This window comes from Streptomyces sp. NBC_00483 (assembly GCF_036013745.1).
In the GTDB taxonomy this organism is placed as follows: Bacteria; Actinomycetota; Actinomycetes; order Streptomycetales; family Streptomycetaceae; genus Streptomyces.
On the sequence record NZ_CP107880.1, the window covers coordinates 2,051,355 to 2,280,234 of the forward strand.

The 228,880-nt window shown below is 70.9% G+C and carries 204 protein-coding genes, 3 rRNA genes, 4 pseudogenes and 1 riboswitch (2 of these 212 only partly in view); of the genes and pseudogenes, 76 read left to right on the forward strand and 135 right to left on the reverse strand.

From position 1 onward, the window contains the following. The 4 genes in view from OHA73_RS08835 to OHA73_RS08850 are tightly spaced (at most 47 nt apart) and all read left to right on the forward strand, a layout consistent with a single transcriptional unit that may run on beyond the window. Window positions 1–158 carry the 3' end of a quinone oxidoreductase family protein gene (locus OHA73_RS08835; RefSeq protein WP_267071277.1) on the forward strand. Its footprint begins 814 nt before the window's first position, so 158 of the gene's 972 nt are visible here — the last part of the coding sequence; the start codon falls outside the window, past its left edge; it ends in the stop codon at window positions 156–158. Between the two features lie 39 nt (window positions 159–197). Then, window positions 198–1,064 (forward strand): TauD/TfdA dioxygenase family protein, encoded by an 867-nt coding sequence (locus OHA73_RS08840; RefSeq protein ID WP_327654757.1) that lies wholly within the window; start codon window positions 198–200, stop codon window positions 1,062–1,064. A gap of 47 nt (window positions 1,065–1,111) precedes the next feature. Then, window positions 1,112–2,356, forward strand: a complete 1,245-nt coding sequence (locus tag OHA73_RS08845; protein ID WP_327654758.1) for an MFS transporter — start codon at window positions 1,112–1,114, stop codon at window positions 2,354–2,356. Further along, window positions 2,353–2,979: an RBBP9/YdeN family alpha/beta hydrolase gene (locus tag OHA73_RS08850; protein ID WP_327654759.1), complete on the forward strand. Its 627-nt coding sequence runs from the start codon at window positions 2,353–2,355 to the stop codon at window positions 2,977–2,979. Before OHA73_RS08845 ends, OHA73_RS08850 begins: the two co-directional genes overlap by 4 nt. Window positions 2,980–2,985: 6 nt before the next feature. Here OHA73_RS08850 and OHA73_RS08855 read toward each other — a convergent pair whose 3' ends face one another. The 5 genes from OHA73_RS08855 to OHA73_RS08875 form a co-directional block, all read right to left on the reverse strand. Then, on the reverse strand, window positions 2,986–4,341 hold the full coding sequence (locus OHA73_RS08855; RefSeq protein ID WP_327654760.1) for an MFS transporter: 1,356 nt from the start codon (window positions 4,339–4,341) through the stop codon (window positions 2,986–2,988). Window positions 4,342–4,384: 43 nt separating this feature from the next. After that, window positions 4,385–5,704 (reverse strand): histidinol dehydrogenase, encoded by a 1,320-nt coding sequence (hisD, locus tag OHA73_RS08860; protein ID WP_327654761.1) that lies wholly within the window; start codon window positions 5,702–5,704, stop codon window positions 4,385–4,387. A 111-nt stretch (window positions 5,705–5,815) separates the two neighbouring features. After that, window positions 5,816–6,823, reverse strand: a complete 1,008-nt coding sequence (locus OHA73_RS08865) for a LacI family DNA-binding transcriptional regulator (protein ID WP_327654762.1) — start codon at window positions 6,821–6,823, stop codon at window positions 5,816–5,818. A 92-nt stretch (window positions 6,824–6,915) separates the two neighbouring features. Beyond that, entirely contained in the window at window positions 6,916–7,335 is a 420-nt protein-coding gene (locus OHA73_RS08870) for an SRPBCC family protein (RefSeq protein WP_327654763.1), read from the reverse strand. A 35-nt stretch (window positions 7,336–7,370) separates the two neighbouring features. Beyond that, window positions 7,371–8,381 carry an aldo/keto reductase gene (locus OHA73_RS08875; protein ID WP_327654764.1) on the reverse strand — a complete coding sequence of 337 codons (1,011 nt, stop codon included), beginning with the start codon at window positions 8,379–8,381 and terminating at the stop codon, window positions 7,371–7,373. Window positions 8,382–8,550: 169 nt separating this feature from the next. Between OHA73_RS08875 and OHA73_RS08880 the strand changes: the two genes are divergently transcribed. After that, window positions 8,551–9,459, forward strand: a complete 909-nt coding sequence (locus OHA73_RS08880; RefSeq protein WP_267071270.1) for a LysR substrate-binding domain-containing protein — start codon at window positions 8,551–8,553, stop codon at window positions 9,457–9,459. Between the two features lie 45 nt (window positions 9,460–9,504). On the opposite strand, the gene OHA73_RS08885 is transcribed toward OHA73_RS08880, so the two are convergent. The 23 genes from OHA73_RS08885 to OHA73_RS08995 all read right to left on the reverse strand — a co-directional run bounded on the left by OHA73_RS08885 (window position 9,505) and on the right by OHA73_RS08995 (window position 26,724). Next, window positions 9,505–10,611 carry an NAD(P)/FAD-dependent oxidoreductase gene (locus OHA73_RS08885; RefSeq protein ID WP_327654765.1) on the reverse strand — a complete coding sequence of 369 codons (1,107 nt, stop codon included), beginning with the start codon at window positions 10,609–10,611 and terminating at the stop codon, window positions 9,505–9,507. 81 nt (window positions 10,612–10,692) lie between these two features. Continuing rightward, window positions 10,693–12,180, reverse strand: a complete 1,488-nt coding sequence (locus tag OHA73_RS08890; protein ID WP_327654766.1) for a peptide MFS transporter — start codon at window positions 12,178–12,180, stop codon at window positions 10,693–10,695. 56 nt (window positions 12,181–12,236) lie between these two features. Further along, a complete protein-coding gene (locus OHA73_RS08895; RefSeq protein WP_327654767.1) occupies window positions 12,237–12,866 on the reverse strand; it encodes a helix-turn-helix domain-containing protein in 630 nt (209 codons plus the stop codon). 242 nt (window positions 12,867–13,108) lie between these two features. Beyond that, the gene (locus OHA73_RS08900) at window positions 13,109–14,296 is read right to left on the reverse strand and encodes a site-specific integrase (RefSeq protein WP_327654768.1); all 1,188 of its coding nucleotides are present in this window, start codon (window positions 14,294–14,296) and stop codon (window positions 13,109–13,111) included. Between the two features lie 160 nt (window positions 14,297–14,456). Then, window positions 14,457–14,753, reverse strand: a complete 297-nt coding sequence (locus OHA73_RS08905; RefSeq protein WP_327654769.1) for a hypothetical protein — start codon at window positions 14,751–14,753, stop codon at window positions 14,457–14,459. A gap of 29 nt (window positions 14,754–14,782) precedes the next feature. Then, on the reverse strand, window positions 14,783–15,076 hold the full coding sequence (locus OHA73_RS08910) for a hypothetical protein (protein WP_327654770.1): 294 nt from the start codon (window positions 15,074–15,076) through the stop codon (window positions 14,783–14,785). Then, a complete protein-coding gene (locus tag OHA73_RS08915; RefSeq protein ID WP_327654771.1) occupies window positions 15,073–15,498 on the reverse strand; it encodes a hypothetical protein in 426 nt (141 codons plus the stop codon). Before OHA73_RS08915 ends, OHA73_RS08910 begins: the two co-directional genes overlap by 4 nt. Before the next feature lie 551 nt (window positions 15,499–16,049). Continuing rightward, window positions 16,050–16,661: a hypothetical protein gene (locus OHA73_RS08920; RefSeq protein WP_327654772.1), complete on the reverse strand. Its 612-nt coding sequence runs from the start codon at window positions 16,659–16,661 to the stop codon at window positions 16,050–16,052. A gap of 300 nt (window positions 16,662–16,961) precedes the next feature. After that, the gene (locus OHA73_RS08925; protein WP_327654773.1) at window positions 16,962–18,671 is read right to left on the reverse strand and encodes a DUF927 domain-containing protein; all 1,710 of its coding nucleotides are present in this window, start codon (window positions 18,669–18,671) and stop codon (window positions 16,962–16,964) included. Then, on the reverse strand, window positions 18,668–19,534 hold the full coding sequence (locus tag OHA73_RS08930; RefSeq protein WP_327654774.1) for a bifunctional DNA primase/polymerase: 867 nt from the start codon (window positions 19,532–19,534) through the stop codon (window positions 18,668–18,670). The genes OHA73_RS08925 and OHA73_RS08930 overlap by 4 nt, the downstream gene beginning before the upstream one ends. Continuing rightward, window positions 19,531–19,761: a hypothetical protein gene (locus tag OHA73_RS08935; protein WP_327654775.1), complete on the reverse strand. Its 231-nt coding sequence runs from the start codon at window positions 19,759–19,761 to the stop codon at window positions 19,531–19,533. Before OHA73_RS08935 ends, OHA73_RS08930 begins: the two co-directional genes overlap by 4 nt. 297 nt (window positions 19,762–20,058) lie before the next feature. Beyond that, window positions 20,059–20,280 carry a helix-turn-helix domain-containing protein gene (locus OHA73_RS08940; RefSeq protein ID WP_327654776.1) on the reverse strand — a complete coding sequence of 74 codons (222 nt, stop codon included), beginning with the start codon at window positions 20,278–20,280 and terminating at the stop codon, window positions 20,059–20,061. 346 nt (window positions 20,281–20,626) lie between these two features. Then, complete coding sequence (gene traB / locus OHA73_RS08945) at window positions 20,627–22,651, reverse strand: plasmid transfer protein TraB (protein WP_327654777.1); 2,025 nt, start codon at window positions 22,649–22,651, stop codon at window positions 20,627–20,629. A gap of 15 nt (window positions 22,652–22,666) precedes the next feature. Continuing rightward, complete coding sequence (gene traA, locus OHA73_RS08950) at window positions 22,667–23,215, reverse strand: plasmid transfer protein TraA (RefSeq protein ID WP_327654778.1); 549 nt, start codon at window positions 23,213–23,215, stop codon at window positions 22,667–22,669. 13 nt (window positions 23,216–23,228) lie between these two features. After that, a complete protein-coding gene (locus OHA73_RS08955; RefSeq protein WP_327654779.1) occupies window positions 23,229–23,732 on the reverse strand; it encodes a hypothetical protein in 504 nt (167 codons plus the stop codon). An 11-nt stretch (window positions 23,733–23,743) separates the two neighbouring features. Then, complete coding sequence (locus tag OHA73_RS08960; protein ID WP_327654780.1) at window positions 23,744–24,211, reverse strand: hypothetical protein; 468 nt, start codon at window positions 24,209–24,211, stop codon at window positions 23,744–23,746. Beyond that, window positions 24,208–24,984 (reverse strand): hypothetical protein, encoded by a 777-nt coding sequence (locus tag OHA73_RS08965; RefSeq protein ID WP_327654781.1) that lies wholly within the window; start codon window positions 24,982–24,984, stop codon window positions 24,208–24,210. The genes OHA73_RS08960 and OHA73_RS08965 overlap by 4 nt, the downstream gene beginning before the upstream one ends. Beyond that, entirely contained in the window at window positions 24,981–25,151 is a 171-nt protein-coding gene (locus OHA73_RS08970; RefSeq protein ID WP_327654782.1) for a hypothetical protein, read from the reverse strand. The genes OHA73_RS08965 and OHA73_RS08970 overlap by 4 nt, the downstream gene beginning before the upstream one ends. Continuing rightward, window positions 25,148–25,348, reverse strand: a complete 201-nt coding sequence (locus OHA73_RS08975) for a hypothetical protein (RefSeq protein WP_327654783.1) — start codon at window positions 25,346–25,348, stop codon at window positions 25,148–25,150. The genes OHA73_RS08970 and OHA73_RS08975 overlap by 4 nt, the downstream gene beginning before the upstream one ends. After that, entirely contained in the window at window positions 25,345–25,722 is a 378-nt protein-coding gene (locus OHA73_RS08980; protein ID WP_327654784.1) for a DUF6907 domain-containing protein, read from the reverse strand. Before OHA73_RS08980 ends, OHA73_RS08975 begins: the two co-directional genes overlap by 4 nt. Then, entirely contained in the window at window positions 25,719–25,976 is a 258-nt protein-coding gene (locus OHA73_RS08985) for a hypothetical protein (RefSeq protein ID WP_327654785.1), read from the reverse strand. Before OHA73_RS08985 ends, OHA73_RS08980 begins: the two co-directional genes overlap by 4 nt. Continuing rightward, window positions 25,973–26,479, reverse strand: coding sequence for a DUF6907 domain-containing protein (locus OHA73_RS08990; RefSeq protein ID WP_327654786.1), 507 nt, complete (start codon window positions 26,477–26,479; stop codon window positions 25,973–25,975). The genes OHA73_RS08985 and OHA73_RS08990 overlap by 4 nt, the downstream gene beginning before the upstream one ends. Further along, window positions 26,476–26,724, reverse strand: a complete 249-nt coding sequence (locus OHA73_RS08995) for a helix-turn-helix domain-containing protein (protein ID WP_327654787.1) — start codon at window positions 26,722–26,724, stop codon at window positions 26,476–26,478. Before OHA73_RS08995 ends, OHA73_RS08990 begins: the two co-directional genes overlap by 4 nt. 193 nt (window positions 26,725–26,917) lie before the next feature. On the opposite strand from OHA73_RS08995, the gene OHA73_RS09000 reads away from it, so the two are divergent. The 3 genes from OHA73_RS09000 to mug all read left to right on the forward strand — a co-directional run bounded on the left by OHA73_RS09000 (window position 26,918) and on the right by mug (window position 29,880). Further along, on the forward strand, window positions 26,918–27,655 hold the full coding sequence (locus tag OHA73_RS09000; protein ID WP_327654788.1) for a GntR family transcriptional regulator: 738 nt from the start codon (window positions 26,918–26,920) through the stop codon (window positions 27,653–27,655). 240 nt (window positions 27,656–27,895) lie between these two features. Further along, window positions 27,896–29,335, forward strand: coding sequence for an adenylosuccinate lyase (purB, locus tag OHA73_RS09005; RefSeq protein ID WP_266722232.1), 1,440 nt, complete (start codon window positions 27,896–27,898; stop codon window positions 29,333–29,335). Then, window positions 29,332–29,880 carry a G/U mismatch-specific DNA glycosylase gene (gene mug / locus OHA73_RS09010; protein WP_327658438.1) on the forward strand — a complete coding sequence of 183 codons (549 nt, stop codon included), beginning with the start codon at window positions 29,332–29,334 and terminating at the stop codon, window positions 29,878–29,880. The genes purB and mug overlap by 4 nt, the downstream gene beginning before the upstream one ends. A gap of 35 nt (window positions 29,881–29,915) precedes the next feature. Here mug and OHA73_RS09015 read toward each other — a convergent pair whose 3' ends face one another. The 3 genes from OHA73_RS09015 to OHA73_RS09025 all read right to left on the reverse strand — a co-directional run bounded on the left by OHA73_RS09015 (window position 29,916) and on the right by OHA73_RS09025 (window position 32,479). Then, a complete protein-coding gene (locus tag OHA73_RS09015) occupies window positions 29,916–30,713 on the reverse strand; it encodes an SAM-dependent methyltransferase (protein ID WP_266722231.1) in 798 nt (265 codons plus the stop codon). 86 nt (window positions 30,714–30,799) lie between these two features. Further along, the gene (locus tag OHA73_RS09020; RefSeq protein ID WP_267072958.1) at window positions 30,800–31,543 is read right to left on the reverse strand and encodes an ABC transporter permease; all 744 of its coding nucleotides are present in this window, start codon (window positions 31,541–31,543) and stop codon (window positions 30,800–30,802) included. A 12-nt stretch (window positions 31,544–31,555) separates the two neighbouring features. Beyond that, on the reverse strand, window positions 31,556–32,479 hold the full coding sequence (locus tag OHA73_RS09025) for an ABC transporter ATP-binding protein (RefSeq protein WP_327654789.1): 924 nt from the start codon (window positions 32,477–32,479) through the stop codon (window positions 31,556–31,558). Between the two features lie 108 nt (window positions 32,480–32,587). Between OHA73_RS09025 and OHA73_RS09030 the strand changes: the two genes are divergently transcribed. From OHA73_RS09030 to OHA73_RS09040, 3 genes are all read left to right on the forward strand, one after another. Then, the gene (locus tag OHA73_RS09030) at window positions 32,588–33,805 is read left to right on the forward strand and encodes a sensor histidine kinase (RefSeq protein ID WP_327654790.1); all 1,218 of its coding nucleotides are present in this window, start codon (window positions 32,588–32,590) and stop codon (window positions 33,803–33,805) included. Window positions 33,806–33,853: 48 nt separating this feature from the next. Then, window positions 33,854–34,504, forward strand: coding sequence for a response regulator (locus OHA73_RS09035; RefSeq protein WP_267071264.1), 651 nt, complete (start codon window positions 33,854–33,856; stop codon window positions 34,502–34,504). Between the two features lie 130 nt (window positions 34,505–34,634). Continuing rightward, window positions 34,635–35,792, forward strand: coding sequence for an ROK family protein (locus OHA73_RS09040; RefSeq protein WP_266722223.1), 1,158 nt, complete (start codon window positions 34,635–34,637; stop codon window positions 35,790–35,792). Window positions 35,793–35,905: 113 nt separating this feature from the next. Here OHA73_RS09040 and OHA73_RS09045 read toward each other — a convergent pair whose 3' ends face one another. Further along, complete coding sequence (locus OHA73_RS09045) at window positions 35,906–36,667, reverse strand: GntR family transcriptional regulator (RefSeq protein ID WP_327654791.1); 762 nt, start codon at window positions 36,665–36,667, stop codon at window positions 35,906–35,908. A 225-nt stretch (window positions 36,668–36,892) separates the two neighbouring features. Next, window positions 36,893–37,774: an RNA polymerase sigma factor SigJ gene (gene sigJ, locus OHA73_RS09050; protein ID WP_327654792.1), complete on the reverse strand. Its 882-nt coding sequence runs from the start codon at window positions 37,772–37,774 to the stop codon at window positions 36,893–36,895. Between the two features lie 158 nt (window positions 37,775–37,932). Between sigJ and OHA73_RS09055 the strand changes: the two genes are divergently transcribed. Then, complete coding sequence (locus OHA73_RS09055; protein WP_327654793.1) at window positions 37,933–38,763, forward strand: alpha/beta fold hydrolase; 831 nt, start codon at window positions 37,933–37,935, stop codon at window positions 38,761–38,763. A 60-nt stretch (window positions 38,764–38,823) separates the two neighbouring features. Here the strand turns inward: OHA73_RS09055 and OHA73_RS09060 are convergent. After that, a pseudogene (locus OHA73_RS09060) lies at window positions 38,824–39,660 on the reverse strand (DMT family transporter); the annotation flags it as partial. Window positions 39,661–39,775: 115 nt separating this feature from the next. Here OHA73_RS09060 and pdxR point away from each other — a divergent pair. From pdxR to OHA73_RS09075, 3 genes are all read left to right on the forward strand, one after another. Beyond that, window positions 39,776–41,215 (forward strand): MocR-like pyridoxine biosynthesis transcription factor PdxR, encoded by a 1,440-nt coding sequence (gene pdxR / locus OHA73_RS09065; RefSeq protein ID WP_327654794.1) that lies wholly within the window; start codon window positions 39,776–39,778, stop codon window positions 41,213–41,215. A gap of 125 nt (window positions 41,216–41,340) precedes the next feature. After that, window positions 41,341–42,921: an alkaline phosphatase D family protein gene (locus OHA73_RS09070; protein WP_327654795.1), complete on the forward strand. Its 1,581-nt coding sequence runs from the start codon at window positions 41,341–41,343 to the stop codon at window positions 42,919–42,921. A 101-nt stretch (window positions 42,922–43,022) separates the two neighbouring features. Next, window positions 43,023–44,336, forward strand: a complete 1,314-nt coding sequence (locus OHA73_RS09075) for a GNAT family N-acetyltransferase (protein ID WP_327654796.1) — start codon at window positions 43,023–43,025, stop codon at window positions 44,334–44,336. Here OHA73_RS09075 and OHA73_RS09080 read toward each other — a convergent pair. Next, the gene (locus OHA73_RS09080; RefSeq protein WP_327654797.1) at window positions 44,224–45,513 is read right to left on the reverse strand and encodes a trans-sulfuration enzyme family protein; all 1,290 of its coding nucleotides are present in this window, start codon (window positions 45,511–45,513) and stop codon (window positions 44,224–44,226) included. The genes OHA73_RS09075 and OHA73_RS09080 overlap by 113 nt on opposite strands. A gap of 51 nt (window positions 45,514–45,564) precedes the next feature. Here OHA73_RS09080 and OHA73_RS09085 point away from each other — a divergent pair, with 51 nt between their 5' ends. Next, window positions 45,565–46,062: an Lrp/AsnC family transcriptional regulator gene (locus OHA73_RS09085; protein WP_266722207.1), complete on the forward strand. Its 498-nt coding sequence runs from the start codon at window positions 45,565–45,567 to the stop codon at window positions 46,060–46,062. 20 nt (window positions 46,063–46,082) lie between these two features. Continuing rightward, window positions 46,083–47,771: a DUF885 domain-containing protein gene (locus OHA73_RS09090; protein ID WP_327654798.1), complete on the forward strand. Its 1,689-nt coding sequence runs from the start codon at window positions 46,083–46,085 to the stop codon at window positions 47,769–47,771. A gap of 3 nt (window positions 47,772–47,774) precedes the next feature. Here OHA73_RS09090 and OHA73_RS09095 read toward each other — a convergent pair whose 3' ends face one another. Next, the gene (locus tag OHA73_RS09095; RefSeq protein ID WP_327654799.1) at window positions 47,775–48,626 is read right to left on the reverse strand and encodes an SDR family oxidoreductase; all 852 of its coding nucleotides are present in this window, start codon (window positions 48,624–48,626) and stop codon (window positions 47,775–47,777) included. A gap of 63 nt (window positions 48,627–48,689) precedes the next feature. Between OHA73_RS09095 and OHA73_RS09100 the strand changes: the two genes are divergently transcribed. The 3 genes from OHA73_RS09100 (at window position 48,690) to OHA73_RS09110 (ending at window position 52,059) form a co-directional block, all read left to right on the forward strand. Next, a complete protein-coding gene (locus OHA73_RS09100; RefSeq protein WP_327654800.1) occupies window positions 48,690–49,139 on the forward strand; it encodes a hypothetical protein in 450 nt (149 codons plus the stop codon). A 243-nt stretch (window positions 49,140–49,382) separates the two neighbouring features. Further along, the gene (locus tag OHA73_RS09105) at window positions 49,383–50,933 is read left to right on the forward strand and encodes a PP2C family protein-serine/threonine phosphatase (RefSeq protein ID WP_267071253.1); all 1,551 of its coding nucleotides are present in this window, start codon (window positions 49,383–49,385) and stop codon (window positions 50,931–50,933) included. Between the two features lie 28 nt (window positions 50,934–50,961). Further along, a complete protein-coding gene (locus OHA73_RS09110; RefSeq protein WP_327654801.1) occupies window positions 50,962–52,059 on the forward strand; it encodes a cobalamin B12-binding domain-containing protein in 1,098 nt (365 codons plus the stop codon). A gap of 22 nt (window positions 52,060–52,081) precedes the next feature. On the opposite strand, the gene OHA73_RS09115 is transcribed toward OHA73_RS09110, so the two are convergent. The 3 genes from OHA73_RS09115 to OHA73_RS09125 form a co-directional block, all read right to left on the reverse strand. Further along, complete coding sequence (locus tag OHA73_RS09115) at window positions 52,082–55,240, reverse strand: SMC family ATPase (protein ID WP_327654802.1); 3,159 nt, start codon at window positions 55,238–55,240, stop codon at window positions 52,082–52,084. Next, on the reverse strand, window positions 55,237–56,403 hold the full coding sequence (locus tag OHA73_RS09120) for an exonuclease SbcCD subunit D (protein WP_327654803.1): 1,167 nt from the start codon (window positions 56,401–56,403) through the stop codon (window positions 55,237–55,239). The genes OHA73_RS09115 and OHA73_RS09120 overlap by 4 nt, the downstream gene beginning before the upstream one ends. Window positions 56,404–56,480: 77 nt before the next feature. Beyond that, window positions 56,481–57,101 (reverse strand): YigZ family protein, encoded by a 621-nt coding sequence (locus OHA73_RS09125; protein WP_266722191.1) that lies wholly within the window; start codon window positions 57,099–57,101, stop codon window positions 56,481–56,483. 141 nt (window positions 57,102–57,242) lie between these two features. Between OHA73_RS09125 and OHA73_RS09130 the strand changes: the two genes are divergently transcribed. Beyond that, window positions 57,243–59,213 carry an amino acid transporter gene (locus OHA73_RS09130; protein WP_327654804.1) on the forward strand — a complete coding sequence of 657 codons (1,971 nt, stop codon included), beginning with the start codon at window positions 57,243–57,245 and terminating at the stop codon, window positions 59,211–59,213. A 129-nt stretch (window positions 59,214–59,342) separates the two neighbouring features. After that, on the forward strand, window positions 59,343–59,750 hold the full coding sequence (locus OHA73_RS09135) for a CoA-binding protein (RefSeq protein ID WP_327654805.1): 408 nt from the start codon (window positions 59,343–59,345) through the stop codon (window positions 59,748–59,750). A gap of 162 nt (window positions 59,751–59,912) precedes the next feature. Here OHA73_RS09135 and OHA73_RS09140 read toward each other — a convergent pair whose 3' ends face one another. The 3 genes from OHA73_RS09140 to OHA73_RS45740 are packed head-to-tail and all read right to left on the reverse strand — an operon-like array spanning window position 59,913 to window position 60,609. Continuing rightward, complete coding sequence (locus tag OHA73_RS09140) at window positions 59,913–60,110, reverse strand: hypothetical protein (protein ID WP_327654806.1); 198 nt, start codon at window positions 60,108–60,110, stop codon at window positions 59,913–59,915. After that, a complete protein-coding gene (locus tag OHA73_RS45735; protein WP_443063050.1) occupies window positions 60,107–60,487 on the reverse strand; it encodes a DUF7848 domain-containing protein in 381 nt (126 codons plus the stop codon). The genes OHA73_RS09140 and OHA73_RS45735 overlap by 4 nt, the downstream gene beginning before the upstream one ends. Continuing rightward, entirely contained in the window at window positions 60,385–60,609 is a 225-nt protein-coding gene (locus tag OHA73_RS45740; protein ID WP_443063051.1) for a hypothetical protein, read from the reverse strand. Before OHA73_RS45740 ends, OHA73_RS45735 begins: the two co-directional genes overlap by 103 nt. Window positions 60,610–60,984: 375 nt before the next feature. On the opposite strand from OHA73_RS45740, the gene OHA73_RS09150 reads away from it, so the two are divergent. From OHA73_RS09150 to OHA73_RS45745, 3 genes and pseudogenes are all read left to right on the forward strand, one after another. After that, window positions 60,985–61,740, forward strand: coding sequence for a DUF6879 family protein (locus OHA73_RS09150; RefSeq protein ID WP_266722181.1), 756 nt, complete (start codon window positions 60,985–60,987; stop codon window positions 61,738–61,740). Window positions 61,741–61,750: 10 nt separating this feature from the next. Beyond that, the gene (locus OHA73_RS09155; RefSeq protein ID WP_327654807.1) at window positions 61,751–62,602 is read left to right on the forward strand and encodes a helix-turn-helix domain-containing protein; all 852 of its coding nucleotides are present in this window, start codon (window positions 61,751–61,753) and stop codon (window positions 62,600–62,602) included. A 64-nt stretch (window positions 62,603–62,666) separates the two neighbouring features. Beyond that, window positions 62,667–62,750: pseudogene (locus OHA73_RS45745) on the forward strand (IS5/IS1182 family transposase); the annotation flags it as partial. Window positions 62,751–62,779: 29 nt separating this feature from the next. Here OHA73_RS45745 and OHA73_RS09165 read toward each other — a convergent pair. Next, complete coding sequence (locus OHA73_RS09165; protein WP_327654808.1) at window positions 62,780–63,688, reverse strand: LysR family transcriptional regulator; 909 nt, start codon at window positions 63,686–63,688, stop codon at window positions 62,780–62,782. 159 nt (window positions 63,689–63,847) lie between these two features. Between OHA73_RS09165 and OHA73_RS09170 the strand changes: the two genes are divergently transcribed. Further along, the gene (locus OHA73_RS09170) at window positions 63,848–64,474 is read left to right on the forward strand and encodes a LysE family transporter (protein WP_327654809.1); all 627 of its coding nucleotides are present in this window, start codon (window positions 63,848–63,850) and stop codon (window positions 64,472–64,474) included. A 112-nt stretch (window positions 64,475–64,586) separates the two neighbouring features. Here OHA73_RS09170 and OHA73_RS09175 read toward each other — a convergent pair whose 3' ends face one another. From OHA73_RS09175 to fes, 10 genes are all read right to left on the reverse strand, one after another. Further along, on the reverse strand, window positions 64,587–65,561 hold the full coding sequence (locus tag OHA73_RS09175) for a TauD/TfdA dioxygenase family protein (RefSeq protein ID WP_327654810.1): 975 nt from the start codon (window positions 65,559–65,561) through the stop codon (window positions 64,587–64,589). Between the two features lie 453 nt (window positions 65,562–66,014). Next, window positions 66,015–66,836, reverse strand: a complete 822-nt coding sequence (locus OHA73_RS09180; RefSeq protein ID WP_327654811.1) for a class I SAM-dependent methyltransferase — start codon at window positions 66,834–66,836, stop codon at window positions 66,015–66,017. 21 nt (window positions 66,837–66,857) lie between these two features. Then, window positions 66,858–70,754 (reverse strand): amino acid adenylation domain-containing protein, encoded by a 3,897-nt coding sequence (locus OHA73_RS09185; RefSeq protein WP_327654812.1) that lies wholly within the window; start codon window positions 70,752–70,754, stop codon window positions 66,858–66,860. Next, window positions 70,751–70,990, reverse strand: a complete 240-nt coding sequence (locus tag OHA73_RS09190) for a phosphopantetheine-binding protein (RefSeq protein ID WP_267071243.1) — start codon at window positions 70,988–70,990, stop codon at window positions 70,751–70,753. Before OHA73_RS09190 ends, OHA73_RS09185 begins: the two co-directional genes overlap by 4 nt. After that, entirely contained in the window at window positions 70,987–71,628 is a 642-nt protein-coding gene (locus OHA73_RS09195) for an isochorismatase family protein (protein ID WP_267071242.1), read from the reverse strand. The genes OHA73_RS09190 and OHA73_RS09195 overlap by 4 nt, the downstream gene beginning before the upstream one ends. Window positions 71,629–71,643: 15 nt before the next feature. Beyond that, window positions 71,644–73,281 carry a (2,3-dihydroxybenzoyl)adenylate synthase gene (locus tag OHA73_RS09200; protein WP_327654813.1) on the reverse strand — a complete coding sequence of 546 codons (1,638 nt, stop codon included), beginning with the start codon at window positions 73,279–73,281 and terminating at the stop codon, window positions 71,644–71,646. Next, window positions 73,278–74,501 (reverse strand): isochorismate synthase, encoded by a 1,224-nt coding sequence (locus tag OHA73_RS09205; protein ID WP_327654814.1) that lies wholly within the window; start codon window positions 74,499–74,501, stop codon window positions 73,278–73,280. Before OHA73_RS09205 ends, OHA73_RS09200 begins: the two co-directional genes overlap by 4 nt. 129 nt (window positions 74,502–74,630) lie before the next feature. Continuing rightward, the gene (locus tag OHA73_RS09210) at window positions 74,631–75,440 is read right to left on the reverse strand and encodes a 2,3-dihydro-2,3-dihydroxybenzoate dehydrogenase (RefSeq protein WP_327654815.1); all 810 of its coding nucleotides are present in this window, start codon (window positions 75,438–75,440) and stop codon (window positions 74,631–74,633) included. Then, window positions 75,437–76,420 carry an ABC transporter substrate-binding protein gene (locus OHA73_RS09215; protein ID WP_327654816.1) on the reverse strand — a complete coding sequence of 328 codons (984 nt, stop codon included), beginning with the start codon at window positions 76,418–76,420 and terminating at the stop codon, window positions 75,437–75,439. The genes OHA73_RS09210 and OHA73_RS09215 overlap by 4 nt, the downstream gene beginning before the upstream one ends. An 82-nt stretch (window positions 76,421–76,502) precedes the next feature. After that, complete coding sequence (gene fes, locus OHA73_RS09220; RefSeq protein ID WP_327654817.1) at window positions 76,503–77,888, reverse strand: enterochelin esterase; 1,386 nt, start codon at window positions 77,886–77,888, stop codon at window positions 76,503–76,505. A 125-nt stretch (window positions 77,889–78,013) separates the two neighbouring features. Between fes and OHA73_RS09225 the strand changes: the two genes are divergently transcribed. The 3 genes from OHA73_RS09225 to OHA73_RS09235 are packed head-to-tail and all read left to right on the forward strand — an operon-like array spanning window position 78,014 to window position 81,462. Continuing rightward, window positions 78,014–79,066, forward strand: coding sequence for a FecCD family ABC transporter permease (locus OHA73_RS09225; RefSeq protein WP_327654818.1), 1,053 nt, complete (start codon window positions 78,014–78,016; stop codon window positions 79,064–79,066). Beyond that, entirely contained in the window at window positions 79,063–80,154 is a 1,092-nt protein-coding gene (locus OHA73_RS09230; RefSeq protein WP_327654819.1) for a FecCD family ABC transporter permease, read from the forward strand. The genes OHA73_RS09225 and OHA73_RS09230 overlap by 4 nt, the downstream gene beginning before the upstream one ends. A gap of 36 nt (window positions 80,155–80,190) precedes the next feature. Next, the gene (locus tag OHA73_RS09235) at window positions 80,191–81,462 is read left to right on the forward strand and encodes an alpha/beta hydrolase-fold protein (protein WP_327654820.1); all 1,272 of its coding nucleotides are present in this window, start codon (window positions 80,191–80,193) and stop codon (window positions 81,460–81,462) included. On the opposite strand, the gene OHA73_RS09240 is transcribed toward OHA73_RS09235, so the two are convergent. The 5 genes from OHA73_RS09240 to OHA73_RS09260 all read right to left on the reverse strand — a co-directional run bounded on the left by OHA73_RS09240 (window position 81,463) and on the right by OHA73_RS09260 (window position 88,924). After that, window positions 81,463–83,496 (reverse strand): RICIN domain-containing protein, encoded by a 2,034-nt coding sequence (locus OHA73_RS09240; RefSeq protein WP_327654821.1) that lies wholly within the window; start codon window positions 83,494–83,496, stop codon window positions 81,463–81,465. A 69-nt stretch (window positions 83,497–83,565) separates the two neighbouring features. Further along, window positions 83,566–85,617, reverse strand: a complete 2,052-nt coding sequence (locus OHA73_RS09245; protein ID WP_327654822.1) for a beta-galactosidase — start codon at window positions 85,615–85,617, stop codon at window positions 83,566–83,568. Between the two features lie 39 nt (window positions 85,618–85,656). Next, window positions 85,657–87,003, reverse strand: coding sequence for an ABC transporter substrate-binding protein (locus OHA73_RS09250; protein WP_327654823.1), 1,347 nt, complete (start codon window positions 87,001–87,003; stop codon window positions 85,657–85,659). Between the two features lie 86 nt (window positions 87,004–87,089). Next, entirely contained in the window at window positions 87,090–88,022 is a 933-nt protein-coding gene (locus tag OHA73_RS09255; protein WP_266722145.1) for a carbohydrate ABC transporter permease, read from the reverse strand. A 5-nt stretch (window positions 88,023–88,027) separates the two neighbouring features. Continuing rightward, a complete protein-coding gene (locus OHA73_RS09260) occupies window positions 88,028–88,924 on the reverse strand; it encodes a carbohydrate ABC transporter permease (RefSeq protein ID WP_266722144.1) in 897 nt (298 codons plus the stop codon). Window positions 88,925–89,151: 227 nt separating this feature from the next. Between OHA73_RS09260 and OHA73_RS09265 the strand changes: the two genes are divergently transcribed. Beyond that, on the forward strand, window positions 89,152–90,141 hold the full coding sequence (locus OHA73_RS09265) for a LacI family DNA-binding transcriptional regulator (protein ID WP_327658439.1): 990 nt from the start codon (window positions 89,152–89,154) through the stop codon (window positions 90,139–90,141). Between the two features lie 17 nt (window positions 90,142–90,158). Here OHA73_RS09265 and OHA73_RS09270 read toward each other — a convergent pair whose 3' ends face one another. Next, complete coding sequence (locus OHA73_RS09270) at window positions 90,159–90,719, reverse strand: YbaK/EbsC family protein (RefSeq protein ID WP_327654824.1); 561 nt, start codon at window positions 90,717–90,719, stop codon at window positions 90,159–90,161. Window positions 90,720–90,762: 43 nt separating this feature from the next. Further along, window positions 90,763–91,335, reverse strand: a complete 573-nt coding sequence (locus OHA73_RS09275; RefSeq protein ID WP_327654825.1) for a helix-turn-helix domain-containing protein — start codon at window positions 91,333–91,335, stop codon at window positions 90,763–90,765. A 167-nt stretch (window positions 91,336–91,502) separates the two neighbouring features. Between OHA73_RS09275 and OHA73_RS09280 the strand changes: the two genes are divergently transcribed. Further along, a complete protein-coding gene (locus tag OHA73_RS09280) occupies window positions 91,503–92,369 on the forward strand; it encodes a DMT family transporter (RefSeq protein ID WP_327654826.1) in 867 nt (288 codons plus the stop codon). Between the two features lie 1,134 nt (window positions 92,370–93,503). On the opposite strand, the gene OHA73_RS09285 is transcribed toward OHA73_RS09280, so the two are convergent. Beyond that, window positions 93,504–94,871, reverse strand: a complete 1,368-nt coding sequence (locus OHA73_RS09285) for an MFS transporter (protein ID WP_327654827.1) — start codon at window positions 94,869–94,871, stop codon at window positions 93,504–93,506. A gap of 24 nt (window positions 94,872–94,895) precedes the next feature. Next, window positions 94,896–95,639: an acyltransferase gene (locus OHA73_RS09290; RefSeq protein ID WP_327654828.1), complete on the reverse strand. Its 744-nt coding sequence runs from the start codon at window positions 95,637–95,639 to the stop codon at window positions 94,896–94,898. 146 nt (window positions 95,640–95,785) lie between these two features. On the opposite strand from OHA73_RS09290, the gene OHA73_RS09295 reads away from it, so the two are divergent. Then, the gene (locus OHA73_RS09295; protein ID WP_266722138.1) at window positions 95,786–96,307 is read left to right on the forward strand and encodes a gamma carbonic anhydrase family protein; all 522 of its coding nucleotides are present in this window, start codon (window positions 95,786–95,788) and stop codon (window positions 96,305–96,307) included. 63 nt (window positions 96,308–96,370) lie between these two features. On the opposite strand, the gene OHA73_RS09300 is transcribed toward OHA73_RS09295, so the two are convergent. From OHA73_RS09300 to OHA73_RS09310, 3 genes are all read right to left on the reverse strand, one after another. Further along, window positions 96,371–97,015 carry a DedA family protein gene (locus OHA73_RS09300; protein WP_266722137.1) on the reverse strand — a complete coding sequence of 215 codons (645 nt, stop codon included), beginning with the start codon at window positions 97,013–97,015 and terminating at the stop codon, window positions 96,371–96,373. Window positions 97,016–97,104: 89 nt separating this feature from the next. After that, window positions 97,105–98,700, reverse strand: a complete 1,596-nt coding sequence (locus OHA73_RS09305; RefSeq protein ID WP_327654829.1) for a carboxylesterase/lipase family protein — start codon at window positions 98,698–98,700, stop codon at window positions 97,105–97,107. A 144-nt stretch (window positions 98,701–98,844) separates the two neighbouring features. Further along, window positions 98,845–99,297, reverse strand: coding sequence for a DUF4442 domain-containing protein (locus OHA73_RS09310; protein ID WP_266722135.1), 453 nt, complete (start codon window positions 99,295–99,297; stop codon window positions 98,845–98,847). A 147-nt stretch (window positions 99,298–99,444) separates the two neighbouring features. Here OHA73_RS09310 and OHA73_RS09315 point away from each other — a divergent pair, with 147 nt between their 5' ends. Then, a complete protein-coding gene (locus OHA73_RS09315) occupies window positions 99,445–100,758 on the forward strand; it encodes an MFS transporter (protein ID WP_266722134.1) in 1,314 nt (437 codons plus the stop codon). A gap of 27 nt (window positions 100,759–100,785) precedes the next feature. Here OHA73_RS09315 and OHA73_RS09320 read toward each other — a convergent pair whose 3' ends face one another. The 3 genes from OHA73_RS09320 to OHA73_RS09330 all read right to left on the reverse strand — a co-directional run bounded on the left by OHA73_RS09320 (window position 100,786) and on the right by OHA73_RS09330 (window position 103,860). Beyond that, window positions 100,786–101,643 (reverse strand): spermidine synthase, encoded by an 858-nt coding sequence (locus OHA73_RS09320; RefSeq protein ID WP_327654830.1) that lies wholly within the window; start codon window positions 101,641–101,643, stop codon window positions 100,786–100,788. 56 nt (window positions 101,644–101,699) lie between these two features. After that, on the reverse strand, window positions 101,700–102,872 hold the full coding sequence (gene tuf, locus OHA73_RS09325; RefSeq protein ID WP_327654831.1) for an elongation factor Tu: 1,173 nt from the start codon (window positions 102,870–102,872) through the stop codon (window positions 101,700–101,702). A 280-nt stretch (window positions 102,873–103,152) separates the two neighbouring features. Next, complete coding sequence (locus OHA73_RS09330; RefSeq protein ID WP_327654832.1) at window positions 103,153–103,860, reverse strand: DNA alkylation repair protein; 708 nt, start codon at window positions 103,858–103,860, stop codon at window positions 103,153–103,155. A gap of 87 nt (window positions 103,861–103,947) precedes the next feature. Between OHA73_RS09330 and OHA73_RS09335 the strand changes: the two genes are divergently transcribed. Then, window positions 103,948–104,667, forward strand: a complete 720-nt coding sequence (locus OHA73_RS09335) for a TVP38/TMEM64 family protein (RefSeq protein WP_327654833.1) — start codon at window positions 103,948–103,950, stop codon at window positions 104,665–104,667. Here OHA73_RS09335 and OHA73_RS09340 read toward each other — a convergent pair. Beyond that, window positions 104,591–105,826: an MFS transporter gene (locus OHA73_RS09340; RefSeq protein WP_327654834.1), complete on the reverse strand. Its 1,236-nt coding sequence runs from the start codon at window positions 105,824–105,826 to the stop codon at window positions 104,591–104,593. The two genes, OHA73_RS09335 and OHA73_RS09340, sit on opposite strands and share 77 nt — an antisense overlap. A gap of 108 nt (window positions 105,827–105,934) precedes the next feature. On the opposite strand from OHA73_RS09340, the gene OHA73_RS09345 reads away from it, so the two are divergent. From OHA73_RS09345 to OHA73_RS09355, 3 genes are all read left to right on the forward strand, one after another. After that, complete coding sequence (locus OHA73_RS09345) at window positions 105,935–106,921, forward strand: ArsR/SmtB family transcription factor (RefSeq protein ID WP_327654835.1); 987 nt, start codon at window positions 105,935–105,937, stop codon at window positions 106,919–106,921. A 226-nt stretch (window positions 106,922–107,147) separates the two neighbouring features. Beyond that, window positions 107,148–108,023, forward strand: a complete 876-nt coding sequence (locus tag OHA73_RS09350; protein ID WP_266722121.1) for an undecaprenyl-diphosphate phosphatase — start codon at window positions 107,148–107,150, stop codon at window positions 108,021–108,023. A gap of 129 nt (window positions 108,024–108,152) precedes the next feature. Next, window positions 108,153–109,073 (forward strand): NADP-dependent oxidoreductase, encoded by a 921-nt coding sequence (locus tag OHA73_RS09355; protein ID WP_327654836.1) that lies wholly within the window; start codon window positions 108,153–108,155, stop codon window positions 109,071–109,073. A gap of 16 nt (window positions 109,074–109,089) precedes the next feature. On the opposite strand, the gene OHA73_RS09360 is transcribed toward OHA73_RS09355, so the two are convergent. Continuing rightward, window positions 109,090–109,797: an SDR family NAD(P)-dependent oxidoreductase gene (locus OHA73_RS09360; protein WP_327654837.1), complete on the reverse strand. Its 708-nt coding sequence runs from the start codon at window positions 109,795–109,797 to the stop codon at window positions 109,090–109,092. Between the two features lie 101 nt (window positions 109,798–109,898). Here OHA73_RS09360 and OHA73_RS09365 point away from each other — a divergent pair, with 101 nt between their 5' ends. Together OHA73_RS09365 and OHA73_RS09370 are read left to right on the forward strand one after the other, a co-directional pair. After that, window positions 109,899–110,750, forward strand: coding sequence for a helix-turn-helix transcriptional regulator (locus OHA73_RS09365; protein ID WP_266722115.1), 852 nt, complete (start codon window positions 109,899–109,901; stop codon window positions 110,748–110,750). A gap of 100 nt (window positions 110,751–110,850) precedes the next feature. Beyond that, window positions 110,851–111,024 carry a hypothetical protein gene (locus OHA73_RS09370; RefSeq protein ID WP_266722113.1) on the forward strand — a complete coding sequence of 58 codons (174 nt, stop codon included), beginning with the start codon at window positions 110,851–110,853 and terminating at the stop codon, window positions 111,022–111,024. 68 nt (window positions 111,025–111,092) lie between these two features. Here the strand turns inward: OHA73_RS09370 and OHA73_RS09375 are convergent, their stop codons facing one another. Continuing rightward, a complete protein-coding gene (locus tag OHA73_RS09375) occupies window positions 111,093–111,833 on the reverse strand; it encodes an SDR family NAD(P)-dependent oxidoreductase (protein WP_327654838.1) in 741 nt (246 codons plus the stop codon). Between the two features lie 60 nt (window positions 111,834–111,893). Then, on the reverse strand, window positions 111,894–112,562 hold the full coding sequence (locus OHA73_RS09380; protein WP_327654839.1) for a maleylpyruvate isomerase N-terminal domain-containing protein: 669 nt from the start codon (window positions 112,560–112,562) through the stop codon (window positions 111,894–111,896). A gap of 100 nt (window positions 112,563–112,662) precedes the next feature. Here OHA73_RS09380 and OHA73_RS09385 point away from each other — a divergent pair, with 100 nt between their 5' ends. Continuing rightward, entirely contained in the window at window positions 112,663–113,139 is a 477-nt protein-coding gene (locus OHA73_RS09385) for a nuclear transport factor 2 family protein (RefSeq protein WP_266722107.1), read from the forward strand. 95 nt (window positions 113,140–113,234) lie between these two features. Next, a complete protein-coding gene (gene lnt, locus OHA73_RS09390) occupies window positions 113,235–114,827 on the forward strand; it encodes an apolipoprotein N-acyltransferase (protein WP_327654840.1) in 1,593 nt (530 codons plus the stop codon). Window position 114,828: 1 nt separating this feature from the next. On the opposite strand, the gene OHA73_RS09395 is transcribed toward lnt, so the two are convergent. Both OHA73_RS09395 and OHA73_RS09400 read right to left on the reverse strand, forming a co-directional pair. Beyond that, on the reverse strand, window positions 114,829–115,731 hold the full coding sequence (locus tag OHA73_RS09395) for a Gfo/Idh/MocA family protein (protein WP_327654841.1): 903 nt from the start codon (window positions 115,729–115,731) through the stop codon (window positions 114,829–114,831). After that, a complete protein-coding gene (locus OHA73_RS09400; RefSeq protein ID WP_327654842.1) occupies window positions 115,728–116,987 on the reverse strand; it encodes an FAD-dependent monooxygenase in 1,260 nt (419 codons plus the stop codon). Before OHA73_RS09400 ends, OHA73_RS09395 begins: the two co-directional genes overlap by 4 nt. Window positions 116,988–117,085: 98 nt before the next feature. Here OHA73_RS09400 and OHA73_RS09405 point away from each other — a divergent pair, with 98 nt between their 5' ends. Together OHA73_RS09405 and OHA73_RS09410 are read left to right on the forward strand one after the other, a co-directional pair. Beyond that, window positions 117,086–117,697, forward strand: coding sequence for a TetR/AcrR family transcriptional regulator (locus OHA73_RS09405; protein WP_327654843.1), 612 nt, complete (start codon window positions 117,086–117,088; stop codon window positions 117,695–117,697). Window positions 117,698–117,903: 206 nt separating this feature from the next. Then, window positions 117,904–118,386: a hypothetical protein gene (locus tag OHA73_RS09410; protein ID WP_327654844.1), complete on the forward strand. Its 483-nt coding sequence runs from the start codon at window positions 117,904–117,906 to the stop codon at window positions 118,384–118,386. Between the two features lie 39 nt (window positions 118,387–118,425). Here the strand turns inward: OHA73_RS09410 and OHA73_RS09415 are convergent, their stop codons facing one another. The 7 genes from OHA73_RS09415 to OHA73_RS09445 all read right to left on the reverse strand — a co-directional run bounded on the left by OHA73_RS09415 (window position 118,426) and on the right by OHA73_RS09445 (window position 124,542). Then, complete coding sequence (locus OHA73_RS09415; RefSeq protein WP_266722095.1) at window positions 118,426–118,974, reverse strand: hypothetical protein; 549 nt, start codon at window positions 118,972–118,974, stop codon at window positions 118,426–118,428. Window positions 118,975–119,091: 117 nt separating this feature from the next. Beyond that, window positions 119,092–119,775, reverse strand: a complete 684-nt coding sequence (ung, locus tag OHA73_RS09420) for a uracil-DNA glycosylase (RefSeq protein WP_327654845.1) — start codon at window positions 119,773–119,775, stop codon at window positions 119,092–119,094. Window positions 119,776–119,894: 119 nt separating this feature from the next. Continuing rightward, a complete protein-coding gene (locus OHA73_RS09425; protein ID WP_443063205.1) occupies window positions 119,895–121,424 on the reverse strand; it encodes an ABC transporter substrate-binding protein in 1,530 nt (509 codons plus the stop codon). Between the two features lie 209 nt (window positions 121,425–121,633). After that, a complete protein-coding gene (locus tag OHA73_RS09430) occupies window positions 121,634–122,401 on the reverse strand; it encodes an SDR family oxidoreductase (RefSeq protein ID WP_327654846.1) in 768 nt (255 codons plus the stop codon). A 17-nt stretch (window positions 122,402–122,418) separates the two neighbouring features. Continuing rightward, window positions 122,419–123,180 (reverse strand): 3-oxoacyl-ACP reductase FabG, encoded by a 762-nt coding sequence (gene fabG / locus OHA73_RS09435; RefSeq protein ID WP_266722087.1) that lies wholly within the window; start codon window positions 123,178–123,180, stop codon window positions 122,419–122,421. A 157-nt stretch (window positions 123,181–123,337) separates the two neighbouring features. Beyond that, complete coding sequence (locus OHA73_RS09440) at window positions 123,338–123,736, reverse strand: DUF3037 domain-containing protein (RefSeq protein WP_327654847.1); 399 nt, start codon at window positions 123,734–123,736, stop codon at window positions 123,338–123,340. Further along, window positions 123,733–124,542 carry a HipA family kinase gene (locus tag OHA73_RS09445; protein WP_267071203.1) on the reverse strand — a complete coding sequence of 270 codons (810 nt, stop codon included), beginning with the start codon at window positions 124,540–124,542 and terminating at the stop codon, window positions 123,733–123,735. The genes OHA73_RS09440 and OHA73_RS09445 overlap by 4 nt, the downstream gene beginning before the upstream one ends. 126 nt (window positions 124,543–124,668) lie before the next feature. On the opposite strand from OHA73_RS09445, the gene OHA73_RS09450 reads away from it, so the two are divergent. Then, a complete protein-coding gene (locus OHA73_RS09450; RefSeq protein ID WP_266722081.1) occupies window positions 124,669–125,127 on the forward strand; it encodes a Rieske (2Fe-2S) protein in 459 nt (152 codons plus the stop codon). Window positions 125,128–125,141: 14 nt separating this feature from the next. Here the strand turns inward: OHA73_RS09450 and OHA73_RS09455 are convergent, their stop codons facing one another. After that, window positions 125,142–125,801 (reverse strand): cysteine hydrolase, encoded by a 660-nt coding sequence (locus tag OHA73_RS09455; RefSeq protein ID WP_443063052.1) that lies wholly within the window; start codon window positions 125,799–125,801, stop codon window positions 125,142–125,144. 178 nt (window positions 125,802–125,979) lie between these two features. Between OHA73_RS09455 and OHA73_RS09460 the strand changes: the two genes are divergently transcribed. Beyond that, the gene (locus OHA73_RS09460; RefSeq protein WP_266722077.1) at window positions 125,980–126,459 is read left to right on the forward strand and encodes a pyridoxamine 5'-phosphate oxidase family protein; all 480 of its coding nucleotides are present in this window, start codon (window positions 125,980–125,982) and stop codon (window positions 126,457–126,459) included. Window positions 126,460–126,489: 30 nt separating this feature from the next. On the opposite strand, the gene OHA73_RS09465 is transcribed toward OHA73_RS09460, so the two are convergent. Next, window positions 126,490–127,407, reverse strand: coding sequence for a LysR family transcriptional regulator (locus OHA73_RS09465; protein ID WP_267071201.1), 918 nt, complete (start codon window positions 127,405–127,407; stop codon window positions 126,490–126,492). A gap of 75 nt (window positions 127,408–127,482) precedes the next feature. Here OHA73_RS09465 and OHA73_RS09470 point away from each other — a divergent pair, with 75 nt between their 5' ends. After that, the gene (locus OHA73_RS09470) at window positions 127,483–128,427 is read left to right on the forward strand and encodes a DMT family transporter (protein WP_267071200.1); all 945 of its coding nucleotides are present in this window, start codon (window positions 127,483–127,485) and stop codon (window positions 128,425–128,427) included. Between the two features lie 229 nt (window positions 128,428–128,656). Here the strand turns inward: OHA73_RS09470 and OHA73_RS09475 are convergent, their stop codons facing one another. Continuing rightward, entirely contained in the window at window positions 128,657–129,988 is a 1,332-nt protein-coding gene (locus OHA73_RS09475; RefSeq protein WP_267071199.1) for an aminotransferase class I/II-fold pyridoxal phosphate-dependent enzyme, read from the reverse strand. A gap of 37 nt (window positions 129,989–130,025) precedes the next feature. On the opposite strand from OHA73_RS09475, the gene OHA73_RS09480 reads away from it, so the two are divergent. Further along, complete coding sequence (locus OHA73_RS09480; RefSeq protein ID WP_266722069.1) at window positions 130,026–130,715, forward strand: pyridoxamine 5'-phosphate oxidase family protein; 690 nt, start codon at window positions 130,026–130,028, stop codon at window positions 130,713–130,715. Continuing rightward, window positions 130,715–131,365 (forward strand): FMN-binding negative transcriptional regulator, encoded by a 651-nt coding sequence (locus OHA73_RS09485; RefSeq protein ID WP_267071198.1) that lies wholly within the window; start codon window positions 130,715–130,717, stop codon window positions 131,363–131,365. The genes OHA73_RS09480 and OHA73_RS09485 overlap by 1 nt, the downstream gene beginning before the upstream one ends. Window positions 131,366–131,411: 46 nt before the next feature. On the opposite strand, the gene OHA73_RS09490 is transcribed toward OHA73_RS09485, so the two are convergent. From OHA73_RS09490 to OHA73_RS09500, 3 genes are all read right to left on the reverse strand, one after another. Beyond that, on the reverse strand, window positions 131,412–132,317 hold the full coding sequence (locus tag OHA73_RS09490) for a DMT family transporter (protein ID WP_267072954.1): 906 nt from the start codon (window positions 132,315–132,317) through the stop codon (window positions 131,412–131,414). Window positions 132,318–132,723: 406 nt separating this feature from the next. Beyond that, window positions 132,724–133,695 (reverse strand): EamA family transporter, encoded by a 972-nt coding sequence (locus tag OHA73_RS09495; protein ID WP_267072953.1) that lies wholly within the window; start codon window positions 133,693–133,695, stop codon window positions 132,724–132,726. A 147-nt stretch (window positions 133,696–133,842) separates the two neighbouring features. Continuing rightward, on the reverse strand, window positions 133,843–134,352 hold the full coding sequence (locus tag OHA73_RS09500; protein ID WP_267071197.1) for a Clp protease N-terminal domain-containing protein: 510 nt from the start codon (window positions 134,350–134,352) through the stop codon (window positions 133,843–133,845). A 257-nt stretch (window positions 134,353–134,609) separates the two neighbouring features. Here OHA73_RS09500 and OHA73_RS09505 point away from each other — a divergent pair, with 257 nt between their 5' ends. Then, on the forward strand, window positions 134,610–135,038 hold the full coding sequence (locus tag OHA73_RS09505) for a type II toxin-antitoxin system Rv0910 family toxin (RefSeq protein ID WP_266722061.1): 429 nt from the start codon (window positions 134,610–134,612) through the stop codon (window positions 135,036–135,038). 113 nt (window positions 135,039–135,151) lie between these two features. Here OHA73_RS09505 and OHA73_RS09510 read toward each other — a convergent pair whose 3' ends face one another. Continuing rightward, window positions 135,152–135,763, reverse strand: a complete 612-nt coding sequence (locus OHA73_RS09510; RefSeq protein ID WP_266722059.1) for a PadR family transcriptional regulator — start codon at window positions 135,761–135,763, stop codon at window positions 135,152–135,154. A gap of 207 nt (window positions 135,764–135,970) precedes the next feature. Here OHA73_RS09510 and OHA73_RS09515 point away from each other — a divergent pair, with 207 nt between their 5' ends. Beyond that, window positions 135,971–136,780: a PhzF family phenazine biosynthesis protein gene (locus OHA73_RS09515; protein WP_267071193.1), complete on the forward strand. Its 810-nt coding sequence runs from the start codon at window positions 135,971–135,973 to the stop codon at window positions 136,778–136,780. Window positions 136,781–136,786: 6 nt separating this feature from the next. On the opposite strand, the gene OHA73_RS09520 is transcribed toward OHA73_RS09515, so the two are convergent. Beyond that, entirely contained in the window at window positions 136,787–137,587 is an 801-nt protein-coding gene (locus OHA73_RS09520) for a CPBP family intramembrane glutamic endopeptidase (protein ID WP_267071192.1), read from the reverse strand. A gap of 190 nt (window positions 137,588–137,777) precedes the next feature. Here OHA73_RS09520 and OHA73_RS09525 point away from each other — a divergent pair, with 190 nt between their 5' ends. Beyond that, window positions 137,778–139,541 (forward strand): substrate-binding and VWA domain-containing protein, encoded by a 1,764-nt coding sequence (locus OHA73_RS09525; protein WP_327654848.1) that lies wholly within the window; start codon window positions 137,778–137,780, stop codon window positions 139,539–139,541. 14 nt (window positions 139,542–139,555) lie between these two features. On the opposite strand, the gene OHA73_RS09530 is transcribed toward OHA73_RS09525, so the two are convergent. After that, window positions 139,556–141,076: a glutamate-cysteine ligase family protein gene (locus OHA73_RS09530; RefSeq protein WP_266722051.1), complete on the reverse strand. Its 1,521-nt coding sequence runs from the start codon at window positions 141,074–141,076 to the stop codon at window positions 139,556–139,558. Window positions 141,077–141,611: 535 nt separating this feature from the next. Here OHA73_RS09530 and OHA73_RS09535 point away from each other — a divergent pair. Further along, entirely contained in the window at window positions 141,612–142,202 is a 591-nt protein-coding gene (locus tag OHA73_RS09535) for a hypothetical protein (protein WP_266722049.1), read from the forward strand. A gap of 350 nt (window positions 142,203–142,552) precedes the next feature. Beyond that, window positions 142,553–142,753 (forward strand): DUF5999 family protein, encoded by a 201-nt coding sequence (locus OHA73_RS09540; RefSeq protein WP_323179728.1) that lies wholly within the window; start codon window positions 142,553–142,555, stop codon window positions 142,751–142,753. Window positions 142,754–142,804: 51 nt separating this feature from the next. Here OHA73_RS09540 and gcvP read toward each other — a convergent pair whose 3' ends face one another. Then, on the reverse strand, window positions 142,805–145,690 hold the full coding sequence (gcvP, locus tag OHA73_RS09545; protein WP_267071191.1) for an aminomethyl-transferring glycine dehydrogenase: 2,886 nt from the start codon (window positions 145,688–145,690) through the stop codon (window positions 142,805–142,807). Window positions 145,691–145,876: 186 nt separating this feature from the next. Then, window positions 145,877–145,972: riboswitch (glycine riboswitch) on the reverse strand. A gap of 123 nt (window positions 145,973–146,095) precedes the next feature. On the opposite strand from gcvP, the gene OHA73_RS09550 reads away from it, so the two are divergent. Next, window positions 146,096–146,470: a PRC-barrel domain-containing protein gene (locus OHA73_RS09550; protein ID WP_266722042.1), complete on the forward strand. Its 375-nt coding sequence runs from the start codon at window positions 146,096–146,098 to the stop codon at window positions 146,468–146,470. Here the strand turns inward: OHA73_RS09550 and OHA73_RS09555 are convergent. The 13 genes from OHA73_RS09555 to OHA73_RS09615 form a co-directional block, all read right to left on the reverse strand. After that, on the reverse strand, window positions 146,413–147,834 hold the full coding sequence (locus OHA73_RS09555; RefSeq protein WP_267071190.1) for a DNA polymerase IV: 1,422 nt from the start codon (window positions 147,832–147,834) through the stop codon (window positions 146,413–146,415). The genes OHA73_RS09550 and OHA73_RS09555 overlap by 58 nt on opposite strands. Window positions 147,835–147,880: 46 nt before the next feature. Then, the gene (locus OHA73_RS09560) at window positions 147,881–148,540 is read right to left on the reverse strand and encodes a MerR family transcriptional regulator (protein ID WP_323187284.1); all 660 of its coding nucleotides are present in this window, start codon (window positions 148,538–148,540) and stop codon (window positions 147,881–147,883) included. 192 nt (window positions 148,541–148,732) lie between these two features. Beyond that, a complete protein-coding gene (locus tag OHA73_RS09565; protein WP_006123076.1) occupies window positions 148,733–149,206 on the reverse strand; it encodes a bifunctional nuclease family protein in 474 nt (157 codons plus the stop codon). An 86-nt stretch (window positions 149,207–149,292) separates the two neighbouring features. Continuing rightward, a complete protein-coding gene (ftsR, locus tag OHA73_RS09570; protein WP_266722036.1) occupies window positions 149,293–150,021 on the reverse strand; it encodes a transcriptional regulator FtsR in 729 nt (242 codons plus the stop codon). Between the two features lie 27 nt (window positions 150,022–150,048). Then, entirely contained in the window at window positions 150,049–150,957 is a 909-nt protein-coding gene (locus tag OHA73_RS09575) for an FHA domain-containing protein (protein WP_266725622.1), read from the reverse strand. Window positions 150,958–151,079: 122 nt separating this feature from the next. After that, entirely contained in the window at window positions 151,080–152,066 is a 987-nt protein-coding gene (locus tag OHA73_RS09580; protein ID WP_266722034.1) for a DUF881 domain-containing protein, read from the reverse strand. Window positions 152,067–152,071: 5 nt separating this feature from the next. Next, on the reverse strand, window positions 152,072–152,404 hold the full coding sequence (locus OHA73_RS09585; RefSeq protein ID WP_266722032.1) for a small basic family protein: 333 nt from the start codon (window positions 152,402–152,404) through the stop codon (window positions 152,072–152,074). Further along, entirely contained in the window at window positions 152,401–153,306 is a 906-nt protein-coding gene (locus OHA73_RS09590; protein WP_267071188.1) for a DUF881 domain-containing protein, read from the reverse strand. Before OHA73_RS09590 ends, OHA73_RS09585 begins: the two co-directional genes overlap by 4 nt. Before the next feature lie 88 nt (window positions 153,307–153,394). Continuing rightward, window positions 153,395–155,890, reverse strand: a complete 2,496-nt coding sequence (locus tag OHA73_RS09595) for a mannose-1-phosphate guanyltransferase (protein WP_266722028.1) — start codon at window positions 155,888–155,890, stop codon at window positions 153,395–153,397. Window positions 155,891–156,001: 111 nt separating this feature from the next. Continuing rightward, entirely contained in the window at window positions 156,002–156,610 is a 609-nt protein-coding gene (locus OHA73_RS09600; protein WP_266722026.1) for a CDP-alcohol phosphatidyltransferase family protein, read from the reverse strand. 161 nt (window positions 156,611–156,771) lie between these two features. Continuing rightward, window positions 156,772–156,888, reverse strand: a 5S ribosomal RNA gene (gene rrf / locus OHA73_RS09605). Between the two features lie 88 nt (window positions 156,889–156,976). After that, a 23S ribosomal RNA gene (locus OHA73_RS09610) occupies window positions 156,977–160,098 on the reverse strand. A gap of 314 nt (window positions 160,099–160,412) precedes the next feature. Continuing rightward, window positions 160,413–161,938: ribosomal RNA gene (locus OHA73_RS09615) — 16S ribosomal RNA — on the reverse strand. The 16S, 23S and 5S rRNA genes sit together here, the layout of an rRNA operon. A gap of 686 nt (window positions 161,939–162,624) precedes the next feature. On the opposite strand from OHA73_RS09615, the gene OHA73_RS09620 reads away from it, so the two are divergent. After that, window positions 162,625–163,074 carry a PTS sugar transporter subunit IIA gene (locus tag OHA73_RS09620; protein WP_266722024.1) on the forward strand — a complete coding sequence of 150 codons (450 nt, stop codon included), beginning with the start codon at window positions 162,625–162,627 and terminating at the stop codon, window positions 163,072–163,074. Between the two features lie 74 nt (window positions 163,075–163,148). After that, window positions 163,149–164,819, forward strand: coding sequence for a phosphoenolpyruvate--protein phosphotransferase (ptsP, locus tag OHA73_RS09625; protein ID WP_327654849.1), 1,671 nt, complete (start codon window positions 163,149–163,151; stop codon window positions 164,817–164,819). A gap of 99 nt (window positions 164,820–164,918) precedes the next feature. Here the strand turns inward: ptsP and OHA73_RS09630 are convergent, their stop codons facing one another. Beyond that, window positions 164,919–165,821 carry a hypothetical protein gene (locus OHA73_RS09630; protein ID WP_266722020.1) on the reverse strand — a complete coding sequence of 301 codons (903 nt, stop codon included), beginning with the start codon at window positions 165,819–165,821 and terminating at the stop codon, window positions 164,919–164,921. 101 nt (window positions 165,822–165,922) lie between these two features. Further along, window positions 165,923–167,896, reverse strand: coding sequence for an acetoacetate--CoA ligase (locus tag OHA73_RS09635; RefSeq protein ID WP_327654850.1), 1,974 nt, complete (start codon window positions 167,894–167,896; stop codon window positions 165,923–165,925). 215 nt (window positions 167,897–168,111) lie between these two features. Here OHA73_RS09635 and OHA73_RS09640 point away from each other — a divergent pair, with 215 nt between their 5' ends. Next, window positions 168,112–170,469, forward strand: a complete 2,358-nt coding sequence (locus OHA73_RS09640) for a glycoside hydrolase family 31 protein (protein WP_327654851.1) — start codon at window positions 168,112–168,114, stop codon at window positions 170,467–170,469. Between the two features lie 45 nt (window positions 170,470–170,514). Here the strand turns inward: OHA73_RS09640 and OHA73_RS09645 are convergent, their stop codons facing one another. After that, window positions 170,515–171,051 (reverse strand): NUDIX domain-containing protein, encoded by a 537-nt coding sequence (locus tag OHA73_RS09645; RefSeq protein ID WP_266722014.1) that lies wholly within the window; start codon window positions 171,049–171,051, stop codon window positions 170,515–170,517. A 71-nt stretch (window positions 171,052–171,122) separates the two neighbouring features. Here OHA73_RS09645 and OHA73_RS09650 point away from each other — a divergent pair, with 71 nt between their 5' ends. From OHA73_RS09650 to glpK, 6 genes are all read left to right on the forward strand, one after another. Continuing rightward, a complete protein-coding gene (locus OHA73_RS09650; protein ID WP_327654852.1) occupies window positions 171,123–171,932 on the forward strand; it encodes a M15 family metallopeptidase in 810 nt (269 codons plus the stop codon). A 161-nt stretch (window positions 171,933–172,093) separates the two neighbouring features. After that, complete coding sequence (locus tag OHA73_RS09655) at window positions 172,094–172,552, forward strand: Zn-ribbon domain-containing OB-fold protein (protein WP_327654853.1); 459 nt, start codon at window positions 172,094–172,096, stop codon at window positions 172,550–172,552. Then, complete coding sequence (locus OHA73_RS09660) at window positions 172,549–173,739, forward strand: lipid-transfer protein (protein WP_327658440.1); 1,191 nt, start codon at window positions 172,549–172,551, stop codon at window positions 173,737–173,739. Before OHA73_RS09655 ends, OHA73_RS09660 begins: the two co-directional genes overlap by 4 nt. A gap of 96 nt (window positions 173,740–173,835) precedes the next feature. After that, a complete protein-coding gene (locus OHA73_RS09665) occupies window positions 173,836–175,485 on the forward strand; it encodes a GGDEF domain-containing protein (RefSeq protein ID WP_327654854.1) in 1,650 nt (549 codons plus the stop codon). A gap of 315 nt (window positions 175,486–175,800) precedes the next feature. After that, window positions 175,801–176,544, forward strand: a complete 744-nt coding sequence (locus OHA73_RS09670; protein WP_327654855.1) for an MIP/aquaporin family protein — start codon at window positions 175,801–175,803, stop codon at window positions 176,542–176,544. Between the two features lie 60 nt (window positions 176,545–176,604). Beyond that, on the forward strand, window positions 176,605–178,128 hold the full coding sequence (gene glpK, locus OHA73_RS09675) for a glycerol kinase GlpK (protein WP_327654856.1): 1,524 nt from the start codon (window positions 176,605–176,607) through the stop codon (window positions 178,126–178,128). A 100-nt stretch (window positions 178,129–178,228) separates the two neighbouring features. Here the strand turns inward: glpK and OHA73_RS09680 are convergent, their stop codons facing one another. The 5 genes and pseudogenes from OHA73_RS09680 to OHA73_RS09700 all read right to left on the reverse strand — a co-directional run bounded on the left by OHA73_RS09680 (window position 178,229) and on the right by OHA73_RS09700 (window position 186,218). Further along, window positions 178,229–178,831 (reverse strand): GTP-binding protein, encoded by a 603-nt coding sequence (locus tag OHA73_RS09680; RefSeq protein ID WP_327654857.1) that lies wholly within the window; start codon window positions 178,829–178,831, stop codon window positions 178,229–178,231. Then, window positions 178,812–182,478 (reverse strand): annotated as a pseudogene (locus tag OHA73_RS09685) (hydantoinase B/oxoprolinase family protein). The gene OHA73_RS09680 and the pseudogene OHA73_RS09685 overlap by 20 nt, the downstream one beginning before the upstream one ends. 54 nt (window positions 182,479–182,532) lie before the next feature. Beyond that, window positions 182,533–182,928, reverse strand: a complete 396-nt coding sequence (locus OHA73_RS09690) for a DUF742 domain-containing protein (protein ID WP_266721997.1) — start codon at window positions 182,926–182,928, stop codon at window positions 182,533–182,535. Between the two features lie 9 nt (window positions 182,929–182,937). Next, entirely contained in the window at window positions 182,938–183,375 is a 438-nt protein-coding gene (locus OHA73_RS09695; protein WP_266721995.1) for a roadblock/LC7 domain-containing protein, read from the reverse strand. Continuing rightward, window positions 183,372–186,218, reverse strand: coding sequence for a nitrate- and nitrite sensing domain-containing protein (locus OHA73_RS09700; protein WP_327654859.1), 2,847 nt, complete (start codon window positions 186,216–186,218; stop codon window positions 183,372–183,374). Before OHA73_RS09700 ends, OHA73_RS09695 begins: the two co-directional genes overlap by 4 nt. 365 nt (window positions 186,219–186,583) lie before the next feature. Between OHA73_RS09700 and OHA73_RS09705 the strand changes: the two genes are divergently transcribed. Continuing rightward, entirely contained in the window at window positions 186,584–187,060 is a 477-nt protein-coding gene (locus tag OHA73_RS09705; RefSeq protein WP_327654860.1) for a hypothetical protein, read from the forward strand. Window positions 187,061–187,085: 25 nt separating this feature from the next. On the opposite strand, the gene OHA73_RS09710 is transcribed toward OHA73_RS09705, so the two are convergent. The 10 genes and pseudogenes from OHA73_RS09710 to OHA73_RS09755 all read right to left on the reverse strand — a co-directional run bounded on the left by OHA73_RS09710 (window position 187,086) and on the right by OHA73_RS09755 (window position 201,296). Continuing rightward, a complete protein-coding gene (locus tag OHA73_RS09710) occupies window positions 187,086–191,723 on the reverse strand; it encodes a hypothetical protein (RefSeq protein WP_327654861.1) in 4,638 nt (1,545 codons plus the stop codon). A gap of 36 nt (window positions 191,724–191,759) precedes the next feature. After that, window positions 191,760–192,653, reverse strand: coding sequence for a hypothetical protein (locus OHA73_RS09715; RefSeq protein WP_266721987.1), 894 nt, complete (start codon window positions 192,651–192,653; stop codon window positions 191,760–191,762). 100 nt (window positions 192,654–192,753) lie between these two features. Further along, window positions 192,754–194,280 (reverse strand): hypothetical protein, encoded by a 1,527-nt coding sequence (locus tag OHA73_RS09720; RefSeq protein ID WP_266721985.1) that lies wholly within the window; start codon window positions 194,278–194,280, stop codon window positions 192,754–192,756. A gap of 92 nt (window positions 194,281–194,372) precedes the next feature. Next, entirely contained in the window at window positions 194,373–195,065 is a 693-nt protein-coding gene (locus OHA73_RS09725) for a GntR family transcriptional regulator (RefSeq protein ID WP_266725618.1), read from the reverse strand. An 80-nt stretch (window positions 195,066–195,145) separates the two neighbouring features. After that, window positions 195,146–196,348, reverse strand: coding sequence for a cysteine desulfurase-like protein (locus OHA73_RS09730; RefSeq protein ID WP_266721983.1), 1,203 nt, complete (start codon window positions 196,346–196,348; stop codon window positions 195,146–195,148). Window positions 196,349–196,393: 45 nt separating this feature from the next. Further along, a pseudogene (locus OHA73_RS09735) lies at window positions 196,394–196,675 on the reverse strand (hypothetical protein); the annotation flags it as partial. Window positions 196,676–196,774: 99 nt separating this feature from the next. Then, window positions 196,775–197,926 carry a glycosyltransferase gene (locus tag OHA73_RS09740; protein ID WP_327654862.1) on the reverse strand — a complete coding sequence of 384 codons (1,152 nt, stop codon included), beginning with the start codon at window positions 197,924–197,926 and terminating at the stop codon, window positions 196,775–196,777. Beyond that, window positions 197,923–199,059, reverse strand: a complete 1,137-nt coding sequence (locus OHA73_RS09745; RefSeq protein ID WP_327654863.1) for a glycosyltransferase family 4 protein — start codon at window positions 199,057–199,059, stop codon at window positions 197,923–197,925. Before OHA73_RS09745 ends, OHA73_RS09740 begins: the two co-directional genes overlap by 4 nt. 152 nt (window positions 199,060–199,211) lie before the next feature. Beyond that, complete coding sequence (locus tag OHA73_RS09750) at window positions 199,212–200,624, reverse strand: HEAT repeat domain-containing protein (RefSeq protein WP_327654864.1); 1,413 nt, start codon at window positions 200,622–200,624, stop codon at window positions 199,212–199,214. Window positions 200,625–200,903: 279 nt separating this feature from the next. After that, window positions 200,904–201,296 carry an ankyrin repeat domain-containing protein gene (locus OHA73_RS09755; protein ID WP_266721976.1) on the reverse strand — a complete coding sequence of 131 codons (393 nt, stop codon included), beginning with the start codon at window positions 201,294–201,296 and terminating at the stop codon, window positions 200,904–200,906. A 281-nt stretch (window positions 201,297–201,577) separates the two neighbouring features. On the opposite strand from OHA73_RS09755, the gene OHA73_RS09760 reads away from it, so the two are divergent. Further along, on the forward strand, window positions 201,578–201,772 hold the full coding sequence (locus tag OHA73_RS09760; RefSeq protein ID WP_266598445.1) for a hypothetical protein: 195 nt from the start codon (window positions 201,578–201,580) through the stop codon (window positions 201,770–201,772). A gap of 37 nt (window positions 201,773–201,809) precedes the next feature. Continuing rightward, entirely contained in the window at window positions 201,810–203,390 is a 1,581-nt protein-coding gene (locus OHA73_RS09765) for a hypothetical protein (RefSeq protein ID WP_266721973.1), read from the forward strand. Between the two features lie 107 nt (window positions 203,391–203,497). On the opposite strand, the gene OHA73_RS09770 is transcribed toward OHA73_RS09765, so the two are convergent. After that, on the reverse strand, window positions 203,498–205,009 hold the full coding sequence (locus OHA73_RS09770; RefSeq protein ID WP_327654865.1) for an SCO1417 family MocR-like transcription factor: 1,512 nt from the start codon (window positions 205,007–205,009) through the stop codon (window positions 203,498–203,500). Between the two features lie 64 nt (window positions 205,010–205,073). Here OHA73_RS09770 and yczE point away from each other — a divergent pair, with 64 nt between their 5' ends. The 4 genes from yczE (at window position 205,074) to OHA73_RS09790 (ending at window position 208,587) form a co-directional block, all read left to right on the forward strand. Then, a complete protein-coding gene (yczE, locus tag OHA73_RS09775) occupies window positions 205,074–205,784 on the forward strand; it encodes a membrane protein YczE (RefSeq protein ID WP_327654866.1) in 711 nt (236 codons plus the stop codon). After that, entirely contained in the window at window positions 205,781–206,548 is a 768-nt protein-coding gene (locus OHA73_RS09780) for a glycerophosphodiester phosphodiesterase (protein ID WP_267071172.1), read from the forward strand. The genes yczE and OHA73_RS09780 overlap by 4 nt, the downstream gene beginning before the upstream one ends. Window positions 206,549–206,594: 46 nt before the next feature. Then, window positions 206,595–207,950, forward strand: a complete 1,356-nt coding sequence (locus OHA73_RS09785) for an MFS transporter (RefSeq protein WP_327654867.1) — start codon at window positions 206,595–206,597, stop codon at window positions 207,948–207,950. 256 nt (window positions 207,951–208,206) lie between these two features. Next, window positions 208,207–208,587: an RNA polymerase-binding protein RbpA gene (locus OHA73_RS09790; RefSeq protein ID WP_266721963.1), complete on the forward strand. Its 381-nt coding sequence runs from the start codon at window positions 208,207–208,209 to the stop codon at window positions 208,585–208,587. A 103-nt stretch (window positions 208,588–208,690) separates the two neighbouring features. Here the strand turns inward: OHA73_RS09790 and fxsA are convergent, their stop codons facing one another. The 4 genes from fxsA to OHA73_RS09810 form a co-directional block, all read right to left on the reverse strand. Further along, entirely contained in the window at window positions 208,691–209,287 is a 597-nt protein-coding gene (gene fxsA, locus OHA73_RS09795) for an FxsA family membrane protein (RefSeq protein ID WP_327654868.1), read from the reverse strand. A gap of 58 nt (window positions 209,288–209,345) precedes the next feature. Continuing rightward, the gene (locus OHA73_RS09800) at window positions 209,346–210,119 is read right to left on the reverse strand and encodes a polyprenol monophosphomannose synthase (RefSeq protein ID WP_327654869.1); all 774 of its coding nucleotides are present in this window, start codon (window positions 210,117–210,119) and stop codon (window positions 209,346–209,348) included. A 532-nt stretch (window positions 210,120–210,651) separates the two neighbouring features. Then, a complete protein-coding gene (locus OHA73_RS09805) occupies window positions 210,652–212,265 on the reverse strand; it encodes an amidohydrolase (RefSeq protein ID WP_327654870.1) in 1,614 nt (537 codons plus the stop codon). Between the two features lie 1,060 nt (window positions 212,266–213,325). Beyond that, window positions 213,326–213,766, reverse strand: coding sequence for an Lrp/AsnC family transcriptional regulator (locus OHA73_RS09810; protein WP_266721955.1), 441 nt, complete (start codon window positions 213,764–213,766; stop codon window positions 213,326–213,328). Between the two features lie 233 nt (window positions 213,767–213,999). On the opposite strand from OHA73_RS09810, the gene OHA73_RS09815 reads away from it, so the two are divergent. Continuing rightward, window positions 214,000–214,452, forward strand: a complete 453-nt coding sequence (locus OHA73_RS09815) for a hypothetical protein (RefSeq protein WP_327654871.1) — start codon at window positions 214,000–214,002, stop codon at window positions 214,450–214,452. Window positions 214,453–214,456: 4 nt separating this feature from the next. Here the strand turns inward: OHA73_RS09815 and OHA73_RS09820 are convergent, their stop codons facing one another. Beyond that, window positions 214,457–215,575 carry a phosphotransferase family protein gene (locus tag OHA73_RS09820; protein ID WP_327654872.1) on the reverse strand — a complete coding sequence of 373 codons (1,119 nt, stop codon included), beginning with the start codon at window positions 215,573–215,575 and terminating at the stop codon, window positions 214,457–214,459. 62 nt (window positions 215,576–215,637) lie between these two features. Continuing rightward, a complete protein-coding gene (locus tag OHA73_RS09825; RefSeq protein ID WP_327658441.1) occupies window positions 215,638–216,711 on the reverse strand; it encodes a hypothetical protein in 1,074 nt (357 codons plus the stop codon). 403 nt (window positions 216,712–217,114) lie between these two features. Here OHA73_RS09825 and OHA73_RS09830 point away from each other — a divergent pair, with 403 nt between their 5' ends. Further along, a complete protein-coding gene (locus OHA73_RS09830; RefSeq protein WP_266721949.1) occupies window positions 217,115–217,459 on the forward strand; it encodes a hypothetical protein in 345 nt (114 codons plus the stop codon). 30 nt (window positions 217,460–217,489) lie between these two features. On the opposite strand, the gene OHA73_RS09835 is transcribed toward OHA73_RS09830, so the two are convergent. Beyond that, window positions 217,490–218,659 carry an acyl-CoA dehydrogenase family protein gene (locus tag OHA73_RS09835; protein WP_266721947.1) on the reverse strand — a complete coding sequence of 390 codons (1,170 nt, stop codon included), beginning with the start codon at window positions 218,657–218,659 and terminating at the stop codon, window positions 217,490–217,492. A 309-nt stretch (window positions 218,660–218,968) separates the two neighbouring features. Here OHA73_RS09835 and OHA73_RS09840 point away from each other — a divergent pair, with 309 nt between their 5' ends. Continuing rightward, the gene (locus tag OHA73_RS09840) at window positions 218,969–220,210 is read left to right on the forward strand and encodes a glycoside hydrolase family 18 protein (protein WP_267071165.1); all 1,242 of its coding nucleotides are present in this window, start codon (window positions 218,969–218,971) and stop codon (window positions 220,208–220,210) included. 119 nt (window positions 220,211–220,329) lie between these two features. Here the strand turns inward: OHA73_RS09840 and OHA73_RS09845 are convergent, their stop codons facing one another. Then, on the reverse strand, window positions 220,330–220,959 hold the full coding sequence (locus OHA73_RS09845) for a TetR/AcrR family transcriptional regulator (protein WP_266721943.1): 630 nt from the start codon (window positions 220,957–220,959) through the stop codon (window positions 220,330–220,332). A gap of 121 nt (window positions 220,960–221,080) precedes the next feature. Beyond that, entirely contained in the window at window positions 221,081–221,239 is a 159-nt protein-coding gene (locus OHA73_RS09850) for an SCO1431 family membrane protein (RefSeq protein WP_267071164.1), read from the reverse strand. A gap of 210 nt (window positions 221,240–221,449) precedes the next feature. Between OHA73_RS09850 and OHA73_RS09855 the strand changes: the two genes are divergently transcribed. After that, window positions 221,450–222,931, forward strand: coding sequence for a M1 family metallopeptidase (locus OHA73_RS09855; RefSeq protein ID WP_327654873.1), 1,482 nt, complete (start codon window positions 221,450–221,452; stop codon window positions 222,929–222,931). Window positions 222,932–222,937: 6 nt separating this feature from the next. On the opposite strand, the gene OHA73_RS09860 is transcribed toward OHA73_RS09855, so the two are convergent. Together OHA73_RS09860 and OHA73_RS09865 are read right to left on the reverse strand one after the other, a co-directional pair. Further along, window positions 222,938–223,432 carry a hypothetical protein gene (locus tag OHA73_RS09860; RefSeq protein WP_266721937.1) on the reverse strand — a complete coding sequence of 165 codons (495 nt, stop codon included), beginning with the start codon at window positions 223,430–223,432 and terminating at the stop codon, window positions 222,938–222,940. An 85-nt stretch (window positions 223,433–223,517) separates the two neighbouring features. Continuing rightward, on the reverse strand, window positions 223,518–224,900 hold the full coding sequence (locus OHA73_RS09865; RefSeq protein WP_327654874.1) for a peptidase C39 family protein: 1,383 nt from the start codon (window positions 224,898–224,900) through the stop codon (window positions 223,518–223,520). Between the two features lie 204 nt (window positions 224,901–225,104). On the opposite strand from OHA73_RS09865, the gene OHA73_RS09870 reads away from it, so the two are divergent. Together OHA73_RS09870 and OHA73_RS09875 are read left to right on the forward strand one after the other, a co-directional pair. Continuing rightward, window positions 225,105–225,746 carry a uridine kinase family protein gene (locus OHA73_RS09870; protein WP_327654875.1) on the forward strand — a complete coding sequence of 214 codons (642 nt, stop codon included), beginning with the start codon at window positions 225,105–225,107 and terminating at the stop codon, window positions 225,744–225,746. Window positions 225,747–226,153: 407 nt separating this feature from the next. Next, window positions 226,154–228,016 (forward strand): AAA family ATPase, encoded by a 1,863-nt coding sequence (locus OHA73_RS09875; RefSeq protein WP_267071159.1) that lies wholly within the window; start codon window positions 226,154–226,156, stop codon window positions 228,014–228,016. A gap of 31 nt (window positions 228,017–228,047) precedes the next feature. Here the strand turns inward: OHA73_RS09875 and OHA73_RS09880 are convergent, their stop codons facing one another. After that, window positions 228,048–228,880 carry the 3' portion of a hemolysin family protein gene (locus OHA73_RS09880; protein WP_266721899.1) on the reverse strand. It continues 244 nt past the right edge of the window, so only the last 833 of its 1,077 coding nucleotides appear in the window; its start codon lies off the right edge, out of view — the gene reads right to left on this strand; it ends in the stop codon at window positions 228,048–228,050.

Below are 228,880 nucleotides of genomic sequence, written 5' to 3' on the forward strand. Positions count from 1 at the left end.
CCGAACGGTCCGCCCTCGCCGGTGAGTTGTTCGACCACGTGGCGGCCGGCCGGATCACGGTCCGGATCCCGCAGCGGTTCGCGCTGCCGGACGCTGTGGACGCGCACCGCGCCCTGGAGTCGGGCCGCACGACGGGCTCGTCCGTCTTCGTCCTCTGAACCTCCTCCGAACCTCTCCGCGCTTCTCCGGGAGTACCCATGCCTGTCCGTACCGCCCTCACCGTCGAACCCCTGACCTGCACACTCGGCGCCGAGCTGCACGGCGTTCAGCTCAGCGACGCGGCCCGCGACGAGGAGCTGTTCGCCGAGATCCGTCAACTCCTCCTGAAGTACAAGGTGTTGTTCCTGCGCGACCAGGACATGTCGCGGGCCGAACACGTCACCTTCGCCTCCCGCTTCGGCCCGCTCGAGGACCATCCGGTGGCGGGCAGCGACCCCGAGCACCCCGGCCTCGTCCGCATCTACAAGGACCTCGACAGCAAGCCCGAGCACTACGAGAACGCCCTGCACTGCGACGCGACGTGGCGCGAGTGCCCGCCCATGGGCGCGGTGCTGCGCTGCGTCGAGGGCCCGGCGGTCGGCGGCGACACCATGTGGATCGACATGGCCGAGGCGTACCGACGGCTGCCCGATCGGGTCAAGCAGCGTATCGAGGGGCTGCGCGCCCGGCACAGCATCGAGGCGACGTTCGGCGCGGCCCTGCCGACGGCGGAGCGGCACGCGCTCAAGGAACGCTTCCCCGACGCGGAACACCCGGTGGTGCGCACACACCCGGAGACCGGCGAGAAGATCCTCTTCGTCAACGCGTTCACCACGCACTTCGTGAACTACCACCGGCCCGAGAACGTGCGCTTCGGCCAGGACTACGCGCCCGGCGCCGCGGACCTCCTGCGGTATCTGATCAGTCAGGCGGCCGTCCCCGAGTACCAGGTGCGCTGGCGCTGGAGCCCGGACTCGGTCGCGATCTGGGACAACCGCTCGACCCAGCACTACGCCGTCCAGGACTACTGGCCCGCCGTGCGCCGCATGGAGCGCGCCGGCATCACCGGCGACCGACCGTTCTGATGGCCGGGGCCGTACTGACGTCGGGGGCCGTGGACTCCCCTCCGGTCGTGTCGCGTCGTTACGCGTGGCTGGTGTTCGCGCTGAGTTTCGCGCTGCTGCTGTCCGACTACATGTCGCGGCAGGTGCTCAACGCCGTCTTCCCGATGCTCAAGGCCCAATGGCTGCTGTCCGACGGCCAGTTGGGCACCTTGAGCGGCGTCGTCGCCCTCATGGTCGGCGTGCTGACGTTCCCGCTGTCCCTGCTCGCGGACCGGTGGGGGCGGGTGCGGATCCTGGTCGCGGCCGCGTCGATGTGGAGCCTGGCGACCCTGGGCTGCGCCGTCGCGGCGGGCTACGGCGAGATGTTCCTGGCCCGCTTCGTGGTCGGCATCGGAGAGGCGGCGTACGGCAGCGTCGGCATCGCGGTCGTGCTCAGCGTCTTCCCCGTGGCCCTGCGGGCGACGCTGGCCGGCGCGTTCATGGCCGGGGGGTCGTTCGGGTCCGTCCTCGGTGTCTCGGTCGGCGGCGTCGTGGCGCAGGCGCACGGCTGGCGCTGGGCGTTCGGCGTGATGGGCCTGTACGGGCTCGTGCTCACGGTCGTCTACGGACTCGTCGTCAAGGAGCGACGGATCGGCGGCGCCGAGCGGCGCTCCGGACGCACCCAACGCGCGCCGGTCCGCCCGCAGTTGCCCCACCTTTTCAACTCGGTCTCGGTCATCTGCGCCTACGTCGGCAGCGGTCTGCAGATGTTCCTGGCGATGGCGCTGCTGACGTGGATGCCCAGCTATCTGGACCGGGCGTACGGGCTGCCGACGAGCAAGGCGGGCCTGGCGGCGGGGGTGTTCGCCCTCATCGGCGGGATCGGGATGATCGCCTGCGGCGCCGTCGCCGACCGGCTCAGCCGTGCGGCGCCGATCCGCAACTGGAGCGTGGCCATCGTCTGCAGCCTCGGCTCACTGACCCTCCTGACCACCGGTTTCCTGCTGCCGACCGGACCGGCACAGCTCGTGCTCGTCGGCCTCGGCACACTGCTCGCGGGTGGCACGTCGGGCCCCGCGGCGGCGATGGTGGCGAGCCTGACGCCCGCCGCCATCGCGGCGACGGCGCTCGCCACGCTCACCCTCGCCAACAGCCTCATCGGCCTGGCGCCCGGCCCCGCCCTGACCGGCATGCTCGCCGACCACCTGGGCCTGGGCGGAGCGCTGCGCGTGATCCCGCTGGTCGCGCTCCTGGGCGCCACGGCCTTCGCCATCGGCAGAAGCACATACGAGAAGGACCTGCGCCGATCGACCTCCCTGGAGCCCTCCCCATGAACAACGTGAGCAACATGAAATACCTGAGCAGCAAGAACAACATGAACAACCCGGAACAGCCCACCGTGGTGATCGTCCCCGGCCTGCGGGACCACGTCCCGGACCACTGGCAGACCCACCTCGCCCACGAACTCCCCCGCTCCCGCACCGTCCCACCACTGGAACGCGACCGCCTCAGCCGCGCCTCTCAAGTGACGGCACTGCAACGGGAGTTGATGGACACGCCCGGACCCGTCCTCCTGGTGGCGCACAGCGCGGGCGTGCTGACCACCGTCCACTGGGCACGGCAGCACCGCGCACGCGTCGTCGGAGCGCTGCTCGCCGCCCCACCCGACTTCGACGCCGAACTGCCCGACGGCTACCCCTCCCGCAAGGAGCTGCGCGAGCACGGCTGGTCACCGGTCCCGCGCGAGCGGCTCCCCTTCCCGAGCATCGTCGCCGCGAGCAGGAACGACCCCTTGGCCTCCTTCGACCGGGCGAGTTCCCTGGCCGCCTACTGGGGCAGCCGCCTCGTGGACCTCGGCCCGGTGGGCCACCTCAACCCCGCCTCCGGTTACGGACGTTGGCCCCGCGCCATGGACCTGCTGAGCGAACTCGGCGCCATGCAGCGGGCCTTCACGTAGGGCCGGTCAGTGCGCGGGCACGGGCTGCGCGTCCCGCTCCTGCGCCGCGCCGACCTCCGCCAGCTCCCGGTCCCGCAGGTCCGGCGCGAACGCGATGGCCACCATGGCGATCACCGTCGTCACGATGGCGAACGCGATCACCATCCAGAGGCCCCCGTCGGCCCACAGCACCATCGCGCCGGCCAGCGCCGGAGTGAAGCTCGCCAGCAGGATCGAGGCCATCTGGTACCCGATGGAGATGCCCGAGTAGCGGACCGCCGTGGGGAACATCTCGCAGTACAGGGCGGGCAGCGGCGCGTACACCATGGCGTGGCCGAGGGCGAGGAACAGCACCACTCCCGCGACGATCGCCCACAGCTGCCCGGTGTGCACCAGCGCGAAGACCGGCCAGGTCGTGACCACGATCAGCGCGCCGCCGATGAGGAAGGTGCGGACGCGTCCGATGCGGTCGGAGACGGCCCCGAACACCGGGATCATCACGATGTTCACCGCGGCGCCGATCATCGACGCCGTCAGGCCGTAGCTCTTCGGCGCGCCGAGGGTGGTGGTGACGTAGGACAGGATGAAGGTCGTGAACAGGTAGTAGTTCCCGGCCTCGGCGAAGCGGCCGAAGACCGTGATCAGCAGGGCCTTGCGGTGGTCGCGGAAGACGACCGCCGCGGGCGCCTTGCGGCGCTCCAGCTCGGCGTCCATCTTGCGCTTCTCTTCAAGGAACGCCGGGCTCTCGGTGGCCCGCAGGCGGATGAAGAAGCCGACGGCGGCGAGGATCACGCTGAGCAGGAACGGCAGTCGCCAGCCCCACTCGTCGAAGGCGTCACCGGAGAGCCACGACGCGAGCGACACCGCGGCCGTGCCGAGCAGCAGGCCTGCCGAGACCCCGATCTGCGGCCAGGAGCCGAAGTAGCCGCGCCGCTTCTTCGGTGCGTTCTCGACGGCGACGATGGCCGCCCCGCCCCACTCGCCACCCACGGCGAAACCCTGCGCGAGCCGCAGCACGCACAGCAACAGCGGTGCCGCGACGCCTATTTGGTCGTAGGTCGGCACGAGGCCGATCGCCGCCGTGGCCACCGTCATGATCGAGAACGTGAGGATCAGCGTGGACTTGCGGCCGATCCGGTCCCCGAGGTGTCCGGCGACGAACGCGCCGATCGGGCGGGCCAGGAACCCCACGCCGAACGAGGCGAGCGAGACGATCTGGCCGATGCCGGGCGACAGGTTCGGGAAGAACAGGTGCCCGAACACAAGCGCCGCTGCGGTGCCGTAGATCGTGTACTCGTACCACTCGACGATCGCACCGATGGTGCCGGACTGCAGTGACCGGCGCCGGAGTTGCTCCGGTGTCGGGGTGGCGGCGGTGGCCATGGGATCTCCGTTGATCGGGGGTGAGCGGGGCGACCCTGTGGGGTCAGGAGCGGGCGGACTCGTAGTGGTCGGTCCACGGCAGCGTGGCGCCGGCGTACTTGGCGGCGCGGACGTCGCCGGAGCGGGCGTGCCCCTCGAACAGCTCGACGCGGGCCGCGCGGCCGCACAGCTCCCCCAGCTCGGCGGAGGACTTCTCCTCGCGCACCTCCTGGTACGTGACGGTGCGCAGGTACATGCCGACCCACAGGCCGCCGGTGTAGCGGGCGGCGCCGCGGGTGGGCAGCACGTGGTTGGTGCCGATCACCTTGTCGCCGTAGGACACGCAGGTGCCCTCGCCGAGGAACAGGGCGCCGTAGGCGTGCATCTTGTCCAGGGCCTCGCGGGGGTTCTCGGTGAGGATCTGCACGTGCTCGTACGCGAAGCCGTCGGCGACGCGGTAGGCCTCGTCGAGGCCGTCGACCAGGATGATCTGGCCGTGGTCGCGCCAGGCCGGGCCCGCGATGTCGCCGGTCTGCATGCCGGGCAGGATCTCGTCGATGTGCCGCTGCACCTCGTCGGCGACCCGCTGACTCGTCGTCACCAGGGCGGCGGGCGAGTCAGGGCCGTGCTCGGCCTGCGAGAGCAGGTCGACGGCCGCGACGAACGGGTCGGCGTCGTCGTCCGCGACGACCAGGATCTCGGTCGGCCCGGCGAACAGGTCGATGCCGACCTCGCCGAACAGCTGGCGCTTGGCCTCGGCGACGTACGCGTTACCGGGCCCCGCGAGCATGTCGACCGGCTTGACGGTCTCCGTGCCGACGGCCATCGCGGCGACCGCCTGCACACCGCCGAGGACGTAGATCTCGTCGGCGCCCGCGAAGTGCATGGCGGCGATGGTCGCGGCGGGGATCTCGCCGCGGATCGGCGGCGTGCAGGCGACGACGCGCGGCACACCGGCGGCCTTCGCCGTCACGATCGTCATGTGCGCGGAGGCGGTCAGCGGGTAGCGGCCGCCGGGGATGTAGGCGCCGACGGACTGCACCGGCACGTGCCGGTGACCGAGGAAGACGCCCGGGGCGGTCTCGATCTCGATCTCGGACATCGAGTCGCGCTGCGCCTCGGCGAACCGGCGGACGTTGGCCTGGACCGTCTTGATGTCCTCGATCACCTGGGGGTCGAGCGTGCCGATGATCTCGGTGAGCCGCTCGCCGTCCAGGCGGAAGGACTCCGGCTCCCAGCGGTCGAAGCGCGCCGACAGTTCACGGACGGCCGCGTCGCCGCGGCCGCGCACGTCGGCGATCAGCTCGCGGACGGCCTGCCCGACGGTGTCGTTGCCGGACGGCGCGGTGGACGGGGTGGTGGCGGCCTTGATGGTGCGGGACACGCCCAGCTCCTCACTCGTTATGGATACGTATCCATTGGATACGTATCCATAGAATGGAAGACGAAGGGTTGAACGGTCAAGAGGGATCTCAAGAGGAATCTCGAGAGGGATTTACGAAGGGATCTGCGCCGGGCCCGTGGTCGAGCGTCCGACGAACTCCACCGGCAGCACCTCGTGCCGGTGCGGCAGCTCGGGGTCCTCGAGCCGGCCGAGCAGCAGCTCCACGCCGACCTGCGCGATCCGCTCCAGCGGCTGGCGCACGGTCGTCAGATCGATGCGCTCCCACGCGGAGAGCGGCACGTCGTCGCAGCCCACCACACTCAACTCGCCCGGCACGTCCACGCCTTCGGCCGCGGCGGCGTTCAGCGCCGCGTACGCCATGATGTCGTTGTGGCAGTAGAGCGCCGTCGGCCGCTCGGGGGTGGCGAGCAGCGCCCGCACCGTCGCGTAGGCGGTGTCGTAGTCGTAATCGCCGTCGATCTCGGTGAGGGCGACGCCGCCGGCGGCCCGCACCCGGTCGCGGAATCCGCGGCCGCGCTGCTGGGCCGTGCTCGATCGGGCCAGACCGCAGACCATCGCGATCCGCCGGTGCCCGAGGCCCAGCAGATGCTCGGCCGCGAGCTCGCCCGCGGTCGGGTTGTCGGCCTCGACCTGGTCGGCGGGGAAGTCGTCGAGAGTGCGGTGGACCAGCACGACGGGGATGCCGTGCCCGGCCGTGCGGTGCGCCAGCGGCTCGTCCTGAAGCGCCGAGGTGAACACGACCCCGTCGACACCCTCGCGGCGCAGCTGCGCGAGCCCCTCCTCCGCCGTCATCACGTCCGTGACCAAGGTCAGGCGCATGCCCTGCTCGTGCAGGACGCGCTCCATCGCCTTGACCATGACCGGGTAGAACGGGTTGGTCAGATCGCGGATGACCACGCCGATCAGGCCGGAGCGTGAGCCCACGAGGCTGCGCGCGGCCTGGCTGGGCTGGAAGTCGTACTTGGCGACCACTTCGAGCACGCGGCGGCGCGTCTCGGGCGCGACGCTCCCGCCGTTCAGGACGCGGGAGACGGTCGACTGCGCCACTCCGGCCTCGCGGGCGATCTGCACGCTGGTGACGGTCGGCCGCCGCGCCATGTGTCCTTACCTCCGGGTCGGGTCGAGGCAAGGATACGGATCGCCGGGTGCCGGAGGCATTCCGCCTCCGGCACCCGGCGTCTGCGTGTCCGTCAGGCCTGGACGGTCTCCAGGAGCGCGGCCAGCCCGTCGACGTAGATGCCGTGGAAGAGCTCCTCGACCTCGGCGTCGCTCACACCGACCGGGGTGAACGAGCCGGACCACTCGACGCGGGAGGCGTCCGGGCGGCCGGGGACGGCGTGCACCGTCAGGGTGGAGAGGTAGCCGGTGACAGGGAACGGGGCCTGCTCGATGGCGTAGCTGTAGTGGCGCTCGGCCTCGTTGAACTCGACGAGCCGCTCGACGATGACGCCGCCGTCCGCGTTGGTGAGGTGGCGCACGCGGCCGCCCTCACCGAGTTCGCTCTTCGGGATGTACGGGAGCCAGTCCGGCAGCGAGTCGAAGCCGCCGATGAGCCGCCAGACGCGGTCGGGGCTCTGCGGGATGTCGAGGGATGCGGTGGTGGAAGCCATGACGGGCCTCTCTTTCACGGTCAACTGGTGGTGGTTCAGGCGTTGTTGGGGAGCGGGGCGGCCGGGCTGACGAGGCCCTCGGCGCGCAGCTCGGTCCAGAACGCGGCCGGGATCTCCTCGGCGAGGGCGGCGGTGTCCTCGGCGATGCGGCTGGGGCGGGTGGCGCCGGGGATGACGGCGGCGGAGGCCGGGTGGGCCAGGGAGAACTGCAGGGCGGCGGACTTGATGCCGATGCCGTGCTTCTCGGTGAGGGCCTTGAGCCGGCCGACGCGCTCGATGATCTCGGCGGGCGCCTCCGCGTACTCGAAGTGGGTGCCACCGGCGAGGATCCCGGAGCTGTAGGGGCCGCCGGCGACCAGGTCGACGCCCTGTTCCTGGGCCATCGGGAGCAGGCGCGTGAGGGCGTGCTCGTGGTCGAGGAGGGTGTAGCGGCCGGCGAGCAGGAAACCGTCGGGCTGCGGCTCGTCGAGGGCGAGGGTCAGCTCGATGGGCTCGGTCTTGTTGACGCCGAGGCCCCAGGCCTTGATGACGCCCTCGTCGCGCAGCCGGGACAGGACGCGGAAGGCGCCGGTGCGGGCCTCCTCGAACTTCTGGATCCACTGGTCGCCGTGGAAGTCCTGCGCGATGTCGTGGACCCAGACGATGTCGAGGCGGTCGGTGCCGAGGCGCTTGAGGCTGCCCTCGATGGAGCGCTCGGTGGCGTCGGCGGTCCACTCGTGGAGGATCTTGTTCGGGTTGCCGTGCTCGAACAGGCCGCCCTTCTCGCCGAAGTCGGGGACGTCCGTCGCGTGCTCGTCGAGGATGACGCGGCCGACCTTGGTCGACAGCACGTAGGAGTCGCGCGGCTTGGTGGACAGGACCTCGCCCAGGCGCTCCTCGGCCAGGCCCGCGCCGTAGAAGGGGGCGGTGTCGAAGTAGCGGATGCCGTGGTCCCAGGCCGCCTCGACGGTGGCGCGGGCCTCGTCGTCGGGGATCGCGCGGAACATGTTGCCGAGGGGAGCGGTGCCGAAGCCGAGCCGGCCGGGGAGGAGGGACTTGATACCCATGGAGATCGTTCCTTGCCTTGGTGCTGTACGCCTACTGCTGTGTGCGCGGCTTTGCGGAGATTTCTTTGGGTTTCTCCTGCTCCGCGCCTCTTGCTCCTCCGAGGTTAGGATCGATGGGTAAGACTGTCCAAGACTCACTTGGACATACTTGAGTCCCCCGAGGTCCAACATGCTTGACCTGCGACAACTTCGCTATTTCGTGGCCGTGGCCGAGGAGGAGCACGTCGGCCGTGCCGCCGAGCGGCTGCACATCTCGCAGTCGCCGCTGAGCCGGCAGATCGCTCAGCTGGAGAAGGGCCTCGGCCTGACCCTGTTCGAGCGCAGCCAGCAGCGCATCCGGCTCACCTCCGACGGCCGCGTCTTCCTCACCGAGGCGACGGCCCTGCTGCGGCACGCCGCCCGCCTGGAGAACCTCGGCCGCCGTCTCGGCCGCGGCGAGGAGGGCGGCCTGTGCGTCGGCTACGTCGGCGACGCCATGCACACCGGCCTGCTGCCCAGGGCGCTGCGCTCCCTCAACGAGGAGCGCCCCGGCATCCACGTCGCGCTCTACGACATGACCGCGCACGAGCAGTTCGAGGGCCTGCGCCAGCGCAGCCTCGACATCGCCCTGGCCCCTGAGGCGCCGCCCGAGGACGATCCGGACCTGCGCAGCGCGCTCCTCCTGGAGGACCCGCTGCTGCTGGCCGTCCCCAGCACCCATCCGCTGGCGGACGCGGGCGAGGTGCGGCCCGAGGACCTCGACGGTCTGCCGTGGGTCGCGGTCGAGGACGGTCAGGACCACGTCTGGCGGGACGACTTCGTCGCGGCCTGCGCCGCCGCCGGGTTCACCCCGGACATCCGCTTCGAGGCCCCCGAACCGCTCACGGCGGTGGGGCTTGTGGCGTCGGGGCTCGGCATGGCGTTCGTCCAGCGGAGCATGCTGACCGGCCGCACGGCGGGGATCACCGTGCGCGAACTCCCCTGGTTCCAAAGGTCCGTTCGGCTGTGGGCCACATGGCACCGGATCGACCTGCGGCCGGTCGTCGCGTCGTTCCGTACGACGGTGCTGGCCACCGGGGACGGGGAGTCCGGGGACTGAGGCGCTGCCGGACAACTCCCCAGCCCCGCATGCCCGTTGGGATGCTCAGCGCAGCGGGTCGAACGCCGTGAGGTCCGTCCCCGGCTCCGCCCCGCGCGCCAGACGGGCCGCGACCGAGCCCGCGTACGGGCCCATGGTGAGGCCGGACGCGCCGAGGCCGTTGACCACGACCAGGCCGGGGACCTTCGGGACCGCGCCGAGCAGCGGGCGGATGTCGGGTCCCACCGGGCGGAACCCGATGCGGGTCTCCACGTGCGTGGCGTCCGCGAGGCCGGGGGCGACCCCCAGCGCCTCGTCGAGCACCTCCTTCATGCCGGCCGCGGTGACCCGGTGGTCGAATCCGGCGCCGTCCTCGCGGGTGGCGCCGACCACGACCCGCGAGTCGTCGAAGGCCAGCAGGTAGTGCCGGGACATCGGCAGCACGACCGGCCAGTTCATGGTGTCCGCGCCCGGCAGGCGCAGGTGCATGATCTGGCCGCGCTGCGGCTCGACCCGTACGTGCACGCCGAGCGGTTCGAGCAGTTCGGGCGCCCAGGCGCCGGCCGCCACGATCACGGAGTCCGCGCCGATGGTCTCTCCGTCGACCCGCACGCCGCGCACCGCTCCGTCGGCCCCGTCCGCGACGAGCGCGGCCGTGCCCTCGACGATCCGGGCGCCGTGCCGCGCCGCCGCCCGGCACATCGCGTCCCGCACCAGACGGCCGTCGAGGCGTGCCGCGCCGGGGATGTGCAGGGCGGGCCCCTCGTGCCCGAGCGGCGGGAAGAGCTCGCGGGCCCGGCGCGCGTCGACCAGCTCCACGTCGCCCGCCAGCGGGGACGTGGCCGCACGCTCGGACACGCGCCGCAGCACGTCCTCCGCCTCACCCTCGGTGGTGAGCCGCAGCGAGCCGACCTTCCGGTACCCGAGGTCCGTCTCTCCGTCGGCGGCGAGGCCCGCGCGCAGTTCCTCGTAGTACTCCGCCCCCGCGACCGCGAAGCGGTACCAGTCCGGGTCGTCGACCCGGGACGACCACGGGCAGATGATGCCGGCGCCCGCGGACGTGGCGCGGCCCTCGATCCGGGAGTCCACCAGGGTCACGTCGACCCCGTTCCGGGCCAGTTCGTACCCGGCGGCCGCACCGGCGATACCGCTGCCGACGATCACTGTGCGCATGCGTGCTCCTTCTCGTTCGACTTCTCGCTCGACTTCCCGTTCGCCTTCTCGCTCCACCAGCTTCAGCTCACCGCACGAAGCTCACCGCACGCCTCCCATCCGCCTCCGCACCCACGGAGTCATCAGGTGCATGACAACGCCTGCTCCCATGACGACCGCGCCGACCCCGGCGAAGTACCGCACCTCCGTCGCGGGGCTGTAGAGCCGCACCAGCTGCGCGTTGATGCCGCCCGCCGCCGCGGAGGCCAGGAACCACAGGCTCATCATCTGTGCCAGGAAGGCGCGCGGCGCGAGCTTGGTGGTGGCCGAGAGGCCCACGGGCGACAGGCACATCGATCCGCAGATCACCACTACGTAGCTCAGGACGAGCCACCACGGACTGGCGGGTTCGTCCACGCCGTTCAGCAGACCGGGCCCGGCCATCAGCACGAACGAGGCGCCGCCGAGCAGCAGTCCGGTGCCGAACTTGCGCGGTGTGGACGGCTGTCGGTCGCCCCACTTGATCCACAGCCAGGCGAAGAGCGGGGCCAGGACGAGCGTGGCAATGGGGTTCAGGGACTGGAACCACGACGACGGGATCGCGAAGCCCAGGATCTCCAAGTCGGTGCGCTGGTCGGCGAATTGGGCGAGGACCGAACCGGTCTGCTCGTTCACCACCCAGTAGCACACGGCACCGATGAACAGCGGAACGTAGGCGATCAGACGGGACCGCTCCACGGCGTCGGTGTGCGGGCTGCGCAGCATCATGACCAGGTAGCCCGCCGGCAGCAGCACCGCGAGCACCGACACCGCGTTGATCAGAGCGTCAACGGTCAGTGAGCCGGCGGCACCGAGCACCGCGACCACGACGGCGACCGCCGCGACACCCGCGGCCGTGCGCAGCACCAACTGGCCCCGCTCGTCCGCCCGCAGGGGATTCGTGGGGGCCTCCCCCGCCCCGCCGAGGCGCGCCCGTCCGCGGACGTAGCCCACGAGTCCTGCGGCCATGCCGACCGCCGCGAGGGCGAACCCGAGGTGGTAGTCGACCTGTTGCCCGAGGGTGCCCACGAGGTACGGAGCGATGAAGGCGCCCAGGTTGATGCCCATGTAGAAGAGGGAGAACCCGGCGTCGCGGCGGCTGTCCGTCGGGGCGTACAACTCCCCCACCAGGCTTGACACGTTGGGCTTCAGGAGGCCGGTGCCGAGCACGATGAGGAGCATCGACACCAGCAGCGCGGGCAGCCCGCCGGGTATGGCGAGCGCCAGATGGCCGCACATGATGGCCACGCCCCCGACCAGCACCGCGCGGCGCATGCCGAGCAGCCGGTCGGCGAGCCAGCCGCCGAGGACTCCGGACATGAAGACGAGGGCGCCGTACACGGACACCAGGGCCGCGGCCGTCGGCTTGTCGAGGCCGAGCCCGCCGTCGGAGGTCCGGTCGTACAGGTAGTAGAGGAGGATCGCGGACATCCCGTAGTACGAGAACCGCTCCCACATCTCCAGGGAGAACAGGGTGGCCAGGCTGCGCGGGTGACCGAAGAAGGCGCGGTCGCCGGGTGGAGCCTGCGTGGCTTTCGTCAGTTCGCTCATGGCCGCCTCTCGACGGGTGGCGTGCACGACAGGGCAGAAGGCGCGTTCAGCAGGGATCAGCAGGGGGTGGTGCCGTCGGGGCGTCGCAACAGCGGGCGGTCGACCGTCCAGAGCACCTCCGCGACGTCGGTGCCGCGGTTGTGAATGGCGTGCGGGACACGGGACTTGAAGTGGATCGCGTCGCCCGCACCGAGCACCGCGGTCTCGTCCGGCAGCAGGAACGTCAGCTCACCACGGAGCACGTAGCAGAACTCCTCGCCCTCGTGCTGTGTCACGGGCGAGGGCTCCGCGGTCGGACGCACCTTCATGGCCAGCGTCTCGATGCGCTGGTCCGGAAGTTCGGCCGTGAGCACCCGGTACTCGCGCTCGCCCATCGCCAGCCGCGCGACGTCCGCGTCGTCGTGCCGGGCGATCGCGTACTCCTGCCGGCCGCGACGCCCGGCCGCGCCGAGCAGTTCGACCGCGTCCACGTCCAGGGCGGTGGCCAGCGCGAAGAGGGAGGTGAGCGAGAGCGAGTTGATGCCGCGCTCGGCCAGCGAGAGAAAGCCCGCCGAGAGCCCGCAGCGTTCCGCGAGCACCCGCAGCGTCAGCCCGCGATCGGTGCGCAGCCGCTTGACCTCGGCCCCCACCAGACGGCTGGGGCCGTCACCGGCGACCGGCTCCCCCGGCGGCTCCTTGTCGACCATGAGCGGAATTAAGTCACGCCAAACAGAGGCCGTCAATACTAAACAGCAGTACCAAGCAGCGGGACGGGCTTGACACCAGCCCCACGGCAGGACCCCTGACCTGTACGTTCCTACATTCCGACGACGGTTCGGAGCCTGTAGGGACGCCCGGTAAACTCCCTCCACTGTTCTACTGATCCAAAGATCACAGCAGGTCAAAGGGACTTTACCTAGGCGTGTGAGAGATCAAATCTCACGTTTTCTCACAGAGCCGCTTGTTGATCTACGCCGTGGAACACGTCGAGCGCCGCCGCGGCGCCCCGCATGTCCTCCGCCTCGATGGACACGTACTTGCGCTTAGTGAAGGCCGCGTTCGTGTGCCCGGCCCACGCGGCGAGAACGACGTCAGGGACGCCTGACAGAGCCAGGGCCTTCAGCACGGCGTGCCGCGCGTCGTACAGGCGCACCTTCCGCAGGCCGTGCTTGGCCATCAGGCGGTAGGCGTACTCGCGCAGGTGCCGCGTGTTCATCGGACGGCCGAGCTCGTCGACGACGACGTACCCACTCAGCGTGTAGCCCTCGCCCGCCCGCTCAGCCTCGACGAGCTGCAGCTGCCGGAACGCCTTCAGCGCCTCCCACGGCCCGCGGGGCAGGGGCAGGCCACGCTCGCCGGCCGCGGTCTTCGTGTCCTTCTCCAGCACGGTCTTGTTGCCGACCATGGTCCGGGTCATCGCGATGAGCAGCAGCCCGTTCTCAAGGTCGACGTCCCGCCACCTCTGCCCGCACACCTCGGCCGGCCGTAGCCCCATCAGCGACAGCAGCAGCGGCGCGAATAGACGGTCCCCAGAGATGCCGCGGATGAACGTCTGCACCTCGGCTACGGTCCATGGCTTCTCGCGCTGCCGCTCCCGTTTGTCCGTCTTCTTGTCGGCGAGCGACGGCCGCACCTCGGCCGCCACATTCACAGGGACGAGTCTGCGGATGACGGCCCTCCCCAGCGCGCTGCGGAGCCGAACCAGGACACCCTCGACCGTTGAGATCATCAGCCGGGTACCTGGCTCGCCGCCCTTGCGGCGCCCCTCCCGCACGACGGTGTCTACGAAGTCCTGGACCATGTCCTCGGTGAGCTCTTGGAGGAGGACGTGCCCGAGACGGTCGTACACCTGGGCCAGGCTCATCCGGTAGTTCCTGATCGTCGTCGGCTCGACGTCCCGCTCCTTGTAGACGAGCCACTGGTCGAGCCATTCCCGGAGCGTCAGCTTGCTGGGCGCGATGTACGTACCGGCCGACCGCTCGTACATGATCCGGTCACGCTCAGCCCGGCATTCCTTGATCGTGTCGCGAGTGACCGTGACCTGGATTCGCTTCCCGGTCGCGTCGCGGCCGGCGTCGACCATCAGGCGATAGCGCACCTTCCCGTTCGCCAGGTTGATTCGCTTAGGTTCCGCCATGACAAAGCCTCCTCCTGCGGGGAATCCCGCACTCTCCTCCAAGGGGCGGAGGGCGCCGCCCAACTACGACGCCCTCCGCAATGACGACCGCGCGGTGCCCAATCCGCCGCCGCTCGCGCTCAACCGGCCGCCTGGGAGCGCGAGTTGCCTTCGGCCGTCGCTACGACCGTCGTCGCCGGTGGTACGTGGCGATGAACCGAGCCTGTGGATCTGCCGGAGCGTCCTGCTGGGGTCGCTGCTGGCCGCCGATCGGCGTCAGTACGCCCGTGTACGGGATCGGGGCGGGCAACGGACGCTCCGGAGGCAACAGCACCGGCTCACCCGCCAGCCACGCATCCTTCGCGGCCTGGTAGTCGAGTAGACCGAGGTACCACTCGACGTAGGACGGATCAGGGTGTCCCTCGGGGGCCGGCGGGCGCCAGTCTCGCCAGTCGAACCGGGCCAAGCACACGGGCATAAGGGCAGCGGACGGGCGCCTGTGTCGGCTCACGACGGCCACCGCGCCTCGGAGGTACCGAACGTCGACCGCACCCATGCCACCGGAGGGCGCGGCGTACCGAACATGTCGCGGCCGTTGACGCGTCGGGGAACGCCGTGGCTCCGCAGCCACTCCCGCCGTTCCGTGAGGTAGGCCCGCCACACGGCCATCGCAGCCCAGAACGTGTCATCCGGATGGTTCTCGAGGTAGCTCGCCGCCGCGTCCCGGTACCGGTCCGGCTCCATCTTCCAGATGTACGGCGGCACCTCGTCACGGACCGCAGTCCGCCGCAGCCGGCTCACGACGCATCACCCTGCCGTGACCACATCGGACGGACGGGCGCAAGCGCACGGTCTCCGTGGTGCCGGGCCAGCGCCGCCTTACGGCCGCGCTGTGACGGTGTGAGCCGCTCCTGGTCGTCCTCGCCGGGCCTGGTCGCTCCCAGCTGCCGCAGGATGCGCGACAGCGCGAGACGGTGCCCACGAATCTCGCGGATGAGCGGGTTCGCGACCGGCTGTCCTCGCGACCCTTTCGACAGCAGGTCTCCCTCGTCGAGGGCGGCGCCCATCGTGTCGAGCTCGTCCGCCAGTCGGGCCGCCTCTTCCAGCAACAGCAGCTCGTCGGGGTCGAGTTCCAGCTTCTCGAGGGTGTCGTTCCACAGCCTCAGCCCCCGTTCCCCGAGCCCTTCAGGGGCCGGTGGAGGGGTGTTCTCGTCGTCCGACACGGGTCGACCTCCTTGGTAAATCCAACGTTTCTGCGTCGCAGCGACAGGCGACAGGTATACGGCCCCGATCCCACAAAAGGCCTGGTCAGGGGCATTCCCCCTGGTCAGGGGCCTGATCGTTTACCGATCCGACCGACGCTTGACCGCGTCTCCCGGTGTCCGGTCGAGGGCGGCGAGCGATGTTCGCTCGCTCGTCTCGCGTCGTTGTCGATGTTGCTCAACTTCGTTGATCAGCTTTGTTCTTGATGTTGTTCAACTTCGTTGATCGATTGAGTTGTTGATCTCTGTTGTGATGTTGCTTCGCTTGGTCTGTGACCTTCGCGTTGTCCTGTGCCTTGCCCTGTGCTGGCCTCCACCCCTGCCCCCGGTAGGGGGTGGGGTAGGGGTGCGGTCCGGCCGGCTGGCGGCTACGGGCTCGGGCCGGCCGGACCGCGTCGACGCTGGTGAGTCAGTGCAGTTGCCCGAAGAGAGGTCTTCTACTGCTCGTCACCATCGGTTCGAGTCGTGCCTCGACAGCTCGCTCGATGCCGTTGACGTCGGGTCTGTGGGAGTCAGGCGGCCTGTGGCCCGTCGCCGTAGACGGTGAGGTCGGAGTCGGCGAGCTGGGTGACCTGTGCTGTGGTGAGCCTGCCGAGTTCGGAGGGCGTGTCGAGCGCGTAGCTCCAGTCGCCTCCGGTGTTGGGCTTCTGCAGGTTGGCGAGCTCGTCGTAGGTGTCGCCCTTGCCAGGGCTGGACTCGGCGTACTGCTGGACGATGGGCTGCCAGGCCTGGCCGAGCAGGTGCACACCGGCCTGGTCTGCGGCGTGGGAGGCGATGGCCTTGACCATGTCCGTGTCGCCGGCGCGCTGGGCTCGCTTGAAGGCGGCCTGAGCGTCGCGGGGGTCGGACAGCTGGGCGGCCTTCTCGCGGGCGTCGCGTGCGCTGAGCGCGTTGTAGCCGGTGGAGTCCTCGCCGCCGAACAGCTTCCGCTCGAGGAAGTTGCGCTGGCGGTGGTACTTCTCGGTCTCCTCCTGCAGGAGTCCCTGCATCTGCTGCTCGGCTGCCTGCTGGGTACGGGCGATGGCCACCTTGCGGGCCTCGTTGCTGAGGTCGCGTCGGCCGCGGATGGTGGCGAGCTGGCGGTCACGGGCGGCGCGGATGTCGGCGGCTGTCGTCTTAGCCATGGTGTGGCTCCTTACTGGGCGTGATGATGCTGGGGCGGGCGGCAGATATTCGGGCTCTGTTGAGAGCCCAACTGCGTACCCCCTGCTGGCGGGGGTGTCTCGTGTGCTCTGATCTGCGGTGATGCTCTGTCGCGTGGGGGTACGCGGCCGTGCGTACCCCTTGGCTGTGCTCTCGGGGGGTACGCATCGCTGCGTACCCCTGACGGATGGGCGGTGACCTGCGGCGTTACCCGTAAGGGAGGGGGGTACGCACTTGGGTCGGAGAGAGGGAGGGTTTTCCTGTGCGACTGGAAGGTCATGTCACTCTCCGTCTTCGTCGTCGGGTGCGGCGAACACGTCGGGCGTGAAGACGTAGAGGCGTACTTGGGTGCCGCTCATCTTCTTTTTGGCGAGGTAGGGCGGCCGGTAGGCGGGGTTCTCGACGAGTACGCCGGCCTCCCGCCAGCTGGGGATGACGGATTCCAGCTCGTAACCGGCCCTGCTCAGTGCTTCCTTGAGCTTCTGCGCCAGCAGTCCCACCGACGGGACACCGTCCACGCTGAGCTCACGGCCGATCCATCCGAAGGACGGAGCGTCGTAGCCGACGCCTGGCGACCACAGGGCGCGCCGGTTGGAAGCGACGTACTCACGGACGACGTCGAGCGCCATCTCGCCGCGGTTGTCCGTCTGGTCCGCAACTGCGAACAGTCGTTGCCAGACGGACATAGGCGGCGCGGGGAAGGGGACGATGCCCCACTCGTTGCCGACTTCCGCAGCGAGGGCGAGAGCAGCCACGAGGGGCGCCCGTCGGGCGGACATGTCGCTGTCGTACCGGTGAGCCTCCGTCAGTTCCTTGTGCCTGGCGACCAGGCGGCGCTTCCCGTCCCCTGCTGTGGCCTCGAGCAGCTTCTCGACGAACCGCGGTCCGGCCGTGCCGTAGTGCTCGGCGCAGCCGTCCCGTACCTCGACGGCCGCCGTGGCGGACTCGGGTCCGCCGGTGCCGAACGGGGCTTCCTTCACGGTGAGGACGCGGGCGCCGGCGCCCTGGTCGGTCGTGAAGGTGAGGACGGACTGTTCCCCGGTCGAGATCATGATGGTTCGCCACGGGAGACCGGACGGCCAGCCGCCGCCGCGGGCCTGCCCGTGGTTCTTCGGGATGGAGTACAGCAGGGCGTGCACCATCTCGGGGTCGCGCACGAGCTTGGTCTCGTCGAACACGACGGGCAGGCCGTTGACGAGGTTCAGGCGCTTCTCGGCGGCGAGCATCGTGGTACGCCACGAGTACATGCCGTCGGCCCTCTCGCTGGGGTCTGCCCACACGCTCATGCCCGCGCCGGCCGCCGTGGTCTTTCCACGCGTGGACCGGCCGCTGATGTCGAGGGTGAACGAGTTGATGCCGACGAGTTCCAGCAGCGGGGCCGCCAGGGAGGCGTACACCGCCATCTGTGCCGCGGGGTACACCTCCATCAGCTTCACCGCGGCCTGCCAGCCCTCGAACGTCCCCTCGGGGGCGTGCGCTGCCAGGGCAGGCTTCTGCTCGTCGAACTTGACCTCGACGCGGTGCGGGGTGTCCTGCGCCGTGACGAACGTGCCGTCTTTCTGCCAGCCCAACTGCCGGGCCAGGTGGACGCGCGGAATCTTGCCCTGGTTGATGGACTCGAACGCGGCGAAGTACCGCTCGGCGAGCTTGGCGTCGGCCTCGATGACGGGCAGGCCGGCGTCGCCGAGGGTCGCGACCAGGATGCGGCCACGGCGCACGATGGAGCGCTGCACGGTGCGGGTGACGACCTGGCCGCGGTCGACCCACGCCAGCTCTACGGCCTGGTCGCCCACGGGGTCGACGTACACGGCCTTGATGACCAGGGGCGCCCACGCGATACGGACGTCCACGAAGGTGTCCTTGGCGACCTGCTTTTCGACCCACACCCCGCTGTAACTGATCTTGTATCCGGCAGGCATACGCACGCCCTCGGGAACGAGACGGTTGTCCGTCCACTCCTCGGCGGCCTGCTCAGTCGTCTCCTCACTCACGCGGCCACCCCCCGCCCTGCAGAGGCGACGGTGCGGGCGGCTTCGCCGGCGCCGAGACCGATCCGGATAGCCGCCTCGATCAGCGCACCCTCGACGTCAGCAGCGGCGACATGTCCGTCCCGCACGTGTTCCCACGCCTTCGCGGCAGCCCAGTACAGACGGTCGTTGCGGGTGCCCTCGGGGGCGTTGAGGACGACGTTCACGAGCCCGTCGATGGCCCGCCCCGCAGCGCCGGGCGTGGTTGTTTGACGACGCTGGGGGCGGGCGGGCGCCGGCGCGGGCAGCATGAGGGCGAGCAACTGCTCGGGGATCGGCTGTGGCTCGATGTATCCGACCTTGGGGTGCAGGACGTACTCGCCATTGCGGCCGGTGCTGCCGGGCCCGACGAGGTAGCCGCGGGTGCTGCGGACATCGATGCCGGGACCGAGGCGGCCGACCGAGTTCGGTACGAGGGTGCCGCCCTCGACAGACATCCACAGGTGGAAGCCGCCGGACGGGGTGCACACGGTCGTCGTGCGCGGAACCTCGAAGCCGTGGCGGTCGGCCAGCTGGTTCAGCGTCGCGACGCCGTCGACATTGCCCTTGCGGTCGAGGTCGATCCCAACTAGGCGCGTGCCACAGGCGATTCCGTAGCCCACAGCCTTGGGGGCCTGGTCAAAGAGCCAGTCGAAAGTGGCGTGATCGTCAGTCGCGTCACCAACACCGTGCCCAGGGGCGCCGCAGTGGGACATGCCAGGGCAGCGATGTCCTTTCTCGTGCGGAGACTTGATGATCGGCGTCTTGTTGAGGCTGAGCGGCATCCCGCGGTAGCCCCAGTCGAGGGCCTGGTGGCCGCTCGCGCGAGCCTTGTCGTGGTTGGTCATGCCGCCCCCTTCAGCTTGGCTTTCGGCTGCAGCTCGTACCTGGCGCCGCAGGGGCCGGTGACCTTGCCGAGGTGGGTGTGCCGGTGCATGTTCTGGCAGTTGGGGCAGCGCCCCAGGAACTCGACGCGTCCGCGGGTGACGAGTACGAGCGGTCGGGCAATGGGGGTCTGTGGGTCGGCCGCAAACAGGCCGTCGCCCTGGTGCGCGTCGTCAGTGCCGTGTGGCACGATGGAGTCCGCGACTACCGCGTTGTTTTCACGAACCCCGGGAGCTAGGGACTCTCGGGGTTCGTTGCTGTTCAGGGTCATGTTGCTCCCTGGGTTTCACCGGACAGCAGACGCAGCAGGTCGGCCGTGATGACGACGCTGCGATTGCCGAACGGAAGCGTCTTTACGGGGCTGTCCCCGCAGCGAACTCGTTCTTGGAGGTGGCGAGCACTGCACCCAAGTGCGAGCGCACCCTTGGGAATGCTGACCGTGGCGGGCCACTTGCGGATCTCGGCCAGGGTCGGCCTAGCCGGGGTCTCACGCGGCATTGGCGGCCTCCTCGGTCAGGAGGGCATCCACGGAGGTGCCGAGGGTGTCGGCAATGGCGGCCAGGGTGGCGACGCTGGGAGTGACGCGGCCCATCTCGTACTCGCGGATGGAGTAGAACGAGCGGCCAACGTTGATGGCGAGTTGTTCGGGAGAGATGCCGGCCGACATCCGAGCGTTGCGGAGTCGGGGGCCGGAGAAGATCCGTGCCATGGAAGGTCCCTTAGAAAACGCGAACGCCGAGCACGTGACGCGATCCGTCTTGGATCACGCACTGCCCGGCGCCTTGGGAACCTCCTGGGTGGCACCGCTGGCCTTACTCAGTAGGGGTTCTCCACCTGGGTGAACCTGCCTACTGCCTGGGGCTAGCAGCTCGACATTCTCTGTCGATTGCCGGGCAGCGTACTACAAGCGATCAGCTACGTAAAGATCTATCGGGCTTACGGGCGCCGGTAGTTGAGACCGGAGCGACCGTCAGGGCAGCTGTCAGCCGCCGCTGTCAGGGCGCGTGACACCTGCGCCTGCCTAGGGGGTTGGGTGTCACGCGGCCCTGACGGTGTCAGGCGTCAGCGGGTGTCAGGGTCGGCACGATCCGCCAGCGGCCCGTCTTGTTGGTCTCCTTCAACCGGCCGTCCTTGTACGCCTCCGTGAGCCGTGCAGAGACCCACGGGCGAGACAGCTTGTTGCGCTCGCACCAGTCGTTGAAGTCCTTCGGGCCGACGACCATCTGCCCGTTCCGCTCGAACTCCTCGAGGGCTGCGGCGAACAGCTGGCGCGCCTCCTCCGGTCCCGGCTTACGGCCGCCCTGGTCGAACATCGGGGCGTCGTCGCCCGGTTGGGGCTCCGGCAGCTCGTTCTCCTCCTCGACGTCGACGTCCTCGGGGTCGACGAGCGGGCCCTGGTCCATGTCGTCCTCGTCTTCCTGCAGCTGCTCGCCGCCCTTGCGCTCCGTGTACGCGCGGCCGACGACGCGCTCGGCGGCCTTGGCCGTGACCGGGTCCGGGCTGGCGCCGTTGCGGGCAGCCCAGTCCGCCAGCACCTCGAGCATCGGGACAACTCGCTCAGGGAAGTGCACCGTTCGCCCCGGTGACGCATACCGGTCCTCGTCGATGCCGGGCGAGACGACGTAGCAGTAGCCGGGCCGGCGGTTGCCCCACGCTCCGGGGTGGGCGCCCGCGGCGAGCACCTCGTCGGGGAGGCAGAACCCTTCATCGTCTGCGGCGCAGCCGAGCGCGATGACGGACGGCAGGGACGCGCGGGTGCTGGTCGACATCTGGTCGTAGGACGGTCGCTGCAGCGACACGACCAGGGCGATACCGGCCGAGCGCGCTTCCTGGGCAATGCCCGTAAAGGCGCTGTCGCCGAGGTACCGCAGCGTGTTCGCGGCCTCCTCCATCCACGTGACCAGGAAGGGCATTCCCGCACAGCCGCACGCGGTGCCGTCCTTGTGGCAGGAGTGCTTGGGATCGTTCTGCTGCTCGGCAGCCGCACGGGTCCACTGGCGGTAGCCGTGCGCGCCGAGCCACCGGGTACGGGCGGGAATGGCTGCCTTGATGGCCTCCACCATCATCTCCGTGGGGGCGCCGCCCTCTACCCCCCAGTCCATTCCTGGCCGCAGCGGGCCGAAGTCCTGGAACGCCTTGGGGTCGGAGAACCAGACGACGACGTCACGGCGAGACATGATCTCGGTCAGCAGATTCAAGGCAGTGTCGCCCTTACCCGATCCGGTGCCGCCCGCGATCAACACGTGCGTGCTGTTGCGCTTGGCCTCCGGGTCGCCAGGCAGCCACAGCAGCAGCGGGGAGCCGTCGTCGTAGCGGCCGATGACGAGCGGGTCGGCGATCGAGCCGCCCGCGTTCGAGGGCCCTTCCCATTCGACGACGTACCGCAGCATGTCCTCGGGGACGATGACCAGTTCCCCGCGGCGCTCCGAATCCGGGTCGGGCCGGTAACGCACCGCGGTGCGCGGCACGTCGAGCGCGGACGCCAGCTGCGGCAACGCCTTGGCGACGTCGTCGTTAGTCTGCTCGCCGGCCGCGAGCGTCACGGGTGCCGTGACGCGGTTCGGCTCGACCTGGCCGGCGCCGAGCTGGGCGCGGGCCAGGCCCACCTTGGCGAGCAGGCCCTTGTCTCCGCCCCCGCCCTCGGGGTCGGAGGTGCGCAGCATCAGGCGGACGTTCCACGACAGGGCGAACGAGGCGCCGCCCATCAGGTACAGGTGCGGAATGGCCCCGGTGAACGGGCCTGCCAGGGCCGCGGCCGTGAACCAGCTGGAGCTGGCGGCCACGGTCACGGCCGAGTGCAGGCGCCTCTGCGCGCTCGTCGAGCGGCCCGCCCACCATGTGGCGGCCGTCAGGGCGACGGACGACAGGGTGAGGCCGACGCCGGCCGCGGCCGACCCGTCCCACAGCAGGTTCGCGCCCCCGCCCGTCAAACCGAGCCCCGCCACGGTGAGCCACGGCGGCAGGTGCGGCTTGGCCCGGTTGAGGAGGTAGGCGCGGACCGTACCCCCCGTACCCGAGGCGTCGCCGGGAAGTACGAGCGGGTACATCTGCCCGTCTCGGTCGGTGATCTGGTGTGCCATGGTCGTACCTCCCTCCTACTGCTGAGCCCAGTCGATGACGGGCTGCTGCGGCTTACGGGCACGGTGGCGTACCCGGTTGATCTCCTCCTCGTACTCCTGCTGAAAAGTGGAGTACGCGGCAGCAGCGTTCTTCGCGGCGGCCCGCAGCGCGTCGGCGGACCGGTTCAGCTTCCGGGCGACCTTCGCGGCCCGGATCTTGGAACCGAACGCGCGTCCCTCCGGGTCGGGTACGGCCCCGAGTACGCCCTTGAGGATCTCGGCAGCCATCGACACCTCGATGGAGAGCGTCACGCCCGCGGCTCGAACCGTGTTGCAGTAGTTCCGCACCTGCGCCGGCGAGTTGAACTCGGGGGCGGGCAGCAGGGACTGCGACCCGCGGTGCCCGCCACCGCCTCCCCCACGGTTGATGTTGATGTTGATGGGCGGGGTGAAGGTGCTGGCCATTCCCCCGGCGACGCCTCCGGCGAATCCGCCAGCGGCGGCCCCGACGTTGACGAACTTGTTGCCCTTGTCCGAGGGGTTGGTGTCGGCCGTCCGACGTCGGCCGTTGGTGCGCTGAGCCATGAAAACTCCCTGATCAGTGGGTACGACGGACGAGCGGCCACGTGGTCTGAGCGCCGATCAGGGCGAGCAGCCACACGATGCACAGCGGCCTGGCGTGCGAGCCAAAGAGCGGGCCGAACGTGGCGGCGAGAGCCAGCCAGGCGGCCGTGAAGGTGGACGCTGCGGCGATACCGATGCGCCAGGTGAGCGCGGCACCGCGGACCGGGTGCCGGCGCTGCACGATGGCCAGCGCCACGACGGGCGCCAGGGCGGCCGGGGCCAGGATCAGGCCGGACCACCAGGCCAGGACGTGCAGGAGCGCGGCCAGGTTGAATGCGAGCACGGCCGCGAAGGTGGGGGCGAGGGCCTGGCGGTACTCCCACGCGGCGACGGCCAGACGGCCACCCGCGCGGCGGGCCATCGACTGGCGGGGCGGGACAACGACGATGAGCTGTTCGGAGCCGCGTCCGCGCTGGTGCGGAATCTTGACGGTATGGACGCCCGCGGCAGCACGGCGGGTACGGGTACGACTGGGCACGACGATTCCCCCTACTGGTTGTGGATGTTGGTGCGGCCCAGCCACTTCTGGTGGACGTGGGTGTGCTGCTCGTGGCGCACGTAGGAGCCGCCGCCACGGCCGCTGAACGCGGCGCGGGCGCAGGCCAGGGCCAGGAAGAACAGCAGGGCGCCGCCCCCGGAAAGGCTGGCGATCAGGTCGCCCGCTCCGGCGAGGAACTTCCCGCCGCCCCACAGCAGGAGTCCGCCCCCGGCGCCGGCGCCGAGCAGGCGCTGAGCGATCGGGTCCAGGACCGGATGCGGGGCCAGGTCGCGCGGGACCGCCAGCTGCACGGGCGCCGGCGCCTGCGACTTACGGACGGGCACCATGCCGCCGTAGGCGCCGGGCACCCACACGACCGCCTCCCGCTCGCCGTACAGCTCAACGGGCCCGGTCACCGGCTGCTCGTCGACGACCTCGACGTAACGGCGATACTGGGCAGGCAGGTTGGACGCGCTCACGACGTCGCCCCCGCCCCGGTCAGCTGCGGGAGGGCCTGGCGGAACGCCTCTTGGATTTCCTTCGCGCGGTTCTGCCCGACCCGAAGCCGGGCCTTGATCTCACGGATGGGCGGCAGGTCGCCTGCGAGCAGTTCGGTCCTGAACTGCTCGGCGGCGTCGTTGAGCCCCGCCTCGGTGAGCGGGTCGTCGTCGTGGGGCGGCTCGGGTACGTACTCGGCGTGTACTTCGGGCCGGGTACGGGCGTGCTCGGCTGCGGGTACGAGGGCGGGCCGCTCGTTGCGCAGCGCCCGCTGCAACTCCCCGCGGCACTCGAAAGTCGGCAGGAGCCGCGCGCTCTCGGGTACAGCCACGGGTACGGGACGGGCAGGCTCCGGCTTGGTCTCGGGTACGGGCTCGGCGGCAGGCGCCTGCTCGTACTCGACCGGCTGCGGTTCAGGGGCGGCTGCCTCGTGTCGGTGCAGCGCGTGCACCCGCCACAGGACGACGGGAGCGATCGCGGACACGAGGACGACGAGCCACGGAGCGACCGTCAGCATGCCGCCCTTCAGCAGGTGCGCCGCCGCGTTCGTCGCGACCATCAGGAGGACGGGAGGGAAGATCTCCCGACCGGCCCGCATGGCACGGATCGCATAGGCGTCAATGGCAATGGGGAGACCGGCCGCGACGACGGGGGCGTAGCCGCTGGCGACCGCCAGCGACCACTCCCCGTGTGCCGTGACCGCGATGGATGCCGCCATGGCGGCCCATCCCAGTGCGTCACGTTCGAAGTTCACGCGGCCCCCTGCTCGTGCAGGTGGGCGCAGCGGTCGCGCCAGTTCAGGTGTTCCGGGCAGGTACGCCGCTCGGCGATCGGCACGTTCCACACGGCCTCGACGTGCAGCTTGCGCAGCAGTTCGTCGGAGGCGTCCGCGGGGATACGGGCCAGGGTCGTGGTGCTCATTCGCCCAACTCCTTCGGGGCGGCGACGCGCACCGTGCGGTGCGCGGCCAGGCAGACGCCCTCACGGTCACGCCGATCGTTCGCGACGATCAGCGCGGCCATCAGGGCAGGTACGTGGGGAAGGGGGCGCTGCGACTTGTCGAGCCGCCGCAGCGCGGCATGTTCGGTGGGGCGACGGACGGGCCAACGGGCCGTCACGCCGGGTCGCCCTTGGTCTCGATGCGCTCCAACTGGCGGATGAGCGCAGGCAGGTGGCCGAGGGCGTAGACGATGAGCGCGTCGACGACGTCCCGCAGGCCGGCCGAGTCGTACTCGAAGAAGTCGACCCCGCCGAACTCGACGGCCGTGGCCGGGAAGTCGCTGAACGGGCGCTGCACCAGGTAGGCGGTCAGGAACTCCCGCTCCTGTTGCACGCGCTCCGAGTAGAGGTTCAGCGGCACCTCGGGACCCTGGTGCGTGATGTCGACGCGGTACCCCTCGACGGGGTGTTCGCCGGTGCACCAATGCGGTTCGGGGATCATGATGTGGCCGTGGTCCTGCGTGCGGACGACCACCGTGCGGGGCACGTTCACGACGGCTCACCCCACGCCCGGTATCCGTCCGTCGGGTGCTCGGCCAGCCGCTCCCGCAGGTAGTCGAGCGTCCACTCGACGTCTTGGCGCGGGTTGTCGCGGATCGACTTCAGAGCGACCACGAGGTGCATGACCCGGTCGTTCAGGACCTTGTCGTGCCCCTCGGTGTCGCCGACCGTGGCCGGGTGCGGGAGGTCAATCGCCTCCAGCACCGCAGCCAGCAGCACGCCCGCCTCGTCGGAGAGCGCGCTCACTCGGCACCGCCGGCCGTCTGGTTGGCCAGCCGCGCGGACCGGGCGAGGCGCCGCAGGTGCGCGGCGAACGCGGCGAAATCGTCGGCCAGCTGGTCGGCCATCTCCTCGGTCAGGTGCGCCTGCAGCGGGGTGTCGTCGTCGGCGAGTATGTGCGCGGCCCGCATGCGGGGGTCGCTCGATGCCGGGTCGCTGTAAAGGCGCGCGTTCAGGCAGTGAGCGACACCGAAGGCGTTGTCGAAGCTGGGGACGGACACGTGCGCCTCGTCGCCCTGGTGGGCGATGTCGTCCAGCATGTACGGGTACTCGGTGTGGTCCTCGGTGCACCAGTTCGCGCACTCGATGTAGGCCAGCTGGTGAGCGGAGCGCGTCCCGATCAGCGCGGGGACCAGGCGGTATCCGGGCTGGATCGCGGGGAGGTCGGCCGCGCGGTTGCCCGCGTCGGTGACGGTGTACGGGACCGGGGCGTCGGACGCGATCTGCGGCAGGCGGTCGATGATCGTCACAGCTCCACCGCCAGCTCTGCGGCGGGGATGCCGCGGTCGGCGAGGTACTGCGCGAACACGGCCCGTGAGACGCGGATGCTGCCTCGTCCCGTACCGACCCGGTAGTGGGAGAGGCGGCCCGCCGCGATCTCGGCGTAAACGGTGGCCTTCGACCAACCCGTGGCGCGGGCGATGTCCTTGACGTGAAGCGGCTTTGCGCGCTCCGTTTCCTGCGCCTGCGCAGGGGAGATAGCCTGAGATTGCATCTATGAGCCTCACTCTGGATGCGGGCCCTGGCGGGGTGGTCTCGGTGTTAGCGCACCGAGCCCGTCAGGGCTTTTGGCATGTCTGGCTCGGCCTGCTCTGTTGAGCGGACCGGGCATGCACCTACGATGTTCTAGAACACCCGGCAGGGTCAACAGGTATTCCAGAACGTTCTAGAATTTGGAGGTTCATACGATGCGCAACCGTGAGGGGTTGCCCCCGTATCAGCGGATCGCGGCGCAGATCATTGCCCGCATCGAGAGCGGCGAGCTGCAGCCGGGCGATCGCGTCCCCTCGGTAAGTCAGATCATGGAAACCGAGGGCGTCAGCAGGGCCACGGCCGCGCGCGTCCCTGGCGTGCTGCGAGCGGAGGGCTACGCCACGGCGACGCCGGGCGTCGGAACCATCGTCACCCAACCGAAGAAGCTGACTGCAGGCGCCGACCGGCTCGCCAAGCTGCAGGCCGGCGGGGCAACACTGGGAGACACAGAGCGTGTCGAAATCCTCGACGCCGTGCGGGAAGCGGCGTCCCAGGAAGTCGCGGATGCCCTCGGCCTTGAGGCCGGCGCCGAGGTGGCGCGACGCCGACGCCGGTATCTAGACGGTGCGGGCGTCGTCACGGTGTCGACGACGTGGATCTCTGCCGCCATCGCTGACCAGGCCCCGGAGTTCCTCGAGCCTGCCCCGCTCCCGAAGATGACGTTCGGGCTGATCGAAGACCGCACCGGCCGACGAGTCGTCCGCCGACGAGACACGGTGACTCTCCGGGAGGCCCCCGAGGACGTCGCACCCCACCTTGACGTCGAACCAGGCACGCAAGGTCTCGCCGTGATCAACCACTACTGGGACCAGAACGGCGAGCCGACCGAATACGCCGTCGACTACCTCGGCGCCGGCCGCGAACTCTCCTCGGAGTACGACTTGGACGACTAAGCGTCTGCCCAGTGGAGTTGGGCAGAACGCAGAAAGGGGCCCCTCGCCCGGTGGAGTCAGGCGAGGGGCCCCTTCTTGGTGTATCCGAGGATCGCATGCGCGGGACGTGTCGGTGGAACGTCTCACATCTGTCTCACACGCCATGTTGTGCGATCTTCCCAAGCGTGCGTCTGACCTGCTGTTCTGCGCCTTCCATGCGCGTGACAGACCCCGTATGCGCGTCGACTAAACTTCCTCCACGTGACTGCGCCTGCAAAGCCCCGTATCCCGAATGTTCTCGCCGGCCGCTATGCCTCCGTCGAGCTCGCCACCCTCTGGTCCCCCGAGGAGAAGGTGAAGCTGGAGCGACAGCTCTGGCTCGCCGTGCTGAAGGCCCAGAAGGACCTCGGGATCGACGTCCCGGACGCCGCCATCGCCGACTACGAGCGCGTGCTCGACCAGGTCGACCTGGCCTCCATCGCCGAGCGCGAGAAGGTCACGCGGCACGACGTGAAGGCCCGCATCGAGGAGTTCAACGCCCTCGCCGGGCACGAGCAGGTCCACAAGGGCATGACGTCCCGCGACCTGACGGAGAACGTCGAGCAGCTGCAGGTCCGCCTCTCGCTCGAGCTGGTCCGCGACCGTGCCGTCGCCGTCCTCGCGCGCCTCGCCAAGCTGTCCGGCGAGTACGGCGAGCTGGTCATGGCCGGCCGCTCGCACAACGTCGCGGCGCAGGCCACCACCCTCGGCAAGCGCTTCGCGACCGCCACCGACGAGCTGCTCGTCGCGTACGGCCGGGTCGAGGAGCTGCTGAACCGCTACCCGCTGCGCGGCATCAAGGGCCCGGTCGGCACCGCCCAGGACATGCTCGACCTGCTCGGCGGCGACGCCGACAAGCTGGCCGACCTGGAGCAGCGGATCGCCCAGCACCTCGGCTTCTCGCAGGCCTTCACCTCCGTCGGCCAGGTCTACCCGCGCTCGCTCGACTACGAGGTCGTGACCGCGCTCGTCCAGCTGGCCGGGGCCCCCTCGTCGACGGCCAAGACGATCCGCCTGATGGCCGGGCACGAGCTCGTGACCGAGGGCTTCAAGCCGGGCCAGGTCGGCTCCTCCGCGATGCCGCACAAGATGAACACCCGCTCCTGCGAGCGCGTCAACGGCCTCATGGTGATCCTGCGCGGCTACGCGTCGATGACCGGCGAGCTGGCGGGCGACCAGTGGAACGAGGGCGACGTCTCGTGCTCCGTGGTGCGTCGTGTCGCGCTGCCGGACGCGTTCTTCGCGCTCGACGGTCTCCTTGAGACGTTCCTCACCGTGCTCGACGAGTTCGGCGCCTTCCCGGCCGTCGTCGCCCGTGAGCTGGACCGCTACCTGCCGTTCCTCGCCACCACGAAGGTGCTCATGGCCTCGGTGCGCGCGGGCGTCGGCCGCGAGGAGGCCCACGAGGCCATCAAGGAGAACGCGGTGGCCTCGGCCCTCGCGATGCGCGAGCAGGGCGCCGAGCGCAACGAGCTGCTCGACAAGCTGGCCGCCGACTCCCGGATCCCGCTGGACCGTGCGCAGCTCGACGAGCTGATGGCGGACAAGCTGTCGTTCACGGGCGCCGCCGCCGGTCAGGTCGCGCAGATCGTGGCCCGCGTCGAGGAGATCGTGAAGCAGCACCCGGAGGCCGCCGGTTACACGCCGGGGGCGATCCTCTGACCCGCCTTACTCAAGCGGACCTGGAGGCCGCTCGCGACCGTCTGGTTCCGGACGTCGTCGCGAGCGGCCTTCGGGTTCTCTTCTGCGGGATCAACCCGGGCCTCATGACGGCCGCGACCGGTCACCACTTCGCCCGCCCCGGCAACCGCTTCTGGCCGGTGCTTCACCTCTCCGGCTTCACGCCCCGGCAACTGAAGCCGTCCGAGCAGCAGGAGCTTCTCTCGTACGAGCTCGGGATCACGAACGTCGTCGCGCGGGCCACTGCGCGGGCGGACGAACTGAGTGCGGAGGAGTACCGGGAGGGCGGACGGCTGCTGGAGGAGAGGGTGGCGCTCCTGCGGCCCACGTGGCTCGCCGTGGTGGGCGTGACCGCGTACCGGTCGGCCTTCGGTGAGCCCAAGGCCCAAATCGGCCCGCAGGAGCGGACGATCGGCGGCGCCCGGGTCTGGGCGCTGCCCAACCCCAGTGGTCTGAACGCCCATTGGACGGCGGCGACCATGGCGGAGGAGTACGCACGCCTCCGCGAGACCGCCACCGACTCTTAAGGGCCTAGGAGCCCTAGGAGCCCTGGGCCCCTAGGTCACGGCTTGCGGGCCACGGCCCCGTACTGGGCGACCTGTGTGCCCTCCTCGTCGCGCCAGCGCGCGCACGAGACGAGGCCGGGCTCCACGAGGTCCAGGCCGTCGAGGAACGCCGCCACCTCGGCGCCGGTGCGGGCGGTGATCGGCGGCTTCGCGTTCTCGTTCCAGAACGCCATGGCCTCCGTGTTGCCCTCGCCGCCCAGCTCCAGAGTGGGGTGGGTGAGGACGACGTAGCTGCCCGAGGGGACGGCGTCGACGAGCTCACGCACGATGGACGTGGCCTCCTCCGTGTCGAGCACGAAGTTGAGGATGCCCAGGAGCATGATCGCGACCGGGCGGTCGAGGTCGAGGGTCTCGGAGGCCGCCTCGATGATCGCCCTCGGGTCGCGGGCGTCCGCGTCCACGTAGTTGGTGCGGCCCTCGGCGGAGCTGGTGAGCAGCGCGCGGGCGTGGGTGAGGACGATCGGGTCGTTGTCGACGTAGACGACGCGCGCGTCCGGAGCGATGCGCTGGGCGACCTCGTGCGTGTTCTCCACGGTCGGCAGGCCCGTGCCGATGTCGAGGAACTGGCGGATGCCCGCCTCACCGGCGAGGAAGCCGACGGCGCGCCCCAGGAACGCGCGGTCGGCGCGGGCGACCTCGCCGATGCTCGGGTACATGGACGTCACCATGTCGCCGACCTTCTCGTCGACCTCGTAGTGGTCCTTGCCGCCCAGCCAGTAGTTCCACACGCGCGCGTTGTGCGCGACGTGACTGGAGATCCGCTGCTCCGGCTGGTTCCCGTCGGCGTCACTCATGCGATCTCCCTCGTACGTTGCTGGGCTCCACTCAAGATCCCATAGTGGCACGGGAGTTCGATGATGTGCGCGACGGGCCCGCCGCGCTACGCGTCCCTGCGCCGCACCGCCCACCATCCGGCGAGCAGCGCGGCCGCCGCCCACAGCGCGGTCACGGCGAGCCCGGTCCAAGGACCGAGGGAGCCCTCCGCGTGCTGGTAGAGGACCTGCTGACCCGCGCGGTCGGGCAGGAAGTCGGCGACCGAGCCCGCGATGTCCCCGACGACGAAGGACACGATCAGCAGGAAGGGCACGAGGATGCTCAGCACCGCCACCGCGCTGCGCAGCACGGCCGTGAGCCCCGCCGCCAACAGTGCCATCAGCGCCAGATACACCCCGCCTCCGACGCAGGCCCGCAGCGCCCCCGGATCACCGAGGCCGAGCGTGTACGGGCCCATGAACGCCTGGCCGACGAGGAACGCGGTGAAGCTCGTGAGCAGGCCGACGACGAGCCCGCAGCCGCCGATGACCGCCATCTTCGCGGCGTAGAAGAGGTTCCGGTTCGGCACCGCGGCGAGCGAGACGCGCAGCGCGTTGTTCAGGTACTCGGAGGAGACGGCCGTGGCGCCGAAGGCGAGCACCGCGATCTGGCCGAAGTTGAGGGCGTAGAAGGCGCCGAAGAGGAGGTCCTCTCCGTTGTCGGCCTCGGCCTGGCCGACGGTCGCGAAGGCGAGGGTCGTGACGGCGAGGGTCGCGATGAAGACGGCGAGCAGCGAGCCGAAGCTGCCGCGCAGCGATCTGATCTTGATCCACTCGGAGTGCAGTACGGCGGTGGTCGACGTGGCGGACATGCCGGTCATGGGTCAGGCCTCCTGGAGGGGCGCGGCGGCGAACTCGGCGTCGTTCGCGGTGAGGGCGAGGTAGGCCTGCTCCAACGAGGCCTGTTCGTCGGCGAGTTCGAGGACGGGGACGCCCTCGGCGGCGGCGAGCGCGCCCACGTCGGCGGCGGTGACGCCCTCCACGTCGCAGCGGCCGTCGTCGGCGAGCGTCACCGTGTGTCCCGCACGCACGAGTGCGGCGCGCAGGCGGGCGGGGTCCGTGGAGCGCACCCGTACGCGGCGTGCGCTGTGCGCGGCGATGAAGTCCGGCATCGGGGTGTCGGCGAGGAGCCGCCCGCGGCCGAGGACGACGAGGTGGTCGGCGAAGGTCGCGGTCTCGTTCATGAGGTGGCTGGAGACCAGCACGGTGCGTCCGGCGCGCGCGAGGTCGCGCATCAACTCCCGGATCCAGATGATGCCTTCGGGGTCGAGGCCGTTGGACGGCTCGTCGAGCAGCACCACTTCGGGGTCGCCGAGGAGCGCCGCCGCGATGCCGAGCCGCTGTCGCATGCCGAGCGAGAACGTCTTGACGCGCTTCTTCGCGACGGTGGCGATCCCGGCCTGCTCAAGCACTTCGTCGACCCGCTTCACCGGAATCCGGTTGCTGACGGCGAGCGCCCGCAGGTGCTCCCGCGCGGTGCGGGAGCCGTGCGCCGCCTGCGGGTCGAGCAGGGCGCCCACGACGCGCAGCGGTTCGTCGTACGTGGCGTACGGGCGGCGCCCGACGAGCGCGGTCCCGGAGGTGGGGCGGTCGAGGCCGAGGGCGAGGCGCATCGTGGTGGACTTGCCGGCGCCGTTCGGGCCGAGGAAGCCGGTGACGCGGCCGGGTCCGACCTGGAAGGTCAGCCCGTCCACGGCACGCGTCGTCCCGTACTCCTTGGTGAGGTCCTGGACGTCGATACTGGTCATGACCTCAGAATCGTCCGCGCCAGGGGGCTCGGGCCTCCCCCGCCCGTGGAATTCGCCTCCCCCGTGCGGGGGAGCCGTCGGGCGCGGGGCGGCTGGCACGATGACGGTATGCCCCGCTTCCTGAGGCCGCTCGCGCGCGCGGTCACCTACACCCGCTGGCTGCATCTGCTGTGCTCGTCGGTGATCGCCTTCGTGTTCGCGATGGTCTACCCGGGGCTCTCCTCTCCCTCCGTGGGTGCCTGGGTGCTCATCTACGTGATACCCGCACCGCTGCTCCTGGTGCTCGGCGCGATTCCGGTGATGCGGCGTTCGGAGGGGCTGCAGGCGCGGATGATGCTGTTTCCCGGGAAGCACGCGCGCGTGGCCGGCACTGGTGCGGAGCGTGAGATCTCGGTCGCGCCCTCGGCATCGTGGCGGGACCGCGGCAGGACGTCGGGCTGGCTGGTGTTCCGGCTGTTCCTGGGGCTGTCGGTCGCCCTGTTCTCGGGTCAACTGTTCGCGCTGGCCTTGGAGTTGACGGGCGCGGCCATGGGTGAGCGAGTCGACGAGCTGTCGGTGCTGCCCGTGCCGGAGGCGCCCTGGTTGTGCGCGGCGGCGATCCCCTTCGCCCTGCTCTTCCTGGTGTACGTGGTGGCGGGCGCGGGGTGGCTGACGGCCCGCACGGCCCTGGTGCTCCTCGGCCCGTCCGGGGCCGAGCGGCTCGCCGCCCTGGAGGAGCGCACCGAGCAGCTCCTTGAGCGCAACCGCATCGCCCGCGAACTGCACGACTCCATCGGCCACGCGCTCACCGTCGCCGTCGTGCAGGCGGGTGCGGCGCGGGCGGCGGGCGATCCGGCGTTCACGGACCGGGCCCTCGGTGCCATCGAGGAGACCGGCCGGGCCGCCCTGGAGGATCTGGAGCGGGTGCTGCTGGTGCTGCGCGAGGCGGAGCAGCCGGCGGGCAGCCGCCCCACCCTCCAGGAGGCGGACCGGCTGCTCGACTCGGCGCGGGCCTCCGGGGCGAAGGTGGAGGTGACGGTGTCGGGCCCGCTGGAGACGGTGCCGGGGCCGGTGTCCCGCGAGGGCTACCGCATCCTTCAGGAAGCGCTCACGAACGTGCTGCGGCACTGCGGAACCGTGCCGGTCACCGTGACCCTCCAGGTCGCGGACAAGAACCTCGTCCTGGAGGTGCGCAATCCGCTGCCGCCGGAACGCGGGTCCGGACATGGCGGCACGGGAAGCGGCCTGCGCGGCATCCGGGAGCGTGCGGCGCTGCTCGGCGGGCATGCCCGGACGGGCCCGGTCCACGACGAGTGGCAGGTTCACGTCGAACTGCCGGTCGCGTGATCCAGGACCTGGCGACAAGATCCGCCGGAGAGGCCCTAGTCTGGCGGCGTGCCGCTCACAGTTCTGCTCGTAGACGACGAACCGCTGGTCCGCGCGGGCCTGCGCGCGGTGCTCGAAGCGCAGCCGGACATCACGGTGGTGGGCGAGGCCGCGGACGGCGCGGCGGTCGTGCCCCTGGTCCGCGAGCTGCGACCCGACGTGGTCGCGATGGACGTCCGGATGCCGCTGCTCGACGGGATCGAGGCCACGCGCGCGGTGCTGCGCGGCGCGGAGCGGCCACCCAAGATCCTCGTGATCACCACGTTCGAGAACGACGAGTACGTGTACGGGGCGCTGCGCGCGGGCGCCGACGGCTTCCTCCTGAAGCGGGCACGCCCCGAGGAGATCGTGCACGCGGTGCGCCTCGTCGCGGCGGGTGAGTCGCTCCTGTTCCCGGCCGCGGTCCGCAAGTTGGCGGCGGAGTACGGGAGTTCGGTGGCCCGTGCGGCCCTGGAGCGCGCGGCGCTGACCGAACGCGAGGAGCAGGTGCTGCGGCTCATGGCGCGCGGCCTGTCGAACGCGGAGATCGCCACGGACCTGGTCGTCGGCACCGAGACGGTCAAGTCCCACGTGAGCGCGGTGCTGACGAAGCTGGGCGCGCGGGACCGGACGCAGGCCGTGATCGCGGCGTACGAGTCGGGGTTCGTGGCACCGAGTTGAGGCCCGACCTGCACCGTTCCGGGCGCGCGCGGCTGAGCAACGTACGTCACAGAGGTGCACCCGACTCTCGCCGGTATCGGTGGCTGCGGGTACCATCCGGCGAACACGCGCGACTGCGGGGAGGACGACGGTGGGGCGGCTGACCGGCGGGGATCCCTCTCTGCTCAGGCGGATCAATTCCGCGGTGGTGCTGCACGCGCTGCGTTCCACAGATTTCGCGACGCTCACCGAGGTCACCCGCGTCACCGGTCTGTCGCGGCCCACCGTGGAGGGCGTCGTCGAAGGGCTCATCGTGGGCGGGCTCGTCGTGGAGACCACGGTCGAGGAGCCGGGCGCGCGGCGGCAGGGCCGGCCCGCGCGCAAGTTCCGCTTCCGGGCCGAGGCCGGGCATCTGCTCGGCCTGGAGATCGGCGCGCACCGGGTGACCGCGGTGCTCTCGGCGCTCGACGGCAGGGTGCTCGGTTCGGCGTCCAAGGAGGTCGAAGAGACCGCGTCGGTGGACGAGCGACTCGAAAAACTGCGCGGCACCGTCGCCGATCTGCTGCGCCGCGCGGGCGTGGCCCGTGGCTCGCTGTGGGCGGTCGGCGTCGGCAGCCCGGGGATCGTGCAGGCGGACGGGACGGTGCGGCTCGGCACCGCGCTGCCGGGCTGGACCGGGCTTCCGCTCGGCGAGCGGCTGCGGCGCTCCTTCAAGTGCCCGGTCCTCGTGGAGAACGACGCGAACGCGGCGGCCGTGGCCGAGCACTGGCAGGGCGCCGGGGCGGACACCGACGACATGGTGTTCGTCCTCGCGGGCCTCAGCCCCGGGGCCGGCGCCCTGATCGGCGGCCGCCTGCACCGTGGCTTCGGGGGCGCAGCCGGGGAGATCGGCGCGCTGCACCTGCTGGGCCGCGAGGTGCGGCCCGAGACGCTGCTGTCCACCACGGGCGAGCCGCTGCACCCGCTGGACGAGCTCGCCGTGGCGCATGTGTTCACGCTGGCGCGCGAGGGCGACGACCGGGCGTCCGCCGCGGTCGAGCGGTTCCTTCAGCGGCTCGTGCACGATGTCGCGGCGCTGGTGCTCGCGCTCGATCCGGAACTGGTCGTCGTGGGCGGCTGGGCCGCGGGGCTCGACGGCGTGCTCGAACCGCTGCGGCGGGAGCTCGAGCGCTACTGTCTGCGGCCCCCGCGGGTGGCGTTGTCGACGCTGGGCGAGGCGGCGGTGGCCACGGGGGCGTTGCGGCTCGCGCTCGACCACGTGGAAGAGGAACTCTTCGCTACGGAGAGCACGGTTACGGCCCGCCGGTAGGCACCGGCGGGCGGCGTACCGCAGCCCGCATCTTTACGAAGTCCGAGCCTTACGAAGCTCGAGCCCTACGAAGCCCGACCCTTACGAAGCCCGAGCCCTACGAAGCCCGCCTCTTACGAAGCCCGCGTCTGCGGAGCGTGGTGGATCTCCACGCCCGCCGTGTCACCGAAGGTGAGCCGGCAGGTGTCCGCGCGGTAGGTCGCCACCGAAACGGCGGCGGTCGTGCCGCGGCTGAAGTAGCGGGTCGTGACGACGAGGACCGGGGCGCCGGGCAGCCGGTCGAGTTCCTTCGCGTCGTCGGCGCGCGCCGAGCCCAGCTCGACCGCGCGGTCCTCCCCGTCGAGCCCGAGGCGCTGCAGCTCCCGCACGACCGCACGCGCGCGTGCGGCGCCGGACGCGGCGTCGATGGCCGTCAGGTCGGGGGCCGAGCCCACGGGAACGTACAGCAGCTCGGCGGCGACCGGCTGGCCGTGCGAGACCCGCGTGCGGCGCAGGACGTGCACCTCGGTGTCCTGCGCGGCCTCCAGAGCTGCGGCGACGGCGCCCGGCGGAACCTCGAACGTGGAGTCGACGGCCTGCCACGCGTCCGCGCTGCCACCGGGCCAGTCCCGGTCGTTCGACGCGACGGCGACGCCCATGCGGGGCGGCGCGACCGTGGTGCCGACGCCGCGGCGGCGCTGCAGCCGGCCTTCCAGCTCCAGCTGCTCCAGGGCCTGGCGGAGTGTGGCGCGGGCGACGCCGAAGCGGGCCGCGAGGTCCCGCTCGTTCGGCAGGATCTCGCCCACCGCGAACTCGGAGTCGAGCGCATCGGTCAGCACGGTCTTCAGGTGCCAGTACTTCGGCTCCGGAGCCGCTTCCAACTGCGTGGTCCCCACCCTGTCCTCCGCAACAGCCGCGCCCTGGCAGGTTTTTATCGCCCTTGTTTATTAAAGGTTCCTGCCTTATCCCTGCGAGCGTAGGACTGCTCTCGGAACTTGGTCAATACCAATCGGCCTCCGGTTCTCACAGGGCGGAACGCGGCGCACACAAGGCGGAACGCGGAAGGCCCGCCCCCGTTTGCGTAACGGGAGCGGGCCTTGACCAGGTGTGCGGAGCGGCGGCTAGCCGAGCGCCGCGAGCTTGTCCGGGTTGCGCACGATGTAGATCTGCTGGATCCGGCCTTCGCCCAGGCCGAGTTGGAGGACGGCGTCCGGCTTGCCGTTCACGGTGACGAGCACGCCGAGCGTTCCGTTGAACTCCACGAGGTGCAGCTCGAAGCCCTCCGCACCGCCCTGCCGCACGGCGCCCTGCACGAACCGGCCCACCTTGTCGGCGCTCTCGATGACCCGCAGCGGCGCCCTGGCCTTGCCGCCGCTGTCGCCCACGAGCTGGGCGTCCGGGGCGAGCATGGCCATCAGCCCGTCGAGGTCGCCCTCGGTGGCGGCGGCCAGGAAGCGCTCGGTGAGGTCGCGCTGCTGGACCGGGTCGACGTCGAAGCGGGGCCGGCGCTCGTCCACGTGCTTACGCGCGCGTGCCGCGAGTTGCCGCACGGCGGCCTCGCCGCGCTCCAGCGTGCCGGCGATCTCCGCGTAGGACAGACCGAAGGCCTCCCGCAGCACGAACACCGCGCGCTCCAGCGGCGAGAGTGACTCCAGGACGACGAGCACCGCGAGCGACACGGAGTCGGCGAGCACGGCCTGCTCGGCGGTGTCGGGCACCGTGGGCCCGAAGTCGGTGACGAGCGGCTCGGGCAGCCACGGCCCCACGTAGGACTCGCGGCGCGACTGGGCCTGTCGCAGCCGGTCGATGGCGAGCCGGGTGGTGATGCGCACCAAGTAGGCGCGCGGTTCGCGGACGTCGGCCCGGTCCGCGCGGGACCAGCGCAGCCAGGCGTCCTGTACGACGTCCTCCGCGTCGGCGACCCGGCCCAGCATGCGGTAGGCCACGCCCATGAGGACTGGGCGGTGCTCTTCGAAGTCATCGATCTCTGTGTCGGTGGCCACCCGTCCATCCCATAGGACGCTTCGGGCGCTGTCCAGCGGGCGCCCCGCCACTTCGGTTGGGCTGTGCCACTTGAACTGCGGGCTACTGACCGGTAATTGTTGCTGACAAGGAGTCTAGGGAGACCGTCGCGGCGCGGCGGGGACAGGGAGCGAGCGACATGGTGACAGAGGCGTCCTTCAGCATCGAGAGCGCCGGAGGGACCCACACCGTGCGCCTCGCGTACGAACGCACGGGCACCGGTGAGCCGCTGCTTCTGCTGCACGGGATCGGGCACCACTGGGAGGCCTGGCAGCCGGTGCTGCCGATCCTCGCGGCGGAGCGGGACGTGATCGCGGTGGATCTGCCGGGATTCGGGAGGTCGCCCGCGCTGCCGGCCGGGCTCGCGTACGACCTGGCGGGCGTGGTCCCCGTCCTCGACGCGTTCTGCCGCCACATAGGGGTCGAGCGGCCGCATGTGGCGGGGAACTCGCTGGGCGGGCTGCTCGCCCTCGACCTCGGCCGGGAGAAGCTCGTACGGTCCGTCACGGCGCTCTCCCCCGCCGGGTTCTGGACCGGGGCCGAGCGGCGCTACGCGTTCGGGACGCTGCTCGCGATGCGGGCGGGCGCGCGGGCCATGCCGGTGCCGGTGATCGAGCGGCTCTCCCGCTCCGCGGCGGGGCGCGCGGCGCTCACCAGCACCATCTACGCGCGGCCCGGCCGCCGTTCACCCGAGGCGGTCGTCGCGGAGACGCTGGCCCTGCGGGAGGCCACCGGGTTCCGGGAGACCCTGGAGGCCGGTCGTGCGGTGCTGTTCCAGGACGACATCCAGGAGCTGCCGGTCACGATCGCGTGGGGCACCAGCGACCGCATCCTCGTGCGCCGCCAGGGCATCCGCGCCAAGCACGTCATCCCGCAGGCCCGCCTGATCAAGCTTCCCGGCTGCGGGCACGTCCCGATGAACGACGACCCGGCGCTCGTCTCGCGGGTGATCCTCGACGGGAGCCGGTGAGGCGGCAGCCGCTGACGTACGGGACAGCCGGCCGAACACACCCGAGCCCAGAGCGACACCGGCGGCGACGAGCACGCTGCCCGCGCCCTGGGCGACGCCGTACGTCCCGGAGCCGACCAGCGGCGCGGTGCAGGCCGCCGCGACGGGGATGAGCCCCGAGAACAGCGTGGCCCGCTCGGCGCCGATCCGCTGCATACCCATGTACCAGCACACGAAGCCGACGACCGTGACGACCACGGCCTGCCAGGCCAGGGCGGCGAACTCGGCGCCGTCCGGCCTGCGCAGCCAGGAACCGCCGTCCACGACGATCCCCACGACGGCGGCCTCCAGTGCGGCGATTCCGCACACCGTGCAGGCCAGCAGCCGGGGGCCGAGCGGGCGCAGCACCGGCACGGCGAGCACCGCGAAGCCGACCTCGCCCGCGAGGGCGCATACGGAGAAGGCGATTCCGGCGACGTCCGTACGCCCCCATCCCTGGACCGTCAGGGCCCCGGCCGCCACGAGCAACGCCCCGTACAGCACGGCCCGTTGTGGCTGTGCCCTGCTCAACAGAGGCATCAGTACGGCGACCACGACGGGCGCGCATCCTACGAAGACGCCGGGTACCGCGGGTTCGGCGGAGCGTTCCGCGGCGAGGACCGCGAGGTTGAAGCCGACCATGCCGACGGCGGCGAGCAGCGCGAGCCGGCCCCACTGGCGCGGCGTGAGCCGCCGCAGCGGGCGCAGGCCGCCCTTCCCGAGCAGCGGCAGGAGCAGCAGGCACGCGACGGCGTAGCGGATGAACTGGCCGCCTGCGTACGGGTAGTGGCCCAGGACGCTGTTGGCGGTGAAGGAGCCGCCCACGAGGACGCAGGCGAGGGTGGCGAGCAGGGAGCCTCGGAGTGAAGTGGCGTTCATGAAGGCGACGTTAGGGACGGTGGGTGGTCCGTCACGAGGTCCATTCGCGCGGCCGTATCGGGGACCAATCACGGACCGGTCACGGACACCCGGGAGGCCACCGTAGGGTCCCGGTATGACACAGCCGCCCGTCCCTGGAAGCCGCGAATCACCCACCCCCGCCTGGGAGTTGCTGCTGCCTGCGTCGTCCGCCCCGGCACGCGCGCGTGGTCGCGCCTTGCAGTCCACGCTGCGGGACGCGGTGCGTTCGGGGCGGCTCGCACCCGACACCCGGTTGCCGTCGAGCCGGGACCTGGCCCGGGACCTCGGGGTGTCGCGGGGCCTGGTCACGGAGGCGTACGAGCAGTTGACCGCCGAGGGGTATCTGCGCGCCGGGCGGGGTGCAGGGACATGGGTGGGTGAGGCGGCGCGGGCGGCCGCGCCGGGCGCGAGCGACCTGGCGCCACGCCCTTCGACCGGCGCCCGGGCCGACTTCGTCGCGGGAACCCCTGACCTGTCGCTGTTCCCGCGCGCGGCGTGGTCGGCGGCGCAGCGCGCGGTGCTCCTCGACCTTCCGCACCACACCCTCGGCTACCCGGACCCGCGCGGCCTCCCCCGCCTGCGTACGGCCCTCGCCGAGCTGCTCGTCCGGCGGCGCGGCGTGGTGGCGGACCCGGAGCGGATCATCGTGTGTTCCGGGGTGACGCAGGCGGTGACGCTGCTCGGCATCGTGCTCCGCGCGCGGGGGCAGCACGCCATCGGTGTGGAGAACCCAGGCAGCCCGCAGTTCGAGGACCTGTTCGCGACGGTGGGCTCGCGGGCGGTGCGCCTTCCGATGGACGAGGAGGGGCTCGCCATGGGTCCTCTGCGGGAGTCCGGGGTCCGCACGGTGATCACCACTCCGTCGCACCACTTCCCGTCGGGCATCGCGTACTCGGCGCCCCGCAGGACCCAACTCCTCTCCTGGGCCAGGCGGGTGGGCGGCCTGATCGTGGAGGACGACTACGACGGGGACTTCCGCTACGACCGCGCACCCGTGGGCGCGCTGCAAGGGCTCGACCCCGAGCACGTCGCGTACACCGGGTCGGTGAGCAAGTCGCTTGCGCCGGGGCTGCGGCTCGGCTGGCTGATCGTGCCGGACGCGCTGACCGACGACGTCGTCGCGCGCAAGCGCTACATGGACCTCGGTAATCCGGCCCTCGACCAGGCGGTGCTCGCCCGCTTCGTCGAGCGCGGCGATTACGACCGCCACCTGCGCCGCTGCCAACGCGCGTACAAGGAACGCCGCGACGCCCTGGTGGCGGCACTGCACGAGCACCTGCCCGGCACCGAGGTCTCCGGCATCGCGGCGGGCCTGCACGCCATCGCCACGCTCCCCGACCGCTTCGGCCCGCACCAGGAACTCCTGGACCTCTTCTCGACCGCCGGGGTGTCCGTCCGCCCGCTCGGCCACTACGGCGGCGGCGCGGACGGCGGCCTGTCCCTGGTGATCGGCTACGCGCATCTGTCCCCGGCCCGCATCACCGAAGGGGTACGCCTCATGGCACAGGCCGCCCTGCGCGCCAGGTTCCCTTGATGGTGGGGGCAGTTGTTCACTGGGGGTTCGCGTGTGCGCCGTGGCACGGCAGTAAGAGTGGCAGCGCGGCGCCGCGCGCAGGCCATGGCACCGCACTGTCGTCGAGACCGTCACTGGAGGCGTCCATGTCAGACCGTCCGCAAACTTCCGAGCCCGGCCGCCGCGGGGTGCTGCGCGGCGCGCTCGCCACGTCGGCGGCGCTGGCCCTGCCGGCGATCGGCGGGGCCGCCGCGCCCGCGTTCGCGCTCTCCGGGCGTCCGAAGGCGGGCTGGGGTGTCCAGGCAGGTGACGTGGGCGCGCACTCGGGCCTCGTGTGGGTGCGCTCCGACCGGCCCGCGCGGATGGTCGTGGAGACCTCGCCCACCGAGTCGTTCAAGAAGGTCACCAGATGGCGGGGGCCGCTGATCGGCCCCGACACCGACTTCACCGGGACGACCCGGCTGCGCGGCCTGCCGCCCGGCGAGCAGATCCACTACCGCGTGCGGCTCGCCGACCCGGACGACCCGCGGCGCACCGGCGAGCCCGTCGAGGGGACCTTCCGTACGGCGTCCGTGTCGCGCCGGGACGGGGTGCGGTTCCTGTGGTCCGGCGACATCGCCGGGCAGGGCTGGGGCATCAACCCGGACCGTGGCGGCTACCGCGTGTACGAGGACATGCGCGCCCTCGACCCGGACTTCTTCCTGTGCAGCGGCGACAACATCTACGCCGACGGCCCGATCCTGCCCAGCGTGACGCTGCCGGACGGGCGGGTGTGGCGCAATGTGACCACCGAGGAGAAGTCCAAGGTCGCCGAGACGCTGGACGAGTTCCGTGGCGCGTTCCGCTACAACCTGCTCGACGAGAACCTGCTGCGCTTCAACGCCCAGATCCCCACGATCACGCAGTGGGACGACCACGAGGTGCACAACAACTGGTACCCCGGCCAGATCCTCAGCGACGAGCGCTACACCGAGAAGAACGTCGACGTGCTGTCGGCCCGCTCGCTGCGCGCGTTCAGCGAGTACTTCCCGGTCTCCACGCTGCCGCCGGGTGATGCCGACGGGAGGGTGTACCGGGTGCTGCGGCAGGGGCCGCTGCTCGATGTGTTCGTGCTCGACATGCGTACGTATCGGAACGCGAACTCGCCGGGGCGGCAGACCGACGACACCACCGGGATTCTCGGAGCCGAGCAACTCGCCTGGCTGAAGTGGGAGTTGTCGCGCTCGCGCGCCGTGTGGAAGGTGATCGCCTCCGACATGCCGCTGGGCCTCGTCGTCCCGGACGGCACGAACTTCGAAGCGGTGGCGCAGGGCGACCCCGGCGCGCCGCTCGGGCGTGAACTTCAGCTCGCCGAGCTGCTGCGGCACATCAAGCACGAGCGGATCACCGGCACCCTGTGGCTGACGACCGATGTGCACTACACGTCCGCGCAGCACTACGAGCCGTCGAGTGCCGCGTTCAAGGACTTCGAGCCGTTCTGGGAGTTCGTGTCGGGGCCGCTCGCGGCGGGCGGGTTCAAGGCGCTGAAGCTGGACGGGACGTTCGGCCCGCGGCAGGTCTTCATCAAGGCGCCGGACCGGAACAACACCTCGCCGGCCGAGACCCCGCCGTACTTCGGGGAGGTCGAGATCGACGGCGGCAGCGGGGAACTCACCGTACGGCTGCGGCAGGAGGGCGGCAACGTGCTGTTCTCGCAGACGTTGCAGCCGGGACGGGTGGGGCAGTGACCCCTGCGCCACTCAGCACCCAAAAACAGACATAAGCACGCTTAACCCGCCGGTCACAAAGCGTTTGTGATCACGCAACACCGGTCCTGCACAGTGGATGCATGACTAACGAGACGCATGTTGTCGCTGTTGTCCTGTGCTGTGCCGCGGTCCTGCTCGCCACGTCCGCCGCCGGGTTCCGATTGCTCTGGTCACGACGCCAGGAGCACGCGCCACCCACGGCGGATACCGGCGCCCGGCCGCCCGCCTCTCCGGAGGCCGCGGCCGGGCCGCTCGACCCGGCGAGCAGCACGCTGTGGCGGATGCGGACGACCGTGCGGGACGAGCCGGGGTCGCTGGCCGCGCTGTGCACGGTCCTCGCCCACGAGCGAGTCGACATCCTGAGCCTGCAGACTCACCCGCTCGCCGACGGCACCGTCGACGAGTTCCTGCTGCGGACGCCCGAGGAGCTGACCTCGGGCGCGCTGACCGAGGCCGTCGCGGGCGCGGGCGGCGCCGACACCTGGGTCGAGCGGGCGGACGCCCACGACCTGGTGGACGCCCCCACCCGCATCCTCGGCCTCGCCACCCGCACGGCGCTCGACGCCGCCGAACTCCCGCTCACCCTGCGCCAGTTGCTGGGCCGCTGCACGATCAGGTCGCTGCCGGCGAAGGCGGTCTCCGCCTCCGGGGGCGCGCCGGTCGAGGGCGGCTTCGACGACACCGTGCTGCGGCTTCGCACCCCGGAGGGCGGGGTCATCGCGGTGGAGCGGCCGTATCTGCCGTTCACGCCCACCGAGTTCGCGCGTGCCCGCGCCCTCGTGGAGCTGGACACTCGGCTCGGCCCGCGGGTGCCGAACGGCGAGGACGTCCTGACGCTGCCCGAGGGCAACGACATCACGGTGCGGCGCGCCGACATCGGCGACCTGGACCTGTCGAGGGCGATGCACGAGCGGTGCTCCCAGGCCACGCTGGCCCGCCGGTACCACGGGCCGGTCGCCGACGCGGACCGCTATCTGAACCACCTGCTCAGCCCCCGCTACGGCCGCACCCTCGCCGCGCAGACCGCATCCGGCCGGATAGTCGCCCTCGGCCATCTGCTGTGGGACGGCGACGAGACCGAGATCGCGCTGCTCGTGGAGGACGACTGGCAGCGCCGCGGCATCGGCGCCGAACTCCTCGGCCGCCTGGTCGCGATGGCGGTCGAGGCGGGCTGCGCCAGCGTGTACGCGGTGACGCAGTCGGCCAACACGGGCATGGTCGCGGCGATGCGCGGCCTCGGCCTGCCCCTCGACTACCAGATCGAGGAGGGCACGTTGGTGATCACCGCCCGGCTCGATGCGGCACCGGTGGCGTCCCTGCTTCCGTCCGCGCTTCCGTCCGCACTTCCGTCCGCGCACGAGGACGAGTACGAGCGGGCCGAGCAGCACGGCTGACCGGCTGGGCGGGCCCGGCTCCGGCGCCCAGCGCCCGGTCCAGGTCCGCCCACAGGTCCTCGACGTCCTCCAGGCCGACCGAGAGCCGCAGCAGCCGGTCGCCGACGCCCGCCGCCCTGCGGTCGTCGGCGGCGACCACGCGGTGGCTGATCGAGGCCGGGTGCTGGATCAGTGAGTCGACGCTGCCGAGGCTGACCGCCGGGGTGATCAGTTCGACCCCGGCGGTCACCGCGTGCGGGTCGCCCGCGACCTCGAAGGCGGCCATGGCGCCGCCGATCCGCGGATAGTGGACGCGGGTGACGCGCGGGTCTCCTGCGAGCCGCCGGACGAGCTCCGCGGCCGTCGCGGACGCGGCCCGCACCCGTACCGGCAGGGTCGACAGGCCGCGCAGCAGCAGATAGCCGGCGAGCGGGTGCAGCACCCCGCCGGTCGCGAACCGCACCTTGCGCAGCTCCCGCGCGAACGCCTCGTCGCAGGCCACGACGCCGCCGAGGACGTCCCCGTGTCCGCCGATGTACTTCGTGGCGCTGTGCAGGACGAGCCGGGTCCCGCTCTGCGCGGGCCGCTGCAGCACGGGTGTCGCGAACGTGTTGTCGACGAGCAGCGGCACCGAGCCGCAGGCGTGCGCGACGGCCGCGAGATCGACCTCCACGAGCGTCGGGTTGGCGGGCGACTCCACCAGGACGAGGCCGGTGTCGGGCCGTATCGCGTCGGCGATCCCCGCGGGGTCGACCCACGTCACCTCCGAGCCGAGCGCGCCCGCCGTCAGCAGGTGGTCGCTGCATCCGTACAGCGGGCGGACCGCGACGACATGGCGCAGGCCCGCCGCGACGCGTACGAGGAGCACGGCCGTCAGCGCCGCCATGCCGCTCGCGAACGCGACCGCGCTGTCCGTGCCTTCGAGGCGCGCGAGGGCGGTCTCGAAACGGGCGACGGTCGGGTTGCCGAGGCGGCCGTAGACGGGCGGCCCGCCGTCGAGGGCGCCGTCGGCGGCGAACGCGTCGACGCGGGCCGCCTCCGCGCGAGTGTCGGCGGACGGGTAGGTGGTGGACAGGTCGAGGGGCGGGGCGTGCAGTCCGAGCGCGGCGAGGTCGTCGCGGCCCGCGTGCACGGCCTCGGTGGCGAAGGCGCGGGTGCGGGCCCCGCTCGTGTCCCAGTGCGTATCCATGGTCGGCATCCTGAACAACGGGCGGGATTCGTGGTTCAACTCCCGTGCTACGTTCGGCAGATGACCGACTCCGTCGTACTCGATCCGGTCGACCTGGACATACTGCGGCTGCTGCAGAACGACGCCCGCACCACGTACCGGGATCTGGCGGCGCAGGTCGGTGTCGCGCCCTCCACCTGCCTGGACCGGGTGAACAGGCTGCGGCGCGGCGGCGTGATCCTCGGGCATGTGCTGCGGCTCGACCCGGCGAAGCTGGGGCGCGGCCTGGAGGCGCTGCTGTCGGTGCAGGTGCGTCCGCACCGCAGGGAGCTCGTCGGGCCGTTCGTGGAGCGGGTCCGGGCCCTGCCCGAGGCGCGCACCGTGTTCCATCTGACCGGCCCCGACGACTACTTGGTGCACGTCGCCGTCCATGACATGGCGGACCTTCAGCGGCTCGTGCTCGATTCCTTCACAGCGCGCCCCGAAGTGGCCCGCGTCGAGACCCGTTTGATCTTCCAGCAGTGGGAGTGCGGGCCACTGCTTCCGCCCGCGGCGAATCATGGTGACGCGACCCCCTGACTCGTACGAGGATGTGTCGCATGCCACACATCCCGAGCTCTCAGCACTCCGCAGCCCTACTGCCCCGGCAGATCGCCGATGCCTACGTCGACGCGATGGTCGACCTCGACCCCGTGGAGGGCACCTTCCTGGGCGTCCGGGAGGCCCACAGCAAGCTGCCCGACCTGTCCCCCGCCGGCCTCACCGCCGTCGCGGACCTCGCCCGCGAGACCCTCGCGAAGCTCGACGACGCGGAGCGCGCGCCCGGCGCCGACAGCGACGTCGAGCGGCGCTGCGCCCGGCTGCTGCGCGAGCGCCTGACCGCCTCGCTCGCGGTGCACGAGGCGGACGAGCACCTGCGCGAGGTCTCCAACCTCGGCTCGCCGATCCACAACGCCCGCGAGGTGTTCACCGTCACCCCGACCGACACGGACGAGGACTGGGCGGCGATCGCCGAGCGGCTGCGCGCGGTGCCCGCGGCGTTCGCCGGCTACCGGGAGACGCTCGCGCTCGGCCTGGACCGGAAGCTGCACGCGGCGCCGCGGCCGACGGAGACCTTCATCGGCCAACTCGCCGAGTGGCAGGGCTGGTTCGAGGACTTCGCGGCCGCGGGCCCCGAGTCTCTGCGCGCCGAGCTGACCGAGGCGGCGCGCACCGCGGACGCCGCGACGGTCGAGCTGCGCGACTGGATGCGGGACGTGTACGCGCCCGCCGTCGAGGGCGCGCCGAACGTGGTGGGCCGCGAACGCTACGCGCGTTGGTCGCGCTACTACAACGGCACGGACCTCGACCTGGACGAGGCGTACGCGTACGGCTGGAGCGAGTTCCACCGGCTGCTCGCCGAGATGCGCACGGAAGCCGAGAAGATCCTGCCCGGCGCCGAGACGCCCTGGGTGGCGCTCGCGCACCTCGACGAGCACGGGCGGCACATCGAGGGCGTCGACGAGGTGCGGCAGTGGCTGCAGAATCTGATGGACGAGGCCATCGGCGCGCTCGACGGCACCCACTTCGAACTCGCCGACCGGGTACGGCAGGTGGAGTCCTGCATCGCGCCCGCCGGCAGCGCCGCCGCGCCGTACTACACACCCCCGTCGGAGGACTTCTCGCGCCCCGGCCGCACCTGGCTGCCGACGATGGGCCTGACCCGCTTCCCCGTCTACGACCTGGTGTCGACGTGGTACCATGAGGGCGTCCCCGGCCATCACCTCCAGCTCGCGCAGTGGGCACACGTCGCCGGTGACCTGTCCCGCTACCAGGCGACGCTCGGCATCGTCTCCGCGAACGCGGAGGGCTGGGCGCTGTACGCGGAGCGGCTGATGGACGAACTGGGCTTCCTCACGGACGCGGAGACCCGGATCGGTTACCTGGACGCGCAGATGATGCGGGCCTGCCGGGTCATCGTCGACATCGGCATGCACCTGGAACTGGAGATCCCGGCGGACTCGCCGTTCCACCCCGGCGAGCGCTGGACCCCCGAGCTGGCGCAGGAGTTCTTCGGCGCGCACAGCAGCCGTCCCGCGGACTTCGTGGAGAGCGAGCTGACCCGGTACCTGTCGATCCCCGGCCAGGCGATCGGCTACAAGCTGGGCGAACGGGCGTGGCTGCTCGGCCGGGCGGGCGCGCAGGCCGCGCACGGGGACGCCTTCGACGCGAAGGCGTGGCACATGGCGGCGCTGTCGCAGGGGTCGCTGGGGCTCGACGACTTGGTGGACGAGCTCTCCAAGTTGTGACTCTCAGGAGGTTCGCCGGAAGCCGCCCTCCGAGCCGATGACCTGCCCGGTGATCCACGCGGCCTCGTCCGTGGCCAGCCACGCGATGAGCCGCGCCGGGTCATCGGGCATCCCCCACCGCTTGGCGGGAAACAGTTCGGCGATGGATTCGTACGCCTCGCCATCGAGGTAATCCGTGTCAACGGGCCCCGGGTTGACGGTGTTCACGGTCACGAACTGCGGGGCGAGGGTGGTGGCGAGCGAGCGGGTGATCGACGCGAGCGCGCCCTTCTGCAGGGCGTACGCGATCTCGCCGGGCATGCCGTCGGCGATGTCCTGACCGGAGGTCATCATGAAGACGCGGCCGCCTTCCTGGGGCTCCTCGGCCGTCGCCCGGTGCCGGGCGAAGGCCTGGACGAGCAGCACCACGGAACGGGCGTCGACGGCCCAGTGGGCGTCCAGCATGGCGGCGTCGATGGTGTCGAGCGTGCCGTCGCCGCCGCTGAGGGCGTGGTTGGCGACGACGATGTCGAGCCGTCCGCCGAGCGCTTCGGCGGCGTCCTGGATCAGGCGCGCGGGGGCGTCGGCTTCGGTGAGATCCGCCGGTCCGTGCGCCACGACGGCATCCGGCACGCCACGCACGGCCCGCACCGCGTCGGCCACCTCGGCGGGCCGGTCCGCGCCCCACGGCATGGCCTCGTCGTGCGCCACGTGGTGGTGCAGATACACGCCCGCCCCGTACGCGGCGAGCCTGCGGGCCACGGCGAACCCGATGCCACCGCGCCGGCTCGCACCGGTGACCAGGGCGGTGCGGCCGCGCAGCGGGAGGGGGTCACGGCGGAGTTCGGTGGACGTGGGGTGAGGCTGTTTCGGCATGCCATGGATCATGCCCGACAGCGCCCTCCCGCCTCCTGTGAATTACGCGCCTATCCTGCCCTCATGGAGACCGCCCGCCCGCCCTTCATCGACGAGCACGGGATCGTGGTCGCCGCGCCCGCCGAACGCGTATGGCCCGCGCTGGCCACAGAGTTCGGGGGGAGCAGCGGCCGACTCTTCGACCTGTACGCGCGGTTCATCGGCGCGAAGCCGCTGCGGTCCAGCGGGGCGCCGCTCACCGAGGGCTCGACGCTGCCGGGCTTCGCCGTGGTGGAGGCGGTCACCGGACGCTCGGCGCGCCTGGTCGGACGGCATCTGTACTCGCGCTACGAGTTGACCTTCGACCTGGCCGAGCGCCCCGGCGGCACCCTGGTGCGCGCCCGTACGTACGCGGCGTTTCCCGGCCCGCTCGGGTGCGTCTACCGGCTTCTGGTGATCGACTCGGGTGCGCATCGGGTGCTGATGGTCCGCCGGTTGGCCGCGCTCGGCAGGCGCGCCGAGCGTGCCCGCTGACCGCCGTACGTCGACGCGCAGGCGCAGGGCGCATTCTTCAGCACCCCGGTTGGGATATCACCGATACGGGAAAAGTACGGACAGTAGTCATATGCCGTCGGTAACGTAACCGTCTCCTGCCTTCGCAGTGGACGGATGGCGGGGTCCGTACGAGCGTGTCCCAGATCGATGACCTCCTTGCCAGAGCAGAGAAACTCATGCGGTGCGGGGCCCGCCGCGCAGCCCTGCGCCCCGTATCCAGTGGTGACAGTCGGCGCGGACGGCATCGTGCTGTCCCACAACGACCAGGCCGGGGCGCTGCTGGCGCAGGTCGGCGTCGGTGTCGCGTTCGGCAAGGTCGCGCCCGCTTGGCTGGCCGAGGCACACATACGGCGCACCGGGGGTACGGGAGAGACGCTGTCGACCTGGGCGAGCGGCCGGATCGACGGCCACCACGTGAAGGCGCTCCCCGGCCCGGACGTGGACGGCGCGGTGACCTGGTGGCTGGTCAGTGACCGTGCCCAGGCGGGCGTGGAGCAGGAGTTGGTGCGCGAGCGGGCGAAAGCGCATCTGCTGCAGGAACTCTCTTCCGACCTGCTCGCCTCGTTGAACGTCGAGCACCTTACGGCGGTGATCGTGGAACGGGCGGCGCGGCATCTGGCGGACGCGGCCGTCGTCGTCGGGACGGACGACGGACACGGCTTCCCCGTGACGCGGTGCACCGCCGACGGGACGTTGACCCGGGAGCGGATCGCCCTGGATCCCGGGCAACTGCCGGGCCTGGCAGAGGTGTTGACGGGACTTCCCGCGGTGCCCTCCCAGTGGATCGATCCCCACCAGGTGCCGTCCTGGGCCCTTCCCTTCGGTTTCGTGGACGACGCCGCCGACATCGGTTCCGTCGCCGTGGTGCCGCTGCCGGGTCACGGCGCGCCGGCCGGGGGCCTCATCCTGCTGCGCCGCCGCCAGGAAGCGGTGTTCACTCCCGCCGAGGAGTCCTTCGCCCAGTTCTTCGCCGCACGCGCCGGCGCCGCACTGTCCACGGCCCGCTGGTACGCCGGACAGGCCCACACCACGGAAGTCCTGATGCGCGAACTGCTGCCACCCGCGCTCGACCGTGTGCACGGCATCTGCTTCTCCGGCCGCTACCGCGCTTCCGTGGCGGGCGAACGCGTCGGTGGCGACTTCTACGACCTGTTCCCCGCCGATACGCCGGAGGCCGAGACCGTCGCGGTGCTGGGAGACGTGTGCGGCAAAGGGCTGGAGGCCGCGGTCACAGCGGGCCGGGTTCGTCACGTGCTTCAGGCGCTGGTGCCGTTCGCCGCCGACCACACCCGCGTGCTCACCCTGCTCAACAAGGCACTCCTGTCCGCGAACCGGACCCCGTTCGTGACGCTGGTCCTGGCCACCGCCGTCCGCCGGGGCGCGTACGTACGGCTGCGCATCTCGAGCGCGGGCCATCCCGCTCCGCTCGTCGTGCGCACCACCGGCCGTGTCGAGGAGGCCCCGACCCACGGCACACTCATCGGCGCGTTCGCGGACATCGAGCTCACGACCGCCGAGGTCACCCTGAACCCGGGCGAGACCTGCCTGCTGTACTCCGACGGGATCACCGAGGCGCGCGGCGGACCGCTGGGCGACACGATGTTCGGCGAGGACAGGCTGCGCACCGTGTTGAGCCAGTGCGCCGGAATGCCGCCCGAAGTGGTCGCCGAACGCGTGCAGATGGTCGCCTCCCAGTGGGTGGGAGAGCGCCGGCACGACGACATGGCCGTCCTGGCGATCGGCGCGCACCACGACAACGTCCGACAACCGTGAACGAGTCACCCCGGAAAAGGTGAACCGCATGACCGACACCATGAGCCCGAACTCCCTGGCCGAGCCGCGTGAGCAACTGTGGCGGGCGGTCGGTGACGGTGACGAGACGCGCGCGGTCACGCTGGTGCGTCGTCTGCTCGACACGGCAGAGCCTGAGCGGACGTCGTCCACCACGGACGGTTCGGCCGCCGCCGCACAGCTGCGTGCCGCGGGTGAGCGGGTCCTGCTCGAACTGATCGCGCCGACTCAGGAGCGGATCGGCCTGGCCTGGGCGGCCAATGACATCACGGTGGCGCAGGAGCACGCCGCGACGGCCATCAGCGAGCGGTGCGCCGCGGCCGTCGCCGACGCCACCGTCCCCGCCCTCAGGGACGCGCCGAAGGGAAGGGTCCTGGTGGCGTGCGTCGACGGCGAGTGGCACTCCCTGCCCGCACGACTGGTCGGCGAGGTGCTGCGGCTGCGGGGCTGGCGCGTCGACTACCTCGGCGCCCAGGTCCCCACCGAGCATCTGGTCGCCCACATGCACCACACCCGTACTCAGGCGGTGCTGCTGTCCTCGTCCATCCCGACGCTGCTGCCCGGCGCCCACAACGCGATCAACTCCTGCCAGGCCGCCGGCGTTCCGGTACTCGCCGGCGGGCGGGCGTTCGGTCCGCAGGGCCGCTACGCCCGGCTGATGCGGGCCGAGTGGGCCGAGGATGCGGCCGGCGCGGCCGACCTGCTCGACCGGAGCCCGGCGCAGCCCGGTGCGCACGCGGCCCGCCTGCCCGCTGTGGACCTGCCGCATCTGGACGACCAGGAGTACAGCATGGTCCACCGCACGAAACCGCAGTTGGTCAAGCAGGCCCTCGCCGACGTCGAGACGGGCTTTCCCGAGATGCGCCAGTACAGCGCGTACCAGCGGGAGCGCACCGTCGAGGACATCCACCACATCGTCAGTTACCTCGCCACCGCCCTCTACGTCGACGACCCCGACCTCTTCACCGGGTTCATCACGTGGACCGCGGACATTCTGACCGCCCGTGGCGTTCCGGCGCGGTGCCTGCTCCCCGCTCTGGACTCACTCCTCAACCAACTCAAGGACTTCCCCCGCACCAGCGCCATCCTCACCGCGGCCCACGGCTAGGGTCTGTCGTTTGGATCAGGCCCTAGGACGCTCCCGTGGTCCCGCGCTGACGCACCACCGACCCCTCGCGTCCCTTCACGACCTCCAACTGCGCGTGCACCCGACGCCGCAGATCGCCGACGTGGCTCACGATGCCGACGCTGCGGTCCCGCTCGCGCAGGGAGTCGAGGACGTCGAGGACCTCGTCGAGGGTCTGGTCGTCGAGGCTGCCGAAGCCCTCGTCGATGAAGAGGGTGTCGAGGCGGACGCCGCCCGCCTCGTCCGTGACGACGTCCGCGAGGCCGAGCGCCAGGGCGAGCGAGGCGAAGAAGGTCTCACCGCCGGAGAGCGTCGCCGTGTCGCGCTCGCGGCCCGTCCACGCGTCGACGACGTGCAGGCCGAGGCCCGAACGGCCGCGCCCCGCAAGGGAGTCGGAGTGCACCAGGGTGTAGCGGCCCGAGGACATGCGGCGCAGGCGTGCGGTCGCGGCGGCCGCCACCTGCTCCAGGCGGGCGGCCAGCACATACGACTCCAGGCGCATCTTGCGCTCGTTGTCGGCGGCGGTACCGGCCGCGAGGGAGGCGAGCCGGGCCACCCGGTCGTATGTCTCCCGCAGCGGGCCGAGGCGGCGGGCCTCGGTGGCGACGCGGCGCGAGAGCCGGTCGAGTTCGGCGCAGCGCCGCTGGGCCGCGTCGCGCGCGGATCCGGCCGTCCGTACGCGCGCGTCGGCAGCCTGCGCGGCGGCCCGGGCCGCGGCGACGTCGGCCGCGGGCCTCTGGGCGGCCTCTGCGGTGTCCTCTTCGGCGAGCACCGCGCGTACGGCGGCCTCCTCCGACTGCCGGGCGTCCAGGCGGTGTTGGAGTTCCCGGTGGTGCGCGTCGTCGAGCAGCGCGGCGGCCGCGGCCTCCGGCGTGTCGAACCCGGCCCGGAACGCCGCGTCGGCGAGTCGCGCGTCCGATTCCTTGAGGCGCCGCGCCGTGTCCTCGACGGCGCGCGCCGCGTCGGCCGCCTCCGTGAGCAGCGCGCCCTGCCGCTCCAACTGCTCCGCGCGCGCCTCGACGCTCTCGGCCGCGCCCCGCGCCTTCACCAACTCCCGCTCCAGGCCTGCCTGTTCACGGTCCATGGCGTCACGCAGCGAGGTACGGGCTGCGGTGCGCTGCGCGGCCTCCTGGCGGGCGGCGATGCGGCGGTCGCGCTCGCCATCGGCGCGGGCGAGGGTCTCTCGGGCGGGATGCGCGGTGGACGCGAGGGCGTGCGCCTCGGCGTGTCGCTCCGCCAATTCGCGGGCGGTCCCGGCGAGTTGCGCGGCCGGAGCCTCCCCAGCCGCGGCCTTCGCCGCCGCCAGTTCCTCCCGTACGTCGCCCAGGGCGCGCTCGGCCCGGGTGCGGCGCTCGTCGGCGGCGCGGTAGGCGGCGAGCGCGGACTCCTCGGCGGCCCGGTCGACGTGCCCCTCGGACTTCCGCATGGGCGCGGGGTGTTCGCTGGCGCCGCACACCGTGCAGGGCTCGCCGTCGACGAGGGCCTCGGCGAGTTCGGCGGCGACGTCGCGCAGCCGCTGCTCCTTCAGGCCGAGCCAGTGCTCGTGGGCGGTCGCCGACTGCTCGCGGGCCCGCAGCGCGTCGGCGTCGGCGGTCTCGGCGCGCTCGGCCAGCCGGTCGCGCTCGACGGCGGCGCGGGCCTGCTTGCGGGCCGGTTCCAGTTGTCCCGCGAGGTGTTCGGCGCGGGTGGCGGCCTCCTGGGCCTCGTCGACCTTGGCCTGGAGGTCGGCGCGGCGGGCCTCCCAGCCGTCGAGCCAGCCTTCGGTGTCGGCGAGCAGGTCGGTGTCGGCGCGCTCCTCGCGGTCGAGGTCGGTGCGCTCCTTGGTGAGCTCCCCGAGCCGCCGCTCGGCCCGCCGCGCCGCGTCGAGCCCACCGAGCTCTTGAACGACACGCCGGGCGGCTTCGGTGAGCGCTTCCGGCGAGGTCGGGATGTCGGTGTCGGTGCCGGTGTCAGTCTCGGTGTCGGCATCGACGTCGGAGCCGGCAGCGGCATCGGCATCGGCATCGGCATCGGCATCGGCAACAGCCGCGTACGGCTCCCCCGAGCCGAAGTCGCCGACGCCCGAGGCGCCTGGCCACGCCGCCCGCAGCTCCCGCCGGGCCCGACCGTCCTCCGCCAACGCCTCCCGGTGCGCCGCCTCCGACTCGTCCCGGAGGGCCAGCGCCGGCTCCACCGTCGCCGCCTTGCGGGCGCGGTCCATCCGATCCTGGAGCGCGCGGTGTTCCCCGGCCCGCTCCTCCAGGGCCGCCTCCCGCTCGCGGGCCTGCGCGAAGCGAAGTTGCAGGCGGTGGGTCTCCGTCACGTCGGACAGGTCGTGCTGCGCCGCGATCCGCGCCGACTCGGCCGCGTCCAGGGCGAGATGGGCGTGCGTGAAGTGTTCGCGCGCGGTCGAGCGGGCCGTGGCCGCCCAGGTCAGTACGGCGTCCGCGATGCCGGGGTCGCCCGGTGTCGCGTCGACGGGGTCCAGCTCCACGACGTTCCCCGCCGCCTGCTGCATACGGTGGGCGTCGGCCAGCAACTCCGAGTCACCGGCGGCCACTTGCTTCTGCGCCGCCTTGCGGTCCTCGGCGAGCCGCTGCTCCACCGCGGCGAACCGGTGCGTGTCGAAGAGCCGGCCGAGCAGCTTGCCGCGGGCCTCCGCGTCGGCCCGCAGGAAGCGCGCGAAGTCGCCCTGCGGGAGGAGGACCACCTGGCAGAACTGGTCCTTGCTCATGCCGAGCAGCTGCGTGATCTCCTCGCCGATCTCCTGGTGGGAGCGGCTGAGGTCCTTCCACTTCGCCGCCACGGCGTCGTACTCGCGCAGCCAGCTCTGCGCCTTCTCCGTGGTGAAACCCGTGCCGCGCTTCTTGGGGCGGGCGAACGGCGGCTGCCGGGTGATCTCCAGGCGGCGGCCCGCGACGGTCAGGTCGAGGGACACTTCGGTGCGCACGCCCGCCTCGGCGTGGTCGCTGCGCAGGTTCTGCCCCTGGCCGCTGCCGCTCTGCCGGGCGCCGGGCACGGACCCGTACAGCGCGTAGCAGACCGCGTCGAGGACGGAGGTCTTGCCCGCGCCTGTCGGCCCGTGGAGGAGGAAGAGGCCCGCCGCCGACAGGTCGTCGAAGTCGACCTTCTGCGTGGCGCCGAAGGGGCCGAACGCGGTGATCGTGAGTGTGTGCAGCCTCACCTGGCCACCTCGCGTACGACGTCGTCCGCGCGTACGGCGTCGAACGCGGCCCGCAGCACCACCCGCTCGCTCTCGTCGGGCCCTGCGCCCCGGACGTGGGTCACGAAGTCCTCCGCGATCTCGTGGTCGTCGCGCCCCTTGAGGCGCTCGGCGTAGCTGGCGTCCGGCTCCTCGTCGTCCGTGCGCCGCGGGTCGAAGAGCAGGCTGAGGGTGTGCGGGAACCGGTCGGCGAGGCGGGCCATCGGATCGTCCGGCCGGATCGCGTCCGTGAGCGTCGCCTCCACCCACGACTCCTCGTGCCGGGCGAGGTCCGGGTCGGCGAGGAGGTCCTCGAGGTCGCCGCGGAGGCGGACCAGCGGACGCGGCACCGGGCAGTCGAGGCGCTCGGCGGTGACCGCGCCCTCGGCGTCGAGGTCGATCAGCCACATGCTCTTGCGGTGGTCCGCCTCCGAGAACGAGTACGGCAGCGGGGAGCCCGAGTAGCGGACCCGGTCGCTGATGACCTGGCTGCCGTGCAGGTGCCCGAGCGCCACGTAGTCCGCCCCGTCGAAGACACCGGACGGGACCGCGGAGACGCCGCCCACCGTGATGTCCCGCTCGCTGTCACTGGGCGCGCCGCCGGACACGAAGGCATGCGCGAGGACGACGGACCTGGTGCCGGCCGGGCGCGCGGCGAGGTCGGCCCGCACCCGCTCCATGGCGGCGGCGAGCACCTGCTCGTGCCCGGCCCTCGCCACTCCGAACTCGTCCTTCACCAGGGCCGGTTCGAGGTAGGGAAGTCCGTAGAACGCGACGTCGCCGTGTGCGTCCGGCAGCACGATCGGCTCGCCGCACCGGGCCGGTGCCGTCCGCAGGTGGATGCCGGCCCGGCCGATGAGGCCCGCGCCGACGCCGAGGCGGCGGGCCGAGTCGTGGTTCCCGGAGATCATCACGGTGGGCACGCCGAGCTCGGCGAGGCGGTGCAGGGCGTCGTCGTACAGCTCCACGGCGGCGAGCGGCGGGACCGCGCGGTCGTACACGTCACCCGACACGACCACGGCGTCGACGCCGCGCTCGCGGGCGGTGTCGACGAGGTGGGCGATGAAGGCGGCCTGGGCGTCGAGCATGTTCACGCGGTGGAACGAGCGACCCAGGTGCCAGTCGGATGTGTGGAGCAGCCTCATGACACACGAGGCTAACGGGTGGGTCTGACATGGCGGGTGGTTATGCCCGGGATGCCTGTTGCGGTGGGAGTGGCGGCTCAGCCGTACGCCTCTCCGCCCAGTTCGAAGCCCGCCGTGCCCGCCGTCGCGTCCGCGAGCCAGCCCTGGAAGCGGTCGATGTCCGATTCCGGGAGGCCGATCTCGATGGTGACCGCCTCCCCGTAGCGGACGTCACGGACCTCGCACCCCGTGGACCGCAGGTCGTTCTCCATCTTGCCCGCGCGCGCGTGGTCGACCGTCACGGTGGCGAGGCGGAAGCGGCGTCGCGTCACCGTGCCGAGCGCGTCGAGGGCCTCGCCCACCGCGCCTCCGTAGGCACGGATGAGACCGCCGGCGCCGAGCTTCACGCCGCCGAAGTAGCGGGTGACCACGGCGACGACGTAGCGCATGTCGCGCCGCGTGAGCATCTGCAGCATCGGCACGCCCGCCGTGCCGCCCGGCTCGCCGTCGTCGCTCGCCTTCTGTACGGAGGCGTCGGCCCCGATGACGTACGCGTAGCAGTTGTGGTTGGCCGACGGGTGTTCCTTGCGGACGCGCGCGACGAAGGCCTGGGCCTCCTCCTCGGTCGCGGCGGGCGCGAGCGCGCACAGGAACCGGGAGCGGCTGATCTCTGTCTCGTGCACGCCCTCGCGGGCCACCGTGCGGTACTCGTCCTGCATCGGACCAGCGTATGCGCAGGTGACACAGGACTCGCCCCCGCCCGGGGCACAGGTGACGATGTGGTGGATACTCGCTCGTCGTCACAGACAGTCGCCCAAGTCGCCCCCGTCACCCGAGTCGCCCGACAGGAAGCACCGCACATGACCGGCATCCAGGCCGAGAGCCCGGCCGCCCCCGCCGCCTCCACGAGCCGTTTCCGCTCCTGGCTGCTGGAGGGGCTGAGCGAGCAGACGGCCCGCCACCAGGGGCCGCACGGGCACGCCCCCGAGGAGCACAAGGGCCACAAGTGGTGGCGCGTGATGTGCCTGACGGGTGTGGACTACTTCTCGACGCTCGGCTATCAGCCGGGCATCGCGGCGCTCGCCGCGGGACTGCTGTCTCCGCTCGCGACGCTCGTCCTGATCGCGCTCACCCTGCTGGGCGCCCTGCCGGTGTACCGCAGGGTCGCGAAGGAGTCGCCGCACGGCGAGGGGTCGATCGCGATGCTGGAGCGGCTGCTGCCCTGGTGGGCGGGGAAGCTGTTCGTCCTCGTGCTGCTCGGCTTCGCCGCCACCGACTTCATGATCACGATGACGTTGTCGGCGGCGGACGCGGCGGCGCACGTCGTGGAGAACCCGTTCGCGCCCGCCGGGCTGGACGGCGAGAACACCTGGATCACGCTCGCGCTGCTCGTGGCGCTCGGCGCGGTCTTCCTCAAGGGGTTCCGGGAGGCGATCCGGGTCGCGGTGGTGCTCGTGGGCGCCTATCTGACCCTGAACATCGTCGTGCTGATCACGGCCGCCGCCCATGTGTTCACCGAGCCGGTCAAGATCGGCAACTGGTGGGACGCCATGACGGCCGAGCACTCCTCACCGTTCATGATGATCGGCGTCGCGCTGCTCGTGTTCCCGAAGCTGGCGCTCGGCATGTCCGGCTTCGAGACGGGCGTGGCCGTGATGCCGCAGGTCCAGGGCGATTCCACGGACACGTACGCGAAGCCGGCGGGGCGCATCCGCGACACCCGCAAGCTGCTGACGACGGCCGCGCTGATCATGAGCTGTTTTCTGCTGCTGTCCAGCCTCGCCACCACGATCCTGATCCCGCAGCACGAGTTCGAGGCGGGTGGCTCGGCGAACGGGCGCGCGCTCGCGTATCTCGCGCACGCCTACCTCGGCGAGGGCTTCGGCACCGTCTACGACATCTCGACGATCGCCATCCTGTGGTTCGCGGGCGCCTCCGCGATGGCGGGGCTGCTCAATCTGGTCCCCCGCTATCTGCCCCGCTACGGCATGGCTCCCGAGTGGACGCGGGCCGTGCGCCCGCTGGTCCTCGTCTTCATGGCGGCCGCGGTCCTCATCACTCTCTGGTTCAACGCCAACGTCGACGACCAGTCCGGTGCGTACGCGACCGGCGTGCTGGTGCTCATGCTCTCCGCGTCGTTCGCCTCGACGGTCGCGGTGCACCGGCGGGGCCACCGCAAGGCGACGATCGGCTTCGGCGCGATCACGGCGGTCTTCGCCTACACGCTGGTCACGAACGTCGTGGAACGTCCCGACGGCATCAAGATCGCCATCATCTTCATCGCGGCGATCCTCCTCACCTCCTTCGCCTCCCGCGTACACCGCGCCTTCGAACTGCGCGCGGGCGCGGTCACGTACGACGAGACGGCCCTGCGCCTGATCGACGAGGCGGCGGCGCGGGGCCCGCTGCGGATCATCGCGAACGAGCCGCAGGAGCACACCACCGCGGAGTACCGCGACAAGGAACACTGCCAGCGCGAGGACACGCCCATGCCGGACGACGGCGGGGTGCTGTTCCTGGAGGTCTTCATCCAGGACTCCTCCGACTTCACCGAGGACCTGCTCGTCCACGGCGACGAGAAGCACGGCGTGCGGCGGCTGCGGGTGCACGGCCCCGGCGTCCCCAACACGGCCGCCGCCGTCCTCATGGACCTGCGCGACCGCACCGGCAGCGTCCCGCACGCCTACTTCAACTGGACCGAGGGCCACCCCGTCGGCCACCTGCTGCGCTTCCTGGTGTTCGGCGACGGCGAGGTCGCCCCGGTCACCCGCGAGGTGCTCCGCCGCGCGGAACCCGACCCGGAGCGCCGCCCGCGCGTGCACGTGGGCTGAGCCCTCCCCCGGAATCCCTGCGCCGCGCGGGGAGTTGTCCTGTCCGTACGAAGCAACGTCCGGTACGAAGCAACGTCCCGTACGAAGAATCGTCCGATTTCGCAGAACCGTCCCGTCTCAGGAGGCCCCATGTACGGCGATCACGACACGGTCCGCAAGATCCTCACCGAGACCGGGGACACCTGGGCGGTGGTCGGCCTCTCCTCGAACCAGGCCCGCGCCGCCTACGGAGTGGCCGACGTGCTCCAGCGTTTCGGCAAGCGGATCGTGCCGGTGCACCCCAAGGCGGAGACCGTGCACGGCGAGCAGGGCTACGCCTCGCTCGCGGACATCCCCTTCCCCATCGACGTGGTCGATGTCTTCGTCAACAGCGACCTCGCGGGCCCGGTCGCCGACGAGGCCGCCGCCATCGGCGCGAAGGCCGTCTGGTTCCAGCTGGGCGTCGTCGACGAGGCGGCGTACGAGCGGACGCGGGCCGCGGGGATCTCCATGGTGATGGACAAGTGCCCTGCCATCGAGATCCCGCGGCTCGACTGACCCTCCGCGCGAGCCCCTACGTTGCGCGAACACCCCGTCATCGTCCCTCACGCGGAAAGGGACGAAAACGGATCGCACCGTCAGAGCGGGCAGAGTCCCCAACGGCGGCGCTGGGACCCTGCCGCCCTCCACACTCCCGAGCGCTGGCACAAGAGGGCGGGTCTAGGCGGAGGTCTCCCAGTGGAGTTCCCCGATGTCGAGCAGTCGGCCGGCATGCTCGGTGCGCGCATGCTGCGGGATCAGGAAGCAGTGCACCACCACGGCCGCCACGTCACGCCCGCAGATCTCCCATAGGTTCTGGACTATCGGCTTCGGGACGCGTCCCTCCGCACCACACGTGGGGCGCTCGCGGGCGCTCACGACTCCACCGCCGGAGGCTCAACCGCGATGACGTCATCGTCCAGCGGTGTCGCTCTCCAAAGCGACGTCTGCACGCACCGGAAGCCCGTGTGTGAGGGGTGCTTCCACGCATGGTTGATCGCCCAGTTCTCCGGCTCCTCCGTCGTCGCATCGAGAGAGCCCGAACGTTCAGGGCACGTAGTGCATCCGACGTGTACGAGGGGTACCCGCAGCTTTCCCGGTGGCAGGTAGGGCCCGATGCGCCACCGCACTTCACGGACAAACGTGCGGACCGTCACGTGATTCCTTCCACGTACGCGAGCGGCACCTCCAGGATTCCCGCTCGGAGCTTTTCGCCTTCGTCGGCGGGGCGGAGTTGATCCGGATTGGCATCCCACTCACGCCCGCCACCGGGTGGCCGGAGCTGGACGTAAGGGCCCTCGCGTCCCATGACCTTCCCGACCCTCTGTGTTTCCGTGTCGACGACGAGTGCGCCGACCCATAGCTGTTCCGCCTTCACGCCGTAGCGCCCCCTCTGCGGATAACGTCAGCGAGCCTTGTGGCTACGTCGGCCCGAGCGCGTCCTGGGTTGACGAGTCCCGGACCGAAAGATCCGTTGTCGACGCCCAATGACGGGAGCACGATTCCGGCGCCGTCAAGCGCCGCTCGAAGTGCCTCAGTTGCCGCGTGAGCGTCGGCTTCCGATGGGTGCGCTGTGACCATGGGGACGACGCTAGGGAGCACGGTGTTCCGGTGTCGACGCGATGTTCTCGAATGTTCCCGCGCGTTCTCGGAATTCCCTCGTGTGTTCTCACGCGGCATGCTGAAGTGTGTGGAGAACCAAGAACACTACGGCGACGCTGAGAGGACCCAACTCCCCTGAAGGGGGACGAACATGGTTCGCGATATCCGGTTCAACGGCACCGACAGCAAGAACGGCGGATGCCCGGCGGTTCACGAGGTCGTCGGCACTGAGGAGTTCATCGTCCAGGGCCTCCCGGTCACCGACCCGGACGAGTTGGCGAAGCTCCGGTTCCTGGGGGCCGATGACGTCGCCGTCGTCGTGTCACGGGAGACTCTGGTCAACCACGGACCTAAGGAGCTTGTGCGTGTGCCGAAGTTGATCGACCTGGAGGAGTTCGGGCGGCTCTTCGAGACGTTCGAGTACACCGCGTGGAGGCTGGAGACCCGTGGGCGGTATCAGTCCGACACGGAAGATCCGACGTACGACGAGTTCGTCCGGACCGGAACCTTCACGCTCGACACTGAAGACGAGTGGTCACAGCTCATGCGGTCCCAGACATCGGCCGGCAAGACCGTGGGGCGCGTCCGTGTGGTCGACAATCCGCCCACCGTCGGTCAACGCTTCCTCCTCGCGGACGCTCCGCGGAACGCAGCCGCAGGGGAGAGCATGCGCTACCTGTGGCGTGAGGAGGCGGACGACCGCAACCTCCCCCGCGAGGACTTTTGGATCTTTGACTCCCGCCTCGTCGCTGTGCTCCGCTTCGACGATGTGGACGTCCTCCACGGGGCGGAGTTCATCACGGAGCCGACAGAGGTCAACCGCTACATGCAGTTGCGCGACATCGCGTCGCACGGGGCCGTACCGCATGATGTCTTTGCGCACGCCGTGGCGACCTTCGACGAGTAAGTGAGAGCCGGTGAGCACTGATTACCAACAGGCACGCGAAGCCTTCGGTATCTCCCTTCGGGAGCTGCGGCTCCGATGCCCGTCGGGCAAGCTCACCGGCACTCAGCTCGCCTCCGCCCTCAGTTGGCCGCACTCGAAGGTCTACAAGTGCGAGGGCGGGAAGCAGACCATCACGGAGGACGACCTCCGCAGGTGGGTCGACGCATGCGAACAGCCGGACAAGTTCGACGGCATGCAGGCTCGACTGCGCGGATTCGAGTCGCAGATCCGCTCATGGCGACGCCAACTCTCCTCCGGGCACAGCGCCGTTCAGGACTCGTGGAACGTGGAGGTACAGCGCTCACGGGTTCTGTATGCGTGGGAAGAGTCCGTGGTCGCCGGCATGCTCCAGACCGCGGACTACGCGCGCCACGTCTTCCGGCGGTACGCCACGTTCTTCGGGACCACGCAGGACGCCGAGGAGGCAGTACGGGCGCGTGCCCGTCGGCAAGAGTGGCTTTACGAGAGTGGTCATACGCTGCGCGTGGTCATGTGGGAGGCCGCTCTTCGGGCTCTCGTCTGCCCTCCGTCCGTGCTCGACGCCCAACTAGACCGACTCGCGAGCGTCGTCGGGATGGACTCTGTCGAGCTGGGGATCATCCCGTTCACGGCGTCGCTGAAGCTCCCAACGGCCAACGGATTCTGGGTCTTTGACGAGCGCCTCGTCGTCACGGAGGACTGGCACGCGGAGCTGTGGCTCGACGACGCCGACAACATCGCCTTGTACGGGCGCGTCTGGTCAACCCTCCGGGAGTCCGCGGTCTACGGCCCCGACGCCCACAACGTCATCAACGCCGCACGGCGCTCGCTCAGTTCACGGTGACACAGTCTTCTGGCCCCGCCCGCGACCAAGCGATCGCCCGATAGTCCAGGAATTACCGGTACTCCACCAAGTTGTCATCGACGCCGACACCCGGCTGGTCGTCGTGGTCGGCCGTCCGCTGCCCGGAAACCGCAACGACTGCAAAGCGTGATCGGGTTTGCGCCGAGCCCAAGATCGTTACGGGGCATGCCTCAGGGCGGCGTCCTGGAGCGCGTCAAGGCCGCGCGCGATGGCGATCTGTTTCCTGCTACCGGGCCGGACGCAGGCCAGGAGCCGACGGACGGGGGCCGTCGGGCCTGCCAAGGGCACGCGTCGGAGGGGCAGTCCCTGAGGGAGCGGTGCCTGTCGGGGGACGAGACAAATTCCGTGGCCGTGGGCGACAAGGGCGGCCACAGCAGTCCAGTCGATCGCGCTGTGTGTCACTCGCGGTGTGAACCCCGCGGCGGCTGCGGCATGCAGGAGGACCGGGTGTTGGTCCCTGGGATCCCCGGCCTGGATCCAGGTCTCCTGCGCAGTATCCGGCAGACGCACGGTGTCACGGCCGGCCAGTGCATGGTGGTCGGGTACGAGCAGGTCCTGGGGCTCTTCGATCAGCACGTCGTGTTCGACGAGGCCACTTCCCGTGGACGACACGTCGAAGGTGGCGATCACTATGGCGATGTCCACTTGGTGGGAGAGCAGCAGGCTGATGCGGTCCTCGTCGGGGTGCTCGTCGAGTCGGCAGGCCATGTCCGGGAACTGCGCGCAGAGTGTCTGTGCCGCGGAGGCGATCACGGTGGCCAGGGCGCTGGCCACACCGGTGATCCGCAGAAGGCCGGCGGCCCCCTCACGGTGGGAGTCCAGGACGGCGTTGGCCCGTTCCCATTCTGCGTTCATGACCTCCACGTGCTCGACCAGGGCGAGCGCGGCGGGCGTCAGTCGGACCCGTCGGCCCACGGGTTCCAGGAGTTTCAGGCCGAGTTCGCCGGACAGCTGACGCAACTGCTGCGAGACCGTGGGCGGGGAGAGGTGCAGGACCGCCGCCGTGGCGGTGACAGTTCCTTCTGCCCGCAGAACGCGCAACGCCTGCAGCCGGGGATCGATCATGTGGTTTCTCCGAACGGAACGGTGCGGAACTTCCCAATGGACGCCATCAGGGCGCCCGGACCAGGATGAAGATCCGAACCTTGGACGGCCACCTCTCGCACAGGGCCCATCCGAATCCTGCTTTCCTCACTGTTCTTCAGCGTCCCCTGGAGGCTTGTTGTGTTGGATACAGCCGTCGCGGGAGCGCTGGCCGGATATGGCCTGGCGATCCCGGTGGGAGCCGTGGCCGTACTGATGATCAATCTGACGGCCCGGACCTCCTTCCGGGTCGGAGCCGCGGCAGCGATCGGAGCCACGACGGCGGATGCGCTCTACGCGGTGACCGCTGTCGTGGGAGGAGCGGCAGTGGCCACGGTGATCCAGCCGTTCTCCGAGCCCTTGCGGTGGATCGCCTTCCTCGTCCTGGCCGTGATGGCCGCCCGGATCGCCGTTGCCGGACTTCGAGGGCAGAAGGGCGGAGCGGTCCAGGCGCCGACAGAGGAGACGGCCATCACTCCACGGCGGTCGTTCATGACATTCCTGGCGCTCACTGCACTCAACCCGTGGCCTGCCCTCTACTTCGTCGCGCTCATCCTCGGGCACCAGGGCCTCCGGAACGCATCATGGGCGGAGGCTGTGGTCTACATCGTTACTGTCGTCGCCGCGTCCGCGAGCTGGCAGTTGCTGCTGGCCGGCGGAGGGGCCGTTTTCGGCCGCTTCATCACCGGCCCTCGCGGCAGAAAGGCGACCGCTGTGGTGTCCAGCGCTCTGATCTTTGGGCTCGGCGCCCACATGGCACTGGGATAACAGAGCTTCCCCGACCCTCCAGACTGCCCAGGGGAATACTCCACAGGTCTCCGGCCATTGAAATCCCGCGGCTCGGCTGACCCTCCGCAAGACGGGAGTTCGAAGGCAGGCCCTACGCCTGCGCGAACACCCCGTCCGTCGAGGCGCCGGAGGCGATGCCGTACTCGGGCTCCGGGACCGCCTCGGGCAGCAGCAGCGTCGAGCGGCGGCCGTCCACGCCGACCGGGACGTCGCCGTCGATGGTGACGCGGCGCAGGGTGCGCGTGTGGGCGTCGGAGTCGTCCACGCCGTAGTGCTGGGTGGCCCGGTTGTCCCAGATGGCGACGTCGCCGGCGTGCCACTGCCAGCGGACCGTGTTCTCCGGGCGCTCGACATGCGACTGGAGGATGCCGATCAGCGCGCGCGAGTCGCGGGCGTTGAAGCCGGTGAGCTTCTGCAGGAAGTTGCCGAGGATCAACGTGCGTTCGCCGCTCTCCGGGTGCACGCGCACGACCGGGTGCTCGGTCTGGAACTTGGTCGCCGTGAACACCTTCCGGTGCTGTTCGAGCGCCGCGGAGGGGGCCTCCGGGCGGGCGGCCGCGTAGTCGTAGTCGTTGGTGTGCACGCCGCGCAGGCTGTCGGCCAACACCCGCAAAGGTTCCGGGAGTTCGGCGTACGCGGCCGCGGTGTTGGACCACAGGGTGTTGCCGCCGTACGGCGGGACGACCTCGGCGCGCAGGATGGAGAAGGCGGGGTACGCGGGCACGAACGTGACGTCGGTGTGCCACTGGTTGGCGCGCCCGCCGTGCTCGTTGTCGATGCCGAGCGCGTAGCGGCCGTCGACGGACGGGACGGTGGGGTGGGCGACCGGGGTGCCGAGGAGGCGGGCGAAGGCCTCGTGGCTCCCGGCGTCGAGGTGGTCCTGGTCGCGGAAGAAGACGACCTTGTGTTCCAGGATGGCGGCCCGGACCGCGGCCACGGTGGCCTCGTCCAGGTCTCCCCCGAGGCGGACGCCGGAGAGCACGGCGCCGAGCCGGCCGCCGACCTTCTGAACGGTGACTTCGGATGCGGCCGGCGCGGTCGCTGCGGCGGGTGCGGTGGACGTCATGGCGGTACCCCTTCAACTGGGTGGGTGGGCGGTTTCCGCTTCCGCCGGGGCGGCAGGCTGCGACGTGGGGCGAGCACAGGGGCGGAGACCGCGGTGGGAGCGGGAGCTGCGGGTCGCGAGCGTCAGCGGCACGGACACGCGAGCGGTGCCGGGCGGCAGCGGCTCGGACACGCGAACGGTGTCGGGCGCTCCAGGTCGACGTGGAGCCGCGTCACGAGCTGCATCGTCGTCGCGGTCATGAACAGGAGCTTGGCCAGCGGCCCGAGAGCCGGTCAAGGCTCCGCCGGATCGCTTCACGACCCTGCAATGCGTGTGACATGTGTTCCCACATGCTGGACCGGGCGCGCTTCTCGTCACGGCCGTCGACCCGGCAGTGAATTCGCTGCTCACAGGCGCACGGCAAGCCCTCTTGGCAACGAATACGGGGCGCCACGCGAGACGGACGCGGGCCCGCTACCGCCGTACGGCGAGGCGGAGTTCCGTCAGGTAGCGCTTCGTGACCCGGCCGTCGTAGCGCGAATCGATGAGCGTGCCGATGCAGTCGAGCAGGCCGGCGCGGGCGGGCGGGTCGAGGGCGAGCGTGCCGGAGAAGGTGCACAAGAGGTCGAGGTAGTCCGCGGTGCGGTAGGTGAGTTCGCGTTCGTAGCGGCGGAAGACGGGCGGCTCGAAGCGGTCGGCGCCAGGGAGCGCCGCGTTGCCCTGTTCGACGTTGCGATTCGGCGCCTCCTGGCTGTCGTACGGGATGTCGGCGGCCGGGGTGAGGCGCAGGCCCGGCGGGGTCGTCGGGTCGAAGCGCAGGTAGCAGTCCTGGGCCTCGGCGAAGAAGTCCTCGGTGCCGCCCGCGACGTGATGGGTCGAGACGGTGGCGAGGGTGCCGCCGGGGCGCAGCGCGTCCGCGCTCTTGGCGATGCGTACGGCGGGGTCGATCCAGTGGAAGGAGGTCGCGGCGAGGACGAGGTCGAAGGGCTCGGGCGGCAGCGGCCAGTCCTCGAAGGCCGCCACGTCGACGGTCGTGTCGGGGAGCTTGCGGCGCGCGACGGCCGCCATCTCCGCGCCCAGCTCCACACCGACGACCCGGCAGCCCCGCTCGGCGAGCGGCACGGTCGCCTTCCCCGTGCCGCACCCGATCTCCAGCACGCGGCGCCCCGGCCCCGCCCCGGCGAGCTCGGCGAGGTCGTCGAACATGCGGGGCGGGTAGCCGGGGCGGGCGCGGTCGTAGAGTTCGGCGTCCTGGTTGAAGGTGTCGCGCAGGCGTTCACGGTCGGTGTCGGTCACCTGCCGCACGGTACGCCCGCGTCAGGCGTCCAACTCCTTCAAGCGGAGCGCCAAGGCCTCCGCGATCCGTTCCACGTACTCCTCCTTGAGCAGCTCCGGGTGGGTGCACGGCAGGTCGTGGTTGGTGATCCGGCCCGAGATGTGCGGGCGCCAGGCCTCGCGGGTCAGCCAGTTCTCGGGGCGGGGGGCGGCGGCCGTGAAGAAGAGGACGTCGCCCTCGTAGCGGCGGTGTGCGTGCGCGCGCATCATGCGGGCGTGGTTGGGCACGATGTCGACGATCCGCGAGAGCGTGCTGTCCTTGAGACCCGCGAGAGGGCTGCCCGCCTTGCGCAGCGTGGCCAGGACGTCCTCGCGTGTCTCCTCGTCGGTGCGCTCGAAGCCGGCCATCCGCAGGACCGCGGTGAGCGCGTCGCCCTCTTCCGGAGCGGGCCGCTCGCGCCACTGCTCGGCGGGGAACGCGTCGAGCAGCGCGAGGAGTTCGACCTCTTCGCCCGCCTCCTGGAGCAGCACGGCGACCGTGTGCGCGAGGATGCCGCCGACCGACCAGCCGATGAGCCGGTACGGGCCGTGCGGGCGGATCCGGCGGATCTCGTCCACATACTCCGCCGCCTGCTCCCACAGGGTGCCCGGCAGCGGATCGTCCGAGGTGAGGCCGCGTGCCTGGAGCGCGTGGACGGGCTGGTCCCGGTCGAGGCGTGCGGTCAGGCCCGCGTAGCACCAGGAGATGCCGCCCGCCGGGTGGATCGCGAAGAGCGGCGGGCGGGAGCCCTCGCGGCGCAGCGGCAGCACGACGCCGAGGGCGTCCGTGGACACCGGTGACGCGTCGTCGATGCGGGCCGCGAGCGCCGCCGGTGTGGGGGATGCGAAGAGCGAGCCGATGGTCAGCTCCGCGCCCAGTTCCTCGCGGACCCGGTTGACGAGCCGCACCGCGAGCAGCGAGGTGCCGCCCAGGTCGAAGAAGGCGTCGTCGGGGCCCGTCCCTTCGGCGTCGAGGACCTCGGCGAAGAGGCGGGTGAGCGTCTCCTCGCGCGGGGTCGACGGGCGACGGCCCGTTCCGCTTCCCTCGAACACGGGCGCGGGGAGTTCGCGGCGGTCCAGCTTGCCGTTGGGGCTGAGCGGGAACGCGTCGAGCGGCACGATCGCGGAGGGCACCATGTGCTCGGGCAGGGTCCGGGAGAGCGCGGTGCGCAGCTCCGAGGGGTCGAGCGAGGCCCCGGTCACGTAACCGACGAGGCGGTCGTCGAGGACCAGCGCACACGAACCGTCGACGCCCTCCAGCGCCGCCAACTCGGCCTCGATCTCGCCGAGTTCGATGCGCTGCCCGCGCAGCTTGACCTGGTGGTCGGTGCGGCCGAGGTACTCGACCTCGCCGAGTTCGGTCCAGCGGGCCAGGTCGCCGGTGCGGTACATGCGACCACCCCCATAGGCACTGAAGGGGTCGGGGACGAAGCGTTCATCCGTCAGCTCGGGGCGATTCAGGTAGCCGTCCGCCAACTGGCGTCCCGCCAGGTGCAGTTCGCCGATCACGCCGGGCGGGCACGGCTGCCCGGCCGGGTCGAGGACGTACAGGCGGGTGTTCCACACCGGGCGGCCGATGGGCACGGGTCCCGTACCGGACGGCTCGCACGCGTGGTACGTGACGTCGACGGCGGCCTCCGTCGGGCCGTACAGGTTGTGCAGTGCCACGCCGGGGAGCGCCCGCGCGAAGGCGTTCGCCGTCTCTCGGGGCAGGGCCTCGCCGCTGCAGAAGACGCGGCGCAGCGCGCCCGCGCACGAGGCGGTGTCCGGTTCCGCGAGGAACACCTGGAGCATCGACGGCACGAAGTGGCAGGTGGTGACCGCCTGTTGGCGGATGATCCGGGCGAGATACGCCGGGTCCTTGTGGCCGCCGGGCTCGGCGACGACGAGCGTCGCGCCCTCGCGCAGCGGCCAGAAGAACTCCCACACCGACACGTCGAACGAGGACGGTGTCTTCTGAAGGACGACGTCCGCCGCCCCGATGCGGTACTCGTGCTGCATCCAGCGCAGCCGGTTGTCGATCGCGGAGTGCGGGACGACGACACCCTTGGGCCGGCCGGTCGAGCCCGAGGTGTAGATGACGTACGCGGGGTGGGCGGGGGTGAGCGCGCGGCCGGGGGCGACGGTGGCGTACGCGGAGAGGTCGAGCCCTTCGAGGACGACCAGCGGGGTGCCCGCGTCGCCCGGGAGACGGTCCGCGACATCGGTGACGGCGCAGACGGGTTCGGCGTCCTGGAGCATGTACGTGAGGCGCTGCTCGGGATAGTCCGGGTCGAGCGGCAGATACGCGGCGCCGGACTTGAGGACGGCGAGCAGCGTCACGATCAGCTCGGCCGAGCGCGGCACGGAGACCGCGACGAGGCGGCCGGGAGCGGCCCCCAGTGCTTGCAGGTGACGTGCCAACTGGTTGGCCCGCGCGTTGAGTTGCGCGTACGTGAGCACCGTCCCGTCGTACACGAGCGCGGTCGCGTCGGGGGTGCGGGTGGCCTGCGCCTCGATGGGGCCGATGAGGGTGGTGGGCGGCAGGGCCCGCTCGGTGCGGTTGAACTCGTCGAGGACGAGGGAGAGTTCGGCGGGCGTGGCGATGGTATGGGTGGCTAGCGGGGTCCCCGGGTCGGTCTCGGCGAGGCGGCCGAGGAGGTCGAGGAACCGGTTCTGGTGCGCGGCGAGGTCCTCGTCCTCGTAGAGGGCCGGGTTGCCGTCGTGGTCGATGCGCAGACCGCGGCCGTCGGCACGGTCGTAGATGTTGACCGTGAGGTCGTCGACGGGTCCTGCCGACAGGTTGTGGGCGCGGGCCGGGGCGCCCGCGAACTCGGCGCCATAGTCGAACGGCATGACGTTGACGAGCGGCCCGACGAGGCCCCGGCTCTCGCCGAGCAGGCCGAGGTCGCGGCGGATGTCCTCGTAGCGGTAGCGCTGGTGGCGGCGCACCTGCCGTACGCCGAGGACGACTTGGCGGACGAGTTCCGTGAAGGTGGCCTCCGGGGTGACGGTCAGCCGCAGCGGCAGCACGTTCATCACCATGCCGGGGACGCGCAGCGCGACCGAGCCCATCCGGCCCATCATCGGCAGGCCGAGGACGACATCCGAGCGGCCCGTGCCGCGGGAGGTGTAGAGGGCCTGCGTGGCGATGAGGACGTCGGGCCAGGTGGCACGGGTGCTCGCGGCGAGTTCCTTCAGCCGCTCGGTCGTCTCCGGCGCGATCCGCGCCGTACGGCGGTGGAAGGTGCGGGACGGCAGCGCGCCGCGCCCCGCGAGCCGGGGTGCCTCCGGGCGGTCGGCGAAGGCCTCGCCCCAGTGCGCGCGGTCGGCGGCGAAGGCGTCGGAGGCGCGGTACTCGGCGTCGACGGCCAGCAGGTCGGCGAGCGTCTCGAAGGCGCGTGGGCCGGGGTCCTCGCCGCGTACAAGTGCCGTGTAGATCGCGGCGGTTCGGCCGACGAGCAGGGAGTAGCCGAAGCCGTCGATGACGAGGTGGTGGATGCGCTGGTACCAGAGCCAGCGCCGCTCCCCCACGCGGAACAGGGCGTGCCCGAACAGCGGACCAGTGGCCAGGTCGCAGGGCTCGGCCAGGTCGGCGCGCATCCACGCCAGGGCCTCGTTCTCGCTCAGGTCCTCGCGCACGGTCAGCGGCAACTCGACGCTGCTGCACACCCGTTGGCGGGGTCCGTCGGCGGTGTCCTCGACGCGGACGCGCAGCGCGTCGGCCTCGGCGACGACCCGGCGCAGCGCCTCGGCGAAGAGCTCCGGGTCGAGTTCGCCGTCGATCTCCAGGTACTCGGCGGTGTTCTGCGCGGGGCTGAGCGGGTCGAGGGCCTGCGCGAACCACATGCCGTACTGGGCGGAGGTGAGCGGCAGCACGAGGTCGCGGGCCTCGGTGGGCTCGCTGATCAGTGCGGTCACGAGGCGGCCACCCCCAGGACCTTCACCCAGGCCTCGATGGCCGGCTGCTCGGCGAGATCGACGAACGAGGCCTCGGCGCCGTGGTCCCTGCGCCAGCGCTCAAGCAGGGTCATGACGCGCACGGAGTCGAGCCCGTAGTCGACGAGGTTCTCGTCGAGCGGTATCTCGGCGGGGTCGTCCTCGCCCAGGCAGTCGGCGACGTCCTCGCGGATCTTCTGAACGGTGAGCGTGGTCATGCTGCCCGTACCTCCTCGATGAACGTCTCGGTGGTGGTGACGACGGCGCAGCGGCCCGCGGCCCAGCGCAGCGCCATGTCGTGGTCCTCGCGCGTGAAGTCGGCGACGGCGTCCGCGACGACGAACGCCTGGATGTCCCGCATCCACGCGTCGGCGGCGCTGATCATGACGCCGATGTGCGCGTACACGCCGACGATCACCAGCTGGTCGCGGCCCGACTCCCGCATCAGCTCCTCGAGTTGGGTGCGGACGAACGCGCTGTACTTCCACTTGGTGAGGACCGTGTCACCGTCCTCGGGTGCCACGTTCTCGGGCATGGCGAGGACGGCGGGGTCGTCGGCGACGCCGGGCCCCCAGAAGTCGAGCTGTAGGCCACGTTCCTCGGGGGTCTGGCCGCCACGTTGCGCGGAGTAGTAGACGGGAATGCCAAGCCCGCGGCTCTCCTTGAGCAGCCGGGCGGTGTTGTCGAGCATGCCGGTCAACGGCTGTTCGGCCTGCGGGTACTTGGCGAGGAAGTGGTGCTGGAGGTCGTGCACGAGCAGCACGGCGCGGGCCGGGTCGACGGTCCAGGGGACACGGTTCGCGGGGAGCTCTTCGGTGGTCGGGAGCGGGTAGGCGGCGATGGCGGGCAGGGCCATGGTGGGGGGTACCTCTCAGTGCTGCTCGGCGGCGGACCGCTGGTGCTTCTTGCTGATCTTGCCGATGCCGGTCTGCGGGAAGGCGTCGACGAATTCGACGAGGTCGGGCACCTTGTACGCGGCCACGCCCCGCTCCCGTACGAACCGCTTCACGGCGACGGACCTCAGAGGTGCGGCGTCCGCGCGCAGGATGACGTAGGCGAGGGAGCGTTCGCCGAGGTACTCGTCGGGGACGCCGACGACGGACACGTCGTGCACGGCGGGGTGGGCGAGGAGGATGTTCTCGATCTCCTCCGGGGCGATCTTCTCGCCGCCCCGGTTGATCTGGTCCTTGGCCCGGCCCTCGACGACGAGGTGCCCGGTCGGGGTGCGCCGCACGATGTCGCCGGTGCGGTAGAAGCCGTCGGCGGTGAACGAGCGGGCGTTGTGCTCGGGGGCGCGCCAGTAGCCGCGGATGGTGTACGGGCCGCGGGTGAGCAGATGCCCGAAACCGCCGTCGGGGACGTCCTGGTCGGCGTCGTCGACGACGCGGACCTCGTCGTCCGGGGAGATCGGCAGCCCCTGCGTGGCGACGATCGCCTCCGGATCGTCGTCCAGACGCGTGTAGTTGACGAGTCCTTCCGCCATGCCGAAGACCTGCATGAGCTTGCACCCGAGGGCGGGTTCGAGGCGGCGAGCGGCCTGCTCGCTGTACTTGGCGCCGCCGACCAGGACGAGTTCCAGGGTCGACAGGTCGTGTGTGGTGCCGGCCGCGGAGTCGGTCCAGACGAGGGCGAGCGGCGGGACGAGCCCGGTCATGGTGATCCGCTCGCTCGCGACGAGCGGGAACGCGGTGTCCGGGTCGGGCGCGGGCGCGAGCACCACGGCGCCGCCCGCGTACAGCACACCGAGCCAACCGGGGCTGCTCATCGGGTAGTTGTGGGCGGCCGGCAGCACGACGAGGAAGCGGGTGTCGGCGTCGACGCCGCAGATCTCGTTCGAGCCCCACAGCGAGTACATGTAGTCGTCGTGGGTGCGCGGGATGAGCTTGGGCCGGCCGGTGGTGCCGCCGGACAGCTGGAGAAAGGCGAGCTCATGCGGCGCGGGCCCATCCAACTCCACTGGCTTGGTGGGAACTTCGGACAGCGAGGTGTGCTCGCCGGGGTCGCCCCCGACCACGAACACGTGCTTCAGCGTCGGCGTCTCGGCCCGGACCCTGCTCGCCAGCGCCCGGTGGTCGAACCCGGCGTGCCGCTCGGGGATCACGTAGGCGACGGCCTCGGTGAAGGAGCAGAAGTACGCGATCTCGCTCTCGCGGTGCGCGGGCAGCGCGTACACGGGCAGCGCGCCGATACGGAACAGCGCGAAGACGACCTCGACGAACTCGCCGACGTTCGGCAGCTGGACGACGACGCGGTCGCCCTTGCGTATGCCGCGCGCCACGAACCCGGCGGCCAACCGATCGACGCAATCGTCGAGTTGGCGATAGGTCCAGGTACGTCTGGACGGCGCGGGGTCGACGAGGGCGACGCGATCGGGATGCGAGTCGGCACGCTCGCGCAGCACGCCGCCGAAGGTCTCGCCGCGCCAGTACCCGGCGGCGCGATAACGCTCGGCGTACTCGGCGGGCCAGGTGGGCGCGTCGAGACCGGGGGTCAGGGAGTTGGCGGTCACAGAGCGGCTCCCACAGCGTTCAGGAACGTACGGAACTTCGCGCCGGTCTCGGCGGTCTCGGCTTCCGGCGAGGACTCGGCGACGACACCCGCACCCGCGAACAGGCGCAGCAGCCGGCCCTCGGCCTCGGCGCAGCGGATGGTGACGACCCACTCGCCGTCGCCGTCCGCGTTCTGCCAGCCGACCATGCCGGTATAGGCGCCGCGGTCGAACGGCTCGGACTCCGCGATGACTTGACGGGCGAGGTCGGTCGGGGTGCCGCACACCGCGGGGGTGGGGTGCAGGGCGGAGGCGAGGTCGAGGGCGGTCGTCCGCTCGGGGTCGGCGAGTTCGCCAGTCACGGTGGTGGACAGGTGCCACATGGCGGCCGTCCGTACGAGGGTGGGGCGGACGGGGACGTCGATGGTCCGGCAGAACGGGGCGAGGGCGGCCCGCACCGCGTCCACGACGACGGCGTGCTCGTGCAGGTCCTTGGCCGACTCCAGCAACGCGGCGGCGCGACGCACGTCCTCGGCGAGGTCGGCGGAACGCGGCGCGGAACCCGCAAGGGGGTTCGCGGTGAGCGTCGACCCGCTGCGGGAGACGAGGAGTTCGGGGCTCGCGCCGATGAGGGTACGGCCGGGGGCGCTGGGCACGGCGAAGGTGTAGCCGGCCGGGTCGCGCCGGGCCAGGCGCCGCAGCATGGTGGGGAGATCGGGAGCCTTGGACGCGGTCAGTTCGAGCGTCCGGGCGAGCACGACCTTGTCGAACTCACCGCCCTTCATGCGCTCGACGGCCGCGGCGACGGCGGCTCCGTACACCCCGGGCTCCGGAACCTCGCGCACCGTCCAGTCGGCGGCGTCCCCGGTCGACGGCACAGGCAGCGCGATGAGCGGGTCCTCACGCAGCGGCGGCGCCCACCGCACGGCCTCCGGAACGGCGAGAGCGGGAGCCGCGTCCGGGGCGAAGGGCAGCGCACCCATCACGACGGGATTCGGATCCCCGGCCCTCCGCCGAGCATCGAGCAACGCCCGCACACGGGGACTCAACGGCCCGTCTCTGTGCGGAAGTTCAGCAACAACACCCCGCCCGAGCAGAGTGCGATGCGGAGTAGCAAGGAACCGATCGGTGACGGGCGCGTACTCCTCAAGGAGCGCGGTGGCTGACCCGGGCTCAACGAGCTCGGGGACGGGTGCGTCGGAACGATTGACCGTGATCGGACCGGTCAGAGACGTGGTCATGGATGTCTCCAAGAGTGGGGGGCTTTCAAGCCCGTCGGGCCCATCAAGCCCGTCCGGCGTTTGAGGACAAAGGGGCCCGGGGCGAAGCCCCGGTTTCGGGAAGGGGCGGGGTGGGGGAAAAACCCCCGGTCACCCCCGGAGGGTCGCGCCCCCGTCGACGTACAGGTCCTGCATCGTGATGTGCCGAGCCCTGTCGCAGGCAAGGAACGCAACCGCCTCCGCGATGTCCCCGGGATCGGCAATGCGCCCGAGAGGAATACCGGTGCGGTGAGCCGCGAGGTCCCCCTCGATCACGGACCGCGCCCCGGCCTCCACGTCACCCCCGGGAGCCGCCTCCCACATGCCACGCTGCATGTCGGTGAGCGTCGACCCGGGACAGACGTTGTTGCACCGCACCCCGTGCGCGGCGACCTCCAGGCCGAGGCATTTGGTGAACATCGCGGTGGCCGCCTTCGACGCGGCGTACGCCGCCATGCCCTTCCGCGGAATACCCGCCGCATTCGAGGCAACGGTGACGATGCTGCCGGCGCCGCGCCCCGTCATCCGCCGCGCGACGGCACGGGAGACGTGCATGGCACCGTTGGTATTGACGGCGAAACACGCCGCCCAGTCCTCGTCGCTGAGGTCCACGACGGCCGAACCCCGCAGGATCCCGGCGACGTTGACGGCGACATCAAGGGGCCCGAGGGTGTCCTCGACATCACCGACGAGCGCCTCCACGGCTCCCGCATCGGTGACGTCGAGGGCCCGGGCGACGACCTGCCCTCCGGCGTAAGGGGCCGCGACCTTCGCGACAGATTCGGCATCCAGGTCCGTGGCAACGACACGCGCGCCGCGCCCGGCGAGCGCGGCGACGACCGCCTCGCCGATCCCCCGGCCCGCCCCCGTGACGAGGGCGAGCCGGCCGGCCAGGTCCTGACCAGTGTTCGGGGTGGTCACTTGGCCAGCGCCCCCTTGATGTCGTCGAGGACGGTCCGCGCGGCGAGCGGACCGCCCGCGCTGTTCCACGCGGAGCCGTCGATGACGACGACGTGGCTGTCCTTCTCGGCCTTCAACTTGCCGAAGTTGGTGACCTTTTGGGCCTCGCCGTAGGCCTTCTCACTGTCGGCCTCCGTGCCGAGCGCACCGAAGAACAACCAGTCGCCGTCGATGGTCGCGAGCTTCTCCAGGGAGACCGGCTCGCTGTGCCCGGTGCTCGCGCCCTGCTGGTCCTTGGGCCGGTCCATGCCGAGCGCCTTGAGCGTCGAGCCGACGTGGCCCTCGCCCTTGCCGACGACGGACGGGGCGCCGTCCTGCCAGCGGATGACGGAGACGGACTTGCCGGCGTTGTCGCCGAGCTTCTTCTTCGTGTCGGCGACCTGCGTGTCGAAGTCGGCGAGCCACTTCTTGGCGTCGGACTTCTTGTTGAGGGCGTCCGCGGTGTCCGTGAAGGCCGTCTTCCAGTTCTCGTTGAGCTTCGCGGTGACGACGGTCGGCGCGATCTCCTGGAGTTTGTCGACGGTCTTCTTCGCGCCGGTCGTCTCGTCGAGGAGGATCAGGTCGGGCTGGAGCGCGGCGAGCTTCTCCATGTCGGCCTCGGCGACGGACGCGACGACCTGCGACTTGGACGCCTTGTCGGCGAGGTAGGAGGACACGCCCTTCTGGCCGCGGCCCGCGGTGGTGCCGACCGGCTCGACGCCGAGTGCGAGCGCCGCGTCGAGGGTCGGCTCGCTCAGCGCGACGACCTTCTTCGGGTCGCTCGGCACCTTGACCTTGCGGCCCTGGGCGTCGGTGAGCTGCCGCGTCTTCGACGCGGACCCGGCCTTCTCGGCGCCGCCGGCGTCGTCTCCGCTGCCGCTGCCGCAGGCGCTCAGAAGCAGGGCGCCGGTGACGGCGGCGGCCGGTATCAGGGCGGCGCGGCGGATTCTCGGGGAGGACATGTTCGCAGGGCTCCTTAGGGCAATGAGATGAGAGAGGTGATGCGTGGGGGGTGGTGCGTGGGGGGAAGTCCGAGGGACCGCGCTAGGCGGGGGCGGGGCCGGCGCCCAGGAGACGGATCAGGGCGTCGACGAGCGCGACGTGCCAACAGGCGTAGTCGTGACCGCCGTTGAACTCGTTGCGGGTGACCTCGTAGCGGGCCGAGTGCAGCGTGTCGCAGAGCGTCCGGCAGTGGTCGACCATCGTGCCCTCGTGCAGACCCGCGTCGAGGTGGACGGTGATCGGCGCGGGGTCGGTCTCCGCGTACCGGGCGGCGAGCCACGGCACGCCGATGATGTGTTTCTGCACGACGCCCGGCGCCAGGGTCGGCCGCCACCACAGCGAGGGCGACTGGGCGACAACATGGCCGAAACGGTCCGGTCGCAGCCGTCCCGCGTGCAGGGCGGCCAGGCCGCCGAGGCTCTGTCCCGCGACGACGGTGCGCGCCGGGTCCGTGGCGAGGGGCCAGCGGCCCGCCGCCCACGGCAGCAGCTCGTCCGCGAGGAACTCCACGAAGGGGTCCCGGGCGCCGAGTTCACGGTTGCGGGTGTGCCGGTCGACGGCGTCCGGCGCGAGCACGGCCAGCGGCGGCAGCAGCCCGTCGGCGATCAGCGAGTCGAGGGTGTGCTGGAGGCCCACGCGGCCGAACCACATGTCGCCGTCGCAGAGCACGAGGACGGGCAGCCGTTCCGTGTCACCGCGAGGACCCGGACGTTCCGTGTCACCGCGAGAACCCGGACGTTCCGTGTCACCGCAAGAAGCCGGGGGCAAATATACCCATACGTCACGTTCGTTACGTACATCGCGGTCGCCACCCAGCGCCGCGGCACCGATCCTGTGCCGCTCGACGCGCCCGGCGGGCACGGTGCCGCGCCGCTCGGTCCACGCCGGGGCGGGGGCCTCGGGCAGGGCGAAGACGGAGTTGTCGCCCGCGCCCCAACGGGTGGGGAGGCGGCGGGGGTTGAGCGGGTCGTGCGCCGCGTGCACGGCGAGGGAGCGCAGCCGCGCCTGCAGCACCTCGGGGTCCTCGGGCGGCTCCTTGGCCGAGACGTCGGCGGCGATCCGGTACGAGGCACGGTGGTCCGCGCGCAGCCGCAGACCGAAGTGCCAGATGTCGGTGCCCGGGACCTGCTCCATGAGGGAGCCCGCGAGGTGGGCGCGGTCGCCGAGGTGGCTGACCATGAGCAGCACCTGCCGGGTGGCGCGGTGGCCGCGCCACAGGAAGGTGACCGCCCGGTGGTCGGGTTCGCCGTCGAGTTCCTCGACGAGTGGCGTGCCGCGGGCGGCGGCCTCCTGCCAGAACTCCTCGGCGATGTGCGCGCGTTGAGCGTCGTCGGCCGCGGCGATGCACTCCTCGAGGCGCGCGACGCGGGCACCGGTGACGCGGTCCGGCCGGTGGTCCGGCAGGGCGGCAACGGACTGGACGCTCATGTCTCCTCTTCCTCCGGAAGCGACCTGCGTCCTCCGGAAACGGCCTGAGCCATCAGGAAACGACCCAGGCTTTTCTGTCGACGTAATTGTTAGCAGACGTAGTTAGGTTAGCCTAAGCTAACCACATGCCCGCAGTGATACGACTCCGCCCCGGCGGAACACGACAACTCCCGGCCACCGAGCCGCGCAGCCGCCCACCCCGCACCGCGGGTCTCGTGATCGGCCTGGTGCTGCTCCTCGCGGCGGCCGCCCTCTCGCTCGCGGTGGGCACGGAGCACCTCACGCTCGGCCAGGTCTGGAGCGGGCTGTTCTCGCCGTCCGGCTCCCGATACGACAACATCGTTCGTGAACTGCGGCTCCCCCGGACGTTCATCGGCATCGCCGTGGGCGCGGCGCTCGGGCTCGCGGGCGGCGTGATGCAGGTGCTGACCCGCAACCCCCTCGCCGACCCCGGGCTGCTCGGGGTGAACGCGGGCTCGTCGGCCGCCGTCGTCACCGCGATCAGCGTGTTCGGCATCACGTCGTTCACCGGATATCTGTGGTTCGCACTGATCGGCGCCGCCGTCGCCGCCATCGTCGTCAACGCCCTGGGTGGCACCCGGTCGGCGACGCCGGTACGTCTCGCGCTCGCCGGCACGGCCGTCAACGCGGCCCTGTTCGGCTACGTCAACGGGCTGCAGCAGTGGGACCTGAGCACGCTCGACTCGATGCGCTTCTGGTCCGTCGGCACGCTGGAGAAGCGCGATCCCGAACTCCTGCTCACCGCACTGCCGTTGCTGATCGCCGGTGCGCTGCTCGCGTTCGCGCTCGCCCGGCCGCTCGGCGCCCTCTCGCTCGGCGAGGACCACGCCCGCGCGCTCGGCACCTCGGTGCGGCGCACCCGGGTCCTGTCGATCGTCGCGATCACGCTGCTGTGCGGCAGCGCCACCGCCGTGTGCGGGCCGATCGGCTTCGTCGGCCTGATGATCCCGCACGCGGTCCGCGCGTTCACCGGACCCGATCCCCGCTGGATGCTGCCCTACTGCGCGCTGTTCGCGCCCACCCTGCTGCTCGTGGCCGATGTCATCGGCCGGGTCGTGGTGGCGCCCTCGGAGATCCAGGCGGACATCGTCACGTCGTTCATCGGCGGGCTGATCTTCGTCCACCTCGTACGTCAGCGGAAGGTGGCCCAGCTGTGACCCCAGAGACCCTGGAGCCCCTGGAGAAGGAGGAACCTCGGGCCCTCAAGGCCGAGTTGCGCCGCGGAAGGCTGCGGATCGGCCGGTTCTCGGTCCGCTTCGACCCGCGTACGGTGCTCGTCTGCCTGGCGCTGATCGTGGTCACGGCGTGCCTGGTGGTGCTCTCCGTCGGGACGGGCACGTACGAGCTGTCGCCGATGGAGGTGCTGCGGACATTCGCGGGGAACGGGCCGCCGGGCGCCGAGTTCATCGTGCTCGACCTGCGGCTGCCGCGCGCCGTCGTGGCGGTCCTCGTCGGCTTCGGGACGGGCATGGCGGGCGCCGTCTTCCAGTCGCTCACCCGCAATCCGCTGGGCAGCCCGGACATCATCGGGTTCGGCAACGGCGCGTCGGCGGGCGCGCTCGTCGCCATCATCTTCCTCGACGCGGGCGCCGCGCAGACGGCGCTCGGCGCGCTCGTCGGCGGCTTCGCCACGGCCATCGCCGTCTATCTGCTGGCCTGGCGCCGGGGTGTGCACGGCTACCGGCTCGTGCTCGTCGGCATCGGGGTGTCCGCGGTGCTCGGGGCGGCGACCAGCTTCCTCTACATCCGCGCCGACATCGGCAAGGCGGCCCAGGCCGCGAGCTGGACGATCGGCTCACTCAACGACCGCGGCTGGACCGAGGCCAGGACGGCCGCGCTCGGCCTGATCTTCTGCGTCCCCGTGGTCATGGTGTTCGGCCGCCGCCTGACGATGCTGGAGATGGGCGACGACACGGCGGGCGCCCTCGGTGTGCCGCCGGAGCGCAGCCGCCTGATCCTGCTGTGCGCGGGCACGGGCCTGACCGCGATGGCGGTCGCCGCTGCGGGCCCGATCCCGTTCCTCGCCATGGCCTCCCCCCAACTGGCCCGCCGCGTCACCCGCGCCGCGGGGCCGAACGTCCTGCCCGCCGCATGGATGGGCGCCCTCCTTGTGACGGCGGCCGATCTGCTGACGCAGCGCGTGACCGGTTCGGCGCTGATGCCGGTGGGCGTGGTGACGGGTGTGGCGGGCGGCCTGTTCCTGGCGTGGCTGCTGCTGCAGGAGCGCAGGGCGCACCACGTCTGAGCATGTGTCACACGATTCTTTGGAAGGCGACCCCGTATGACGAACCCGACGGCGCCGGCGACACCCGAAAGCCCCCGGCTGGCTCGGCTGTCGGATGAGGTGAAAGCGCACGGGCAAGCGGCGCTCGACCGGTTCTGGCGCGAACTCGCCCGTACGGGAACGCCGTTGGTCGAGCCCGTTCCGGGCTTCCCGGGAGTGCGTCTGGTCACGGTGGTGTGGCGGGAGGACCGGCCCGTCGAGGGTGTCTATCTCCTGGCCAATCGCGTCACCGACAAGCACCGCGTACGCCACGGCATGATGCGCCACCTCGACGGCACCGATGTCTGGTACGTCGGCCTGCGGCTGCCGCTGGGCCTCCGCTCCACCTACCGCATTCATCCCTTCGGCGCGGACGATCCCCACATGACGTCCGACGGCCCGCGCAGCGGCACGTTCCGCGAGCTGCCGGACGACCGCGTGGACCCGCTGAACCGGCACGCGGGCGGGCCGTTCGGTTCCCTGATCGAGCTCGACGAGGCACCGTCACTGGCGCAGTGGCCGCCGACGGCCGGCCCGCACCCCGGCGAGGCCCTCGGCTTCACCACCGCCGACGGATCCGTGTACCGCGTACGGCGGTTCGTGCCGGACACCTGTGAAGCCGGCCCCGCCCCGGGGCTGCTCGTCGTGTGCGACGGCGAGCGGTGGTTCGACCGGTACGGCATCACGGCCGCGATCACCGCCGCCGTCGAGGCGGGCCGGATCCCGCCGATGGCCGTCGTCGGGATCGAGGCGGGGGCGGATGTCGCGGCGCGGATGCGGCAGCTCGGCGCCGATCCGCGCTTCATCGACACGCTGGCCGACGAGCTACTGCCCGCAGTGACGAAGGATCTGCCCCGGCCGCCCGGGCCCCGGAACACCGTGCTGTGCGGGCAGAGCCTCGGCGGGCTTACCGCGCTCGCGGCGGCCCTGCGCCGACCGGACGCCTTCGGCACGGTGCTCGCCCACTCGGCCTCCACGTGGTGGCGCCCCGGCATGACGGCCCGGCCGGCGCGGCCCGCGGAAGGAGCGGAGACCTGGCTGTACGAGCAGGCCGCCGCGGCACCGGTCGGCGACGTCCGTATCCGCATGGACGTCGGCTCCAACGAAGGACCGATGGTCGACGACCTGCACCGGCTGCACGCCCTGATGGCGGCCCGCGGCTTCGACGTCTCGCTGAACGTCTACACCGGAGGTCACGACTACTCCTGCTGGGCTGCCGCCCTCATCGAGGGGCTCTCGGAGCAGCTCGTGCCCCACGGCACGGGGCCGTGGGGCACGAGAAGCGGCTGATCAGGACGTCACATCGGTGACCCGCCACCGTTGATTGGAACCGGAGTTGGGCTGCCACGTCCCGACGGGAGCACCCTCGTTCGTGGCCTGCCCGCCGACCTCCAGGAGGCGGCCCGTGCCCGCGTTGACGAGGGTGTACGTGCCGTCGCCCGTGCTCGACAGGATCCACTGGGCGGCCGGATCGCGCTCGCCCGTGTCGGGTTCGACGACCGCCGCACCGTCGCGGACGGCGAGCCGCTTGCCGTCGGCGGCGCTGGTGAACACGTGCCGCTTGCGACTCGCGGGTCCGTCGCCACTGATCTGCGCGAGCCGCCACCGCTGTCCGGCCGCGCCCGTCCCTGACCCGATGACGAGCGTGCCGCCGCCGTCGGCGACGGTGAGGTCCTTGCCGCTCTGCACACCCGTCAGCTCGTAGGTGCGTCCCCGGCGCAGCTCCGCCGCGTCCTTCGCGACCCCGGACACGCCCTTGATCACGAACGTGGTCACCGACTGCGCGGGCACCGTGAACGTGGCCTTCCGGCCCGTCACCGCGACCGGCGCCCGCTCTGCCAGCTTGCCGTCCGTGCTGGTCACGACCGGGGTGACGGTCGCGCCCCGGCGTACGGTCGCGAACCTGGACAGGTCGAGCGTCACCGTGCGGGTGCTCGTGGTGCTGTTGACGTGCACGACGGTGGCGCCGTCGCCGCCGCGGGTGACGGCCGCGGTGCTGCTCGTGTCGTCGGTCTTGATGAGGTGGTCGCCGGGCCGGATGTAGTGGGTGAAGTTCCGGGCGGTGTCGAACTTCGTGTTCGTGTAGACCGGGCAGGTCTCCAGAGTGTCGTCGGGACCCGCGCTGAAGGAGACCTGGACCTCGCCCCAGTTGCCACCCTTCGCGGACTCGCCACCGGGCTTCATGTTGTCCCAGTCCTCGACGGGCTGCCAGAACACCCAGGCGCTGGGCTCCAGTTCGCGCAGATCGTCGACGATGTGCTGGGCGAGCCCGAGGCCGGGCCGCATGTCGGTGAAGGACTGCCCGTCGCCCCAGTCGCCCTCGACCTCGCTCATCCACAGCGGCGTGCCCTCGGCCTTGGCGAGGTCGCGTACGGAGGTGCGGCCGCCGGTGCCGTACGTGTGGACGTTCATCTGGGCGACGCGGCTCTTCACGTCGGCCGGGTAGCTTGTCCAGTTCGTGACGAAGGTCGTCGGGTTGGTCTCGTCCATCGCCGAGACGACCGCGCCGGTCCGCGCCTTGCGCAGGGCGGCGTCGAGGGCGGGCACGATCTTCTGCTGGAGTCCGGGGCCGATGTGGCAGCCCTCCTGGCGGCCGCCGGTCGGATTGCCGTCGGCTCCCAATTTGGTACCCCAGTAATCGGTGTTGGGCTCGTTGCACGGGTCGACGGTCTTCACCTTGATGCCGTGCGCCTTCTCCAGGCGTCGCGTCGCACCGGCCAGATAGGTGGCGAAGTCGTCGACGGACGCCTCCTTCAGCTGGTCCTTCGACGCGTCGAAGCCGCCGGAGACATAGCCGCTGACCGTCATGAAGTACGGCGGCGAGTTGGAGAACGTCTCCCAGTGGGTGATGTCCTTCTTGATCCGGTCCACCCACCAGCGCTGGGCCGCGTCGGTGTCCTCGTTCCAGTGGTCCTCGTTGCCGGGGTCCCACCAGTCGGTGTCGGTGCGGGTGGTGCCCTCGGGCGCCTTCCACCAGCCCTCGACGGCGCCGCCCGCCCTCAAGTAGTCGGGCACGTCGGGGGCGTTGCCGCCGCCGATGTTGTAGCGGGCGATGTTCAGGGCGAGGCCGTCCCGTCCGAAGACGAGGTCGGCGATCCTCTCGCGGATCTCGGCCGGGTAGTGCCCGGTGGCGTTCGCGAACCAGACCAGGCTGGTGCCCCAGCCCTCGAACCGGTCCTGCCGGTACGAGGGGTCGGGGGTGACCGTGACCGTCACCGCAGTGGTGGCGGCGGCGACGAGCTGTGCGGCCGAGATCTGGGTTCCCGCCGCCGCGGCCGTGGCCGCCGCGATGCCGATGAACCGTCTGCGGGTCAAGCGCGCCAACGTGTGCTCCCTACGTCGTTGTGTGAGCGGGGTGTTGGTGGTGCCGAACGCTGGTGGTACGTGGTGGTGCTAGGAGGTGGCGGGCTGCCTCAGGACGGCGACCTGGCGGGGCGCCAGGACCAGCACGTCGTCCTCGGCCGCGGGCCCGACCAGCACGTCTCCGGTCAGGCCCGGCAGCGGCACCTGCTCGTCGCTCCGGTTGACCAGGAAGACATAGCGGTGCTCGGCATCCCGTCGCACGATCTGCTCGACCAACCCCCTTGCCTGCTCCGGGAGTTCACTGCCCACCTCGGCCGGCGCGAGCAGCTCGGGCAGCAGCGCGGTGAGCCCCTCGACGCCGAGGCGGGTGGAGACGTACGCGGCCGAGCCTCGCCCTGTACCGCGCCGGGTGACGGCGGGGCGGCACGCGTACGTGCCTGTCCGGTAGCCGGCGAGGACCTCGACGTCCGTGCCGGCGACGGAGATCCGGTCGGTCCACAGGCTGCCGGTGGTGCCGTTGTCCAGGTCGACGGTGTCACCGTCGAGGAGCGGCCCGAACTCCTCGATGCGGATGCCGAGGACGTCGCGCAGGGCGCCGGGGTAGCCGCCGAGCCACACGTGGTCGTTCTCGTCGACGATCGCGGAGAAGTACGTGGTGACGAGGTGGCCGCCGCCCTCGACGTACCGGGTCAGCTCCTTGGCGAGCGGCTGCGGCACCACGTGCAGGACGGACGCGATGACGACGTCGTACGTGGACAGGTCGGTGTGGTGCGCGGGCACCACGTCGGCGCGGATCCCGAGGCGCAGGAGTGCCGAGTACCAGTCGAGGGCCTCGCGGTGGTAGTCGAGGCGGGAGGACGGGTGGGAGTCCTGCTCGCTCGTCCACCACGAGTCCCAGTCGAAGAGGATCGCGACACGGGCGGGTTCGCGCGCGCTGCCGGCGATCGGGGCGAGCGCTTCGAGGGTGCCGCCCAACTCGACGACGGAGCGGAAGAGTTCGCTGTCGGCTCCGGCGTGCGGGAGCATCGCCGAGTGGTACTTCTCGGCGCCCGCCGCCGACTGCCGCCACTGGAAGAAGCAGACGGCGTCGGCGCCGTGCGCCACGTGCAGCAGCGAGTCCCGGGCCAACTCCCCCGGTTTCTTCGGTAGATTGACGGGCTGCCAGTTCACGGCGCTGGTGGAGTGCTCCATCAGGAACCAGGGCCGGTGGCCCGCGATCCCGCTGGTGAGGTTGGCGGAGAAGGAGAGCTCGTCGCGGTCCTGGGGGCCGGGGATGACGTAGTGGTCGTTGGCGACGAAGTCGACCTCGCCCGCCCAGTCCGCGTAGTCCATGCCCTTGGTGCCGGGCATCACCATGAAGTTGGTGGTGACGGGCGTCTCCGGGCTCAACTCGCGCAGGATCTCGCGCTCGGCCAGCAGATGATCCTTGAGCGCGTCGGAGGAGAACCGCTTGAAGTCCAGCTGCTGGGTCGGGTTCGGGTGCGAGGCGGCGAGCCGCGGCGGCAGCAGCTGCTCCCAGTCGCTGTAGCGCTGCGACCAGAACGCTGTCCCCCAGGCGTCGTTGAGGGCTTCGAGCGTGGTGTAGCGGCGGCGCAGCCAGGCCCGGAACGCGCGGGCCGCGTCGTCGGAGTGGTCGTAGACGTTGTGGCAGCCCAGCTCGTTGTTGACGTGCCAGGCGACGAGCGCCGGGTGGTCGGCGTAGCGGGCGGCGAGCTTGCGCACCAGACGCAGCGCGTGCTCACGGAAGACGGGCGAGGTGGGCCGCCAGTGCTGGCGGGCGCCCGGCCACAGTGTCTCGCCGCTCGCGGTCACCGGAAGGATCTCCGGGTGCGCGGCGGTCAGCCACGGCGGCGGTGACGCGGTGGCGGTGGCCAGGTCGACGCCGATGCCGCCCGCGTGCAGCCGGTCCATGATCTCGTCGAGCCAGCCGAAGTCCCAGCTGTCGGCGGTGGGTTGGAGCCGCGCCCAGGAGAAGATGGCGAGGGAGACGACGTTCACCCCGGCCTCCCGCATCAGCCGGATGTCGTCCGCCCACACCTCCCGCGACCACTGCTCGGGGTTGTAGTCGGCGCCGTAGCCGAGGCGCCGGCTGCCGTCCGAGCCCTTCGCGTACGGGAAACGGGAGGAGAGGGGGGCGACCATGAACGTCCTTCCAGGAATGCGGGCTTGTGGCGGGGCGGGCTACTTCTCGACGGTGAAGCCCTGGTCGGTGCCGTACTTGGCGGACGCGTCCTGCCAGGACTTGAGGCCTGCGGGGAGCTTGGTCGAGGAGACGTAGGCCTTGCCGACGGTGTCGTTGAAGATCGAGTTGGCGTACACCTGGAACGGCAGGTACTTCCAGTCGGTGGGCACGCTCTTCGCGGACTCGGCGAAGATCTTGTTGGCCTTCTGGCCGCCGAAGTACGGGAACTCGGTGTTCTGGAACGACGAGGAGTTCAGGTCCTTCGTCGTCGCGGGGAACGCGCCGTTCTTGATGCGGGTCCCCACGCCCACACCGGAGTTGGCGTACTCGACGAAGGCGTACGCGAGCTCCTTGTTCTTGCCGAGCTCGGGCAGCGCGAGCGAGCTGCCGCCGTTCTCGGAGCTCGCGGTCGCGCCCTTCTCCCACTGCGGCATGGGGGCGACGCGCCAGTCGCCGGACGCGCCCTTCACGCCGGAGGCGAAGTTGGCGGGCATCCAGGCGCCGGTGGGCAGCGTGGCGATGGTGCCGTCGCCGAGGCCCTTGTACCAGTCGTCGGTCCAGCCGGTGACCGGCGCGACGAGCTTGTCGTCGATCAGCTTCTGCCAGGTGTCGGTGTACTTCTTCGCGCCCGCGTCGGTGAAGTCGATGCCGACCTTGGTGCCGTTCACCTTGTACGGGTGCGAACCGGCCTGCCACAGCAGGCTGGTGGTCAGGCCCGCGTCGCCGACGTCGCTGGTGATGTACGCCTTCGGGTCGGCCTTGTGCAGCTTGCGGGCCGCCTCGACGTACTCGTCCCAGGTGGTCGGGACGGCGATCTTGTACTTGTCGAAGACCTTCTTGTTGTAGAAGAGCGCCATCGGACCCGAGTCCATGGGCAATCCGTAGACACCGCCACCGTCGCCGGACTTCACCGAGTTCCACGGACCCGGCGAGTACGAGTCCGCCAGCTTCTCGGCGCCGTAGGCCTTGAGGTCGGTGATCTGCTTCGTCAGGGCGTACTGGCCGAGCGCGTAGTACTCGATCTGCGCGACGTCCGGGACGCCCTTCTTCGCCGAGATCGCGTTCGACAGGGCCTTGTACTGGTCGTTGTTGGTGCCCGCGTTGACCAGCTTGATGTCGACCTTCGGGTACTTCTTCTCGAAGTCGGCGGCGACCTGCTTCAGGGTGGGCTCCCACGCCCACACCGTGACGGTGCCGCCCTTCTTCAGGGCCGACTTGATGTCGGCCGAACCCACCTTCTTGTCACCGGAGTTGCCGTCGTCGGAGCCGCCGCAGGCGGTGGCCCCGAGGGCGAGGGCGCAGAGGAGACCTATGCCGCGCAGGACGCGGCGGGAGTGCTGGGGCATGGCGATGGCTTCCACTTCTTCGTGGTCCTACAGAGCTCTTCGTGGTCCTACAGAGGGTGTGCGAGGGGTGAACCGCCCTGCCGCGCCTACTCCTTGACGCTTCCGGCGGAGAGACCCGACTGCCAGTACTTCTGGAGCAGCAGGAAGGCGGCGATCAGCGGCACGATGGTGAGCAGCGAACCGGTGAGCACGAGATGGGGAATGGCCTCGCCGCCGGCCGTCTGCGCCTGCTTGTTCCAGGAGTCGAGGCCGAGCGTGAGCGGGTACCAGTCGGGGTCCTTCAGCATGATCAGCGGCAGGAAGTAGTTGTTCCAGGTCGCGACCGTGGTGAAGAGCAGGACGGTGACGGTGCCGGGCGCGAGCAGCGGCAGCGCGACCGTGAAGAAGGTGCGCAGCTCGCTCGCGCCGTCGATCCGGGCGGCCTCCATCAGTTCGGTGGGGATCGCCTCGGTGGCGAACACCCACATCAGATAGAGCCCGAACGGCGAGATCAGCGACGGGATGATGACGGCCCACGGGGTGTCGGTGAGCCCCATCTTGCTGAACATCAGGAACGTGGGGACGGCGAGCGCCGTGCCCGGCACCGCGACCGCCCCGATGACGACGGCGAACACGGCACGCTTGCCCGGGAAGGCGAACTTGGCCAGCGCGTACCCGCCGAGGACCGCCAGGAAGGTGGCTCCGCCCGCGCCCACCACCACGTACATAAGGGTGTTGAGGAGCCAGCGGCCGAAGACGCCGTCCTGGTACGTGAAGGTCACGCCGATGTTGTGCCAGAGGTCGAAGTCCGAGTCGAACCACAGGCCGAACGAACGGGCCAGGCCCTGCTGGGACTTGGTGGCACTGATCAGGAGCCACACCAGGGGCAGCAGGCTGTAGACGAGGACGACACCGGTGAGCACGGTCAGCAGAACGCTGCGCCGGGGGCGCCCCGTGGTGCGCCGCCGGACGGTGCGCAGGCGCGGGGCGGTGGACTTGAGCGATGCGGTCGGCCGTACGGGCCCGGTGGTGGTGGTCATCGCGCTCACGCTCCCTTGCGCATGCCGCGCAGCTGGACCACGTAGGCGACGATCATCGTGATCACGCCCATCACGATGGCGACCGTCGCGGAGTAGTTCTGCTGCTGACCCGCGAAGGACAGCGAGTACGTGTAGTAGTTCGGGGTGTAGTCGGTGGTGATCGCGTTCGGCGCGAGCTTCTGGAGGATGGCGGGCTCGTTGAAGAGCTGGAAGCTGCCGATGATCGAGAAGATCGTGGCGATGACGAGGGCGCCGCGGATCGCAGGGAGCTTGATGGCCGTGATGACGCGCCACTGTCCGGCCCCGTCGATCTCGGCCGCCTCGTACAGCGAGTGCGGTACGACGCGCAGCGCGGCGAAGAAGATCAGCATGTTGTAGCCGACGAACTCCCAGGTCACGATGTTGCCGAGGGAGGCGAGGACCAGGTCGGCGGAGAGCGGGTCGGGCAGCTTCGTGCCGAACGCGTCGTTGAGGTCACCGACCAGGCCGTAACGGGTGCCGTACATGAAGCCCCACATGAGGGTCGCGACGACGGCGGGGACCGCGTAGGGCAGGAAGACGGTGATCCGGAAGAAGTCCTTGCCGAAGAGGCGTCCGCTGTCGATCGCGAGGGCGACGAGCAGGGCGATGCCCAGCATGATCGGCACCTGGATCAGCAGGAACAGGCCGACACGGAGGACTCCGTCCCAGAACTGGCCGTCCTGGAGGGCCTGTTGGTAGTTGTCCAGGCCCACGAAGGTGGTGCCGCCGATGAGTTGTGTACGGAACAGACTCAGGTAGACCGAGTAGGCGAGCGGCGCGAGGAAGACCAGGGCGAAGACGAGCACGAAGGGGCCGATGAACCCCCAGCCCGTCCATGAGCGGCGCCTCCTCAAGGCGACCGGCGGTTGCAGCGTGGTCATCTGGCGCCCCTCACTCGTCCATGCGGTCCAGCCGTGCGTCACGGGTCCGATGTTTGCGTAAACATCCCTGGCAATGAAGGGTCCGACAGCTGTTATGTTTGCGTAAACATTCGGTGGCGGCATGTCTACACTGCCCCGAGGAGCACGGTCAAGAGTCGGTGAGGGACACGGTGACAACCCAGGAGAGCGCCCCGCAGCACGGCAGGCGCCGCACGCAGAACGCGTCGATGGCCGACGTCGCCCGGGTCGCCGGCGTCTCGTCCCAGACGGTCTCCCGCGTCTCGAACGGCTTCCCCGGTGTCAACGAGGAGACGCGCGAGCGGGTCCGCGCGGCGATGAAGGAGCTCGGCTACCGCCCCAACAGCGCGGCGCGGGCGCTGAAGCGGGGCGACTTCCGCACCATCGGCGTCATCACGTTCACGCTGTCCACGACGGGCAACATGCGCACGCTCGAGGCCATCGCCACCTCCGCCGCGCAGGAGGGCTACGCGGTCACGCTGCTACCGGTCGCGGTGCCCACGCAGGACGAACTGCGCGGCGCGTTCTCACGCCTCGGCGAGCTGGCGGTGGACGCGGTCATCGTCATCATGGAGGTCCATCTACTCGACTCGGCACGCCTGTCGCTGCCGCCGCACGTCAAGGTCGTGGTCGCCGACTCCGACGCCGGCGACCGTTACGCGGTGGTGGACACGGACCAGGCGGGCGGCACACGCGACGCGGTGCGCCACCTCCTCGACCTCGGCCACCGCACGGTCTGGCACCTGGCGGGCCCCTCCGAGTCGTACGCGGCGCAGCGCCGAACGGACGCCTGGCGTACGGCACTTGAGGCCGCGGGCCGCGCCGTGCCACCGCCGGTACGGGGCGACTGGTCGGCCGAGTCCGGCTACCGCGCGGGCCTGCGCCTCGCCGAACAGGACGACTGCACCGCGGTGTTCGCGGCGAACGACCAGATGGCGCTCGGCCTGCTGCGGGCCCTGGAGGAGCGCGGCCGCAAGGTCCCCGAGGACGTCTCGGTCATCGGCTTCGACGACATCCCGGACTCGGGCTCGTTCCAGCCCCCGCTCACCACGGTCCACCAGGACTTCGCCGAGGTCGGCCGCCGCTGCGTTCAGAGCGCGCTGCGCCAGGTACGGGAGAGCGAGGCGGAGCGGGGGACGACGTTGGTACCGACGAGGTTGGTGGTGCGGGAGAGTACGGGGGCGGCGCGGCGGGGGTGACCGGGGGGTGCGGCGCGTCAGACCGCGACGCCCAGCCCCTCCACCACCACGGCTCCCGGCAGTTCGGACAGGGCCTTGCCCGGGACGATCAGCTTGCCGCGGCGGGTGCCGCTGCCGATGAGGACGTGCGGGAGGTCGACGACGGCGGCGTCCACGAGGACCGGCCAGTCGGCGGGCAGGCCGATCGGCGTGATGCCGCCGTACTCCATGCCGGACTCGCCGGTCGCGGTGTCCATCGGGGCGAACGAGGCCTTGCGGGCGCCCAGTTGGCGACGCACCGCGCCGTTGACGTCGACCTTCGTCGCGGACAGCACGACGCAGGCCGCGAGGGTGGTCTCGCCACCGCGCTTGCCCGCGACGACGACGCAGTTCGCGGACGCGTCGAGCAGATCGGGGCCGTAGTGCTCGACGAACGTCGCGGTGTCGGCCCACTCGGGGTCGGTGTCGACGTGGATCAGGTCCTGCGCGGGCACGGTGCCGCGCCAGTTGCGTACGGCGTCGGCGACGGGCCGGGTGAGCAGGTCGAGGGCCTCGGGGGCGGCGAGTACATGGTCGAAGGTGCCGATGGGTGCGCGCATGGCGGCACGCTAACAGCCGCCGCCCGGGCGCCAACGGGGTGTCTCAGCGTACGAAAGGCACCGATACGGCCATGATCATCTCGACGTCCTCGGTCCCGTCGTTGCGGTAGGAGTGCGCGGTGCCCGCCTCGAACGAGACGCTCGCCCTCGCGGGCACCGCGTGCGGGGTGCCGTCCACGACGAGGGTCAGCTCGCCCGCCGTGACATGGACCAGTTCGATGGTGCCCTGCGGGTGCGGGTCGGAGTCGCTGCCGTCGCCGGGCACGAGCCGCCAGTCCCACATCTCGAGCGGCCCCTGGGACTCGGTCCCGGCGAGCAGCCGGTTGTAGCTGCCGGCGTCCGTGTGCCACAGGCGTACGGCCTGATCCTCCGTCACGATCCGGACGTTGGGGCCCTGTTCGTAGTCGAGAAGCGTGGTGATGCTGACGCCGAGGGCATCGCCGATCTTGACGACGGTGCCGATGCTGGGGTTAGTGCGGGCCTGCTCGATCTGGATGAGCATGCCGCGACTGACGGCCGCGCGGGCGGCGAGCGCGTCGAGGGTGAAGCCGCGCTCGGACCGCCAGTGCTTGACGTTGCGCGCGAGCGCCTGGTTCAGGAGATCGAGATCCGCCACGTTCCGTCCAGAGTCGGGGGCCAGGGGGCTGGGGGCTGGGGGCTGAGGGCCTACGAGGTCTTGGACCTTCGAGGCCCTGGGTCAATATTTTGAATGACAGCGTTCAGTTCATTGGACTACGCTGTGGTGCACCACAGCGTCCAGCAAACTGTACTGCGAGGTCCGGCATGACAGCACTCTTCGCCCTGGCCACGAGCCTCATGTGGGGCTTGGCCGACTTCGGCGGCGGGCTGCTGACGCGACGCATCCCGGCGCTCACCGTAGTGGTCGTCTCGCAGGTGATCGCCGTGGTCGTGCTCGGAGTGATCGTGGTCGCCACGGGTGCCTTCTCGGAAGCGGGACCGCAGTTGTGGTTCGCCGTCGCCGCGGGGCTTGTCGGGCCCGTCGCCATGCTCGCCTTCTACAAGGCGCTCGCCCTCGGGCCGATGGGCGTCGTCTCGCCGCTCGGCTCGATCGGCGTCGCCGTGCCGGTCGGCGTCGGGCTGGTGCTCGGGGAGCGGCCGGGGCTGCTGCAGTTCGCGGGGATCCTGGTCGCCGTGGTGGGGGTGGTCCTCGCGGGCGGGCCCCAGTTCAGGGGCGCGCCGGTGCAGCGGCAGGCGGTGCTGCTCACGCTGCTCGCCGCGTTCGGCTTCGGCGCGGTGATGGCGCTGATCGCGGAGGCGTCGACCACGGTCACCGGGCTCTTCCTCGCGCTGTTCGTGCAGCGGGTGACGAATGTCGTGGCGGGCGGGAGCGCGTTGTACGTGTCCGCGAAGCGGGGTGGGCGGGTGCTGCCGGAGGAAGGGGGATGGCAGATCGTCCAGGGCTCGTTGGTGGCGCTCGGCCTTGTGGGGTTGGCAGATGTGGCCGCCAACGGAACGTATGCGCTGGCCGCTCAGGAGGGGCCGGTTACGGTGGCGGCCGTACTTGCCTCGTTGTACCCGGTGGTTACGGCACTTGCGGCACGCGGCGTCCTCAGCGAACGGCTCCGCGGGGTGCAGGCGGCGGGCGCCGGGCTTGCGCTGGTGGGAACGGTGCTGTTGGCGACGGGCTGACTTCCGCCGGATGTGCTTACGCCTACGGGGCGCCTGCACCGGTACCGGCGTGACACCCACGGGGGGGGGCTCCCCCATCGCGCACCGGCATGACACCCACAGGGGGCAGCCCCACCACCGAGCACCAGCACCGGCGTGACACTCACCGGGTGGCTGCCCCATCGCCCCGCACCGGTACCGGCGTTACGCCCACGGGGCGGCAGCCCCACCACCGAGCACGGTATCGGCGTGACACCCACCGGGCTCCGCCCCGGACCCCGCTGCTCAATCGCCGCAGGGGCTTGATTTGGCCCACCCTCCGCGCGGGCTTGATGTGACCCACGCGTCGCACGGGCTTGATGTGGCCCGCCCGTCGCCAGCCCGGCTCGCGCCTGAGCCATCCGCCGCCTGAAGCCGTCACCCGCTCATCTCCCACCCACCCGCCCCCTCCGGGGGCGCCAGGTCGGCGGGTCACCACCCGCCTCGGTCACTCCACCACCAAGCCCAACTCCCCACCCGTTGCGGGCAACCACCACCCGCCTTGAGCAAACTGCCCCCTCAAGCGGCTCCCACCCGGCCCGGCCGACTCCGCCCCACCAACCACGGCTCCCCACCCCGGCGGTCAGCCGCCTCCGCCTCGGGCAATCCGCCGCCTGGGGCGGCAGGGTGGGCAAGGCGGCGCACGGTGCCGCGCAACGAGAACGACAGGCGCCGACCACGGCACGGGCCCGGCACCGCTCCATGGGCATCACCAACCCCGGGCAACCGAAGCCCCCGGAGGGGGCGGGCGGGAGGGAGATAGGCGGGGACCGGCGCAGCCGGGCAAAGAACGGTGCCGCACACCATCACGGCACACGCCGACCACGGCACGGCCCAAAGACCCCGGTGCCGCGCACCCCTCACCGCAGTCACCGACCCCGGCAAGCCCCGCAACCCCGGGCAGCCGAAGCCCCCGGAGGGGGCGGGCGGGTGGGAGATAGGCGGGGACCGGCGCAGCCGGGCAAAGAACGGTGCCGCACACCATCACGGCACACGCCGACCACGGCACGGCCCAAAGGACCGATGCCGCGCACCCGTCACCACAGACGCCAACCACGGCACAGCCCAAAACCCCGGTGCCGCGCACCCGAAACCGCAGGCGCCGACCACGACCGGTCAGATGCGGTAGCGCCGCAGCGCCGGTGCCGCCACAGCCAGGACCAGCATCGCCAGGACCACCAGGACCCCACCCCCGGCCACCGCCGACCCCGCTCCGAAGGTCGAGCCCGCGGAGCCGTGGAGGACGTCCGCCAGGCGGGGGCCACCCGCGACGACCACCGTGAACACCCCCTGCATCCGCCCCCGCATCTCGTCCGTCGCGGCCGACAACAGGATCGCCCCACGGAAGACCATGGACACCATGTCGGCGACCCCCGCCACGGCGAGGAAGACGACCGCGAGCCACAGGCTGCCGCTCAGCCCGAACCCGGTGATGGCGAGGCCCCACGCCACGATCGCCCCGATCACCATCCACCCGTGCCGCTTCGCCCGCGAGAACGTCCCCGAGAACAGGCCCCCGACCACCGCCCCGATCGGAATCGCCGCGAACAGCAGCCCGAGCGCGAGCCCTTCCCCGTACGGCGCGTAGGTCTCCGCGGCGAGCTGCGGGAACAGGGCACGCGGCATGCCGAACACCATCGCGATGATGTCCGCGAGGAAGGACAGCAACAGCACCTTGTGCGTGGACATGTAGCGGAAGCCGTCGACGATCTCCCGTACGCCCGCCCGCTTCTTGACGAGCGTGCCGAGCGGCGGCAACGCGGGCAGCCGGTACACCGCCCACACGGTGACGCACAGCGCGACGGCGTCGATCAGGTACAGCTCGGGCAGCCCGATGACCGGGATGAGGACACCCGCGAGGAGCGGGCCGACGACCTGGCCGGTCTGCATCACCGTCGAGCCGAGCGCGTTGGCCGCGGCCAGTTGGCTCTCGGGCACGAGCCGCGCGATGGACGCGTTGCGGGCGGGCGCGTTGAGGCCCCAGAACGCCTGCTGCATCGCGAGCAGCACCATCAGCACGGCCACCGAGTCGAGCCCGGATATCGCCTGCACCCAGAACAGGACCGAGGTCACGGCGATGCCGCTGTTGGTGATCAGAAGCAGCTTGCGCCGGTCCACGTGGTCGGCGATCGCGCCGCCCCACAGCGCGAACACCACGAGCGGCACGAGCCCCGCCATGCTCGCGGCGCCGACCCAGGCCGAGGACCCGGTGATGTCGAAGATCTGCTTGGGCACGGCGACCGCGGTCAGCTGGCTGCCGACGGCCGTGACGATGGTCGAGGACCACAGCCGGCGGTAGGCGGGGATGCGCAGGGGCCGGGTGTCCATGGCCCAACGGCGCCAGCCACGCGGCTTGGCCTCCGACGCCTCCGACGCCGACGTCTCTGACGTCTCTGACGTCTCCGACGCTCCGGACGCCCCGGACGCCCCGGACGCCTCCGGCTCGGCTTCGCCGCCTGTCTCTCTCGTCTCGCTCGTGTCCACGGCTTCCTTGATTGCTCGCTACATCTATCTGGTCCGGGGTTCAGTGTCCCAGGCGTCGTCGTCGAGTTCGGACAGAGCGAGCAGCTGGTCCGGAGTGACCCCTTCGGGGATCGCCCGCGGCGTCGGCGTCCTGAGCGGCGGCTGCCAGCCTGACTCCGCGTCCCAGCTCCGTACGACGCGTGCGGGCGCACCGGCGACCACGGCGTGGTCGGGTACGTCGCCGCGGACCACGGCCCCGGCCGCGACCACCACGTTCCGGCCGAGGCGGGCGCCCGGCAGGATCACGGCGCCGGTGCCGATCCAGCAGCCGGGGCCGATCTCGACCGGCTCCATCCGGGGCCACTGCTTGCCGATGGGCTCGTGCGGGTCGTCGTACGAATGGTTCGTGGACGTGATGTAGACGTACGGGCCCATGTAGACGTCGCTGCCGATCCGCACCGTCGTATCGGCGATGACATGGCTGCCGCGGCCGATCACGACGCCGTCGCCGAGGGTCAGGATCGGGTCCTGGCCGAGGTCCAGGTCCGGCATCAGGCCCGCGGTCAGGGTCACTTGCTCCCCGATGATGCAGTGCGCGCCCAGCCGGATCCACGGCTCACCGAACACCGTGCCCTGGGGGAACGCGAGCTTCGTGCCGTGCCCGATCGCGCCGAACCGGTGTCCGCCGGACTGCCGCGCGGTGACCGCGCCCTTGCGCTGCACCCAGCGCCATCCGGCCTGTACGAGCCGGTGTGCTGGCCCACCCTTGTCGTTCCGCGTCTTCGGCACGGCGTCACGTTACCCACGCGTATCTGCCACCCCCACCTCGCCGACCTGTGATCTTCGCCCCACAGGTACCTTTCCCTTGGCGCGACGCATGCATGACACACACGGCATGACACGTACACGTACGACACGTAGGGAGCACAGACCTCATGTCCCACGAGGCACTCGTCACCGGCATCGGCGACAAGGAACCGAAGGTGGACCCGGAGGCGTTCGTCGCCCCGACGTCCGTGGTGATCGGCGACGTCACGCTGCACGCGGGCGCGAGCGTCTGGTACGGCGCGGTGCTGCGGTCCGAGGTCGAGCCGATCACGCTCGGCGCGGACAGTAATATCCAGGACAACTGCACGGTGCACGTCGACCTCGGGTTCCCCGCGACGATCGGCGAGCGCGTCTCCGTCGGCCACAACGCGGTGCTGCACGGCTGCACCGTGGAGGACGACTGCCTCATCGGGATGGGGGCGACCGTGCTCAACGGCGCGGTGATCGGGGCGGGTTCGCTGGTCGCGGCGAATGCGCTGGTGCCGCAGGGGATGGTGGTTCCGCCCGGCTCAATGGTCGCGGGCGTCCCGGCGAAGGTCCGGCGTGAGCTGTCCGCGGAGGAGCGAGAGATGCTCACGCTCAACGGGACGCATTATGTGGAGCTGGCGAAGAGGCACCGGGCACTTTGAGCCCCCCTCTTAGACGAGAGCCAGCGGGGTTTGGGGCAGAGCCCCGAGCGGTGCGGCGGAACCTCAGCTCACGGGCTCGGGCTCCGCCGACTCCTCATGCTCCGCCACCATCTTCGCCGTCCGCCGCTTCACGATCAGCATGGATCCCAGGCCGATGAGGATGGCCACGCCCAGGCCCACGTACGAGAACCTCTTGAGCCAGTCCTCCGCGACCACGCCCACGTAGTAGATGACCGCGGTCGTGCCGCCGGCCCAGATCACGCCGCCCAGGACGTTCGCGATGAGGAACTTCCAGTACGGCATGTGCAGGACGCCCGCGAGCGGCCCGGCGAAGATGCGGAGCAGGGCGATGAAGCGGCCGAAGAAGACGGCCCACATGCCCCACTTCTCGAAGGACCGCTCGGCGGCACCGACATGTCCGGGACCGAAGTGCTTGGGGAACTTGCGTCCCATCTTGGCGAGCAGTGGGCGCCCGCCCTTGCGGCCGATCGCGTACCCGATGGAGTCACCGACGACGGCGCCCGCGCTGGCGCAGGCCCCGAGGATGATCGGGTTGACATCGCCGTGCTGCGAGGAGAGCAGCGCCGCGGAGATGAGCACGATCTCGCCGGGCAGCGGGATGCCGAGGCTTTCGACGCCGATCACTCCGGCCACCAGTAGGTAGACGGCGACCGCCGGAATCGTGTCGAGCCATGCCTGGACGTGCATCGACGTCGCCTCCCGTACCCACCAAGATCTGCCTGTGCCCGGCGCGCGCTCCCCTCCGGTACGCGCACGCCGGGCAGCCTACCTGCTCCCTATGACGCCGCCGCGTCCCACAAGGTGCAGTGATGTTCGCGATGAACGTCCGTGGAGAGGGTGATCCCGCCCACACCCGACGTCTTCAGGGACAGCACGTGTCCGGGTGTCCGCCGCTGGTCGGGCATGGCGGGCGCGCCGTCGGCCCGTGGGGTGCCGCCTCTGATGAAGGAGCCCCAGTACTGCACCATCCGGTCGGCGAGCGCCCGCTGTTCGGTATTGAGCGGGGAGTCGAGGCCGAAGTGCTTGAAGAGGTACTGCACCTCGTTGACGTGCGTGGCCCCGAAGTCGAACGTCCTGCCCGCCTCCCTGATCGACGCGAACGGCGGTGAGGTGCGGTCCGCGAACTCGTACGCATAGACGGGCGGCCTGCTCTTCGCAAGCCGCTGGTCGAGCCGGAGCGCCGGGCACGCCATGAGCTGGTCGCCCTGGGCGGCGGCGTACGCGTAGGTGGGAGACGCGTAGTCGGAGAGGGGGTAGGCGTGCAGCGCCTTCTCCCCCGTCGCCTTCCCGTATGTGTCCGTGAGCGCCTTCGGGTAGGCCTCGGCCGTGAGCGGCTTGCCCTGGCCGTCGTACGCGCCGTACGCGAAGAGTCGTCCCTCGTCCTTGTTGGCGCCGTTGAGGACGGGCACATGCGCCGAGCGGCCCCCGGTGATCGCGGCGGCCGGCTGCTCGGGCAGGAAGTCGCCTCCGGTCACCGGCGCCCAGTCGAATCCGGCCTGCGCGTCGAGGATCTCCTTGGCGGACTTGTTACGCAGGCACGCCATCGTGTCCGCCGCCGCTCCGCACCCGGCCTTCTCCGCGAACTTCGCGCCCTCCGCGACCGCCGCACCGTGTGCGCGGGCCGCGCAGTCCCCGTACGCCCCGGACTCGATGATCCCGGCGCGGAACAGGCCGCGCCCGCCCGGCGACGCGAGCTGGGTGCACACCGAGCGACCGCCCGCGGACTCGCCGGCGATCGTCACGCGGTCCCGGTCCCCGCCGAAGCTTCCGATGTTGGCGCGCACCCAGCGCAGGGCCAGCTGCTGGTCCTGGAGGCCGAAGTTGCCCGAGACGCCGTCGGAGGTCTGGCCGTCAAGGCCCGCCGCCGCCAGGAAACCCATCGCTCCCAGGCGGTAGTTGACGGTGACGACGACCGTGCCGGTGCGGCGCGCGAAGGTGTCGGGGACGATGTCGGCGCCCGCACCCGCGGTGAGCCCGCCGCCGTGCAGCCACACCATGACGGGCCGCCCCGCCGAACCGTCCGGCGCGTACACGTTCAGGTCGAGGCAGTCCTCCGTGTACGTCGGGTCCCCGTATCCGGGGTCCCAACTCGACGCCTGTACGCACCTGTTGGAGAAGTCGGTGGCGTCTCGCGCGCCCCGCCAGGACTGCGCCGGGCGCGGCTCACGCCAACGCAGCTTGCCGACGGGCGGTGCGGCGTACGGGATGCTGAGGAACTGCCGCCCCTCGCCGGTGTGTTGACCGCGCACCCAGCCGGACGCGGTGTGCGCCAGGGGGCCGTCGGGCCGTTCGGCGGCGTGCGCCGGCACCAGGGCCGCGGCGGCCAGCGCCACCACGGCCGCGAGCACCACGCGTATTCGACCGCGTCTCATGTCACGTCCACCTCTTCCGCCCGACCACCGCATCCGTGCGCAGCGGAAACTATGACCCAGGTTGACTCGTGTCAACGGATTGAACGAGAAACAAAGAAGGCACCACCCCGTCGGGCAGTGCCTTCCTCGCGGTACGGACCCCGCTCAGCCGTTGGGGCGCAGCGTCCAGACCACCGTCATCTCGCCGGTGACGGCCCCGTCCTGGCGCGTGATCGCGATGGTCACCGGGAACTCGGGGCGCTCGCCCGCGTCGAGCTCGGCGACCACGTCGGCGGCCGGACGGCCGAGCGTCGCGGTGGCGGTGACCGGGCCCATCGCCAGCTTCTTGTACGCGATGTCGGCGCTCACGGCGAGCGGCACGGCGCGCGAGAGCTGGTCGCCGAAGGCGGCGAGCACGATGGCGCCGCTCGCGGACTCGCCGAGCGTGAACATCGCTCCGGCGTGCGGTCCGCCGACGTGATTGTGGTAGTCGGCCTGGTCGGGCAGCGCGACGACCGCCTTCTCGGGCGTGGTCTCGTGGAACTCGAGGTTCAGGGTGCGGGCCATCGGCACCGTGGCGGCGAGCATCTCGCCGATGGACATCTGATCTGCGCTCATGCCCGAATGTTACCCGTCGGTAGCAAGCTTGACCATCCCTTCGAACCCTTGTGGACAACCGGGAGATATCCGGCATCGGCCGACCAATCACCCGGTGTCCGGGGAAGCGGTTTGTCGATTCGGCGGCATGGCGGCGATAGTCCCTCAGTGACCTCTGCCGCCGCCCCCGAACCGAAGCGTCCACGCCTGCGCCCCGCATGGGCCGGGCGGAACTACACGCTGCTCTCCGTCTCGGCGGTCGTCACGACACTGGGGGCGCACGGCGCGCTGATCGCCTCGGCGTTCGCCGTGCTCGACGCGGGCGGCGACGGCGGTGACGTGGGCCTGGTGGCCGCGGCCCGCACGCTGTTCCTGGTGGTCTTCCTGCTGGTGGGCGGCGCGGTCGCCGACCGGCTGCCGCGGCACCGTGTGATGGTCGCGGCGAACGCCCTCAACTTCCTCTCCCAGGGCGCGTTCGCGCTGCTCGTCCTCCAGGGCGACCCGAAGCTGTGGCAGATGATGGCGCTCAGCGCGCTCGGCGGCACGGGTCAGGCGTTCTTCAACCCCGCGGCCGAGGGCATGCTGATGTCCTCCGTCTCCGGGGAGCAGGCGAGCCGCGCCTTCGCCATGTTCCGGATGGGGATGTCCGGGGCGGGTGTGGGTGGCGCCGCGCTCGGCGGGGCAATGGTCGCGGCGTTCGGACCCGGCTGGGTGCTCGCCGTGGACGCGGTGGCATTCCTGGTCGCGGGCGCGCTGCGGATGTTCCTCGACGTGCGGCACATCGCGCCGCGGGAGCCCGGCGGCGGACTGCTCGCCGACATGCGGGACGGGTGGCGGGAGGTCATCGGCCGGCCGTGGCTGTGGACGATCGTCGCCCAGTTCGCGGTCGTGGTCGCGGTGGTGGGCGCGGCCGAGTCGGTGTTCGGCCCGCTGGTGGCGCGCGACGAACTGGGCGGGGCGGGGCCGTGGGGCATCGCGCTCGGCTCGTTCGGCGTCGGCACGATCCTCGGCGGACTGCTGATGATGCGGTGGAAGCCGCGGCGGCTGCTGTTCGCGGCGACGCTCTCCGTGTTCTCCCTCGCCCTGCCGTCGGCGGCGCTCGCGGTACCCGTGCCGCTCGGCTGGCTGATCGCCGTGATGTTCGTCAGCGGCGTCACCATCGAGATATTCGGCGTCTCCTGGATCACCGCGCTGCACCAGGAGATCCCCGAGGAGAAGCTCTCCCGCGTCTCGGCCTACGACTGGTTCGGCTCGGTGGCGATGGTGCCGCTGGCCACCGCGCTCGCCGGCCCGGCGGAGTCCGCCTTCGGCCGGTCGGCCTCACTGTGGGGATGCTCGGCGCTCGTGGTCGTGGCGACGGCGGCGGTGCTGTTCGTGCCGGACGTACGGCACCTGCGGCGGCGCGGACCGGCCACCGCCGCGCCCCACGAACCGACGCTGACCGACCCCACGCTGGCCGAACCCCCGGTCACCCCACGCTGACCGACCCCACCCTGGCCGAGCCTCCCGTCACCCCACGCTGAACGAACCGCCCGGCGGTTCCGGCGAGGGAACCGCGTCCGCGTCCGCCACCGGCTTCGCGTCACCGACGAATCGGCGCAGCGCGGCGCCGTGCTCCACCCGCGCGGGGAACGCGTCGCGGGCGGTGCGCCGCGCCAGCTCCGCCACCTCCAGCTCCTCGCCCGAGGCGAGCAGTACGGCGTTGCCGAACCGCCTGCCCCGCAGCACCGCCGGTTCGGCGACGAGCGCGACATTGGGGAACACCGCGGCGAACGTGGCCAGTTGGGAGCGCAGGAACGCGAAGGGCGCGCCGTCCGCGAGGTTGGCCGCGTAGGTCCCGCCGGGCCGCAGCACCCGCGCCGTCTGACGCGCGTACGCCAGGGTCGTCAGGTGCGCGGGCACCCGGGAGCCACCGAACACGTCCCCCACGAGCACGTCCACGCAGGCGTCGGGCGCCGCCTCGAGCCAGGCCCGCGCGTCGCCGCCGTGCACCACGACGCCCGCGTCGTCCGGCACCGGCAGATGTTCGGCGACGAGCGCGAGCAGCCCCCGGTCCGCCTCGACGACCTCCTGCCGCGAGCCGGGCCGGGTGGCGGCGACGTACCTGGGCAGGGTCAGCGCGCCCCCGCCCAGGTGCAGCACGTCGAGCGGCGCGCCCTCGTCGCCGAGGCAGTCGAGGACGTGGCCGAGCCGGCGCGCGTACTCGAACTCCAGGTGCGCGGGCTCGTCCAGGTCTACGTACGACTGGGGCGCCCCGTCCACCGTGAGCAGCCAGGCCCGCCGCCGGTCCACGTCGGGCAGCAGCTTGGCGGTGCCGTGGTCGACGTCGCGGGTGACGGGTATCGGCTCGGGTTCGGATGCGTTCACGTGCACATTGTGCCGTCGCGGGGCCGGAACCCGTACGGTCCCGGCCCCGCTCCTGTTCACTCCACGGACGTCACCGTCCCCGCCCCCACGGTCCGCCCGCCCTCACGGATCGCGAACCCGAGACCGGCCTCCAGCGGCACGTCCCGCCCCAGCTCCACCGTCATGGCGACGGTCTCGCCGGGCCGGGCAACCGCAACCTCACCGAGGTCGACGTCCCCCACGACGTCCCCCGTCCGCAGGTAGAACTGCGGCCGGTACCCGGTGGCGACAGGCGTGGAACGGCCGCCCTCCGCCGCCGACAGCACGTACACCTGCGCCGTGAAGCGGCGCGCAGGCTTGACCGTGCCGGGCTCGGCGACGATGTGCCCGCGCCGCACCGCGTCCCGCGGCACACCGCGGAGCAGCAGCGCCACGTTGTCCCCCGCCTGCGCCTCCTCCATCGGCTTGCCGAAGGTCTCGACGCCGGTGACGACGGTCTCGACGTCATCCGCCCCGTAGACCCGCACCCGGTCGCCGACCCGCACACGGCCGCGCTCGACCGCGCCGGTCACCACCGTGCCGCGCCCGCTGATGGTCATCACGTTCTCGACGGACAACAGGAACGGCGCGTCCACGTACCGCTCCGGCATCGGAACGTACGTGTCCACCGCGTCGAGCAGCGCCTCGATCGACGCCGTCCACCGCGGGTCCCCGTCAAGGGCCCCCAGCCCGGAGACCCGCACGACGGGCACGGAGTCGCCCCCGTACCCGTGCGCGGACAGCAGCTCGCGCACTTCGAGCTCGACCAGGTCGGTGAGCTCCTCGTCCCCCGCGTCCGCCTTGTTGATGGCGACGACGATGTGGTCGACGCCCACCTGGCGGGCGAGCAGTACGTGCTCGGCGGTCTGCGGCATGATCCCGTCGAGCGCCGAGACGACGAGGATCGCCCCGTCGAGCTGGGCGGCGCCCGTGACCATGTTCTTCACGTAGTCGGCGTGGCCCGGCATGTCCACGTGCGCGTAGTGCCGGGTGTCGGTCTCGTACTCGACGTGCGCGATGTTGATGGTGATGCCGCGCTGCGCCTCCTCGGGCGCCTTGTCGATCCGGTCGAACGGCACGAACGTGCCGGCGCCGCGCTCGGCGAGGACCTTGGTGATGGCGGCGGTGAGGGTGGTCTTGCCGTGGTCGACGTGACCCATGGTGCCGATGTTGAGGTGCGGCTTGGTGCGCACGTATGCCGTCTTGGGCATGGCGATGAGGTCCCTTCGGGAACTTCAGGAAGCTACTGGCCTCCAAGCGGGAGGCGGGGACCCCTGAGCCGGACCGACCCTCCCCCTGCGGGGTCCGCCGGAGTGTCCGGAGAGGGTCAGCTTCGCGCGCCGTCAGCTGCGGCGGCGGTCAGGAAGACGGCAGCCTGAGCTGCGTCCGCGACTGCGGACGGAGCTGCGTGGAAGGCGTGCCGGAACATGTGGCAGATCTTCTCCGACGCGGCGCCCCACGTCGAACGATTTTCCGCGCCCCGTACGGGAGTTACCCGCCTACGTTCTTCAGGGCCTCGCGCACCGAGAGCGGGCTGAGGGTGTCCCGGTGCGCGGCGACGAAGGACCGTACGGCGTCGGCGTCGGTCTTGGCGTATTCGCGCAGGGCCCAGCCGATCGCCTTGCGGATGAAGAAGTCGGGGTGTCCGGACTGCCGCAGGCAGTAGGCGAAGAGCCGGTCGGTGTCGGTGGCGTCCTTGTGACGGAGCTGGTGGAGGAGCGCCGTCCTGGCGACCCAGAGGTTCTCGTCCGCGATCCACGCGTCCATGTCGGCGCGCAGCTTCGGGTCGGCCGCGACGAGGCCGCCGACGATGTGCGCCGCCAGATGGTCCACGGTGTCCCACCACGGCACGGTCGTGACCAGTTCGCGCGCGACGGGCAGGAAGCCGGATGTGAGGCGTCGCACATGGCGGCGCAGGTAGTCGATTCCGAAGTAGGCGTACTCGCGCTCGGGCAGCGCCCAGCAGCGCAGTGCGACGGCGGTGAGGTCGCTCTCGTCGGGACGCGGCGTGCCGTCGAGCACGGCCTTGGTCAGCTCCCGGCGCACGGGCGAGGTGAGGCCGAGAAAGGGGGCCACGTCCTTCATGTACGCGCGCATCTGCGCCGCCCGCTCGGGGTCGGCGGCCGCGCCGTACACCTCGGGGAGCCGGGCGAGGAGCGTGTCGGCGAGAACGCTGGCGGGCGGCGCGGTGACGGGCACGTGACGCTCCTCGCAACTGGGGCAAGAGCCGGGAAAGTGAGACACAACCTACGGCGATCTTATGCGGGGGTCGGTTAGTCTCCCCGGATGTTCGAGACCGTCCCCGCCCGTCCCGCAGGGCTCGCCGCCCGCTGCGGCCAGGCGCTGCTGTCGCCGTGGTCGCGGCTTTCGCTGCTGGTGCTGCTGCTGGCCGCGGGCGCGACGTGCGTGCTGCTCTTCGAGCCGCAGCAGCTGATCACGCAGGGCTGGCCGCCGCAGGTGAACGGGGCGGCGGCGGTCGTCCTGTTCGCGGTGGCGTACGGCGTGTGCACGGTCGCGTTCGTCCCGAGACCCCTGCTCAACCTGGCGGCGGGCGCCCTGTTCGGCTCCCAGCTGGGGCTGCTCGGCGCGATCGGCGGGACGGTGCTCGGCGCCGGGCTCGCCTTCCTGCTCGGTCGGCTGCTCGGCCAGGACGCGCTGCGGCCGCTGCTGCGCGGGCGCTGGCTGAAGGCGGCGGACGGGCAGCTCAGCGAGCACGCCTTCCGGTCGATGCTCGCGGCCCGGCTCTTTCCCGGCATCCCGTTCTGGGCGGCGAACTACTGCGCGTCGATCTCCAAGATGAGCATCGTCCCGTTCCTCCTCGCCACGGCGCTCGGCTCGATCCCGAACACGGCGGCGTACGTGGTGGCGGGCGCCCGCGCCTCGACGCCCACGTCCCCCATCTTCCTGATCGCGATGGGCTTCATCGTCGTCACGGGGTGCGCGGGCGCGGTCGTGGCGTGGTGCAAGCGCCATCAGCTGCGGAAGCGGACGTCGCAGGAGGACTGACCGGCTCCCCCTTGAGGCCCCTGCCGAGGCGCAGCGTCACCGCGACGGAGGCCACGGCGAGCACCGTCATCGCGGTGGCGGGCGAGGTCGCCTGGGCCAGCGCGCCCGCGAGCACCGCGCCCACTCCCTGCATGGTCAGCATGCCCGCGGTGTGCAGCCCGAGGGCGTGCCCGCTCAGGCGCTCCGGGGTCAGCGCCATCAGCCGCTCTTGCAGCAGCAGGCCCGCCGAGAAGCCGACCGAGGCGAGGGCGACCGCCACCACGGCGAACGGCAGGGCGGGCCGCAGGGCGAACACCAGGTACGGGGCGGCGAGCAGCAGCCGCAGCGGTGCGGCGAGCCGGGCGCGCCACCGGGGCGGCAGGAAACGGCCGGTGAGGATGTCCCCGGCGAGCATGCCCAGGGCGGCGCTCGCGAGCAGCACTCCCGCGTGCCCGGTGTCGTAGGGGACGAACAGCGCCTCGCAGCCGACGATCAGGCCGTTGGGCACCCACAGCGCGAGATAGACGTACCGGCGCGGGACCGAGGACCACAGGGCGGCGTTGCCGCGCATCGTCTCGCGCGGGGACGGGCGACCGGACGCGCGCGCCGGGCGCCGGGACAGTCCGCAGCGCGCGACCACCGCGGCGAGCACGTAGAGGCCTGCGCCGACGAGGAGCGTGCCGCGCGCCGACAGCACGGCGACGAGCAGGCCGCCCAGGGCGTATCCGAGGATCTGGCAGACTCCCCCGCTCATGTTGAGGACGGAGCGGCCGAGCAGATAGCCGTCGCGGGCGAGGATGTCGGTGAGCAGGCCGTAGCGGACCCCACCGCCGAGCGCCGACGGCACACCCTGGACCAGGACGAGCGCGAGGGCCGCGGCCGTCGGAAGACCGGGCGTCGCCTGCGTCGCCGTGGCGAGGCCGAGGAAGAGCGCGAGCCCGACGAGGGCGGCGCGCGGCGGCACCCGGTCCGCCGCGGAGAGCAGCGTGAGCGCGCCCACGACCTGGGCGAGCGAGGGCCCGAACATGGCGAGCGCGGACAGCAGCGGCGATCCGGTCGAGGCGTAGACGAGCGAGCCGAGGGCGAGCCCGCTCACCGTCTGCCCGGCGACCTGGAGCGAGACGGTGGCGAAGAGAGAGGGGTATTCGGGCGTGCGGAACAGCTCCCGGTAGGTGTCCATGAGGGGAGGCTGCGGGGCGGCGGACAGGGGGCGTTAATGTTTCGCGCACTGGCGAAACGACGGGCGCGGACGGCGGGATCGTACGGAGGCGGAGACGGGGGTGCGGCCGTGGGCATCTGGCAGGTCGACGCGGACACCCTCGCGGGCAGCCGGTTCATCGTGTCGCGGCTCGCCGAGGCGACCGCGAGCCTGAGGAAGCTGGCCGATCCCGTCGCCGCGCACCCCGGCGAGCGGCGCTGGCTGGACACCCACCTGCCCGCCTACCGCGCACGGCTCGCCGCGGAGCCGACGACGGCGCTGCTGCTGGACGCCGGGTTCGGGGCGCGGTGGATCGCCGACTTCATGACGCCCACACCCGACGGCGCCCGCGAGGACGATCTGGCGGACGGCCTCGCGCGGATCCGCGCCACGCCGCCGGCGGCCGTCCGCGCCGACCTCGCGGTCTCCTCCCCCGGCCCGCTGCCCGACGCGCTCGCCCACGCCGGGGACCTGGCGGAGCGCGCGGCGGCGCTGCTCGCGTGGGTGTGGCGGGAGACGGTCCTTCCGGAGTGGCCGCGGCGCCGCCGGATCATCGAGGCCGATGTCCTCGCCAGGACAAGGGAGTTGACGCGGGGCGGCTGGGCGGCGGCCTTCGGCGGGATGCGCCCCACGATGGGCTGGCTCGGCGAGGGCCGGCTCCGGATCAACGCACATGACTACCCGCCACGGGACATCGCCGGCACACAGCTGCTGTTCGTCCCGGTCACACCGAAGCAGGGCTGGGTGTCATGGCCGGAGCGGGTTCCGGTCGACCGGTACGCCGTCGTCTACCCGTGCGCGGGCGCCCTCGCGGACGTCGACAGGGCGGCGCCGCCCGGCGGACTCGCGGCGCTGCTCGGCACGGCCCGCGCGCAGGTCCTCGTCCTCCTCGAACAGCCGCTGACCACCAGCCAGTTGGTGGCCCTCACAGGACAGGGCCTCGGCTCGGTGGGCCGCCACCTGAAGGTGCTGCACGCGGCCCGTCTCGTACAGCGGCGCAGGGCGGGCCGCTCGGTGCTCTACTTCCGTACGCCGACGGGGGACGCGCTCCTTCGGGCCCAACGGCCGGGCCTGTAAAGGGGTTTGTAAGGGGACCTGCAAAGGGGTCTGTGTGCGGGCCTGCAAAGGGGCCTGAAAGGGCCCTGTAAAGGCTCCGCTCACTCCGCTGTGGTGCTCCCGTCACTTTCGAACGCTACTCTGCCCCACGCGTACCCCGGGCCCGGTGTGACGGGAGTTCGCGCCGCCCCGCCTGGCCCGCGTTCGCGGCCGGTTCCGCCGAGCACCTGGATCGCGTACCCACCTCATGTCCTGGTTCGAATCATTCATCCTCGGGCTCGTCCAGGGGCTCACGGAGTTCCTGCCGATCTCGTCGAGCGCCCATCTGCGCCTCACGGCCGCGTTCGCGGGCTGGCACGACCCCGGCGCCGCCTTCACGGCGATCACCCAGCTCGGCACCGAGACCGCGGTCGTCATCTACTTCCGCAAGGACATCGCGCGGATCATCTCGGCGTGGTTCAGGTCCCTCACCGACAAGACGATGCGGGGCGACCACGACGCGCAGATGGGCTGGCTGGTGATCGTCGGCTCGATCCCGATCGGGGTGCTCGGCGTGACGTTCAAGGACCAGATCGAGGGCCCGTTCCGCGATCTGCGGCTCACCGCGACGACGCTGATCGTGATGGGCGTCGTCCTCGGCATCGCCGACCGGCTGGCGGCCCGCGACGAGACGGGCGGTCGCCACCGTGTGGCCCACACCCGCAAGGAACTCAAGGATCTCTCGGTCAAGGACGGCCTGATCTACGGCCTGTGCCAGGCGCTGGCCCTCATCCCCGGCGTCTCCCGCTCCGGCGCCACGATCAGCGGCGGCCTCTTCCTCGGCTACACCCGTGAGTCCGCGGCCCGCTACTCCTTCCTCCTGGCGATCCCGGCGGTCCTGGCCTCGGGCGTCTTCGAGCTCAAGGACGCGAGCGAGGGCGGCCATGTCTCCTGGGGCCCCACGGTGTTCGCCACACTGATCGCCTTCGGCGTCGGATACGCGGTGATCGCCTGGCTCATGAAGTTCATCTCGACGCGCAGCTTCATGCCGTTCGTGTACTACCGGATCATCCTCGGCATCGCCCTGTTCATCCTGGTGAGCGTGGGCGTACTCAGCCCGCATGCCGCGGAGTCGGCGGGCTGAGCGGATCCGGAAGAGAGACGGACCAAGAGAAACAGACCCGGGAAAGGGGCCGACCCGGGGAAGAGACCGGGCGCCCCAAGTGTTGCGACCCACGTCACAGTTGATCCGAACGGGACGGGTGGGCGCGGGATGCGAGCGGTGCGGTTTCACGAGTACGGCGGGATCGATGTGCTGCGGGTCGAGGACGCGCCGCGGCCCGTGCCCGCGGCCGACCAGGTGCTGGTCGAGGTGCGGGCGGCCGGGATCCAGCCCGGCGAGGTGAGCATCAGGACAGGCTTCCTGCACGAGCGGTGGCCCGCCACGTTCCCGTCGGGGCAGGGCAGCGATCTGGCCGGGGTCGTCGTCGAAGTCGGCTCCCACGTACGGGACTTCGGGGTCGGCGACGAGGTCGTCGGATTCACGCACCGCAGGGCCAGCCACGCCGAGTACGTCGTCGTCGACGACGTGAACCTCGTGCACCGCCCTTCCGGGCTCCCCTGGGACGTGGCCGGATCCCTGTACGTCGCCGGGTCCACCGCGTACGCCTGCGTATGGGCCGTGGACCTCCGCCCCGGCGACACGGTCGTGGTGTCCGGCGCGGCGGGCGGCGTCGGGTCGATGGCCGTACAGCTCGCGCGGCGCCACGGCGTCACCGTCATCGGGCTCGCGAGCGAGCCGCATCACGGCTGGCTGAAGGAGAAGGGCGTGATCCCCCTCGCGTACGGGGACGGGGTGCGGGAGCGGATCCGGGAGGCCGCGGGAGACCGGGGTGTCGACGCGTTCATCGACACGTTCGGCACCGGCTATGTCGAGCTCGCCGTGGAGCTGGGGGTGCGGCCCGAGCGCATCAACACCATCCGCGACTGGAAGGTCGCGGGCCGGGTCGGCGCCCGTACCTACGGGGAGGGCGCGGCGGCCAGCGCGGTCGTCCTCGGCGAACTGGCCCGACTGGCCTCGCGCGGCGAGCTGGAGGTCCCGATCGCCCGCACCTACCCGCTGGAGGAAGTACGCGAGGCCTTCCGCGAGTTGGAGCGCCGGCACACCCACGGGAAGATCGTGCTCAAGCCGTAGGGGCGCGGGCAGAGCGTCACCAGGGCAGCGGCCCCTCGGCGGAGACATACGTACCCGTCGGCCCGTCCGCGCCGACCCGCGCCATCCGCACGATGATCTCGGCGCCCTGTTCGACGGTCTGGACGCCCGTGTTGCCGTTCAGGTCGGTCCTGGTGAAGCCGGGCTCGACCGCGTTGATCCGGAGCTCCGGGAACGCCTTCGCGTACTGCACCGTCAGCATGTTCACGGCGGTCTTGGAGGCCGGGTAGGCGAGGCCGGGGTAGCCGGCCGCCGGGTTGCCCGGGTCGGTGGCGCCGGCCAGCGAGGCCAGGCCGCTGCTGACGTTGACGATGACCGGGGCGGCGGAGCGGCGCAGCAGCGGCAGGAACGCGTGGGTGACGCGGACGGTGCCGAAGACGTTCGTCTCGAACAGCGGGCGCAGGGTGTCGACGGTCTCGTCGGCCGGGAGCACGATGCCGTTGCCGTCGGTGCGGCCCTCGATGCCGGCGTTGTTGATCAGTACGTCGAGGCCGCCCTCGACCTCGATCGTCTTCGCGGCGGCCGCGACGGAGGCGTCGTCGGTGACGTCGATGACGACGTGCCGCGCGCCGAGCTCCTCGGCGGCGCGACGGCCGCGCTCGGGGTCGCGGGCGCCGACGTAGACCGTGTGGCCCGCCTCGACGAGGCGGCGGGCGGTTTCGTGTCCGAGGCCCTTGTTGGCCCCGGTGATCAGTGTGGTGGTCATGCGTCCAGGCTGCGCCGGGGGCGGTCCGGCGACCAGTCGTCCCGTCTTCCTGGGACCGGCGATACCAGGAAGATCCGGCCCTGGCGGGGCACAGTGGTGGCATGGCACATGCGGAGCTCGGCGATTTCGGGGAGACGGTGCGGCGCTGGCGGGACCGGGTCCCGCCGGAGGCCGCGGGGATCGCCGCCGTGGGGCAGCGGCGGGCCGCGGGGCTGCGCCGCGAGGAGCTTGCGCTGCTCGCGGGGATCTCGGCGGACTACGTCACCCGGCTGGAACAGGGCCGCGCCACCCACCCCTCCGACCAGGTCGTGGAGGCGCTGGCCCGCGCGCTGCGCCTTACGGACGCGGAGCGTGAGCACCTCTTCCGGCTCGCGGGTCTCGCGCCGCCGGGCCTTGAGACGGTGCCGGCCCGGCTCACCCCTGGCGTGCGCCGGCTCCTGGACCGGCTGTCCGGGACGCCGGCCGCGGTGTTCGACGCGGCGTGGACGCTGCTGCTCGCGAACCCGCTGTACACGGCGCTGCTCGGCGAGCGCCCGGAGTGGGGAGGCAACGGGCGCAACGGCGTGTGGTGGACGTTCCTCGGGCCGACGAGCCGGGTCCGGCAGACCCCCGACGAGCGGCAGGCCATGGAGACGGCCCTGGTGTCGGACCTGCGCACGACCGCGAGCCGCTACCCACTGGACCCGCGTCTGCACACGCTCGTCGACGAACTCCGCACGCGCAGCCCGCGGTTCGCCGAGCTGTGGGACTCGGGGGCCGTCGGCCGGCACGCCGCGGCGCGCAAGACGATCGACCACCCGGAGGTCGGCCCGCTGACGCTGGACTGCGACATTCTCACGGTGGCGGGCGACGATCTGCGCGTCATGCTCTACACGGCCGAGCCCGGCACCCCGGACGCGGACCGTCTGACGCTGCTCGCCACGACGGCGCTTCCGACGGCGGTCGGCGCGTGACCAGGCCTTTCGCGAACTCCTTTACATCTTCGGTCACTTGACGCTCAGGACCGTTCGCTCAGGGTTCCCAAACCGGGCGGCCCGCACGTAGCCTTGGCACATGCCGCCCGTCAATTCTGGTCCTGTGCGGTCTGCCGAGGAAGTCAACGAGCAGATCCGCGGATTGTGGCTGCGCACCGGAGGCCGACTCACCGGAGAGCAGCGCGCCCAGTACGCGCTGCTGGTCACGGAGTGGGCGGCCGCGGTGCGCGCGGAGGTCGTGGAAGCGGCCTAGGGCCTGCCGTTCGGATCAGGCCCCGACCGTCTCCACAGCCACCACCGCCTCCACCCGCCGGGGGCCGCTCAGCGTCCCCCGGCCACCCTCACCACGGTCCCCGTCGTATACGACGCGTCCGGCGACAGCAGCCAGGCGATCGCCCCCGCGATCTCGTCCGCCCTCCCCGGGCGCCGCAGCGGGATCCCGGGAGCCGCTTCGCGCGCGATGTCGGGCGTGCCGCTGGTGGCGTGGATCTCGGTGTCGATGATGCCGGGCGCCACACCGTTGACCCGTACGCCCGCCGGGCCGAGCTCCTTGGCGAGGCCCAGGGTGATCGTGTCCACGGCCGCCTTGGACGCGGCGTAGTGCACGTACTGGCCGGGGCTGCCGATGGTGGCGGCCCCGGAGGACACGTTCACGATGGCGCCGGCGCCCGCCGCCGTCATGTCGCGTGCGGCGCGGCGGCAGCACAGCAGGACACCGAGGACGTTGACGTCGAGGACGCGGCGGAAGTCCTCGGTGCGCGCCTCGGCGAAGGGGCCGACCGGAGCAGTGACACCCGCGTTGTTCACCAGCCCGGTGAGCGGCCCGAGTTGGGCACGCGCCTCGTCGAAGAGGCGCTCCACATCGGCCTCTTGGGAGGTGTCGGCCCGTACGACGGCGCAGCGGGCGCCCTCGGCACGCACGGCCTCGGCGGTGCGCTCGGCGGCGTCCTTGTCGCTCACGAAGGACAGCGCGACATCGTGGCCTTCGCGCGCGAGACGCACGGACGTGGCGGCGCCGATGCCTCGGCTGCCGCCGGTGACGAGCGTGATGGGGCGGTTCAAGGGGGCCTCCTGGTCAGAAGTGCGTCCCCGTGGGCCGGGATGTGGCCACGCGGACGAAGATCATGTCGCGGCGGGCGCACCGTACCAGCGCCACTTCCCGCGCCGGCCCCTGTCCTCCAGCTCGCCGCGGCCCGTGGCCCACAGCAGCGTCGCCCACGGCTCGGTGTCACCGGGGACGTCGGGGAAGAGGCGGTGCAGCGTGCGCGCGCACAGGTCGGCCGGCGGCTCGAACGCGATGCCGAGCCCGAGCGCCAGGTCGTGCGCGTGCACCAGCGTCTCGACGACGCCCATCGCAGCGAAGCCCTCGGGGTCGGAGGCGCCGAAGACGTGGAATCCGCGGGCGGTCGGCGGGGTCGCGCGCACCACCGCGGCGAGAATGCCGCCGCCCGCCTCCAGGGCCCCGAGCATGGCGGACGGACCCGCTTCGAGCTCGACGGTGATCGTGTTGTCCGGTCCCTCGGCGCGGCGCCGGCTGTAGCCCCAGCGGACGGAGTCGTCCTCCAGGGGGCGCAGCGAGCCGATCTGCGCGGCGTAGAAGAAGAGGTCGTCGGCGAGGTGTTCGCCGGTCTCCCAGCACGTCCACACGAGCGAGCCCGCCGGGGCGTTCCAGTCGGCGTCGGGCGCGGCCCGCAGCGCGGCGACCGCGAGCTCGACGGCCTGCACGACGTCGTCCGCCGTGACGGGTCCTGGTGTCCCGGCCGGGAGTTGCGTGTTCGGATCAGCTGCCATGGCGCGACCGTAACAGCGCACGCCCCGCGCTCCCCAGGAGTTTTCGACCTGGCGGCGCACGCCTCTTGGTTCTGTGCGCCCAGGGCCCGAGACTGAGCCGATGACGCAGCGTGTGGAACTGGCAACCGTCCTCGACCGCCTCGCCGTCGACGAGTTGGTGACGGACTACGCGGCGGCCGTGGACGACGGCGACTGGGCGGCGTACCGCGCCCTGTTCGAACCGGAGGGCCGTGCCGACTACCGGGAGGCGGGAGGGGTGGAGGGCACCGCCGCGGAGATCGCGCAGTGGCTGTCGACGACGATGGAGCTGTTCCCGATGCGCCAGCACCTGATCGTGAACCGCCGGGTCCGCTTCGACACCGTCGACCGCGACATCGGCGACACGGGCCGCGTCCGGGCTGACTACTTCAACCCCATGCGCTTCGCGGGCGACGGCGACTCGACCGCCCCCGACTTCATCTGCGGCGGCCGGTACGCCTTCGACCTCGTCCGTACGGCCGGCGGCTGGCGGCTGCACCGGGTGACGGTCTACGAGAAGTGGCGCCGCGTCCCCCAGCCGGCCGTCGCGGGCAGCTGACCCGCTCTCCGCCCACTGTCGTTGATCGTCGGCGGCGCGCACACTGTAGGCGCGAGGCGATGGGTCGTACGAGTACGAGTCGGGAGGCGCGGCGCATGGAGGGGTGGCGGCAGCGGCTCGACACATCACGTTGGTGGCGCGGCGCCGCGGCGGTCGGCGCGGGCGCCCTGCCCGCGCTCGCGTTCCCGGCGCCCTCCCTGTGGTGGTTCGCGTACGTCGCCCTCGTGCCGTGGATGCTGCTCGCGCGCTCGGCCGGCACGCCGCGCCGGGCGGCGCTCGACGGCTGGCTCGGCGGGCTCGGGTTCATGCTCGCGGTGCACCATTGGCTGCTGCCGAGCCTGCATGTGTTCACGCTCGTCCTCGCGGCGCTGCTCGGCGCGTTGTGGGCGCCGTGGGGCTGGTTGCTGCGCCGCCTCCTGCACGGCCGGCCGACGCCGGGGCAGGCGGCGACCGCGCTCCTCGCCGTCCCTTCGGGATGGCTGATGGTCGAACTGGTCCGTTCCTGGCAGGGGTTGGGCGGCCCGTGGGGTCTGCTCGGCTCCAGCCAGTGGCAGGTGACACCCGCGCTGCGGCTCGCGTCGGTGGGCGGCGTCTGGCTGCTCAGCCTGCTCGTGGTGGCCGTGAACACCGGCGTGACGCTCCTCGTCGTCGCGCGCGGCGCCCGCGTTCCGGCGGTGGCGGGCCTGGTAGCCACGGTCACGGTCACCGGGGTCGCGTGGGTGTGGGCGCCGCGCCCCGAGACGGACGGGCAGGCGCGGATCGCGGTGGTGCAGCCGGGCGTGGTGGACGGCCTCGGCAGCATCAAGGCCCGCTTCGACCGGGAGGTGCGGCTGACCCGTCAACTGGCGGGCCGGGGCGTGGACCTCGTCGTCTGGGGCGAGAGCAGCGTCGGCTACGACCTGCCGCGCCGCCCCGACCTGGCCCGCCGGCTCGCCGCGCTCTCCCGTGAGGTGGACGCGGAGATCCTCGTCAACGTCGACGCACGGCGTCGCGCCGCCGACGGCTCGGGCCAGGGCATATACAAGAGTTCCGTGCTCGTCGGCGGGGACGGCCTCACCGGCGACCACTACGACAAGATGCGGCTCGTCCCCTTCGGTGAGTACGTGCCCGCGCGCTCGCTCCTCGGCTGGGCCACCTCGGTCGGCAAGGCGGCGGGCGAGGACCGGATGCGCGGCACGCGGCAGGTCGTGATGGACGTGCGCCACGGTGGGCGGACGCTGCGCGTCGGGCCGCTGGTCTGCTTCGAGTCGGCGTTCCCCGACATGACGCGGCAGCTGACGCGGGACGGGGCGCAGGTGCTGCTCGCGCAGTCCTCGACGTCGACGTTCCAGCACAGTTGGGCGCCCGAGCAGCACGCCTCGCTCGCGGCGGTACGGGCCGCCGAGACCGGCCGCCCGATGGTGCACGCGACGCTGACCGGGGTCTCCGCGGTGTACGGCCCGGACGGGACGCGCGCCGGCGCCTGGCTCGGCACATCGGCGAGCGCGGCCCGCGTCTACGACATGCCGACCGCGCGGGGCACCACGCTGTACGTACGGTTCGGCGCGTGGCCGGTGCACGGGGCGGTGACGGTCCTGGTGGCGCTGGCGGCGCTCCAGGCCCTGCGGCGTTTGACTAGCGGGGTCCGGGGCGAAGCCCCGAGTCCGCAACGCCGTCGCCGCCTGAACGGTTCATTCGAGCCCCGCTGACTCACACCCGCCGCTGCACCTCACGCACAACCTGTTCGCACAGCTCATGCGTGGCCAGCGCGTCCCGCGCGCTCAGCACCTTGCCCGCCCGCACCGCGTCGAGGAACGCGAGCACGGCCTGCTCGATGCCGCGCTGGCGGGCGACCGGCACCCAGTCGCCGCGACGGCGGACCGAGGGCTGGCCCTTGTGGTCGACGACGTCGGAGAGGTTGTTGACCTGCCGCTTGGAGTCCTGCCCCGACACCTCGAGGATCTCCTCGGTGGAGCCGCTCAGCCGGTTCATGACGCCGAGCGCGGTGAAACCGTCGCCCGCGAGCTGGAGCACCACGTGTTCAAGGAGGCCGCCCTCGACTCGGGCGCGCACGCTCACGTCCTCGACCGGGCCGGGCACGAGGAAGCGCAGCGTGTCGACGACGTGGATGAAGTCGTCGAGGACCATCGCGCGCGGCTCCTCGGGGAGCCCGACGCGGTTCTTCTGCATCAGGATCAGCTCGCGCGGGTGCTCGACGCACTGCGCGTACCCGGGCGCGTAGCGGCGGTTGAAGCCGACGGCCAGGCTCACGCCGCGCTCCTCGGCGAGCCGGACGAGCCGCTCGGACTCGGCGAGTTCGTAGGCGAGCGGCTTGTCGACGTACGTCGGAACGCCCGCCTCCAGGAGCCGCGTGACGATCTCCGGGTGGGCGGCGGTGGGCGCGTGCACGAAGGCCGCGTCGAGGCCCTGCGCGAGGAGCGAGTCGAGGTCGGCGTGGCGCTGCGACGCGGGCACGCGGAGCTGGTCCGCGACCTCGGTCAGGGTCGCGGGCGTCCGCGTCTGCAGGTGCAGTTCGAGCGCGGGCCGCGCTCCGAGCACCGGCAGGTACGCCTTCTTGGCGATGTCGCCGAGTCCGATGACGCCGACTTTCACGTCTGAGTGCTCCTGTCCTGCGATGGCCGGGCCGTGCCGGCCCGCGCTTGCGTCCGGGCAGCATACGGGGCGGCGTACGGCTCGCGCTGAGGCGGGCGCCAGTCCGCGATGCCGTCCATGCCGCGCAGCAGGAAGGCCGGACCGAGCGCGCCGACGGCGCGGATCGCCGTGTTGCGCAGGGCGATCAGGGGCCGGTTCGCGGTGAGGTTGACGCGGCTGACGGTCATGGCCTTGCGCGCGATCGCCGTCGTACGGGGCAGCCGTGCGGCCGTGTAACCGGGCAGGTCGAGCGGGGCGTCAGGGGCGGCATGGTGGGCGAGGACGACCGCGTCCTCGATGGCCTGGTTGCCGCCCTGGCCGAGGGTCGGCGCCATGGCGTGCGCGGCGTCGCCGAGCAGGACGACGCGTCCGCGGTGGAAGGCGGGCAACGGCTCGGCGATCTGGTGCACGTCGTGGCGAAGGACCTGATCCGGCTCTACGGCGTCAAGGATCGCGGGAATCGGGTCGTGCCAACTCCCGTACAGACGACGGAGTTCCGCCCTCTCGTCGCCACCCGGCGCCCGCTGCCCGGCCGGGGCCATGGCCGCCGCGTACGCGTAGACGGTGCCGTCGGCGAAGGGGTGGGTGCCCCAGATCATGCCGGGGCCCCAGGTCTCGTGCTGGGTGAAGGGGCGGCCGAGCGGCGGCACGAGCACGCGCCAGGTGGTGAAGCCGGTGTACTCGGTGCCGGGGTGCTCGGGGAAGAGCGCGCCGCGCACGGCGGAGTTGATGCCGTCGGCGCCGACGACGAGCTCCGCCTCCAGGTCGCCTTCGGGTGTGCCGACGCGCGCGGGGCGGGCCGGGTCGTCCGGGTCACCGGGATCGAGGAGCCGCGCGTCGGACGCGGTGCGCACAGCATCGGCGGGCAGCCGGCCCGCCAACTTGTCGACCAGGGTCGCCCGGTGCAGCAGCACGATGGACCCACCGAACCGCTCGGCCGCGAGCTTCGGGTCGGCCCGCGAGAGCCAGCGCCCCTTCGGCGTGAGCAGCCCACCGTCCCCTTCCCAGGCCTCGAGGGAGCGGATCTCGTCACCGAGCCCGACGACATCGAGGGCGCGCTGCGCGTTGGGCGCCAGGGATATCCCCGCGCCTACGGGCTTCAGCTCGCCCGCCCGCTCCAGAACGGTGACCTGCCAGCCGCGCAGCTGGAGCGCGAGTCCGGCGGTGAGCCCGCCGATCCCGCCTCCGACGACGACGGCACGGGGCTGTCGGGACATGACGCCTCCTATGTGGAGTACCGAAACGATCACTACACCTGTAGTGAGTTCGCATCTCGACCGTACTACAGTTGTAGTGGTCGCGGTAGATTGCTCCCATGAACCGCCCCGACACCCCGCACACCGAAGATGCTGCCCCCCTCACCCGGGCCGACCGGATCGCCGACGCCGCCCTGACACTGCTCGCGGAGCGCGGCATGCGCGGGCTGACCCACCGCGCGGTCGACGAGACCGCGGGACTGCCCCAGGGCTCGACGTCGAACCACGCGCGCACCCGGCTCGCCCTCCTGGAAGCGGCGGTGCGGCGGCTCGCGGTGCGCGAGGGGCAGGTGCTCTCGGTCGACGAACTCCCCAACCCCGCGGGCGGCCTCGCCTCTCTGATCGACGGCATGGCACTCGCCCTGCACCGCTACCTCACCCACCACCCCCAACTACTCGTCTGCCGCTACGAATTGGCGCTGGAGGCAACCCGCAGGTCCGAGCTACGCACCTTCTTCGACGAAACGGGCCGCCAGTTCCGCGACCCCCTCACCGCACTGCTCCGCGCAGCAGGCTCAAGCACCCCCGAGCGCCACACCCTGTCCCTGGTCGCCTGGACGGAGGGCATCATGTTCTCGTCCGTGGCCGGCTCATTCCACGCCTCACCCCCCACCCTCCCGGCCCTCCGCGCGGGCTACACCGAACTCCTCAACGGAATGCTGCCCCAATAGAGCCCCTGCGGCGATTGAGCAGCGGGGCATGGGGCAGAGCCCCAATCTTTCAAGCCCCGCTTGGCGGACGAGAACCAGCGGGCCCCGGGGCAGCACCCCGCGACGTAGGCACCCCTCCCGCCCCACGCGGAGCACCCGTCACTCATGCGGGGCATCATCCCCCCGTTCCCTCCCCCACCCCCCGGTTCCCGACCAAAGTGGCTCCCGTGCCCCGAACGCCCAGCTCAACCACGATCCTGCTGACCGCGGCCGCCGCCGCCTTCGCAGCCACCGCCTCCGGCTGCGTCAGCGTCCGCGCGACGCCGACCACCCCGAAGACGCACTCCCCCTCGGCCTCCGCCCCGGCGCCCCGCCCCGAGGGACACGCCGAACACCCGGTCGTCCAGGCGCCCGCGCGCGAGGCCCTGGAGCAGCTAAAACCGACCACCCCGCAGCGCGCCCCGGCGCGGCGCCCGGAACAGCCTCAGCAAGCCGCCGCCCCCACTCCCCCGCGCACGGCCCCGAAGGCCACCCCGGCCCCACGCCTCACCACCGCCCCCGAACCCCGTACCGCCCCCGAGCTCCGGCACGTCAAGAAGGTCCCGAAGGCCCCCGCCCAGACCAACGTCTGCGCCCTCGGTCGTCGGTACGGCGGCTGGGACCCGGACAGCCCCCAGTCGGTCATCTGCCGCGACACATACGGCGGTTGACCGCGCCTCCGCCTCCGCCGCCGCGGGAACCTCCCCCGCCTACGACCCCGTCCGCGGCGGCCCCAGCGGCTCCCCGCCGGGCCTCCCCTCTCCCGGCTCCCTCGGCCCCGCCCCCATCGTGGCCACCCGCTCCTCGAGCCGGGTGAGGGCGGCGCGGATCCCGTCCCCGTAACCGTCGTCCCCCAGGGCCCCCTCCGCCGCGCGGGCCCGCGTCAGGTGGCTGCGGGCCGGCCCGGGGCGGTCCAACTTCACGTAGTCCGCCGCCAGGTTGAGATGCAGCGACGGATAGAACGCGCGCAGCGCCAGGGACGCCTCGTGCTCGGCGAGCCGCTCCTGGGTGAGGGAGTCGGCGGCGGACAGCGCGCGCAGGTCCCAGGCCAGCTCGTCCGACGGGTCGTCCTGGGTGTCGGCCATGTAGTGCGCGAGCGTGCAGCGGTGCAGCGGGTCGCCGTCCTCCCCGATCTCCGCCCACAGGCCGAGGAAGCGCCCCTGCGCCTCCTCGCGGTCGCCGCCGTGGTGCAGCATGACCGCCTGCCCGATGCGGCTCATCATGGCGTCGTCCGACGCCTGCTCACGCTGCTGTTCCACTGTCTCCTCCAAGCCCGGCCGCCCGGCGCGCCCGACCACGATGTCCGATCCGACGACGCTAACCGGCGGCACTGACAATCCAGCTCAGGCGCGGCTCCCCGCGAGCCGGGCCCCCGCTCAGCCCAGGTCCGGGACACTCCAGTCGATCGGCGTGTGGCCCTGCGCGGCGATCGCCTCGTTGATCTGCGTGAACGGCTGCGAGCCGAAGAACTTCCGCGCCGACAGCGGCGAGGGGTGCGCGCCCTTCACCACCGCGTGCCGCTCGGTGTCGATGAGCGGCAGCTTCTTCTGCGCGTAGTTCCCCCACAGCACGAAGACCGCCGGGTCGGGCCGCTGGACGACGGCGCGGATCACCGCGTCCGTGAACTTCTCCCAGCCCTTGCCCTTGTGCGAATTGGCCTCGCCGGCCCGCACCGTCAGCACCGCGTTGAGCAGCAGCACGCCCTGCTCGGCCCACGGCATCAGATACCCGTTGTCCGGGATCGGGGTGCCGAGCTCGGCCTGCATCTCCTTGTAGATGTTGCGCAGCGAGGGCGGCGTCTTCACGCCGGGCCGCACCGAGAAGCACAGGCCGTGCCCCTGCCCCTCGCCGTGGTACGGGTCCTGGCCGAGGACGAGCACCTTGACCTTGTCGTAGGGCGTCGCGTCGAGCGCGGCGAAGACCTGCTCGCGCGGCGGGTAGACGGGACCCTTCGCGCGCTCCTCCTCGACGAACTCGGTGAGCTCTTTGAAGTAGGGCTTCTGCAGTTCGTCGCCGAGGACGCCGCGCCAGGACTCGGGCAGCATCGCGGTGTCGGTCACGTCAACAACCTCCGGGGTACGGGCACATGCACGCCCGCGCCCCACCGTGCCGGGGACGCGGCCGTATCTACACCCAGAAACCTACCGGCGCCCACTGACAATCGACGCCCGCGCCCGGTTCACCAGCTCGTCTTGCGGTGCAGCTCCCACATCATCATGATCGTCGACGGGTCGAGGGCCCGCTCGCCGCCCGAGATCTCCTCGCTCGACGCGATGAACTGCTTGCCCTGCCACAGCGGTAGCAGCCGCGCGTCCCGCACCATGATGTGCTGGGCCTGCTCGAACTGCCGCGCCACGACGCCCCGGTCGCTCTGCTTGCGGGACAGCGGAAGCAGCTTGTCGGTGATCTCGGGCGAGACGTACGGCGTGCTCAGGGCGTTCTTCTCGCCCACGAAGGGCGCGATGAAGTTGTCGGCGTCGGGGAAGTCGGGGAACCAGCCGCGCCCGAACACCGGATACTCGCCCTTCTTGTAGCCCTGTTCGAACGACTTCCAGGGGCGGCTCTTGAGCGTGACCTTGAAGAGCTTCGACGCCTCCAACTGCCGCTTGATCTCGGCGAACTCGGGCGCGGTGGCGGAGCCGTAACGGTCGGAGGTGTACCAGAGCGTGAGCGGGACGGGGGCGTTGATGCCCGCCTTGGAGAGGATCCCGGCCGCCTTCTTGGCGCTCGGGTCGTTGAACTCGTCGAAGTAGTCGGTGGTGTGGCCCGCGAGACCCCTGGGGACCATCGAGTACAGCGGTTCCACGGTGTTCGCGTACACCTTCTCCGCGATCGCCCCGCGGTCGACGATCTGGGCCACCGCCCGGCGCACCGCGCTCTTGCCCGCCCACGGGTCCTTGGGGTTGAACACCAGGTAGCTGATCTCCATGCCCGCGCCCTCGACGAGCTGCACGCCGCCTGTGCCCTGCTTGTTCTGGAGCTTCACGATGTCGTCGGCCGCGAGACCACGGAAGGTCGCGTCGATCTTCTTCGCATTCAGGGCGCCGACCATGGCGGACGACGTCTTGAAGTAGCGGATCGTCACCGCGTCGTTCTTGCGGTCCGCGAAGCCCTGGTAGTTGTCGTTGCGCACGAGTTCGGCCTTGCTGCCGTCGGCGTACGACTTGAGTACGTACGGCCCCGAACCGGTCACCTTGCCGTCCGTGCGCGCGGAGTTGGCCGGATAGGCGGAGGGGTCGACGATCGACATGGCGGGAGTGGAGAGCACGAACGGGAAGGTGGCGTCCGGCTTGGTGAGGCGGAACGTTACGCCGCGCTCGCCCTGCGTCTCCACGCGGTCGAGGCTGCCCAGCAGCCCCGCGGGCCCGCCGCCCCCGCCGACCTTGCGGACCCGGTCGATGGAGTACTTCACGGCCTTGGCGTCGAGCGTGTCCCCGTTGGAGAACTTCATGTCCTCCCGCAGCTCGCAGTGGTAGACGCGGTTGGCTGAGTCCTCGAACCGGCAATCGGCGGCGTCCGACTGCGGTTCGGCGGCGCCCGACGGCAACGACACCAGCGTCTGGTAGACGTTGCGGAACAGCTCCCACGAGCCGTCCCAGGACATCGCGGGGTCCAGCGTGCTCGGCACACTGGTGGTGCCCACGGTGATGGGCCGCGCATCGGAACCCTCACCCGAACTCATCAGCCCGCACCCTGTGAGCAGGGTCATCGACGCGAAAGCCGCCCACACGCGAGGGGCAGGGAAACGGTTGAACACGCGCTCGCTCCTCGATCAGCCATGCCAGGTCGGCAGACAATATCGCAGCGCCCCGCCGGTTCAACTGGTTGAAACGGCGGGGCACTTCACGAGCGGAACCCTTTGTGGAACGTTGTCGGCCAACGCCCGGAATCTGCCCTTGGGGCCGTCGGCCCAGGGGCCTATTCGACGCCGGCGTTGAGGAACTTGCCGCCGTCCACGACGAGGTTCTGTCCGGTGATCCAGCCGGACTGCTCGGAGGTGAGGAACGCGGCGGCGCCCCCGATGTCCTCCGGCACACCGAGCCGGCCCATCGGGTACGTGGCCGCGACCTCGGCCTCCCGGCCCTCGTACAGGGCGGTCGCGAACTTCGTCTTCACGACCGCCGGGGCGATCGAGTTGACCCGCACCACCGGCGCGAACTCGTGCGCCAGCTGGAGCGTCAGGTTGACCATGGCGGCCTTGCTGATGCCGTACGCGCCGATGAACGGCGAGGCGGAGATGCCCGCCACGGACGCGATGTTGACGATCGCGCCGCCGTTCTCCTTCTGCCACGCCTTCCACGTCTGCTGCGCGAAGCCGAGCGCGGAGACGACGTTGGTCTCGAAGACCTTGCGCGCCACGTTCAGGTCGAGCTCGGCGATCGGGCCGAAGACCGGGTTCGTACCGGCGTTGTTGACGAGGAAGTCGACGCGGCCGAACGCCTCCATGGTGCGCTCGACGGCGGCGGCCTGGTGCGCCTCGTCGTGCGCCTTGCCCGCTACGTAGATCGCGCGGTCGGAGCCGAGCTGCTCGACGGCCTCCTTGAGGGCGTCCTCGCCGCGTCCCGTGATGCAGACGCGGTCGCCGCGCGCGATGAGGGCCTCGGCGATGCCGTAGCCGATGCCGCGGCTCGCGCCCGTGATGAGCGCGACCTTGCCGGAGAGCTCCGGAAGTTCGGAAGTCGTCATGTCCGTATCCCCCGGCCTCAGTTGAGCGGGCCGCCGGCCACGTACATGACCTGGCCCGAGACGAAGCCGGCCTGCTCGCCGGTGAAGAAGGCGATGGCGTTGGCGATGTCCTCCGGGCGGCCCACGCGCTGCACCGGGATCTGCGTCGCGGCCGCGGCCTGGAAGTCCTCGAAGCCCATGCCGACGCGCTCGGCGGTGGCCTTGGTCATCTCGGTGACGATGAAGCCCGGGGCGACGGAGTTGGCGGTGACGCCGAACTTGCCGAGCTCCTTGGCGAGGGTCTTCGTGAAGCCCTGCAGACCGGCCTTGGCGGCCGAGTAGTTGACCTGGCCGCGGTTGCCGAGCGCCGAGGACGACGACAGGTTGACGATGCGGCCGAACTTGGCGTCCACCATGTGCTTCTGGACGTACTTCGACATCAGGAACGCGCCGCGCAGGTGCACGTTCATGACCGTGTCCCAGTCGTTCGCGCTCATCTTGAACAGCAGGTTGTCGCGCAGCACGCCCGCGTTGTTCACGAGGATCGTGGGGGCGCCGAGCTCCTCGGCGATGCGCGCGATCGCGGCCTCGACCTGCGCCTCGTCGGAGACGTCGCAGCCGACGGCAAGGGCCTTGCCACCGGCGGCGGTGATCGCCTCGACGGTGTCCTTGCAGGCGGCCTCGTCGAGGTCGATCACGGCGACGGCGCGGCCCTCTTCGGCCAGACGGATCGCGGTGGCGGCGCCGATGCCGCGCGCGGCTCCCGTGACGATCGCTACGCGCTGCTCAGTGGTGGACATGCTCTTCGGTCTCCTCGCCCTAGAGGTGCGGCCGCTGCACCCGATGCGGGTGAGCAACCGCTTAGTACCCTGTGCGTGCGACGCTAGAAGCCCTGGCACCCGGTGTCAACGTGCCCACCAGGTGCCGCTGATCACTAGATGGCCCCGACCTCGGCGTTCAGCGCACCAGCAGACCCAGCAGACGCTCCGCCTCGGCGGCCGGATCCGCGGTCAGTCCGGTGTGCACGGGACCGGGCTGCACCACGGTCGAGCGCGGCGCGACGAGCCAGCGATAGCGCCGCCCGGCGTCGTCCCCGGCCGCCTGGCCCGCGTCGTCTCCCCCACGGCAGTGCCGCTCGACCGCATGCAGCACGGCGCGCACCCCGGTCACGTCGGCCTCGGGGTCGAGCGCGAGCAGCCGCTTCTCGTCGAGGTGGGTGAGGGCCGTGACGAAGGACTTGGCGCGGCAGTAGACGACGACACCGGCGTTGATCTGCTCCCCGCGTTCGATGCTCGGCACGACGCGCAGCAGGGCGTACTCGAAGACATGCCGTTCGGTGACATGGCGTTCGGTCATCGGGCCGCTCCTTCGGTCACCCAGCCGGGAGTTCCGGCGGGCCGGGCGCCGCCTGCGGGCAGCGTGACGCGTTCGTGAATCGTGGCGGCACGCGCGCGTAGCGTCTCTACGTAAGCGCGCCGCACCGCGTCCGGGGTGTCGAATCCGGGCTCGTCCGCGAGCCACACGTCGGGCACGTCGGCTGCGGCCTCGGCGATCAGCTCCTCGGTGACGAGCGGCGCGAGCTCGGCCGCGGCGGCGGGGACATCGGGCCCGAAGGGGGCGAGGGCGTGGTCGCTCGCGTCGTACGGCTTGTCCGCCCACGCGTGCGCGCCGCGCCAGTTGTGGTGCCAGATCATGCTGGCGCCGTGGTCGATGAGCCACAGCTCGCCGCCCTGGACCAGCATGTTGGGGTTGCGCCAGGACCGGTCGACGTTGTTGATCAGCGCGTCGAACCAGACGATCCGGCCCGCCTGAACCGGATCGACGACGTACGCGAGGGGGTCGAAGCCGAGCGCCCGCGGCAGGAACCGCATGCCGAGGTTGATGCCGCCGCTCCCCTTCAGCAGCTCCTGCACCTCCTGGTCGGGCTCGCCGAGGCCGATCACCGGGTCCAGGTCGATCGCGACGAGCTCCGGCACGCGAAAGCCGAGCGCGCGCGCCAACCGGCCGCAGACGACCTCGGCGACGAGCGTCTTGCGGCCCTGTCCCGCGCCGGTGAACTTCATGACGTACGGGACGAGGTCGTCGGCCTCGACGAGACCGGGCAGCGACCCGCCTTCCCTCAATGGGGTGACATAGCGGGTCGCGGTGACTTCGGTGAGCATGCGCCCAGGTTATGAGATCAGGAGGGCGTTGAACGTCCAGGGATCACCGTACGTACCTCAGGGAAACCCCCACGGGATCCAGCACGTCCCCTCGACCCGACCCACCGATGAAGGGACCTTCACCTCATGACCGCTTCGCAGGAGCCCGCCCCCACGAGCCACGTCCCGTCGCGCCGCACCGTCGTCACGGCGGTCGGCGCCGTGGGGATCGCCGCGGCGCTGAGCGCGTGCGGCAGCTCGGACGAGGACACGTCACAGCCCGCGGGCAACGCGTCGTCGGGCGGCGGCGAGAAGAAAGGCAGCGCGATCGCCAAGACCTCGGACATCCCGGAGGGCGGTGGAAAAATCCTCGCGGACGCCGGGGTGGTCGTGACGCAGCCCGCGGCGGGCGAGTTCAAGGCGTTCACCAACATCTGTACGCACTCGGGCTGCAAGGTGAACAAGGTGGCCGACGGCACCATCGACTGCCCGTGCCACGGCAGCAAGTTCTCCATCAAGGACGGCAGCGTGGCGCATTCTCCGGCCACGCAGCCCCTGGAGGAGAGGAAGCTCAAGGTCAGCGGCGACTCGATCGAGCTCGCGTAGCGCGGCCTGGTGCGTTAACGGCGCTTCCATGCGTCGAGCACGTCCGGCGTCGCCGTCACGGTGGCGATCAGGGCGAGCGTGTTGTCGATCATGGCGGGGGTGTAGTCGGCGGGCACCCCCGCGATGGCGTCCCGGGGCACGACCACCGTGTAGCCGAGGTTGACGGCGTCGAACACGGCGTTCGGGATGGCCACGTTGGCGGAGACCCCGGTGACGACGAGCGTGCGGCAGCCGAGATTGCGCAGCAGTGGATCCACGTCGGTGCCGGAGATGGGTGAGAGCCCGTGCAGTCGGCGTACGACGAGGTCCTCGTCCGCGACCTCGACGGGCGGCGCGACGCGGACGGCGTCGGTGCCCGAGAGCTGTTTCACGGGAAGGCGTTCGGTCGCGCGGAAGAGCCGGGCGTTGCGGCTGGCCCCGCGGCCGTCCGGGCGCCGCTCCGCGACGGCGTGCAGGACCTGGACCCCGCTCTCGTGGGCGGCGGCCACCAGTCGCGCCACGTTGTCGAGGGCCCCCGACGACCGTGCCTCTTCGGCGAGTTCGGGCAGTGCGCTGTCGGCGCCGACGACGCCCTGCTGGCACTCGACGGTCAGCAAGACCGTGCTCGCCGGGGCGAGCAGCTCGGCCAATTTCTCGCGCTTCTCGTGCTTCTCGTGCTTCTCGTGCGACGGCACGACCGCCCCCTGCCTGTCGGCTCTTCGCCTGTCGGGATTTCGGCTGCTTCTCCGGGCTGCTGGAGGGTAGCCACCATTGCGTGCACAGGGAAGAGGTCGCATGCTGCGTTCCTGATACCACGTCAGGCGAGTCGGATGCCCGCCCGATACACGTCGGATGCCGGACAAGGGAGCCCCTATGACCACCACCACCCAGCGCCGCGGCCGGAAGATCATGATGTCGACCGAGGAGCGCGACGCGTTCCTCACCGAGCAGCGCACCTGCCGGGTCGCCACGGTGGCCGCGGACGGCACGCCGCACGTCAGCCCGCTCTGGTTCGTCTGGGACGGCACGTCGCTGTGGATCTACTCGCTGTCCCGCAGCCGCCGCTGGGCCGACCTGCGGGCCGACAGCCGGGTGGCGGTGGTGGTCGACGCGGGCGAGCAGTACGGGGAGCTGCGCGGCGTCGAGCTGTCCGGGCGCATCGAGTTCGTCGGCGAGACCCCGCGCACCGGCGAGGAGCGCCCCGAACTCGACGCGGTCGAGCGGCTGTTCGCGCACAAGAACTTCGGGATGACCGAGATGGTCCACGACGGCCGGCACGCGTGGGCGCGACTCACTCCGGACAAGATCGCGTCATGGGACTTCCGGAAGCTGGCCGATCCGGGCCAACGCTGACGTCATCCGCCAAGGGTCACCCATCGGCCATCACCCGTCGGCCAGCTGCCCAAGATCCGCCCCCACCTTCTGAAGCGCCCGCACCGCCGCGCGGATCGAGGGCCGACGGTCCGCGTCCGCACGCCACACCACGTACACATGACGCCGCACCTTCTGCCGCACCGGCACCGTCACCACGCCCTCGGGCATCGGGTCGCGGCCGAGCAACGGCGCGACGCACACACCCAACCCGGCCGCGACCAGGCCGAGTTGGGTGTGTGTCTCGGCGGCGCGGTGTCCGACCTGCGGCTCGACGCCCTTGGCGCGCAGTGTGAACATCAGCCACTCGTGGCAGAACTCGCCCTGCCCCCAGGTGATCCACTCGTCGTCCGCGAAGTCCTCCAGGCCGACCTCTTCGCGCCCCGCCAGCGGATGACCGGCCGGCATGGCGACATCGGCCGGATCGTCGAGGATGCTCGCCTTGACCAGGCCTTCCGGCATGGGCATCGGCTTGTTGTACCAGTCCAGTACGACGGCGAGATCGAGATCCCCGCGAATCACCTCGGCCACCGCGGCCTCGGGCTCCAACTCTTGTGACCGTACGCGCAGTTGAGGATGTTCGGCACGCAGCGCGGCGAGCGCGCCGGGGAACAGTCCGCGGGCGGCCGTCGGGAACGCGGACAGCCGCAGCTCCCCCACGACCTGCCCGCGCTGCGCCTCCAGGTCGGACTGCGCCAGCTCGACCTGCGAGAGGATGCGCGCCGCGTGCTCCGCGAGCAGCCGGCCCGCGTCGGTGAGCCGCACGCCGCGCCCTTGCTTGGCAAGCAGTTGCTGTCCCGCCTCGCGCTCCAGCTTGGCCATCTGCTGCGAGACGGCGGACGTGGTGACGTGCAGCCCCTCGGCCGCGCCGCTCACCGATCCGTGCCGGGCCAGGGCGTCCAGGACCCGTAGGCGCTCCAGGTTCAACATGTAAGTGATGCTAATCGGTACCCGGAAATTAATCTCGCTTGTGCTACGAAGACGCGGGGAGCCACTCTGGACCCCATGAGCACGACGACCGCTTCCCGAGCCACTGCGGCTCCATCCACCGCCACCCCGCGCCCCGCCCTCGACTGGCGCATCCGCTTCGGCGTACTCGCCCTCATCTGGGGCTTCAGCTTCCTGCTCATCAAGGTGGGCACGGAGGGCTTCGCCCCGTTCCAGGTCACGCTCGGGCGCCTGCTGTTCGGCGCGGCGGTCGTGCTCGTGGCCATGATCGTGAAGCGTCAACGGCTGCCCCGCGGCGCTCGCACCTGGGGGCACCTGGCGGTCGCGGCGCTCTTCCTGAACGCGCTGCCGTTCTCGCTCTTCGCGTTCGCCGAGGAGACGATCCCGTCGACGCTCGCCGGGATCTGCAACGCGACGTCGCCGCTGTGGGGCATGGCGCTCTCGCTGGTCGCGCTCTCCGAGGACCGGCCCACGCGGCGCCGGGTCGCGGGACTCGGCATCGGCTTCCTCGGCGTGCTGACCGTCCTCGGCGTGTGGCAGGGCTTCCACGGCCTGGACTTGGCGGGCACGGCGATGGCCCTGCTGGCCTCGCTCTGCTACCCGATCGGCTGGATCTACGTCCGCCGCACACTCGCGAACACGGGCGAGTCGAATGTGTCGATGATCGGGGCGCAGCTGCTGCTCGCCACGGCCCAACTGGCGCTCGTCACCCCGCTGTTCACGTCCTGGCCGACCCACTTCGCGATGGGCCCACTGCTCGCGATCGCCGCGCTGGGCGCGCTCGGCACGGGCGTGGCGTTCCTCATCCAGTACGGCCTTGTGTCCGAGGTCGGCCCGACGACCGCACAGATGGTCACGTACTTCGTCCCGGTCATCGCGACAGCGGCCGGCGTCGCAGTCCTCGGCGAGTCCCTCTCCTGGTCAACCCCGATCGGCGCGGCAATCGTCCTGTCGGGCGCAGCACTTACGCAGTCGCGTCGACGGGGCGGGGGCCGGGCCTGAACCCTGGCACTGCGCACCCGCCACGGCTCCCCACTCGCTGCGGTCGACCGCACGCGCCTTGGGCAATCTGCCGCCTTGGGCGGCAGGGTGGGCAAGGCGGCACCCCGGTGCAGCGCACCCATCACCACGGGCGCCCACCCCGGCACAGCCCAAGAACCGGCGCCGCGCAACGGAACCCCACAAGCCCCGCCCCGACGCGGCACCGAACCCACGGCGCGCCGCACCCCCCTCACGCGTAATGCCTCCGCGGAGCGGGCCGCACCGCAGCCACCACCGCGTCCGCCACAACCCCGATCTCCTCGAACCCCAGCCGGGACACCGTGATCCGCACCCCCGGCGCCGCCTCCATCCGGAACCTCGCCCCCGGCGCGACCGCCCACCCGGCGTGCAGCAACCGCGCCACCGCCCCGGTCTCGTCCGGCACCGGCACCCACACGTTCATCCCGCTGCGCCCGTGCGCAACGACTCCCCGCTCGGCCAGCGCGGCGACCAGCGCGTCGCGCCGCTTCCCGTACGAGGCCGCGACGGTCCCCGCGTCCACCGCCCCGGCCTCCCACAGCCCGGCCACGGCCCGCTGCGTGATGCGGCTGACCCAACCGGGCCCGAGCCGCTGCCGTCCCCGCACCCGGTCGACCGTGCCGGCGTCCCCCGTGAGCACGGCGAGCCGCAGGTCGGGCCCGTACGCCTTGGCCACGGAACGTACGAACGCCCACTGCCGCGTGGCCCCGGCGAGCGGGTGCAGCGGCAGATCGACGATGCCGTGGCCATGGTCGTCCTCGATCAGCAGGACCTCCGGGTGCGCGCCCAGGATCTCCCGCAACACCTTCGCCCGGCCCGACCCCACCGCCGCGCCGGTCGGATTCTGCGCCCGGTCCGTCACCACGATCGCCCGGGCCCCCGCGTCCAGCGCCCGCTCCACGTCGTCCGGCAGCGGCCCCTCGTCGTCCACCCCGACCGGCACCGTCCGCAGCCCGAGCGCGGGCACGAGGTCGAGCATGCTGCCCCAGCCGGGGTCCTCCACGGCGACCGCGTCCCCCTGCTTGAGGTGCACGGCGAGCACCCGCTCGATGGCGTCGAGCGAACCGGACGTCACGGTGACGGGCCCGTCCGGCACCCCGTCCGCGTCGAGGTCGGCCCGCGCGCGGCGCACGAGGCCCGGCTCCAGGGAGTCGTCCCCGTACAGCACAGGATCCTTGTCGGCGACGCCCGCGGCCGCCGCGAACGCCTCGACCAGCGAGGGCAGCAGCGCGGTGTCGGGATTGCCGTCCGACACGTTCCGCACCCCCTCCGGCACGTCCACGCGGATGGCCTCGCGCGCGGTGATGACCGGCTTCGGACGCACCCGGCTGCCGCGCCGCCCGGCCGTCTCGATGACCCCGCGCTCACGCAGCGACCGGTACGCGGCCGCGACCGTATTCGGATTCACCCCGAGCCGCTCCGCCAACTCCCGCATGGGCGGAAGCAGTTGACCCGGCTCCAGGTCCCCCGCGATCACCGCACGCTCGACACTCGCACAGATCTCTGCTGCGCGACGCCCACTGATCAGATACTCTCCTAGCACAAAGAACAGTATGTACTAGTGCAATGGAGTTCGCAACATGAGTGTCACCCAGGACGTGAACCAGGAACAGTCGGCCGCCTCCTACACGCGCACGGACCGCACGACCCCGACCCGCGCCAAGGAGCGCGCGGCGTACGACCACGACCTGGTGCACTCGATACTCGACGAGACCTACCTCTGCCACCTCGGCTTCGTCCGCGACGACGCCCCCGTGGTGCTGCCCACGCTGTACGCCCGCGTCGGCGATCGGCTCTACGTGCACGGCTCCACCGGCTCGCGCCCGCTGCGCATGGCGGGCCAGCAGGACCCGGGCCTGCCGGTCTGCGTGACCGTGACGCACGTGGACGGCCTGGTGCTCGCCCGCTCCGCCTTCCACCACTCCATCAACTACCGCTCCGTGGTGGTGCACGGCACGGCGCACCAGGTCACGGACGCCGAGGAGAAGCGGCTCGCCCTGGACGCGCTCGTCGACCACGTGGTGGCGGGCCGCGCCGCCGACTCCCGGGCCGCGAACGCCAAGGAGCTCGCCGCGACGGCGGTGCTCCGCATCGACCTCTCCGAGGTCTCGGCGAAGGTCCGCGAGGGCGGCCCGAACGACGAGCCCGAGGACATGGACCTGCCGCACTGGGCCGGCGTGGTCCCGGTACAGCGCGGCTACGGGGAGTTGCTCCCTTCGGACGACCTCGCCGACGGCATCGACGTTCCCCCGTACCTCAAGGGGCTGTGATGCTGATCCATCCCTGGGACGCGGCGCGCGACACGGCCGAGTGGCAGCAGTGGCTCGCCGCCCACGACTTCGGCCAGCTCGCAATCAACGGCCTCGACGGCGAACCGCCTTTCGTACAACCCATGCACTTCGCGTACGACCCTCAGGGCCCGGGCGAGTTCGGCGAGGTCGTCGCCCACCTCGCCCGCCCCAACCCCCTGTGGTCCGCGCTCGACGCCAACCCGGAGGTGCTGCTGAGCGTCGTCGACGACTACGCGTTCGTGCCGGGCCCCTGGCAGGCACCGCCGGACGTCCCACCGGAGCACGGCACGCCGACCAGCTTCTACGCCGCCGTCCAACTCCGCTGCACCGCGCGCGTGGTGGACGACGCGGAGGAGAAGGCGGAGCTCCTGAACCGGCAGGTGGGCCACTTCCAGCCACCCGGCCTCTCGGTTCCGGTGGCCGCGGGCGAGGCCCCGTACGGCCGGATGCTGCCCGGCATTCGGGGCCTGCTGCTCGAAGTGACCGACGTGCGCGCCAAGTTCAAGTACGCGGAGCACAAGCCCGAGGAGGTCCAGGACAGGATCGCGGCGGGCCTCGCCGGACGCGGCGACCCGCGCGACGCCGCCGCCCTCGCCACGCAGCGACGACGGCGTCACGAACTCGCTTAGCGGGTCATCCGGTTGAGTGCGACCGGGCCTCGACCCGCGCAGGAGATCAGCCCGTCGACCGGGCCTCCGCCGCGGCGAGGCCCGTCACCGCCGCCAGCATCAGGGCGGTGCCTGCGACGGTCGCCCCAGTCAGCTCCTCACCGAGCAGCGTGACCGCGATGACGGCGGCGCCGACCGGTTCGAGCAGCATGATCACGGAGACGGTGGCGGAGCGCACGGCCGCCGCGCCCGCGAAGTACAGGGCGTACGCGAGCGCGGTCGGCACCGAGGTGATGTACACCAACAGGCCGATGACGGCGAGGTGGTGGCCGGTGTGCGGCACCAGGCCCTCGGCCGCGCCGAGCGGCAGCAGCGCGAGCGAGGCGACCGCGAACGTACCCACGGTCGTGCCGAGCCCGTTCCCTCCCCCGCCGTGCCGCCCGAACCACCGGGTGAGCAGCGTCATCACGGTGTACCCGGCCGCGGACAGCAGCGCCCACACCACCCCGAGCGGGCGCACCGTCGCCTCACCACCGCCGAGGACGAGGACGGCGAGCCCGCCGAGCGCCCCGGCCACGGACAGCAGCCCGCCCACGCCGAGCCGCTCCCCGAGCAGCACGCGCGCGCCGACCGCGATGAGCACGGGCCCCGCGCCGAGCGCGACCACGGTGCCGACGGCGAGCCCGGTCACCTGCACCGCGGCGAAGTAGGCGGTCTGGAACACGGCGAGCGAAAGACCGAGCACGCCGAGCCGGACGGCCTTGCGCCCCCTCGTCTCGTACGACACCGGGGCAGGCGTACGCCGCAGCGCCCGCACGGCGACGAGCAGCAGGAGCCCGCCGACGCAGCGCCAGAACGACAGGGCACCCGGCCCCACGTCACTGGCCCGGAACACCAGCGAGGCGGCAGCGCCCGCGGTGCCCCAGGCGACACCGGCGACGACCAGATACACCAGGCCGCGGGCGACCGGCAGTTGACGTAGGGCCCCAGAAGCAGGACCAGAGGAGGAATCGGAAGCCGAGCCAGATCCGGACACAAGGCCGGCTACAGAATCAGCAGGCGCGACCGCCCCCGCCTTGAAGACATGCGAGACATGCGACACGTGACACTCCACGGAGAGCGGCCCTCCGGAGACACCGGGGGCCAGGAACACGGACCGTCGTGAGCGGACGGCCGTGTCCCTCCGGGAAGCGCCGCCCGCGGCAGGGCCAAGCACGGCGCCGGGGATCACTCAGGCAGCACGGTTTCGACCGGCACCCTCAGGTGACGGCCCCACAGTGGCGAGATCCCCGGTCGACCGGGCCCGGCCACGACGGCCGGGCAGCCCTCAGACGGCCGGGGGCGGAAGGACGAGTGCATGTGCGTGCATGCCCGGCACCCTAGACAGCCTCACCAGAGCGCGACAACACGTTTTCCGGTGCGTCGTCAGCGTCGCCGGACGGGCCGCGCGGCGCCGCGACCGACTTCGACGACTGTGCGATGAGCGCCCCGACCAGGACCATCGCCCCGCCGAACAGCTGCGGCCCCGACAGGTGCTCCCCGAGCATCACCCAGGCGAGGACGGTCGCCACGACCGCCTCCAGGCAGGCCACGACCCCGGCCACCTGCGGCGAGAGGAGGCGCACCGACACCACACCGGTGAGGTACGCGACGACCGTGGCGAGCAGCACGATCCAGCACAGCAGCAGCCACGCGGGCACGGACGTACCGTCCATGGAGGCACTGCCCGCGAGCACCGACCAGTCCATGCCCCAGGGGCGAGCGACGACCGTCAGCAGCACGGCGCCGATGAGCAGCCCGTACGCGATCACACCGAACGGGTCGGGCACCTCGGCCCCGGACTCGGCCGCGTCGCCGCCGTGGTCGGACAGCACGAAGTAGCCGACCTGGCAGCAAGCCGCGCAGAGCGCGAGCAGCAGGCCGAGCGCGTCGAAGCCGAGCCCCGACCACACCTCGACGACACAGGCGAGGCCGGCCACGGCGATCACGACGCCGAGCGCGGCGGCGCGCGTCACGGGCTTGCGCTGCACGAAGCGGACCCAGCCGAGTACGAGCGCGGGCGCCAAGTACTCGATGAGCAGGGCGACGCCGACGGGGATGCGGGAGATCGCGGCGAAGTAGCAGGCCTGCACGCCCGCCACGGCGAGCAGTCCGAAGCCGACCAGCAGCGCGGGCCTGCGCAGCACGAGCGCGCGGTGCCGCCAGGCGACCGGCAGCATGACCAGGGCGCCGCCCGCGACACGCAGCCACACCACATGGAGCGGGTCGAGCCCCGCCTCGATCAGCGGTTTCGCCGCCACCCCGGAACCGCCGAACGCGAGCGCGGAGAGGAGGGCGAGGCCCAGTCCCATGCCGCGCCCGCGGGTTGCCTGCTTCCCCGAAGACCCCAATGACTCGTGCACCGGCACATCATGGCAGGGCGCGTCAGGACCGTCACCCCCATTGACACCTGTCTCACGGGATGGACGCCGGCCCCCTTGGTCGCCTTACGTGGGAGGTCAGTTGAGCTGCTGCCGCAGCCGCTCCACATCGACGCCCGCCCGGCCGAGCACCTCGACCGCCCGGCACTCCACATCCGCCGCGAGCGCGGCGAGCACGTCGACGCCGCGCGCCCGCTCGTCCCCGCGCGACGCGGCCCGCTCCACGCCCGCCTCCATCGCGGCGGCCGCGACGGGCGACCAGCCGGGGGCGGAGGGTACGAGGGGCACGGCACCGGAGTCCTCCACGGAGCCCTGCCAGCGCAGCCCGTACCCGATGCTTCGCTGCACGAGATAGCCGAGCAGCCGCGCCACCTGCGCGCCTTCCGGGAACGCGGCGCGTACGTCGGGATCCGTCTCGAGGAGGGAGTGCAGCAGGTGCGCGGTGTCGATCTGCCGGTCCCCGTCCCGGACCGCGCGCCGTCGAGCGCCCGCGACGACCGCCGCGAGTTCGTCGCTGAGCTGGGCGTCTACGGGTTCGTCACTGGTGGGGCCGAGCGCATCGGCGTCGGACGGGGTTGAGCTATGCACACTCCCCACCCCATCAGCGCGGGCCCCTCGGAACATCCACGGTGAGGAGCATTCTCATGTCCGACACAAGTTGGGCACTGATCAAGAACATCTCCTCCTTACGGATGAGATCGAGCCACGCGTCCCCGAGGGGACCGGAACACGCCACCCCGGAACTGACGGGTCATCAGTATTGAATGTTCGAGGCCACACGGCTACTTTCCGCGACGACGCGACACCGAAGCCCGTCATGGCTCACGACTCAAAGGGGTGGCCACATGGCCGAAGTCAGCGCGGAAGCACGCATGGAAGCGCCCACGGAGAAGGTCTGGGCGCAGCTCACCGACTTCTCTTCGTACGGGAAGTGGAACGCCACCCACACCGACTTCCCGAAGGGCGGCCCCACCTCACTCGAAGTGGGCGGCCAGTTCGAGGAGAACATGAAGCTGATGGGCTTCCCGGCCGAGGTCAACTGGACCATCGAGGAGCTGGAGGACGGCCGCGCCTTCGCCATCAGGGGCAAGGGCCCGATGGGCGTGAACCTCTTCATGCACTACTCGCTCACCCCGGACGGCGACGCGACGACGGCCCGCATCAAGGGCGAGTTCACGGGTGCGGCGGTCTCGCTGATGGCGGGCAAGCTCAAGGACTCGGCGACGGCCGCGCTCGACGAGTCGCTGCGCAAGCTGAACGGGCTCGTGACCTGAGCTCGTGACCTGACCCTTCGTACGTACTACGTACGTACGCGAAGAGGCGCCCCGCACCTGTCGTACGGGACGCCTCTTCCGCGCTCTGTGGCCTGTCCGGGCCCGCACGGGACTCAGTCCTCGTCGGCGAGGATCAGGTACAGCTTCTTGCGCGCGTCGGTGATGACGGAGAGCGCCTTCTCGCGCTGCTCCTTGCTGCCGGTCTTCCAGACCTGGCCGAACGCCTCCATCAGGCCGAAACCGGCCTGCCGGATCTCGTTCATGGCCTCCCAGTCGACGCCGCGACCGGCCTCCTCCCAAGGAGCTTCGGGCCCCTCTTCGGCGGCGGTACGGCCGTCGTCGGTGAGCGAGAAGAGCTTCTTGCCGCCCTCGCTCGCGCTGGCGATCAGGCCCTCGTCCTCGAGCAGCTGCAGCGTCGGGTAGACCGAGCCGGGGCTCGGCTTCCACGCGCCGCCGCTGCGCTCGGCGATCTCCTGGATCATCTCGTAGCCGTGCATCGGGCGGTCCTTCAGCAGGGCCAGGATCGAGGCGCGCACGTCACCGCGCCGCGCCCGTCCGCGAGGCCCGCCACCGCGGCCGCCGCGCCCCCAGGGGCCGGGACCACCGGGGCCGCCGAAGCCGGGCCCGAAAGGCCCGAACGCCGCACGCCGGCCCTCGAAGCCGCCGCGCTCGAATCCACCCCTGCCGGGGTGGCCATGTCCGTGTTCGTGTCCGTGGTTACGCATGGGAATCAGTCCTTTCACAACTGATCGCGGATTTCGTTGACCGCGATCGTCAACCGATCGCGATGCCTCAACGATATATCGGGACTGTTCGGATGGCAAGCCCCGGACGACAAGCCCGATGGCAAGCCCGACGGCTCCCGGAAAACAGGCCAGCCGCCCCGGATTGGCCTTGGGCCGTTGTCAGTGGGGGCAACTACCGTCTCTGACATGCGTATTCGTATCGTCGACGCCTTCTCCGACCGGCCCTTCGGCGGCAACCCCGCCGGCGTCCTGCTCCTGGACGCCTTCCCCGACGACACCTGGCTTCAGAACGTCGCCCTTGAGGTCAACCATGCCGAGACCGCCTTCGCACACCCGCTGCCGGAGGGCGGGGACGCCGACTGGGCGCTGCGCTGGTTCACGCCCACCACCGAAGTCGACATGTGCGGGCACGCGACCCTGGCCACCGCCCACGTACTGCACTCCACCGGGGTGACGCGCGGCCCCGTGCGGTTCGCGACCCGCAGCGGCGTGCTCGTGGCGACACCCGGCGAGGACGGTTCGCTCACGCTCGACTTCCCGACGGCGCCGCTCACCGAGGAGCCCGCCCCCGCGGGGCTCGCCGAGGCCCTCGGCGCCGAGCCGCTCTCCGTGCACGACACGGGCCCGTCCGTCGGCGACCTGGTCGTGGAGCTCGCCGACGAGAAGACCGTGCGGGCGCTCACCCCCGACCACAAGGCGCTCGTGGGCCTCTCCCGGCGCGGCGTCATCGCCACCGCCCGCGCCGAGGACCCCTCCCGGGGCTACGACTTCGTGTCGCGCTGCTTCTTCCCGGGCGCCGGCATCGACGAGGACCCGGTGACCGGGAGCGCGCACACGGCGCTCACCCCGTTCTGGGCGGCGCGGCTTGGCCGTGAGGAGTTGACCGGACTGCAGGCCTCCGCCCGCAGCGGTCTCGTACGCGTCGCCCTGCGCGGCGAGCGCACACTCCTGACCGGCCGCGCGGTCACGACCATCGAGGGCGAACTGCACGCATGACCCGGGCTACGCGGTGGGCAGCCAGCCCACCTTGCCCGCCAGCACCGCGTATCCGACGAACGCACCGATGTCCAACAGGGAATGGGCCACCACCAGTGGCCCGACCCTCCCCCACCGCCGGTACAGGAAGGCGAAGACGACGCCCATCGCGAGGTTCCCGAAGAACCCGCCGATGCCCTGGTACAGGTGGTACGAACCGCGCAGCACGGACGACGCGACGAGGGCCGTCCCCGGCGTCCACCCCAACTGCCCGAGCCTGCGCAGCAGATACCCGACGACGATGACCTCCTCCAGTACGGCGTTCTGCACTGCCGACAGGATCAGCACCGGGTACTTCCACCACACGTCGGGCAGCGCCTCCGGCACCACCGTCAGGTTGAAGCCGAGGCCGCGTGCGGCGAGGTAGAAGGCGATCCCCGTGCTGCCGATGACGGCGGCGACCGCGGCACCCCGGCCCGTGTCGAACCACGGGCGCTTGCGGTCCAAGCCGATCGTGCGCATTCCCTCGCCCTCCCTGAGCAGGAAGTGCGCGACGAGCGCGACCGGCACGAGGGCGCTCGCGATGCCGAACAGCTGCCAGGCCAGGTCGAGCCACGGTCGGCCGGGCGCCGCCGAGGCGTTCAGGGTCGCCGCCTGGTCCTTGAGGCCGCCGGGTTTCGTGACAGAGCCGACGAAGCTGATGAGCGCGGACACACCGCTCGCACCGAGCGAAAGCCCCAGAACGAGCAGCGTTTCGTCCCGCAAGAAGCGCCGTGAGAGCCGCCCTTCGGGAGAAGAACCGGGCGTCGGTTCCGCCTCCACCTGCACACCTGCCTCCAGTTGATGAATCCCGCCGCATCCGTCACAGCGCCCCGCTAGGGTCTCGAATGCAGGTACGAAGATCGCGTGCGACAGGCCGAGGGGGCCAGGGCGACGCAATTCGGCGCACCGCTCCCCTCCACTGCTCCACCGCTTATACCGCAACTGCCTTTGTGGCTCAGGGAGGGGCTCCACCGCCATGGGACGTCACAGCAGCATGCCCGACGAGTACGGGGCGGCCGCCGCCGCACCCCGTCCCCGCTCGCGCGGGCGCACCGTGGCCATCGCGACCGCCCTCGTCGTCGTGGCCGCAGCAGGCACGGCCACGGTGTTCCGCCCCGAGCTGCTCGGCCTCGGCAGCGGATGCGAGGACGAGGTCCATCTCGATGTGGTCGCCTCCCCCGACATGGCCCCGGCGCTGCGGGAAGCGGCGGAGCACGCCCGCCGCGAGAAGCTCACCTCCGACGGCAACTGCCTCGACATCGCCGTCACCGCGCGCGAGGCGTACAAGGTCGCCGACACCCTGCGCGCGGGGAAGGGCGCCGCGGACTACCAGGTCTGGGTGCCGGACTCGGACGTCTGGGTGCAGCGCGTCACCACGGGCACGGGGGACACAAAGGTCACGCCGGCCGGCAACGTCGCCTCTTCACCGGTCGGCGTGGGCATGGTTCCCACGGCCGCGAAGTCCTTCGGCTGGCCGCGAAAGACGTACACCTGGGCCCAGTTGACGGGCACCGCCATGCAGGACGACAAGCTGCGCCTGGGCGCCGCCGACCCCGCCCGCAGCGCCAGCGGACTGCTGGCGCTCACGAAGCTGGCGTCCGCGTCCGCGAAGGGGGACGGCACACAGGCCGCCGCCATGGCCAAGAGCCTCTCGCAGCGCACGTCCGACAGCGACGCGCAGCTCATGGACACGGTGCCGCGCGACGACTCCGGCACCGAGCAGGGCAACCCGCGGCGCAACGAGGCGCTGATCCTGTCCGAGCAGGCCGCGTACGCGCACAACAAGGAGGCGGGTGACGCGGGTTCGGTCGATCTCTTCTATCCGAAGGACGGCTCGCCCGCCCTCGACTACCCGTTCTCGCTGGTCGGCGAGGACAGGCTGAGCACCGACGAGAGCCGGGCGGCCGTCCGCTTCATGACGCTGCTCGGCGCGCCCGAGGGCCGCTCGATCCTGGAGCGGCACGGCTTCCGCACGGACAGCGACCGCTCCCCCGCGACGGTCGTCTCACGGGCCGGTGGCCGCTCCCCGCAGCCGTACGCGCGCGTGGCGGCGAAGGCGCCCACCGAGGAGCAGCTCGAGGAGACCCTCGGCATGTGGACGATCACGGTGCAGAGCGCCCGGATCACGACGGTCGTGGACGCGTCGGCCTCGATGGGGAACATCGTGCCCAGCCGCGGCGAGTCCCGCATGGAGGTGACGAAGGCGTCGATGCTGGCGGCCCTCTCCACGTTCACGCCGGAGGACGAGATCGGCCTGTGGGAGTTCGCCACGTTCCTCGACGGCGACCGCGACTACAAGAAGCTCGTGCCGACCGAGCGCCTCGGCGACCGCGTCGGCTCCGGCACCCGGCGCGACCGCCTGTCGGCCGCGTTCACCTCGCTGCAGCCGGTGCCCGGCGGGGCGACGGGCCTGTACGACACGACGCTCGCGGCCTACAAGGAGGCCACGTCCTCGTACAAGAGCGGCAGGTTCAACGCCGTCGTGGTGGTCACGGACGGCGTGAATGAGGACCCGGGGTCGATCTCCCGCGAGAGCCTCATCAAGAAGCTCGGGAACCTCACCGACCGCGACCGCCCCGTCCCGCTGATCGCCATCGCCGTGGGGCCCGACACCGACAAACGGGAGGTCGAGCAGATCGCCGAGGCGACGGGCGGCTCGGGACACCAGGTCAGCGACCCGGCGGACATCCAGAAAGTCATCCTGAAGGCGATCATCGAAGCGGGCGCCACAGGCAACTGAGCCGGCCGGGCCCTTCAGCCCAGCGGAACCGCCGGCTCCGGCAGCCCGACGGGCCAGCTGTGCACCGGCTCGCCCCGGTGCATCAGCTCGCAGTACCGGCGCGTGGTCGCCGCGAGCGCCGCGTCCCGCGCCAGACCGCTCTCCAGGGCCCGGTGATACGTCGCCGACTGCCACGCCGCGCCGTTCATCCGCAGCCGGCACCGCTCCTCGATCACCCCCAGGTACAGATCCCGGTCGGCCGGCGCCACACCCCACGCGTCGAGCCCGGCCGCAGCGAGCGGCAGCAGCTCGTCCCGTACGAGGTTCACGGCCGGCACCCGCTCCGTGCCGCCGAACCGGCCCCTGCGCGGCCACTCCAGGCGCGCGTCGATGCCGTACCGGCAGGCGGTGTCGAAGTTGCGGGCGGCCGCGGCGAAGGGGAGCCGCGACCACACCGGCCGGGACTCCTCGGCCAGGGCGCGGACGAGGCCGTAGTAGAACGCGGTGTTGGCGATGACGTCCGTGACGGTGGGGCCTGCGGGCAGCACCCGGTTCTCGACGCGCAGGTGCGGCACGCCGTCCGCGATGCCGTACACGGGGCGGTTCCAGCGGTACACCGTGCCGTTGTGCAGGACGAGTTCGGCGAGGCGCGGGATGTCGCCCTTGGCGATCACGTCGAGCGGCTGCTCGTCGTCGAGGATCGGCAGCAGCGGCGGGAAGTACTTCAGGTTCTCCTCGAAAAGGTCGTACGCGGAATCTATCCAGCGCTCCCCGAACCAGGTGCGCGGCCGCACGCCCTGCGCCGCGAGCTCCGGCGGCCGGGTGTCGGTGGACTGCTGGAACAGCGGCGGCCGGGACTCGCGCCACAGCTCGCGGCCGAACAGGAAGGGCGAGTTGGCGCCGAGGGCTGTCTGCACGGCGGCCACCGCCTGCGCCGCGTTCCACACATCGGCGAAGCGCCCCGGCGTCACCTGGAGGTGCAACTGCACGGACGTGCACGCGGCTTCGGGCGCTATCGAGGAGGACGTGCAGGTCAGCCGCTCGACACCGGCGATGTCGAGCGCGAAGTCCTCGCCCCGCGCGGCCACGATGCGGTCGTTGAGCAGGGTGTAGCGGGCGACGTCCGACAGGTTCGCCGAGACCAGGTCGTCCGCGCTCAGCGTCGGCAGAATGCCAATCATCACGATGCCCGCGTCGACCTCGTTCGCCTTCCGGTGCGCATATCCGAGCCCCGTGCGCAGTTCCTCGGCGAGCTGGTCGAGAACGCGGCCGCCGAGCCGGTGCGGGGCAATGTTCACTTCGAGATTGAACATCGCGAGTTCGGTCTGGAAATCGCGGCTCGCGATGCGCTCCAGAACTTCCGCATTCATCATTCTCGGCAGCCCGTCGGGCCCCGCGAGATTCAGCTCGATCTCCAGCCCCATGAGATTCTTCGGACGATCGAAGCGCTTCTCTCCCAGCAGTCGCCCGAACCCCTCCAGGCACTCCTTGAGCTTCTCCCGATAGCGCCGCGGATCGGCCAGACCGACCGTCCCCGCATCGACCTTCTCCCCCATGGAAGCGTCCCTCCTCGCACGGGCGACCCGTTGATGCTCCGTCACGGCCGCGTGTCACGGTGGATGATGCCCCGGCAATGTGATCCGTAACGCCCCGCGCTCATCCACGGAGCAGTACGCTCAAGGCGGTTACCCGCGGGCACATTCCTTAGGCATGCGGCCGCCCCCAGATTCCGTCACTTGCGGCCCTGGTGAAAAACGCCGACAAGAACACGCCGACCGCTCGGCCGAAGGACGCCGAGGTCACGCACGGCGGCCCCACCGGAAATGGGGAGGATACCCACAAAACCCCATGGGAACCGCGCCCGAATAGCACCTTGCGAAATCCGGGCGGCGTGCTAGGCGAAACACCGTGTGAACACGCATCGTATAAACTCCGCTGGCGAGACAGAGAGTTGGCGCCCGCGGCCCGGATTCGGACCGGACCCCCGCCCCCTCTGCCCCGTGTACCCCTGTGCATCCGCAGCAGACAGCGCCGTCCGCTCGTCCGCACCGCCCTCGCATCACATGCCTGTCGAATGAGAGGCGACCCACCATGCCGCTGCACGTCCCACCGGCTCCCGCGCCCGCCCTGCGCAGCGTTCTCACGGCCCTCGGTTCCCCCACCGCCGTCCGCGAGGCACGCACCCCGTCCCTGCGCGCCGCACAGGGACCCGCAACACCCGAACTCCCGCTGCCCCTCCATGTGTTGGACCACATCAACGGAACCACCGGGCCATCCAGGGCCCGCCTGACCGGCTGGCGCTTCCTGATCCGCTGCGGGGAGCGCGCGGTGGCAGCGGCCGACACCATGCTCACACCGGACGGCTGGGCCTTCTCGCACTTCTTCGAGGGCCCCTACATCAGGTCCACCGAACGGGCCCTTCGCCAGGCGGAGTCGCTGCCCCAGGCCTACCAGCCGCGGCTGCTCTCGGTGCCCGAGCTCTACATGCTCACGCTGTGGCTGCACGGCGAGCGCACCGCCGACCCGGCGAGCGGCCAACCCGCGGCCGACGACATCCTCGTCCCGCTGGCACCCGCTCCGCCCGGCATCGCCCCGCACCAGCCGCACCGGGTGGCGGAGCTCCTGCCGGTCCTCACGCACCGCCTGACGCCGACCCCGGCAACCGCCGGCCTGCTCGCCTGACCGATGGGGGCCCGCCGACGGCCCCTGTCACACACTCCTGTGCCCCGCACCGTCCGCCGTCCGGTCGCGGGGCACAGCCCTGCCCGAGCGGACTAGCCCGTACCGACCACTCCTAACCACCCGAAGGGAGAGTCGAGTTGAACTGAACCGTCCGCACGGGTGATGCGTCTGACACCCATAAGGACCGCTGCAAGGAAATCCCTGCGGATTGACGCCCACAGGGCAACACTGGGTTCCAGAACTCACGAAAACGGGGGGCGGCCATGAACAAGCCTTCAAGCCGCAGCACGACAGGCACCACCAGCACAGCCCACGTCATCGAGATCACTTCGCAGCGAAAGATCCCATCCATGTGCCAGCACCAGCCACTCTGCCCGACAGCGGAATCCGAGGACAGGGAAGCAGCACTCCCTGTGGCTCACCACCCCGAGCAGGGGTGGAGCCTCCTCTGCAACGGGGTCCTGCTCTTCGAGGACACCGGCGAGCTGCTGCCGAGTGGCAGGATCATCGCCCCGCACCGCCCACTGGGCAGGGTCGTGACGGCGGCGTAGGGATCAGCTGAGCAGGACTGCGCGACCGACGGCCGCGCAGTCCCGAGCGGATCAGCCCTCGTAGGCGTCGAGCGGCGGGCAGGAACACACCAGGTTCCGGTCGCCGAACGCCTGGTCGATACGCCGCACCGGCGGCCAGTACTTGTCAGAGGCGACCACCCCGGCCGGGAAGACACCTTCTTCCCGGCTGTACGCGTGCTCCCAGTCACCGCCGAGCATCCCGGCCGTGTGCGGAGCGTTCCGCAGCGGGTTGTCGTCGGCCGGCCACTCGCCGGAGGCGACCCGCTCGATCTCGCCGCGAATCGCGATCATCGCGTCGCAGAACCGGTCGAGCTCCTCGATGTCCTCGCTCTCGGTGGGCTCGATCATGAACGTCCCGGCGACCGGGAACGACATGGTCGGCGCGTGGAACCCGTAGTCGATGAGCCGCTTGGCGACATCGTCGATGCTCACGCCCGTCGCCTTGCTGAGCGGCCGCAGGTCGATGATGCACTCGTGCGCGACGAGCCCGCCCGGGCCGTTGTAGAGCACCGGGAAGTGCGGCTCGAGCCGCTTGGCGATGTAGTTGGCGGAGAGCACGGCCACCTGCGTGGCCCGCTTCAGCCCCTCGCCGCCCATGAGCCGCACGTACGCCCAGGAGATCGGTAGGATCCCGGCGGAGCCCCACGGCGCCGCGGAGATCGGGCCGACGCCCGTCTCGGGGCCCGCGGCCGGCTGCAGCGGGTGGTTCGGCAGGTACGGCGCGAGGTGCTCGCGCACACCCACCGGGCCGACGCCGGGACCGCCGCCGCCGTGCGGGATGCAGAACGTCTTGTGCAGGTTCAGGTGCGAGACGTCGCCGCCGAAGCGGCCCGGCTTGGCGAGGCCCACCAGCGCGTTGAGGTTCGCGCCGTCGACGTAGACCTGACCGCCCGCGTCGTGCACGGCGGCGCAGATGTCGGCGACGTGCTCCTCGAAGACACCGTGCGTCGACGGGTACGTGATCATGAGGACGGACAGCTGGTCCGCGTAACTCTCGATCTTGGCGCGCAGGTCCTCGATGTCGACCTCGCCGTCGTCGGCGGTCTTCACGACGACGACCTTCATGCCGGCCATCACGGCGCTCGCGGCGTTCGTACCGTGCGCGGAGGACGGGATGAGGCAGACGGTGCGCTGCTCGTCACCGTTGGCCCGGTGGTAGCCGCGGACGGCGAGCAGACCGGCGAGCTCGCCCTGCGAGCCGGCGTTCGGCTGCAGCGACACCTTGTCGTAGCCGGTGACCTCGGCGAGCCGCTCCTCCAGCTCACGGATGAGCGTCAGGTAGCCCTGCGCCTGCTCGGCGGGGGCGAAGGGGTGCAGCTGGCCGAACTCGGGCCAGGTGACCGGCTCCATCTCCGTCGTCGCGTTGAGCTTCATCGTGCAGGAGCCCAGCGGGATCATGCCGCGGTCCAGCGCGTAGTCGCGGTCGGCGAGCGCCCTCAGGTAACGCAGCATCGCCGTCTCGGAGCGGTGCTGGTGGAAGACGGGGTGCGTCAGGTAGTCGTCCTCGCGCAGCAGCCCGCCCGGCAGCGTGTCCGCCGCCTCGGCGTCCAGGGCCTCGATGTCCCCCTCGACACCGAACGCGCTCCACACGGCGCCCAGTTGGGCCCGCGTGGTGGTCTCGTCACAGGAGAGCGAGACGTGATCGGCGTCCACGAGGCGCAGGTTGACGCCGCCCTCGCGCGCGGCGGAGACGACCTCGGCGGCCCGGCCCTGCACCCGCACGGTGAGGGTGTCGAAGTACGCGCCGTGCACGACCTCGACGCCGCCCGCCCTGAGCCCCGCGGCGAGCACGGTGGCGTAGCGGTGGGTGCGCCGGGCGATGGACTTCAGGCCCTCGGGCCCGTGGTACACGGCGTACATGCCGGCCATGACGGCGAGCAGCACCTGCGCGGTACAGATGTTGCTGGTCGCCTTCTCGCGGCGGATGTGCTGCTCGCGGGTCTGCAGGGCGAGTCGGTACGCCTTGTTGCCGTCGGCGTCGACGGAGACACCCACGAGGCGGCCGGGCAGCGAGCGCGCGAACTTCTCGCGCACGGCCATGAATCCGGCGTGCGGACCGCCGAAGCCCATCGGGACACCGAAGCGCTGCGTCGTACCGACGGCGATGTCCGCGCCGAGTTCACCGGGCGAGGTCAGCAATGTAAGAGCAAGAAGATCAGCGGCAACGGTGACGATGGCGCCCAGCTCGTGCGCCTGGTCGATCACAGGCTTGATGTCCCGCACGACACCGGAGGCACCGGGGTACTGCACGAGCACACCGACGACACCGCGCTCGGCGACCTCGGCGGGGATGCCCTCGCTCAGGTCGGCGACGACGATCTCGACGCCGGTCGGCTCGGCGCGCGTCTCGATGACGGCGATGGTCTGCGGAAGGGCGTCGGCGTCGACGACGTAGACGCCGTTCTTGACCTTGCCGACGCGGCGCGACAGGGCCATCGCCTCGGCGGCCGCGGTGCCCTCGTCGAGCAGCGAGGCGCCCGAGGTGGGCAGGCCGGTCAGCTCGGCGACCATGGTCTGGAAGTTGAGCAGCGCCTCGAGTCGGCCCTGCGAGATCTCCGGCTGGTAGGGCGTGTACGCCGTGTACCAGGACGGGTTCTCCATCACATTGCGCAGGATGACGGGAGGCGTGAACGTCCCGTAGTAGCCGAGGCCGATCATCGAGCCGAGCACCTGGTTGCGCTCGGCGAGCGACTTGAGCTCGGCGAGCACCTCGGCCTCGCTGCGGGCGGCCGGAAGGTCGAGCGCCTCGGCGCTCTTGATCACATCGGGCACCGCGGCCGCGGTCAGCTCGTCCAGCGAGCCGTAGCCGACCTGCGCGAGCATCTTGGCCTGAGCGGCGTCATCGGGGCCGATGTGGCGCTGCTCGAAGGGGATTCCTCGCTCCAGCTGGGAGAGCGGAATACGGTTGGCGGTCATTGGCGGAGGCCTCCTGGTCATTGCGACCTACGAGGGGCACCACGGCGCGGGTACCCGTCCGGCCTCCCCCTCTGTCATCTCAACCTGAGAGCTTCACCGGCCCACCCCGCGAGAACACGGAACACACCGGCTTGCACCGTCGGTGAGAGCGGAAACCGTGCACCCCGCCCTGCTTTCCAGAGTGACCTCGTCCGTGCGGTACAGGGGCCTGAGAGATTCCGGGGAGGATTTGCTCCTTCGGCGCCCCCGACTACTGTCGGAAGACTCTCCCGCACGGGGTCAGCAGCCAGTCGCCAGCCTACCAGCGGCAACTTGGCCGGAGCCCCCGAGTGGCCGCCTTCCGCAATGTGCTCTTTCGTAGTGGTTACAGACGAGTTGCGATCATCGCGATCAGTTGGAGGGCCCGTGCAGACCGATGTCGATCCGCGCAATCTGATCGGCCGCAAGGCGTTCGACCGCAACGGAGCCAAGATCGGCACCATCGACGAGGTGTACCTGGACGACGCCACGGGCGTGCCGGAGTGGGCCGCGATACGAACCGGCCTGTTCAGCCGCGATGCCTTCGTCCCGCTCGAACCCAGCGACTTCACGGACGGCACGCTGCACGTGCCCTTCGAGCGCTCCCTGATCAAGGACGCCCCCGACTTCGGCGTGGGCCGCCATCTCTCCCCCGAGCAGGAGCTCCAGCTCTACCACCACTACGGTCTGGACATCACGGCTCCTCAGTCGCCCGACGTCACATTCGGCAAGGTCGCGGGCGCGGAGGACGACCCGACCTGAACTTCGGCGCCCTCCACCAGCGGCAGCGGATCCGCCGACTCCAGCTCGGGATCATCGACCCGGAACGTCCGCACCCGCCCCGGCACCGCCGCATACGGCGTCTCGAACCGCACGGTCACCCGCCCGAGCCCGCTCCCCTGCACCCACCCGGGCCCGAACTCGGCATGCCGCACATCGTGCCCCGCCAGCCATCGCCGCTCGACGGGCTCGGCGGCCTCCACGGTCTCGGCCGCGACCGCCTCCCCCTCCGGCTCCTCGGCGGCGGCCTCCTCAGCGGCTGCTTCCTCCGCGGCGGCGAACTGCGCGAACAGGTCCTCCTGCGTGAAGTCGGCGAGCCCGCTGACACCGACCCCCAGCAACCGCACGCCACCGGTCGTGTCCACGCTCTCCAGCAGCCGCGCCGCGGCCTCCCGCACCACCCCGGGATCGTCCGTCGGCCCCCGCAGCGTCTCTGAACGCGTCAGCGTCGAGAAGTCGTAGCGCCGCACCTTGAGCACCACGGTCCGCCCCGAGCGCTCGGCCGCTCTCAGCCGCTCCACGCACCGGTCGGCGAGCCTGCGCACCTCCATCCGGACCCGCACCCGGTCATGGATGTCCACGTCGTACGTGTCCTCGACCGATACGGACTTGGAGTCCCGCTCGGCGACGACGGGCCGCTCGTCGCGGGCCAGCGCCATCTCGTACAGGTGGCTGCCGTGCGCCTTCCCAAGGAGGCGCACCAGCTCGTCCTCGCCGGCCCCCGCGATCTCCTCCACGGTCAGGATCCCGGCCCGCCGCAGATGATCCGCCGTCGCGGGCCCGACGCCGGGCAGAATGCGCACGGACTGCGGCCCGAGCAGCGCGCGCTCGGTCCCAGGGCGTATGAGCACGAGCCCGTCCGGCTTCGCCTCCTCCGAGCCGATCTTCGCGAGCATCTTGGACGCGGCGAGCCCCACGGACCCGTTCAGCCCGGTCACGCGTCGGATGTCGGCCCGCAGCCGCTGCCCCACGGCTTCCGCCGAAGCGGCGTCCCAGGCCGCCTCACCGGCCTCCAGATCGACGAACGCCTCGTCCAGGCTGAGCGGCTCCACGAGCGGAGAAAGGGCACCCAGGAGCCCCATCACCTGCTCGCTGATCTCCCGGTAGAGCCGGAAGCGCGGCACCAGATACGCGGCATGCGGGGCGAGCCTGCGCGCCTGCCCCATCGGCATCGCCGAGTGCACCCCGAACTTCCGCGCCTCGTACGACGCCGTGGCCACGACACCGCGCGGACCCAGCCCGCCCACGACGACCGCTTTCCCGCGCAGGCTCGGCTTCGCCGCCTGCTCCGCAGAGGCGTAGAAGGCATCCATGTCGAGATGCAGGATCGTGGGCGCGGTTCTCACATCACTGATGCTGCCCTACGCCACTGACAACGCGGCGGTACGGACCTCACACGGCCCTGCCCCGCCGCCTCGCGAGCTCGTCCGTGGGGTTCGGCGGCACGATCGTCTCGCCGGTTTCCACACGCTCACCGTGCAGCTGCGACAGCGCGGCCTCCACGTCCCGCCAGACCACGCCCACGGCGATCCCGAAGACCCCCTGGCCGCCCTGGAGCAGATCGTGCACCTCGTCGGGCGACGTGCACTCGTACACGGTCGCGCCGTCGCTCATCAGCGTCATCCGCTCCAGATCCCGGAAGCCGCTCTCGCGCAGGTGCTGCACGGCCGTCCGGATGTTCTGCAACGAGACACCCGTGTCCAGGAACCGCTTGACGACCTTGAGGACGACGACGTCCCGGAAGCTGTAGAGCCGCTGTGTCCCCGATCCGTACGCGGAGCGCACACTGGGTTCGACAAGGCCGGTCCTGGCCCAGTAGTCGAGCTGCCGGTAGGTGATGCCGGCAGCCGCACATGCCGTCGGCCCCCGGTATCCCAGCTGCTCTGTAGCGGCCTCGCCGCTGTTCCCCGCCACCACAGGCACGGCCTGCGGGCGCTGCGGAGTGTGATCGGCCGCGCTGCCGTGGAGGGGGTGCCCCCTGCTCGAGCTCATTCGAGAGCTCGGGGGAAGGTACGGACCGTCCGTCGCCGTACCGTCGCCGCTGCTTCTCACGCCGACCTCCTCATTGACCTGCCTTGTCGACGGTAGGCAGTCACAGGGGGTGCGTCAACGAACGCCACACTAGGCACGCCGAGTGATAATCACCCTAAGAGTGGTTTCCCGTGACCCACCGCCGGGAAAGGCTAGCCGAATGTCCCGAGGGCGCCGCCGCTCGACGGCCGAGCCCGGCCGTCGGCAGGGCGGTCACTGGCTGTTGGTGCCGAAGTCCTCGGGAGAGATCTGGTCGAGGAACTCGCGGAACTTCTCCACCTCGTCCTCCTGCTCGTCGGGGATCGCGATCCCCGCATCGTCCAGGACCCCGTCACTGCCGTAGATCGGCGTACCGGTGCGCAGCGCCAGGGCTATGGCGTCCGACGGGCGGGCGCTGACCTCGACCCCGCTCGCGAACACCAGCTCCGCGTAGAAGACGCCTTCGCGCAGGTCCGTGATGCGCACTTCCGTGAGCTCCTGGCCGACCGCCTCAAGAACATCCTTGAAAAGGTCGTGCGTCAGCGGACGCGCGGGCGCCATGCCCTGCTGGGCGAAGGCGATCGCGGTCGCCTCCCCCGGTCCGATCCAGATGGGGAGGTACCGGTCGCCTCCCACTTCACGCAGGAGCACGATCGGCTGGTTGGAGGGCATTTCGACCCGGACACCTACGACGTCGAGCTCGTTCACACAGCAACCCTAGGACGTGCCCGGTCGGTTTGGGTAGTCGGGCATCCACCGAGGACCGGGCCATCGGTGCTCACCCGCGCCCACGATCAGGGCAGACGCACCCCGAGCGCGGTCTGCACAAGTGCCGAGTGCAGCCTCACGGTGAGGCCTGCCAGCTCCTTGGCGCGGGCCTCGGCATGCGCCCGCGTCTGCGGGTTGCGGTGCACCTTCAGGGGGGCCACCACCTGGTCCACCAGGCCGGCCTCCCGGTCCGCGGCCGCCCGCATGACCCGCAGGTGCCGCGGCCCGATCCCGAACCGGGCCAGCTCACCGATGAGCTCGGCGACCGACACGGCGGAGGCGTCGTAGCCACCATCGGGCAGAGGCGTGAGGAGTCCGTACGACTCCCATTCGTCGAGCTCGTCCTCTTCGACGCCGACGGCGGCCAGCAATTCGTCCCGGCCGACCCGCGCGGCCGTGGGCACGTCGGTGCCGTCCTCCGCGTCGCCGGGGCGTCCCGGCGCGGGCACGGACAGCGTCTCGCCCGGCTCCAGGGCGTCGAGCTGCTCTTTGATGACCTTCAGCGGCAGGTAGTGGTCCCGCTGCATGCGCAGCACATGGGCGAGCCGCTCGACGTCGTCCGGGCTGAACTTCCGGTAGCCCGAGGGCGTGCGCCGGGGCTCCACAAGGCCCTCGGACTCCAGGAACCTGATCTTGGAGATGGTGACTTCGGGAAACTCTTCTCGGAGCACGTTCAGTACGGTGCCGATGCTCGTCAGCCGACTGTCCGTGGTGGCGGTGCCCCCGGGGGCACCGCCACTCGTCGTGTGCAGCATGGACCTTCCTGAAGGGTCGCGGACGGTTCAGATACCGCGCTGGCTCGCGTAGAACACCAGCCGGTACTTGCCGATCTGCACCTCGTCCCCGTTGTTCAGCGTCACCGAGTCGATGCGCTCACGGTTCACATACGTGCCGTTGAGGCTGCCGACGTCGGCGACGGTGAACGAGCCGTCCTGCAGGCGACGGAACTCCACGTGGCGGCGTGACACGGTCACGTCGTCCAGGAAGATGTCGCTCTGCGGGTGGCGCCCCGCGGTGGTCAGCTCGCCGTCCAGGAGGAAGCGGCTGCCCGAGTTCGGACCGCGCCGCACCACCAGGAGCGCCGAGCCCAGCGGCAGCGCGTCGACCGCCGCCTGCGCCTCGGGCGAGAGGGCCGGAAGCTGCGTCTGACCCGTCGCCTCCGGGTCGTAGGACTCGAGGCCGGAGATGGAGATCGTGGACGTCGTCTCGGACGGCCCCTCCGGCGCCGCACCGCCACGCAGCGGCGCACCGCAGTTGGAGCAGAACCGGCTGTTCTCCCCGTTCCGGTTTCCGCACCTCGTACACACCAGGGCCGACATGGACGGATCCTCCTGCCGCGGCTGCCCCGCGGGGGCGTGGGACGCGTACGGGTCGGGGGCAAACTCTCCACCCGTACTTGAGGTTGACGGTTCTCCGAAACCTATGCGGCCGGAACCGGCAGGGTCAACAGACGACGCGCCCTGTCCGTCCGAATTGTCTCCGGCGACCTGGTCCCGGAACAGCGGGCGCTCACCCACCTGCGTCTCCGGGACGTCCCCTTGCCGCGGCGCACGGTGACGCGCGTCCTCACGGCTCTTGCCGAACAACTTCGCAAACAACTTCACGGGCGATTCCCCTTGACCGAAACAGACCCGCCCGTGGGGCAGGACGAACCCTGACTGCACACATCGGCGTACATCGCGTACATCAATGACACGGACACCCTCACAACGTCCGTATCCGCCAAACAGTTTCCACCACGCACACCACCCTTGCTGCGGCGACCCCCCGCAACCTCATGCCCTCGCACGGTATCCACCATGCACCCCCGACTTCACTCCGAGGACGACCGAGCGTAATCAGGCCGTTTCGCCGATCGCAAGGCATCCACGACGATCTTGTTCGAGCGGCTCACGGCCACCGTGGCCTGCTCCTTCTCCAGCGTCTGCACCACACCCCCGGGAATGTTCAGGGCCGGCTCCAGGTCCTGCGGCTTGCCGATGACCTTGAACCGGTAGGGGCGGCCGATCTCGTGCCCGTCCACGCTGATCCCCTTCCCGCCGCTGCCGTCCGTCAGATACGTGTTGGCCACGACGCGGACATCATTCACCTGAATCGCCTCCGCACCGGCGGCGCGCAGCTCCTGGACCGCGTCGAGCAGCATGTCCGCCTCCACGGCCCCCTTCGTGTCGGTGACGGTCATGGTGATCCCGGGGCCCTGCGCGGCCGTCGTGCCCGCCAGAATGCCGAGCTGCTTCTGCTTCTCGGCCGTCTGCTTGCGGGCCTCGTCGGCCTGGTCCGAACTGCTCTCCAGCTCGGTGCGCTGGTCCACGAGACCTTGCTTCTCATCCTCAAGACGCTGAGTTCGATCATCCAGTTCATCGAGAATGCGAACGAGATCTTCCTGACGCGCACCGCGCAGGGCGCTGTTGTCGCTGGTGGACCGCACCTGGATGGCGAGCCCGAGCCCCAGGACGAACAGCAGCACAGCCATGATGAGTTGGGCACGTGACGCGCGCGGCGGCCACAGACCCTTCACGAGCCGCTGCCGCCCGGTCAGTTCGGGTTCGACGACGTCCGGGCCGGCCTCCGGGCGGTCATCCGTGCCGGCCGGCTCCGGTTCGGGCGCCTGGGGTTGGGACGCCTCGGGTTCGGCCGCACCCGCCTCCGCCTCCCGCTCCGCCGCACGGTTCGCCGGCGGCACCTCGGGGGGCAGCTCCTTGGAGAGCTCCTTGCGCAACTGGCCGCTCTCGCCGTCCGGTTGCACGCCCCGCGAGTTCTCGCGGTTCTCTGCGTTCTCTTCGTTCTCGTTCTGACTCATCGGCCTCACGCCCGGAACACATGCCGCCGGATCGCGGCCGCGTTGGAGAAGATGCGGATGCCGAGCACCACGACGACACCGGTCGACAGCTGTGCGCCGACGCCCAACTTGTCGCCCAGGAAGACGATCAGCGCGGCCACGACGACGTTCGACAGGAACGAGACGACGAACACCTTGTCGTCGAAGATCCCGTCCAACATGGCGCGCAGCGCCCCGAACACCGCGTCCAGCGCCGCGACGACGGCGATGGGAAGGTAAGGCTCGACGACCGCCGGAACCTCGGGCCGGACGAAAAGACCGACCACGACTCCCACGACGAGGCCCAGTACGGCGATCACGATGTGCCCTTCTGCTCTGCTCTCGGCTGTGCTGTACGTACGATCACGCTGGGTGCGGCAGGAAGCTCGATGTCGTCCTGAGCCGAAATACTGGTCCTGACCCCGAAGTTCTCCTGCAGTGCATGCAGATAGAGACCGTCGGGGCTGTTCTGGAACCGGGTGCTCAGCCGTTGCCCGTCCCCCACCGCGAGCACCGTGTACGGCGGCACCAGCGGCTTGTTGTCGACCAGTATCGCGTCACCCGCGGCCCTGATCGCGGACAGCGAGGTGAGGCGCTGCCCGTTGATGCTGATGGCCTCGGCGCCGGACTGCCAGAGACCGTTCATGACGCGCTGCATGTCCCGGTCGCGTACGCGGCCCGTGTCCGAGAAACCGTTGCTCTCGCGCGGACCGCTGCCGTCGCCCGTGGTGGCCGACTTCGCGTCGTCGACGACGAGCTTCACACCGGGGCCGTGCACGGCGACGGCGCCGGAGAGCACCCCCGCCAACTCCGCCTGCTCACCACCGTGCTTCTTCAACGCCTCGCGCTGCATCTCCCCCACGCGCCCGCGCAGCGAGTCGACCTGTCCCTCCAGTTGGTCGGCGGACTCGGTCTCCCGGTCGATGCGGTCGATGAGCTCCTCGCGCTCCTTGGCCACCACCGGCGCGGTGACACGGGCCTGCGCCGCCCCCACCGTCACCACGAGAGCGGCGAGCACAAGCCCCGCCGCAAGCCCCAGCTTCGCCCGCAGCGTCTTCGGCAAACCGCTCTGCCCCAGCGCCTCTTTGCGCGCGGTGGCCTCCGCATACCCGTCGTCAAGGCTGTGATCCATGACGTTGGTCAGCAGCGACATGGAGGCGTCGGGGCGCGCGGGGCGCTCTGGGGTGCTCCGTTTGGGGGGCTGCTGCGGCATGCCGCACATCGTCGCACGTCGTGGCCACTGTCACCCAACGACCCCACTGCCCTGCCGCCCGACGCCCGAAATAGGCGTCGAGCAGCAGGGATCCGGGTCAGCGCCCGGCGCTGTCCACGACCGCCGACCACTCGTCGAGCAGTTGCTGCGCCGAGGCGTCGTCCGGCCCCTCGGCCCACAGGTGGGTGACCGCCTCGGCCGGGTCGGGCAGCACCATCACCCAACGTCCGTCGGCCTCCACGACCCGTACACCGTCGGTCGTGTCCACGGACCGCTCGCCCGCCTCCTCCACGACGCGGCGCATGACGAGGCCCTTGACGGCCCACGGCGTCGCCAGATCCCGCTTGAGCACATGCGCCCGCGGAATCCGCGCGTCGATCTGGCTGAGGGTCAACTGCGTACGGGCGACGAGCCCGATGAGCCGCACAAACGCCGCGGCCCCGTCGAACACGCTGCTGAACTCGGGAATGATGAACCCGGCCCGCCCGTCCCCACCGAAGATCGTCCCGTCCTCACGCCCCACGCGCGTCAGGTCATCGGGAGACGTGGTCGTCCACTCGACCTGCGTCCCGTGATACGCGGCGACCTGCTCCGCGATCCGGGTCGTGGTCACGGGCAGCGCCACCCGCCCGCTCCTGCGCTCCGCGGCGACAAGATCGAGCATCACGAGCAACGCCCGGTCGTCCTCGACGATCCGCCCCTTCTCGTCGACCAGCGAAAGCCGCTCACCGACCGGGTCAAACCGCACCCCGAACGCGGCCCGCGCCGAGGCCACGATCTCCCCCAGCCGTACGAGCCCGGACCTGCGGGCGTCCGCGGTCTCCGTGGGCCGCGACTCGTCGAGCCCGGGATTGATCGTCAGGGAGTCGACGCCGAGCCGCCCGAGAAGGCTGGGCAGCACGAGCCCGGCACTTCCGTTCGACGCGTCGACGACCACCTTGAGCCCGGCCTCCGCGACCCCCGTCGTATCGACGTTCCGCAGCAAAGACCCCGTGTACGAGTCGAAGACGCTCGACGGGAAGTGCAGATCGCCGATCTCCCCGGGGAACGCCCTGCGGTACTCCTGCCGCGCGTACACCCGGTCCAGCTTGCGCTGGCTGCCCTGCGAAAGATCCGCCCCGCGCTCGTCGAAGAACATGATGTCGACGGAGTCCGGCACCCCGGGCGTCGTACGGATCATGATCCCGCCGGCACTTCCCCGAGCCGTCTGCTGCCGCGCCACGGGCAGCGGCACATTCTCCAGATCCCTTACGTCCATGGCGCTGGCCTGGAGCGCGGAGATGACGGCCCTCTTGAGCGCACGCGCACCACGGGAGTGGTCACGCGCGGTCGTGACGGTCGACCCCTTCTTGAGCGTCGTCGCGTACGCCCCCGCGAGCCGCACGGCCAGTTCGGGCGTGATCTCGACATTCAGGATCCCGGAGACGCCCCTGGCCCCGAACAGATGGGCCTGCCCACGCGACTCCCAGATGACCGACGTGTTGACGAAGGCGCCTGCCTCGACGGTCTTGAACGGGTAGACCCGCACATTGCCCTGGACGATCGATTCCTCACCGACGAGGCACTCGTCGCCGATGACGGCGCCGTCCTCGATCCGCGCGGCCCGCATGATGTCGGTGTTCTTGCCGACCACGCAGCCGCGGAGATTGCAGTGCTCCCCGATGTAGACGTTGTCGTGCACGACGGCCTTGTGCAGGAAGGCCCCGCTCTTCACGACGACGTTCGAGCCGACGACCGTGTGCTCCCGGATCTCCACATCCGCTTCGACCTTGGCGTAGTCGCCGATGTAGAGCGGCCCACGCAGCACGGCGTCCGGGTGCACTTCAGCACCTTCGGCCACCCACACACCGGGCGAGATCTCGAACCCGTCGAGTTCGACGTCGACCTTTCCTTCGAGGACGTCGGCCTGGGCCTTCACATAGCTCTCGTGTGTGCCGACGTCCTCCCAGTAGCCCTCGGCGACATAGCCGTAGATGGGCTTGCCTTCCTTCATCAGCTGCGGGAAGACATCCCCGGACCAGTCCACCGGGACATCGGCCTCGACGTAGTCGAAGACTTCGGGCTCCATCACGTAGATGCCCGTGTTCACCGTGTCCGAGAAGACCTGTCCCCAGGTCGGCTTCTCGAGGAAGCGCTCGACCTTCCCCTCCTCGTCGACGATGGTGATACCGAATTCCAGCGGATTGGGCACACGCGTCAGACAGACGGTGACGAGCGCACCCTTTTCCTTGTGGAATTCGATGAGCTCGGTGAGGTCGAAATCGGTGAGGGCGTCACCCGAGATGACAAGGAAAGAGTCATCCTTCAGCGCTTCCTCAGCGTTTTTCACGCTGCCGGCAGTGCCGAGTGGCTTCTCCTCATTGGCATAGGTGAGCTCCATTCCAAGCTCTTCGCCGTCCCCGAAGTAGTTCTTGACCAGTGAGGCCAAGAACTGAACGGTGACCACGGTCTCGCTGAGCCCATGCCGCTTGAGCAACCTGAGCACATGCTCCATGATCGGCCGATTGGCCACTGGTAGGAGCGGCTTGGGCATACTCGAGGTCATGGGGCGAAGGCGTGTGCCTTCGCCTCCGGCCATCACGACGGCCTTCATGTCGGAAGCGTCCTCCTTGAAGAGACGACGGTCTAGCCGACTTCACCCGCCCTGAATGGCCCGCACTTGTCACGGCGGGCCATCTGGCCCCGCCAACGCGCAATGGCGAGTTCAATCGGCCATGGAGTCCGCCCGGACAAGACGGCGGACTTGAACCACGTAGAGGATCCCTGCCCACCAGTACAGCGTCGTACCCCATCCGGCGAACGCCCATCCGAAAATAGCAGCGAGTTCGTGGATCCAGCCCGTTCCGTCGCTGAGAAGCAGCAAGGGGAACGCGTACATCAGGTTGAAGGTCGCTGCCTTCCCGAGGAAGTTCACCTGGGGCGGCGGATAGCCATGGCGCCTGAGGATCCCCACCATCACCAGCAGAAGCAGTTCACGCGCCAAAAGTACGGAGGTCAACCAAATGGGCAGAATGTCACGCCAGGTCAAACCCACCAACGTGGACAAAATGTAGAGCCGGTCAGCGGCCGGGTCGAGCAGCCGGCCAAGGCTGCTGATCTGATTCCAGCGTCGCGCGAGCTTCCCGTCGAGATAGTCGCTGATGCCGCTGAGCGCGAGCACGAGCAGCGCCCAGCCGTCACTCTTGGGGCCCCCGAACTCAGGGCGCAGGATGAGCCACAGGAAGAGGGGCACGCCGACGAGACGCGCCATGCTGAGGATGTTCGGGATGGTGAGGACCCTGTCCGTCTGAACACGGGTCTCCTGGACCTCCACCCGGGGGCCTCCTGTGGGGAACGAACCAACGATGCCCCCTGACTTTACCCTCAGTGTCGGGAGGCCTGAGCTACCGGGGCGTCGTAACGCAGTACACGACAACGCCCCCAAACGCAGAAAAGCCCGGACCGTATCCCGGCCCGGGCTTTTCGATAAAAGGAGTTCGGCGGCGTCCTACTCTCCCACAGGGTCCCCCCTGCAGTACCATCGGCGCTGTGAGGCTTAGCTTCCGGGTTCGGAATGTAACCGGGCGTTTCCCTCACGCTATGACCACCGAAACACTATGAAACTGTCAACCGGAGCCGTGGCACATGGCTACGACGGTTGTTCGTGGTTTCAGAACCAACACAGTGGACGCGAGCAACTGAGGACAAGCCCTCGGCCTATTAGTACCGGTCACCTCCACACCTTGCGGTGCTTCCAGATCCGGCCTATCAACCCAGTCGTCTACTGGGAGCCTTAACCCCTCAAAGGGGGTGGGAATACTCATCTCGAAGCAGGCTTCCCGCTTAGATGCTTTCAGCGGTTATCCTTTCCGAACGTAGCCAACCAGCCATGCCCTTGGCAGGACAACTGGCACACCAGAGGTTCGTCCGTCCCGGTCCTCTCGTACTAGGGACAGCCCTTCTCAATATTCCTACGCGCACAGAGGATAGGGACCGAACTGTCTCACGACGTTCTAAACCCAGCTCGCGTACCGCTTTAATGGGCGAACAGCCCAACCCTTGGGACCGACTCCAGCCCCAGGATGCGACGAGCCGACATCGAGGTGCCAAACCATCCCGTCGATATGGACTCTTGGGGAAGATCAGCCTGTTATCCCCGGGGTACCTTTTATCCGTTGAGCGACGGCGCTTCCACAAGCCACCGCCGGATCACTAGTCCCGACTTTCGTCCCTGCTCGACCCGTCGGTCTCACAGTCAAGCTCCCTTGTGCACTTACACTCAACACCTGATTACCAACCAGGCTGAGGGAACCTTTGGGCGCCTCCGTTACTCTTTGGGAGGCAACCGCCCCAGTTAAACTACCCATCAGACACTGTCCCTGATCCGGATCACGGACCCAGGTTAGACATCCAGCACGACCAGAGTGGTATTTCAACGACGACTCCACAACCACTGGCGTGGCCGCTTCAAAGTCTCCCACCTATCCTACACAAGCCGAACCGAACACCAATATCAAACTATAGTAAAGGTCCCGGGGTCTTTCCGTCCTTCTGCGCGAAACGAGCATCTTTACTCGTAGTGCAATTTCACCGGGCCTATGGTTGAGACAGTCGAGAAGTCGTTACGCCATTCGTGCAGGTCGGAACTTACCCGACAAGGAATTTCGCTACCTTAGGATGGTTATAGTTACCACCGCCGTTTACTGGCGCTTAAGTTCTCAGCTTCGCCACACCGAAATGTGACTAACCGGTCCCCTTAACGTTCCAGCACCGGGCAGGCGTCAGTCCGTATACATCGCCTTACGGCTTCGCACGGACCTGTGTTTTTAGTAAACAGTCGCTTCTCGCTGGTCTCTGCGGCCACCCCCAGCTCATGGAGCAAGTCCAATCACCAGGAATGGCCCCCCTTCTCCCGAAGTTACGGGGGCATTTTGCCGAGTTCCTTAACCATAGTTCACCCGAACGCCTCGGTATTCTCTACCTGACCACCTGAGTCGGTTTAGGGTACGGGCCGCCATGAAACTCGCTAGAGGCTTTTCTCGACAGCATAGGATCATCCACTTCACCACAATCGGCTCGGCATCAGGTCTCAGGCACAAGCTGTCCGGATTTACCTGGACAGCGCCCTACACCCTTACCCCGGGACTACCATCGCCCGGGCTGGACTACCTTCCTGCGTCACCCCATCGCTCACCTACTACCAGCTTGGGCCGGCGGCTCCACCACTTTCCATTCCCCGAAGGGTCCGGAACGGCTTCACGGCCTTAGCATCACTGGATTCGATGTCTTTCGCGTCACAGCGGGTACCGGAATATCAACCGGTTATCCATCGACTACGCCTGTCGGCCTCGCCTTAGGTCCCGACTTACCCTGGGCAGATCAGCTTGACCCAGGAACCCTTAGTCAATCGGCGCACACGTTTCTCACGTGTGTATCGCTACTCATGCCTGCATTCTCACTCGTGAACCGTCCACAACTACCTTCCGGTGCTGCTTCACCCGGCACACGACGCTCCCCTACCCATCCATACAGGCGTTGGCCCTGTTGTATGAATGACACGACTTCGGCGGTACGCTTGAGCCCCGCTACATTGTCGGCGCGGAATCACTTGACCAGTGAGCTATTACGCACTCTTTCAAGGGTGGCTGCTTCTAAGCCAACCTCCTGGTTGTCTCTGCGACTCCACATCCTTTCCCACTTAGCGTACGCTTAGGGGCCTTAGTCGATGCTCTGGGCTGTTTCCCTCTCGACCATGGAGCTTATCCCCCACAGTCTCACTGCCGTGCTCTCACTTACCGGCATTCGGAGTTTGGCTAAGGTCAGTAACCCGGTAGGGCCCATCGCCTATCCAGTGCTCTACCTCCGGCAAGAAACACACGACGCTGCACCTAAATGCATTTCGGGGAGAACCAGCTATCACGGAGTTTGATTGGCCTTTCACCCCTAACCACAGGTCATCCCCCAGGTTTTCAACCCTGGTGGGTTCGGTCCTCCACGAAGTCTTACCTCCGCTTCAACCTGCCCATGGCTAGATCACTCCGCTTCGGGTCTTGAGCGCGCTACTAAATCGCCCTATTCGGACTCGCTTTCGCTACGGCTTCCCCACACGGGTTAACCTCGCAACACACCGCAAACTCGCAGGCTCATTCTTCAAAAGGCACGCAGTCACGACGCATTGAGTAAACTCAATGCGCGACGCTCCCACGGCTTGTAGGCACACGGTTTCAGGTACTATTTCACTCCGCTCCCGCGGTACTTTTCACCATTCCCTCACGGTACTATCCGCTATCGGTCACCAGGGAATATTTAGGCTTAACGGGTGGTCCCGCCAGATTCACACAGGATTTCTCGGGCCCCGTGCTACTTGGGTGTCTCTCAAACGAGCCGTTAATGTTTCGACTACGGGGGTCTTACCCTCTACGCCGGACCTTTCGCATGTCCTTCGCCTACATCAACGGTTTCTTACTCGTCTCACGGCCGGCAGACCGTAAAGAGAGATCCCACAACCCCGCACACGCAACCCCTGCCGGGTCTCACACGTATACGGTTTGGCCTCATCCAGTTTCGCTCGCCACTACTCCCGGAATCACGGTTGTTTTCTCTTCCTGCGGGTACTGAGATGTTTCACTTCCCCGCGTTCCCTCCACACTGCCTATATATTCAGCAGCGGGTGACAGCCCATGACGACTGCCGGGTTTCCCCATTCGGAAACCCCCGGATCAAAGCCTGGTTGACGACTCCCCGGGGACTATCGTGGCCTCCCACGTCCTTCATCGGTTCCTGGTGCCAAGGCATCCACCGTGCGCCCTTAAAAACTTGGCCACAGATGCTCGCGTCCACTGTGCAGTTCTCAAACAACGACCAACCACCCGTCACAACCCACCGAAGCGGATTTTTACCGGGGCCGGCACTGAAGGCGACCATCACGGCCGTACCTTCAGACACCCAACAGCGTGCCCGACACCCTCGCCACTCGTGATCAGCTTTCCACGCTCCGAAGAGCAGTACTTGCAGCCCGAGATGACTGACGGTGCCGAATAATCAACGTTCCACCCATGAGCAACCACCGTCGAACGTTTGCCGACGTAGTGGCCTCTGACCTCGTCCCGAAGGACTCGGTAAGAAGTGCTCCTTAGAAAGGAGGTGATCCAGCCGCACCTTCCGGTACGGCTACCTTGTTACGACTTCGTCCCAATCGCCAGTCCCACCTTCGACAGCTCCCTCCCACAAGGGGTTGGGCCACCGGCTTCGGGTGTTACCGACTTTCGTGACGTGACGGGCGGTGTGTACAAGGCCCGGGAACGTATTCACCGCAGCAATGCTGATCTGCGATTACTAGCAACTCCAACTTCATGGGGTCGAGTTGCAGACCCCAATCCGAACTGAGACCGACTTTTTGAGATTCGCTCCACCTTGCGGTATCGCAGCTCATTGTATCGGCCATTGTAGCACGTGTGCAGCCCAAGACATAAGGGGCATGATGACTTGACGTCGTCCCCACCTTCCTCCGAGTTGACCCCGGCGGTCTCCTGTGAGTCCCCATCACCCCGAAGGGCATGCTGGCAACACAGAACAAGGGTTGCGCTCGTTGCGGGACTTAACCCAACATCTCACGACACGAGCTGACGACAGCCATGCACCACCTGTACACCGACCACAAGGGGGCGCCTGTCTCCAGACGTTTCCGGTGTATGTCAAGCCTTGGTAAGGTTCTTCGCGTTGCGTCGAATTAAGCCACATGCTCCGCTGCTTGTGCGGGCCCCCGTCAATTCCTTTGAGTTTTAGCCTTGCGGCCGTACTCCCCAGGCGGGGCACTTAATGCGTTAGCTGCGGCGCGGACAACGTGGAATGTTGCCCACACCTAGTGCCCACCGTTTACGGCGTGGACTACCAGGGTATCTAATCCTGTTCGCTCCCCACGCTTTCGCTCCTCAGCGTCAGTAATGGCCCAGAGATCCGCCTTCGCCACCGGTGTTCCTCCTGATATCTGCGCATTTCACCGCTACACCAGGAATTCCGATCTCCCCTACCACACTCTAGCTAGCCCGTATCGACTGCAGACTCGGGGTTAAGCCCCGAGCTTTCACAATCGACGTGACAAGCCGCCTACGAGCTCTTTACGCCCAATAATTCCGGACAACGCTTGCGCCCTACGTATTACCGCGGCTGCTGGCACGTAGTTAGCCGGCGCTTCTTCTGCAGGTACCGTCACTTTCGCTTCTTCCCTGCTGAAAGAGGTTTACAACCCGAAGGCCGTCATCCCTCACGCGGCGTCGCTGCATCAGGCTTTCGCCCATTGTGCAATATTCCCCACTGCTGCCTCCCGTAGGAGTCTGGGCCGTGTCTCAGTCCCAGTGTGGCCGGTCGCCCTCTCAGGCCGGCTACCCGTCGTCGCCTTGGTGAGCCATTACCTCACCAACAAGCTGATAGGCCGCGGGCTCATCCTTCACCGCCGGAGCTTTTAACCCCCATCCAGGAGAATGGGAGTGTTATCCGGTATTAGACCTCGTTTCCAAGGCTTGTCCCAGAGTGAAGGGCAGATTGCCCACGTGTTACTCACCCGTTCGCCACTAATCCACCCCGAAGGGCTTCATCGTTCGACTTGCATGTGTTAAGCACGCCGCCAGCGTTCGTCCTGAGCCAGGATCAAACTCTCCGTGAATGTTTCCCCGTAATCGGGGTGACACCACGAGAGCGGAACAGTCGGAGGAATAATCCGACCGTTCACAGCGTCCTCGCTGTGCGCCTGCCGACCAGAAGGCCTGCAGGACTTTTCAAAGGAACCTCGCCCCAGCAGATGCTGAAGACGGGGTATCAATATATCTGGCGTTGATTTTTGGCACGCTGTTGAGTTCTCAAGGAACGGACGCTTCCTTTGTACTCACCCTCTCGGGCTTTCCTCCGGGCGCTTCCCTTCGGTCTTGCTGTTTTGCGTTTCCGACTCTATCAGACCGTTTCACCGGCCGATTTCCTCGGATTGACACTCGCCTTATAAGAGTTCCGCTTTCGCGGCCCTTTCGGCGAGGTCAAACACTATCAGTCTTTTTTCGGCCCGCTTGCCACGTCTCTGCAGACATGCAGAGATACGGTTCGCAAAGCAACTTAGGACTTGATAGATGCTGCCGAGGTGTTGGACGCTCGATGGCGTCGCTTGCCTCCCTGGCAGGTGTACGACGGTACAACGGGCCCGAGCTTCGACGCAAATCGTTTGCCCGCGGCCCCTACGTCCGCCAACCGGTACCTCTCGTAGGGAACCGGGACTTTTTATGACTTACGCTTCTGAACAGTACGCCGTCCAGGACAGGCAGTGACGGCGACCCTGAATCTCCGCCCTCTGGGAGGCTTGCCATGACCAGTGTGACGTCCCCGCTCACCGGACGCGCCATCGGGCTCTCTGCTGTTCCTGACCCGGTGTTCTCCGGTGCGATGGTCGGCCCCGGCTCCGCCATTGACCCCGCGCGCGAGGCGTCCGACGCCGTGGCCCCGGTGGACGGCATCGTGGTGTCCCTCCACCCGCACGCTTTCGTCGTCGTGGATGAGGAAGGCCATGGTGTGCTGACGCACCTGGGCATCGACACTGTCCAGCTCAACGGCGAGGGCTTCGAGCTGCTCGTCAACAAGGGCGACACTGTGCAGCGCGGGCAGGCCGTGGTCCGATGGGACCCGGCTGCCGTCGAGGCCGCCGGCAAGTCGCCGATCTGCCCGGTCGTCGCCCTTGAGGCCACGGCCGAGTCCCTTTCCGGTGTCGTCGAGGACGGCGACATCAAGGCCGGCGACGCGCTGTTCGGCTGGAAGTGACGCACTCCGTCACTGACGGTCGGCAAGAAATCAACGCGGCGGCTGCGCTCGCCGCACTATCGGAGACGGGTGAGATGGAGACAACGCTGCGAGGCGTCGGCGTGAGCCACGGTGTGGCGATCGGCGAGGTTCGGCACATGGGGACGGCGGTGCTGGAGCCGCCGGCCAAGCAGATTCCGGCTGAGGATGCCGAGCGCGAACAGGGGCGCGCCCGCCAGGCCGTCGAAGCTGTCGCTGCCGATCTGATGGCGCGCGGCAATCTGGCCGGTGGCGAGGCCCAGGCGGTGCTCGAGGCTCAGGCCATGATCGCCCAGGACCCCGAGCTGATGGCCGACGTCGACCGTCGTGTCGCCGTCGGGAGCACGGCCGAGCGCGGCATCTACGACGCGTTCTCGCACTATCGAGAGCTCCTTGCCGGTGCCGGTGAGTACATGGCCGGTCGCGTCGCGGACCTCGACGACGTGCGGAACCGCATCGTGGCCCGGCTCCTCGGGGTGCCCATGCCCGGCGTTCCGGACAGCGACAAGCCCTACGTGCTCATCGCCCGTGACCTTGCGCCCGCGGACACCGCGCTCCTGGACCCCGCGCTCGTGCTCGGTTTCGTCACCGAGGAGGGCGGGCCGACCAGCCACAGCGCGATCCTGGCCCGTGCCCTGGGTGTGCCGGCCGTGGTGGCGCTTCCTGGTGCGGGTGAGCTCGCCGAGGGTTCCGTGGTCGCCGTCGACGGCAGCACCGGTGAGATCTTCGTGGACCCGAGCGCGGAGAAGCGGGCCGCGATGGAGGCCGCTGCCGCCGAGCGCAAGGCGGCGCTGACCGCCTCGACCGGTCCCGGTGCCACCTCTGACGGGCACAAGGTGCCGCTGCTCGCCAACATCGGCGGCCCGGCGGACGTGCCCGCGGCGGTCGAGGCGGGTGCCGAGGGTGTCGGTCTCTTCCGTACCGAGTTCCTCTTCCTGGACGACAGCAAGAACGCTCCGTCCGAGGAGAAGCAGGTCGAGGCGTACCGGCAGGTGCTGGAGGCGTTCCCCGAGGGCCGTGTCGTGGTGCGGGTGCTCGACGCCGGCGCCGACAAGCCCCTGGACTTCTTGACGCCCGGCGACGAGCCCAACCCGGCTCTGGGCGTGCGCGGTCTGCGGACGCTGCTCGACCACCCGGAGGTGCTGCGCACGCAGCTGACCGCGCTGGCGAAGGCTTCCGAGGGTCTCCCGGTCTACCTCGAGGTCATGGCGCCGATGGTGGCCGACCGCGCCGACGCCAAGGCCTTTGCCGATGCCTGCCGTGAGGCCGGTCTGCAGGCGAAGTTCGGCGCGATGGTGGAGATTCCGTCTGCCGCTCTGCGTGCCCGGTCGGTGTTGCAGGAGGTCGAGTTCCTGTCGCTCGGCACCAACGACCTGGCCCAGTACACGTTCGCCGCGGACCGTCAGGTCGGCGCCGTGTCGCGTCTGCAGGACCCGTGGCAGCCCGCGCTGCTCGACCTGGTCTCGCTGTCCGCCGAGGCGGCGAAGGCCGAGGGAAAGAGCTGCGGCGTCTGCGGTGAGGCCGCGTCCGACCCGCTGCTCGCGTGCGTCCTGACCGGTCTGGGGGTCACCTCCCTCTCCATGGGCGCCGCTTCGATTCCGTACGTGCGGGCGACGCTCAGCAAGTACACGCTGGCCCAGTGCGAGCGCGCGGCCGCTGCCGCGCGTGCCGCGGAGTCGGCGGAGGAAGCGCGCAGCGCCGCTCAGGCCGTGCTGTCCGGCGAGTAACCGAGCATGACCGGCGCCTTACCGGTGCCTTTGGAGGGCGCTCCGCCTTTGGGCGGGGCGCCCTTCGCGCTTGTCCGCAGGGATCAGCGGCTCGAGCGATCAGTGCAGATGCCTGCCTTCCGGTTTCGCGTCGTCCACCTTTGGTGCGGTGCAGTAGTTCACGCCTGGTTCCGGACCGGACAGGTCGCCGGAGTCCGCGTCGGTGCAGTAGGCGTCGAAGACCCGTCCCCCGGGGATCGGTTGGAATCCCTCGTCCTTCAGGTGCCAGCCGCAGACGCGGTCCTCCTCGCCAGGGACCGAGCTGCGCACGATGACCGCGCAGGCGCGCCGGCTGACGATCGCCAGCGCCAGTACGGCCGTGACCTCCATGGCCGCGGACTCATCCACCGTGACTGTGTCGGGTTCCGTGGCGTCCACGTGCAGGACGGCATGCAGGGACTCCCTGTCGGTGAGCACGCTGCACACCCAGTGGTGGGCTCCTTCGCCGAGCGCGTCGATCACTCGGGAGACCAGGTAGGAAGCCCTGGCGAAGGCCATGCGTCCGACGTCCTGCCCGCACACGGCGCAGGCCCCTGTCCGGGACAGGACGGACGTCGCGAATTCCCAGGTCGCTTGGCGGACGGCCTCTTCCACGAGTTCGGGGACGAGGTCGGCCATGGGTTGTCCCTGGTAGGCAACCCCGGGGCCCGACGCGGCGAGTTCCGCGGTGAATCGGGTACGGCTGATCGCACTGTCCGGGTCGAGGCCCTCCGCCCGGCAGAATTCCGTGAACTCGGCCGGGTCGAACAGCGTGACCGTGGTGTACCCGCCGGCCGCGGCCTGGGATTTGAGCAGTCCTTCCACTTGGCGCAGGTACGTCGTGTGGTCGTCGAAGGTGAAGCTGCGGTAGAGCCGCATCGCCTCGAAGTCCTGCTCGTCGGCCAACAGGCCGATGGTTCCCGCCACTTCACGGCGCAGGCCGCGTCGAACGCCGGCCGTTCGGCTGTGTTGAGTGTGCCCCATGATTCCCCCTGAGTGCGCTTGAACGATGCTCACTCAGAGTAATCAGAGGTACTGACAACGCCACGTTCGGTGACGGTGCACCATCGGTTTCGGGCGGCCGATCAGGCTCGCTTGCGGGCGATCTCCTCGTAGAACTTGAGGAGTTCGAGGTTGTCGATGGAGCCGGGGTTGACCGCCTTCTCCAGCGGCGTGCCCGAGAGTAGGCGCTTGACGGGCACCTCGATGCGCTTGCCGGTGAGGGTGTGCGGGACGCCGGGAGCTTCGATGATCTCGTCGGGCACGTGGCGCGGCGAGAGCTGTTCGCGAATGACCTGCTTGATGCGGGAGCGGAGCGCGTCGTCGAGGGTGGCGCCCGGCGCGAGGTGGACGAAGAGGGGCATCCAGTAGCCGCCGTCGGGCTGTTCCAGGCCGATGACGAGTGATTCGCGGATCTCGGGGAGGCGCTCCACGACCTCGTAGATGTCGGCCGATCCCATCCGGACGCCCTGGCGGTTGAGAGTCGAGTCGGAGCGGCCGTGGATGACGACGGAGCCGCGCGAGGTCAGCGTGATCCAGTCGCCGTGGCGCCAGACTCCGGGGTAGGTGTCGAAGTAGCTGTCGTGGTACCTGGTGCCGTCGGGGTCGTTCCAGAAGCGGATCGGCATGGACGGCATCGGGTTGGTGACGACGAGTTCGCCGACCTCGTCGGTCAGGGGTTCGCCGGCCGGGTCCCACGCCTGGAGGTCCGTGCCGAGGCTGGGCGCCTGGAGCTCGCCGATGTGGACGGGGAGCGTCGGCACGGCTCCGGCGAAACAGGAGCAGACGTCGGTGCCGCCGCTGACGGAGGCGATCCACAGGTCGTCCCGCACCTCGTCGTGGAGCCAGCGGAAGCCGTCCGGCGGGAGCGGGGAGCCTGTGGTGGCGACGCACTTGACGCGGGAGAGGTCGTGGTCGCGCGTGGGGTGCACGTCGGCCTTGCGGCAGGCCATGACGTATGCGGCGGAGGTGCCGAAGAGGGTCGCGCCGGTGCGTTCGGCGATCGCCCACTGGGCGCCGGTCTCGGGGTACCCGGGGCTGCCGTCGTAGGTGACGATCGTGGTGCCGGTGAGCAGGCCGCCGACGAGGAAGTTCCACATCATCCAGCCGGTGGACGTGTACCAGAAGAAGCGGTCGTCGGGGCCGAGGTCGGAGTGCAGGCCGATCTGCTTGAGGTGCTCGATGAGTATGCCGCCCTGCGACTGCACGATGGCCTTGGGCAGGCCTGTGGTGCCGGAGGAGTAGAGCACCCACAGAGGATGGTCGAAGGGCACTTCTTCGTAGACGGGTGTGACGTCCGCGGAGGTGAGGGCCGACCATTCCAGCGCGCCTTCGGGTGCCTTGGTCCCGAGAAGCGGGATGTGTACCACCGCGCGCAGGGACGGCAGTTCGTTGCGGAGTTCCTGCACGGTGTCGCGGCGGTCGTGCTCCTTGCCGCCGTAGCGGTAGCCGTCGACCGTGAACAGGACCACGGGCTCCACCTGCTGGAAGCGGTCCAGGACACTGCGCGCGCCGAAGTCGGGGGCGCAGGACGTCCACACGGCTCCGACGGCCGCCGTGGCGAGGAGGGCGGCGACGGCCTCGGGGATGTTGGGCAGATAGCCGCTGACGCGGTCGCCGGGGCGTACTCCGAGGGCGCGCAGTTCCGCGGCCAGGGAGCCGACCTGGCCGCGCAGCTCGGACCAGGTGACGGGACGGGGTTCGTGTGTCTCGTCGACGTGGAGGATCGCGGGGGTGTCCGCGCGCGCAGGGTCGTCCGCCGTGCGCAGGGCATGCGCGGCGTAGTTGATCGTGGCCCCGGGGAACCACTCGGCACCGGGCATGTCACGGTTGCCGAGCACGCGCGTGTACGGGTGCGTGAAGCGCACGTCGAACCACTCGGTGACGGCCTTCCAGAAGGTTTCGAGTTCGGTGACCGACCAGCGGTGCAGCGCCTCGTAGCCGCCGTCGGCGGGCGCGCCGTGCTGCTCGGCCGCCCAGGCCTGGAACCGTGTGATCTGCGCGTCGGCGATCTGCTGCCGATCGGGCTGCCAGAGCGGTGACGGGTTCACGGTGGACATGATGCGGCTCCAGGAAGTGCGTGCGCGGCGTGTGCGTCCTCGGCGCGCTCCGCGGAGTGTGCGCCTGACGCGGCTCACTGGACGATGCCACGTGATCGACTTCGACACCAGGGTGTATCCCACATAGTCGGCCCGGCGAAGATGTGCTGGCACCACGGATGAACGGCAGTTGAACGCGGCACGCACGCGTGCGCCTCGGTGGCAGGGTGAGCAGCATGGATGGTCGTGACCTGGTGCGCTTGGCGAAGGCGGTTTCGTCCGTGGGGTCGGCCCATGGGCTGCGCTCCGTTCGGGCGTCGTGGCGGCACCGTCGCGCGGACTCCGTGGGCCTGCCCCGGCGGGGAGTCGAGCGGGCCCGGGTCCCGGGCTCGGTGGTCGGTGTGACGCCCGAACCGGGTGGCGGTCTTGTGCGGTTCACGCGGTCCCGGCTGCGCATCATCGTCACCGTGAGCGGTGCCCTCTTCTGGGGCTGGGACAGGGCCGAACCGGAGCCTTCGTACGCGTTGGCCGGGCTCTGCCCGGAGGCGGACCCGCGGGCGGTGCTGGAGCCGGACAAGGACGGCGGTTGGCGGGTGGTCTCCGAGCGGGTGACCGCGGTGGTCTCGCGGCACGGCGCTTTGGAGGTGCGTACGCCGGGCGGGGTCTTGCTGCGCCGCGATCTGCCGCCCCGGTGGTGGGAGTCCGAGGGTGGCGGTGAGGCGCGCTGGGCGCAGCGGTCCGAGGTCTCGGCCGATGCGCGCTTCTTCGGCCTCGGAGGCCGTGCGTCGGGCCCGCGGCTGCGTGACGGGACGTACCGGTTGTGGAACACGGATCCAGGCGGTTCGTTCGGTCGGCAGGACGATCCGTTGTCGCTCACGATGCCGGTGCAGGTGGTGGTCGCGGATGCGGGCACGCATCTGGTGTTCCACGACAACACGTGGGACGGCACCGTCAGCCTCCGTGAGGGCCATGAGGGTGCGGGCTCCGGGCATGACTACGCCGGGACGTCCGAACTGCGCATGGAGGGTGGCCCGTTGCGCTGTTGGGTGGTGGTGGGCGCACCCGCGCGCGTGCTCCACGTCTGGTCCCAGCTGACCGGCGCTCCGGCCGTGCCGCCGGGCTGGGCGCTGGGCCACCAGCACGCGCGTTGGGGGTTCGGGAGCGAGCAGGAGGTGCGCCGGGTCGTCGCGGGCTACAGGGAGCGCGATCTGCCCCTGGAGGCCGCGCATTTGGACGTCGATCACTTCACGGAGGGACAGGCCTTCACTGTCGATCGGGAGCGGTTTCCGTCCTTGCCCCGTCTGGCCGAACAGTTGCGCGGCGAGGGCGTCCGGCTGGTGTCGGTCGTCGACCCGGCGGTCAAGGCCCAGCGCGGCAACGCCCTGTACGACGGCGGGCAGGCGATCGACGCCTTTGTACGGGACGCGGCGGGCCGGCCCGTACGCGGGGTCGTGTGGCCGGGTGAGTCGATGTATCCGGACTTCACCGCGGAGCGGGTGCGCAAGTGGTGGGGCGGTCTGTACGAGGAGCGTCTCGAGCAGGGCTTCTCGGGTTTCTGGCACGACATGAACGAGCCGGTGTCCTTCTCCGCCTTCGGTGAGCCCACGCTCCCCCGTTCGTCCCGGCACGCGGTCGAGGGGCGGGGCGGCGACCATCGGGAGGCGCACAACGTGTACGCGCTGTGCATGGCGCGGGCCGGCTACGAGGGGCTGCGCGAACTGCAGCCGCAGGAACGGCCCTTCCTGTTCTCCCGGTCCGGCTGGGTGGGCTTGCAGCGCTACGGAGGGACGTGGTCCGGTGACGTCGCCACCGGGTGGGCCGGCCTTCGCTCCTCGCTCTCGTTGGTGATGGGGCTCGGCTTGTGCGGGGTGCCGTATTCAGGACCTGATGTGGGCGGGTCCGACGGGAAGCCGTCACCGGAACTGTTCTTGCGCTGGTTCCAGCTGGGCGCTCATATGCCGCTGTTCCGCACGCGTTCGGCGCTGCGGGCGGGGCGTCGCGAGCCCTGGATGTTCGGCGAGGAGGTGCTCACGCACGCGCGCGTGGCGCTGGAGGAGCGGCGTCGCCTCTTTCCGTACTTCATGACCCTCGCGCATCTCGCCCGGCGCACCGGCGCCCCGTATGTGCGGCCTCTGTGGTGGGGTGCTCCGGAGGACCGGGCTTTGCGTGACTGTGAGGACGCCTTCTTGTTGGGCGACTGCCTGTTGGTCGCGCCCGTCCTGGAGCAGGGAGCCGTCCGTCGCACGGTTCAGTTGCCGCCTGGACGCTGGTACGACACGGTGACCGGCGAAGTCTTCGAGGGGCCCGGGCAGGTCACGGTGGACGCCCCCTTGTCGCGTATTCCGGTGCTCGCGCGTGGTGGGTCGGTACTTCCTGTGCGCGATCCGGGTGGGGGCGTCGCCCTGGAGGCGTGGGCGCCGGCACCGGGCCGTACGGGCGGCGGCTACTTGGTGCGGGACGTCGGGGACGGCTGGGAGGAGCCGGAGATCGAGCGGTTCCGGGTGCGCTGGGCCAAGGGGCGCGTGGTCGTCGAGACGGACGGAGAGGACGGCGAGGTCGAACCGCGGTATCCGGTGCGTGTGCGCGGCCTGTGAGCGCCTTACGGCAAGGTCGCGCTGGACGCTCACGGGACCTGGCTCCTACAGGTAGCGGCCCTCGAACCAGGCCTTCACCGCCAACGTGTGGAGTGGAAACGCCAGTTCGGTCGGGCGGCGCAGGAGGTGCCAGCCGTCCGTCTCGTCCGTGGGCGCGCTGGTGGGCAGGAATCCCGCCGGACGTTCGGGCAGGAGGCCGAGGAGCAGGAGGTGGCCGTCCGGGGCGCTCATGGCGTCCACGAGGCGTACGTCGCGGGCCGCGGCGACGATGCCCGTCTCCTCCTGGAGCTCACGGACGACGGCTCGCCGCCAGTCCTCCCGGTCGTCGATGAAGCCGCCGGGCAGGGCGGGCTCCCCGCGCGCGGGGGCGATGGTGCGCGTGATCGCGACGAGGGCGGTGCCCACCGTGTCGTACACCGGTTGCAGGGCGATGGCCACGGGGAGCGGGTTGCGGTAGGCGACGGAGTCACAGGCCCGGCAGGTGCGGGGCCAGCCGTGAACCTCTGCCCCGTAGGCGGCCCCACAGCTCGAACAGTGGGAATCCGGAACGGGGTTGAGCGTGGGGTGGGTTGATGCGGGCACGGCGCGGACTGTATCCGATCACTCGGCTGCGGTCTTCCCCGGTGGGCCCGGCTCCTGATAGACGCTGATCCATGACTCGAGCCTCCACCGCTCTGCGGAAACTCGCCGCCCTGGCCGCCGCCGCGCTGCTCGGCGTGGCCGCCGCCCCTTCGGCTGCCCATGCGACGCCCGACCCGAAGGCCCCCAAGGACTTCGTGGCGCTCCATGACGTGGACCCCACGATCATCCAGGAAATGCGCTACTACACGGAGCACGACTTCATGGGTGAGCCGGTCGACGGCTACAAGAAGCCGATGTGCCTCCTCACGAGACCTGCCGCGCAGTCGCTCCACAAGGCGCAGATCGGCCTCCTGAAGAGGGGCTACTCCCTGAAGGTGTACGACTGTTACCGCCCGCAGCGCGCGGTCGACCATTTCGTCCGCTGGGCGAAGGATCTCGACGACCAGAAGATGAAGGCGGAGTTCTACCCGCGCGTCGACAAGACGCGCCTGTTCGCGGACGGCTACATCGCGGAGAAGTCGGGCCACAGCCGTGGCTCCACCCTCGATCTGACCGTCGTGAAGCTGCCCGCCCGACCCACGCGCCCCTACGTGCCCGGGGAGAGGCTCACGCCCTGCTACGGGCCTAAGGCCGAGCGGTTCCCGGACAACTCGCTGGACATGGGGACCGGGTTCGACTGCTTCGACACGCTCGCCCACACGGACGATCCGCGCGTCCAGGGCGTGCAGCGAACCAACCGGGACCTGCTGCGCAACGCGCTCGGCGCGCAGGGGTTCGTCAACCTGCCCGAGGAGTGGTGGCACTACACGTACAAGCCCGAGCTCTACCCGGACACGTACTTCGACTTCCCGATCTCCAGGCGTTCGCTGACGGGGCGGTGACGTGGCGGGCGCAACCGGAAGCACCCCCGTGGGTCCCGGTCGCGCCCTCACCGGTCACGGACGCCGGTAGGACGCGGGCGGTTCTGCGGGACCCCTGACGTCATTCGGCTCCCCATGGCACACTTCTGACGTTCCGTCAGATTCATTGCCGGGGAGGAACTGTGGCGCGTACGCGTACACCTGTCGTGGCCGATTGGTTCAGCGGAGAGGGGGACGACTTCCGCCTGTTGGGCACGCGCTGCTCCGCATGTGCGTCGGTGTTCTTTCCGCGCGAGGACGGGGCGTGCCGCAATCCCGCCTGCGCGGGCGGCGAGCTGGTGGCACTGCCTCTGTCGCGGCGCGGGCGCGTCTGGTCGTACACGGACGCCAGGTACCGACCACCGGAACCGTACGTGTCGGATCGGGAACTTCCCTGGGAGCCCTACGCGTTGATCGCTGTGGAGCTCGAGACGGAGCGATTGGTCGTGCTCGGCCAGGGAGCTCCTGGCGTCTCCGTGGCCGATCTCGCGGTCGGCATGGAGGTGGAAGTCGTACCGGGCGTGCTCAACGAGGAGGGGGACGACGAGACCGGGACGACATGGACGACGTGGCACTGGCGGCCGACGGGGGTGGCGGCATGACGGGAGACGTGGCGGTTCTCGGCGCGGGCATGCACCCCTGGGGGAAGTGGGGGCGCAGCTTCGTCGAGTACGGGGTGGCAGCGGCGCGGGCCGCGCTCGCCGACGCCGGGGTCGACTGGCGCGACGTCGGCTCGATCGTCGGTGCGGACACGGTGCGCGGCGGCTATCCCGGCTACGTGGCGGGAGCGACGTTCGCGAAGGCACTCGGCTGGCAGGGCGCGCGCGTGGCCAGCGTCTACGCGGCCTGCGCTTCGGGGGCCCAGGCGGTCAACACGGCGCGGGCGCAGATCCTTTCGGGACTCGCGGACGTCGTGCTCGTGGTGGGGGCCGACGCCGCGCCCAAGGGGTTCTTCAAGCCCGCCGGCGGTGACCGGCCCGACGACCCCGACTGGTTGCGTTTCCGTGCACTTGGGGCGACCAACCCGACGTACTTCGGTCTGTACGCGCGCCGGCGCATGGCCCTGCACGGGGACACGCTCGAGGACTTCGCGCAGGTCAAGGTGAAGAACGCCGCCTCCGGCGCGCTGAATCCGAACGCGCGCTATCGCAAGACGGTGACGGCCGAGGAGGTCGGGGCCTCCGCCGTTGTCGCCGATCCGCTGCGGCTGCTCGACATCTGCGCCACGTCGGACGGCGGTGCGGCGCTGGTGCTGTCCAGCATGGACTTCGCGCGCCGGCACGGAGCCGCGGATCCCGTCCGCATACGGGCCGTGTCGACGGTGACTCCGACGTACCCGAACACCGTGCTCGACCTCCCGGACATCGCCACGGACTCGGCCGCCGGGGTCGCGTCCGAAGGCCCCGCGTTCCGTGCATCGATCGCCCGCGCCGCCTACGAAGAGGCGGGGATCGGCCCCGAGGATCTGTCCCTCGCGGAGGTCTACGACCTGTCCACGGCCTTGGAGTTGCAGTGGTACGAGGACCTCGGGCTGTGCGGCGAGGGTGAGGGCACGAAGCTGCTCAGGGACGGCGCGACCGCTCCCGGAGGGCGAATACCCGTGAACAGCAGCGGTGGGCTCGCGTCCTTCGGGGAGGCGGTTCCGGCGCAGGCGATCGCCCAGGTCTGCGAACTGACGTGGCAGTTGCGGGGCACGGCGGGCGACCGGCAGGCGGCCGGGGCCCGGGCCGGGATCACGGCCAACCAGGGCCTGTTCGGCCACGGTTCGTCGGTCGTGGCGGTGCGCTGACCGCCGCGTGCGTACGCTGCGTGGCCGTGCGGGAATGCTGCGTGAACAGCGTGTGAACCGGCCCTCGTGGCGTCCGTGTGACGCCATCATGCTGGCGTGCACACCTGGCCGGACAGCCTCCGCTTCGCCTTCCAGCCCGTGGTCAATCTGGCCACGGGATCGGCCGCGGCTCTGGAGATACTCGCCCGCCCCGAGTCGGGTGATGTGCTCGCGCGGGCGCATCGCGATCCCGAACTCGACGGCGACCTCGCCGCGTTGGCGATCCGCGACGCCGCACGCCGGGAGACGCTGCTGCCGCTGCACGTGAACGTGTTCGCGGGCACGCTCGCCGACCTGGGCGGTCTTGATGCGCTGCGGCGCGCGGTGCGGGATGCGGGCCGCCTGCCGTGGGAGGTGACCGTCGATGTGGGGCCGCCGTTCACGCACGTGCCGCACCGCGCGCTCCTGGAGGGCGTCGCGGTGCTGCGCAAGGAGGGCTTCCGGGTGTGCGCCGACGGCGTGGGCGACGGCGACGTACCCCTGCGGCTGCTCGACGATCTCGCGCCGGACCTGATCAAGCTCGACGCCTCACTGCTGTCGCGCGGGGCGACGGTGCGGGCCATGCGGACACTGTGCGAGGAGATCGGCGCGCTGCTCGCGGTCGAGGGCGTGGAGACCGAGACCCAGTGCATGGCGGCCCGGGACGCCGGGGCGCAGCTCGCGCAGGGCAATCTGTTCGCGCCGGCGGCCCGGCTGCCGATCTCCGAGGTGTACGTGCCCGAACTGCCCCCGGCCGTCGGCTCGTCGCGGCCGACCGGGCCGCCGGTACGGGACTTCGTGCGGCCCGCGGCGCTGCTGCCCGATTCGGCGTCCGCGGAACAGGTGCGACGCCGGCTCACCGGTGCGGCCGAGGTGTCCGGGGTGCTGCTCGTCGATGCCGCCGGGGTGCCGGTGCGGTCGGGGCAGCGGGACCGCTTCCTGCTGTCGTTGTCGACGCGCTATGGGCACGCGCTGTACGCCGACCGGCCCGCCGCGCGGCTCGGCGACCGGCCGCGCACGGTGGGCGTCACCGCGACCGCCTGGGAGGTGCTCGACGTGGTCGCGGACGGCGAGCACGCCCGCACCGCCGACGACGTCGCCGTGGTGGACGACGGCGGGCGCTGCGTCGGCGTCGTACGCCTCACCGACCTCGTACGGGCGCTCGCCGAGAGCCGGGTCGAGGAGGCAGCCGGGCTCAACCCGCTGACGCGGTTGCCGGGTTCGGACTCCGTGACGGGCGAGCTGGACCGCTGGGTGGCGCAGGGCCGCGGCTTCGCCCTGAGCTGGCTGGACATCGACGGGTTCAAGCAGGTCAACGACGGTGCGGGGTTCGCGGCGGGCGACGAGCTGATCCGTGCGGTGGGGCGGGCCCTCGCGCGCACGGCGTCGGAGTCCGTGCGGGTGGGGCACATCGGGGGTGACGACTTCCTGGTCCTGGCGGATCCGGAGCAGCTCGGTCCGCTCGCGGCCGCCGTGCTCGATGCTCCCTGGTCGGCGGGCGGCAGGGCGGTGACGCTGTCGCTGGCCACGGTGGTGTGCCCGCCCGGCAGCGTGCCCGACCACCGGCGGGCCGCCGCGCTGCTCGCCCCGCTCAAGAAGGCCGCGAAGGCGCTCTCCGGGGCGAGCTGGGTCTGCGGTCACGCGGGGCGCGAAGGTTTCGACGTGCGCCGCGGCGCGCGAGCCGCGGCTGCCGCGCGCGACCGGAGGGGAGCGTCGGCCGCCGGTTAACCGTTGCCGTCCACGACCTTGACGCTCCAGTACGGCCGGTGAACACTTCCGGGTGTCAGTCGGCATCGGCGCAAATCGGCCCACCGCTGCTCGGGGCCCTGCCTGCCCCAGGTGCGCCTTCCTGCCGGGTTGCGGCAGGTCAGGGCCGCTCCCCCACGTGTGGTTCCGACTGTTCGGGCACGCTCGTCACGGACGCCGGGCGGGGCGCGGGACTTCCCTGCCTACGGCAGCCGTAGTTCAGAACCAGCCATGGGAAACGCACCCTGCACGGAGGACCGGGGAGCACTGACCCCGGGCGAGGGCCTAGGAGCCGCCATGAGCAACGGAGACATCTTCATCGGTGAGGTCATCGGCACCGCGATTCTGATCCTTTTCGGCGCGGGCGTCTGCGCCGCCGTCACCCTGAAACACTCCAAGGCGAGGGCCTCCGGGTGGGTCGTCATCGCGTTCGGCTGGGGCTTCGGCGTGCTGGCCGGCGCCTACACGGCCGCCCCGCTGTCGGGTGGTCACCTCAACCCCGCGGTCACCATCGGCATCGCGGTCGACACCGAGAAGTGGGACAAGGTCTGGGTCTATCTGCTCGGCCAGATGGTCGGCGCGATGCTCGGCGCCGTCCTCGCGTACCTGGTGTATCTCGCACAGTTCAACGCCAACGTCGGTTCGGACGAGGACTCCGCCGAGGACGGTCCGACGCCGACGCTCGGCATCTTCTCGACGATCCCCGAGATCCGGAACGTGGTCGCGAACCTGCTCACCGAGGTCATCGCGACGATCGCCCTGGTCCTGCCCATTCTCGCGTTCGGCCTCACCAAGGGACTCGGCGAGTCCGGCACCCAGGTGCTGATCGTGGCGCTCCTGGTCGTCGGCATCGGCCTGTCGCTCGGCGGGCCGACGGGTTACGCGATCAACCCCGCCCGCGACCTGGGCCCGCGCATCGTGCACCACTTCCTGCCCATCCCCAACAAGGGGACGTCCGACTGGGGTTACGCTCTCGTCCCGGTCGTCGGGCCGCTCATCGGCGGCGCGCTGGCGGGGGTCATCTACAACGCGGCGTTCTGAAGCAACGCAGCGTTCTGAAGCGCAGAACACTCTCGTACGTCTTCTTACGAAGGGGTAGCCATGCCCGACGCTTCCGTGAAGTACGTCGCCGCCATCGACCAGGGCACCACCTCGAGCCGCTGCATCATCTTCAACCAGGCCGGCGAGATCGTCGCCGTCGACCAGCGCGAACATCGTCAGATCTTCCCGAAGCCGGGCTGGGTGGAGCACGATGCCACCGAGATCTGGTCCAAGGTCCAGGCCGTGGTCGCGGGGGCGATCGCGAAGGCGGGACTGCGCGCGGACCAGCTCAGCGCCCTCGGGATCACCAACCAGCGGGAGACGACGGTCCTTTGGGACCGTGCGACCGGCAAGCCCGTGCACAACGCGATCGTCTGGCAGGACACGCGGACGTCGGCGCTCTGCAACGAGCTGGGCGGCGCCGACGGACAGGACCGTTTCCGCGAGACGACCGGGCTGCCCCTGGCGAGCTACTTCTCCGGGCCCAAGGCGGCCTGGCTGCTCGACAACGTACCGGGGCTGCGGGCCAGGGCCGAGCGCGGGGAGCTCGCCTTCGGCACGATGGACTCGTGGCTGATCTGGAATCTCACCGGCGGCACCGACGGCGGCGTGCACGTCACCGACGTCACGAACGCCGGGCGCACCATGCTGATGAGCCTGGAGACCCTCCAGTGGGACCAGTCGATCCTGTCGGCGATGAATGTCCCCGAGTCGCTGCTTCCGGAGATCCGTTCGTCCGCCGAGGTGTACGGCACCGCGGTCGGGCAGCTGGCCGGTGTGCCCGTGGCCTCCGCCCTGGGCGACCAGCACGCGGCCATCTTCGGGCAGGCCTGCTACGACGCGGGGACCGCGAAGAACACGTACGGGACGGGCAGCTTCCTGCTGCTCAACACCGGTAACCGGCCGGTTCCTTCGAAGAACGGCCTGCTCACCACCATGGGCTACAAGATCGGCACCGAGGCGCCCGTGTACTGCCTCGAAGGCTCGATCGCGATCACGGGTGCCCTGGTGCAGTGGTTCCGCGACCAGCTCGGCATCATCAAGAGCGCCGACGAGATCGAGACGCTCGCGGCGAGCGTGGACGACAACGGCGGTGCCTACATCGTGCCCGCGTTCTCCGGTCTGTTCGCGCCCTACTGGCGCTCCGACGCGCGCGGCGTCGTCACCGGCCTCACCAGGTACGTCACCAAGGCGCACCTGGCGCGTGCCGTCCTGGAGGCGACGAGCTGGCAGACCCGTGAAGTCGTCGACGCCATGTACCAGGACTCCGGGGTGCGGATCACGACTCTGAAGGTCGACGGCGGCATGACGAAGAACAACCTCCTGATGCAGCATCAGGCGGACGTGCTCGACGTGCCCGTGGTGCGCCCCAAGGTCTCCGAGACGACGTGCCTGGGCGCCGCCTACGCCGCCGGGCTCGCGACGGGCGTGTGGAACGACCTGGACGAGCTCAAGGCCCACTGGCAGCGGGACGCCGAGTGGACTCCCGCGATGGACGCGGGCGTCCGGGACCGCGAGTACCAGAACTGGCGCAAGGCCGTGGAGAAGAGCTTCGGCTGGCACGCGGACGGAGACGACGCATAGGCCATATCCCTGCGCGCGTGGTGACGTACAGCCCTCCACGCGCGCGTACGCGGCGGTTCGAACCCTGGTCGGCGGGGGTGCGGGCCGCCGCTGTGCGTGCTCAGGTCGCCGCGGGCTGCCTGCGCTCGGCGGCTTCCGCCGCATGGCCGACGACGCCGATCAGCACGTCCTTCACCGACTCCTTGTCGCGTGCGTCGCACAGGACCACGGGGACGTCCGGGTCGAGGTCGAGCGCCTGGCGGACCGCGTCGGTCGGGTGGCGTGCGGCGCCGTCGAAGCAGTTGACGCCGACGATGAACGGTATGGAGCGCCGCTCGAAGTAGTCGACCGCGGCGAAGCAGTCCTCCAGGCGGCGGGTGTCCGCGAGGACGACCGCTCCCAGCGCCCCGGTCGACAACTCGTCCCAGAGGAACCAGAAGCGGTTCTGGCCCGGTGTGCCGAAGAGGTAGAGCACGAGGTCGTCGCGGAGCGTGATGCGGCCGAAGTCCATCGCCACCGTGGTGGTGCTCTTGCGCTCGACTCCCTCGATGTCGTCCACGGGGCGGCCCGCCTCCGTCAGGAGTTCCTCCGTGCGCAGCGGCCTGATCTCGCTGACCGCGCCGACCAGCGTCGTCTTGCCCACGCCGAAGCCGCCGGCCACCAGGATCTTGAGCGTCACGGGCTCGACGGGGGCCTTTCGGCGCTCAGAACGCCCGAAGATCATGGCTGTGTCTCTCCTGCCTCGCTGGTGTCGCTGTCTCGGGTACTGCTGCTCGCCCCGGGCGGCCCGTAGCCGCCGCCTCCGGGCGTTTCGACGACGAGTACGTCGCCGGGGTCCACATCGGCCGTGTCGCTGCCGTCGAGGCGGGTGACGGTGCCGTCCACGCGCTCCACGGAGTTGGCGCCGAGCGCTCCGGGGGCGCCACCCGCCATCCCGTAGGGCGGCACCCTGCGGTGCTGGGTCAGCGTGGAGACGGTCATCGGCTCACGGAAGCGAATGCGTCGCACGGCCCCGTCGCCGCCCGGCCAGCGGCCCGCTCCCCCGCTGCCGCGCCGCACCGCGAACTCCTCCAGGAGGACGGGCAGCCGCCACTCGAGGACCTCGGGGTCGGTGAGCCGCGAGTTGGTCATGTGGGTCTGGACGACGGGCGCGCCGGGGAAGCCGTCGCCTGCGCCGGAGCCGGAGGCCACCGTCTCGTAGTACTGATGGCGCGCGTTCCCGAAGGTGATGTTGTTCATCGTGCCGGAACCCTCGGCCTGTACGCCCAGGGCCCCGTAGAGGGCTCCCGTGATGGCCTGCGACGTCTCCACGTTGCCCGCGACGACCGCGGCGGGCGGCTGGGGCGAGAGGAAGGATCCGGGCGGCACGACGATGTTCAGGGGGCGCAGGCAGCCGTCGTTGAGCGGGATGTCGTCGCCCACGAGTGTCCGGAAGACGTACAGGACGGCGGCGTTGACGACGGCGAACGGGGCGTTGAAGTTCGTGGGGAGCTGGTCGGAGGTGCCGGTGAAGTCGACGGTGGCGCTGCGCTGTGCGCGGTCCACGCTCACGCGCACGCGGATGACCGCGCCCGAGTCGGTCTCGTAGCTGAACTCGCCGTCCTCCAGGGCGTCGATGACGCGTCGCACGGATTCCTCGGCGTTGTCCTGTACGTGCTTCATGTAGGCGAGCACGACGTCCAGGCCGAAGTTCTCGATCATGCGGGCGACTTCGTCGACGCCCTTCTGGTTGGCCGCGATCTGGGCGCGCAGGTCGGCGAGGTTCGTCCGCGGGTTGCGGGAGGGATGGGGCGCCTCGGTCAGCAGGCGCAGCGTCTCCTCCTCACGGAACCGGCCGGCCTCCACGAGCAGCCAGTTGTCGAAGAGCACGCCTTCTTCGTCGATGGTGCGGCTGTTCGCGGGCATGGAGCCGGGGGCGATGCCGCCGATCTCCGCATGGTGCCCCCGCGAGGCGACGTAGAACAGGATCCGGTCACCGTCCGTGTCGAAGACCGGGGTGATCACGGTGACGTCGGGCAGGTGCGTGCCGCCGTGGTAAGGGTCGTTGACGGCGTAGGTGTCGCCGGGCCGCATGGTCGAGCCGCGACGGCGGATGACCTCCTTGACGCTGGTGCCCATCGAGCCCAAGTGCACGGGAATGTGCGGAGCGTTGGCAACCAGGCTGCCGTCGGGATCGAAGAGCGCGCAGGAGAAGTCCAGACGTTCCTTGATGTTGACGGACTGCGAGGTCGACTCGAGTCGGGCACCCATCTGCTCCGCGATCGACATGAAGAGGTTGTTGAAGACCTCGAGCCGAACCGGATCGATTTCCGTGCCGAGATCGGAACTCTCTGTAATCGCCGTCCGTTGCATGATCAGGTGGCCGTCGTCCGCGAGGGCCGCCTGCCATCCGTCGTCGACGACGGTCGTCGAGCCGTCCTCGGCGATGATCGCCGGCCCCTGGACGGGCTCGCCGGGCGGGAGTTGGTCCCGGTGGTGGAGGGATACATCGCGCCAGGTTCCGCCGGTGTGCAGGCGGACGGTCGTGGCGGTGGTCGGCGCGGTGGTGCGGGGTGCGAGGTGCGAGAGATCGGGGGGATCGGTCAGGCCAGTGGCTTCTACGGAGAGTGATTCGACGACGAGCGGTCGGTCCAGGGTGAAGGAGTAGTGAGCGCGATGACGTTCTTCGAAGGCGCGGGTCATGGCGTCGGGTTCGGTGAGTTCCACGGTGAGCGCGGTGTCCGTGCCGTCATAGCGGAGCTGGGCCCTGCGCACGATCCGAATGCGCTGCTCCGGGACGTCCTCGGCGCGCAGTTCCTCGCGTGCGGCGCTCTCCAGGTCGTCTGCGGTCTTGAGAATGTGCGGCATCGAGGAGTCGTCCACGGTGGCCTCGACGGACTGTTCCCGCATGGCGGTGGTGTCGGCGAGCCCGATGCCGAGCGCCGAGAGGACGCCTGCCATGGGCGGTACGAGGACCGTCCGGATGCCGAGTTCGGCGGCGACCTTGCACGCGTGCTGCCCACCGGCACCACCGAAGGTGGTGAGGGCGTAGCGGGTGACGTCGTGGCCCTTCTGCACCGAGATGCGCTTCACGGCGTTGGCGATGTTGGCCACGGCGACCTGGAGGTAGCCCTCGGCCACCTGCTCGGGGGTGCGCGCGTCACCGGTCCTTTCGCGGATCTCGGTGGCGAGGGCGGCGAAACGCTCGCGTACGAGGTCGTCGTCGAGCGGCTGGTCTCCCTCGGGCCCGAACACGCGGGGAAAGTACGCGGGTTGGACGCGTCCGAGGGTGACGTTGGCATCGGTGACCGTGAGCGGGCCGCCGCCCCGGTAGCAGGCCGGTCCCGGCACCGCGCCGGCCGAGTCGGGTCCGACCCGGTAGCGGCTGCCGTCGAAGTGCAGCACGGAGCCGCCGCCCGCCGCGACGGTGTGGATGTCGAGCATGGGCGCGCGCAGCCGCACTCCGGCGATCTGCGTGGTGAGGACCCGCTCGTACTCGCCCGCGAAGTGCGAGACGTCCGTGGAGGTGCCGCCCATGTCGAAGCCGATGACGCGGTCGAAGCCCGCGCGCCCCGACATACGGGCCATGCCCACGATGCCGCCTGCGGGCCCGGACAGGATGGCGTCCTTGCCGCGGAACTGCCCGGCCTCGGCGAGCCCTCCGTTGGACTGCATGAACATCAGCCGCACGTCGGGGAGTTGCTCGGCGACCTGGCGCACGTAGCGGCGCAGGACGGGCGACAGGTAGGCGTCGACGACGGCCGTGTCGCCCCGGGGCACCACCTTCATGAGCGGGCTGACCTCGCTGGACAGCGAGATCTGCGGGAAGCCAATGCGCTCGGCGAGGGCGCCGATCTCGCGCTCGTGATCCGGGTGGAGGTGGCTGTGCAGGCAGACGACGGCCACCGCCCGAATGCCGTCTTCGTAGACCCGGCGCAGCGAGGCCTCGAGGGAGCCCAGGTCGAGCGGGGTGAGCACCTCGCCCTGGGCGTCCACCCGTTCGTCGACCTCGATGACGCGCTCATGGAGCAGTTCGGGCAGCTCGATGCGGCGGGCGAAGATGCGGGGCCGGTTCTGGTAGGCGATCCGCAGGGCGTCGCGGAAGCCGCGCGTGATGACGAGGGCGGTCGGCTCGCCGCGGCGCTCCAGGAGGGCGTTGGTGGCGACCGTGGTGCCCATGCGGACGGAGTCGACGAGGTCGCCGGGCCCGCCGCCGGGCGCCGGCTCCGCGCCCTCACCGAGGAGTTCGCGGATCGCGAAGACGGCCGGGTCGCGGTAGCGCGCCGGATGGTCGGAGAGCAGCTTGTGCGTGAGCAGGCGACCGTCGGGCCGCCGGGCCACGACATCCGTGAAGGTGCCGCCTCGGTCGATCCAGAACTGCCAGCCTGCCACGTGTGTCTCCCGCCGTCCGCCCCGTTCCTGTGCCCCGCATGCTCCGCTGACGGATCAGAGCGCTCTGAGGCCGTCGATCACGTCGCGGAGAATACCCGCGTCGGGCAGCTCGGCCGGTGGAACCGGCCGCGTCACGTGGACCAGTTCGTCGTCGACGAGATCCCCGATGAGGACGCGCACCACCCCTACCGGAAGATCGAGCTCCGCGGCCAGTTCGGCCACGGACTGCGGGGCGTCCTGGCAGAGCCCGACGATGTCGACGTGTTCCGGCGACAGCGTCTGGTCGGTCGACGCGTCGCCTTGATGCCGTTCGGCGACGACGACCGCGATCAGGTCGAGCCGGTGCTGGGTCGCGCTGCTGGTGCGGCCGCGCGTCATGGCGTACGGGCGCACGACGGGGCCCGCGTCGTCGTCGAACCAGTGATGCGTCTCCTGACCGTCTGGTCTCATGCCAACCCACTACCCTCCGGCGGGCAGGTCTGTGCGCCTGGCCGTCCCCAGATGCACTCCGACGCGCTTGACCAGCAGGGTCATCTCGTAGGCGACGAGGCCGACGTCGGAGTCCGCGTCGGACAGCACCGCGAGGCAGCTGCCGTCCCCCGCCGCGGTGACGAACAGGAAGGCCTCGTCGAGTTCGACGACCGTCTGCCGGACACTGCCTGCTTCGAAGTGCCGGCCCACCCCCTTGGCGAGGCTGTGGAATCCGGATGCCACGGCGGCGAGGTGTTCGCTGTCCTCGCGGCTGAGCCCCTCGGAGACGCCCGTCGGCAGCCCGTCGCCGGAGAGCACCATCGCCTTGCGGATACCGGCGACGCGCTCGACCAGGTCGTCCAGGAGCCAGTTCAGCTCGCCGACAACCCCGTTGGTGGTCCCCGCATTGGCCTTCGGCGCGGTCATCGACCGTCCCCCTCAGATTTCGTTCCTCGTGCTGTACCGTCGGCGCGCTCATCGCCCGCGGTGTTCTCCGCGCGTCCACGCCGCCAGCCGCGTTGGAGCGAGGCCATACGGCTGCGCACCTCGTCGGCGTCCCGGTCGGTGGGCTGTGCGGAGGGAGTCCTGTCTTCGGCCGGTGCCGCGCTGTCGCCGCGCAGGTCCGGGCCGTCCTTCAACTGCGGGGCCAGGTTGGCCTGTCGGACGCGGCGGGGCAGCCCGCCGGAAGTGGTGCTTGGCGTGCCGGGCTGCTGGGCGTCCGGTGCGGGCTCGGGGGTCTCGCGCGGGGCCTCGGTCTCCTCCACCGCACGGGTGCGGCGCCTGGGGAGGCCGACCGGGGTGTCCCGCTGTCCGTCGCCGTTGCCGCCGCCGTTGCCGTTGCCGTTGCCGTTGCCGTTGCCGTTGCCGTTGCCCCGGTCGTGCCGCTCGCCCGGTTCTGGCGCGATGCGGTCGTCCGCGCCGGGCCTGCTGTGGGTCACGGGCCTGCCGTGCGAGCTGACGAGCTTGGGCACGCGCCGGCGCGGAAGCGGCAGCGGCCCCTCCGGACCGGCTGCCGGGTCCTGCGCGTTGTGGTCCCCGGAGCGGCGCGGGCCGCCCGTGTGGCGGGAGGTGTCCGTGCCGTCGGTCCCGGCGCCGTCGTCCTCGGCCTGCTGGTGCTGTTCACCGGGAGGCCCGGCCACGGCGCGGCGGGGGCGGAACAGACCGCCGCGCTCGCTGTCCTCGTCGCCCAGGGCACCGGGGAACTGGGTCATGTCGGAGGTCGTCAGCGGGGCCTCCAGCTCGACCGGCCCGTTGAGCACGGAGGCCGGCAGACCGGGCAGCCCGGCCACTCCGCCCGGCTTTGCTTGGGTCACCGAAGGGGCCGTGCGGCGCAGCGCGTTGGGCCGGTCGAGACGGAAGCCGGCGCCCTCGGTGTCGGGGGCGTCCGTGAGCAGGGAGTCCGGGATGAAGACCACCGCGGTGGTGCCGCCGTAGGGCGACGGCTGGAGGGAGACGCGAATGTGCTGCCGCTGGGCGAGGCGGCTGACCACGAACAGGCCGAGCCGGTCGGTGTCGGAGAGTTCGAACTCCGGTGTCTCGGCGAGGCGCAGGTTGGCGTCGAGCAGTGCGTCGGGGGCCATGCCGAGGCCGCGGTCGTGGATCTCCAGGGTGAAGCCGTTCGCGACGCGCTCGCCGACCACCTGCACGGCGGTGTGCGGGGGCGAGAACACCGTGGCGTTCTCCAGGAGTTCGGCCACGAGGTGGGTGAGGTCGGCGACGGCCGGTCCCGTCACGGCGATCCGCGGCAGCCGCCGTACCTCGATGCGCTCGTAGTCCTCCACCTCGGCGACGGCGGCCCGCACGATGTCCATGAGCTGGACGGGTCTGCGCCACTGCCGGGACGGGGCGGCGCCGGAGAGGATCACCAGTCCCTCCGCGTGGCGGCGCATCCGGGTGGTGAGGTGGTCGAGGCGGAACAGGTCGGCGAGCTCGTCTGTGTCCTCGGTCCTGCGCTCCATGGTGTCGAGCAGGGTCAGCTGCTTGTGCAGCAGGACCTGACTGCGCCGGGCGAGGTTGACGAACACCTCGGAGACGCCGCGGCGCAGCTCGGACTGCTTGACGGCTGCTTCGACGGCGGATCGCTGCAGGGTGTTGAGCGCCTGGCCGACCTGGCCGATCTCGTCCCTGCCGTATTCGAGACGCGGCGCCTCGGTCTCCACGTCGACCTCGTCCCCCGCGGCGAGGCGGCGCATCACACCGGGGAGCCGCACACCGGAGGCCTCGTGCGCCTCAAGACGGAGCCGGCGCAGGTCGCGGACGAGCCCGCGGCCGATGCGTACGGAGAGGTACAGGGAGACGAGGAGGGCGAGCAGACCGAGCACTCCGGCGATGCCTGCCCGCAGCAGGACGTCGATGGCCTCCGGGCGGGCGCGGTCCTGGTAGCGCTCGGTCGCGGCGGTGTCCCGGTCGACGAGTTCGTCGAGCACGGGCTGCGAGGCCCTGTCCCAGCTCCGTGCGGTGGCGCCCTTCGGTGTGCCGGGGGAGCCGTTCACGACCGCTTCCTCAGCGGTGCGCAGCGGGTTGGTGTCCGGGCTCTTCCAGTACCGCTGATAGCGGGAGCGCTCGGAGTCGGGCAGGAGCGCGAGATTGCTCTCGTAGAGGAGGGAACGCTGGGCGACGAGGTCGGAGACCTGCCGCAGTTCCTGCTGGGTGAACCGGCGGGCGACGAGCCCGGAGCCGACCAGCGCGTCCTCCTGGGACAGTAGTTCGCGTGCCTTGAGTACGCCGACGAGGGCGCGCGCCTGGCGTTCGACCTTCGCGTTGTCGAGGGCCGTGAGGTCGAGCAGGAAGTCGTACGTCGGCGCGACGAGGCGGTTGTAGAACTCGAGGGCCTGGGCGCGGGTCACGGTGCCTTCGTCGACGTTCCGACGAAGCGAGGCGATCCCTTCCAGTCCCTCGACGGCGGTGTCGAGGGAGACCCGGGCGTCGCCGTCCAGGCCGACGCGGATGTCGCCGTCGCGCGCCTTCTCCTTGATCCGGGTGATCGATTCGTCGGCCGCGGTCCGCTTGGCCCGCAGCGCCGACTGGGCGTCGGAGGCACGGGGGTCGGCGAGATAGACGAGCGTCTGGCGGCGTTCCGCCTGCAGCGTACGGCTCGTGGCGACCAGCGGGTAGGCGACCGAGTCGATCGCCTGGCCCGCGGATATCAGCTGGACGGCGGCGCGCCCCGTGATCACCGTGGCGAAGGCCCAGATGGCCGTCAGGGACAGCAACGGCACCAGCAACAACGCCACGATCTTCCGGCGGATGGACTTCCCGCGAAAGCGCATGGCCTCCCCCAGATCGACCCCTCTGCCTTCAGGGGCACACATGTGCGTCAACAAACGGCGCGAGCCTACTACTGAGACAGGAGCAACTCGAAGGCCTGTCCGGATGATGTCCGAGTGAACTGTGGTGCCGACATCATGAGTTGTCCGGCATTGCGGGAGATTAACTCCGCTCTGGACCCACCTCGGCAACGATCACAATCGGTCCGTCCTGTCGGAGAGTTGGCCGGAATCCTGCGCACCGCACCCCCGGAACAGGCGAGTTCGCCGAACCGGGAATCTCCCCGGCCCGCCGTTCGTCTTCATTGAGGGAGGGGCAACTCGACGGCGTAAAGCACAGCAATTCGGGCAGTCACTGTGCAGTGCCGATGCGGGGCATCGGCTTGAGGGTCGTTGAGGGCCCACGAGCGGTGGGGAGTGACGTGGCGATGGGCACGGCGGAGCAGAACAGACTGTGGGTCGAGGAGCCGGCGCGTCGACGCCGGATGCCCGATCCCGTACGGACGTCCGCGGTGCGGGCCGTCCTCATAGTCGCGCTCACCCTGATCCAGGCCATGATCGCCGTGCTCTGCACGCTGACCGACTCCTGGCTGGCCTTCCCGATGGTGCTCAGCAGCGTGGGGAGCACGGTGGTGGCGACGTGGGGCGTCCTGGACGTCTGGGTGACGCGCCAGGTGTGGAACCAGCGGCACGGCGTCATCTCGGTCCCGGCCAGCACGGCCCGGCAGTTGCGCAAGGAGCGACGCCAGGCCCGCCGTGCCGCGAGGTCGCGGCGCGGCGTCGCGCGGCCCGACTCGGTCAACATACGCAGGCGCGGCAGGGCCGGGCAGCTGACCCACTCCTGAGCCGCCCCCGCCGCGCGGTCGGGCGTCAGGCTTCAGCAGGTCGCTTGTACATCCGCGTGGCCGTGATCTCGCCGTGCACCGTCTCGCCTTCGGGGTCCTGCTGCGGCAGGCCCGGGCGCAGGTGCTCCTCCACGCTGATGTACTTCAGACCGGCCCGAAGGTCCGCGTCATTGCGCATCCGGATCACCAGGGGGAACTCGGCGAGCGCCGTCGTGTCGAACAGGCCGGTGGTGTACAGGAGTTGCACGCCGAGCGCGTCGGACACCGCACGCTGCAGTTCGAGCAGATACGTGGCGTTGGCGCGGCCGATCGGGTTGTCGAGGAACAGCGTGCCCGCGTGGCGGTGCTTGTCGCGGCCCCGGTCGTTGGAGCGCAGCGCGGCCATCGTGCAGTACAGGGCGATGGCCGCGGTGAGCAGCTGACCGCCGGAGAAGACGTCGCCCATCTGTCCGACGGGGACGCGCTCGGCGCGCAGCACCGCGTCCGGCTTCAGGATCTCGACGGCGATGCCCTTGGGCTGGAGTGCCGCGCTGACGCCGCGCAGCAGCAGCGACATGCCGTCGCGGCGCAGGTCGGAGTTCTTCTTCACGGCCGCGCTGGTCGCCTCGTCGATGACCTCGCCGAGCCGCTCGATCAGCGTGGCCTGGTCGGGCTCCTCGAAGCGGATCCGCAGGAACTCCTGTCCGGACCACTCGCCGAGCCCCTCCGGCAGCCGCGACAGGCGCTGGGCGGAGCGGAGCGTGGCGAGCGAGGACTCCACGAGGCCGCGCAGCCGGTCCACGATCGAGTCGCGGTTGCGCTCCAGCTGGGCCAACTCGTCGGTGAGGACGCGCAGTCGGGGCGCGAACGCGTCGGCCCACTTCTGCGCGTGCTCGGGGAGCGCGGACGCGGGCAGTTCGCGGATCTGCTGGCGGGCGGGCGTGCGCACCTGCTCGTACCGCGTCGAGTTCGCGTGCCGTACGAGGATGTCGCTCGCCTCTCGGACCGCCGCCTCGGCCGCGGACAGGTCGGCGGCGCAGCCGCGCAGCGAGCGCCGGGTCTCGGCCGCCGCCTGGCGGGCCTCCTCCAGGGAGCCGGGGTAGGGCTCCGGCTCGTCCTGCTCCTCGGCCGGGTCCGCGTGGTCCCGCAGCAGGTCGCGCAGGAGCGCCGCGGTCTCGTCGAAGCCCCCGGCCCCGTCCTCGGCGGCACGGTGTGCGTCGAGCAGCTCGGCGTGGGCGGCGCGGTCGCTGCTCAACGCGTCGGTGCGGACGGCGAGTTCGGTGGCGGCCGTGCGCAGCAGGGACTGCGCGTGCTCGGTGTCGGACGGGACGAGGTCCTCGGGCAGCTCCGTGTGCGCGTCGCCGTCCTCGGGCGCGTGCCGCTCGGCCTCGCCGCGCAGCCGGCCGAGCTGCTCGCTCGCGGTGGAGGCGCGGGTCTCCAGCAGCTGGACGAGTTCCTCGGCGCGGGAGGCGGCGGCCTGCCGGGAGGGGCCGTCGGCGCCTTCGGAGGTTTCCAGCAGGGTGGCGGCGCGGGTGCGCACCTTGTTGCTGAGGCGGTCCAGCTCGGTGAGCGCCGCGGACTCGTCGGACTCGGCGCGGGCCTGCTCGGCCCGCAGATCGGCGCCGACGCCCACCTTCTCGTAGACCTGGGACGCGGCCCGGTACGCCTCGCGCAGTGCGGGCAGCGACGCCTGGGGCGCCTCTCCCTCCGGTACGTCGTCGGGGGCGCCGGCGATCTCGGCGCGCTCGGCGCGCAGCGTGCGGGCGGTGCGGCGGGCATCGTCCGCGGAGCGCTGGGCGGCCCGGCGGTCCTCGTCGGCCGAACGCGCGTGCTCCAGGCAGGACTGGGCGCGGGCCTCCGACTCGACGGCCTCGTCGGCGAGTTCGCGGACCTTGGCCTGCCAGCCCGCGCGCTCGCGCAGGCGGAACGCGAGTCCGGCGAGCGCGTCGGCGGCGCGGCGGGCCTTCTGCGCCGCCTCCTGTCGCTCGTCGCGCACGCGGGTCGCCTCGGCAGCGGACTCGTCGGCCTCGGCGCGCAGGGTGCGGGCCTCGGCCAGCTCGGCCTCTGACTCCTCGGCGAACGTACGGGCCTCACCTGCCGCGGCGGCGAGTTCGGCGAGGCGGCCCGTGGGGCAGCCGGAGCGCCAGGAAGTGAGGCGCGCCGCCAGCTCTCGGTCCTTGGCGAGGCGCCCGGCGCGCGCCCTGATGTCCTCGTCGCGCCGGGCCGCGCGCTCGCGCAGCGCCTGCCGCTCCTCGTCGGCGGCGTGCTCGTCGTGCATGGCCGGGTTCGGCGGGACGAGGAAGACGGCCGCGTCCCTGGAGGAGGACGCGTCCTCGGACGGGGTCGGGGCGAGCAGCGCGGCGGCGGTGCCGACGGCGACGGCGGAGCGGGGCAGCAGGGCCGCGCCGGCGAGCGCCTCCCGGGCCCGTCCATGGGCCGCCGCATCGGTGATCACGACGCCGTCGACCAGCTCGGGCCGGGCGGCGAGCACGCGCGCGTGGTCGGTCGGATCGACGGACTGGGCAAGGTAGCGCCAGCCCGGCAGGGCCGGGATGCCGTGCTCACCGAGGAACTCCACGGTGGCCAACACATCGGGGCCAGGCGGGAGCAGGCCGCCGTCGCCCAGGGCGCCCAGGATCCGGGAGTCGTCCGCGGCGGCCGTACGGAGCTCGAACAACTGCCGCTCGGCGGTGGTCACGGTGTCGTCGAGCAGCGCCTTCAGGTCGTCGGCGGCGCGGTCCAGGTCCTCGGCGGTGAGGGTGCCCTCGGAAGTTCCGAATGCCTCGCCGTCCCGGCCCCCGGACGCGTCCTGCACTTCGGCCCCGCTGTCGTCGGACCGCCCGCCCACACCGAGCAGTTCGGCCAGCCGCTCCTCCCCCGCGAGGGAAGCGGCCGCCCGCTCCTCCGCCTGGTGGGCCTGCTCCGCGGCGCTCGCGGCGTCGGCGGCGCGGGCCGCCGTCAGCTCGGCGCGCGACTCGACGGCACCGGCCTCGCGCGCGTGCTCGGAAGCCCGGCGGGCGGCCTCGCGCGCGGTGTCCCACGCGGCGACAGTGGTCTTCTCCGCGTCGGCCGCGGCGAGCGCGGCACGGGCCGGGTCGGCGTCGGGCGCGCTGTCGTCGATCCACCCGGCGCGCACGGCCTCGGTGGTCTCCTGCTCGACCTCGGTCAACCGCTGGCGCAGGTGCCCGAGTTCACTGCGGGCACGCTGGGCCTCGGTGGCCGCGGCCGTCGCGTCGCGGTGCGCGGTCTCGCCCGCCTCCTGGAGGACGGCGGAGCGCTCCTCCTCCACGTTCGCGTGCGTTTCGGCCTGCTCGGCGGCGCCGTGCAGCGCCCGGACGAGTTCGGACGCGGCCTTCGCGCGGGCCGCGAGCGCGGGAGCGGCGTCCCGCTCGGCCTCGCGGATGGCGACGGCCACGCGCGCGGAGCGGTCCGCGGCGGCGCGGTGGCGCAGGACGGCCTCGGCGGCCTGCCAGGCGGAGTGGAGGCCCCGCGCGTCGGCCAGCTCGCGCTTCTGCGCGGCGGCGGCCTTCTCGGCCCCGGCGAGCGCCAAGGAGGCGTGGCGGTAGGCCAGTTCGGCCGCGATCAGGGAGCTGCGCTCGCGCGCCGACTCCGCTTCGGCGACCGTGCCCGAGGCCGCGGTGACCTGCTGGGCCAACTCCCCGGTGCGGCCGCGCTCGACGGCGGCGCGGGCGGACAGGCGACGGGCGAGCGTGCGCGTGCGGCGCTCGGAGGCGGTGTGGATGTCCCGCGCGCGTGCCCGCGTGTCGGCGGCCTCCACGATGCGGGTGAGCAGATCGACGGAGCCAGCGGTGAATTCGCGCTCGGCCATCAGCTCGGAACGCCGTCCCAGCTTGTTCCCGAACCCGCTCACCAGGTCGGCGAGGCCGTCCGTGTCCCGCGTGTCAGTGACGGCGCGCAGCAGCAGGTCGGTGAAGTCGGAGTCCTTCTTGACGGCGAAGAGGCCCGCGGCCTCGCCCTCGTCCGCGTTCATCTCCCGCTGGTAGCGGAAGAGTTCGGGGTCGAGGCCCAGGTCACCGAGGTGCTCGTTCCACCGGTCGTGGATCTCCTCCCAGTGCACCTCCAGGTGCGGGTACGCCTTGCCCGCCTCCGTCAGCGCGTCCCGGAAGCCCTTCATGGTGCGGCGCCGCCCCTGCGCGCCCGAGGCGCCCTCGGCGGCGGGACGTACGGCGCTGGCCTCGGCGACCGGCAGCGAGTCGAGGCTCAGACCGGGGCCCGGCCGGAACGAGTACCAGGCCTCGGCGAACTTCCGCGGGTCGTTGGAGACCTGCCGCCCCCGCCACTCGCTGACCTTGCCGACGACGACGCACTCGCCGGTGAGCGTGTGCTGCCACTCCAGGGCGACGTGTCCGCAGTCGTCGGCGAGGAGGAACTTGCGCAGCACACCGGAGCTGGCGCCGCCCAGCGTGTTCCGGTGGCCGGGCAGCATGACCGAGAAGATCAGCTTGAGCAGGACCGACTTGCCGCCGCCGTTCTCCAGGAAGAGCACACCGGCCGGCGCGGGGCGGCGCGGCGGACCGACGGGCTCGTCCTCGAAGAACTCCGCCTGGGTGGGTGCGGGGTCGGGCACGGGCTCGCCAACGCCCCGCAGGTCAAGCACGGTGTCGGCGTAGCGTGCACCGGCGGGCCCGATGGAGTAGAGGCGAATCCGGGACAGCTCGTACATGGCGGACTCTCGTGGTAGGTACGGAAGTTCAGAAGGTCAGGAGTGGAACGGCAGGCCCGCGTCGGCGGCGAGCCCGGTCGCGTCCTCGTCCATCGGCGGCACCAGGCTCGCGGACCCGTCGGTGACGGGAACGACGCCCAGCTCGAGAAGTTCGGCCATGGCGGCCGTGCCGGCCATGTCGCGGACCTGGAGCTGGTAGCGGGCGGTGGTGCGGTACGTGCCGCCCGAGTCGTCGCCGGTTCTCTGCAGGAAGCCGGAGTCGGTGAGGAAGGCGACGGCCTTGCCGACGATGCCGGTGGTCGAACTGGCGAGGCGGCGCGTGTCCTTGGTGGCGCCCGTGGAGCTGCGCCGCGCCCAGATCCGCCAGGCGGCTTCGAGCCCGGGGGCCTCGGTCGCCGGGTCGGTGTTCTCGCCGGTCTCCTCGGCCCGCTCCTCCAGCTTGCGGCAGGCCTGCCGGACGAAGGCGTCCACGCCGTTGACACTCACGCGGCCGATGTAGCCGTCGTCGGCGAGGTCCTCGGGGCGCGGGAAGGCGAGCGCGGCGACCGCGAGATGGGCGAGGCCGTGCAGGAAGCGGTCGGTGGAGTCCGCGGTCGTCCGGCGCGCGTAGTCGCCCATGCGAACCGCGAACACGGAGTCCTCGGCGGCGGTCACGGCCATCCCCGCGCGCGGGGACACCTCCAGGACGACGAGGCCGAGCCCGGTGGCCACGGCGTCGGCGAGCCGGGCGAAGGGCGGGTCCTCGCGATAGCGGCGCAGCAGCTCCCCGTACTCCTGATCACGGGAGGGCTGGAGCTTCGGCTGGAGGCCGAAGGAGACCAGACGCGCCGCGTCGGCGGCGTCGGCCGGGGTGACGGGCGCCTGGGCCCTGGCCGAGCCCGAAGCGTCGGGCTCGCCCCATTCGGCGTGCTCTTCGGCGTACTCGGTCACGGGTGGTGCTCCTTCATGGGTGCTGCGTAGAAGTTCATGCGCGCTACGTGGTTCACGCGGACTACGTCGTTCATGCGCGCTACGTAGAGGTGGGTCGCCATCACGCGGCCTCCGTCCGGCCGGCGGCCATCCCGACCGCGTCGAGCAGGGCCATTCCCACGATGAGGTCGGCGCCGCCGAACTCCGGGTCGTCGAGCTCGGTGCCGTCGTCCACGGCGAACAGCAGCTTCTCCTCGCCCTGGCGGTAGGCCGTGCCGACCGGCGGGCTCGCGGCGTGGACCGCCAACAGGGCCACCAAGTACGGCAGTTCGGCATCGCGCTTGCGGGCGTCGGCGAGCAGCCCGGACAGCCGGCGCGGCGCGTCCGACGGCAGGTCGAGCAGCTCCATGGCGCCCGCGAGCTGCTCCTCGCTGAACCGGCTGTCGTCCGGCGTGGCGATGAGGTCCGGCTCGGGCATCTCCGCGCCGAGGTGCTCACGCTCCATGGGCGGCGTGAGCAGTATGTCGACCAGGTCGCCGACGCGTACGGACACGGGCGTACGAAGCCCGGTGCCGCGCGCGAAGAACGCGTCGGTGGCCTTCTTCGCGCTCTCCACCGGCAGCGGCAGCAGCGGCGCGAGGAGCTGCCCGTACAGATCGAGGCCCACGCGCGCGGAGGGCGCCGTGAAGGCCTGCCGGTCCTGCTCGGCGCGGAACAGCGGGCCGGCCTCCAGGAGGCGCGACTGCAGCTGCGTATGACGGCGGATGCAGTCCTTGACGATGTCGACGAGCTCGGCGGCGCGGCGCTTCTGCTCCGGCTCCTCCGACTCGTCACGGGCCTTGCGGATGTTCGTCAGGATCGCGTTCTCGTGCCGGTAGCGGTCCGCGACGTGGTCGAGCGCCTCGGCGATCATGTCGGGCACGGCCTGCAGCCAGTCGACGGCGCGCACATTGCGGCGCGTCGCGTCCAGCGCCTTGCGGAGCGTCTCCGAGTACTGCACGGTCCGGTACCTGGCCTGCTCGGCGGCGAGCTGCGCGTCCGCGAGCCGGCCGCGGCTGATCAGCACCTCCAGCTTGACCTCGGCGGCGATCTGCGCGCTGGTGACGTCCGTGTCGAGGGCGCCGACCAGGACGTTCACCGCCTCGTCCGTCGTGCGCAGGTAGACGCTGCCCCCGTAGCCGGGGACCTCCTCGATCAGCTTGAAGTCGTAGTCACGCCGTACGTAGGAGCCGTCCTGCGCGAACGTGCCGTACACGGCGCGGAAGCCGCGGTCCACGCTGCCGACGTTGATCAGGTTCTCCAGGACCCAGCGGGCCACCCGCTCGTGCTCGGCGGAAGGCCGCTGCGGGGCCTGTGCCGCGATGCGGGGAACGAGCCTGGCCACTATCTGCTCGTGGTCGGCGCCCGTGTCGAAGTCCATGTTCAGTGTGACGAGGTCGATGGCGGACAGCGCCACCTCCGCCATCCCGTACGTCGAGTACTCGCCCGCGAGATTGGCCTTGCGCACGTCCAGATCGTGCAGCGGCGCGGTGCACGCGAGCGCGCGAAGGCGGCGCGCGAGCCCTTCGTCGGCGGCCGGGCCCGGTGCGGGGCGCGGCCCCGCGCTGAGCTGGGGCGGAACGGATTCCGTGCTGGCAGGCGAAGTCACGGAGCACAGGGTATGCGCTGGGTCTGACAACGGTCGAAACGGCGCAGATGCGACGGCTTTCGGGCCTGCCCGCGACGGGCCGCGAAAGGCGGCTAGCCGTCCTTCGGCATCCGCTGCCGGTACGCCTCGACGAGCCCGTCGCGGGAGTCGTCGAGGTACTCGCCGAGCAGCGTCTCAGCCGTGTCCCTGCGCCCCTCGCGCAGCATCTCGACGAGTTCCAGATTGCGCGCCAGGTACGGCTCGTGGAGGCGCTGCGGGTCGTCCACGACGTGGAACGCCAGGCGCAGCTCGGCCAGGACGCTGCGCATCAGTTCGTCGGTGCGCTCGCTGCGTGCCAGGGCGACGAGTTCACGGTGGAAGTGGATGTTGGCGGTCGAGACGCTCTTCCACTCGCGCCGCTCGGCCGCCCGGTGTCCGTCGGTGACGGCTCCGGCGACCCGGTCGAGTGCGTACGGCGGGTCTCCCAGGGACCGTACGACGGCGCACTCGACCATGCGCCGGGTCCGGTAGATGTCCTCGACGTCGTCGACGCTCAGGACGCGCACGAAGACCCCGCGGTTCAGCCGGTGTTCGAGCAGCCGCTCGTGCGTGAGCAGCCGGAACGACTCACGGAGCGTATTGCGCGACACCCCGAGGGCGCCTCCGATGCTGTCCTCCGACAGGCGCGTGCCGGGCGGGAAGTAGCCTTCCGCGATCCGGTTCCGCAGGATGTCCGCGACGCGCTCCGCGGTGCTGGTGCGTCCCAGCAGCGCGCGGTCGTCCGCGAGGGCGTTGAGTTCGTCCATGGCCACGGCCGAATTCAAGCGCAGTTCCCGGAACGAGACAACGTGGTATCGATGGATCGTTCAACGACGCCTCGAACGCCTCAGGACACGACCGCCTTCAGAGCCGTGAGCAGCCGCTCCACGTCCTCCGCGCTGCTGTAGGGGGCGAGGCCCACGCGGACACCGCCCGTGTCGCCGAGGCCGAGCCGCCGCGAGGCCTCCAGCGCGTAGAAGGAGCCGGCGGGGGCGTCGATGCCGTGATCGGCCAAGTGCCGGGAGATCTCGGCCGGGCTCCGGCCCTCGACCGTGAACAGGAGGGTCGGGGTGCGCCGCTCCGCACGCGAGTACAGGGTGACGCCGCCGAGGTCCGCGAGTCCTCGCTCCATGCGCTGCCGCAGCACCTCCTCGTGTTCCTCCAGAGCTGCGAAGGAGGCGACGAGGCGCTCCCTGCGGCTGCCGCGCGCGCCCACGTCCAGGTCCGCGAGGAAGTCCACGGCGGCGCTCGCACCCGCCAGCAACTCGTAAGGAAGCGTGCCGAGTTCGAAGCGCTCCGGTACGGCGTCGCTGGACGGCAGCAGCTTGTCGGGACGCAGCGACTCCAGCAGTTCGGCGCGGCCGGTGAGCACGCCCAGATGCGGGCCGAGGAACTTGTAGGGCGAGCAGACCAGCGTGTCCGCGCCGAGCGCCACCAGGTCGACCACGGCATGCGAGGCGTAGTGCACTGCATCCACGTGGAACAGCCCGCCCACTTCGTGGGTGAGGGCGGCCAGGGCCGACAGGTCGGGACGCGTGCCTATCAGGTTGGACGCGGCGGTCACGGCCACCAGGCGGGTACGTTCCGAAAGCACCGCCTTGAGGTGCTCGGGCCGCAGCTCCCCCGACTCCGGGTCGAAGTCGGCCCACCGTACGGTGGCGCCCGCCGCCTCGGCCGCCTGGATCCACGGGCGGATGTTGGAATCGTGGTCGAGCCGGGTGACGACCACCTCGTCACCCGGCCCCCAGGTCTTGGCGAGCGTCCGGGACAGGTCGTAGACGAGCTGTGTGGCGCTGCGCCCGAACACGACGGTCCCGGGGGTGGTGCCGAGCAGATCGGCCAGCGCCGCGCGGGCCTCGACGACGATCCCGTCGGCACGGCGCTCGCCCTCCGTAGTCTGCCCCCGGTTCGCCAGCGGGCCGGTCAGCGCGGCGGTGACGGCGTCGATGACCGGCGCGGGCATCTGGGTGCCGCCCGGCGCGTCGAAGCGGGCCGTGCCGGACTTCAGGGCGGGGATCTGTGCGCGGACGGCGGCGATGTCGAGGGCCATGGCTCAACTCCTATGGTGCGTAGGCGATACGGGGCCCGCTCCCGGTCAGGGGCAGACCTCGCACGGCTGGCTCGTACCCGGAGCCGCTCCCGCGACTCCCGTCACATGATCGCAAGCCCGAAGCGACACCTCCAGACCCGAGCCCATTGGCACCTCCAGACCCGACATCGAGGCGAGCGCCGCCGCAACTCCCGCGGAGGCCCGCAGGTCGAGACGGGCGCCGGTGCCGCGCATATCGTGCCGCACCTCGTCCGCGGCGAGCGCCAGGAGCCCGGGCAGCAGGTCGGCGCAGCGCCGCGCGACCCAGCCGGTGCCCGCCGTGGCGAGCCTGGGGGGAGGCGCTCGGCCCGGCGCCCGACGTCGAGCCGGAACGGCCCGCGCCGACCCGCGCCGCCGGCCTGTGGTGCGCGGCGACCCTGAGCGCCTTCATGCCGCGCCCCCAGCCGGAACCTGAACGGGTGCGTCGTGCGCCGCCAGGAAGGCGTCCACGGCGACGTCCCACCCGAAACACTCGGCACGCGCGCGTGCCCTTTCCCTACGTTGTCCCGTGGGCCGCCCGAGCACGTCCCGGACGGCTGCCGCGAACGCCGCACCGTTGTCCTCGGCCACGGCCCCTGCCCCGCCGATCGCCTCCGGCAGCGCCGAGGACGCGCTGACGACGACGGGTGTCCCGCAGGCCAGCGCCTCCAGGGCGGCGAGCCCGAACGTCTCTGCGGGCCCCGGGGCCAGGCACACATCGGCCGTGGCCTGCAGGGCCGCCAGCGCGACCGGGTCGGCGACGTGCCCGAGGAAGTCGACCGGCAACCGCCGGGCCCGCGCGCGTTGTTCGAGCCGCGACCGCCGGGGCCCGTCGCCCGCCACGAGGAGCCGGGCGGGCACACCGGAGCGGCGCAAGCGCGCCACGGTGTCGAGGCCGATGCCCGGCCGCTTCTCCACGGAGAGCCGTGTGCACATGAAGAGCAGCACCTCGTCCACGCGCGCGTACCGCGCACGCACCTCCGCGCTCCGCTCCCCCGGCCGGCACCGCACGAGATCGACGCCGAGCGGCGCCCGGACCACGTTGCGCGCCCCGATCCGCACGAACTCGCGCTCGGCCCACTCCGTGGTGCACACGACGCGCGTGTAGGCGTGCGCCGTACGGACGTTGAGCACGTCGGCGGCCCGCCGCGCGGCGCGCTCGGGCATGCCCCACGTGCGCAGCACTCCCTGGGCGGTCTCGTGGGAGACCATCACGGCCGGCACCCGCGCGCGGCGTGCCCACTCACCGGTCCAGCGCAGCGTCGTCCGGTCCGACACCTCCAGCCGGTCCGGGCGCAACCGCTCCAACAGCCGTGCCACGCACTGCCGGTCGGTCAGGACGCGGTAGCCGCCGGTCGCGGGGAGCGGCGCCCCCGGCAACGTAATGACGCGGCCTTGAGGCGTCTCCGTGTCCGAGAGCCGCTCCCCCGGCACGATCAGCACCGGCTCGTGCCCGGCCGCCAGGTACCCCACGCCCAGCTCTCGTAGCGCGGTCCGCAGCCCGCCGGACGCGGGGGCGACGAAGTTCGCGAGCCGTACGATCCGCAGGCGCCCGCTCATGCCGCCACCGCCCCGGTCCCGGCCTGCCCCGCATGCAGCACTTCTACGTAGTGCTCGACCAGGAGGTCGCCCACGGCCTCCCAACTGCGCCCGGACACAGCGGCCCGCCCGGCGCTTCCGTATGTGGCGCGCAGCCCGGGGCCCCCGGAGAGCGCCCACACGGCGTCACGCAACGCCTCCGGGTCGCCAGGAGGTACGAGCATCCCGGTCCTGCCGTGCGCGACGAGGTCGAGGGGCCCGCCGGCCGCCGGGGCGATCACCGGCACCCCGCTCGCCATGGCCTCCTGCACCGTCTGGCAGAACGTTTCGTAGGGCCCTGTGTGCACGAACACGTCCAACGCGGCGAAGATCCGGGCGAGTTCGTCCCCGGTGCGCCGCCCCAGGAAGAGCGCGCCGGGCAACGCGCCGCGCAGGGACGCCTCGCTCGGCCCGTCGCCCACCACGACGACGCGCACACCGTCGAGGCCGCAGACCCGCGCCAGGAGCTCCACGTGCTTCTCCGGCGCGAGCCGCCCCACGTACCCGACGAGCAGCTCCCCACGCGGCGCCAGCTCGGCACGGAGGAGCTCGCAGCGCCTCGCGGGCCGGAACCGTACGGCGTCGACCCCACGCGGCCACAGCCGCACCCGTGGCACCCCGTGCGCCTCCAGGTCGCGCTGCGCGGTGGTGGAAGGCGCGAGGGTGCGGTCCGCGGCGGCGTGCACGGTGCGGATCCGCCGCCAGGCCGCACTCTCACCCACCCCCACGTACGTACGCGCATAGCCCGCCAGGTCGGTCTGGTAGACGGCCACGGCGGGCACGCGCAGCCGGGTCGCGGCCGCCATGCCGCGCATACCGAGCACGAACGGGCTTGCCAGATGGACGAGTTCGGCCCGGTGCGCGGCCACGGTCTGCACGAGGCGGCGCCCCGGCAGTGCGACACGGACCTGCGGATAGCCGGGCAGCGGCAGGGACGGCACCCGGACGACAGGGCAGGGCGCCGCCGCGTCCGCGTCCGGCCCGGCGGGGGTGGCGGGGGCGACGACGAGGGGGTCGTGGCCGCGGGCGGCCAGATGACGCGCGGTCTGCAGGGCGCAGTGCGCCACACCGTTGATGTCGGGCGGGAAGGACTCGGTCACGATGACGACACGCATACGGGGTTTGTCGCCCCGCCGGACGTGCTCACGTCAAAGTGGATCTTTCCTGGCGAGGAACGGTCCGTGAGCGTTGGCCGCCGGTGAAAACCGCAGGTGAACGAGCAGAAGGTGACCCCTCACCGAAGGGCCACCTCCCGGAAATCAGCGCGTCACAACGCCGGGGCGTCGGGACCGATTCTGCTGCGGACCGCGGTCTGTACCTCGTCCTCCTCGGCCGGATCGGCGGCGAGGCGGCGCAGTTGATCGACGACGCGGGCGTCGCCCGTCTCGGCGTGCCGCGCGGCGACCTCGCGGGTGCTCTCCTCGCAGTCCCACAGGCACTCGACGGCGAACCCGGCGGGGAAGGAGGGATCGGTGGCGGCGAGCGCGCAGGCGGCGCGCCCGCGCAGATGCGAGGACGCCGTCTCGCGGTAGATGTGCCGCAGCACGGGGGTGGCGCAGACGATGCCGAGCCGTCCCGCCCCGTCGACGAGCGGCCAGAGGGTGGGGGCGTCGGGGCCGTCGCCGCGTACTGCCTCCCGTAGGGAGGCGAGGACGAGCTCGCCGTCCTGGGCACCGCCCCTACAGGCGAGCATGCGGCCCGCGGCGGCGCCGAGCGCGTCCGGCCGGGGGGCCCACTGCCGGGCCCGCTGCACGGCGGCGACGCTGCGCATCCGCTCGAAGGCGTCAAGCGCGGCGTCCACGACCACGCGGGACGGCGCCTCCACGGCAGCCTTGATGAGATCGAGTACGCCCGGATCGTGCATGTCGGCGAGGTAGCGAAGGGCCGTGCAGCGCGCCCCGTCGGTCCCGTCCTGCGCGGCCCGCACGATCTCGGCGTGGTCCTCGGGACCCGCCACGGCGGTCAGGCAGCGAGCGGCGGGCACGTACAGGACGGCGCCCCGCTCGAAGCCCTCCTGGGCCCAGTCGAAGACGGCCTGCACGCTCCACTCGGGGCGCGGCCCCGCAGGACGCATCTGCCGCTGCCAGCGGTCGAAGGAGCCGGTTTCCTGCGCGGCACGCACGCGTGCCCCCACATGCGGCCGCGGATCCTCGGCCCACAGACGCCAGGGTCGCGGCTCGAAGGCGTCGCGCACGACGACGGCGAGCTCGGCCTCGGCGTCGGCCGGGAAGCGGGCGAGGACCGGCTCGGCGAGCGCACGCAGGCCCGCGTCGTCGTCGCGCAGAGCCAGCTCGTCGAGCGCCCAGGCCCAGTTGCCGCCCACGGCGGCGTACCTGCGCAGCAGCTCCAGGGCGTCCCGCCTTCTGTAGGAGGCGAGGTGGCCGAGGACCGCGAGCGCCAGGCCCGTACGTGACTCCTCGGTGTCGAGGAGGTCCTCGGGGTCGAAGAGGTGCCGCTCGATCTCGTCGAGCTCGCCATGGAGATCGACGTAGAGCCGGGCGTAGTACAGCGAGCGGTTCTCCACCTGCCAGTCGTGGCGGGGGTCGCTCAGCACACAGTGATTGAGAGCCGCGAGCGCCTCGGCACGCGGCGCCGTCAGCGCGTGCAGCGTGCCGTCGCCGCGGCCCCGCTGCAGCAGGCCGAGCAGCGTACCGCTGGGCGCTATGACCGGTTCGAACATGGGAAACAGCCTCAAATCAAGCGTCGACGCAACCGGGATGCTCACCTACCTGGCCACGCGACAACACGTCGGAGCGCCCGCCGTCTCTTGCTTGCTGCTACCCATTTCTCTGCCTCTCGTCCAAGGCCCGGAACCGGGCCGTTCACGGCCCGCTCTGCACGTGGGCACCACCTGCCCCGGCCTCGCGTCCGTAAATCACGCCGTCATCATGACCCAGCGACTCAAGCCACCGCGACCACATTTCCCGCACCCCCGTTTTGCCTGGTCAGAGCCGGTGTGTCAGGAGGTGCCGAAGAGGTCGACGAGCTCCGTCTTGCCGAACATCCGGGCCGTGTCGACCGCCGAAGGGGTCCCCGCGGCCGGATCGGCGCCCCCGTCGAGCAGCGCCCTGATCACGTCGTCGGCGCCCTTGAAGACGGCGCCCGCGAGCGGGGTCTGGCCCTTGTCGTTGGCGCGGTTGGCCTCGGCGCCGCGCTCCAGGAGGGCACGCACCGCCTCGGCGTGCCCGTGGTAGGCGGCGAGCATGACGAGCGTGTCACCCCGGTCGTTCGTGAGGTTCGCCGGCACCCCGGCGTCCACGTAGCCCACGAGAGCCTCCGTCTCGCCGCGTCGCGCGAGGTCGAAGATCTTGGTGGCCAGCTCCACGACCTCCGGGTCGGGGGCTTCGCTCATCGGGCGGACCGCCTTTCTCATACGTGCCGGTACGGCTGTGCAGCCGTACGAGTGAATCGACAGGGTACTGCCCGGTCGGGCACATGACCCGACCCCACCGAGGCAAAGATCACGAAGAGTGCGGACGGACGTCCGGCAGCACGCTCGGGCGGCTCAACAGCGGCCGGTCAATTGGGTGAAAGCTACGAATTTCCACCCATTTGCACCTTTTGTCGTATAGATACATGCTGTGAGCCTGGAAGAACTCATGGTGACTGTCCCCATCAACCAGGAGAACCCTCATGATCCTGTCCATCTCGGGCGTCGTGCTGCTCGGCATCATCGTCTTCTTGTTCTTCCGCAAGGACGGCCTGAAGGCCTCGCACGCACTGGTCTGCGCCCTCTTCGGCTTCTACTTGGCGGGCACTGCCATCGCCCCGAGCATCAAGGCGGGCGGCCAGAGCCTCGCCAGCCTGCTCGGCGGGATCAAGTTCTGACGGACCCCTCACCCGCACACACCTTCAGGAGAACGACGTGGCCAGGCGCCCACTCCCCCGCATTCTGAGCAACGGCAGCGCCACGATCGCCCGGAGCCGGGACATGGCTCGGACGGCCGCCGACGGTGCCACCGACGTACTCCACCCCCTCATCACGGTCAGCCGTGGGCTGCGCCGCCTGGCCGGTGCCGGGCGGCAGAAGTGGGCGAACACCCCCAAGGAGCGGCGCGGACCGCTGCTCTTCCTGGTGGCCGCCGTCGTCCTGGTCGTGGTGTTCATTCCATACGGTCCGCTGCTGGCGCTCATCACCCTGATGGCGGCGGCCGGATGGAAGGGGCGCGATCCGAAGCCGCCGGAGCAGACCGGCCCCGACGATTCGCAGGTACAGCGCCTCTCGTCCCTCTACGAGGCGCTTGTACCGTACTTCTCCGTAGCCGACGACCCGAGCCCGCTCTACGCGCACGGTGGCGACTGGGAGAAGGCCTTCGAGACGTTCGACTTCGACGGCGACGGCCGCGTCGACCGGATCGACATCCGCTACCCCGCGTACTTCACGGACGGGGAGGCGGCATCGCGGGCCCGGATCGAGCAGCTGCTGCACGCCAAGCTCGGCCGGGGCCGCGAGTACCACTTCGCGTGGGACGAGGAGGGCAACCACCTGACGGTGAACGTGCTCGACCCGCTGCCCACGGACATCGCCGCCCAGCCCTTCGTGACCTCGCCCGGTGAGACCGTGCTCGGCTTCACCGACGGGACCGGCGTTCAGCGCACGCTGCCGGTGATGGCGGGCGAGGAGGAGCGGGACGTGCCGCCCGTCGTGTGGCGCACCGGCGTCCGCTCCACCGAGCCCCACCTGCTGGTCGCGGGACAGCCGGGCAGCGGCACGACGTCCCTGCTGCGTTCCGTGGCACTCCAGGCGCTGCGCCACGGTGACGTGCTGATCGTCGAGGGCAGCGGGACGGGCGACTACGCGTGCCTGGTCGGCCGCTCCGGGGTGCTCGCCGTGGAGTGCGGTCTTGCCGGTGCGCTGACCAGCCTCGAATGGGCGGCACACGAGACGGAGCGGCGACTGATCGCCGCGAACCGGGCGCGACAGGCCGGGCACCCCACCCCGGACGACATCAAGCGCCCGCTGTGGATCCTGCTGGACCGTCCGAGCGCCCTGGGTCACCTCGCCGCCGCGGACGGCCGCAAGGACCCGCAGACGCTGCTCCAGGTGCCTCTCAGGCACGGCCGCGCGGCCGGTGTGACGGTCGTCGTGGCCGAGCAGTTCGACAGCCTCGACGCCCTGATCGACCCGGTCAGGCAGCACACCCGCGCGCGCGTGGTGCTCGGCCCGGCCACTCCGGAGGAGCTGCAGGACGTGCTCGGCACGGTGCCGCAGACGACGCCCACCGCTGACATCCCGGCGGGCCGCGGCTACGCCCGCCTGGGCACAGGGCCGGTCCATCGCCTCCAGGTCCCCGCCACCCCGGACCCGTACGACGACGCGACGAGCGAGGTCCACCGGCAGGCGGTCGCGGCGCTCCTCCCGGAGCGCAACACACCGGCCGACGCGGCCATGGAGACCCCGGTCGAAGCGGTGCCCGAGGAGGCCGAGGCGCTGGCCGAGCGCTGAAGGCTGGGCTCCACAGGAAAGAAAGCGCTGAAGGCTGGGCTCCACAGAAAAGAACAAGCAGGGCCCCACACGAAGGAAGCAGCGCCCTCCATGAGGGCCCTAGCCGGCTACGCGATCAGGGTGCGCGGTACGTCCCCGCCCGCGCCCTGACCGTCCCGGACGAGCTGCGCCGCCGCCGCGAGCCGCGCCGCCGCCTCGTCGGCCACGGCGCCGCCCACGGTGAACGGCAGCCGTACGTACCCCTCGAAGGCCCCGTCGACGCCGAAGCGTGGCCCCGAGGGGACCCGCACCCCGACCCGCTCGCCGAGCTCGGCGAGGCGCGAGCCAGACAGGCCACCGGCCTTCACCCACAGGGTGAGGCCCCCGTTCGGCACCTCGAACTCCCAGTCGGGCAGCTCCCGCCGCACGGCGGCCACGAGCGCGTCACGGTTCCCGCGCGCCTGTGCGCGCCGCAGCGCGACGGCCTCCTCCCAACCCCCGGTGTTCAACAGCCAGTTCACCGCCAGCTGCTCCAGGACCGGGGTGCCGAGGTCCGCGTACGCGCGGGCAGCGACCAGGCTGCGGATGACGTCGGGCGCGGCCCGCACCCAGCCGATCCGCATGCCCGCCCAGAACGCCTTGCTGGCCGAGCCGACCGTGATCACCGTGGAGCCCGCGGGGTCGAACGCACAGACCCGGCGCGGCATTGCCGCACTCACGCTGTCCTCCCCGTCGAAGTGCAGCTCCGTCATGGTCTCGTCGACCACCAGGACGGTGCCCGCCGCGCGCGCGGAGTCCACCAGTGAGCGGCGCTGCTCCTCGTCGGCTAGCGCGCCCGTCGGATTGTGGAAATCGGCGACTACGTAAGCGAGCCGGGGCGCCGCCTCGCGCAGTACCTGGCGCCAGCGCTCTAGGTCCCAGCCCTGGAGCCCGTCAGCCATGGCGACGGGCACGAGCCTGAGGCCCGCCTCGCGCATCAACTGAAGGATGTTCGCGTACGAAGGTGATTCCACGGCCACACGTTCGCCGCGGCCCGCGAAGAGGTGACAGATCGCGTCGATGGCGCCCATCGCACCGGTCGTGACCATGATCTGTTCGGGCATGGTCGGGATGCCGTGCGCGGTGTACCGCTCGGCGATCATGGTGCGCAGCGCGGGCAGCCCCGCCGGGTAGTCGCCGTGGGTGTGGGCGTACGGCGGCAGTTCTTCCAGGGCGCCCTGTACGGCGCGGGTCAGCCACGGTTCGGGGGCGGGCAGGGCCGCCGTGCCGAGGTCGATCATGGAGCCGAGGGCCTCGGGCGGCAGGGGTTCCAGGCCGCGCGCGGGGAGTGGGTTCCCGGCGGGCACGGCGGTCCAGCTGCCCGCTCCCCTGCGGGACTCCAGGAAGCCCTCGCCGCGCAGCGCCTCGTAGGCGGCCGCGACCGTGGTGCGGCTCACCGAGAGTGCCTGGGCCAGTTCGCGCTCGGCAGGAAGCCGCGTGGCCACCGGGACGCGGCCCTCGAGGACGAGCAGGCGGATGCCGTCGGCGAGGGCGCGGTAGGCGGGCGGGCGGCGGGTGCCGGGGCCCGCGGGGCGCGGCTGCTGCGAGGTGAGCAGCCGGGCGAGCTGGGTCGAGCCGATCGCCGAAGTCCACTGAGCCATGCGAGCCAGTCCACCTTCCCCGAATTGGCCATGGTTGGCATCCAATTCCACGCCACAGAGTGTCATGCGTCAGGCCACTACCACCACTGAGGGGCTCAACTTGTCCGCGTCACCGTCCACTCCGTCGCCAGGCGGCCCGCTCGTCCGCCGCCTCGTGCAGCTCTACGTAGGTCTCGCGCTGTACGGCGCGAGTTCGGCGCTCCTCGTGGAGGCGGGACTCGGCCTGGAGCCCTGGGGCGTGCTGCATCAGGGGCTCGCCGAGCTGACGGGCATCTCCATCGGCGTCGTGTCGATCATCGCGGGCGCGATCGTGCTGCTCCTGTGGATCCCCCTGCGGCAGCGGCCCGGCCTCGGCACCGTCTCGAACGTCTTCGTGGTGGGCCTCGCGATCGACGGCACGCTCGCGGCCGTCCCGGATCCGCACTCCTACGGAGTGCGCATCCCGTTGATGCTTGCGGGCATCGTGCTCAACGGTGCCGCGACCGGCCTCTACATTGCGGCGAAGTTCGGCCCCGGCCCGCGCGACGGCCTGATGACCGGACTCCACCAGCGCACCGGCCGCTCGATCCGCCTGATGCGCACGGTCATCGAGATCGCCGTCGTGGCGAGCGGCTTCCTGCTCGGCGGCACGATCGGCGTGGGCACCGTTCTGTACGCCCTGACGATCGGCCCGCTGGCCCAGTTCTTCCTGCGCGTCTTCGCCGTCCCCGCGTCGCCCGCCGGCTCCACCGCGGTCGCCGGCGGCACACCCCGGCGGGCCATACTGCGACGGTGACCTCGCGCGTACGCCATCCCTACCTCGACCACCCGGGTCCGCTCGCGCTCGCCCACCGGGGCGGGGCGGCGGACGGCCTGGAGAACACCGCCGCCGCGTTCCGCCGCGCCGTGGACCTCGGCTACCGCTACCTCGAGACCGATGTGCACGCGACGTCCGACGGGCGCCTCGTCGCCTTCCACGACACCACGCTCGACCGGGTCACGGACGGCGGCGGCCGGATCGCCGACCTCCCATGGTCCACGGTGCGCCACGCGCGCGTGGCGGGCAGCGAACCGGTGCCGCTCTTCGAGGAGTTGCTGGAGTCGTTCCCGGACGCGCGCTGGAACGTGGACGTCAAGGCGGAACCCGCGCTCGTCCCCCTCCTCGACCTGCTGCGCCGCACGCGCGCGTGGGACCGCGTCTGTGTCGGCTCCTTCTCCGAGGCGCGCGTCGCCCGCGCGCAGGCGCTCGCGGGCCCCCGCCTCGCCACGTCGTACGGCACCAAGGGCGTGCTGGGCCTGCGCCTTCGCTCGTACGGGATTCCGGCCGCGCTGCGCCGCTCCGCGGTCTGCGCCCAGGTGCCGGTGGCGCACGGGCGGATCCGGGTCGTCGACCACCGCTTCGTGCAGGCAGCCCACGCGCGCGGGCTGCAGGTCCACGTGTGGACGGTGAACGACGAGAAGGAGATGCGGCGACTTCTCGACCTCGGGGTCGATGGCATAGTTTCCGATCACATCGAGACGCTGCGGGACGTCCTCAAGGACCGGGGGACGTGGGTCTGACCGCCACCCCGCGGCGCCGGACGGCGGGGACGGCAAGGGGACACGGGTGGGGACCGAGATCGCGCGGGAGACGGCGCAGGGGGCTTCCGCGGCCGCCGAGCGCAAGCGCGAGCAACGCGGCTGGTACTTCTACGACTGGGCGTGCTCGGTCTATTCGACCAGCGTCCTGACGGTGTTCCTGGGGCCGTACCTGACCTCGGTCGCGAAGGCGGCGGCGGACGCGGACGGCTTTGTGCACCCCTTGGGCATCCCGGTCCGCGCGGGCTCGTTCTTCGCGTACTCGGTCTCCCTGTCGGTGATCCTGTCGATCTTCGTGATGCCCCTCGCGGGCGCGGCCGCGGACCGTACGGGCCGCAAGAAGCCGTTGCTCGCGCTCTGCGCCTACATAGGCGCGGCGGCGACGGCCGGGATGTTCTTCCTGGACGGCGACCGCTATCTACTGGGCGGCCTTCTCCTCGTGATCGCGAACTCCTCGCTCGCCGTCTCGATGGTGCTCTACAACTCGTACCTGCCGCAGATCGCGCCCCCGGAGGAGCGCGACGCGGTCTCCTCGCGCGGCTGGGCCTTCGGTTACGCCTCGGGCGCCCTCGTCCTCCTGGCGAACCTGGTGCTGTACACGGCCCACGACACCTTCGGTGTCTCCGAGTCGACGGCGGTACGCATCTGTCTGGCGTCGGCGGGCGTCTGGTGGGGCGCGTTCACCGTGGTGCCGCTACGCCGCCTGCGCGACCGGCGCACACAGCCCGCGCCCGGTGGTACGGCCTCCGGGCCGCGGCAACTCCTTGCCACGGTGAAGGACATGCGCCGCCACCCACTGACGCTCTCCTTCCTCCTCGCCTACTTGGTCTACAACGACGGCGTGCAGACGGTGATCTCGCAGGCCTCCGTGTACGGCTCCGAGGAACTCGGACTCGACCAGTCGACGCTCATCGTGGCGGTGCTGCTCGTGCAGCTCCTGGCGGTGGCCGGGGCGCTCGCGATGGGCCGCCTCGCCCGTACGTACGGCGCCAAGCGCACGATCCTCGGCTCTCTTGTGGCGTGGACGGTGACGATCGGGGCCGGCTACTTCCTGCCTGCCGGGGCGCCGACGTGGTTCTTCGTGCTCGCCGCCGGCATCGGGCTCGTCCTGGGCGGCACCCAGGCGCTGTCCCGTTCGCTTTTCTCGCACCTCGTACCGGCCGGCAAGGAGGCCGAGTACTTCTCCGCATACGAGATGAGCGACCGCGGGATGAGCTGGCTGGGGCCCCTGGTGTTCGGGCTCGCGTACCAGCTGACCGGGAGTTATCGCGACGCGATCGTGTCCCTTGTCGCCTTCTTCGTGATCGGTTTTGTTCTGCTCGCGAGGGTTCCGGTCCATCGGGCGGTGCGCGACGCGGGCAATTCCGTGCCGGCCCGGATTTAGCACCTGAAGGCAAATCCCGGTAGTGTACGCGGTTGGCCTGCCAGGCGTACCGTTACTGCACGTCTAGATCGCGAAACGCTGGGTGACATCCTGCGTGAGATGTGACAAACCGGTCACCGGTGGGTACAACAAGGGGCGGCTACGACGGCGACGCATGACCCGGGAACCGGGAATCTTTACCGCCGACCGGACGTTGACCGGATGACGACGACAGCGACACCTGTCCTGTGGGCGACAAGCCCGGGAGGCACGATTCATGAGTGAGCGAGCTCTTCGCGGTACACGCCTCGTAGTGACCAGCTACGAGACGGACCGCGGCATCGACCTGGCCCCGCGCCAGGCCGTGGAGTACGCATGCGAGAAGGGACATCGCTTTGAGATGCCCTTCTCGGTGGAGGCCGAAATTCCGCCGGAGTGGGAGTGCAAGGTCTGCGGGGCCCAGGCACTCCTCGTTGACGGCGACGGCCCTGAGGAGAAGAAGGGGAAGCCGGCTCGTACGCATTGGGACATGCTGATGGAGCGGCGCACCCGTGAGGAGCTCGAAGAGGTCCTCGAGGAGCGTCTGGCAGTTCTGCGTTCGGGCGCGATGAACATCGCGGTGCACCCGCGGGACAACAGCGGACGCAAGTCGGCCTGACTCCCAGAGACACCGCACAACGGCCGGGGCCGGACACACACCGTGTGTCCGGCCCCGGCCGTTTGTCGTGGTCCGTCGTCGTGGATCCGTCGTCGCGAGTCCGTCAGGGAGTGAGCGGCGGCCGCGGGTCCGCGTCGTCCCCGCGCGACCCCGGACGCTCGTCGTCCTTGACCACCTCGCCCTGGATCACGGTGCTGCCGGACTGCCGCATCCGGGCCTTCTGGAACGCGTCACCGAACGACCCCGGGCCCGCCGCCGCGCCCATCTTCCGCTCGACCTTGCGCTCCGTGTACCGGCTCAGCGCCGTGCGCAGCGGCGGAACGAGCAGCAGCAGGCCGAGAACGTCCGAGATCAGCCCAGGGATCATCAGGAGGAGCCCGGCGAGCATCAGCAGCCCGTTCCCCTGCGAGCGCTGCTCAGGGGGCTTGGAGGCCTCGGAAGAGCCGCTCTGCTGGCGCTGCAGCGTCTCGGTGAGGTTCTGGAACGCACGGCGCCCCGCGGACTTCATCACCACGGATCCGAGCACGATGCCGGCCACCAGCAGGATGCCGAGCGTGAAGCCGCCGATCGCGCCCGCCACCACCGTCAGCAGCCAGATCTCCAGGACCATCCAGGCCGCGACGGCGAGCGGCAGATACCTGCGGAGCCGGGAGCGCCGGGCCCCGGTGGACGGATTACGAGGCGGAGTGCCAGTGGTCATGCATCCAGTTTGCCTGGGCCCGGGTGCGATTGGCGTAAGCGGGGGATCAAGATCGCTCTCAGCGGACGTCCGGCTTGCGGCCCAGGACCTTGTCCACCCGCGCTCCCACTCCCCACGTGGTGACCCGCCACAGGGCCTCCACGACGATGTCCTTGCTCATCTTGGAGTCGCCGCGCTCGCGCTCCACGAAGGTGATGGGGACCTCGACCACGTGATAGCCCTCCCGCACCGCGCGCCGGGCCAGGTCGACCTGGAAGCAGTAGCCCTGCGAGGCGACCTCGTCGAGCCCGAGGCCCTCCAGGGTCTCGCGGCGGAAGGCGCGGTAGCCGCCGGTGACGTCGCGGATCGGGACGTCCAGGAGGAGGCGCGAGTACGTGGAGCCGCCGCGGGAGATGAACTGGCGGGACTTGGGCCAGTTGACGATCCGTCCGCCGGGCACCCAGCGCGAGCCCAGGACCAGATCGGCGCCCTTCAGTGCGGTCAGCAGCCGGGGCAGCTCCTCCGGCTGGTGGGAGCCGTCGGCGTCCATCTCGACGAGGACGCCGTAGCCGTGCTCCATGCCCCAGGCGAAGCCCGCGAGGTAGGCGGCGCCCAGGCCCTCCTTGCCGGTGCGGTGCAGGACGTGCACCTGCTCGTCATTCGCGGCCAGCTCGTCGGCGAGCTTGCCCGTGCCGTCCGGGCTGTTGTCGTCGGCGATCAGGACGTGCGCCGCGGGCACGGACTCCCGGACGCGGCCCACGACGGGCTTGATGTTCTCCGCCTCGTTGTAGGTCGGGATGATCACCAAGGTCGTGCCCAGAGGGCCGAATTTCCGCCCGCCGCCGTCGCTCACAGCTTCCCCTTAAAACTTCCGTCCACAAGGGGACCACCATAGCGAGCACCCCAGTTCACGCCGATAAGGCGCCCTGGGTGAGCTGTGGAGGGCGGGAAACGAGACCAATCACTACTTGTCTACGAGTACTGCGGATCGGGGCCGGGCGTCCTTCGGGCCGACCTGGGGCCCGCTGGCTGCGGGTCGACCTAAAGCCGTTGTCTACTGAACGCCCGGGCCCCACCCGGGTCGCACCTGGCCGACCGGCCGGAACGTTCCAGCGCCCCGTGGCGCGGGCGCTGGGCCTGGCTCCCAGTGGTGGTACGCCGGTGCGGCGCACCACCCCCTGACCCAGCTGCGTTCTACGAATGCCTGGACTTCCCCGGTCGTACCTGGAGGTGGTGGACCCGGCCGAACCTACCCGTCGACCGCCGCGCCTTGTCAACAGGCGTTCGACCTGCGGCTCTCTTCGAACTCCGCTGGTCAGCGCAGAGGATTCGCAGGTCGCACGGGACCGTGCCGCGGCAAGATCGAAGCCGTGGCGCCCCGGTTATCACTCGTCCGGCCCTACGAAGACCGTCTGACCGAAGACCACCGTCCGCAGGCAGACCGGGAGTTGGACTCCCGGGGAGAGGTCCGGCAGGCCGGGCGTTCCGGAGCGCGGATCGGTCGACCAGCGGGCCACCCGGTCGTCCGGTGCCTGCACGACGAGTTCGTCCGTGCGCCAGACGGCGTAGTCGGCGGGGGCACCCGGGACGAGGATGCCCGCGTCGTCGCGGCCGACGGCGCGCCAGCCCCCGCGCGTGTGGGCGGTGAACGCGGCGCGTACGGAGACGCGGTGTTCGGGCGTCCTGTGGAAGGCGGCGGCGCGGATCGTGCCCCACGGGTCGAGCGGGGTGACCGGGCTGTCGGAGCCGAAGGCGAGCGGGACGCCGGCCTTCAGGAGGGCCGAGTACGGGTTGAGGGTGCGCGCCCGCTCGACACCGAGCCGGTCGGCGTACATGCCGTCCTCACCGCCCCACAGGGCGTCGAAGGCGGGCTGTACGGAGGCGGTGAGGCCGAACTCCGCGAAGGCGGCGACAGTTTCAGGGGTGAGCATCTCGGCGTGCTCGACACGGTGCCTGGCCGCGCGCACGCGCGCGAGGCCGACCTTTTCGGCGGCGGCGCGCATGCCGTCGACCACGGCGGTGACGGCGGCGTCCCCGATGGCGTGGAAACCGGCCTGGAGGCCGGACTCCGTACAGGCGACTACATGGGCGGCGATCTCTTCGGCCGACATGTAGGCGGTGCCGTTGTGCGACGCGTCTACGTAGGGCTCGTGCAGGCACGCCGTGTGGGAGCCCAGTGCGCCGTCGACGAACAGGTCGCCCGCGGCGCCCAGCGCGCCGAGTGCGCGGGCGCGCTGGATGTCGCGGTCCGCCCAGTAGCCGGCGACGCGCGGGCCCGGCTCGGAGCGGGCGAGGTCGAGCAGACCGGTGAAGTCGTCCTCGGAGGAGATGTCGGGGCCCGCGCACTCGTGGACCGAACCGATGCCGAGCGACGCGGCGTGCTTCAGCGCGGCGCGCTGGGCTTCCGTACGTTGCTGGGGGCCCACGGCGGCGAACGCGGCGGCGCGCACGGCGTGGTGGGCGTCGCGGGTCAGGGGGCCCTCGGGGGCGAATCCGGGGCGGTCCGCGATGCCGGGGACGAGGCCGAGGAGGGCGGTGCTGACGGCGGCCGAGTGCACGTCGATACGGGAGAGGTAGAGCGGCCGGCCGGCCGTGGCCTCGTCGAGTTCGGCGCGGGTGAGGGGGGTGCGGTCGGGCCAGCGGGCGGCGTCCCAGCCGTGACCGAGGAGGACGCGGTCGGTGGGGTTGGCCGCGGCGTGTTCCCGTACGAGGGTCAGGGCTTCGGTGCGGGTGCGGGCGGCCGTGAGGTCGAGGCCGGTCAGGGCGAGGCCGGTCGACGTGGTGTGGACGTGGGCGTCGGTGAACGCGGGGGTCACCAGGGCGCCGTCGAGGTCGATCACCTCGTCCACGCCGTCCGTGAACGCGTCCGCCGCGCCCTCCGAGCCGACCCAGGCGATGTGGCCGGCCTCCACGACCATGGCGGTGGCGAAGGGGTCGGCCGGGCTGTGGATCTCGCCTCGACGCAGGAGAACGGTGCGGGGGGTGGGGGGCGTGCTCATGGTGACAGTTTCCCGTGTCCGTGGGGTGGGGTGTGCCGCGGGGTGGTCGACGTCGGCTTTCCTACCCGTGCGGGGGCGGCGCCTGCCGGGATCGTGGCGCGGGGGCGGGGTTCCCCTGCCCGTGCCGGGGTGGGCGCCTGACGGGATCGTGGCGCGGGACGGGGGTCCCCAACCCGTGCCGGGGTGGGCGCCTGCTGGGATCGTGGCCCGGGACGGGGGTCCAGGGGTTCGCCGGGGTGGCGCCCTCCGTCATGCCGCGCGGCACGGGGGTCCAGGGCGTTGCCGTAGCCGGGGCCGTCGTCGCGTTGCGCGGCACCGTGCGCCGCCTTGCCCACCCTGCCGCCCAAGGCGGCAGATTGCCCAAGGCGGGGGCGGCGTCGACCGCACACGGGTGGGGAACCGTGGCCGGCGGCAGACTGCCCAGGCGGGGGCAGCGTCGACCGCACACGGGTGGGGAACCGTGGCCGGCGGCAGACTGCCCAGGCGGGGGCAGCGTCGACCGCACACGGGTGGGGAACCGTGGCCGGCGGCAGACTGCCCAGGCGGGGGCGGCGTCGACCGCACACGGGTGGGGAGCCGTGGCCGGCGGCAGATGGCACGAGGCGGGTCGCCGTCGACCGCTACGGACGGGGAGCCGTGGTCGGCGGCGGATGGGCCAGGGCGAGGTGCGGTCCTCGTCGGGCCGACGCCCCCGGAGGGGGCGGGTGGGTGGGAGATGGGCGGGAGCCGGGCCATTGCCTGCGGGCCGGCGGGCCACTCAAGCTCCCGCGGCGGGTGGCCAACTCAAGCCCCGCTCTGGGACGAAACTCGCGGGGCCCGGGGCGGAGCCCCGAGTCCGTAACGCCGGTTCGGCACGATCAGCCCCGCCGGCGATTGAGGCGCGGGGGCCGGGGCGGAGCCCCGTGGCGTGAGGCCGGTCGACCGCAACAGGCGGAGAGGCGCTGGACCGGCGGGCCGCAGAGGTCCGGCACCGCACCACCGGAACGGTCGTGTCGCCCCAGACCAGACCCACCTCACCGGCCAGGCCCCCCGGTCCCGCCGAGCCGCCCAGGCCCGCCCCCTAAACCCGCGGAGGCCTCGCCTCGTACGGTGTGGAGAGGACCACCGTCGTGCGGGTGGAGACGCCGGCCAGGGAGCGGACTCGGGCCAGGAGGTTTTCCAGCTCGTGGGGGGTCTCGACCCGGACCTTGAGGATGTAGTTCTCGTCGCCGGCCACGCTGTGGCACGCCTCGATCTCGGGGACACCCGCGAGGCGCTCCGCGATGTCGTCGGGGGCGCTCGGGTCGAACGGCTTCACCGAGATGAACGCGGTGAGCGGCAGGCCGACCGACTCCGGGTCGACGACCGCGGCGTAGCCCCGGATCACGCCACGCTGTTCGAGGCGGCGCACCCGCTGGTGCACCGCGGACGTGGACAGGCCCGTGGCCTTGCCCAGGTCGGTGTAGCTCATCCGCCCGTCCGTGACGAGCAGCTGCACAATCTGTCGGTCGAGCTCCTCCATGCCGCTGAACCTACCCGTCCCTTGATCCTCACGGATACCTGAAGGAACGAGATGGGCGATACGTCTACCGCCGGGCGGGCAAGTCCATTCGACATGTGACGAACACCACAGGACTCGGGCCGTGTCCACCGGCATGGAGTGATTACCTCGACGAACAGCCGGGAAATGCTTGCTGTGGCCGAGGCCGCCACTCATGGACATCAGCGGCCGGCCCACCCGAGGGGGAGAATCCCATGCAGAGTGTGAAGCGTTCCGGACGTCCTGGCGCGCGCGGCCGCCAGCAGGCGATCGCAGAGCCCCAGCCGGAGGGCGTCGAACCCGACGCCTTCGACGCGGCCGGGGACGAGGGGGACGAGTACGACACGTTCGAGATGTACCGGGTGGCCTGCCCCGACTGCGGCAAGGCCATCGCCCTCCTCGCGGAGGAGGACGTACTGCCGGAGCACGCCCATGTGACGTCGCCGTGGGACCCGTTCGGGCTCACCGTCTGCGTCGGCAGCGGCAGGACCGTCACGGAGGCCCTGCCCACGGACGACCTGGTGGGTACCCAAGAGCAGGCCACCGCGCTCCTGTTGACGCTCCCTCAGGGGCTCGACTGGCGTACGCAGCCCTTCTCGCACGCCGGAGGCGCCGGCTCGCGCCCCATCCGGATGCCCGACCAGCCCTACCGCCGAGCCGCCGCCTGACCCGCTACGACCGGTCGGCCCAGTAACTGCCCCGCACCATGGCCCGCAAGCTGTCGTGGTGCAGGATCAGTGTGTCCGGGTCCGCGGGCTCGGTGGCCTCACCGAAGTGGATCTGCCGGTAGGCGACGCGGAGCATCACGGTCGCGTGCCGCAGGGCCGCGTAGAGCGTGTAGAACTCCATGTCGCGCGGGGTGTGGCCGGTGAGCCGGGCGTAGCGCGCCTCGACGCGGTCGCGGCGCAGGAAGTCCGGCAGGCCGCGCTGCCCGAAGGCCTCGGTCAGGTCCTGGAAGAAGCGGTGCAGATACACCGTCCAGCCGAGGTCGACCTCGCGCGGAGCGAGCGAGGCCATCTCCCAGTCGAGGACGGCGGCGGGCGCGAACCCGTCCTGCTCGTAGATGATGTTGCCGATGCGGGCATCGCCCCAGTTGAGGACCGCGGGGCCGGGCTCCCGCGGCCACATCTCCTCCAGGCGCGCGAAGGCGCTCTCTATGAGGGGCGAAGGGCTGCGGCCGTCCACCACCCAGGCGTAGTAGGCGCGTTGGGCATCCACGTGTCGGCGCAGCGGGCTTCCCTCGCCGGGCAGTTCCAGGAAGGACGCCTCGGCCGCCGGCACGCCGTCGTGCAACCGTGCCAGCACGTGGACGCTCGCGTCCTCCAGGCGTTCCCGCTCGTCGCCGGTCGCCTCGTGCAGCCAATTCCCCTCGTACGTATAGGGCATGACGTCGGGCGGCACGCGGCCCGCCACCCGTTCCATGACGAAGAACGGGGCGCCGAGCGGTCCCGCGTCCTCCTCCAGCCACAGCACGCGCGGCACCGGAAGCCCGGTGCGCTCGGCCGCGAGCCGCATCGTCCGGTACTGGCGCGGCATGTCGTACACCGGGAAGATCGTGTACGCGGACGGGTCCGCGGCCAGCCGCAATGCACAGGCACGTATGGGTGGTTCGGGGTGCTCGATGTCGAAGAGCAGGGTCTCGCTCGACATGCCGTTGGACTCGGGGACGGTGACGTTCACCGCCTTCGCTCCCGGCAGCCGGCGCCCCAGCCAGGCGGTGAGGCGCCGGGACACCTCCTCGGGTTCACGGGTGGATGTGCGGGGCCTGGGCTGTCGGGGTGTTGTCGCCATCGCCGAACTCCCTCTCCGTGAAGGGTGGTTACGAACTCTCAGTGGCTACGAACGCTCAGTGGTTACGAACGCTCCGGGGCCACCGAGTCGAAGCCCGTGAAGCCGCTCGGATCGTGGCGGCCGAAGGAGCCGTGCTCGAAGATGCCGTGCCCGACCTGCCCGTTGAGGGTGAAGCGCGCCGCGTGGTCGATGACCCCGAACGCGGCCCGGGGGTGGGCCGCCGAGTCCGCCAGGTCGTACGTCCGCCGCTCGCACCAGTCGTGGCCGCGCCAGGTCCCGTGCTGCCAGTCGTCGGCCGGCGGATAGCCCGCGCCGACGGCGAGCGGGGAGGAGGCGAGGATCTCGACGCCCACGTCGAGCGGCTTGCGGTCGACCGGGTCCATGAGGTGGATGACCGCGCGCTCGGGGTGGCGGGTGCCGGGGCGGTACGTGATGTCGGTCTGGGGCCAGCCGAGTTGGCGGTCGCGGTGGCCCTCGCGGACGACCGTTGCGTCGTTCAGCGTGCGGTAGCCGTCGGCGTCCTCCTGGGTGATCACCATGAGGAAGCGGTCGTCGAAGCGGATCGGCGCCCAGATCCAGTGGAAGCCCTCGGTGGGGTACTCCTGCGCGAGCCGGCCACCCTCCTCCCCCGGCACCGGCCGCACGCCCCAGCTCCGGTCCCGGGTCCCGGTCCAGTCGCTCAGCCGGATCTCCCGGCCCCCGATCCGCAGCCACCCGTCGCACCGCCCGGCCTGCACGAACCGCTTGCCCTCAAGGGTGAGCCGCGGCCCCTTGCGCTGCGTGCGGTGCGGCTCCCACAGGGCCGGGAAGTCGGCGCTCCAGTTGATCTCGTACGAGAGTCCCTCGGGGTCGTCCGGGTCGGCGGCGCAGGACAGAATGAAGTCCTTGAGCGGGCGCTCGACCATGATGTGCAGCGGTCCGACGCGCATGTTCATCCGCGTGTCCTCGCTCAGGGCGTCGGAGGCGCGGACCGCGTGGAGCGTGTCACCGACGCGCAAGGTGGCGTAGGCGTCGATCACACCCAGGTTCGGGTAGACCCCGAGGCCGAGGATGAGCAGGAACTGTCCTGTGGGGTCGAAGACATGGAAGATGCAGCGGTCGTAGGCGTTGCGGTCGCTGGTGGCGACGTGCTTCATCGACAGCGGGACCTGGTGAACGGGCCACTCGTCGAAGGCGACGGGGCGGTCGGCGGCCTCGTTTGCGGACACGGCAAACCTCCCTGGGCGCACGGCGGTTGACGTCGCCCGGAGGGGTGCAGCCTGCCCGGCGGCGGAGTTGACGGTACGTCAGCTCGGCAATGCTGGCCAGATGTTCGACCGGCCCATGCCACGCGTATGGGTATGTCGTGAACTGACGCTCGAATTCGTCAACCAGTGACCTCGCCGATCCCCCTTTCGTTGAATCGGCATGACCTCGACGCAGACCTCGGCACCTGCGCCCACGGGACGACGCAGGCGCATCCTCGTACCGGTTACCGCAGAATCGGTTCACCAGGGCCGACAGTCCCCCACGTCCCACCCGCTCCCCCAGGGTCAGCAGGTGCCACAGGAACAGCAGTCCCAGCAAACGTCACAGGTTCAGCGCACCCCCAGGGCCGCCCAGACCCCGCGGCCCTCGACGCCCCCGGCCGTAGGGCCCCCGGGGCCTCCCGCGCTCCAGCCCGCGGGGCCGCAGCCGCTCCCCCGGCCGCAGCAGGCCCGGCCGCCGCACCCGCAGCCGCCCCAGCCGCGCCTGCACAACCCGCCGATCTACCAGGCGATGGTCGCGGCCTGGACCGAGCGCGGCAGGACGCTGCCGGGGCGCGAGGACCCGGAGTGGGCGCGGCTGATCGCGCCCACCGTGCGCACCGGGCAGTTCAGCGCGATGCAGAGCACCCGGCAGTAGGTCCCGCGGCGTCGCGGGGCTGGGCGCTACCTACTGCCGGCCCCTCTCAGGACCGGCGAGGTGACGGGCGATGACCATGCGCTGGATCTGATTGGTGCCCTCGACGATCTGGAGCACCTTCGCCTCGCGCATCATGCGCTCCACGGGGAAGTCGGCCGTGTAGCCGTACCCCCCGAGGACCTGCACCGCGTCCGTGGTGACCTTCATCGCGGCGTCCGTGCACAGCAGCTTCGCCATGGCGGCCTGCTTGGAGAAGGGCCTGCCCGCGTCCCGCAGCCGGGCCGCCGACAGATACAGGGCGCGGCCCGCCTCTATCTGTGTGGCCATGTCCGCGAGCATGAAGCGCAATCCCTGGAAGTCCGCGATGGGCCGGCCGAACTGGGCGCGCCCCTTCGCGTACTCCACCGCCGCGTCGAGCGCGGCCTGCGCGACGCCGACCGCGCAGGCCGCGATCCCGAGGCGGCCCGAGTCGAGCGCCGAGAGGGCGATCTGGAAGCCCTGCCCCTCGTCCCCGAGGCGGCGCGCGTCGCTCACCCGCACCCCGTCCAGGTGGATCTGGGCGGTGGGCGAGCCCTTCATGCCCATCTTCTTCTCGGGCACCGCCGCGCTCAGCCCCGCCGCGTCACCGGGCACCAGGAACGCCGTGATGCCGTGCGCACCCTCACCGCCGGTGCGGGCCAGGACCGTGTAGAAGTCGGCCACTCCGCCGTGGGTGATCCAGGCCTTCGTCCCCGTGAGCACCCACGCGTCGTCCTCGCGGACCGCCTTGGTGCGCAGGGACGCCGCGTCGGAGCCCGAGGACGGCTCGGAGAGGCAGTAGGCCCCGAGCAGGCCGCCGCCCAGCATGTCGGGCAGGTGCTCGGTGCGCTGCTGTTTCGTGCCGAAGTTCGCGAGGGCGTGGCAGGACAGCGAGTGCACGCTGACGCCGAGGCCCACCGTGAGGCGGGCGGCCGCGAGTTCCTCCAGGACCTGGAGATAGACCTCGTAGGGCTGCTCGCCGCCGCCGAACTCGGCGTCGTACGGCAGTCCGAGCAGTCCCGACTCGGAGAGGAGCTTGAAGATCTCGCGCGGGAAGCGGCCCGCCTCCTCGTCCTCGGCCGCGCGCGGGGCGATCTCCCGCTGCGCGATGTCGCGGACGAGCCGCAGCAGATCCTGAGCTTCGTCCGTCGGCAGCTGACGCTCTACTCCTGGCTCCGGCATGGCGACGCTCTCCTCTCTGGGCGGGCGCTGCGGCGGCGACCGCCGGGTGGGCGGGCGTCGCCGGATGGTCACTGCCGGGCCGATGCTGCCCTTCCGGATCACGGAAAGCGCAGACCAAGCGGCCGCGGCGTGTTGAGTATTCCCGATCCGGAGCGCCCCGTCACCAGTTAACGACCGCTTACTCCAAGTTTTTCTGCGGCAGCGGAATTGGTTCGGACCATTGACCCCACTGGTCTAGTCCTTCTAAGGTGCGGCGCGCAGGTCCACAGCACGATCCCCCCAAGCTCCCCTCCCCCACGAGGAGACACGATGCTCAGACCGCACCTCCCCCGTAGAGGCCTCAAGGGCCTCCTCTCCGCCGCATGTTGCGCCGTTCTCGGCGCGGGGCTGCTCGCCGGAGCGGGCAGCGCCGCCGCACAGCAGCAGGCCGACACCGAGCCGAAAGCGGCCGGCTCGAAGGTCGTCGGATACTTCACCGAGTGGGGTGTCTACGACCGGAACTACCACGTCAAGAACATCGAGACCTCGGGCTCCGCCGACAAGCTCACGCACATCAACTACTCCTTCGGCAACGTCCAGGGCGGCAAGTGCGCGATGGGCGACTCCTACGCCGCGACCGACAAGGCGTACACGGCCGATCAGTCCGTGGACGGTGTCGCCGACACCTGGGACCAGCCGCTGCGCGGCAACTTCAACCAGCTCCTGAAGCTGAAGAAGAAGCATCCGGAGCTCAAGATCCTGTGGTCCTTCGGTGGTTGGACCTGGTCCGGCGGGTTCGGCGAGGCCGCCAAGGACCCGGCCGCGTTCGCCCAGTCCTGCTACGACCTGGTCGAGAACTCCAAGTGGGCCGATGTCTTCGACGGCATCGACATCGACTGGGAGTACCCGAACGCCTGCGGCCTCACCTGTGACACCAGCGGGCGCGACGCCTACAAGAACCTGATGTCGGCGCTGCGTTCGAAGTTCGGCGGCGACTACCTGATCACCTCGGCCATTCCGGCCGACGCCTCCGAGGGCGGCAAGCTGGACGCCGCCGACTACGCGGGCGCCGCCCAGTACGTCGACTGGTACAACCCGATGACGTACGACTTCTTCGGTGCCTGGGACGCGAAGGGGCCCACCGCCCCGCACTCGCCGCTGACCTCGTACGACGGGATCCCGAAGGCGGGTTGGGACACCTCGGCCACCATCGCGAAGCTCAAGGCGATGGGCGTGCCCGCCTCCAAGCTGCTGCTCGGGATCGGCTTCTACGGGCGCGGCTGGACCGGCGTCACGCAGGACGCTCCCGGTGGCACGGCGACCGGGCCCGCGGCCGGCAAGTACGAGCAGGGAATCGACGACTACAAGGAGCTCAAGAGCAAGTGCCCGGCCACCGGCACGGTCGGCGGCACCGCGTACGCGCACTGCGGGAACGACTGGTGGAGCTACGACACCCCGGGGACCATCGCCGGGAAGATGGACTACAAGAACCAGCAGGGCCTCGGCGGCACCTTCTTCTGGGAGCTGTCCGGGGACACCTCGAACGGTGAACTGATCAAGGCGATCAACTAACCCCCCAGCCCCACGGAAATCGGCCTGCCCTACGGCGATCAGTCGGCCCCACAGGCACCCCCCACAGGCACCCCCCCCCACACGCTCCCCTGGCCGCACGCGCGCGTACGTGCGCGTGGTCAGGGGAGCACTGGCGCGGGGTACGAGGGTTCGAACTCCTCGATCACCCGCAGGGTTTCGCCGAGCGTGCGCACCAACAGGGCGCGCACCGTGTCCCGTTCGAGTTCGTGGTGGCCGATCCAGTCGAGCGTGATGCCCTCGACGCTGCACAGCCAGCCGAGCAGCGCGGTCCGTGCGAGTCGCGGCACCTGCGAAGTCCCGTACGCGGCCCGGGCGATGGTGGCGATCAGCGCGTCGCGCACCCCGTCCCTGATGGCCTGCACCTGGGCGTCGAAGCCCACGCCACCCGTGACGATCGTGCGGTACGCCGCCTGGTTCCGCTCCGCGTAGCGCAGATAGCCCTCCACCGTGCGGTGCACCCGCTCCACGGGGGCCAGGTCGCCGACACTGCTCGCGCCGTCGACGAGTTCACCGACGGACTCCTCGATGATCGCCAGGTAGTAGCCGCGCTTGGAGTCGAAGTAGTAGTAGATCAACCCCTTGGCCACGCCCGCGTGCTGCGCTATGTCGTCCATGGACAGCGCGTCGTAGGACGTGTCGGCGAACAACTTCCGTCCGATGGCGATGAGTTCGGCGCGGCGGGTGGCGGAGCGTTCGCTGCCGCGCACCCGCTGGTGGCTAGTGTTCAATTCCGGCCCTGGTCTCGGACTCCGTGCGAATGCCGCAGTATGGCACTTTCCGAGGCGCCCTCACGCCTGCGCGGCTAGGGCCGTGGTGGTGCGTGTCACGTCGGGGTGGGCGACGGACCGGTCACATCAGGCCGAGCTGTGTGACGAGCATCGCGAGGACCACGACGAAGGTCCAGCCCAGGACGTGTTCGAGGATCTTCGGCCCGTTGTCATCGGGCCCGCCGGTGCGGGTGCGGGTGCGCGTGGCGGCGGTGGAAGCGGTGGCGGAATGTGCGGTCATGGATGTCTCGCTCGGGTCGAGGTTCGCGGTGCTGGTCCTGACTCCCCCGGCTGCGCCCTGGACCCGACGACGGGCCCAGCCCCTTGTGGCGCCTTCTCCACCTTGCCATCGGATCGCTGTCGTGCCGCCGAGACCTTGGTCACGCACAACCGGGCCGCCGTGTCGTGCGTCCCACACTGCGACGCGTTCCGTCCGACCGGAAGGTTCCCGATGAGCAGGTACCGGACATCACGCCGCAGAACCCGTCTCGTCCTCGCCGCGGCGATCACCGTCACCGCGGCGCTGACCGGCCCGGCGGCCGTCTCCCGGGCGGCGACCGACACCGCGACGCCGGGCGCCGCGGGCCTCGGCGACCCGATGTTCCCGCTCGACGGGAACGGGGGCTACACCGTGCGCCACTACACGCTGGACTTCGACTGGCGGGCGCCGAGGACCCCGTTCGCCGCCTCCACCACCGTCAAGGCCACGGCGACGCAGGCGCTGTCCCGCTTCGACCTCGACTTCGCCGGGAACGAGCTGCACTCGGTGACCGTGAACGGCCGCGCCGCGCAGACCCGGCGCGAGGGCGACGAGCTGATCGTCACGCCCGCCTCACCCATCCCCAAGGGCGGTTCCTTCACCGTGAAGGTCGGGTACACCGCCGACCCGACGCAGGTGCGCCACCGCGACGACGCGATCGAGGACTACGGCTGGATCCCGACGCCCGACGGGACGGTTCTGTACCCGCAGCCCAACGGCGCCAAGATGATCTTCCCGTCCAATGACCACCCGAGCCGGCGCGCCCCCGTCACGTTCCGCGTGACGACCCCGGCCGACCGCACGGCCGTCGCGAACGGGCGCCTCGTCGACCGCACCGAGCGGAGCGACGGGCGGGTCCGCTGGACGTACGACTCCGAGCAGCCGATCGCGACGCAGCTGGTCCAACTGGCCATCGGTAGGTTCACGTTGATCGACAGCAAGGGTCCTGGCGGGCTGCCGCTGCGCGACGTCGTGCCGGACGCGCTCGTGGCGCCGACCAAGCAGTACCGCGACCTGACACCCGATCATCTGGCTTGGCTCCAGCAGAAGTTGGGCCCCTATCCGTTCAACCGGTACGGCGTCCTCGTCGGCGACACGGACCTCGCGGTGGCCCTGGAGACGCAGACGCTGTCGCTCGTGCCGAAGGCGGACCTGCTCGGCACGAAGGTCGACGCCGAGCGCAATCTCGTCCATGAGCTGGCCCACCAGTGGCTCGGCGACAGCGTCGGCATCGCCACCTGGTCCGACCTGTGGCTGAGCGAGGGCCACGCCCGCTTCTACGAGCGCTGGTACTCCGAGGAGCACGGCGGCGACAGCTTCGAGGCCGCGATGAAGACGGCGTACGAGAACCACGACCAGTGGCGCCACGACGCCGGCGCCCCCGCCGAGCCCACGGAGCCGAACCTCTTCAAGCGGATGCGCTACGACGGTTCGGCGCTCGTCCTGTACGCGCTGCGCGAGCAGGTCGGCGCGGAGACCTTCGCGAAGATCGAGCGGGCGTGGGTCAGTCAGTACCGCGGGAAGACGGCGTCGACGGCCGACTACATCGCGCTCGCCTCGAAGGTCGCGGGCCACGACCTGAAGGGCTTCCTGCGACCGTGGCTGTACGGCTCCAGGACCCCGCCGATGCCGGGCCATCCCGACTGGGTGGTGAACCCGGTCGTCACCGGCTGAGCCGCGTCACCGGCCGGCGACCCGCTCGTACACGACCCCGAAGTCCGTCTGCCACGCCTCTCCGTCCTTCGACGCCTCCCAGGCACCCGTGAGCGTGTCCCCCGACGCGTCGAACCGGGCGGAGAAGCGCTGGTGGAAGTCCGGAGCGGACCGCCAGATCCGCAACTCCCCGTCGGTCAGGCGCAGCCCGTACACGCGCGAGACGCCGCGCCCGTCGGCGTAGAGCATCGTGAAGCGCCCGGCGGCGTCGTCGTATCCGATGTGGGCGACGGTCGGGAACGGGTGGTGTTCGCGCCAGCCCTCCGGCAGGGCGGCCGCGGTGTCCGGCGCGAGGTCGGCGCGCTGCACGAGGAAACCGCCGTCGGGCGTGCGCGCGTACGAGGTCGGGATCGGTCCGATCCGGCCGCCGGGAGCGCCCTCGACGAGTGCCCACTGCCGCCACTCGCCGAGGAGCGGGTCCAGCGTGGCCAGGGCCGGGTGGTTCGTGTTCTGCTGCCGCATGGTGTCTCCGTGGTCTCCTCACAGGGGTGCCCCTTCACATGAGGAGACCACGGCGGGCGGTCCGATTCATCGGTCCGCGCGGCGATCAGCGCACGCCCACCGCCGCCAGCGCCTTGCGCTGCTTCTCGGTCGGGGCGGCCGGGAAGTACAGGTAGCAGACGCCGCCGGTGCCGGAGACGACCTTGTTGTCGGCGTTGTAGCGCTTGGTGCGCAGCCAGATGTTTTCCCACTCGCGCCTCTTGTAGACGCGGCGGACCGCGGCGTCGCTGGGAGAGGCCGGGTCGTTGGCGATCACGTCGCCGCCGGCGGTGAAGCCGATGACCGTCATCAGGTGTCCCGAGGTGCCGTAGCCCGCGCCGGTCAGCTCCTCCTTGAGGAACGACTGGGACGTTATGGCCGGGATACCGGCCGCGATCAGCTTCTCCAGGTCGGCGAGGGAGGAGAGGCGGGTGACGACGCCCTGAAGGTCCTTGTACGTCGCCGCGTACGCCGCGTTGAACGGCCAGTTGCCGCAGCCCTCGTACTGGTAGTCATACGTATGACGTGCCGCGTGACAGACCTGCGGATCGGCGTACGACGGGTCCACCCAGGCCAGTTGCGCGGGCGTCGGCTTCCGGCCCCAGTACTCGATGATCATCTGCGAGGACGTGGGGCTGCACCAGGCCTCTCCCCCGTTGTCGTACTCGGGGTACTGGCCGACGTGGATGTTCTGGGAGTAGCGCGGGACCTTCAGCTCCTTGGCGAGGCCCGGCTTGGACGCGGGGACCGTGAAGCGGTCCGGGACGTCCGAGCCCATGGCGCCCAGGCGCCACACCGTGGGCGCCGCCTTCGAACCCGGTGCGCGCAGCAGGGTCAGGCGCAGCTGGTAGGAGACCAGGCGCAGGCCCGAGGCCGCGTCGTCGATGGAGAACGTGTCCGTCCAGATGCTCGACTTCCCGTCCGACTGGTCGTCCACGGACGTGCGGCGGATGTCGGCGTCCTTGTCGTCGCCCGCTGTCCAGCGGCCCATGACGTACCAGGGGGTCGTGGCGCCGTCCGTGTAGGTGCCCTGGAGTTCGATCTGGATCCAGGTGCCCTTCGGGGTGTGCGCGTTCCAGGACGCGATGACCTCGGTGGCGGGGGCCGAGAGCGCGTGGACCGGGGAGAGCCACTCGGCGTACTCCCACTGGGCCTTCTTCTTCAGATGCGGATCGGTGTACGTCGTCGTGCCGGCGGGCGCGCCGATCGTCACGCCGGGGCGCGCGCCGCTCACGACGCGCGTGCCGTGCGCGGTGCCGGAGCGCCAGTCGGCGGACGACGTCCAGGTGTGGTTGTCCACGAGGCGGTTCACGGCGCCCTTCCGCGCGGAGTGTGCGGGCGTGGCGGCGCGCGCTGCGCCCGTCGCGGCCGTCGTGGCGAGCGCGACGCCCGCGGCCGCCGCGAGAACGGTTCTCCGGGAGAGCGGGGACGGGGTTTCGGGTCGGGTCATCGGCTGATCCCTCGGTCGTCGGTTCTGACGGACGTGACGGAGACGGAGACTGACGTGACAGGGTGCGCCAACTATGGCCGCCGGGGCGGGATTTCCACCAGCGTTTCGCAGCGGGGCACCAGCACGAATATTGGTCTTCACCACTGGCATGACCTGCGGCGGCGTGCGCGAAACCGATCCGGGCGGCGTCGTACCCTTGCGGCCGTGAGCTACCACCATGTGCCCCTCGCCGACTGCGCCGACCGGATCCGCCGACTGCCGCCCTCCTGCGGCCCCGTGCGGCTCGTCGGCATCGACGGGCACGCGGGTTCCGGCAAGTCGACCTTCGCGGTGCGGCTCGCGGAGGCGCTCGGCGGGGCGCCGGTCCTGCGGATCGACGACCTCGCGAGCCACGACGCGCTCTTCGGCTGGACCGAGCGGCTGCGCGCCCAGGTCCTCGCTCCGCTCTCCCGCGGCGAGGCCGCGTGCTACGAGACGTACGACTGGAACGCCCGCCGCTACACCGCCGCGCGCGAACTGCCGCCCGCGGACGTCGTCCTGATCGAGGGCGTAGGGGCGGGGCGGGGCGAACTTCGGCCGGAACTCGCGATGTTGCTGTGGCTCGACATGCCCGGCGAGGCGGCGTGGGCACGAGGGCGGGCGCGGGACGGCGAGGCGCAGCGGGAGTTCTGGGACGGCTGGATCCCAGCGGAGCGGGAGCACTTCAAAGAGAACCCTTCCCTCCCCTTCGCACACCTTTTGGTACGCGAGTGTCCAGAGGGATATGAGATGCGGGAAGGGCCTCGTGGGATCCCAACCTTGAAGGGGTCCATCACTCACAGTGATGGACCGCCAGCGGTCCGGTGAACCTATGGAAACGGCCTTCCGCCACTTTCCGCGAGAGCTCCAACTCTGCTTGACCGAGGGGCCGTACAGGACTTACGTTCTCAATGTGCGGCCTTTCGGGACCGCCTACAGACGCGAAGCCCCCGGTTGTTCCCCCGTGATCGGGGGCTTCGTTCTGCCCTCAACGCCCCTTCCCGGGCGCACCGAGGCGTCCTTCGCTCACCCTCGGTCACCATTCGGCACCACGCTCACCTGCGCCGAATCCCCCCGCCCCGACCCCGATCCGACCGGGTCGCGCCCTACGGTCGAGCTCACCCCCGCAGGTACGATGCCCTCGGTGCGGTCTACGGACGGCTCGCTGTCCGCATCGTGACAACTCCCGTCCATGACAGAGCGGTTCATCGGGGGCACGGCTTGTGGGGGACGTGATGAACTTCGGCACCGGTGCACAGGCCGGCCCGGCCGACCTCGCCTGGCTGCGAGGCGTCGACGCCTACACCATGGGTGCGTATCCGCAGGCGGAGGACGAATTCCGCACGGCGGTACGGATGGACCCGGGGATGGCCGACGGCTGGCTCGGGCTGCACGCCTTGCGCGTCGACACGACGACGGCGCTGCTGCGTATGTTCCGGCACCGCGACCGGTTCGGTGAGCAGCGCATGCGCCACCGGCGCACGCTCAACTCCTGGTACTGGCTGGGCTGGTGGGTGCAGCCGGTGCTCGAGCACCCGCGCGACCTGCTGCTCGCGCACGCCTCGCACTGGCTGGACGGGCGCCATGTCCCGGACCTGGACCGGGCGTTGGCGACCCTGCCGCCGTTCGACGCGGATCCACAGGTGCGGTTCCTGCACGCCTGCCGCTCGTACCTGGTGAAGGACTGGGATCAACTGGTCCGGCACACCGACCCGTTGACCGACGACCCGATGCTCGGCATCGAGGCCGGTCTCTTCGGCGGCATGGCCCGGGTGCGCCTGGAGATGTACGGGCAGGCGGAGCCGCTGCTCTCCTCGGCCCTGATGCGCTGTCGCAGCGAGCAGCCGCAGCGCAAGGAGCTGCGCTACTGGCTGGCCAGGGCCCATGAGGGCACCGGACGTTCGGCAGCCGCGCTCCCTCTGTACCGGGCGGTGCACCGGGTCGACCCCGCCTTCATGGACACCTCCGCGCGGCTCGCGGCGATCGCCGAGGGGGACGGGTACGGGGACTTCGGCGACGGGTCGGACCTCGCACCCCTGTCCATGACGGGGTATCAGGACGGGCCCGAAGGTGACATCGGCGATCCGCTGTACGAGAGCGACGGGCGGGATCTGAAGGTCACCGACCCCGATCTGCCGCCTCCCGGTGGCTCGGCCGCCGACGACGCCGACATGGTGCGGGAGAAGGCCGTGGTGCCGGTGCCCGCGCCGCCGCCGGCCAGCAGCACGGATCCGGTGCTCCTGGAGGAGGCGCTCAGCGAACTGGAGCGGATGGTGGGCCTGGAGCCCGTGAAGCGCCAAGTGAAGGCGCTGTCCGCCCAGTTGAACATGGCGCGGCTGCGGTCCAGCCAGGGGCTTCCGGTCCAGCCGCCGAAACGGCACTTCGTGTTCTCCGGGCCCTCGGGTACGGGCAAGACGACCGTGGCGCGGATCCTGGGGCGGGTCTTCTACGCGCTCGGGCTGCTGGGAGGCGACCATCTGGTCGAGGCGCAGCGGGCGGACCTGGTGGGCGAGTATCTGGGGCAGACGGCCGTGAAGGCGAATGAACTCATCGACTCGGCGCTCGGTGGGGTGCTGTTCGTCGACGAGGCGTACGCGCTGTCCAACTCCGGCTACGGGAAGGGCGACGCGTACGGCGACGAGGCGCTTCAGGTGCTGCTGAAGCGGGCGGAGGACAACCGGGATCACCTGGTCGTGATCCTCGCCGGGTACCCGGAGGGGATGGACCGGCTGCTCGCCGCCAACCCCGGGCTTTCGTCGCGGTTCACGTCGCGGGTCGACTTCCCGTCGTACCGGCCGCTCGAACTCACCTCCATCGGCGAGGTGTTGGCCGCGGAGAACGGGGACGTGTGGGACGAGGAGGCGCGGGACGAGCTCCGCTCGATCGCCGGGCATGTGGTGGACCAGGGGTGGATCGACGAGCTCGGGAACGGGCGGTTCCTGCGGACGCTGTACGAGAAGTCGTGTGCGTATCGCGATTTGCGGTTGACCGGATATGCGGTCGAGCCCACTCGGGATGACCTGGCGACGTTGCGGTTGCCGGACCTGATGCAGGCGTATGGAGAGGTGTTGTCGGGGCGGGGGCCGTCCGCCGGGTGACGCGGTGGCGGACGGCTCCCGCCCGGAAAAGTTACGCCAGTGCCCCCTCGCGCTTTCGGGCCTCCGGGACTCGTGGGCTCTCCCGATGGGCCGGGTCGTTGACCTCGCCGACCAGGAGTTCCAGGACGTCCTCCAGGGCGACCAGGCCGAGTACGCGGCCGGAGGCGTCCGCGACCTTGGCCAGGTGGGTGGCGGCGCGGCGCATCACCGTGAGGGCGTCGTCCAGCGGGAGTTCGGACCGCAGCGTGGCCATGGGGCGCCAGAGCTGCTGCGGTACCGCGCGGTCCATGTCGGGGCCGTCGATCAGGTCGAGGACGTCCTTCACGTGGAGATAGCCCATGAACGCGCCGTCCTCGGAGCAGAGCGGAAAGCGCGAGTAGCCCGTGCGGGCCGTGAGCCCGATGATCTCGGCCGGCGTGACCGCGGGGCCGACCGTCACCAGGGAGGCGCGGTCGATCAGGACGTCCGTCACCGGGCGGGAGCCCAGTTCCAGGGCGTCCTCCAGGCGCTCCTGCTCCTCGGGGGCGAGGAGACCCGCCTGACCCGAGTCCTCCACGAGACGGTTGAGCTGCTCGCTCGTGAAGACCGCCTCCACCTCGTCCTTGGGCTCGACCCGGAAGGCCTTGAGGATCAGACGGGCGCACGCGCCGAGCGCGATCGTGACCGGCTTGCAGAGGCGGGCGAAGGCGACGAGGCCGGGGCTGAACCACAGCGCCGTCTTCTCCGGCGCCGCCATCGCCAGGTTCTTCGGGACCATCTCGCCGATGACGAGGTGGAAGAAGACCACGGCCGCGAGCGCGATCACGTACCCGAGCGGGTGGATCATGCCGTGCGGGACGTGGGCCGCCTCGAAGACGGGCTCCA

Coding starts and splice junctions, on each gene's coding strand:
- OHA73_RS08840 (WP_327654757.1), top strand. CDS start 198: ATGCCTGTCCGTACCGCCCTCACCGTCGAACCCCTGACCTGCACACTC.
- OHA73_RS08850 (WP_327654759.1), top strand. CDS start 2,353: ATGAACAACGTGAGCAACATGAAATACCTGAGCAGCAAGAACAACATG.
- OHA73_RS08855 (WP_327654760.1), bottom strand. CDS start 4,341: ATGGCCACCGCCGCCACCCCGACACCGGAGCAACTCCGGCGCCGGTCA.
- OHA73_RS08865 (WP_327654762.1), bottom strand. CDS start 6,823: ATGGCGCGGCGGCCGACCGTCACCAGCGTGCAGATCGCCCGCGAGGCC.
- OHA73_RS08870 (WP_327654763.1), bottom strand. CDS start 7,335: ATGGCTTCCACCACCGCATCCCTCGACATCCCGCAGAGCCCCGACCGC.
- OHA73_RS08875 (WP_327654764.1), bottom strand. CDS start 8,381: ATGGGTATCAAGTCCCTCCTCCCCGGCCGGCTCGGCTTCGGCACCGCT.
- OHA73_RS08880 (WP_267071270.1), top strand. CDS start 8,551: ATGCTTGACCTGCGACAACTTCGCTATTTCGTGGCCGTGGCCGAGGAG.
- OHA73_RS08885 (WP_327654765.1), bottom strand. CDS start 10,611: ATGCGCACAGTGATCGTCGGCAGCGGTATCGCCGGTGCGGCCGCCGGG.
- OHA73_RS08890 (WP_327654766.1), bottom strand. CDS start 12,180: ATGAGCGAACTGACGAAAGCCACGCAGGCTCCACCCGGCGACCGCGCC.
- OHA73_RS08895 (WP_327654767.1), bottom strand. CDS start 12,866: ATGGTCGACAAGGAGCCGCCGGGGGAGCCGGTCGCCGGTGACGGCCCC.
- OHA73_RS08900 (WP_327654768.1), bottom strand. CDS start 14,296: ATGGCGGAACCTAAGCGAATCAACCTGGCGAACGGGAAGGTGCGCTAT.
- OHA73_RS08905 (WP_327654769.1), bottom strand. CDS start 14,753: ATGCCCGTGTGCTTGGCCCGGTTCGACTGGCGAGACTGGCGCCCGCCG.
- OHA73_RS08920 (WP_327654772.1), bottom strand. CDS start 16,661: ATGGCTAAGACGACAGCCGCCGACATCCGCGCCGCCCGTGACCGCCAG.
- OHA73_RS08930 (WP_327654774.1), bottom strand. CDS start 19,534: ATGACCAACCACGACAAGGCTCGCGCGAGCGGCCACCAGGCCCTCGAC.
- OHA73_RS08940 (WP_327654776.1), bottom strand. CDS start 20,280: ATGGCACGGATCTTCTCCGGCCCCCGACTCCGCAACGCTCGGATGTCG.
- traB (WP_327654777.1), bottom strand. CDS start 22,651: ATGGCACACCAGATCACCGACCGAGACGGGCAGATGTACCCGCTCGTA.
- traA (WP_327654778.1), bottom strand. CDS start 23,215: ATGGCTCAGCGCACCAACGGCCGACGTCGGACGGCCGACACCAACCCC.
- OHA73_RS08970 (WP_327654782.1), bottom strand. CDS start 25,151: ATGAGCACCACGACCCTGGCCCGTATCCCCGCGGACGCCTCCGACGAA.
- OHA73_RS08995 (WP_327654787.1), bottom strand. CDS start 26,724: ATGCAATCTCAGGCTATCTCCCCTGCGCAGGCGCAGGAAACGGAGCGC.
- OHA73_RS09000 (WP_327654788.1), top strand. CDS start 26,918: ATGCGCAACCGTGAGGGGTTGCCCCCGTATCAGCGGATCGCGGCGCAG.
- OHA73_RS09015 (WP_266722231.1), bottom strand. CDS start 30,713: ATGAGTGACGCCGACGGGAACCAGCCGGAGCAGCGGATCTCCAGTCAC.
- OHA73_RS09020 (WP_267072958.1), bottom strand. CDS start 31,543: ATGTCCGCCACGTCGACCACCGCCGTACTGCACTCCGAGTGGATCAAG.
- OHA73_RS09025 (WP_327654789.1), bottom strand. CDS start 32,479: ATGACCAGTATCGACGTCCAGGACCTCACCAAGGAGTACGGGACGACG.
- OHA73_RS09030 (WP_327654790.1), top strand. CDS start 32,588: ATGCCCCGCTTCCTGAGGCCGCTCGCGCGCGCGGTCACCTACACCCGC.
- OHA73_RS09055 (WP_327654793.1), top strand. CDS start 37,933: ATGGTGACAGAGGCGTCCTTCAGCATCGAGAGCGCCGGAGGGACCCAC.
- pdxR (WP_327654794.1), top strand. CDS start 39,776: ATGACACAGCCGCCCGTCCCTGGAAGCCGCGAATCACCCACCCCCGCC.
- OHA73_RS09070 (WP_327654795.1), top strand. CDS start 41,341: ATGTCAGACCGTCCGCAAACTTCCGAGCCCGGCCGCCGCGGGGTGCTG.
- OHA73_RS09075 (WP_327654796.1), top strand. CDS start 43,023: ATGACTAACGAGACGCATGTTGTCGCTGTTGTCCTGTGCTGTGCCGCG.
- OHA73_RS09080 (WP_327654797.1), bottom strand. CDS start 45,513: ATGCCGACCATGGATACGCACTGGGACACGAGCGGGGCCCGCACCCGC.
- OHA73_RS09085 (WP_266722207.1), top strand. CDS start 45,565: ATGACCGACTCCGTCGTACTCGATCCGGTCGACCTGGACATACTGCGG.
- OHA73_RS09090 (WP_327654798.1), top strand. CDS start 46,083: ATGCCACACATCCCGAGCTCTCAGCACTCCGCAGCCCTACTGCCCCGG.
- OHA73_RS09095 (WP_327654799.1), bottom strand. CDS start 48,626: ATGCCGAAACAGCCTCACCCCACGTCCACCGAACTCCGCCGTGACCCC.
- OHA73_RS09100 (WP_327654800.1), top strand. CDS start 48,690: ATGGAGACCGCCCGCCCGCCCTTCATCGACGAGCACGGGATCGTGGTC.
- OHA73_RS09110 (WP_327654801.1), top strand. CDS start 50,962: ATGACCGACACCATGAGCCCGAACTCCCTGGCCGAGCCGCGTGAGCAA.
- OHA73_RS09120 (WP_327654803.1), bottom strand. CDS start 56,403: ATGAGGCTGCTCCACACATCCGACTGGCACCTGGGTCGCTCGTTCCAC.
- OHA73_RS09125 (WP_266722191.1), bottom strand. CDS start 57,101: ATGCAGGACGAGTACCGCACGGTGGCCCGCGAGGGCGTGCACGAGACA.
- OHA73_RS09130 (WP_327654804.1), top strand. CDS start 57,243: ATGACCGGCATCCAGGCCGAGAGCCCGGCCGCCCCCGCCGCCTCCACG.
- OHA73_RS09135 (WP_327654805.1), top strand. CDS start 59,343: ATGTACGGCGATCACGACACGGTCCGCAAGATCCTCACCGAGACCGGG.
- OHA73_RS09150 (WP_266722181.1), top strand. CDS start 60,985: ATGGTTCGCGATATCCGGTTCAACGGCACCGACAGCAAGAACGGCGGA.
- OHA73_RS09165 (WP_327654808.1), bottom strand. CDS start 63,688: ATGATCGATCCCCGGCTGCAGGCGTTGCGCGTTCTGCGGGCAGAAGGA.
- OHA73_RS09175 (WP_327654810.1), bottom strand. CDS start 65,561: ATGACGTCCACCGCACCCGCCGCAGCGACCGCGCCGGCCGCATCCGAA.
- OHA73_RS09190 (WP_267071243.1), bottom strand. CDS start 70,990: ATGACCACGCTCACCGTTCAGAAGATCCGCGAGGACGTCGCCGACTGC.
- OHA73_RS09195 (WP_267071242.1), bottom strand. CDS start 71,628: ATGGCCCTGCCCGCCATCGCCGCCTACCCGCTCCCGACCACCGAAGAG.
- OHA73_RS09205 (WP_327654814.1), bottom strand. CDS start 74,501: ATGACCACGTCTCTGACCGGTCCGATCACGGTCAATCGTTCCGACGCA.
- OHA73_RS09215 (WP_327654816.1), bottom strand. CDS start 76,420: ATGTCCTCCCCGAGAATCCGCCGCGCCGCCCTGATACCGGCCGCCGCC.
- fes (WP_327654817.1), bottom strand. CDS start 77,888: ATGAGCGTCCAGTCCGTTGCCGCCCTGCCGGACCACCGGCCGGACCGC.
- OHA73_RS09225 (WP_327654818.1), top strand. CDS start 78,014: ATGCCCGCAGTGATACGACTCCGCCCCGGCGGAACACGACAACTCCCG.
- OHA73_RS09235 (WP_327654820.1), top strand. CDS start 80,191: ATGACGAACCCGACGGCGCCGGCGACACCCGAAAGCCCCCGGCTGGCT.
- OHA73_RS09245 (WP_327654822.1), bottom strand. CDS start 85,617: ATGGTCGCCCCCCTCTCCTCCCGTTTCCCGTACGCGAAGGGCTCGGAC.
- OHA73_RS09250 (WP_327654823.1), bottom strand. CDS start 87,003: ATGCCCCAGCACTCCCGCCGCGTCCTGCGCGGCATAGGTCTCCTCTGC.
- OHA73_RS09255 (WP_266722145.1), bottom strand. CDS start 88,022: ATGACCACCACCACCGGGCCCGTACGGCCGACCGCATCGCTCAAGTCC.
- OHA73_RS09260 (WP_266722144.1), bottom strand. CDS start 88,924: ATGACCACGCTGCAACCGCCGGTCGCCTTGAGGAGGCGCCGCTCATGG.
- OHA73_RS09265 (WP_327658439.1), top strand. CDS start 89,152: ATGGCCGACGTCGCCCGGGTCGCCGGCGTCTCGTCCCAGACGGTCTCC.
- OHA73_RS09270 (WP_327654824.1), bottom strand. CDS start 90,719: ATGCGCGCACCCATCGGCACCTTCGACCATGTACTCGCCGCCCCCGAG.
- OHA73_RS09280 (WP_327654826.1), top strand. CDS start 91,503: ATGACAGCACTCTTCGCCCTGGCCACGAGCCTCATGTGGGGCTTGGCC.
- OHA73_RS09295 (WP_266722138.1), top strand. CDS start 95,786: ATGTCCCACGAGGCACTCGTCACCGGCATCGGCGACAAGGAACCGAAG.
- OHA73_RS09300 (WP_266722137.1), bottom strand. CDS start 97,015: ATGCACGTCCAGGCATGGCTCGACACGATTCCGGCGGTCGCCGTCTAC.
- OHA73_RS09305 (WP_327654829.1), bottom strand. CDS start 98,700: ATGAGACGCGGTCGAATACGCGTGGTGCTCGCGGCCGTGGTGGCGCTG.
- OHA73_RS09310 (WP_266722135.1), bottom strand. CDS start 99,297: ATGAGCGCAGATCAGATGTCCATCGGCGAGATGCTCGCCGCCACGGTG.
- tuf (WP_327654831.1), bottom strand. CDS start 102,872: ATGCCCAAGACGGCATACGTGCGCACCAAGCCGCACCTCAACATCGGC.
- OHA73_RS09335 (WP_327654833.1), top strand. CDS start 103,948: ATGTTCGAGACCGTCCCCGCCCGTCCCGCAGGGCTCGCCGCCCGCTGC.
- OHA73_RS09340 (WP_327654834.1), bottom strand. CDS start 105,826: ATGGACACCTACCGGGAGCTGTTCCGCACGCCCGAATACCCCTCTCTC.
- OHA73_RS09350 (WP_266722121.1), top strand. CDS start 107,148: ATGTCCTGGTTCGAATCATTCATCCTCGGGCTCGTCCAGGGGCTCACG.
- OHA73_RS09355 (WP_327654836.1), top strand. CDS start 108,153: ATGCGAGCGGTGCGGTTTCACGAGTACGGCGGGATCGATGTGCTGCGG.
- OHA73_RS09360 (WP_327654837.1), bottom strand. CDS start 109,797: ATGACCACCACACTGATCACCGGGGCCAACAAGGGCCTCGGACACGAA.
- OHA73_RS09365 (WP_266722115.1), top strand. CDS start 109,899: ATGGCACATGCGGAGCTCGGCGATTTCGGGGAGACGGTGCGGCGCTGG.
- OHA73_RS09370 (WP_266722113.1), top strand. CDS start 110,851: ATGCCGCCCGTCAATTCTGGTCCTGTGCGGTCTGCCGAGGAAGTCAAC.
- OHA73_RS09380 (WP_327654839.1), bottom strand. CDS start 112,562: ATGGCAGCTGATCCGAACACGCAACTCCCGGCCGGGACACCAGGACCC.
- OHA73_RS09385 (WP_266722107.1), top strand. CDS start 112,663: ATGACGCAGCGTGTGGAACTGGCAACCGTCCTCGACCGCCTCGCCGTC.
- lnt (WP_327654840.1), top strand. CDS start 113,235: ATGGAGGGGTGGCGGCAGCGGCTCGACACATCACGTTGGTGGCGCGGC.
- OHA73_RS09400 (WP_327654842.1), bottom strand. CDS start 116,987: ATGTCCCGACAGCCCCGTGCCGTCGTCGTCGGAGGCGGGATCGGCGGG.
- OHA73_RS09405 (WP_327654843.1), top strand. CDS start 117,086: ATGAACCGCCCCGACACCCCGCACACCGAAGATGCTGCCCCCCTCACC.
- OHA73_RS09425 (WP_443063205.1), bottom strand. CDS start 121,424: ATGACCCTGCTCACAGGGTGCGGGCTGATGAGTTCGGGTGAGGGTTCC.
- OHA73_RS09430 (WP_327654846.1), bottom strand. CDS start 122,401: ATGACGACTTCCGAACTTCCGGAGCTCTCCGGCAAGGTCGCGCTCATC.
- fabG (WP_266722087.1), bottom strand. CDS start 123,180: ATGTCCACCACTGAGCAGCGCGTAGCGATCGTCACGGGAGCCGCGCGC.
- OHA73_RS09440 (WP_327654847.1), bottom strand. CDS start 123,736: ATGACCGAACGCCATGTCACCGAACGGCATGTCTTCGAGTACGCCCTG.
- OHA73_RS09445 (WP_267071203.1), bottom strand. CDS start 124,542: ATGCTCACCGAAGTCACCGCGACCCGCTATGTCACCCCATTGAGGGAA.
- OHA73_RS09450 (WP_266722081.1), top strand. CDS start 124,669: ATGACCGCTTCGCAGGAGCCCGCCCCCACGAGCCACGTCCCGTCGCGC.
- OHA73_RS09460 (WP_266722077.1), top strand. CDS start 125,980: ATGACCACCACCACCCAGCGCCGCGGCCGGAAGATCATGATGTCGACC.
- OHA73_RS09465 (WP_267071201.1), bottom strand. CDS start 127,407: ATGTTGAACCTGGAGCGCCTACGGGTCCTGGACGCCCTGGCCCGGCAC.
- OHA73_RS09470 (WP_267071200.1), top strand. CDS start 127,483: ATGAGCACGACGACCGCTTCCCGAGCCACTGCGGCTCCATCCACCGCC.
- OHA73_RS09480 (WP_266722069.1), top strand. CDS start 130,026: ATGAGTGTCACCCAGGACGTGAACCAGGAACAGTCGGCCGCCTCCTAC.
- OHA73_RS09485 (WP_267071198.1), top strand. CDS start 130,715: ATGCTGATCCATCCCTGGGACGCGGCGCGCGACACGGCCGAGTGGCAG.
- OHA73_RS09495 (WP_267072953.1), bottom strand. CDS start 133,695: ATGGGACTGGGCCTCGCCCTCCTCTCCGCGCTCGCGTTCGGCGGTTCC.
- OHA73_RS09505 (WP_266722061.1), top strand. CDS start 134,610: ATGGCCGAAGTCAGCGCGGAAGCACGCATGGAAGCGCCCACGGAGAAG.
- OHA73_RS09510 (WP_266722059.1), bottom strand. CDS start 135,763: ATGCGTAACCACGGACACGAACACGGACATGGCCACCCCGGCAGGGGT.
- OHA73_RS09515 (WP_267071193.1), top strand. CDS start 135,971: ATGCGTATTCGTATCGTCGACGCCTTCTCCGACCGGCCCTTCGGCGGC.
- OHA73_RS09525 (WP_327654848.1), top strand. CDS start 137,778: ATGGGACGTCACAGCAGCATGCCCGACGAGTACGGGGCGGCCGCCGCC.
- OHA73_RS09530 (WP_266722051.1), bottom strand. CDS start 141,076: ATGGGGGAGAAGGTCGATGCGGGGACGGTCGGTCTGGCCGATCCGCGG.
- OHA73_RS09535 (WP_266722049.1), top strand. CDS start 141,612: ATGCCGCTGCACGTCCCACCGGCTCCCGCGCCCGCCCTGCGCAGCGTT.
- OHA73_RS09540 (WP_323179728.1), top strand. CDS start 142,553: ATGTGCCAGCACCAGCCACTCTGCCCGACAGCGGAATCCGAGGACAGG.
- gcvP (WP_267071191.1), bottom strand. CDS start 145,690: ATGACCGCCAACCGTATTCCGCTCTCCCAGCTGGAGCGAGGAATCCCC.
- ftsR (WP_266722036.1), bottom strand. CDS start 150,021: ATGCTGCACACGACGAGTGGCGGTGCCCCCGGGGGCACCGCCACCACG.
- OHA73_RS09580 (WP_266722034.1), bottom strand. CDS start 152,066: ATGAGTCAGAACGAGAACGAAGAGAACGCAGAGAACCGCGAGAACTCG.
- OHA73_RS09590 (WP_267071188.1), bottom strand. CDS start 153,306: ATGTGCGGCATGCCGCAGCAGCCCCCCAAACGGAGCACCCCAGAGCGC.
- OHA73_RS09595 (WP_266722028.1), bottom strand. CDS start 155,890: ATGAAGGCCGTCGTGATGGCCGGAGGCGAAGGCACACGCCTTCGCCCC.
- OHA73_RS09620 (WP_266722024.1), top strand. CDS start 162,625: ATGACCAGTGTGACGTCCCCGCTCACCGGACGCGCCATCGGGCTCTCT.
- ptsP (WP_327654849.1), top strand. CDS start 163,149: ATGGAGACAACGCTGCGAGGCGTCGGCGTGAGCCACGGTGTGGCGATC.
- OHA73_RS09630 (WP_266722020.1), bottom strand. CDS start 165,821: ATGGGGCACACTCAACACAGCCGAACGGCCGGCGTTCGACGCGGCCTG.
- OHA73_RS09635 (WP_327654850.1), bottom strand. CDS start 167,896: ATGTCCACCGTGAACCCGTCACCGCTCTGGCAGCCCGATCGGCAGCAG.
- OHA73_RS09640 (WP_327654851.1), top strand. CDS start 168,112: ATGGATGGTCGTGACCTGGTGCGCTTGGCGAAGGCGGTTTCGTCCGTG.
- OHA73_RS09650 (WP_327654852.1), top strand. CDS start 171,123: ATGACTCGAGCCTCCACCGCTCTGCGGAAACTCGCCGCCCTGGCCGCC.
- OHA73_RS09660 (WP_327658440.1), top strand. CDS start 172,549: ATGACGGGAGACGTGGCGGTTCTCGGCGCGGGCATGCACCCCTGGGGG.
- OHA73_RS09670 (WP_327654855.1), top strand. CDS start 175,801: ATGAGCAACGGAGACATCTTCATCGGTGAGGTCATCGGCACCGCGATT.
- glpK (WP_327654856.1), top strand. CDS start 176,605: ATGCCCGACGCTTCCGTGAAGTACGTCGCCGCCATCGACCAGGGCACC.
- OHA73_RS09680 (WP_327654857.1), bottom strand. CDS start 178,831: ATGATCTTCGGGCGTTCTGAGCGCCGAAAGGCCCCCGTCGAGCCCGTG.
- OHA73_RS09690 (WP_266721997.1), bottom strand. CDS start 182,928: ATGAGACCAGACGGTCAGGAGACGCATCACTGGTTCGACGACGACGCG.
- OHA73_RS09695 (WP_266721995.1), bottom strand. CDS start 183,375: ATGACCGCGCCGAAGGCCAATGCGGGGACCACCAACGGGGTTGTCGGC.
- OHA73_RS09700 (WP_327654859.1), bottom strand. CDS start 186,218: ATGCGCTTTCGCGGGAAGTCCATCCGCCGGAAGATCGTGGCGTTGTTG.
- OHA73_RS09705 (WP_327654860.1), top strand. CDS start 186,584: ATGCGGGGCATCGGCTTGAGGGTCGTTGAGGGCCCACGAGCGGTGGGG.
- OHA73_RS09710 (WP_327654861.1), bottom strand. CDS start 191,723: ATGTACGAGCTGTCCCGGATTCGCCTCTACTCCATCGGGCCCGCCGGT.
- OHA73_RS09725 (WP_266725618.1), bottom strand. CDS start 195,065: ATGGACGAACTCAACGCCCTCGCGGACGACCGCGCGCTGCTGGGACGC.
- OHA73_RS09730 (WP_266721983.1), bottom strand. CDS start 196,348: ATGGCCCTCGACATCGCCGCCGTCCGCGCACAGATCCCCGCCCTGAAG.
- OHA73_RS09740 (WP_327654862.1), bottom strand. CDS start 197,926: ATGAGCGGGCGCCTGCGGATCGTACGGCTCGCGAACTTCGTCGCCCCC.
- OHA73_RS09745 (WP_327654863.1), bottom strand. CDS start 199,059: ATGCGTGTCGTCATCGTGACCGAGTCCTTCCCGCCCGACATCAACGGT.
- OHA73_RS09750 (WP_327654864.1), bottom strand. CDS start 200,624: ATGTTCGAACCGGTCATAGCGCCCAGCGGTACGCTGCTCGGCCTGCTG.
- OHA73_RS09755 (WP_266721976.1), bottom strand. CDS start 201,296: ATGAGCGAAGCCCCCGACCCGGAGGTCGTGGAGCTGGCCACCAAGATC.
- OHA73_RS09760 (WP_266598445.1), top strand. CDS start 201,578: ATGATCCTGTCCATCTCGGGCGTCGTGCTGCTCGGCATCATCGTCTTC.
- OHA73_RS09770 (WP_327654865.1), bottom strand. CDS start 205,009: ATGGCTCAGTGGACTTCGGCGATCGGCTCGACCCAGCTCGCCCGGCTG.
- yczE (WP_327654866.1), top strand. CDS start 205,074: ATGCGTCAGGCCACTACCACCACTGAGGGGCTCAACTTGTCCGCGTCA.
- OHA73_RS09790 (WP_266721963.1), top strand. CDS start 208,207: ATGAGTGAGCGAGCTCTTCGCGGTACACGCCTCGTAGTGACCAGCTAC.
- fxsA (WP_327654868.1), bottom strand. CDS start 209,287: ATGACCACTGGCACTCCGCCTCGTAATCCGTCCACCGGGGCCCGGCGC.
- OHA73_RS09805 (WP_327654870.1), bottom strand. CDS start 212,265: ATGAGCACGCCCCCCACCCCCCGCACCGTTCTCCTGCGTCGAGGCGAG.
- OHA73_RS09810 (WP_266721955.1), bottom strand. CDS start 213,766: ATGGAGGAGCTCGACCGACAGATTGTGCAGCTGCTCGTCACGGACGGG.
- OHA73_RS09815 (WP_327654871.1), top strand. CDS start 214,000: ATGCAGAGTGTGAAGCGTTCCGGACGTCCTGGCGCGCGCGGCCGCCAG.
- OHA73_RS09820 (WP_327654872.1), bottom strand. CDS start 215,575: ATGGCGACAACACCCCGACAGCCCAGGCCCCGCACATCCACCCGTGAA.
- OHA73_RS09825 (WP_327658441.1), bottom strand. CDS start 216,711: ATGAAGCACGTCGCCACCAGCGACCGCAACGCCTACGACCGCTGCATC.
- OHA73_RS09835 (WP_266721947.1), bottom strand. CDS start 218,659: ATGCCGGAGCCAGGAGTAGAGCGTCAGCTGCCGACGGACGAAGCTCAG.
- OHA73_RS09840 (WP_267071165.1), top strand. CDS start 218,969: ATGCTCAGACCGCACCTCCCCCGTAGAGGCCTCAAGGGCCTCCTCTCC.
- OHA73_RS09850 (WP_267071164.1), bottom strand. CDS start 221,239: ATGACCGCACATTCCGCCACCGCTTCCACCGCCGCCACGCGCACCCGC.
- OHA73_RS09855 (WP_327654873.1), top strand. CDS start 221,450: ATGAGCAGGTACCGGACATCACGCCGCAGAACCCGTCTCGTCCTCGCC.
- OHA73_RS09860 (WP_266721937.1), bottom strand. CDS start 223,432: ATGCGGCAGCAGAACACGAACCACCCGGCCCTGGCCACGCTGGACCCG.
- OHA73_RS09865 (WP_327654874.1), bottom strand. CDS start 224,900: ATGACCCGACCCGAAACCCCGTCCCCGCTCTCCCGGAGAACCGTTCTC.
- OHA73_RS09875 (WP_267071159.1), top strand. CDS start 226,154: ATGAACTTCGGCACCGGTGCACAGGCCGGCCCGGCCGACCTCGCCTGG.